The organism is Luteipulveratus flavus (assembly GCF_029439465.1).
Lineage (GTDB): Bacteria > Actinomycetota > Actinomycetes > Actinomycetales > Dermatophilaceae > Luteipulveratus > Luteipulveratus flavus.
Genome location: NZ_JAROAV010000028.1, coordinates 108508 through 339193, shown reverse-complemented (window position 1 = coordinate 339193; position 230686 = coordinate 108508). Strand labels below are relative to the sequence as shown.

199 protein-coding genes, 4 tRNA genes, 1 pseudogene and 1 riboswitch (1 of these 205 cut by a window edge) are annotated in these 230686 nt (G+C 71.6%); of the genes and pseudogenes, 124 read left to right on the top strand and 80 right to left on the bottom strand.

Features of this window, described 5'->3' with window-relative positions; all coding sequences use genetic code 11:
- Positions 1–54: 54 nt before the first annotated feature.
- The 3 genes from P4R38_RS10310 (at position 55) to P4R38_RS10300 (ending at position 3786) form a co-directional block, all read left to right on the top strand.
- Positions 55–1287 carry an MFS transporter gene (locus P4R38_RS10310; RefSeq protein WP_409201253.1) on the top strand — a complete coding sequence of 411 codons (1233 nt, stop codon included), beginning with the start codon at positions 55–57 and terminating at the stop codon, positions 1285–1287.
- Positions 1288–1296: 9 nt separating this feature from the next.
- Positions 1297–2676 (top strand): GH1 family beta-glucosidase, encoded by a 1380-nt coding sequence (locus tag P4R38_RS10305; protein WP_277192064.1) that lies wholly within the window; start codon positions 1297–1299, stop codon positions 2674–2676.
- Positions 2677–3633: 957 nt separating this feature from the next.
- On the top strand, positions 3634–3786 hold the full coding sequence (locus P4R38_RS10300; RefSeq protein WP_277192063.1) for a family 1 glycosylhydrolase: 153 nt from the start codon (positions 3634–3636) through the stop codon (positions 3784–3786).
- A 112-nt stretch (positions 3787–3898) separates the two neighbouring features.
- On the opposite strand, the gene P4R38_RS10295 is transcribed toward P4R38_RS10300, so the two are convergent.
- From P4R38_RS10295 to menE, 3 genes are all read right to left on the bottom strand, one after another.
- On the bottom strand, positions 3899–4783 hold the full coding sequence (locus tag P4R38_RS10295; protein WP_277192062.1) for a 1,4-dihydroxy-2-naphthoate polyprenyltransferase: 885 nt from the start codon (positions 4781–4783) through the stop codon (positions 3899–3901).
- Between the two features lie 120 nt (positions 4784–4903).
- Complete coding sequence (locus tag P4R38_RS10290) at positions 4904–5155, bottom strand: PLD nuclease N-terminal domain-containing protein (protein WP_277192061.1); 252 nt, start codon at positions 5153–5155, stop codon at positions 4904–4906.
- A 3-nt stretch (positions 5156–5158) separates the two neighbouring features.
- Positions 5159–6340 (bottom strand): o-succinylbenzoate--CoA ligase, encoded by a 1182-nt coding sequence (gene menE, locus P4R38_RS10285; protein WP_277192060.1) that lies wholly within the window; start codon positions 6338–6340, stop codon positions 5159–5161.
- Between the two features lie 59 nt (positions 6341–6399).
- On the opposite strand from menE, the gene P4R38_RS10280 reads away from it, so the two are divergent.
- Together P4R38_RS10280 and P4R38_RS10275 are read left to right on the top strand one after the other, a co-directional pair.
- Positions 6400–7140 (top strand): SDR family NAD(P)-dependent oxidoreductase, encoded by a 741-nt coding sequence (locus tag P4R38_RS10280; RefSeq protein ID WP_277192059.1) that lies wholly within the window; start codon positions 6400–6402, stop codon positions 7138–7140.
- Between the two features lie 67 nt (positions 7141–7207).
- A complete protein-coding gene (locus tag P4R38_RS10275) occupies positions 7208–7978 on the top strand; it encodes an inositol monophosphatase family protein (protein ID WP_277192058.1) in 771 nt (256 codons plus the stop codon).
- Here P4R38_RS10275 and P4R38_RS10270 read toward each other — a convergent pair.
- From P4R38_RS10270 to P4R38_RS10255, 4 genes are all read right to left on the bottom strand, one after another.
- Positions 7975–9285, bottom strand: a complete 1311-nt coding sequence (locus P4R38_RS10270) for an RNA polymerase sigma factor (protein ID WP_277192057.1) — start codon at positions 9283–9285, stop codon at positions 7975–7977. The two genes, P4R38_RS10275 and P4R38_RS10270, sit on opposite strands and share 4 nt — an antisense overlap.
- Entirely contained in the window at positions 9282–9698 is a 417-nt protein-coding gene (locus P4R38_RS10265; RefSeq protein WP_275237519.1) for a YciI family protein, read from the bottom strand. The genes P4R38_RS10270 and P4R38_RS10265 overlap by 4 nt, the downstream gene beginning before the upstream one ends.
- 107 nt (positions 9699–9805) lie before the next feature.
- Positions 9806–10792, bottom strand: coding sequence for an o-succinylbenzoate synthase (locus P4R38_RS10260; protein WP_277192056.1), 987 nt, complete (start codon positions 10790–10792; stop codon positions 9806–9808).
- Positions 10789–11283 (bottom strand): NUDIX hydrolase, encoded by a 495-nt coding sequence (locus P4R38_RS10255; RefSeq protein WP_277192055.1) that lies wholly within the window; start codon positions 11281–11283, stop codon positions 10789–10791. The genes P4R38_RS10260 and P4R38_RS10255 overlap by 4 nt, the downstream gene beginning before the upstream one ends.
- 102 nt (positions 11284–11385) lie before the next feature.
- On the opposite strand from P4R38_RS10255, the gene P4R38_RS10250 reads away from it, so the two are divergent.
- From P4R38_RS10250 to P4R38_RS10240, 3 genes are all read left to right on the top strand, one after another.
- Complete coding sequence (locus tag P4R38_RS10250; RefSeq protein WP_277192054.1) at positions 11386–11736, top strand: hypothetical protein; 351 nt, start codon at positions 11386–11388, stop codon at positions 11734–11736.
- The gene (locus P4R38_RS10245; protein ID WP_277192053.1) at positions 11733–12101 is read left to right on the top strand and encodes a hypothetical protein; all 369 of its coding nucleotides are present in this window, start codon (positions 11733–11735) and stop codon (positions 12099–12101) included. The genes P4R38_RS10250 and P4R38_RS10245 overlap by 4 nt, the downstream gene beginning before the upstream one ends.
- Before the next feature lie 64 nt (positions 12102–12165).
- A complete protein-coding gene (locus P4R38_RS10240; RefSeq protein ID WP_277192052.1) occupies positions 12166–13107 on the top strand; it encodes a 1,4-dihydroxy-2-naphthoyl-CoA synthase in 942 nt (313 codons plus the stop codon).
- Positions 13108–13210: 103 nt separating this feature from the next.
- On the opposite strand, the gene P4R38_RS10235 is transcribed toward P4R38_RS10240, so the two are convergent.
- Positions 13211–13657, bottom strand: a complete 447-nt coding sequence (locus P4R38_RS10235; RefSeq protein ID WP_277192051.1) for a MarR family winged helix-turn-helix transcriptional regulator — start codon at positions 13655–13657, stop codon at positions 13211–13213.
- A gap of 76 nt (positions 13658–13733) precedes the next feature.
- Between P4R38_RS10235 and P4R38_RS10230 the strand changes: the two genes are divergently transcribed.
- Entirely contained in the window at positions 13734–15611 is a 1878-nt protein-coding gene (locus P4R38_RS10230; RefSeq protein ID WP_277192050.1) for an ABC transporter ATP-binding protein, read from the top strand.
- On the opposite strand, the gene P4R38_RS10225 is transcribed toward P4R38_RS10230, so the two are convergent.
- A complete protein-coding gene (locus tag P4R38_RS10225; protein ID WP_277192049.1) occupies positions 15604–16038 on the bottom strand; it encodes a VOC family protein in 435 nt (144 codons plus the stop codon). The two genes, P4R38_RS10230 and P4R38_RS10225, sit on opposite strands and share 8 nt — an antisense overlap.
- An 80-nt stretch (positions 16039–16118) precedes the next feature.
- Positions 16119–17582 (bottom strand): MFS transporter, encoded by a 1464-nt coding sequence (locus P4R38_RS10220; protein WP_277192048.1) that lies wholly within the window; start codon positions 17580–17582, stop codon positions 16119–16121.
- A gap of 102 nt (positions 17583–17684) precedes the next feature.
- Here P4R38_RS10220 and P4R38_RS10215 point away from each other — a divergent pair, with 102 nt between their 5' ends.
- From P4R38_RS10215 to P4R38_RS10200, 4 genes are read left to right on the top strand one after another with little or no spacing between them, the layout of a single operon-like run.
- Complete coding sequence (locus P4R38_RS10215; RefSeq protein ID WP_277192047.1) at positions 17685–18599, top strand: helix-turn-helix transcriptional regulator; 915 nt, start codon at positions 17685–17687, stop codon at positions 18597–18599.
- Between the two features lie 29 nt (positions 18600–18628).
- Complete coding sequence (locus P4R38_RS10210; protein WP_275237527.1) at positions 18629–19243, top strand: histidine phosphatase family protein; 615 nt, start codon at positions 18629–18631, stop codon at positions 19241–19243.
- Positions 19244–19254: 11 nt separating this feature from the next.
- A complete protein-coding gene (locus P4R38_RS10205) occupies positions 19255–20013 on the top strand; it encodes a hypothetical protein (protein ID WP_277192046.1) in 759 nt (252 codons plus the stop codon).
- Positions 20010–20612 (top strand): HAD family hydrolase, encoded by a 603-nt coding sequence (locus P4R38_RS10200; RefSeq protein WP_275237529.1) that lies wholly within the window; start codon positions 20010–20012, stop codon positions 20610–20612. The genes P4R38_RS10205 and P4R38_RS10200 overlap by 4 nt, the downstream gene beginning before the upstream one ends.
- On the opposite strand, the gene P4R38_RS10195 is transcribed toward P4R38_RS10200, so the two are convergent.
- Entirely contained in the window at positions 20568–21422 is an 855-nt protein-coding gene (locus tag P4R38_RS10195) for a metallophosphoesterase (RefSeq protein ID WP_277192045.1), read from the bottom strand. The two genes, P4R38_RS10200 and P4R38_RS10195, sit on opposite strands and share 45 nt — an antisense overlap.
- Positions 21423–21591: 169 nt before the next feature.
- Between P4R38_RS10195 and P4R38_RS10190 the strand changes: the two genes are divergently transcribed.
- The 3 genes from P4R38_RS10190 to P4R38_RS10180 are packed head-to-tail and all read left to right on the top strand — an operon-like array spanning position 21592 to position 22981.
- Positions 21592–21975: a cold-shock protein gene (locus P4R38_RS10190; RefSeq protein WP_275237531.1), complete on the top strand. Its 384-nt coding sequence runs from the start codon at positions 21592–21594 to the stop codon at positions 21973–21975.
- A 2-nt stretch (positions 21976–21977) separates the two neighbouring features.
- Positions 21978–22730, top strand: coding sequence for a DUF3027 domain-containing protein (locus P4R38_RS10185; protein ID WP_275237532.1), 753 nt, complete (start codon positions 21978–21980; stop codon positions 22728–22730).
- Entirely contained in the window at positions 22730–22981 is a 252-nt protein-coding gene (locus P4R38_RS10180) for a hypothetical protein (RefSeq protein WP_275237533.1), read from the top strand. Before P4R38_RS10185 ends, P4R38_RS10180 begins: the two co-directional genes overlap by 1 nt.
- A gap of 5 nt (positions 22982–22986) precedes the next feature.
- On the opposite strand, the gene P4R38_RS10175 is transcribed toward P4R38_RS10180, so the two are convergent.
- Positions 22987–23235 (bottom strand): DUF2530 domain-containing protein, encoded by a 249-nt coding sequence (locus P4R38_RS10175; protein WP_275237534.1) that lies wholly within the window; start codon positions 23233–23235, stop codon positions 22987–22989.
- 51 nt (positions 23236–23286) lie between these two features.
- Between P4R38_RS10175 and P4R38_RS10170 the strand changes: the two genes are divergently transcribed.
- Positions 23287–24804, top strand: coding sequence for an NCS2 family permease (locus P4R38_RS10170; protein WP_409201252.1), 1518 nt, complete (start codon positions 23287–23289; stop codon positions 24802–24804).
- A 145-nt stretch (positions 24805–24949) separates the two neighbouring features.
- Positions 24950–25960, top strand: coding sequence for a hypothetical protein (locus P4R38_RS10165; protein WP_277192044.1), 1011 nt, complete (start codon positions 24950–24952; stop codon positions 25958–25960).
- A 460-nt stretch (positions 25961–26420) separates the two neighbouring features.
- Here the strand turns inward: P4R38_RS10165 and P4R38_RS10160 are convergent, their stop codons facing one another.
- The 4 genes from P4R38_RS10160 to P4R38_RS10145 form a co-directional block, all read right to left on the bottom strand.
- Positions 26421–26771 carry a type II toxin-antitoxin system PemK/MazF family toxin gene (locus P4R38_RS10160; protein WP_277192043.1) on the bottom strand — a complete coding sequence of 117 codons (351 nt, stop codon included), beginning with the start codon at positions 26769–26771 and terminating at the stop codon, positions 26421–26423.
- Positions 26768–26983 (bottom strand): ribbon-helix-helix domain-containing protein, encoded by a 216-nt coding sequence (locus P4R38_RS10155; RefSeq protein ID WP_277192042.1) that lies wholly within the window; start codon positions 26981–26983, stop codon positions 26768–26770. The genes P4R38_RS10160 and P4R38_RS10155 overlap by 4 nt, the downstream gene beginning before the upstream one ends.
- Before the next feature lie 136 nt (positions 26984–27119).
- The gene (locus tag P4R38_RS10150) at positions 27120–28763 is read right to left on the bottom strand and encodes a DNA repair helicase XPB (protein ID WP_277192041.1); all 1644 of its coding nucleotides are present in this window, start codon (positions 28761–28763) and stop codon (positions 27120–27122) included.
- 247 nt (positions 28764–29010) lie between these two features.
- Complete coding sequence (locus P4R38_RS10145; protein ID WP_275237544.1) at positions 29011–29784, bottom strand: DUF3800 domain-containing protein; 774 nt, start codon at positions 29782–29784, stop codon at positions 29011–29013.
- Positions 29785–29964: 180 nt separating this feature from the next.
- On the opposite strand from P4R38_RS10145, the gene P4R38_RS10140 reads away from it, so the two are divergent.
- Entirely contained in the window at positions 29965–30897 is a 933-nt protein-coding gene (locus P4R38_RS10140) for a hydroxymethylglutaryl-CoA lyase (protein WP_277192040.1), read from the top strand.
- 143 nt (positions 30898–31040) lie between these two features.
- Positions 31041–32063 (top strand): ParA family protein, encoded by a 1023-nt coding sequence (locus P4R38_RS10135; RefSeq protein ID WP_277192039.1) that lies wholly within the window; start codon positions 31041–31043, stop codon positions 32061–32063.
- Between the two features lie 155 nt (positions 32064–32218).
- Here P4R38_RS10135 and P4R38_RS10130 read toward each other — a convergent pair whose 3' ends face one another.
- Positions 32219–33673, bottom strand: a complete 1455-nt coding sequence (locus P4R38_RS10130; protein ID WP_277192038.1) for a hypothetical protein — start codon at positions 33671–33673, stop codon at positions 32219–32221.
- Positions 33674–33718: 45 nt separating this feature from the next.
- Between P4R38_RS10130 and P4R38_RS10125 the strand changes: the two genes are divergently transcribed.
- The gene (locus P4R38_RS10125) at positions 33719–35671 is read left to right on the top strand and encodes a M13 family metallopeptidase (RefSeq protein WP_277192037.1); all 1953 of its coding nucleotides are present in this window, start codon (positions 33719–33721) and stop codon (positions 35669–35671) included.
- Between the two features lie 174 nt (positions 35672–35845).
- On the opposite strand, the gene P4R38_RS10120 is transcribed toward P4R38_RS10125, so the two are convergent.
- Complete coding sequence (locus P4R38_RS10120; protein ID WP_277192036.1) at positions 35846–38059, bottom strand: helicase-associated domain-containing protein; 2214 nt, start codon at positions 38057–38059, stop codon at positions 35846–35848.
- Positions 38060–38218: 159 nt separating this feature from the next.
- On the opposite strand from P4R38_RS10120, the gene P4R38_RS10115 reads away from it, so the two are divergent.
- The 4 genes from P4R38_RS10115 to P4R38_RS10100 all read left to right on the top strand — a co-directional run bounded on the left by P4R38_RS10115 (position 38219) and on the right by P4R38_RS10100 (position 42126).
- Positions 38219–38602: an effector-associated constant component EACC1 gene (locus P4R38_RS10115; RefSeq protein ID WP_277192035.1), complete on the top strand. Its 384-nt coding sequence runs from the start codon at positions 38219–38221 to the stop codon at positions 38600–38602.
- Positions 38599–40155 carry a caspase, EACC1-associated type gene (locus P4R38_RS10110; protein WP_277192034.1) on the top strand — a complete coding sequence of 519 codons (1557 nt, stop codon included), beginning with the start codon at positions 38599–38601 and terminating at the stop codon, positions 40153–40155. The genes P4R38_RS10115 and P4R38_RS10110 overlap by 4 nt, the downstream gene beginning before the upstream one ends.
- Positions 40156–40279: 124 nt before the next feature.
- Positions 40280–40858, top strand: a complete 579-nt coding sequence (locus P4R38_RS10105; protein ID WP_277192033.1) for an ArsR/SmtB family transcription factor — start codon at positions 40280–40282, stop codon at positions 40856–40858.
- Entirely contained in the window at positions 40855–42126 is a 1272-nt protein-coding gene (locus tag P4R38_RS10100) for an MFS transporter (protein ID WP_275237552.1), read from the top strand. Before P4R38_RS10105 ends, P4R38_RS10100 begins: the two co-directional genes overlap by 4 nt.
- A 3-nt stretch (positions 42127–42129) precedes the next feature.
- Here the strand turns inward: P4R38_RS10100 and P4R38_RS10095 are convergent, their stop codons facing one another.
- Positions 42130–43554, bottom strand: coding sequence for a sugar porter family MFS transporter (locus P4R38_RS10095; protein ID WP_277192032.1), 1425 nt, complete (start codon positions 43552–43554; stop codon positions 42130–42132).
- A 524-nt stretch (positions 43555–44078) separates the two neighbouring features.
- Between P4R38_RS10095 and P4R38_RS10090 the strand changes: the two genes are divergently transcribed.
- Both P4R38_RS10090 and P4R38_RS10085 read left to right on the top strand, forming a co-directional pair.
- Positions 44079–45752, top strand: a complete 1674-nt coding sequence (locus P4R38_RS10090) for an AMP-binding protein (protein ID WP_277192031.1) — start codon at positions 44079–44081, stop codon at positions 45750–45752.
- A 4-nt stretch (positions 45753–45756) separates the two neighbouring features.
- The gene (locus tag P4R38_RS10085) at positions 45757–46668 is read left to right on the top strand and encodes an aldose 1-epimerase family protein (protein ID WP_277192030.1); all 912 of its coding nucleotides are present in this window, start codon (positions 45757–45759) and stop codon (positions 46666–46668) included.
- Between the two features lie 4 nt (positions 46669–46672).
- On the opposite strand, the gene P4R38_RS10080 is transcribed toward P4R38_RS10085, so the two are convergent.
- Positions 46673–47320, bottom strand: coding sequence for a ParB N-terminal domain-containing protein (locus P4R38_RS10080; RefSeq protein ID WP_277192029.1), 648 nt, complete (start codon positions 47318–47320; stop codon positions 46673–46675).
- A 216-nt stretch (positions 47321–47536) separates the two neighbouring features.
- Between P4R38_RS10080 and P4R38_RS10075 the strand changes: the two genes are divergently transcribed.
- The 15 genes from P4R38_RS10075 to P4R38_RS10005 all read left to right on the top strand — a co-directional run bounded on the left by P4R38_RS10075 (position 47537) and on the right by P4R38_RS10005 (position 74848).
- On the top strand, positions 47537–48466 hold the full coding sequence (locus tag P4R38_RS10075) for a 3-oxoacyl-[acyl-carrier-protein] synthase III C-terminal domain-containing protein (protein ID WP_275237557.1): 930 nt from the start codon (positions 47537–47539) through the stop codon (positions 48464–48466).
- Between the two features lie 52 nt (positions 48467–48518).
- Positions 48519–49919, top strand: a complete 1401-nt coding sequence (locus P4R38_RS10070) for a preATP grasp domain-containing protein (RefSeq protein ID WP_277192028.1) — start codon at positions 48519–48521, stop codon at positions 49917–49919.
- Positions 49916–51205, top strand: coding sequence for a diaminopimelate decarboxylase (lysA, locus tag P4R38_RS10065; RefSeq protein WP_275237559.1), 1290 nt, complete (start codon positions 49916–49918; stop codon positions 51203–51205). The genes P4R38_RS10070 and lysA overlap by 4 nt, the downstream gene beginning before the upstream one ends.
- Before the next feature lie 29 nt (positions 51206–51234).
- Positions 51235–51498 (top strand): acyl carrier protein, encoded by a 264-nt coding sequence (locus P4R38_RS10060; protein ID WP_275237560.1) that lies wholly within the window; start codon positions 51235–51237, stop codon positions 51496–51498.
- Between the two features lies 1 nt (position 51499).
- Positions 51500–52393: a hypothetical protein gene (locus P4R38_RS10055; RefSeq protein WP_277192027.1), complete on the top strand. Its 894-nt coding sequence runs from the start codon at positions 51500–51502 to the stop codon at positions 52391–52393.
- A 26-nt stretch (positions 52394–52419) separates the two neighbouring features.
- The gene (locus P4R38_RS10050; RefSeq protein WP_277192026.1) at positions 52420–54051 is read left to right on the top strand and encodes an acyl-CoA dehydrogenase family protein; all 1632 of its coding nucleotides are present in this window, start codon (positions 52420–52422) and stop codon (positions 54049–54051) included.
- 101 nt (positions 54052–54152) lie between these two features.
- Positions 54153–55187: a 2,3-diaminopropionate biosynthesis protein SbnB gene (gene sbnB, locus P4R38_RS10045; RefSeq protein ID WP_277192025.1), complete on the top strand. Its 1035-nt coding sequence runs from the start codon at positions 54153–54155 to the stop codon at positions 55185–55187.
- 34 nt (positions 55188–55221) lie between these two features.
- Positions 55222–56271 (top strand): 2,3-diaminopropionate biosynthesis protein SbnA, encoded by a 1050-nt coding sequence (gene sbnA / locus P4R38_RS10040; RefSeq protein WP_275237564.1) that lies wholly within the window; start codon positions 55222–55224, stop codon positions 56269–56271.
- A gap of 24 nt (positions 56272–56295) precedes the next feature.
- The gene (locus P4R38_RS10035; RefSeq protein WP_277192024.1) at positions 56296–62532 is read left to right on the top strand and encodes a non-ribosomal peptide synthetase; all 6237 of its coding nucleotides are present in this window, start codon (positions 56296–56298) and stop codon (positions 62530–62532) included.
- A gap of 12 nt (positions 62533–62544) precedes the next feature.
- Positions 62545–69615 carry an amino acid adenylation domain-containing protein gene (locus P4R38_RS10030; protein WP_277192023.1) on the top strand — a complete coding sequence of 2357 codons (7071 nt, stop codon included), beginning with the start codon at positions 62545–62547 and terminating at the stop codon, positions 69613–69615.
- Positions 69612–70454: an ABC transporter permease gene (locus P4R38_RS10025; protein ID WP_277192022.1), complete on the top strand. Its 843-nt coding sequence runs from the start codon at positions 69612–69614 to the stop codon at positions 70452–70454. Before P4R38_RS10030 ends, P4R38_RS10025 begins: the two co-directional genes overlap by 4 nt.
- A gap of 126 nt (positions 70455–70580) precedes the next feature.
- Positions 70581–72809, top strand: a complete 2229-nt coding sequence (locus P4R38_RS10020; protein WP_277192021.1) for an MMPL family transporter — start codon at positions 70581–70583, stop codon at positions 72807–72809.
- Positions 72810–72933: 124 nt separating this feature from the next.
- Positions 72934–73164, top strand: coding sequence for an MbtH family protein (locus P4R38_RS10015; protein WP_277192020.1), 231 nt, complete (start codon positions 72934–72936; stop codon positions 73162–73164).
- On the top strand, positions 73161–74135 hold the full coding sequence (locus P4R38_RS10010) for an ATP-binding cassette domain-containing protein (RefSeq protein ID WP_277192019.1): 975 nt from the start codon (positions 73161–73163) through the stop codon (positions 74133–74135). Before P4R38_RS10015 ends, P4R38_RS10010 begins: the two co-directional genes overlap by 4 nt.
- Positions 74132–74848: a 4'-phosphopantetheinyl transferase family protein gene (locus P4R38_RS10005; RefSeq protein ID WP_277192018.1), complete on the top strand. Its 717-nt coding sequence runs from the start codon at positions 74132–74134 to the stop codon at positions 74846–74848. Before P4R38_RS10010 ends, P4R38_RS10005 begins: the two co-directional genes overlap by 4 nt.
- 10 nt (positions 74849–74858) lie before the next feature.
- Here P4R38_RS10005 and P4R38_RS10000 read toward each other — a convergent pair whose 3' ends face one another.
- Entirely contained in the window at positions 74859–75503 is a 645-nt protein-coding gene (locus P4R38_RS10000) for a response regulator transcription factor (RefSeq protein WP_275237572.1), read from the bottom strand.
- 166 nt (positions 75504–75669) lie between these two features.
- Here P4R38_RS10000 and P4R38_RS09995 point away from each other — a divergent pair, with 166 nt between their 5' ends.
- A complete protein-coding gene (locus tag P4R38_RS09995) occupies positions 75670–76989 on the top strand; it encodes a sensor histidine kinase (protein WP_277192017.1) in 1320 nt (439 codons plus the stop codon).
- A 327-nt stretch (positions 76990–77316) separates the two neighbouring features.
- Complete coding sequence (locus P4R38_RS09990) at positions 77317–78090, top strand: AfsR/SARP family transcriptional regulator (RefSeq protein WP_277192016.1); 774 nt, start codon at positions 77317–77319, stop codon at positions 78088–78090.
- Between the two features lie 23 nt (positions 78091–78113).
- Here the strand turns inward: P4R38_RS09990 and nagA are convergent, their stop codons facing one another.
- Positions 78114–79232, bottom strand: coding sequence for an N-acetylglucosamine-6-phosphate deacetylase (nagA, locus tag P4R38_RS09985; RefSeq protein WP_277192015.1), 1119 nt, complete (start codon positions 79230–79232; stop codon positions 78114–78116).
- Positions 79233–79270: 38 nt separating this feature from the next.
- On the opposite strand from nagA, the gene menD reads away from it, so the two are divergent.
- Positions 79271–81001, top strand: a complete 1731-nt coding sequence (gene menD, locus P4R38_RS09980; RefSeq protein WP_277192014.1) for a 2-succinyl-5-enolpyruvyl-6-hydroxy-3-cyclohexene-1-carboxylic-acid synthase — start codon at positions 79271–79273, stop codon at positions 80999–81001.
- Here menD and P4R38_RS09975 read toward each other — a convergent pair.
- Together P4R38_RS09975 and P4R38_RS09970 are read right to left on the bottom strand one after the other, a co-directional pair.
- Positions 80998–82260 (bottom strand): GNAT family N-acetyltransferase, encoded by a 1263-nt coding sequence (locus P4R38_RS09975; protein WP_277192013.1) that lies wholly within the window; start codon positions 82258–82260, stop codon positions 80998–81000. The genes menD and P4R38_RS09975 overlap by 4 nt on opposite strands.
- A 48-nt stretch (positions 82261–82308) precedes the next feature.
- Entirely contained in the window at positions 82309–83595 is a 1287-nt protein-coding gene (locus P4R38_RS09970; protein ID WP_275237578.1) for an isochorismate synthase, read from the bottom strand.
- Between the two features lie 102 nt (positions 83596–83697).
- Here P4R38_RS09970 and P4R38_RS09965 point away from each other — a divergent pair, with 102 nt between their 5' ends.
- From P4R38_RS09965 to P4R38_RS09885, 17 genes are all read left to right on the top strand, one after another.
- Complete coding sequence (locus tag P4R38_RS09965; RefSeq protein ID WP_277192012.1) at positions 83698–84393, top strand: demethylmenaquinone methyltransferase; 696 nt, start codon at positions 83698–83700, stop codon at positions 84391–84393.
- A 115-nt stretch (positions 84394–84508) separates the two neighbouring features.
- Complete coding sequence (locus tag P4R38_RS09960; protein ID WP_275237580.1) at positions 84509–85822, top strand: geranylgeranyl reductase family protein; 1314 nt, start codon at positions 84509–84511, stop codon at positions 85820–85822.
- Between the two features lie 65 nt (positions 85823–85887).
- Positions 85888–86262, top strand: coding sequence for an NADH-quinone oxidoreductase subunit A (locus P4R38_RS09955; protein WP_457609444.1), 375 nt, complete (start codon positions 85888–85890; stop codon positions 86260–86262).
- A gap of 39 nt (positions 86263–86301) precedes the next feature.
- On the top strand, positions 86302–86856 hold the full coding sequence (locus tag P4R38_RS09950; protein ID WP_277192011.1) for a NuoB/complex I 20 kDa subunit family protein: 555 nt from the start codon (positions 86302–86304) through the stop codon (positions 86854–86856).
- A gap of 149 nt (positions 86857–87005) precedes the next feature.
- Positions 87006–87788, top strand: a complete 783-nt coding sequence (locus P4R38_RS09945; protein ID WP_275237799.1) for an NADH-quinone oxidoreductase subunit C — start codon at positions 87006–87008, stop codon at positions 87786–87788.
- Positions 87788–89137 (top strand): NADH-quinone oxidoreductase subunit D, encoded by a 1350-nt coding sequence (locus tag P4R38_RS09940; protein ID WP_277192009.1) that lies wholly within the window; start codon positions 87788–87790, stop codon positions 89135–89137. The genes P4R38_RS09945 and P4R38_RS09940 overlap by 1 nt, the downstream gene beginning before the upstream one ends.
- Positions 89137–89886, top strand: a complete 750-nt coding sequence (gene nuoE, locus P4R38_RS09935; RefSeq protein WP_277192008.1) for an NADH-quinone oxidoreductase subunit NuoE — start codon at positions 89137–89139, stop codon at positions 89884–89886. The genes P4R38_RS09940 and nuoE overlap by 1 nt, the downstream gene beginning before the upstream one ends.
- Positions 89883–91202 carry an NADH-quinone oxidoreductase subunit NuoF gene (nuoF, locus tag P4R38_RS09930; protein WP_277192007.1) on the top strand — a complete coding sequence of 440 codons (1320 nt, stop codon included), beginning with the start codon at positions 89883–89885 and terminating at the stop codon, positions 91200–91202. The genes nuoE and nuoF overlap by 4 nt, the downstream gene beginning before the upstream one ends.
- On the top strand, positions 91199–93706 hold the full coding sequence (locus tag P4R38_RS09925; protein WP_277192006.1) for an NADH-quinone oxidoreductase subunit G: 2508 nt from the start codon (positions 91199–91201) through the stop codon (positions 93704–93706). Before nuoF ends, P4R38_RS09925 begins: the two co-directional genes overlap by 4 nt.
- Positions 93703–95079: an NADH-quinone oxidoreductase subunit NuoH gene (gene nuoH / locus P4R38_RS09920; RefSeq protein ID WP_277192005.1), complete on the top strand. Its 1377-nt coding sequence runs from the start codon at positions 93703–93705 to the stop codon at positions 95077–95079. The genes P4R38_RS09925 and nuoH (P4R38_RS09920) overlap by 4 nt, the downstream gene beginning before the upstream one ends.
- On the top strand, positions 95072–95701 hold the full coding sequence (nuoI, locus tag P4R38_RS09915) for an NADH-quinone oxidoreductase subunit NuoI (protein ID WP_275237587.1): 630 nt from the start codon (positions 95072–95074) through the stop codon (positions 95699–95701). Before nuoH (P4R38_RS09920) ends, nuoI begins: the two co-directional genes overlap by 8 nt.
- Positions 95698–96498, top strand: coding sequence for an NADH-quinone oxidoreductase subunit J (locus P4R38_RS09910; RefSeq protein ID WP_277192004.1), 801 nt, complete (start codon positions 95698–95700; stop codon positions 96496–96498). The genes nuoI and P4R38_RS09910 overlap by 4 nt, the downstream gene beginning before the upstream one ends.
- Entirely contained in the window at positions 96495–96794 is a 300-nt protein-coding gene (nuoK, locus tag P4R38_RS09905) for an NADH-quinone oxidoreductase subunit NuoK (protein WP_275237589.1), read from the top strand. Before P4R38_RS09910 ends, nuoK (P4R38_RS09905) begins: the two co-directional genes overlap by 4 nt.
- Positions 96795–96812: 18 nt before the next feature.
- Positions 96813–98750, top strand: coding sequence for an NADH-quinone oxidoreductase subunit L (nuoL, locus tag P4R38_RS09900; RefSeq protein ID WP_277192278.1), 1938 nt, complete (start codon positions 96813–96815; stop codon positions 98748–98750).
- Positions 98750–100372: an NADH-quinone oxidoreductase subunit M gene (locus P4R38_RS09895; protein WP_277192003.1), complete on the top strand. Its 1623-nt coding sequence runs from the start codon at positions 98750–98752 to the stop codon at positions 100370–100372. Before nuoL ends, P4R38_RS09895 begins: the two co-directional genes overlap by 1 nt.
- A complete protein-coding gene (gene nuoN / locus P4R38_RS09890; RefSeq protein WP_275237591.1) occupies positions 100369–101931 on the top strand; it encodes an NADH-quinone oxidoreductase subunit NuoN in 1563 nt (520 codons plus the stop codon). Before P4R38_RS09895 ends, nuoN begins: the two co-directional genes overlap by 4 nt.
- On the top strand, positions 101928–102929 hold the full coding sequence (locus P4R38_RS09885; protein WP_277192002.1) for a polyprenyl synthetase family protein: 1002 nt from the start codon (positions 101928–101930) through the stop codon (positions 102927–102929). Before nuoN ends, P4R38_RS09885 begins: the two co-directional genes overlap by 4 nt.
- 12 nt (positions 102930–102941) lie before the next feature.
- Here the strand turns inward: P4R38_RS09885 and P4R38_RS09880 are convergent, their stop codons facing one another.
- Both P4R38_RS09880 and P4R38_RS09875 read right to left on the bottom strand, forming a co-directional pair.
- Positions 102942–104204: a bifunctional glycosyltransferase family 2/GtrA family protein gene (locus tag P4R38_RS09880; protein WP_277192001.1), complete on the bottom strand. Its 1263-nt coding sequence runs from the start codon at positions 104202–104204 to the stop codon at positions 102942–102944.
- Between the two features lie 29 nt (positions 104205–104233).
- A complete protein-coding gene (locus P4R38_RS09875) occupies positions 104234–106237 on the bottom strand; it encodes an ArnT family glycosyltransferase (RefSeq protein ID WP_277192000.1) in 2004 nt (667 codons plus the stop codon).
- A 183-nt stretch (positions 106238–106420) separates the two neighbouring features.
- Here P4R38_RS09875 and P4R38_RS09870 point away from each other — a divergent pair, with 183 nt between their 5' ends.
- Positions 106421–106699 carry a hypothetical protein gene (locus tag P4R38_RS09870; protein WP_277191999.1) on the top strand — a complete coding sequence of 93 codons (279 nt, stop codon included), beginning with the start codon at positions 106421–106423 and terminating at the stop codon, positions 106697–106699.
- 71 nt (positions 106700–106770) lie between these two features.
- Here P4R38_RS09870 and P4R38_RS09865 read toward each other — a convergent pair whose 3' ends face one another.
- Positions 106771–108792 (bottom strand): PhoX family protein, encoded by a 2022-nt coding sequence (locus P4R38_RS09865; protein ID WP_346770750.1) that lies wholly within the window; start codon positions 108790–108792, stop codon positions 106771–106773.
- A 217-nt stretch (positions 108793–109009) separates the two neighbouring features.
- Here P4R38_RS09865 and P4R38_RS09860 point away from each other — a divergent pair, with 217 nt between their 5' ends.
- Together P4R38_RS09860 and P4R38_RS09855 are read left to right on the top strand one after the other, a co-directional pair.
- The gene (locus P4R38_RS09860; protein WP_277191998.1) at positions 109010–110185 is read left to right on the top strand and encodes an alanine racemase; all 1176 of its coding nucleotides are present in this window, start codon (positions 109010–109012) and stop codon (positions 110183–110185) included.
- On the top strand, positions 110163–111503 hold the full coding sequence (locus tag P4R38_RS09855) for a D-arabinono-1,4-lactone oxidase (RefSeq protein ID WP_277191997.1): 1341 nt from the start codon (positions 110163–110165) through the stop codon (positions 111501–111503). Before P4R38_RS09860 ends, P4R38_RS09855 begins: the two co-directional genes overlap by 23 nt.
- A 5-nt stretch (positions 111504–111508) precedes the next feature.
- Here P4R38_RS09855 and rarD read toward each other — a convergent pair whose 3' ends face one another.
- The 9 genes from rarD to P4R38_RS09810 form a co-directional block, all read right to left on the bottom strand.
- Positions 111509–112450, bottom strand: a complete 942-nt coding sequence (gene rarD / locus P4R38_RS09850) for an EamA family transporter RarD (protein WP_277192276.1) — start codon at positions 112448–112450, stop codon at positions 111509–111511.
- An 81-nt stretch (positions 112451–112531) separates the two neighbouring features.
- A complete protein-coding gene (locus P4R38_RS09845; protein WP_277191996.1) occupies positions 112532–114043 on the bottom strand; it encodes a M1 family metallopeptidase in 1512 nt (503 codons plus the stop codon).
- 126 nt (positions 114044–114169) lie between these two features.
- The gene (locus tag P4R38_RS09840) at positions 114170–115258 is read right to left on the bottom strand and encodes a 2-oxoacid:ferredoxin oxidoreductase subunit beta (RefSeq protein ID WP_277191995.1); all 1089 of its coding nucleotides are present in this window, start codon (positions 115256–115258) and stop codon (positions 114170–114172) included.
- Positions 115255–117123 carry a 2-oxoacid:acceptor oxidoreductase subunit alpha gene (locus tag P4R38_RS09835; RefSeq protein ID WP_277192275.1) on the bottom strand — a complete coding sequence of 623 codons (1869 nt, stop codon included), beginning with the start codon at positions 117121–117123 and terminating at the stop codon, positions 115255–115257. The genes P4R38_RS09840 and P4R38_RS09835 overlap by 4 nt, the downstream gene beginning before the upstream one ends.
- Positions 117124–117215: 92 nt before the next feature.
- On the bottom strand, positions 117216–117722 hold the full coding sequence (locus P4R38_RS09830; protein WP_277191994.1) for a mycothiol transferase: 507 nt from the start codon (positions 117720–117722) through the stop codon (positions 117216–117218).
- 9 nt (positions 117723–117731) lie between these two features.
- A complete protein-coding gene (locus tag P4R38_RS09825; RefSeq protein WP_277191993.1) occupies positions 117732–119222 on the bottom strand; it encodes a CoA-acylating methylmalonate-semialdehyde dehydrogenase in 1491 nt (496 codons plus the stop codon).
- A 137-nt stretch (positions 119223–119359) separates the two neighbouring features.
- Positions 119360–120019: a methionine ABC transporter permease gene (locus P4R38_RS09820; protein WP_277191992.1), complete on the bottom strand. Its 660-nt coding sequence runs from the start codon at positions 120017–120019 to the stop codon at positions 119360–119362.
- Positions 120016–121029 (bottom strand): methionine ABC transporter ATP-binding protein, encoded by a 1014-nt coding sequence (locus P4R38_RS09815; protein WP_277191991.1) that lies wholly within the window; start codon positions 121027–121029, stop codon positions 120016–120018. Before P4R38_RS09815 ends, P4R38_RS09820 begins: the two co-directional genes overlap by 4 nt.
- Complete coding sequence (locus tag P4R38_RS09810; RefSeq protein WP_277191990.1) at positions 121026–121988, bottom strand: MetQ/NlpA family ABC transporter substrate-binding protein; 963 nt, start codon at positions 121986–121988, stop codon at positions 121026–121028. Before P4R38_RS09810 ends, P4R38_RS09815 begins: the two co-directional genes overlap by 4 nt.
- 31 nt (positions 121989–122019) lie before the next feature.
- Positions 122020–122131, bottom strand: a riboswitch (SAM riboswitch).
- Positions 122132–122274: 143 nt separating this feature from the next.
- Here P4R38_RS09810 and P4R38_RS09805 point away from each other — a divergent pair.
- The 5 genes from P4R38_RS09805 to P4R38_RS09785 all read left to right on the top strand — a co-directional run bounded on the left by P4R38_RS09805 (position 122275) and on the right by P4R38_RS09785 (position 125409).
- Positions 122275–122649, top strand: coding sequence for an NADH-quinone oxidoreductase subunit A (locus P4R38_RS09805; protein ID WP_277191989.1), 375 nt, complete (start codon positions 122275–122277; stop codon positions 122647–122649).
- Positions 122646–123257, top strand: coding sequence for an NADH-quinone oxidoreductase subunit B (locus P4R38_RS09800; RefSeq protein ID WP_457609443.1), 612 nt, complete (start codon positions 122646–122648; stop codon positions 123255–123257). Before P4R38_RS09805 ends, P4R38_RS09800 begins: the two co-directional genes overlap by 4 nt.
- On the top strand, positions 123254–123787 hold the full coding sequence (locus tag P4R38_RS09795; RefSeq protein WP_277191988.1) for an NADH-quinone oxidoreductase subunit C: 534 nt from the start codon (positions 123254–123256) through the stop codon (positions 123785–123787). The genes P4R38_RS09800 and P4R38_RS09795 overlap by 4 nt, the downstream gene beginning before the upstream one ends.
- Positions 123787–124752 carry an NADH-quinone oxidoreductase subunit NuoH gene (gene nuoH, locus P4R38_RS09790; RefSeq protein ID WP_277191987.1) on the top strand — a complete coding sequence of 322 codons (966 nt, stop codon included), beginning with the start codon at positions 123787–123789 and terminating at the stop codon, positions 124750–124752. Before P4R38_RS09795 ends, nuoH (P4R38_RS09790) begins: the two co-directional genes overlap by 1 nt.
- 279 nt (positions 124753–125031) lie before the next feature.
- Positions 125032–125409, top strand: coding sequence for a hypothetical protein (locus P4R38_RS09785; RefSeq protein ID WP_277191986.1), 378 nt, complete (start codon positions 125032–125034; stop codon positions 125407–125409).
- Positions 125410–125418: 9 nt separating this feature from the next.
- Here P4R38_RS09785 and P4R38_RS09780 read toward each other — a convergent pair whose 3' ends face one another.
- From P4R38_RS09780 to P4R38_RS20095, 4 genes and pseudogenes are all read right to left on the bottom strand, one after another.
- On the bottom strand, positions 125419–127101 hold the full coding sequence (locus P4R38_RS09780) for an HNH endonuclease signature motif containing protein (RefSeq protein ID WP_277191985.1): 1683 nt from the start codon (positions 127099–127101) through the stop codon (positions 125419–125421).
- 115 nt (positions 127102–127216) lie between these two features.
- A complete protein-coding gene (locus P4R38_RS09775; RefSeq protein ID WP_277191984.1) occupies positions 127217–127582 on the bottom strand; it encodes a hypothetical protein in 366 nt (121 codons plus the stop codon).
- 22 nt (positions 127583–127604) lie between these two features.
- Positions 127605–127973 (bottom strand): dienelactone hydrolase family protein, encoded by a 369-nt coding sequence (locus tag P4R38_RS09770; protein WP_277191983.1) that lies wholly within the window; start codon positions 127971–127973, stop codon positions 127605–127607.
- A gap of 28 nt (positions 127974–128001) precedes the next feature.
- Positions 128002–128289 (bottom strand): annotated as a pseudogene (locus tag P4R38_RS20095) (dienelactone hydrolase family protein); the annotation flags it as partial.
- Positions 128290–128516: 227 nt separating this feature from the next.
- On the opposite strand from P4R38_RS20095, the gene P4R38_RS09765 reads away from it, so the two are divergent.
- From P4R38_RS09765 to P4R38_RS09710, 12 genes are read left to right on the top strand one after another with little or no spacing between them, the layout of a single operon-like run.
- The gene (locus tag P4R38_RS09765; RefSeq protein WP_277191982.1) at positions 128517–129164 is read left to right on the top strand and encodes a NuoI/complex I 23 kDa subunit family protein; all 648 of its coding nucleotides are present in this window, start codon (positions 128517–128519) and stop codon (positions 129162–129164) included.
- On the top strand, positions 129161–129733 hold the full coding sequence (locus P4R38_RS09760; protein ID WP_277191981.1) for an NADH-quinone oxidoreductase subunit J family protein: 573 nt from the start codon (positions 129161–129163) through the stop codon (positions 129731–129733). The genes P4R38_RS09765 and P4R38_RS09760 overlap by 4 nt, the downstream gene beginning before the upstream one ends.
- The gene (gene nuoK / locus P4R38_RS09755; protein ID WP_275237614.1) at positions 129730–130038 is read left to right on the top strand and encodes an NADH-quinone oxidoreductase subunit NuoK; all 309 of its coding nucleotides are present in this window, start codon (positions 129730–129732) and stop codon (positions 130036–130038) included. Before P4R38_RS09760 ends, nuoK (P4R38_RS09755) begins: the two co-directional genes overlap by 4 nt.
- On the top strand, positions 130035–132041 hold the full coding sequence (locus P4R38_RS09750; RefSeq protein WP_277191980.1) for an NADH-quinone oxidoreductase subunit 5 family protein: 2007 nt from the start codon (positions 130035–130037) through the stop codon (positions 132039–132041). Before nuoK (P4R38_RS09755) ends, P4R38_RS09750 begins: the two co-directional genes overlap by 4 nt.
- Entirely contained in the window at positions 132035–133567 is a 1533-nt protein-coding gene (locus P4R38_RS09745) for a complex I subunit 4 family protein (RefSeq protein ID WP_277191979.1), read from the top strand. Before P4R38_RS09750 ends, P4R38_RS09745 begins: the two co-directional genes overlap by 7 nt.
- Positions 133564–135006: an NADH-quinone oxidoreductase subunit N gene (locus tag P4R38_RS09740; protein WP_277191978.1), complete on the top strand. Its 1443-nt coding sequence runs from the start codon at positions 133564–133566 to the stop codon at positions 135004–135006. Before P4R38_RS09745 ends, P4R38_RS09740 begins: the two co-directional genes overlap by 4 nt.
- A gap of 49 nt (positions 135007–135055) precedes the next feature.
- Positions 135056–135925 (top strand): zinc metalloprotease HtpX, encoded by an 870-nt coding sequence (gene htpX / locus P4R38_RS09735; RefSeq protein WP_275237618.1) that lies wholly within the window; start codon positions 135056–135058, stop codon positions 135923–135925.
- Between the two features lie 49 nt (positions 135926–135974).
- Positions 135975–138491, top strand: a complete 2517-nt coding sequence (gene pepN, locus P4R38_RS09730) for an aminopeptidase N (protein WP_275237619.1) — start codon at positions 135975–135977, stop codon at positions 138489–138491.
- On the top strand, positions 138488–140986 hold the full coding sequence (pepN, locus tag P4R38_RS09725; protein ID WP_275237620.1) for an aminopeptidase N: 2499 nt from the start codon (positions 138488–138490) through the stop codon (positions 140984–140986). Before pepN (P4R38_RS09730) ends, pepN (P4R38_RS09725) begins: the two co-directional genes overlap by 4 nt.
- Positions 140983–141798, top strand: coding sequence for a serine hydrolase (locus tag P4R38_RS09720; protein WP_277191977.1), 816 nt, complete (start codon positions 140983–140985; stop codon positions 141796–141798). Before pepN (P4R38_RS09725) ends, P4R38_RS09720 begins: the two co-directional genes overlap by 4 nt.
- On the top strand, positions 141752–142249 hold the full coding sequence (locus P4R38_RS09715) for an HIT family protein (protein ID WP_277191976.1): 498 nt from the start codon (positions 141752–141754) through the stop codon (positions 142247–142249). The genes P4R38_RS09720 and P4R38_RS09715 overlap by 47 nt, the downstream gene beginning before the upstream one ends.
- Before the next feature lie 36 nt (positions 142250–142285).
- Positions 142286–143287 carry a hypothetical protein gene (locus P4R38_RS09710; protein WP_277191975.1) on the top strand — a complete coding sequence of 334 codons (1002 nt, stop codon included), beginning with the start codon at positions 142286–142288 and terminating at the stop codon, positions 143285–143287.
- Positions 143288–143304: 17 nt separating this feature from the next.
- Here the strand turns inward: P4R38_RS09710 and P4R38_RS09705 are convergent, their stop codons facing one another.
- From P4R38_RS09705 to P4R38_RS09685, 5 genes are read right to left on the bottom strand one after another with little or no spacing between them, the layout of a single operon-like run.
- Positions 143305–143757, bottom strand: coding sequence for a MaoC family dehydratase (locus P4R38_RS09705; RefSeq protein WP_277191974.1), 453 nt, complete (start codon positions 143755–143757; stop codon positions 143305–143307).
- 3 nt (positions 143758–143760) lie between these two features.
- Positions 143761–144516 carry a 3-oxoacyl-ACP reductase FabG gene (gene fabG / locus P4R38_RS09700; protein ID WP_277191973.1) on the bottom strand — a complete coding sequence of 252 codons (756 nt, stop codon included), beginning with the start codon at positions 144514–144516 and terminating at the stop codon, positions 143761–143763.
- 5 nt (positions 144517–144521) lie between these two features.
- Positions 144522–145337 carry an SDR family oxidoreductase gene (locus tag P4R38_RS09695; RefSeq protein WP_277191972.1) on the bottom strand — a complete coding sequence of 272 codons (816 nt, stop codon included), beginning with the start codon at positions 145335–145337 and terminating at the stop codon, positions 144522–144524.
- Position 145338: 1 nt separating this feature from the next.
- Positions 145339–146100 (bottom strand): SDR family oxidoreductase, encoded by a 762-nt coding sequence (locus P4R38_RS09690; RefSeq protein WP_277191971.1) that lies wholly within the window; start codon positions 146098–146100, stop codon positions 145339–145341.
- Positions 146084–147229 (bottom strand): acyl-CoA dehydrogenase family protein, encoded by a 1146-nt coding sequence (locus tag P4R38_RS09685; protein WP_277191970.1) that lies wholly within the window; start codon positions 147227–147229, stop codon positions 146084–146086. Before P4R38_RS09685 ends, P4R38_RS09690 begins: the two co-directional genes overlap by 17 nt.
- A 155-nt stretch (positions 147230–147384) precedes the next feature.
- On the opposite strand from P4R38_RS09685, the gene P4R38_RS09680 reads away from it, so the two are divergent.
- A complete protein-coding gene (locus tag P4R38_RS09680; protein ID WP_277191969.1) occupies positions 147385–148002 on the top strand; it encodes a TetR/AcrR family transcriptional regulator in 618 nt (205 codons plus the stop codon).
- Positions 148003–148048: 46 nt separating this feature from the next.
- On the opposite strand, the gene P4R38_RS09675 is transcribed toward P4R38_RS09680, so the two are convergent.
- Positions 148049–148969 (bottom strand): type IV toxin-antitoxin system AbiEi family antitoxin domain-containing protein, encoded by a 921-nt coding sequence (locus tag P4R38_RS09675; RefSeq protein ID WP_277191968.1) that lies wholly within the window; start codon positions 148967–148969, stop codon positions 148049–148051.
- 136 nt (positions 148970–149105) lie between these two features.
- On the opposite strand from P4R38_RS09675, the gene P4R38_RS09670 reads away from it, so the two are divergent.
- A complete protein-coding gene (locus P4R38_RS09670; RefSeq protein ID WP_277191967.1) occupies positions 149106–149846 on the top strand; it encodes a DsbA family oxidoreductase in 741 nt (246 codons plus the stop codon).
- 6 nt (positions 149847–149852) lie between these two features.
- Here the strand turns inward: P4R38_RS09670 and P4R38_RS09665 are convergent, their stop codons facing one another.
- Entirely contained in the window at positions 149853–150296 is a 444-nt protein-coding gene (locus P4R38_RS09665) for a Cif family virulence factor (protein ID WP_277191966.1), read from the bottom strand.
- Complete coding sequence (locus P4R38_RS09660; RefSeq protein ID WP_277191965.1) at positions 150293–150790, bottom strand: YajQ family cyclic di-GMP-binding protein; 498 nt, start codon at positions 150788–150790, stop codon at positions 150293–150295. The genes P4R38_RS09665 and P4R38_RS09660 overlap by 4 nt, the downstream gene beginning before the upstream one ends.
- A 121-nt stretch (positions 150791–150911) precedes the next feature.
- Here P4R38_RS09660 and P4R38_RS09655 point away from each other — a divergent pair, with 121 nt between their 5' ends.
- From P4R38_RS09655 to P4R38_RS09645, 3 genes are all read left to right on the top strand, one after another.
- Positions 150912–151535, top strand: coding sequence for a ClpP family protease (locus tag P4R38_RS09655; protein ID WP_277191964.1), 624 nt, complete (start codon positions 150912–150914; stop codon positions 151533–151535).
- Positions 151532–152134 carry a ClpP family protease gene (locus tag P4R38_RS09650; protein ID WP_275237635.1) on the top strand — a complete coding sequence of 201 codons (603 nt, stop codon included), beginning with the start codon at positions 151532–151534 and terminating at the stop codon, positions 152132–152134. The genes P4R38_RS09655 and P4R38_RS09650 overlap by 4 nt, the downstream gene beginning before the upstream one ends.
- A gap of 49 nt (positions 152135–152183) precedes the next feature.
- Positions 152184–152267 (top strand) — tRNA-Tyr (locus P4R38_RS09645).
- A gap of 69 nt (positions 152268–152336) precedes the next feature.
- Here the strand turns inward: P4R38_RS09645 and P4R38_RS09640 are convergent.
- Positions 152337–153155, bottom strand: a complete 819-nt coding sequence (locus P4R38_RS09640; protein ID WP_277191963.1) for a MerR family transcriptional regulator — start codon at positions 153153–153155, stop codon at positions 152337–152339.
- 98 nt (positions 153156–153253) lie between these two features.
- On the opposite strand from P4R38_RS09640, the gene P4R38_RS09635 reads away from it, so the two are divergent.
- The 3 genes from P4R38_RS09635 to P4R38_RS09625 all read left to right on the top strand — a co-directional run bounded on the left by P4R38_RS09635 (position 153254) and on the right by P4R38_RS09625 (position 156192).
- Entirely contained in the window at positions 153254–154693 is a 1440-nt protein-coding gene (locus tag P4R38_RS09635) for an MFS transporter (RefSeq protein ID WP_275237637.1), read from the top strand.
- 60 nt (positions 154694–154753) lie between these two features.
- Positions 154754–155281 carry a toxin-antitoxin system HicB family antitoxin gene (locus P4R38_RS09630; RefSeq protein ID WP_275237638.1) on the top strand — a complete coding sequence of 176 codons (528 nt, stop codon included), beginning with the start codon at positions 154754–154756 and terminating at the stop codon, positions 155279–155281.
- Between the two features lie 80 nt (positions 155282–155361).
- The gene (locus P4R38_RS09625; protein ID WP_277191962.1) at positions 155362–156192 is read left to right on the top strand and encodes a DUF4097 family beta strand repeat-containing protein; all 831 of its coding nucleotides are present in this window, start codon (positions 155362–155364) and stop codon (positions 156190–156192) included.
- Positions 156193–156387: 195 nt separating this feature from the next.
- Here the strand turns inward: P4R38_RS09625 and P4R38_RS09620 are convergent, their stop codons facing one another.
- Together P4R38_RS09620 and P4R38_RS09615 are read right to left on the bottom strand one after the other, a co-directional pair.
- Positions 156388–158406: an acyl-CoA dehydrogenase family protein gene (locus P4R38_RS09620; RefSeq protein WP_277191961.1), complete on the bottom strand. Its 2019-nt coding sequence runs from the start codon at positions 158404–158406 to the stop codon at positions 156388–156390.
- 1 nt (position 158407) lies between these two features.
- A complete protein-coding gene (locus P4R38_RS09615; protein WP_277191960.1) occupies positions 158408–159127 on the bottom strand; it encodes a TetR/AcrR family transcriptional regulator in 720 nt (239 codons plus the stop codon).
- Between the two features lie 112 nt (positions 159128–159239).
- Here P4R38_RS09615 and P4R38_RS09610 point away from each other — a divergent pair, with 112 nt between their 5' ends.
- From P4R38_RS09610 to P4R38_RS09600, 3 genes are read left to right on the top strand one after another with little or no spacing between them, the layout of a single operon-like run.
- Positions 159240–160523 (top strand): acetyl-CoA C-acetyltransferase, encoded by a 1284-nt coding sequence (locus P4R38_RS09610; protein WP_277191959.1) that lies wholly within the window; start codon positions 159240–159242, stop codon positions 160521–160523.
- Complete coding sequence (locus P4R38_RS09605) at positions 160520–161884, top strand: 3-oxoacyl-ACP reductase (RefSeq protein WP_277191958.1); 1365 nt, start codon at positions 160520–160522, stop codon at positions 161882–161884. Before P4R38_RS09610 ends, P4R38_RS09605 begins: the two co-directional genes overlap by 4 nt.
- Before the next feature lie 2 nt (positions 161885–161886).
- On the top strand, positions 161887–162756 hold the full coding sequence (locus P4R38_RS09600; RefSeq protein ID WP_277191957.1) for a MaoC family dehydratase: 870 nt from the start codon (positions 161887–161889) through the stop codon (positions 162754–162756).
- Positions 162757–162807: 51 nt separating this feature from the next.
- Here the strand turns inward: P4R38_RS09600 and P4R38_RS09595 are convergent, their stop codons facing one another.
- On the bottom strand, positions 162808–163836 hold the full coding sequence (locus tag P4R38_RS09595) for an aldo/keto reductase (protein ID WP_277191956.1): 1029 nt from the start codon (positions 163834–163836) through the stop codon (positions 162808–162810).
- Between the two features lie 100 nt (positions 163837–163936).
- Between P4R38_RS09595 and P4R38_RS09590 the strand changes: the two genes are divergently transcribed.
- The 8 genes from P4R38_RS09590 (at position 163937) to P4R38_RS09555 (ending at position 167704) form a co-directional block, all read left to right on the top strand.
- Complete coding sequence (locus tag P4R38_RS09590; protein ID WP_277191955.1) at positions 163937–164494, top strand: TetR/AcrR family transcriptional regulator; 558 nt, start codon at positions 163937–163939, stop codon at positions 164492–164494.
- 45 nt (positions 164495–164539) lie between these two features.
- Positions 164540–165154, top strand: a complete 615-nt coding sequence (locus P4R38_RS09585; protein WP_277191954.1) for a DinB family protein — start codon at positions 164540–164542, stop codon at positions 165152–165154.
- Between the two features lie 84 nt (positions 165155–165238).
- Positions 165239–165311: transfer RNA gene (locus tag P4R38_RS09580), tRNA-Thr, on the top strand.
- A gap of 49 nt (positions 165312–165360) precedes the next feature.
- Positions 165361–165437: transfer RNA gene (locus tag P4R38_RS09575), tRNA-Met, on the top strand.
- 72 nt (positions 165438–165509) lie between these two features.
- Positions 165510–165680, top strand: coding sequence for a 50S ribosomal protein L33 (rpmG, locus tag P4R38_RS09570; protein ID WP_275237648.1), 171 nt, complete (start codon positions 165510–165512; stop codon positions 165678–165680).
- Between the two features lie 91 nt (positions 165681–165771).
- On the top strand, positions 165772–166218 hold the full coding sequence (locus tag P4R38_RS09565; protein ID WP_275237649.1) for an FAS1-like dehydratase domain-containing protein: 447 nt from the start codon (positions 165772–165774) through the stop codon (positions 166216–166218).
- The gene (locus tag P4R38_RS09560) at positions 166218–166634 is read left to right on the top strand and encodes a MaoC family dehydratase (protein ID WP_277191953.1); all 417 of its coding nucleotides are present in this window, start codon (positions 166218–166220) and stop codon (positions 166632–166634) included. Before P4R38_RS09565 ends, P4R38_RS09560 begins: the two co-directional genes overlap by 1 nt.
- On the top strand, positions 166634–167704 hold the full coding sequence (locus tag P4R38_RS09555) for a UDP-N-acetylmuramate dehydrogenase (RefSeq protein ID WP_277191952.1): 1071 nt from the start codon (positions 166634–166636) through the stop codon (positions 167702–167704). Before P4R38_RS09560 ends, P4R38_RS09555 begins: the two co-directional genes overlap by 1 nt.
- A 22-nt stretch (positions 167705–167726) precedes the next feature.
- Here the strand turns inward: P4R38_RS09555 and P4R38_RS09550 are convergent, their stop codons facing one another.
- Positions 167727–168761 carry an adenosine deaminase gene (locus P4R38_RS09550; RefSeq protein ID WP_277191951.1) on the bottom strand — a complete coding sequence of 345 codons (1035 nt, stop codon included), beginning with the start codon at positions 168759–168761 and terminating at the stop codon, positions 167727–167729.
- On the bottom strand, positions 168758–169252 hold the full coding sequence (locus tag P4R38_RS09545; RefSeq protein ID WP_277191950.1) for a DUF5709 domain-containing protein: 495 nt from the start codon (positions 169250–169252) through the stop codon (positions 168758–168760). The genes P4R38_RS09550 and P4R38_RS09545 overlap by 4 nt, the downstream gene beginning before the upstream one ends.
- Positions 169253–169479: 227 nt before the next feature.
- On the opposite strand from P4R38_RS09545, the gene P4R38_RS09540 reads away from it, so the two are divergent.
- The 5 genes from P4R38_RS09540 to rplA all read left to right on the top strand — a co-directional run bounded on the left by P4R38_RS09540 (position 169480) and on the right by rplA (position 172350).
- Positions 169480–169552 (top strand) — tRNA-Trp (locus tag P4R38_RS09540).
- A 65-nt stretch (positions 169553–169617) separates the two neighbouring features.
- Entirely contained in the window at positions 169618–169893 is a 276-nt protein-coding gene (secE, locus tag P4R38_RS09535; protein ID WP_275237654.1) for a preprotein translocase subunit SecE, read from the top strand.
- A gap of 160 nt (positions 169894–170053) precedes the next feature.
- Positions 170054–170995: a transcription termination/antitermination protein NusG gene (gene nusG, locus P4R38_RS09530; RefSeq protein ID WP_277191949.1), complete on the top strand. Its 942-nt coding sequence runs from the start codon at positions 170054–170056 to the stop codon at positions 170993–170995.
- Between the two features lie 88 nt (positions 170996–171083).
- Positions 171084–171515, top strand: a complete 432-nt coding sequence (gene rplK / locus P4R38_RS09525) for a 50S ribosomal protein L11 (protein WP_275237656.1) — start codon at positions 171084–171086, stop codon at positions 171513–171515.
- A gap of 112 nt (positions 171516–171627) precedes the next feature.
- The gene (gene rplA / locus P4R38_RS09520; protein WP_275237657.1) at positions 171628–172350 is read left to right on the top strand and encodes a 50S ribosomal protein L1; all 723 of its coding nucleotides are present in this window, start codon (positions 171628–171630) and stop codon (positions 172348–172350) included.
- Between the two features lie 70 nt (positions 172351–172420).
- Here rplA and P4R38_RS09515 read toward each other — a convergent pair whose 3' ends face one another.
- The 15 genes from P4R38_RS09515 to P4R38_RS09445 form a co-directional block, all read right to left on the bottom strand.
- Positions 172421–172990, bottom strand: coding sequence for a SigE family RNA polymerase sigma factor (locus tag P4R38_RS09515; protein ID WP_275237658.1), 570 nt, complete (start codon positions 172988–172990; stop codon positions 172421–172423).
- 1 nt (position 172991) lies between these two features.
- A complete protein-coding gene (locus tag P4R38_RS09510) occupies positions 172992–174533 on the bottom strand; it encodes a hypothetical protein (protein WP_277191948.1) in 1542 nt (513 codons plus the stop codon).
- An 87-nt stretch (positions 174534–174620) separates the two neighbouring features.
- On the bottom strand, positions 174621–175358 hold the full coding sequence (locus P4R38_RS09505) for an FHA domain-containing protein (RefSeq protein ID WP_277191947.1): 738 nt from the start codon (positions 175356–175358) through the stop codon (positions 174621–174623).
- Positions 175355–176632, bottom strand: coding sequence for a vWA domain-containing protein (locus P4R38_RS09500; protein WP_277191946.1), 1278 nt, complete (start codon positions 176630–176632; stop codon positions 175355–175357). The genes P4R38_RS09505 and P4R38_RS09500 overlap by 4 nt, the downstream gene beginning before the upstream one ends.
- Before the next feature lie 3 nt (positions 176633–176635).
- Positions 176636–177697 (bottom strand): PP2C family protein-serine/threonine phosphatase, encoded by a 1062-nt coding sequence (locus P4R38_RS09495; protein ID WP_277191945.1) that lies wholly within the window; start codon positions 177695–177697, stop codon positions 176636–176638.
- Positions 177694–179928 (bottom strand): serine/threonine-protein kinase, encoded by a 2235-nt coding sequence (locus P4R38_RS09490; protein ID WP_277191944.1) that lies wholly within the window; start codon positions 179926–179928, stop codon positions 177694–177696. Before P4R38_RS09490 ends, P4R38_RS09495 begins: the two co-directional genes overlap by 4 nt.
- Positions 179925–181019, bottom strand: a complete 1095-nt coding sequence (locus P4R38_RS09485) for a hypothetical protein (protein WP_277191943.1) — start codon at positions 181017–181019, stop codon at positions 179925–179927. The genes P4R38_RS09490 and P4R38_RS09485 overlap by 4 nt, the downstream gene beginning before the upstream one ends.
- Before the next feature lie 50 nt (positions 181020–181069).
- Positions 181070–182038 (bottom strand): glutamate ABC transporter substrate-binding protein, encoded by a 969-nt coding sequence (locus P4R38_RS09480; RefSeq protein ID WP_277191942.1) that lies wholly within the window; start codon positions 182036–182038, stop codon positions 181070–181072.
- Entirely contained in the window at positions 182035–183273 is a 1239-nt protein-coding gene (locus P4R38_RS09475) for a hypothetical protein (protein WP_277191941.1), read from the bottom strand. Before P4R38_RS09475 ends, P4R38_RS09480 begins: the two co-directional genes overlap by 4 nt.
- Positions 183274–183389: 116 nt before the next feature.
- Positions 183390–184721, bottom strand: a complete 1332-nt coding sequence (locus P4R38_RS09470) for an AAA family ATPase (RefSeq protein ID WP_277191940.1) — start codon at positions 184719–184721, stop codon at positions 183390–183392.
- Positions 184718–185302 carry a hypothetical protein gene (locus P4R38_RS09465; protein ID WP_277191939.1) on the bottom strand — a complete coding sequence of 195 codons (585 nt, stop codon included), beginning with the start codon at positions 185300–185302 and terminating at the stop codon, positions 184718–184720. Before P4R38_RS09465 ends, P4R38_RS09470 begins: the two co-directional genes overlap by 4 nt.
- A gap of 25 nt (positions 185303–185327) precedes the next feature.
- Positions 185328–186563, bottom strand: coding sequence for a toxic anion resistance protein (locus P4R38_RS09460; protein WP_277191938.1), 1236 nt, complete (start codon positions 186561–186563; stop codon positions 185328–185330).
- Between the two features lie 147 nt (positions 186564–186710).
- Entirely contained in the window at positions 186711–187505 is a 795-nt protein-coding gene (locus P4R38_RS09455) for an isocitrate lyase/PEP mutase family protein (RefSeq protein WP_277191937.1), read from the bottom strand.
- A gap of 69 nt (positions 187506–187574) precedes the next feature.
- Positions 187575–188090 (bottom strand): SigE family RNA polymerase sigma factor, encoded by a 516-nt coding sequence (locus tag P4R38_RS09450; protein WP_277191936.1) that lies wholly within the window; start codon positions 188088–188090, stop codon positions 187575–187577.
- A gap of 4 nt (positions 188091–188094) precedes the next feature.
- The gene (locus P4R38_RS09445; RefSeq protein WP_277191935.1) at positions 188095–189672 is read right to left on the bottom strand and encodes a hypothetical protein; all 1578 of its coding nucleotides are present in this window, start codon (positions 189670–189672) and stop codon (positions 188095–188097) included.
- Between the two features lie 219 nt (positions 189673–189891).
- On the opposite strand from P4R38_RS09445, the gene P4R38_RS09440 reads away from it, so the two are divergent.
- The 7 genes from P4R38_RS09440 (at position 189892) to P4R38_RS09410 (ending at position 204642) form a co-directional block, all read left to right on the top strand.
- On the top strand, positions 189892–190803 hold the full coding sequence (locus P4R38_RS09440) for a LolA-like protein (protein WP_277191934.1): 912 nt from the start codon (positions 189892–189894) through the stop codon (positions 190801–190803).
- Positions 190804–190967: 164 nt separating this feature from the next.
- Positions 190968–191897, top strand: coding sequence for a LolA-like protein (locus tag P4R38_RS09435; RefSeq protein ID WP_277191933.1), 930 nt, complete (start codon positions 190968–190970; stop codon positions 191895–191897).
- Between the two features lie 247 nt (positions 191898–192144).
- Positions 192145–192732, top strand: coding sequence for a 50S ribosomal protein L10 (gene rplJ, locus P4R38_RS09430; protein WP_275237674.1), 588 nt, complete (start codon positions 192145–192147; stop codon positions 192730–192732).
- A 70-nt stretch (positions 192733–192802) separates the two neighbouring features.
- Positions 192803–193189 (top strand): 50S ribosomal protein L7/L12, encoded by a 387-nt coding sequence (gene rplL, locus P4R38_RS09425; protein WP_275237675.1) that lies wholly within the window; start codon positions 192803–192805, stop codon positions 193187–193189.
- 122 nt (positions 193190–193311) lie between these two features.
- Positions 193312–196818: an ABC transporter ATP-binding protein gene (locus tag P4R38_RS09420; RefSeq protein WP_277191932.1), complete on the top strand. Its 3507-nt coding sequence runs from the start codon at positions 193312–193314 to the stop codon at positions 196816–196818.
- A gap of 343 nt (positions 196819–197161) precedes the next feature.
- Complete coding sequence (gene rpoB, locus P4R38_RS09415) at positions 197162–200647, top strand: DNA-directed RNA polymerase subunit beta (RefSeq protein ID WP_275237677.1); 3486 nt, start codon at positions 197162–197164, stop codon at positions 200645–200647.
- A 107-nt stretch (positions 200648–200754) separates the two neighbouring features.
- Positions 200755–204642 carry a DNA-directed RNA polymerase subunit beta' gene (locus P4R38_RS09410; RefSeq protein ID WP_277191931.1) on the top strand — a complete coding sequence of 1296 codons (3888 nt, stop codon included), beginning with the start codon at positions 200755–200757 and terminating at the stop codon, positions 204640–204642.
- 55 nt (positions 204643–204697) lie between these two features.
- Here P4R38_RS09410 and P4R38_RS09405 read toward each other — a convergent pair whose 3' ends face one another.
- Positions 204698–205909, bottom strand: coding sequence for a tetratricopeptide repeat protein (locus P4R38_RS09405; protein WP_277191930.1), 1212 nt, complete (start codon positions 205907–205909; stop codon positions 204698–204700).
- A gap of 101 nt (positions 205910–206010) precedes the next feature.
- Between P4R38_RS09405 and P4R38_RS09400 the strand changes: the two genes are divergently transcribed.
- Positions 206011–207282, top strand: coding sequence for an AAA family ATPase (locus P4R38_RS09400; RefSeq protein ID WP_277192274.1), 1272 nt, complete (start codon positions 206011–206013; stop codon positions 207280–207282).
- Here the strand turns inward: P4R38_RS09400 and P4R38_RS09395 are convergent.
- Genes P4R38_RS09395 through rfbB form a run of 3 tightly spaced genes read right to left on the bottom strand, consistent with a single transcriptional unit; the run spans position 207260 to position 210358 of the window.
- Complete coding sequence (locus tag P4R38_RS09395) at positions 207260–208453, bottom strand: MFS transporter (RefSeq protein ID WP_277191929.1); 1194 nt, start codon at positions 208451–208453, stop codon at positions 207260–207262. The genes P4R38_RS09400 and P4R38_RS09395 overlap by 23 nt on opposite strands.
- Positions 208454–208496: 43 nt before the next feature.
- A complete protein-coding gene (gene rfbD, locus P4R38_RS09390; protein WP_277192273.1) occupies positions 208497–209360 on the bottom strand; it encodes a dTDP-4-dehydrorhamnose reductase in 864 nt (287 codons plus the stop codon).
- Positions 209361–209362: 2 nt separating this feature from the next.
- Positions 209363–210358 carry a dTDP-glucose 4,6-dehydratase gene (gene rfbB / locus P4R38_RS09385; RefSeq protein WP_277191928.1) on the bottom strand — a complete coding sequence of 332 codons (996 nt, stop codon included), beginning with the start codon at positions 210356–210358 and terminating at the stop codon, positions 209363–209365.
- A 42-nt stretch (positions 210359–210400) separates the two neighbouring features.
- Between rfbB and rfbA the strand changes: the two genes are divergently transcribed.
- Positions 210401–211276 (top strand): glucose-1-phosphate thymidylyltransferase RfbA, encoded by an 876-nt coding sequence (gene rfbA / locus P4R38_RS09380; RefSeq protein ID WP_277191927.1) that lies wholly within the window; start codon positions 210401–210403, stop codon positions 211274–211276.
- Positions 211276–211890 (top strand): dTDP-4-dehydrorhamnose 3,5-epimerase family protein, encoded by a 615-nt coding sequence (locus P4R38_RS09375; protein ID WP_277191926.1) that lies wholly within the window; start codon positions 211276–211278, stop codon positions 211888–211890. The genes rfbA and P4R38_RS09375 overlap by 1 nt, the downstream gene beginning before the upstream one ends.
- Before the next feature lie 30 nt (positions 211891–211920).
- Here P4R38_RS09375 and P4R38_RS09370 read toward each other — a convergent pair whose 3' ends face one another.
- Positions 211921–214194 (bottom strand): hypothetical protein, encoded by a 2274-nt coding sequence (locus P4R38_RS09370; protein WP_277191925.1) that lies wholly within the window; start codon positions 214192–214194, stop codon positions 211921–211923.
- Positions 214195–214352: 158 nt separating this feature from the next.
- Here P4R38_RS09370 and P4R38_RS09365 point away from each other — a divergent pair, with 158 nt between their 5' ends.
- On the top strand, positions 214353–215024 hold the full coding sequence (locus P4R38_RS09365) for a class I SAM-dependent methyltransferase (RefSeq protein ID WP_277191924.1): 672 nt from the start codon (positions 214353–214355) through the stop codon (positions 215022–215024).
- A 6-nt stretch (positions 215025–215030) separates the two neighbouring features.
- Positions 215031–215801, top strand: coding sequence for a glycosyltransferase family 2 protein (locus tag P4R38_RS09360; protein ID WP_275237686.1), 771 nt, complete (start codon positions 215031–215033; stop codon positions 215799–215801).
- Between the two features lie 36 nt (positions 215802–215837).
- On the opposite strand, the gene P4R38_RS09355 is transcribed toward P4R38_RS09360, so the two are convergent.
- Entirely contained in the window at positions 215838–216377 is a 540-nt protein-coding gene (locus P4R38_RS09355; protein ID WP_275237687.1) for a GtrA family protein, read from the bottom strand.
- Between the two features lie 206 nt (positions 216378–216583).
- Between P4R38_RS09355 and P4R38_RS09350 the strand changes: the two genes are divergently transcribed.
- The 5 genes from P4R38_RS09350 (at position 216584) to tuf (ending at position 222705) form a co-directional block, all read left to right on the top strand.
- Positions 216584–217963: a hypothetical protein gene (locus P4R38_RS09350; protein WP_277191923.1), complete on the top strand. Its 1380-nt coding sequence runs from the start codon at positions 216584–216586 to the stop codon at positions 217961–217963.
- A gap of 372 nt (positions 217964–218335) precedes the next feature.
- Complete coding sequence (gene rpsL / locus P4R38_RS09345) at positions 218336–218710, top strand: 30S ribosomal protein S12 (RefSeq protein ID WP_275237689.1); 375 nt, start codon at positions 218336–218338, stop codon at positions 218708–218710.
- Positions 218710–219180 (top strand): 30S ribosomal protein S7, encoded by a 471-nt coding sequence (rpsG, locus tag P4R38_RS09340; RefSeq protein WP_275237690.1) that lies wholly within the window; start codon positions 218710–218712, stop codon positions 219178–219180. Before rpsL ends, rpsG begins: the two co-directional genes overlap by 1 nt.
- Before the next feature lie 124 nt (positions 219181–219304).
- Entirely contained in the window at positions 219305–221419 is a 2115-nt protein-coding gene (gene fusA, locus P4R38_RS09335) for an elongation factor G (protein ID WP_275237691.1), read from the top strand.
- 92 nt (positions 221420–221511) lie between these two features.
- Complete coding sequence (tuf, locus tag P4R38_RS09330) at positions 221512–222705, top strand: elongation factor Tu (RefSeq protein WP_275237692.1); 1194 nt, start codon at positions 221512–221514, stop codon at positions 222703–222705.
- Between the two features lie 93 nt (positions 222706–222798).
- Here the strand turns inward: tuf and P4R38_RS09325 are convergent, their stop codons facing one another.
- From P4R38_RS09325 to P4R38_RS09315, 3 genes are read right to left on the bottom strand one after another with little or no spacing between them, the layout of a single operon-like run.
- On the bottom strand, positions 222799–223665 hold the full coding sequence (locus P4R38_RS09325; protein ID WP_275237693.1) for a carbohydrate ABC transporter permease: 867 nt from the start codon (positions 223663–223665) through the stop codon (positions 222799–222801).
- The gene (locus P4R38_RS09320; protein ID WP_275237694.1) at positions 223662–224630 is read right to left on the bottom strand and encodes a carbohydrate ABC transporter permease; all 969 of its coding nucleotides are present in this window, start codon (positions 224628–224630) and stop codon (positions 223662–223664) included. Before P4R38_RS09320 ends, P4R38_RS09325 begins: the two co-directional genes overlap by 4 nt.
- Positions 224631–224641: 11 nt before the next feature.
- The gene (locus P4R38_RS09315; RefSeq protein ID WP_275237695.1) at positions 224642–226000 is read right to left on the bottom strand and encodes an ABC transporter substrate-binding protein; all 1359 of its coding nucleotides are present in this window, start codon (positions 225998–226000) and stop codon (positions 224642–224644) included.
- A gap of 199 nt (positions 226001–226199) precedes the next feature.
- Between P4R38_RS09315 and P4R38_RS09310 the strand changes: the two genes are divergently transcribed.
- Entirely contained in the window at positions 226200–228746 is a 2547-nt protein-coding gene (locus P4R38_RS09310; RefSeq protein ID WP_275237696.1) for a putative Ig domain-containing protein, read from the top strand.
- Positions 228747–228749: 3 nt separating this feature from the next.
- On the opposite strand, the gene cobF is transcribed toward P4R38_RS09310, so the two are convergent.
- Positions 228750–229517 carry a precorrin-6A synthase (deacetylating) gene (gene cobF, locus P4R38_RS09305; protein ID WP_275237697.1) on the bottom strand — a complete coding sequence of 256 codons (768 nt, stop codon included), beginning with the start codon at positions 229515–229517 and terminating at the stop codon, positions 228750–228752.
- Positions 229514–230686 carry the 3' end of a cobaltochelatase subunit CobN gene (gene cobN, locus P4R38_RS09300; RefSeq protein WP_275237698.1) on the bottom strand. 2574 nt of this gene lie beyond the right edge of the window, so only the last 1173 of its 3747 coding nucleotides appear in the window; the start codon falls outside the window, past its right edge; it ends in the stop codon at positions 229514–229516. Before cobN ends, cobF begins: the two co-directional genes overlap by 4 nt.

Genomic DNA, 230686 nt, shown 5'->3' with positions numbered 1-230686 from the left:
AGGGCGTCCGGGTACGGTCCTCGCAGGTCGTCACACGCGAGCGCCGAGGAGCCCATGGTGACAACGGTCGCGGAGCCCTCGACGCGCGTCGGTCGCGGGTGGGCGCTGCGGTTCAACCTCGCCTGGGTCGGGGTGATGGTCGGCTTCTTCGGGCCGCTGCAGATCCTCCTGCCCAACCAGGCGGAGGCGATCTCGCCCGACCACAAGGAGCTCGTGCTCGGGCTGGTCACCGCGCTCGGCGCGACGTGCTCGCTGGTGCTGAACCCGCTCTGGGGCGCCCTGTCGGACCGGACGACGTCCTCCTGGGGTCGGCGGCTGCCGTGGGTGGTCGCCGGCGGACTGGCCGGGGCGCTCAGCCTGCTCGTCGTCGCGTCCGCCCGCACCGTGCTGATGATGGTCCTCGGCTGGTGCCTGGTGCAGTGCACCCTCAACGCCGCGTGGGCCGCCCTCACCGCTGTGGTGCCCGACCAGGTCCCGCGCGAGCAACGGGGTGCGGCCGCCGGGTACCTCGGGCTGTCCCAGATGCTGGGGGTCCTGCTCGCGATCGCGGTGGCGACGCTCGTGCCGGGCACCGGCGGGTACCTCGCCTGCGCGGCCCTGCTGCTGCTCTCGCTCGTGCCGTTCGTGCTGGCCCGGGCCGACACGCCCCGCGCCGCCGGAGCCGTGCCCGTTCCGCGGTGGAGCCGGCGTGAGCTTGTACGGACGTTCTGGGTCTCCCCGCGCCGGCACCCCGACTTCGCCTGGGGGTGGCTGACCCGGTTCCTGATCAACCTCGGCAACGCGATCGCGCTGGTCTACCTGCTCTACTTCCTGCGCGACGAGCTGCACCGCTCGAACGCCGAGGCGGGCGTGCTCGTTCTCGGCGCGGTCAACGTCCTCGGGGTCGTCCTGGCGGTCGTCGTCTCCGGCATCTGGTCCGACCGGCTGGCACGACGGAAGTCGTTCGTGTCGGCCGCCGGGATGGTGATGGCGCTCGCCGGCCTCCTGCTCGCGATCTCACCGACCTGGGAGACCGCGCTGGTGGCGGCGTTCGTCCTGGGCGTCGGGTTCGGCGTGTACACCTCGGTCGACTTCGCGCTGATCACCGAGGTCCTGCCCGAGGCGGCCGACCGCGGCAAGGACATGGGGGTGCTCAACATCGCCGCCGCGCTGCCGCAGGTCGCTGCCCCGGCCATCGCCGCGGTCGTCGTCACCTACCTCGGCGGCTACCCCGCGCTGTTCGCCGTCTCGGCGGCGATCGGGGCGCTCGGCGCCCTGCTCGTCCACCGCATCACGTCCGTCCACTAGGAGCTGTCGATGAGTGAGTTCCCCACGCTGCCCAACGGATTCGTCCTCGGGACGGCGACGGCGTCGTACCAGGTGGAAGGGGCCGTCGACGAGGACGGGCGCGGGCGGTCCGTCTGGGACACCTTCTGCGCCGAGCCCGACCGCATCAAGAACGGCGAGACCGGCGACGTCGCCTGCGACCACTACCACCGGTACCCCGAGGACGTCGCCCTCATGTCCGAGCTGGGCATGGACGCCTACCGCTTCTCGATCGCCTGGCCGCGCGTGGTGCCGGACGGTTCGGGCCCGGTGAACCCAGCAGGTCTCGACTTCTACGACCGGCTCGTGGACTCCCTCCTCGCGGCCGAGATCACGCCGGCGGCGACGCTGTTCCACTGGGACCTCCCGCAGGCGTTGCAGGACGCCGGCGGCTGGCAGTCCCGCGACACCGCGGCGCGGCTGGCGGAGTACGCCACCGTCGTGGGTGAGCGGCTCGGGGACCGCGTCGGCATGTGGATGCCGATCAACGAACCGGTCGTCGTGACGATGTTCGGGCACGCGCTCGGGGTCCACGCGCCCGGCCTGGCGCTCGGGTTCGACGCGTTGCCCGTCGCGCACCACCTGCTGCTCGGTCACGGGCTCGCGGTCCAGGCGCTGCGCGCGGCAGGCTGCTCGTCCATCGGTATCGCGTCCAACCACGCCCCCACCTGGCCCGCGTCCTCGTCGCCGGAGGACCAGGAGGCGGCCGCGCTCTACGACACGCTCGTGAACCGGCTGTTCGCCGACCCCGTGCTGACCGGCGCCTACCCGGAGGGCCTCGCCGAGGCGATGCCCGGCCCGGTCGAGGACGACCTCAAGGTGATCTCCTCGCCGCTGGACTGGTTCGGCATCAACTACTACCAGCCCTCCCTCGTCGGGGCGCCGGGCGGCGGCGGCGCGGAGTCGCCGGTGCTGGAGGGCGCGCCGGTGCCGGAGGGGCTGCCGTTCGAGCCGCGGCAGCTGACCGGGTACGACCGGACGGACTTCGGCTGGGCGGTCGTCCCGGACGGCCTGCGCGAGATCCTCGTGACGTTCCGGGAGCGGTACGGCGACGCGCTGCCCCCGGTCTACGTCACCGAGAGCGGCTGCTCCTTCCACGACGTGGTGGACGAGCACGGGCAGGTCCACGACGAGCGGCGGGTCGCGTACCACCGCGAGCACCTGGACGCGGTCGCCGCCGCGGTCGATGCGGGCGTGGACGTCCGCGGCTACTTCGTATGGTCGCTGCTGGACAACTTCGAGTGGGCCGAGGGCTTCACCGAGCGGTTCGGTCTGGTGCACGTCGACTTCGAGACCCAGCACCGGACGCCGAAGGACTCCTACCGCTGGTTCCAGCAGCACCTCGCCACCCGCCCCTCCGGCAAAAGTTGACGCCCGGCACACGCATGCGTGTGCCGGTGACCACGTTGTGCCGGTGGTCGGCAAAAGGTGGGGCTGGGCACAGCCATGCGTGTGCCGGCGACCAGCTTTTGCCGGGGGAGGGTCAGCCGCGGTGGGGGCGACGCGCCCGCCCGGGCAACCATGAGTGCTCGGAAGATCGTGTCGACGCGCCCTCACGCACCCCGAGCGCACCAGCAGGATCGGCGACAAGGGCGGCGTGGAGTTCAAAGGAGATCTCAACAGCGCCGTCGACCGCCTCGCGCACCGAGTCACGAGCGCGAACGTGTTGAGCCCAAGTGGCAGCACTTTGACGATTGCATCCAACGGGATACCCGTGGTGATCCACCACTATGGTTCTGGCTTGAAGAACAGGTCGTCAGACGGAACCATCGGGAGGGTTCATGTCGCAGGGGAAGCGTCTTTTTCGGGGGTCAGCTGTACTCCTGTTCATTTCCACTGCAGTTGTGGGTTGCGGCGACGCCAGCCAGCCCAACGGGCATCCCACCTCGAATGCCTCAGGATCGTCGAGGGTGAATACTGATGCGCAACTTCGGATCAATGTGAAGGAGGACGTGGTCTATCGCCCCGATTCGAACAATCGCATGACTGTTGCAGTCACAACCAGCCTGTACAGTCGAATTTCCGAAATGAAAGTCGACTCCGTATCCGGCAACAAAATCGAGCTGTCGCTCGCGGTACAGGGGTACAAAGTTCCATCTGGGCCGGTCCCGGCAGTCGGAGTACTTCTATGGGCGCCGGCAAAACTCTCGCACGATGTCGATTGGGCGCACGCGCAAGTGTTTGTCAACCACGTGCGTATTCAGCAAGCGCATGGAATTCAGACACACTTTCCATCACCGTCGAAGACGGCAGTGGAGGGAGTCTAAGGGGCGCCAGTATCTCGACGGGCTCGATACGAGACGCCGATTCTCCGCGAATGGTGGAAGCGTGGGCCACAACCAACATGGGGAGTGGGCCGAGGGCTTCACCGAGCGGTTCGGTCTGGTGCACGTCGACTTCGAGACCCAGCACCGGACGCCGAAGGACTCCTACCGCTGGTTCCAGCAGCACCTCGCCACCCGCCCCTCCGGCAAAAGTTGACGCCCGGCACACGCATGCGTGTGCCGGTGACCACGTTGTGCCGGTGGTCGGCAAAAGGTGGGGCTGGGCACAGCCATGCGTGTGCCGGCGACCAGCTTTTGCCGGGGGAGGGTCAGCCGAGGTGGGGGGCGAGGTAGAGGCCGAGGCCGAGCAGGACGCCGTACGCGAGCAGGAACATCCCGGTCCCGGCCAGGGCGGGGATCAGGTCGCGTCCCTGGCGACCGGCGGTCACGACGCGCACCGGAGGCACGGCCAGGGCCAGCGCGAGCAGACCGATCAGCGCCGCCGGTGCGGTGATCCCGGCGACCACGACGCACAGGCCCGCGACGAGCACGAGCAGGACGTAGAGCGCTCGGGTCGCGCGGTCGCCGATCCGCACCGCGAGCGTGCGCTTCCCCGAGGCGGTGTCGCCGGGGATGTCGCGCAGGTTGTTGACGACCAGGACCGCGCACGCGACCGCGCCAACTCCGCACGCGCCGGCCCACGCGGCCGTGCTGAGCGTCCCGGCCTGCGTGTACGTCGTGCCGAGCACTGCCACCAGCCCGAAGAAGACGAAGACGAACAGCTCGCCGAGGCCGAGGTACCCGTACGGGTTCTTGCCGCCGGTGTACTTCCATGCGGCCACGACGGCCAGCGCGCCGACGAGCAGGAGCCAGGGAGTGTTGGCGAGGGTGATGAGCGTCAGCCCCGCGAGGGCCGCCACGCCGAAGGCGACGAACGCGGCCAGCTTCACGTCTCCGGGTCGCGCCAGCCGTTGCCCGACCAGCCGGATCGGCCCGACGCGGACGTCGTCGGTGCCGCGGATGCCGTCGGAGTAGTCGTTGGCGTAGTTGACGCCGACCTGCAGGGCGAGGGAGACGACCAGGGCGAGCAGGGCGTACCCGGGATTCGCCTTCTCCAGCGCGTACGCCGCGCCGGTGCCGACGAGCACCGGCGCGATGGCGGCGGGAAGGGTGCGCGGACGGGCTCCTTGGACCCATTCCTGCAGGGTGGCCATGCGGTGTCTCCTCGGGGTCGAGCGGATGAGGGCGAAGCGGGCGGCGGTCGGTCCTCGGGCGTACCGGACGATCGACCTGGCATCACGTCGACGAGCGTGCGGGTGATCCGGGGTCGATCGTCAGAGACCGCGCAGGAAGTCGGGGTCGTCGTCCGGGCCGCGCGGACCCGAGGGGCGCTGCTGCGGGCTGGGCCGGCGGCGTCGGCCGACCATGATCCAGGCGATCGCCCCGAACGGCGGTGCGAGCACGATCAGCGCGATCCAGACGAGCTTGGGCAGGTGCTGCTGCTCGGACTCGTCGGTCTGGATGCAGTCGACCAGGGCGTACACGACGACCGCGAGGATCAGCAGGGGAATGATCACCCGGGCCATCACTCATCCTTCGTCACGCGTACCGATCCCTCGATTCTGCCACCCGTCACTGATCGCGAGCGCGGCGCGGTCGGGCTTGCCGGGTCCGCGGAGCGGGAGCGCGTCCAGGACCAGCAGCCGTCGGGGGAGCGCGTACGCGGGGAGCCGGTCTCCCAGCGCGTCGCGGACTGCGGTCAGGCCGGGGACGGTGCCGCGCGCGGGGACGACCGCGAGACTCACGACCTGCCCCCACTCCTCGTCGGCCGTGCCCACCGCCACGGCCTCACTGATCTCGGGGAGCTCGAGCGCGGCCTCCTCGACCAGGCGGGGCGCGACCTTGAGACCGCCGGTGGTGATGAGGTCGTCGAGGCGGCCGAGGACGTGCAGCAGGCCGTCCGCGGACAGCTCTCCGACGTCGTCGGTCCAGAACCGCGGACGCCCGTCCTCGTCTCTGTCGAACGCGCCGGCCGTGCGATCGGGGTCGGCCAGGTATCCGCTCGCGACCGTCGGCCCGGCCAGCCCGATGCGCCCGTCGGCGCCGATGCTCACCGTGGTGCCGTCCAGGGGGCGACCGGCGTACACGCAGCCGCCAGCCGTCTCGCTCATGCCGTACGTCGGGACGACGGTGACACCGGCGGCGGCAGCGCGAGCGAGGAGACGCGGTGGAGACGCCGCGCCGCCGAGCAGGACGGCGTCGAACGTCGTCAGCGCCTTCACGGCCGCCGGGTCCTCCAACAGCCGGACGAGCTGGGTCGGGACGAGCGAGGTGTACCGCCGGGCCGGCAGCATCCACGCCACGGCATCGGCGAAGTCCGTTGTGCTGAAACCGTTTTCGAGATTGAGGAGCACGGCGTTGGTGCTCGCGACGATCGAGCGGACGAGCACCTGGGTTCCTGCGATGTGGTGCGCCGGCATCGGCAGCAGCCACTGGCCGGCGCCGCCGAGCCGGGCGTGTGTGGCGTGCGCGCTCGCCTCGAGGTTTGCGCGGGTGAGCAGCGCTCGCTTGGGCACGCCGGTCGAGCCGGAGGTGCTCATCACCAGGGCCAGCTCGTCCGGCAGGTCGGCGTCGTCCTGGACCTGCGGCTCGGAGCTGCCCGCCGCGTACGGCAGGAGGGCCGGGCCGCTGCCGTCCAGCGCCTGGGCGAGCGCCTCCAGGTAGGCGGGGAGGGCGGCGGGGTCGACGGCGAAGGGAACGAGCGCGGGCACGCCTCTCACAGTACGAGCCGGCGGTCGCGGCCGATGCGGGCAGGTATTCAATGACGGCTATGACGCGACCTCTCGCCGTGGTGACCGGAGCAAGCAGCGGCATCGGCCGGGCCAGCGCCCGCCGTCTCGCCGACGACGGGTACGAGGTGATCTGCGCCGCCCGGCGTACCGAGCGGATCGAGGCGCTGGCCGCCGAGATCGACGGCCGGGCCGTGACCTGCGACGTGACGTCCGCGTCCGACATCGCGGCCCTCGCCGAGCAGGTCGGCGACCGGCTGGACCTGCTCGTCGCCAACGCCGGAGGAGCGCTCGGCACCGAGCCCGTGGTCGACGCGGACCTGGAGGAGTGGCGCACGATGTACGAGACCAACGTCATCGGGGTCGCACGCTCCGTGCAGGCGCTCATGCCGGCGCTGGTCCGGGCCGAGGGTGAGGTGGTCGTCATCGGGTCGGTCGCCGCGCACGTGTCGTACGAGGGCGGCGGCGGGTACGTCGCGGCCAAGCACGCGGTCCGCGCGATGGTCGGCTCGCTGCGGCTGGAGATGTACGACCAGCCGGTGCGGATCTGCGAGATCGACCCGGGGATGGTGGAGTCGGACGAGTTCTCGCTGGTGCGTTTCCACGGTGACGCGGAGAAGGCGGCCGCGGTCTACGCCGGCGTGGTGGACCCGCTGCAGCAGGAGGACATCGCCGACTGCGTCGCGTTCGTCGCGTCCCGCCCCAAGCACGTCAACATTGACTCGATGGTGGTGCGCCCGCGCTCGCAGCCGGCTCAGCACAAGGTGCACCGCCGCTCCTGACCGATCCCGCATGGGGTTCACCCGGCCCGGCGTGAGCGGCGCGGAGCGCTCGGGCAGACTGACGCCCGTGGACTCCGATGCCGTCCTGGCCGTGCTGCAAGAGGTTGCCGCCGAGGTCATCACGCCTCGCTTCCGGGCGCTCGCCGAGAACGAGGTGATGGAGAAGAACCCCGGTGACCTGGTCACCGTCGCCGACCACGAGTCGGAGGAGATCATCACCCGCCGGCTGCAGGACGCCTACCCGGACGCGCTGATCCTCGGCGAGGAGGCGGCGTCGGCGCACCCGCAGCTGTTCGACCAGCTCACCTCGACCGACCACTGGTTCACGGTCGACCCGGTCGACGGCACCAAGAACTTCGTCCACGGCTCACCCGACCACGCGGTCATGGTCAGCGAGGTCAAGGGCCGCGAGATCGTCCGCGGCTGGATCTGGCAGCCCGCCCACCAGCGCGCCTACGTCGCCGAGCGCGGCGCGGGCGCGTACGCCGACGGGGAGCGGATGCCCCAGCTCACGCCGCCGGAGCCGAGCGCCCTGCGCGGCGTCACGTCCATCCGGTCCCGCGTCGGGACGTCGCTCGGCGCGCTGTCGCCGCTGGACCTGTCGTGGGTCTGCTGCGGCGTGGACTACCCGAAGCTCGCGACCGGAGCCACCGACTACATCGTGTACGGCCGCACCAAGCCGTGGGACCACCTGCCCGGCACGCTGATGGTCCGCGAGATCGGCGGGTACGTCGCGCACTCGGACGGCTCGCCGTACCACCCGGCCGACCTGCACGGCGCCCTCCTGGTCGCCGCGAGCCAGGAGGCGTACGAGACCGTGCAGCCGCTGGTCGGCTAGAGCGCGTCGCGCCTGGTCTCCAGCAGCCGACGTTCGCGGGCGCTCGGACTCCGCTCGATCGCGACGGTGAGCTCACGTCGCGCCTCCTCGGACCGGCCGAGCCGGCGCAGCATCTCGCCGCGTACGAGCGGCAGCAGGTGTGAGTGGGGCAGCGCGCCGGCCGCGATCAGCTGGTCCACCAGCGGGAGCGCCTCCAGCGGCCCGCGCAGCATCGACACCGCCACCGCCCGGTTGACGGCGACGACCGGCGACGGAGCGATCTGCTGCAGCGCGTCGTAGAGCAGGACGATCCGGTCCCAGTCGGTGGCCTCGGCGGACGGAGCAACGTCGTGGCACTCGGCGATGGCCGCCTGCAGGCCGTACGGCCCGAGCCCGCGCCCGGCGCGACTCACGGTGGCGAGCGCGGCCCGGCCCCGGCGTACGGCGGCCGCGTCCCAGCGCCGACGGTCCTGGTCCTCCAGCAGCACCGGCTCACCGTCGGCGTCCACGCGCGCGGGGAACCGGGCGGCGGTCAGCTCCAGCAGCGCCACCAGCCCGTGCGTCTCCGGCTCGTCGGGCATCAGCCGCGCGACCACCCGCGCCAGCCGTACGCCCTCGCGTGCCAGGTCGTACCTGATGAGGTCGTCGCCGGCGGTCGCGGACGAGCCCTCGGTGAAGATCAGGTAGATCACGCTCATCAACCGGTCCAGCCGCTCGCGGCACTCGTGCGGCTCGGGCACCTCGAACGCGACCTGAGCGGCGGTGATCGCCTTCTTCGCCCGCGTGATCCGCGCCTGCACCGTGGCGGCCGGCACGAGGAACGCGCGGGCGATCTCGTCGCTGGTCAGACCGCCGACCACCCGCAGCGTCAGCGCGATGCTCGCCTCGCGCGAGACCACCGGGTGGCACGAGATGAGCATGAGGGCGAGGACGTCGTCGTCGACGCGGTCGGGGTCGCCGAGCGCCTGGACGTCGTGACTCCCGGCGGCGGGCGCACCAGCGGCCGGCTGCCCCTCACCGAGGTCGTGGGCGAGTGCGGCGTACCGGTCCCGCTGGGTGGCGTTGCGCCGGAAGGTGTCGATCGCGCGCCGCTTCCCGCAGGTGAGCAGCCAGGCAGCGGGCTGCGCGGGTACGCCGTCGCGCGGCCAGGTCACCAGCGCCTCGGCCAGGGCCTCCTGGGCGAGGTCCTCGGCGAGGGCGAAGTCGCCGGTGTACCTCGCGAGCGTCGCGACGATCCGGGCGGACTCGATGCGCCACACCGCCTCGACCGCGGCCCGGCCGGCGGACGTCGTCCTGCCGGCCGGGCGTACGCGCCGTGGCTCGGTCACAGCTGGCCGGTCGCCTCGCGCCAGGCCCGCTCCTTCTTGATCCACGGGTTGTCCTGCGGGAACTCATCGATCGTCGCGACCCGGCGGATCTCGGTCTTCATGCCCGGGCCGGCCATCGGCATCCGCTTGGCCCACTCGACGGCCTCCTCCTGCGACGCGACATCGAGCAGGTAGAAGCCGCCGAAGAGCTCCTTCGTCTCGCCGTACGGCCCGTCGGTGACGACCGGCGCCTCGCCCGAGTGGTCCACGACGACGCCGGGCGCCGGGTCGAGGCCTTCGGCGGCGAGCAGGACGCCCGCCGAGATCAGCTCCTCGTTGAAGCCGCCCACCACCTCGAGCATCTGCTCCATGTCGACGTCCTGGAACTGCTCCGCCGTCGTGTCGTCGGCTCGCATGATCAGCATGTACTTCATGGTCGTGTCTCCTTGATGGGTGCTACGGATCCGGTGGACCGTGCGGCCCGACCGTCACCCCTTGGTCGAACGGGGGACGCACGGATCGACATCGCCCGGAGGAATTGTCAGACGAGCTCGGCGTGACAGGCGGCGATCCGGCGCATCCAGTGCTCCCACCGTTCGCGCGGTGCCGCCCAGCGGTCGAGCAGCAGGTCGTCGACGACGACCGGCCGTACGCCGATCTCGCCCGAGCGCGGGACCAGGCTGTCGTCGGTCACGTCCGCCGCGAGCAGCTCCACGGTGCCGAGCCCGCACGCGAACGGCAGGTCCGGCAGGGCGGCCGCCAGCGCGACGCCCGCGGCCATGCCGACCGAGCTGTCGAGTGCGCTGGACACGACGACCGGGACGGGCAGCTGCGTCGCGATGTCCAGGGCGGCGCGCACGCCGCCGAGCGGGGCGACCTTGACGACCGCCACGTCGGCCGCGTCCAGCCGCACGACCCGCATGGGGTCCTCCGCCTTGCGGATCGACTCGTCGGCGGCGACGAGGACGTCGACACCGTTGCGGGCCAACGCCTTTCGTAGGGCGGCAAGATCCTCGACGGTCGCGCACGGTTGCTCGGCGTACTCGAGGCCGTACGGCGCGAGACGGGCTATCGCGTCCACCGCCTGGTCGACGTCCCAGCCGCCGTTCGCGTCCACCCGGACGCGCGCGTCCGCGCCCATCACGTCACGGACGGCGGCGACCCGGTCGAGGTCGTCCTGGAGTGCCTGCCCCCGCTCGGCGACCTTCACCTTGGCCGTGCGGCAGCCGTCGTACCGCGAGAGCACCTCGGGCACCTCGGCCGCCTTCACCGCGGGGACGGTCGCGTTGACCGGCACGTGATCGCGCACCGGCGACGGCCACCCCTCGTAGGCGGCCTCGATCGCGGCCGACAGCCAGCGCGCAGCCTCTGAGGGCTCGTACTCCAGGAACGGCGCGAACTCACCCCAGCCGAACGGCCCTCGTACGTAGGCGATCTCGCGTTCCTGCACTCCGCGGAACCGGGTCCGCAGCGGCAGCCGGACCACCCGCAGCTCCTCGAGCAGCTCGTCCAGCGGCCGGACGGTCACGCCGAGCGCTCCTGGCGGCCGAACGCCACGCCCGCGGGGGGCTCCAGAACGAGCCGCAGGTGCCGCCGGAACCGGTCGTTCAGCTCGGGCAGCTCGTCCACGGCGAACCATCCCACCTCGGTCGACTCGTCGTCACCGACGGTCGCCTCGCCGGAGACCCAGCGGCACCGGAACGCGTGGTCGAGGTACTGGGTGCGGTCGCCGTTCGGGTAGGTGTTCACCGCGAGCGCCTGGACGCTGACGAGCCGCTCGACCTCGACGTGCACGCTCGCCTCCTCCAGCGCCTCGCGCACGGCGGTGATGTCCGGTTCCTCGCCCGGGTCGGTCATCCCGCAGATCGGCGTCCAGTGCCCGTTGTCGGACCGGCGGACGAGCAGCAGCTCGGTGACGCCCCCGTTCTCGCGCAGCACGTACGCGGTCGCCCCCGGCAACCAGAGGAGTCGGGTTCCGATGTGCTCGCGCAGGTCGGCGATGTACGGCGGTCGGGGCATGACTCGACCCTACGGCGGTGGCTCCTTGCGCGGGCAGGTCCGCACGCGGGACGCGTAGGTCTACTCATGCGGGGCGGGCGGATCCACCACGAGACTGGTGTCATGACCGTGCCCAGCAGGACCACCCACCGGAGCACCGCGGATGCCGTCGGCACCGCGTTGCTCGCTCTCGTCCAGGCCGTCGTCACGTTCGGCGCCCTGATGCTCTCGATGTTCTTCGCGATGGCCTCCGACTCCTGCTTCGAGGACTGCCGACAGGTCGAGCGCACCGCGGCAGGCGCCACCCTGCTCGTCTGGGTGGCGGTCGCGACGGGACTGGTCGTCGCCATCGCCGGGGCCGTGCGCGCCGACCGACGCGGTGAGACCCGCTGCGTCTGGCCGCTGCTGGGCAGCCTCATCGCTGCCGGAGGGTTCCTGGTCGGACTCGCGATCGTCAGCTCGACCGCGCCGTGACCGCCGCTCCCACCGACCGGTCCGACCTCGGGCGCACGACCGGACGAACGATCGACATCGTCGCCACGGTCCTGCTCGTCCTGCTCCAGCTGGCGGGGTCCTTCTTCCTCGGCTTCTGGGCCCTGTTCTTCTCCCTCGCCTCCGACGGCTGCATGGGCGGCGGCGAGTGCTCGGAGAACGGCATCGAGATCGGCATCCTGCTCGCGCTCGCGACCAACCTCGCCGGCCTGCTCCTGTCCGGTATCGGCATCACCCGTGGGGTCCGCTGGTACCGACTGATGTGGCCGTGGCCGGTGCTCGGCATGCTGCTGCTGGTGAGCGGCTTCTGGGTGGGTGCGCAGGTCGTCGAGGCCGCGGTGCCCTGACGCAGCGACTGGTCGTCCGCCGGCCGCCCGACCCGCCGTACGAGGTCGGCATACAGTCGGGCCCGTGACTGACGCAGCGAGCACCGCGAACCCGTTCGACCCGTCCGCCTGGGAGGTGGTGCCGGGGTTCGAGGACCTCACCGACATCACGTACCACCGCGCGACGGACGTCGGCTGCGTCCGGGTGGCGCTCGACCGCCCCGAGGTGCTCAACGCGTTCCGTCCGCACACGGTCGACGAGCTCTACCGCGTCCTGGACCACGCGCGTCGTACGCCCGACGTCGGCTGCGTGCTGCTCACCGGCAACGGACCCGGCCCCGACGGCACCGGGTCGGCAGGCAAGTGGGCGTTCTGCTCTGGCGGCGACCAGCGCATCCGCGGGAGGTCGGGCTACCAGTACGCGGCCGGCGACACCGCCGAGACCGTGGACGAGCGCCGGGTCAAGGCCGAGGGCGGCCGGCTGCACATCCTGGAGGTCCAGCGGCTGATCCGCACGATGCCGAAGGTGGTCATCGCGGTCGTCAACGGCTGGGCGGCCGGCGGCGGGCACAGCCTGCACGTCGTGTGCGACCTCACGATCGCCTCGCGTGAGCACGCCCGGTTCAAGCAGACCGACGCGGACGTGGGGTCGTTCGACGCGGGCTACGGGTCGGCGTACCTGGCCAAGATGGTCGGTCAGAAGTTCGCCCGCGAGATCTTCTTCCTCGGTCGCACGTACACCGCCGAGGACATGCACCGGATGGGCGCGGTCAACATCGTCGCCGACCACGCCGACCTGGAGGCCGAGTCGCTGCAGGTGGCGCGCGAGATCATGGGCAAGTCGCCGCAGGCGCAGCGGATGCTGAAGTTCGCGTTCAACCTGACCGACGACGGCCTGATGGGCCAGCAGGTGTTCGCCGGAGAGGCGACCCGGCTGGCGTACATGACCGACGAGGCCGTCGAGGGCCGCGACCAGTTCCTGCAGAAGCGCGAGCCCGACTGGTCCCCGTTCCCCTGGTACTTCTGAGCCCCGCGTCACGAGCCGGCCGTCACGCGTCGGCTCGCCGGAGGCCGTAACGGACGGTGCGCGATCGGCCACCGTGCGTCACGGCTCCCTCGGGGTGCGGCGCTCAGCCCGCGTCGGCGGCGTCCAGCGCCTTCCGCAGCAGCCGGCCGAGGGTGTCGCGCTCGGTGTCGCTGAGCGCGGCGAACAGGTCCTCGGTGCTCTCGACGCGACGCCGGTCCAGCGTGCGGCGCAGCTGCTCGCCCTTGTCGGTGAGGGTGAGCACGGTGGCGCGCCGGTCGCTGGGGCTGGGGGAGCGACGGACCAGGCCGAGTGTCTCGAGCCGGTCGACCACCTCGGTCGTGGAGCGTGGGGCGATGCGCAGCCGCTCGGCGAGGCCGGACAGCCGCAGCTCCTCGTCGGCGTCCCGGTGGTGGGAGATGACGCGGAAGGCACGTCCCTGCGCGGGGGAGAGCCCGTACGGCTCGAGGGCCGCGTGCGAGCGCCGGCGGATCAGCCGGGTGAGCTCGACCAGCATCGAGCCGAGGTCGCGCTCGGGCGCCTTCGTCGTCATGGGAATGATCCTAGCGATGCTGAGGTTGGTAGATAATGAGGAAACCTCAGCAATCGATCTCAGAGGAGGGATGCGGATGACAGCCCCCGTACCCGAGATGCGCGGCGGCCGCGGCGGTGGCCCCGGCGCCCGCAAGGACCCCGGTGACCTGCGTCAGCTGCAGGAGCACCCCGTCAGCCTGCGCCGCATCGGCGCTCTGTTCCGCCCCTACCGGGGCCGGCTGGCCGTCGTCACCGGCCTCATCGTCGCGACCTCGCTCGTCGGGCTCGCGAACCCGTTCATCACCAAGCGCCTGATCGACGACGCGATCCCGCACCAGGACGTCGGCCTGCTGGTCACCCTGGTCGGCGTGATGCTCGGCATCACCGTGGTCACCGCCGCGCTCGGCGTCGTGCAGACCTGGCTCGCGACCGTCGTCGGCCAGCGGATCATGCACCGCCTGCGGACCGACGTCTTCACTCACCTGCAGCGGATGCCGCTCGCGTTCTTCACCCGTACCCGCGGGGGCGAGCTGCAGTCACGCCTCACCAACGACATCAACGGGATGCAGTCGGTCGTCACCACCTCGGCGACGTCCATCGCCTCCAACCTCACGACGGCGGTCGGTACGGCGGTCGCGATGGTCGCCCTGTCGTGGCGGCTGTCCCTGCTGAGCCTGCTCGTGCTGCCGCCCGCGATCCTGCTCACCCGCCGGGTCGCCCGGATGCGCCGTACGGTCACCGCGAAGGCGCAGCGAGCGCTCGCCGACCTGCAGACCCAGATCGAGGAGTCGCTGTCGATCAGCGGCGTCCAGCTGAGCAAGACGCTCGCGTCCGGCCCACAGCTGTCGGGCCGCTTCTCCGACACCTCCGTCCGGCTGACCGAGCTGGAGGTGCAGTCCCAGCTCGCGGGCCGCTGGCGGATGGCCTCGATGTCGGTGATCTTCGCGGCGATCCCGGCCCTGATCTACCTCGCCGCCGGGCTGCCCGCCACGAGCGGCGGCATGACGATCGGCACCCTGGTCGCGTTCACCGGCCTGCAGGCGGCGCTGTTCCGCCCGCTGATGGGCGTGCTCAACGTCGGCGTCCAGATCACCAGCTCGATGGCGCTGTTCAGCCGGATCTTCGAGTACCTCGACATGCGGATCGAGATCGACGACCCGGCCGAGCCGGTCGAGCTGTCGCGCGCCGACGCCCGTGGTCACGTCACGCTGGAGGACGTGTCGTTCCGGTACGCCGACGCCGACCGGGACGCCGTCTCCCACCTGTCTCTCGACCTGCCAGCCGGCAGCACGGTGGCCCTCGTCGGTGCGACCGGCTCCGGCAAGTCCACGGTCGCCGGCCTGGTGTCACGGCTCACCGACCCGACGTCCGGCGCCGTACGGCTGGACGGCGTCGACCTGCGGGACCTGCGCCTGTCGACGGTGGCCGAGCTGGTGGGAGTCGTCAGCCAGGAGACGTACCTGCTGCACACCACCATCCGCGAGAACCTGCGGTACGCGCGGCCCGACGCGACCGACGAGGACATCGTCCGCGCTGCCCGGGCGGCCCAGGTGCACGAGCTGATCGAGGACCTGCCCGACGGGTACGACACCGTGGTCGGGGCGCGCGGCTACCGCTTCTCCGGTGGTGAGAAGCAGCGGATCGCGCTCGCCCGCACGATCCTGCGCGACCCGAAGGTGCTGGTCCTGGACGAGGCGACCAGTGCCCTGGACAACCGCACCGAGCGGGCCGTCCAGGAGGCGCTGGACGAGCTGAGCCGGGGCCGGACCACGCTGACGATCGCGCACCGTCTCTCGACCGTCCGCGACGCCGACGCCATCGTGGTGCTGGATCAGGGTCACGCCGTCGAGGTCGGCACCCACGAGCGGCTGCTCGCCGACGACGGCCGGTACGCCGCCCTCGTCCGCGCCCAGGCGAGCCCTGCCCAGGACGCGGCGACGAACGCGCCGGAGCCGGTGCCCGCGCTCAGCTGATGCAGAACTCGTTGCCCTCCGGGTCGGTCATGACGTGCCACGACATCGGCCCCTGGCTGTGGGTCGCGACGTACGCCGCGCCGCGCGCCTCCAGCCGGGAGCGCACCTGGTCGATGTCCTCACCCGTGCGCACGTCCCAGTGGACTCGGTTCTTGCCGGACTTCTTCTCCGGGACGTCCTGGAACAGCATCCGCGGGCGGTCCCGCTCCTCGATGCGGTCGGCCGGGGTGATCGCGGCGGCACCGCGCCAGACGAGCTTTCCCTCGTGGGTGACGGTGTCGCCGTCGGTCGCGTAGCCCTGCTCGATCATCGACCGGACGAACGCCTCGTCCGTGGGCTCGACGACCCACCCGAGCGTCTCCGCCCACCAGTCCGCCTGGGTGAGGGCGTCCGCGCTGTCGACCGTGGTCTGGATGAAGGAAGCCATGGGCTCATGCTGCCCCGACCGGCGGACAGGATGTGTCCGCTTCGCCCGGCGCGGGCCAGATCAGCCCGGTGCAGGCCGGATCAGACCGGGTCGGGGACGGCGGCCGGTGCGGGCGCCGGCCGGGTGGCGAGCCAGGCGAGGCACGCGGCCACCACGATCGCACCCGCCTGCGCCAGATCGGTCACCTCGATCGCCTCTGCGGACGCGTGCCGGACGCCGTCGTCGGCGCGCGTCAGGTAGAGGGTGCCGAACGTCGCGACGCCGACCACGTTGCCGAGCTGGACGAGCGTCGTCACGAACCCGCTGGCGTCCGCGGCCTCGACCAGCGGCACCCGGCCCAGGGCGACCGCCATCAGCGGGCTGAACGCCGCGCCGAAGCCGAGCCCCATCACCCCGAACACCACCAGCGCGGCGACGCCGAAGCCACGGCCGTCGCGCAGCAGCACCCCCATCGCCACCAGCGACGCGGCCGCCAGCACCAGCCCGGCCGGAATCATCCGCGCGTGGTGCCGCATCGGGACCCGTCGCCAGGTCATGCTCGCGACCGCGAAGCACCCGGCCATCGGGATGAACAGCAGCCCCGCGTGCAACGCGGTGTAACCCAGCGCGGACTGCAGGTGGATCGCCATGGTGAACAGCGACGCCGAGAACGTCGACATGACCAGGAACTGGCCGGCCGCCGCAGGTACGAGCCCGCGCGCTCGCAGCACCCGTCCGGGGAACAGCGCCGCGCCGCCGGACGCCTCGACCCGTCGCTCGACCGCGACGAACGCCGCCAGCAGCACGGCGCTCGCGGCGAGCATGACCCAGCCCCAGAGCGGCCAGTCCTCCTCGTGGCCGAGCACGAGCGGGACGACGAGCAGCAGCACCGTCGGGGTGAGCAGGGCGAGACCCCGCAGGTCGAGCCGGTGCCCGGGCCGGGCGCTGCCGCCCGGGAGCACGCGCGGGGCCAGAGCCAGGAGGAGCAGGCCGATGGGCACGTTGACGAGGAACACCCCGCGCCACTGCGTGCCTCCGACGTCGCTGCTCACGATGAGGCCGCCGAACACCTGACCGACGACCGCGCCGCCGGAGATGACCGCCGCGTAGAGGGAGAGGGCCCGACCGCGGGCCTCGCCGGCGAACGTCACCTGGATCAGCGTCATCACCTGCGGCACCATCATCGCCGCGCCGGCCCCCTGGACGAACCGGAACGCGATCAGCACCTCGGTCGACCAGGCGAGCCCACACGCGAGGGACGCCGCGGAGAACGCGGTCAGGCCGGTGACGAACATCGTCCGCTGTCCGAGGCGGTCGCCGAGGCGCGCCCCGGTGACCAGCAGGACGGCGTACGCGATGACGTACCCGGCGAGGATCAGCTGCAGGCCGGCCCCGTCCGCGCCCAGGTCGGCGTGCATCGAGGGGATGGCGACGTTGACGATCGAGGCGTCGAGGACGGCCATGAACTGCGCGCCGAGGACGACGGCGAGCAGCAGGCCGGTGCGGGTGGCCGGGCGGACGGGTGCCGGCTGCGAGGGCGACGCGGTGGTCGTGGAGGAGGTCATGGACCCGACCCTGCGCGGCGTTCGGCACCGGTGACAGGAGCCTGCTGATCCTGGTACCACCACCACCTGGATCACGTCGGCGCCGGCCGCCAGGATGGTCCCATGAGCGACGAGCGAGCGATCAGAGCCGAGCGCCGCGCCGAGCTGGCCGCGTTCCTTAAGTCACGCCGCGCGCGCATCAGTCCGGAGTCGATGGGCCTGCCGGCCGGGACGCGACGGCGGACGCCGGGGCTGCGGCGCGAGGAGGTCGCCCAGCTCTCCGGCATCGGGATCACCTGGTACACCTGGCTGGAGCAGGGGCGGGCCATCAACGTCAGCGTCCAGGTGCTCGACGCCGTGGCGCGCACCCTGGCCCTCGACGTCGCCGAGCGCGCCCACCTCTACCGGCTCGCGGGCGTCCCGACCGTGCCGAGCCCGGAGGTGGACGGCACGCTGCCCGCCGCTCTCCAGACGATCCTGGACCAGCTGGACCCGCTGCCGGCGGCCGTGCTCAGCGGCAAGTACGACCTGCTCGCCCGGAACGCCGCGTACGACCGGCTGTTCCCCCGGTGCGAGGAGAGCTCCGACGGCTCGCCGGTCAACGTGCTGTGGAAGATCTTCACGCTGCCGGACTGCTGCAACCCCTTCGTGACCCGGGCGGAGGAGGTCGGCCGGATGGTCGCGTACCTGCGGTCGGCGTACGGCGCGCACGTCGGCGACCCGCAGTGGAGCGACTTCATCGAGCGGCTGGGCGCCGCAAGCCCGGAGTTCGCGCTGATGTGGGAGCGCAACGACGTCGCCACCCCGCCCGTCCGCGTCCGGACGGTGCGGCACCCGGCGGTCGGCGACATCGACCTGACGATGACCAGCATGAGCGTGCCCGCGCCGGCCGGGGCGTGGGTCCAGGTGTTCACCCCGAGCGGCGCCGAGGCGCAGGACCTGCTGGAGCGTCTGATGACCATGCCGGAGGAGCAGCGGCTCACCCGCGTCCGGGCGCACATCGCCACGCACCGCCGGCAGCGGGCGGCGAGCGCCTGATCGCGTCTCGGCTCTCGTAGGGTGTGGTCGTGACCACGCCGACCCGGCTGCTCGTGGCGCGCCACGGCGACGCCGAGTACCCCGTGCACGGCGTCCTGACCGACGACGGCGGGTGGCTCACCGAGACCGGTCGGGCGCAGGCCACCGGACTGGCCGCGGCGCTGGGGGAGCGGGGCATCACCGCGGTGTGCACCAGCCGGATGGAGCGGGCCGTGCAGACGGGCGCGGTCGCGGCATCGGTCCTCGCGGTGCCCGCGCGGGCGGTCGACGGCCTGCAGGAGTACGCCGTCGGCGACCTCGAGGGCGTGCCGTACGGGGACCCGCGCGCGCAGCAGGTGTTCGACGCCTGGGTGGCCGGCGACCTGGACGCGACGATGCCCGGCGGGGAGAGCGGCGTGCAGGTCCTCGAGCGGATGCGCGAGGCGCTGGACCGCATCGCGGATGACCACCCAGGGGAGACGGTGCTGGTCTTCAGCCACGGCGGGGTGATGTCCATGGTCATCCCGCGGCTGTCGGAGAACGTCCGGGACGACCTGGCCGCTGCCCGGTTCCTGCCGAACTGCGTACCGGCCGAGGTCGAGGTCTCCCGCGAGCGCTGGCGAGTGGTCTCGTGGCCCGGCAGCATGGACAAGTCGACGGTATGAGAGGGGCGACGATGAGACGCCGACAAGGTCTGAAGCGCACGGTGATCGGTGCGGTGATGGCGTTCCTGCTCGCCCCACTGGTGTTCGTCCTCGCACTGTGGCTGGGCGTGCGGTGGACGGTGGACGCGGTCGACAACGCCCAGCGCCTCGACCCGGGTCAGGCGGTCTCGCTCAAGGCGGGGGAGAAGGTCACCCTTTTCGTGTTCCAGGGCACCACCTCGGCCGGCGACGGCGCCGACTCCAACGGGACGGACACCCCTGCGGTCACGTGCTCGGCCACCGGCCCGGACGGTCAGCCGGCGAACCTGCAGGCCTCCACCGGCACCTCCGTGACCAACGGCGGCGAGCGGTGGCAGCAGAGCTACGAGCTCACGGCGGGGGCCGCCGGCTCCTACGCGGTCTCGTGCGGCGACCAGCGGGTGCTGGTGCTCGACAGCGGTTTCGCGGGCGACCTCGCCAAGAAGCTCGGGGGCGCCGTGCTCGCGGCGTTCGTGATCCCTTTCGTGATCGGGGTGACCGGCCTGGGCCTGTTCATCTGGGGCATCGTCAAGCTCAGCTCCAGCAAGCGGCAGGCGTACGCCCCGGGGTACGCGGGCGTCCCGTACGGGCAGCAGCCCTACGGCCAGGCGGGCTACGGGCAGCAGCAGGGCGACGGCCAGCAGCCGCCGTACGGCCAGCAGCAGGGCTACCGCCAGCAGCCGCCCTCCGAGCCGCAGCCGCCGGCCTCCGACGAGCCCCCACCGCAGGACCCGTATCGTCCTCGGTCGTGACCGAGCCGCATCCTCCCGTCGTCGGGTTCGACCTCGACATGACCCTCGTGGACTCCCGGGCCGGGATCGTCGCGTGCATGCATCACGCGCTGGAGCTGCACGGTGGCTCGGCCTCCGATGAGCAGCTGGCACCCCTGATCGGTGCGCCGCTGCGCGACAACCTGGCGCTCTTCCTCCCCGACGACCGGGTCGAGGCGGCGATGGCCGACTACCGGTCGTCCTACCTGGTCGACGCCGTGCCGGTGACGACGGCGATGCCGGGTGCGGCCGAGCTGCTCGACGCCATCCGCGAGCGCGGCGGACGCGTCGTCGTGGTGAGCGCGAAGGTCGAGCCCGCCATCCACGCGGTCCTCGAGCACGTGGGCCTGCGCCCGGACGCGGTCGCGGGCGACCTCTTCGCCGAGGGGAAGGCGAGCGCGCTGCGCGAGCACGGCGCCACCACGTACGTCGGCGACCACACCGGCGACATGCGGGCGGCACGCGCGGCCGGCGTCCCCGGCATCGGCGTCACGACCGGCCCGCACGACGAGCAGGCGTTGCGGGAGGCCGGCGCGTCAGTGGTCGTCGCGGGGCTCGGCGAGGTGCTGGCCCAGCTCTGAGGCTGACGCCTCGTACGGCAGGGGGACGACCAGGCACGGGCCACCGGCGAACAGGCCGGCGTCGATCCCGAGGACGCGGTCCCCGGCGTAGAGGACCGGGCCGGTCACCTGCTGCGCGGGGACGCCCAGCCACTCGGCGATGATCGTGTGGCCGTGGACGATCCGCTCGCCGCCCAGGGTGTCCAGCAGGGCGGCCGCCTGCTGCGGGCCGTCGTCGTGCCGAAAGCTGCCGCGCGAGGTGAGGTTGCGCCACAGGTCGAACCACTCCTCCAGGTCCGGCTCGGCCGCGGTCAGCCGGCCGGTCACGGTCGCATTGATCTCCTCGACCGAGCCGCCCCACTCCAGGTAGTGCGTGGTGTCGGAGTGCATCAGCAGGTGATCGGCGGCGTGCACCATCGCCGGGCGGGTGGTCAACCACTCCAGGTGGGCGTCGGTGAGACGCTCCTGGTCGCTGCGCCGGCCGCCGTTGCGCAGCCAGCTGAGCCCGAAGCTGTGCAGACCCGCGGCGTCGGCGGCGTCGCCGAACCGGTGGAACCCGAGCAGCAGCACCTCGTGGTTGCCCAGCACCGAGTCGACCGAGCCCGCACTCTGCGACGCCTGGGCGCCGAGCCGCATCACGTCGTCGATGACGCCGACGCCGTCCGGGCCTCGGTCCACGAAGTCGCCGAGGAACCACAGGGCGACGTCTCGGCCCGCCCAGTCGCCCGCGTCGTCCACCAGACCGGCCTCCTGCAGGGCGGCGCGCAGCTGGTCCCGGTGTCCGTGGATGTCGCCGACGACGTACGTGGTGGGGGGCTCGGGGAGGGGCATCGGTCGATGCTAGAGCGCAGGACGGTGGCGTTCACCTGGTGTTTTGGATTTCGGCGGCGCGGGGCGACCGGCTAGCCTTGGATGGTTGTCGAGCGCCCCGCCGCCCCCGCGGCAGGCACGAGGGCCCGGCAGCCCGAGAGCTCAAGTGCGACGATCGAGTAGGTGGACAGTGCCATCCGGCAAGGTGAAGTTCTTCGATGCCGACAAGGGGTTCGGCTTCGTCTCCGGTGACGACGGCCAGGACGTGTTCCTGCCCGCCGGCTCCCTCCCCTCCGGCGTGACGACCCTCAAGGGCGGCACCCGCGTCGAGTACAGCGTCGCCGAGGGCCGGCGTGGCGCGCAGGCGCTCAGCGTCCGGGTGCTCGACCCGGCGCCGTCGCTGGCCGCTCGCCACCGCAAGCCCGCCGACGACATGAGCGTCATCGTCGAGGACGTCATCAAGCTGCTGGACGGCGTGTCGACGTCCCTACGCAGGGGCCGTTACCCCGACAAGGGCCAGGCGGCCAAGGTCGCGGCCGTGCTGCGCGCGGTCGCCGACGACCTCGAGGTCTGACGATGGCCAGGGCCAAGGACAGCATCAGGGCGGACAAGGTCCTGGTCGAGGCGACCGGTCTCGCCCGTGAGGCGGCCGAGTCGATCGCCGCTCGCGGCGCGGTCGGCGACCACGTACGCGTCACGATGGACGGCGAGCGCCTCGCGACCCACTACTTCGCGTGCACCAGCAGCGCCTACCCGGGCTGGGTCTGGGCGATCACCGTCGCGCGCGCCGCCCGGCAGAAGTACGCCACGGTCAGCGAGACCAACCTGCTGCCCGGTGAGGACGCGCTGCTCTCGCCGGACTGGCTGCCGTACGCCGAGCGGCTCGCCCCCGGCGACATCGGCGCGGGCGACGTCACGCCGTACGTCTCCGACGACCCGTTCCTGGAGGCGGGGTTCGAGGCGACCGGTGACGAGGACGTCGACGAGACCGCCTTCTTCGAGCTGGGCCTCGGCCGCCCGCGGGTGCTCACGGCGGAGGGTCGCGACGCCGCGGCTCAGCGCTGGTACGACGGCGAGCACGGCCCCACCGCCGAGGTGGCGGAGAAGGCGCCGGCCGCCTGCTCGTCCTGCGGTTTCTTCGTCCCGATGGCCGGTGCGCTGCGGCAGGTCTTCGGCGTCTGCGCGAACGCCTGGTCGCCCTCGGACGGCACGGTCGTCTCGCTCGACCACGGGTGCGGCGCGCACTCCGAGGTCGACATCGACCCGCCCAAGCCGGAGCACGTCGACCCGCCGGTGCTGGACGACTTCGCCGTCGACGTGGTGCCGTGATGGGCGCCGGCATCGGTCTGATCGTCTTCGGCGCGATCCTCGCCTTCGCCGTCAAGGCGGACGCGAAGATCTTCGACATCCAGACCGCCGGCGTGATCTTGATGGTGGCCGGCATCGCGATCGTCGCCATCAACTACTACGGCCGGCGGCTGCGGCGGACGACGATGACCGAGATCCTCGACGTCGACGAGGACGGTCGCGAGGTGCGTCGCACCATCCGCGAGGACGAGGGCGAGGACACCACCACCTGAGCGGCTCAGGCGTCGGCGGCGTTGCCGCGTCCGCGGCGCAGGTACGCCCAGCCGAGCGAGCCGAGAGCCAGCGCGGCGACAGGCACCCAGGGCCACCAGTCGCGGCTGCCCTGGTGCAGCGTCGGCACCGCCAGGAGCACCACCAGGACGACCGCCCAGACCGCCAGACCGATCTCGACGACGCGCAGCGTGTCGAACGGCAGCGGCGTCGGGTGGTCGGGGTCGTAGTGGGCGGGGACAGCCTGATGCGTCACACGACCAGCGTAAGGGCGTGCCGGAGGGGCCTCGTCCCCTAGTCTGCGCGCATGAGCACGCCGAGCACGCCCAGTACGCCGCCGACCGAGTCCGGACCGGAGGCGACCACCGACCACGAGCCGAGTGGCTTGGACCGCTACTTCCGGATCACCGAGCGCGGCTCGACGATGACGCGTGAGGTCCGCGGCGGGGTCGTCACGTTCTTCACGATGGCGTACATCGTGGTGCTCAACCCGCTGATCATCGGGACGGTCAAGGACGGCACCGGTGAGTTCCTCGGCGGCGGGTCGGCCCCGAACCTCCCGGTCGTGGCGGCCTGCACGGCGCTGGTCGCCGGTCTGGTGACGATCCTGATGGGCGCGTTCGCGAACTACCCGCTGGCGCTCGCGACCGGCCTCGGCCTGAACGCGTTCGTCGCGTTCAGCATCGCCGCGCAGCCGAAGGTGACCTGGGCGGACGCGATGGGTCTGGTCGTGCTGGAGGGCCTGATCATCCTGGTCCTGGTGCTGACCGGCTTCCGCAAGGCGGTGTTCCACGCGATCCCGGCGCAGCTGAAGACGGCGATCACGATCGGCATCGGCCTGTTCCTGACGCTCATCGCGCTGGTGGACGCGGGCTTCGTCCGCAAGGCGCCGGCCACCCCGCTGGAGCTCGGCGTCGGCGGCAACCTGGCCGGCTGGCCGATCCTGGTCTTCTGCCTCGGCCTCATCGCGATGGTCGTCCTGCTCGTCCGCAAGGTGAAGGGCGCCATCCTGTACGGGATCCTCGGCGCGACGGTGCTGGCGATCATCATCGAGGCGATCGCCGACATCGGCGGCCAGGCCGACGCCACCGGGAAGGTGGTCAACCCGAACGGCTGGGGCCTGAACGTCCCCAAGCTGCCCGACGAGGTCGTCGCCACCCCGCACTTCGACCTGCTCGGTGACTTCTCGCTGCTGGGGTCGTTCTCCTCGCTCGGCACGGTCGCGGCGCTGCTGACGATCTTCACGCTGCTGCTCGCCGACTTCTTCGACACGATGGGCACGATGGTCGCGGTCGGCGCCGAGGGCGACCTGCTCGACGAGGACGGCAACCCCCCGAACAGCCAGCGCATCCTGATCGTCGACTCGGTCGCCGCCGCGGCCGGTGGCGCCGCCTCGGTCAGCAGCAACACCTCCTACATCGAGTCCGCCTCGGGTGTCGGTGACGGCGCGCGTACGGGCCTGGCGTCGATCGTGACCGGCGTGCTGTTCCTGCTCGCGACGTTCCTCGCGCCGCTGGTCGACGTGGTGCCCTACGAGGCCGCCACGCCCGCGCTGGTGATCGTCGGGTTCCTGATGATGCAGCAGGCCAAGGACATCGACTGGGACGACATCGAGATCGCGCTGCCGGCATTCCTGACGATCGTGCTGATGCCGTTCAGCTACTCGATCACCGCCGGCATCGGCGCCGGGTTCATCGCGTTCGTGATCGTCAAGATCGTGCGCGGGAAGGTCGGCCAGATCCACCCGCTGATGTGGCTGATCGCCGCGATGTTCGTCGTCTACTTCGCGATCGATCCGATCAAGCAGATCTTCGGCGTCTCGTAGACGGGACTGGCGTCAGCGGGGTAGAACGGGCCGTATGGCAACGTCTTCAGGCGACGCGCACCCACTGGGCGACGGCCTTACAGAGGCAGACGTTCTCGCCGCGGTAGAGAAGTCGGGGTACCCCCTCCAGTGGGAGACTGTCGAAGTGCTCCGCCAGAGCGCACAGAATATACGCGAACATGGCCTCCAAATTCAGGAGGAATGGTCGTACGTTGATCGAGATTCTGGTCAGGTCAGACAACTGGACGCACTTGTTTCATGTGACCTGACTAATCGCGACGCGAACCGAGCAATGGCAGGAGCGCCAAGCAGGGCTTCTGGGTACCTTAGGGCAAGTCTCGATCTGTTGATTGAATGCAAACAATCCACATTCCCGTATATCTTCTTTACTCGAGATTCTGTATATTGCGAAGCGCCGAGGGTCGCGGGTTTTCCGCACGATGCGGTATCAATCTTTCTTGGAGGCGAGGATGCCACGCCGGTGGCGATGTCCTACAGGGACTACCTGGGAATCTATGAAGTAGCCTTGGCGAGGGCGCCGGTTTATGCGCTCACTATGGCACGCTTAGAGCGTAAAGGGAGCAGGTTAGAGATATCTGGCGAGGATGTCTTTCGTGGAATTTCATTGCCGCTCAGGAAGGCCGTGGCACACTTCGAGAAAGAGACCGCGCCGGCGCCCCACCATTTGTTTTATGATATTCGAACTGTGTTGCCAGTCGCGGTTGTCCGAGCGCCGCTGGTCGCAGTCAGGCAGAATGAATCTGGCTCACCCAAGCTGGAATATCCAGCTTGGGTCCGTGTAGTTCAATCTGAAATTTCTAGCCCCGGACTTGGACGTGGACCATTTGTGCAGGCAGGCTTCTTCGATGTGGTCCATATCAACCATTTCGGAGCGTATCTCGACGAGGCATTTGAATGTGCGCGCGAAGTTGGCGCTCGCGCCGCCGAGGCCGCAATACCGATAATTACCGGGAAGGCCATAATGCGAGAACCCGATAGCGATGGGCCAGTCGACGGTGCGGATCTGGCCGCGTATCGCACGATGCCGGGCCTCATGGACGAGAGCGCATTTAGGAAATGGATGGGCACGCGGTGGGTGGAGGTGCACTCACAGTTGGCGAACAATGGCGGACCGGCCTCAACGACGCCGGAGTAGACCCGGGCCGAGAGTTTCTGAACCAGCAGGCCTCGGGATACCATCGGTGACCTTCGGAGCGGGCAACCGCCGCTGTAGCCGCCTCACGTCCTCACACCTGCGGCTACAGCGGGCCGAGCAGGTCAGCAGCTCATTCGAACGGTCCTGGCGGTCGGCCCAACGGGTCGCAGGATCGTGCTGATGCCGTTCAGCTACTCGATCAATCGCGGCCGGGTTCATCGCGTACCTTATGTAAAGGTGGTGCGCGGCAAGGTTGCGCGGATCTAGGCGCTGATGTGGCTGATCTCGCCGCCGTTCGTTATCTATTCGCCACCGACCCGATCAAGCAGGTCTTCGGCGTTTCGTAGCCGAACCGCTCACCGTTTGCCTGCTGGCTTCTCCCCGACAGGCTCACATCGCGCCAAAAGGCCCACTCGTACTCGCCTCATAGGTGTACCTCTCGGCGCGGCCTGAGGGGGAGTCAGAGTGCGAGGTGCAGTCGCAGCGCCTCGTCGAGCTGCCACGCGGCGGAGGGCGACAGCCGGCCGAGCCGGCGGGTGAGCCGTACGACGTCGATCGAACGGACCTGCTCCGCCTGCGCCTTCGACTCCAGGTCGAGCCCCGAGTCGGGCGGCGCCAGCAAAACTTGGAACGGCAGGACGCGGCCGGGCCTCGAGGTCACCGGCACGACCGTGACCACGCCGTGGTCGAGCCTCGCTGCGGCGGCATTCGCGCCGTCGTTGCTGACGATCACCACGGGACGATGCTTGTCGGCCTCCGCGCCGCGCCTGGGGTCGAGATCGGCAAGCCAGATGTCACCGCGCAGGATCACCGAAGGCCGTCCTGCGCGGTGACATGCCACGACGCGCCCTCGCCGGAGTCGTGCCACTCGCTGAAGGCCTCGGCGTAGGAGTCCTCGAGCTCACGAGCGCGCAGGAGCCGCACCGCGCGCAGCAGAACGGCCGAGCGGGACTCGGAGTGCGCGCGCGCCACCGCGTCGAGGAACTCGACCTCGTCATCGGGCAGGCTCACGCTCAGCTTCATACCATGATGCTACCCGAGTAGTACCACCAGCCATACCTTCAGAGTGGCCCCGATCCAGCACGAGCGGCCCATCAGCTGATGGGCCGCTCGTCGCGGATGTGGGCCACTCTCGTGCGGGCCTGCGTCAGGACCGGTGTCAGGCGAGAGTGGGAAGGTCGTCGGCGTCGACGATGCGGTACGCGTATCCCTGCTCGGCGAGGAAACGCTGCCGGTGGGCGGCGAAGTCGGCGTCCACCGTGTCGCGGGCGACCACCGTGTAGAAGTGCGCCGTCCGTCCGTCGCCCTTGGGCCGCAGCACCCGGCCGAGGCGCTGGGCCTCCTCCTGGCGGGAGCCGAACGTGCCCGACACCTGGATCGCGACCGATGCCTCGGGCAGGTCGATGGAGAAGTTCGCGACCTTGGAGACCACCAGCGTGCTGATCTCGCCGTCGCGGAACTGCTGGAACAGCTTCTGCCGGACGGCGACGGTCGTCTCGCCGGTGATGAGGTCGGCGTCGAGGCGGTTCGCGAGGGTCTCGAGCTGGTCGAGGTACTGGCCGATGACCAGGGTCGGCTCACCGCGGTGCCGCTCGACCAGCTGCTCCACGACCGGGTCCTTCACGGTCGCGGAGGAGGCGAACCGGTACCGCTCCTCGGGCTCGGTCGTCGCGTACGCCATCCGGTCCGACTCCGAGAGCGTCACGCGGACCTCGACGCAGTCGGCCGGCGCGATGTAGCCCTGCGCCTCGATGTCCTTCCACGGTGCGTCGTACCGCTTGGGCCCGATCAGGCTGAAGACGTCGGACTCGCGGCCGTCCTCGCGTACGAGCGTCGCGGTGAGGCCGAGCCGGCGGCGGGCCTGCAGGTCGGCGGTCATCCGGAAAATGGGCGCGGGCAGCAGGTGCACCTCGTCGTACACGATGAGGCCCCAGTCGCGCGCGTCCAGCAGCTCCAGGTGGGGGTGGACGCCCTTCCGCTTGTGCGTGAGGACCTGGTACGTCGCGATGGTGACCGGGCGGATCTCCTTGCGCGCGCCGGAGTACTCGCCGATCTCCTCCTCGGTCAGCGTCGTCCGGCGCAGCAGCTCGTCACGCCACTGCCGGGCGCTGACGGTGTTGGTGACCAGGATCAGCGTGGTCGCACTCGCCTGCGCCATGGCGCCCGCGCCGACCAGCGTCTTGCCGGCGCCGCAGGGCAGGACGACGACGCCGGAGCCGCCGTGCCAGAACCCGTCGACCGCCTGCTGCTGGTAGGGCCGCAGGGACCAGCCGTCCTGTTCCAGCCCGATCGCGTGGGCCTCGCCGTCGACGTACCCGGCCAGGTCCTCGGCCGGCCAGCCGACCTTGATGAGCTGCTGCTTGATCGCGCCGCGGTCGGAGTTGTGCACGATCACGGTGTGCTCGTCCAGGCGGTCGCCGACGAGCGGCTGGATCTTCTTGTGCCGCAGGATCTCCTCCAGCACCGGCTTGTCGGTGGTGACCAGGGTCAGCCGGTCGCCGTCCTTCTCCAGGCGCAGGCGGCCGTACCGGGCCATCGTCTCGGCGACGTCGACCAGCAGCGCGTTCGGGACGGGGTAGCGGGAGAAGCGGATGAGCGCGTCGACGACCTGCTCGGCGTCGTGCCCGGCCGCGCGGGCGTTCCACAGGCCGAGCGGCGTGACGCGGTAGGTGTGCACATGCTCCGGCGCCCGCTCCAGCTCGGCGAACGACGCGATCGCCCGGCGGGCCTCCTCGGCCTGCGGGTGATCGACCTCCAGCAGCACGGTCTTGTCGCTCTGCACGATCAGGGGTCCGTCCGGCATGCACACTCCTCGTTCGACGCCAATTCAGCACAACGGCGCCGCCCCGGCATCTGTTCCGACCGAGCGTCCGCGGCCTGCTGCCGCAACCACTAGCCACGGGCGCGGTAGGGCGGAAGCATTCGTCAGCGCGGTGACGTGGCGCTACTCTGGTGTCTCGCGGGTCGCCTCGCGCTTGCCGGGGATTGCCAGCGGTGCTGCCACCGCCCTCCTTCAGTGGATCGGCCCCCGGAAGCACGAGGCGACCCGCCTACTTCTTGTCGCAGTGTCCGCAGGGGAACCATGTGTTCTGCGCGACGATGCTGTTGCGCGGCATCGACATGAGCCCGAGTGGGATCGCGCACGACTCCGAGTTCTTGATTCTCGCCCATACCGTGAGCAGGTATGACGGCTCGACGTACCCGAACTCTCCTTCGGGCCACAGCGCCGCCTTGAGGAATCCACCGAACAGGTCGGCTGCCTGACTCTCGAGATACACGTCCGCCGACACCCAGCGCAGGCCCTGTTCCATATCGAACGGGACCTTCGGATCCAGGCTCGCCTGGTGTCGGATGTACGCCTCCGTGGTGCGGTGGTCATGTCCTCGGACGTGACCGAAACGCGTCCACACACGCGCCTCGGGTCCCTTCATGTTGCGGGCAGCCCAGAGGCTGTTCTTGTAGGTCTTGAACGCCAGGTAGTTGTAGAAGCGCTGCGGATCGTCGCGGTACGACCCGCTCCTGAGCTGAGACTTGAGCGCGTAGACGTAGCAGACGCGCAAGCCGTCGACATGCGCCAGGACACTGGCCGCCCGCCGTCTCCGGTCGTGAGTCTTGACGTGACGTTTCCACGACATCACCGATGAGTCAGGGACCTTGAAGTCCGAGCGGAGCAGCCGGACGGCCTCGCGAGCGGCAACGGCCGCGGCCTCGTCCACGACAATGGCGGCCATCCCAAAAATGGGGCTCGACTCCCGGGACCCGCCGCGGTCACCGGTTTCATCGACGTAGACGTGGACCTTCGGACGATCGATCACGGTGCCCACGTCCGTCGGCCGCACCTCGATGGCGGCGCAGCTGCGTGACGTGGTCCACTCATGCGCACCGGAGCCCCCCTTGGCAGTACGTCAATGCGGTAGCCCGCACTGTATGCACTGCCGAGGGCTGCGAGGGGATTCCAGTGCCTCCCGGATCCGGACTCAGTCCGCGGTGCGACCATGGACGGCATGAGCTTGCCGACAACGGTGTCGATGGACGGACTGCCCGACCGCATCACGATCTACGAGGTGGGCCCGCGCGACGGCCTGCAGAACGAGAAGGCCGTCGTGCCGACCCCGGTGAAGGACGAGTTCGTCCGCCGCCTGGTCGCTGCCGGCCTGGAGACCGTCGAGACGACGTCGTTCGTCCCGCCGTCGTGGATCCCGCAGCTGGCGGACGCCCAGGACCTGCTCGCCGGCCTCGGCGAGGTCGGCACCGGCCCGCGCCGGCCGGTCCTCGTCCCGAACGAGCGCGGCCTGGACAACGCGCTCGCCGCCGGCGTCGGCGCGATCGCGATCTTCGGGTCGGCCACCGAGACGTTCGCCCAGCGCAACCTCAACCGCACGGTCGAGGAGTCGGTCGCGATGTTCACCCCCGTGGTGAAGCGCGCCAAGGACGCCGGCCTGTGGGTGCGGGCGTACGTGTCGATGTGCTTCGGCGACCCGTGGGAGGGCGAGGTCCCCGTCGAGCAGGTGGTCGACGTGAGCCGCAGGTTGATGGACCTCGGCTGCGACCAGCTGAGCATCGGCGACACGATCGGCGTCGGCACGCCGGGCCACGTCGTCCGGCTGCTGGATGCGTTGCAGGACAAGGGAATCGGCACCGACCGGATCGGCGTCCACTTTCATGACACGTACGGCCAGGCGCTCTCCAACACGATCACCGCGCTGCGGGAGGGCATCACCGTGGTCGACGCCTCGACCGGCGGTCTGGGGGGCTGCCCGTACGCCAAGAGCGCGACCGGCAACCTGGCCACCGAGGACCTCGTGTGGGCCTGCCGCGGGCTCGGCATCGAGACCGGCGTCGACCTGGACGCCCTGGTCGAGACCAGCGTCTGGATGGCCGAGCAGCTGGGCCGCCCGTCGCCCTCCCGCGTCATGAGGGCTATCGCCGGGAGGTGAGCAGCAGCGCTCTGACGGCTCGGCTCGCGGTCGATTCGGCGGTCACCGGCGCGCTGGCCGAGCGGCAGTTGGCGATCCGGTACTGGCCGGGCGTCCACTTGGTACGCTATCTTGGTATCAAGTAGCCCACCGAGGAGGACCTCTTGCCAAAGACCTACGCGTTCTGGAACAACAAGGGTGGTACGGGTAAGACGAGTCTGTGCTTTCAGGCTCTTACGTTCTACGCGAACCAGCGCCCCGACGAGCGGGTCCTCGCCATCGATGTCTGTCCCCAGGCCAACCTCTCTGAGCTTCTGTTCGGTGGGCTGACGGGGCAGGGCAGCGACGTGCTGTTGGCCCGCCAGAATGAACCTACCCGGCGCACCATTGGTGGGTATTTCGAGTTGCGAATGCCGAACCCGTACACGGCTCCCCAAATCGATCCGCATGCGTACATCGCCACTCCGGCGGAATACAACACCGCAATTCCGGAAAACATCGATATCATCGCGGGCGATCCAATCCTGGAGCTCCAGAGCAACGCGGTGTCTACGCTGGCGAATAACCAGATTCCCGGCACGTCGCCATGGATCAAGGTGGTCGACTGGCTTCGAGATCTCATCGAGTCCCTGGGCGAGGAGTACGACACGATCTTCATCGATGCCAATCCATCATTTTCGATGTACACGCAGATCGCCCTCGCGAGCGCGGATCGGCTGGTCTTGCCTGTCATGGCGGACGACTCCTCGCGCCGCGCAATTCAGAACGCTTTCTCTCTCATCTACGGGCTCAAGTTGCCATCCGCCATCTACACGCAGTACGCGTTCGCGACCAAGCTTCAGGCCGAGGGGCGGGCGCTCCCGAAGGTGCATGTAATCGCGAAGAATCGCTTGACGCAATACGTAGTCTCGGCATCCGCGTATACAGCCGTGCTGCGCTCTATCGATGCGGATGTCAAGACGCTCATCGCAGCTTATCCCGAGATGTTCTCGGCTAAAGAAACCGCCGATGTGATGGTCGAGATTCGTGATTTCCAGACGGCTGGCGTTGTTTCCTTCGCGCGTGGCTGCCCGTTCTACGCACAGAAGCCTGGCCGGATGGACGTGATGGGCAAGCGAGTGCGTGTGAAGGGAGAGTACCTGCAGAACTGCGTAGACTCGATCCAGCAACTCGTCGACGAACTCTGAACGAGGGGCGGGCCAGGCCGCTCAGACAAAGGCCAGGGCAGCCGCTGCTGCGGTTCGCAGGGTCGCTCGTTCATCTTATGCAACGCGAGCACCCTCGGTCCCCTCCTAATCGCCTAGGTGCCATGCCCAGCCGGGTTGAACAACCGGCCTGGGCGTCACATCTTGGAGCGAGCGCGACGGAGAACACGTACGACCAGTGACTCGCGCAGCTCAGCCTCCTCCGCGGCGTCGACCCGCCGGAGCCGCCCGATCGGCAGCCAGGTCCGCTCGTCGACGTCCAGCACGACGCGGCCGCCGCGACGCAGCGTCCCGCGGACTCGGCAGGTGCCGGCCACCGGTGGGTGCGCGTCCGGGCCGAGGTCGACCGACCAGACCGGCTTGCCGTCCGTCATGAGCAAGGCGACCCAGGAGTCGCGCAGGGTGCGCAGCACGAGGTACGACCAGGGTCGGGCGTCCACCGATGCCAGCCCGGCCCGGACGCCGAGGAGCGAGCGCACCGCCGCGACGGCGCCGGCGCCCCACACCAGCAGCCCCGCGACCAGCACCGGCCACGCGGACGGCAGCCCCACCAGCCCGATGACGACGAGCGGCAGGCCGAGCAGCCACCACGGCGTGACCAGGGCGACCCGGGCCGTACGACGTCGCAGGTCGGGCGGATCCGTCTCGGCGTCGTCGTACCAGCCCTCGGTCTCGGCGCACCGCAGCCACAGGTCGGTGAGGGACGCGGCGGACGGGTCGTCCAGCGGTGGTACCGGCTCGGGCGGTGGTCCGCCGTCGACGAGGGCGACCGGCCGGCGGCGCAGCCGGAACCAGCCGACGGTCCGGCCCACGACGGACAGCAACGCCGCCGGGACGAGGGTCACCACGCTCACGCCGGCGATGGTCTGGTCGGACATCGTGCGGCCGCGCCACGGCCAGGCGAGCGCGCGTACCTCCAGGGCGTCACCCGGACGGACCAGACCCACCTCGCAGTCGTCGATGCTGGAGTGGCCGCCGTGCTCGTCGGTCCAACGCACCAGGCAGCGCAGCTGGGTGCGGTCGTCGATGACCCGGACGACGGTGGCCTGCTCGTCGTGCCCGGTCCACCACACCACGTGGAAGGGCACGGCGATCGCGACGAGCATGCCCACGACCAGGCCGGTCCAGCGCGGGCCGGCGAGGCGCCAGCGCGTCCACGGCCACATCCCGCGGGCGCGCCGCACGGTCATCGCGGCCCGCCAGCCGACCGGGACCGCCACCAGCCAGGGGCGCCGGTCCCGGTCCAGCAACCGGACCTGGGTCAGCCGGCCGACCTGCGGCTCGGCGACGACGGTGCGGCGGACCTCGGCGCGATCCCACAGGCTCACCGGCAGGAGCAGGTGCAGGCGGGACCCCACCACCCGGGCGCGGTCACCGTCCAGCAGCAGACGGGCCTGCTGGGCTCGGACCGTGCCGCCGTGGCCGGAGCGGCGCCGCGACCCCGCACCGTCCGGCGGCCGCACCCTGACCGGCAGGGCGACCGGCCGCCGCAGCCGCGCCCGCCACCGCGTCATCGCCGGCAGCGCGACGGCGCCCAGCAGCGTCACCCCGAGGATCAGCAGCTCGGAGACCACTCCGGTCAGGCTCGTCACGGGGGATGACTGTAGGCGGATGTGGCCGGCGTCATACGGTGAGGCATGACCTCCTCCGGACTCACTCTCGACAACTTCGACCGCTCGGTCCGTCCGCAGGACGACCTGTTCGGCTTCGTCAACGGCAGCTGGCGCCAGCAGACCGACATCCCCTCCGACCGCGCGCGGTACGGCTCGTTCGACCGGCTGCGCGAGGCGTCCGAGGCCGCGATGCGCGAGCTGATCCAGGAGGCGGCCGCGTCCGACGCCGAGGCCGGCACCCCGCGTCGCAAGGTCGGCGACCTCTACACCTCGTTCATGGACGAGGCGCGCGCCGAGCAGCTCGGCACCGACCCGCTCGCCGACGACCTGTCCCGGATCGAGGCCGTCGGTACGCCGGCCGACGTGCTGCGCGTGGTGGGCGAGCTCCAGCGCACGGGCGTGTCCGGCTTCGTCGGGTTTTACTCGATCGCTGACGCCAAGGACCCCCAGCGCAACGTGCTGTACGTCCTGCAGGACGGCATCGGTCTGCCCGACGAGTCGTACTACCGCGAGGACCAGCACGCCGAGGTCCGGGAGCAGTACGTCGCGCACATGGGCCGGCTGCTCGGTCTCGCCGGTCTCGACGCCGGGCTCGCTCAGACCGTGATGGCGCTGGAGACCCGCCTGGCCAAGTCGCACTGGGACCGGGTGAAGTCGCGCGACGCGGTCAAGACGTACAACAAGATGTCGCGGGCCGAGCTCGAGGAGCTCACGCCCGGCGTCGAGTGGGACGCCTGGTTGGAAGGGGTCGGCGCCGACGCCAAGGTGCTCGACCCCGCGAACGTCGAGCAGCCCTCGTACCTCACGGGATTCGCGGAGGCGCTGCGCGACGAGCCGATCGAGGCGTGGCGTGCCTGGCTGACCTGGCGGCTCGTGTCGGACCGTGCGTCGTACCTCACCGGCGCGATGGTCGAGGAGGACTTCGACTTCAACGGCCGCACCCTGTCGGGCATCCCGCAGCTGAAGGAGCGGTGGAAGCGCGGCGTCGACCTCGTCGAGTCGCTGATCGGGGAGGCGGCCGGCCAGCTGTACGTCGAGAAGCACTTCCCGCCGCACGCGAAGGAGCGGATGGTCGAGCTGGTCGCGAACCTGCTCGAGGCGTTCCGCCGCGACTTCGAGGGCGACCTGCCCTGGATGGGCTCGGAGACGCGGGGTCGCGCCCTGGACAAGCTGTCGAAGTTCACCCCGAAGATCGGCTACCCGGAGGAGTGGAAGGACTACTCCGCCATCGAGATCCGTGCCGACGACCTCGTGGGCAACGTCTCCCGCGCGTCCGCGTGGGAGGTCGACCGGATGCTGCGCCGGGTCGGTGAGCCGGTCGACGAGAAGGAGTGGTTCATGACGCCGCAGACGGTCAACGCGTACTACATGCCGGTCATGAACGAGATCGTCTTCCCCGCTGCGATCCTGCAGCCGCCGTTCTTCGACGTGGACGCCGACGACGCCGTCAACTATGGCGGCATCGGCGCGGTCATCGGCCACGAGGTCGGCCACGGCTTCGACGACCAGGGCTCGCGGTACGACGGCGACGGCAGCCTCACCGACTGGTGGACCGAGGACGACCGCACGGCGTTCGACGCGCTCGCGAAGAAGCTGATCGACCAGTTCGACCAGCTGGAGCCGCTGGACGCACCGGGCAACAAGGTCAACGGCAGCCTGACCGTCGGGGAGAACATCGGCGACCTCGGCGGACTCACCATCGGGTACAAGGCGTACCGCATCGCGCAGGAGACCACGCCGGCCCCGGAGCTGGACGGGTTCACCGGCGACCAGCGGTTCTTCCTGGGCTGGGCGCAGGTGTGGTGCGGCAAGGCCCGGGAGGCCGAGGCCAAGCGGCTCCTCACCGTCGACCCGCACAGCCCGACCGACGTGCGCGCCAACGTCGCCCGGAACCTGCCCGAGTTCCACGAGGCGTTCGGCGTGACCGAGGGCGACGGGATGCACCTTCCGGAGGCCGAGCAGGTCCGCATCTTCTGACCTCCCTTGCCGCGCAGAACGGCGCGGAGATCGTCTGTCCGGCCCTCCATGCGGGGCCGGACAGACGACCTTCGCAGGACGCCCCGCGGCAAAAGGTGGTGCTCGGCACAGCCATGCATGTGCCGGCGGCCAGGTTTTGCCGGAGGGGTGGCGAGCGCCGGAGGATGGCGGGCGTCAGCGGGCGGGGGCGACGCCGGTGATGCGGTGGATGGCGAAGGTGCGGCGGGCCGGTGAGCCGTCGGTCGTGCCCACCGCGCGTCCGCCGTCGACCCGCTCGGGCCGGAAGAGCGCCCGCCGGGTCGCGCCGGTCTCGTCGACGTAGCCGATCCAGACGGCCACCTGCTCGGCAGCCGCGTCCTGCAGCACACTCACGGTCTCGCCCGGGTCGGTCTCCGGGATGCGCGGGCCCGACTGCGTGAGCAGCCGCTCCGCCTCGCTCGCCTCCCGTCGGCGCAACGCCGTGACCAGTGCCGAGGCGGCGGCCTCGTCGACCTGCTCGACCGCCACAGGTGGCGTGCCGGAACGTCGCGACGGGGAGCGATGGGCGTCGCGCGGCGCGAGGACCAGACCGCCGTCGGACGTCTCCGCGACCGGCGTGTGGTCGTGGTCGCGCAGCAGGTCCAGGGTCGTCCCGGCGGAGACCGGCGACACCAGCACGGTCGGGGCTATCCGCCGCAGCTGCAAGGGGGCGAGCCGGGGGTCGGCCAGCATCGTGGACAGGGCGGTCTCGTCGTCGCTGCGGACGTACGAGCCGACCGATCCGACCCGCGCCTGCCCGTGCCGGCGCGCGACGTCGCCGATGAGGTACTCCAACGGCTGGGGGACCGGCGTCCGGCTCGCGGCTCGTACGCGGGCCAGGACGTCCGCGGCCGACAGTCCCGCGTCCAGCGCCCGCCGAACACTCGCCGCCGTGAACCGGAAAACCGTTGCGCCACCTCGTGACTCGACGTCCGCTGCCAGCCGCATGAACCGGTCGAGGTCGTCCTCCAGCGGCCCAGGTGCGATCGCGGTGAGATCGGCCTGCAGCAGGACGTGGTCGATCGGCGTCGGCAGGTGCTTGGCCATGGCGGCGGCGACGTCGTCCCCGTCCACGAGGGCGCGCCCGGCGGACGACAGCGCGCCGCGACCGGTGACCCCGAGCCAGGCCGCCTCGCGCAGCACGACCTCCGCCCGGGTGGGCGACCCCTCCGGCAGCCGCAACGGGCGCCGCCACCGCAGGTGCGCGTCGACGTCGTGGATCTCCGGAGCGGACCCTTCGGGCAGGTCGGCGAGGACGCGGACGACGTCGTGCCGACGACCGCGCATGAGCGGCCAGGTGACCAGGTCGCTGAGGACGTTGACGCTCGTACCCGCGCTGCCGGTGGACACGATCGACGGTGCGCGCGCGGTCTGCCACCAGGTCTGCGCGAGCAGCGCCCACCGGTCGGCCGGCGGCCGCGTCGACCAGTCGTCGTACGCCGACGTGGGCGCCCAGACCGGGTCCAGGGCGCCGTCATGCGCGATCAGCCCGGACGCGGCGGCCATCTCGACCAGGAACGCGGACTGCTCGGCGTCGGTCTCCATCGTCTGCGTGGCGAGGCGGTGGTCGCGGACCGACAGGCCGCCGGACCGCAGGACGCGTGGGGGAGCAGACTCCCAGGACCGCGCGAGCTCCTCGACACGCCAGAGCAGCTCGAGCACCTCGGCACCGGCCGCGGCGTCGATCTCGTCCTGCGGCCGGGTGGGCGGCGCGGTGGCGGGCGACTCCAGACCGTGCTCGTACAGGCGTCCTCCGCGCAGAACGAGCTGGACCTCGCGGGGAAGGAGGCCGTCGGTGTCGTCTACGCGGACCATGAGGCCGGCGCGGATCAGCTCGTCGCGCGCCGCGGTCAGCGCCGGACCGTTGAACGTCGCCCGAGGGGCGGTCCAGCGCAGCCGGTCCACGACCCTGGCGGCGGCCTCGCCGAGGTCGCCCACCGCAGCCGCGACGTCCGCCGGCGGCCGGACGCCGAGCTCGGCGGCGGGCGGGCCCAGGTGGGCCGGGTGGCTCAGGACCTCACCGATCGCGCGGGCCGGCCGCAGCCCTTCCGGCGACAGCCACAACAATCCGCGGTGCCACAGGTCCTGCAGCGCCGGCTGCAGGTCGGGCTCGTCGGTGGCCAGCAGGGCCGCCGCCTCCGGCCCGGAACGCCCGGCCACGAGAACGGCCTCGAGCACCCTCAGCAGGCGGGCGTCCAGCTGCTCCAGCGCCCGCTGCGTGCTCGGTCGGGTCGCGGCGCGGGCGGCGAGGGCCGAGACGTCCACCGGAGCCGGCCGGGCGAGGTCGGGGCGGATGCGGACGAGGCCCTGCAGCTCGATGTCGGTGCGCGCGCGGATGTCGTCGGCGTAGCTGCGGGCGGGCTCGGACACCCGTTCAGCCTATGCCGTTGCTGCAGGTGAGCACGGGTGCCGGCCGGACGGGCGGGCCTCGCCGGGTGACGCATCGGCGTACCGTCGACGTATCACGGGCCTAGGTCCCCGCCTCTTCTCAGAGCACCGATCCTGGCTCGACAGGACAGGGGGTCCGTCATGGAGCCGACACCGATCCAGCTGACGATCGTGCCGGGCAGCAACCGCTACGACGAGGACGACGAGCGCTGGTACGGGCAGGTCGCCGGCCTGCGCACCGAGCTCGCCTCGCAGGTGGGGCTGGCCCCGCCGAGCCCGGGGCCACCAGGGACCAAGGGGTTGCTGGACGAGACGATCGTCGCGCTCGGGACCTCCGGCGCCATCACCGCGACCGTGGAGATCGTGCGGATGTTCCTCGCCCGGGACCGGACGCGAACGGTCGACCTGGTCTGGACCGACGCGCAGGGGCAGGAGCGCCGCTTCCACGCCACCGCCGACAACGCGTCCGACGACACGCTGACGCCGGTCGTCGAGAGCATCGCGAAGCAGGTGGCCTCGTCATGACCTACCGCGCACTGCTGGTCGGCAACAGCCAGTTCGACCTCGATCCCGACCTGGACACCTTGTTCGGACCGCAGAAGGACGTCGCACGCCTGCACGGGGCGCTGACCGACACCGAGACCGGCATGTTCGACGACGCGGACGTACGGCTGGAGTACAACCTGTCGAAGGACTCCTTCCGCAGGGTGCTCGATGAGTTCTGCTCGGAGATGGCCAAGGAAGACCTGCTGCTCTTCTACTACAGCGGGCACGGGATCCTGGACGTCGAGGACGAGTTCTACCTGGCCACGACGGACACCCACTCCCAGAAGCTCTTCCACAGTGCACTGAGCCGGCACGAGCTCAACGGCTACCTGCGCAGCGCTGCGTCGAGGCGGACCGTCATCGTCCTGGACTGCTGCAAGAGCGGCATGTTCAAGTCCGGTCCGTTGCGGCCGGCGCTCGGTGGTGCCGGCCGTTTCGTCATCACCAGCTCGACCGGCCAGGCGCTGGCGGACGCGGCACGCACACCCGCGGGCACGAGCCCGTTCACGGAGCACCTGGTCGAGGGCCTGCGCGGTGCGGCGCCGGACGTCGACGACGACGGCAAGATCGACCTGCGCGAGATCTTCGCCTACGTCAAGGAGCAGATGGGGCCGCAGCGGGTGCCGCACTCGATCTTCGACGGTGACGGGGACGACGTCTCGCTGGCCCGGACGAGGGTGAAGCCGCCCGCGATCGCGTACGCGCGCGACACCGGGACCGAGCGGGTCCGGACCTCGCAGCAGGGCCACTACTCCAGGGACGCGACGTTCGCGCTGACCGAGCAGCTGATCGCGCTGCGCGAGGTGCGCGACAACGAGGTGCTGGAGCCCGAGGTGGTCCGGATCCAGCCGCTCACCGACGCAGACCTGGACCTGGAGCTGGACTACGACTCCGGCTGGCTCTCGGCCGACCTCGCCGGGGACCGGCTCACGGTCACCATGAGACCGCGGCTCGGCGCCAACCGCGGGAAGATCCTGGTGCGCGACCGCGCCTCGCGGACCACCCAGGTCCTGCGCGTCGAGGTGTACGTCCGCGCCGCCACCGGCACCGTCCGCATCGACGACCGGCCCCGCGATCCGGTCGAGCGGCGAGACGAGGGAGCGTCCGCGCCGCAGGTGCGCGCGAAGTCCGCCCGGCTGCCGTCGGCGCACCACGCGCCAGAACCGAGCAGCAACCCACCGTCCGGGCCGGTTCAGCACAACGTCGGCCCGCCGCCCGGCGCTCAGGGCTTCGTGGGGGCGCCGGCATCGACGTGGGGTACGGGTGGCGTACCGCAGCAGCCGACACCGGCCGCTGTACCGCGGACGAGCAAGAAGGCCGTCTGGGCGCTGATCATCAGCATCACGACCTTCTACTGGACTCTCGGAGTGGGGAGCGTGACCGCCCTGATCCTTGCCGCCGGAGCCCGGAAGGACATCCGCGCGGGACGACCGGGAGCCGGCCTGGCGAAGGCGGCGACCATCATCGGCTGGTTCGGCGTAGCGGTCGCCGTCGTGACGATCATCGCGCTCGCGACCACCGACACCACCTGAGCCGCCCGGCCCGTCATGGTCACCACCGAGGAGTCGTGAGAGAGTCGTCTCGAAACATCTCTCTCACGTCTGCCGCGCGGCGGGCGATCGATGGTGATGATCCACCTGACGGGACGGAGCGGGCGTGGGCAATCCGTACGGCGACATCGAGCTGGACGCGCAGGGCATGCGGGCGCTCGCGCATCCGGTGCGCCTGGCGATCCTGACCCGGCTCCAGCAGCGCGGACCGAGCACCGCCACGGGCCTGTCCGAGCACGTCGGCGCCTCGCCGTCGGTCGCGAGCTGGCACCTGCGCCACCTGGCCAAGCACGGTCTCGTCCGGGACGCCGAGCAGCAGGGCAGTGGGCGGGAGCGGTGGTGGGAGGCCGCGGCCAGGGGCATCCGGTTCGTCGCGGACGACGAGGCGAGCCGGTCGGCCTACCGCGCACTGCGCACCGTCATCGAGAGCGCCGAGGGCGACCTGGTGGGGGAGTGGGAGCGCAACGTCGAGCCGCACCTGGAGCAGGAGTGGGCCCACGTCGCCGGACGTGCCAACACCACCGTGCTGGTGACTCCCGCCGAGGCGGCCGAGATCGAGTCGGCGATCGAGCAGGCGCTCGCGCCGTACGTGCTGCGGAAGGACTCGCCCGACGACACCCCGGAGGGCACTCGGACGGTCCGCATCCTGCGCTACACGATGCCCGAGGCGGCCGAGACGCCATGAGTGACAGGGAAGGTCGGCTCTGGCGCGACCGGCGATTCGTCACCTACTGGGCCGGTCAGGCCGTGTCCGAGCTCGGCGACCGGGTCTCGGAGCTGGCGGTCCCCCTGATCGCCGTGACCATGCTGCACGCCGGCGCGATCGAGGTCGGGGTGCTGACCGCGGCGGTCTGGGCGCCCAACCTCCTGTCGCTGCTCACCGGCGCCTGGGTCGACCAGCGGGCGCGCAAGCAGCGGCTCCTGGTGGCGAGCGACCTGGTCCAGGCCCTGGCGGTGATCACGGTGCCCCTCGCGTACTGGACGGGCGTCCTCACCCTCGGTCAGCTCGTGGTCGTGGCCCTGGTGGCCGGTGCCGGGCGGACGATCTACCAGACCGCCTACCCGTCGTTCTTCGTCGCCCTGGTACGCCGCGACCAGTACCTCCAGGCGAACTCTCTGCTCAGCACGACCCGGTCGGGCTCGTTCATCGTCGGGCCTGCCGTCGGCGGCGTGCTGATCCAGGTGCTCACCGCTCCGGTGGCGATGGTGGTCGACGCGGTGTCGTTCCTGGCCTCGGCGACCCTGATACGCCAGGTCCGCGTCGACGAGCTCAGCGCGACCAGCGACGCGGGCGAGGGCGGCCTCTGGCGGCGCGCCCGCGACGGGATGCGCTACCTGTGGTCGCACCCGTACATGTCCGCCTCGCTGCGCTGCTGCACCACCCTGAACTTCTTCAGCTTCGTCGTCAGCGCCCTGACGATCCTGTACGCCAGCCGCGTCCTCGGCCTGTCGGCCGGGGTCATCGGGCTCGCGTTCGGTGTCGGTTCGTTCGGCGGGCTGGCCGGAGCGGTGCTCGCGCCACGGGTCGGACGGCTCCTCGGCGTCGGCCGTACGGTCGCGCTCGGCTGCGTCCTGTTCAGCGCGCCGTTCGCTGCGGTGCCCCTGGCCGCCGGCCCGACCTGGAGCCGCGCCGCGGTGCTCGCGGCCGTGGAGGCGGTGAGCGGCGTCGGGGTGATGCTGTTCGACGTCAACCTCAACGCCGTGCAGACCGCCGTCACCGCGGACGAGATGCGCAGCCGCGTCTCCGGGGCGTTCTCGACCGTCAACTACGGCATCCGCCCGCTCGGCGCGCTCGTCGGCGGGGTGGCCGGCGACCTCGTGGGAGTGGGCCCGACCATGGTCGCCGCGGCGGTCGGAGGATCGTTGTCCCTGCTCTGGCTGGTCCGCTCACCGATCTTCGGCACGGCGTCGATCGAGGACCTGTCGCCGACGGCGGTGCCGTCGGCGCGCTGACCCTCAGGCTGACGGCTGCTCGGCCGACCGCCCGAACCGCGCCTGGATGTCCTTGTCGATCTCGGGGAACTCGCGGTCCTTGGTCTCCGGCAGGTACTTGGCGACGAAGAAGACGCCGAGCACACAGATGACGCCGAAGATCCAGAACGTCTGGCCCTGGCCGATCGCGTTGACCACGGTGAGGAAGACCAGGCTGACCACGAAGTTGGAGGACCAGTTCACGGCGGTGGCGGCGCTGGCTCCGACGGCGCTGGCGTGCGGAGGGAAGATCTCGCCGATCATCACCCAGAACAGCGGGCCCATGCCGACGGCGAACGCGGCGATGTACAGCACCATGAAGACCAGCGACAGCGTCGAGCTGAGCTCGGCGACGAACGTCAGCCCCAGCAGCGCGAGGGTCACCACCATCAGCCCGAGCGAGATCATCAGCAGCGGACGGCGGCCGAGCCGACCGACGAGCCACAGCGCGACGACCGTCATCACCAGGTTGATGATGCCGATGGCGACCGAGTAGAAGATCGAGTTGGACGCGGTGAGCCCGGTCTCCCGCATGATGCTCGGGGCGTAGTAGATGATCGTGTTGATCCCGCCGAACTGCTGGATCGCCGCGAGGGTGAGCCCGACGATCAGGGCCGGGCGGACGGAGGCGCTGAGCAGCTCGCGCCACCCGGCGCTCTGGCCCTCCTCTTCCTCCTCCAGGCTCTCCCGACGCTTCTCCAGCAGCTCGTCGGCGTGCTGGTCACCGACCAGCTTGGCCATGATGCCGCGCGCCTTGTCGTCCTGGTCGTTCGCGAGGAGCCACTGGGGTGACTCCGGGATCAGGCGGGCGACGCAGGCGAGGACGATGACGAGCGCCGGCACCGCTCCGGCGCCGATCATGGCTCGCCAGTGCCCGCCCGAGGAGAGGACCAGGTTGATCAGGTAGGAGACCAGGATGCCGACGGTGATGAGCAGCTGGTTGAGGGTGAGCAACCGGCCACGGACGCTGGCGGGGGCGATCTCGCCGAGGTAGACCGGCACGGTCGCGGACGCGCCGCCTACCGCGAGGCCGAGGATGATGCGGGCGAGGAGGAGCACCCAGTACCCGGGGGCGAGGACCGCGACGACCGTACCGATCAGGAAGAGCACGCCCTCGAGCATCAGGATCCTGCGGCGGCCGATCCGGTCGGCCAGGCGCCCCGACCCCAGCGCCCCGGCCATCGCTCCGAGCAGCAGCACGCTGACGACGCTGCCCTGCTCGAAGTCGTTCAGGTCGAAGTCGTCCTTGATGTAGAGCAGGGCCCCGGAGATGACGCCGGTGTCGAAGCCGAAGAGGAAACCTCCGACCGCGATCAGCGTGCCCCAGGTCCACAGGCGCCGGTTGCCCTCGGGTGGCAGCTCGTCGAGGGGCCCGGCTCCGCGAGCGCCGGTCGAGAATGCGTACGCCATGGCGACATCTCCCGTCAGCGGTGACCTCACCGCGCAGTGTCGTGCGAACGGCTGTTGACGTGTCCGGTCGTGCTGTGGCGGCCCTGCTGCTTCGGACTGTACTCACGGTGAACGGCGTCGGCCTAGGAGCGACGACCGCGGGACGGACATCTCGGAACGGTCTCGGTCTGGTGTTACCGCGGGTATCGCCTCGTTCGCGCCACCAGAATTCGGGGTGGGCAGAGCTCGCCGTGTCGGTGCAGCGGGACCGCTCGTCGATCCGGTGGGGGCCGGGTCGCGGCACGGTCCCCTACCGGGCGATGCGCTGCTCGAAACCGGTTGTCATGGGGACGGACCGGTGCTCAGTGACGTCGCGGGCGTCGTGCTGGCGCGTGGTGTCTCGGGGTGACCACGCGCGAGCCGGTGCGGTCCGTGCCCGGGGCGGGTGCGGCCTCACCGAGGCGCTCGCGTCGTTGCTGGGCGAGCGGCCGGTGGCGCGAACTACGGTGAGGCGGAACGCCCGGTGCGCCCGCAGGAGGACTCGCATGACCGCCCAGCCACACCACCCCTCGTACGCCTCGGGCGTCTCCGACACGCCGCTGCTCGGCGACACGATCGGGACGAACCTGCTGCGCACGGTGAGTGCCCACGCCGACCGCGACGCGCTGGTGGACCGCCCGAGCGAGCGCCGGTGGACCTACGCCGAGCTGCTGCGTGACGTCGACGCGCTCGCCAAAGGCCTTCTGGCACAGGGCATCTCCAAGGGCGACCGAGTCGGCATCTGGGCGCCGAACTGCCCGGAGTGGGTGCTGCTGCAGTACGCCACCGCCCGCATCGGCGCGGTCCTGGTGTGCGTGAACCCCGCGTACCGCTCGCACGAGCTCGCCTACGTCGTGAAGCAGTCGGGCATGCGGATGCTGGTCAGCGCCGTGCAGCACAAGACCTCGGACTACCGGGCGATGGTGCAGGAGGTCCGCGGCGACTGCCCGCAGCTGGATGCGGTGTACTTCGTGTCGGTGTCCCTGAGCGACGGGTACACGGGATCGGACGGTTGGAACGCACTCGCCGCCGCGGGCGAGGGGACGACCGACGAGGCGCTGCAGGAGCGGGCGGCGACACTGGCGCCCGACGACCCGATCAACATCCAGTACACCTCGGGGACGACCGGCTTCCCCAAGGGCGCGACATTGAGCCACCACAACATCCTCAACAACGGCTACTTCGTCGGCGAGACGGTCCGCTACACCGAGCGGGACCGCATCTGCATCCCGGTGCCGTTCTACCACTGCTTCGGGATGGTGATGGGCAACCTCGCGGCCACCTCGCACGGCGCGTGCATGGTGATTCCCGCGCCCTCGTTCGATCCCGCGGCGACGCTGGAAACCGTTGTGGCAGAGCGTTGTACGTCGCTCTACGGCGTGCCGACGATGTTCATCGCCGAGCTCGGGCTGGACGACTTCGCCTCGTACGACCTGTCCACGCTGCGCACCGGGATCATGGCCGGCTCCCCGTGCCCGGTCGAGGTGATGAAGCGCGTGGTCGCCGAGATGAACATGAGCGAGGTGGCCATCTGCTACGGCATGACCGAGACGTCGCCGGTGTCGACGATGACCCGGGTGGACGACGACCTCGCGCGCCGCACCGAGACCGTGGGTCGGGTGATGCCGCACCTGGAGGTCAAGGTCGTCGACCCGGCGACCGGCCTGCCGGTCGGGCGCGGGGAGACCGGAGAGCTGTGCACCCGCGGCTACGCGGTGATGCTCGGCTACTGGGATCAGGACGACAAGACGAGCGAGGCCATCGACCGGGCTCGCTGGATGCACACCGGGGACCTCGCCACGATGGACGAGGAGGGCTACCTCGCCGTCGTCGGCCGGATCAAGGACCTGGTCATCCGCGGCGGCGAGAACGTCTACCCGCGCGAGGTCGAGGAGTTCCTCTACACCCATCCGGCGATCGCCGACGTCCAGGTGATCGGCGTCCCGGACGAGAGGTACGGCGAGGAGCTGATGGCCTGGATCGTGATGCGCCCGGGGGAGGAGCCGCTCAGCGTCGAGGCGGTGCGGGAGTTCGCCACCGGTCGCCTGGCCCACCACAAGATCCCGCGGTACGTGCACATCACCGACGCGTTCCCGATGACCGTCACCGGCAAGGTCCGCAAGGTCGAGATGCGCGAGCGCGCCGCGGATCTCATCGCCCGGCCCGACACCGTACGGTGAGGACGTGACCCTCCCGAGCGGTGAGCAGTGGACGATCCGGCACAGTGACCACGAGGTGGTGGTCGTCCAGGTCGGTGGTGGCATCCGCAGCTACACCTCCGGCGGGCGTCCCGTCCTGCACGGCTACGCCGAGGACGCCAAGGCGGACGCCGGCCGCGGACAGCTGCTGATGCCGTGGCCGAACCGCGTCCGGGACGGGACGTTCACCTTCGAGGGCCGCCAGGAGCAGCTCGCGCTCTCCGAGCCGGCCCGGTCCAACGCCTCCCACGGCCTGGTCCGGTGGGCGCTGTGGGAGCTGGTCGACCGCTCCGCCGACGAGCTCACCGTGGCGTGCCGGCTGCTGCCGCAGCAGGGGTGGGACTGGCCGCTGGACCTGCGGGTCACCTACGCGCTGGAGGACGACGGTCTCACCGTCACGCCGTCCGCGACGAACATCGGGACGAGCGTCGCGCCGTTCGGGTTCGGCGCCCACCCCTACCTGACCGCCGGTGAGCAGCAGGTCGACGAGCTCACGCTGCAGGTGCCCGCCGGCACCGTGCTCGACGTCGACGACCGGCTCATCCCCACCGGCACCTCGCCGGTGTCCGGCGTCGTCGACTTCCGCGAGCCGCGACCGATCGAGGCCACGACGCTGGACCACGCCTATACCGACCTGCGTGTCGACGAGGACGGGCGGTGGCGCGTCACGATCAGCCGCGGCGACACCGGCACGACGCTGTGGGCGGACGCGAGCGCCTACCCGTACGCCCAGGTGTTCACCGGCGACTCGCTGCCGCCGGCGAAGGCGCGCCGTACGGGCGTCGCGGTCGAGCCGATGAGCTGCCCCGCGAACGCGCTCGCGACCGGCGAGGGCCTCCTCCGGCTGGACCCGGGCGAGACCTGGTCGGCCTCCTGGGGCGTGTTGCCGAAGGGGTGACCCGCTAGGCGGTCACCCGGTCGACGTCCGCGGGCGGCCGACCGACGTGGCCGTCCAGGGTGGTCGTGAGGTCGAACCGCGTGACGCCGGCGGGGAGGCGACCGTGCTCCCGTACGACGGCGACGAGCCGGGGGAACTCGGGCATCACCCACGCGATCCGGACGCCCTCGTCGGACGGGTCGAGGGTGGCGAGCCGCTCGTAGCTCGACCACGAGTAGCAGTGCGCCAGCGCCCGGCAGGCGCGGACCCAGTCCAGCGAGTCGTCGGACGCGGCACGCACCGGGGTCTCGCGGCCACCGGTGACGACGGAGGCCACCACCGGGCCGCTGCCGTCGTGCTCCCGGAGCAGCCGGGTCAGCGCCGCCTCGGCCAGCGGCGAGCGCAGCAGGTGCACCCAGCCGGGCACGGGGCCGGACGCCGGCGGCGGGAGGACGCGGACCGGGACCTGCGCGAACCCGAGCATCAGGGCGGCCGTCGTACGGTGCGCGCCGTCCAGCACGAACCAGCCGTCGTCGACGGGAGTCACCGCGACGGGCGTCGTGATGCCGCTGCGGCGCACCTGCCCGACCAGGGCGTCCAACCGCTGCGCCTCGGTCTCCTCGTGCAGGACGAGGAGTCGTGGGTCCAGCGTCACGGGCATCGCCGTCGTCATCGTCGCTCCTGACTGTGTGCCGCACGAATCGTGCTGGCCTGTCGTCGAATCCGCCGGTCCCCACCCGGCGCCGGACCCACCCTAGGGACCCCCGACGTCACGGCCAATGCGCTTCGCGGCGGGAGCAGCGTAACGTCAGTGATCGGTCAGCGCCGTGTCATGCGGTCTTCCTACGGTCTGCGGCGGAGACATCCTCCGTCCGTTCCGGGAGAGACCATGACCGCCATCCTCGAGCTCGCCTCCTACGCACCGGTGGCCACGCCGATCGCCCAGCACCAGGAGCGCCTGGGCGTGTCCGACGCCGACCTGCGCCGGATGACCCGTGCCTTCGGGTACGACCGCGTCGCCGCCGACCGGGAGGTCACGGAGGCCGAGCTCGTGTACGGCGCCGCGAGCAAGCTGACCACCCTGAAGGGCCGCGAGGAGGACGTCCGGTACGTCCTGCGGCCCCGGACCACCCGGTCGGCGTCGGCGTACCCGGCCTCACCGCTGCAGGACGTCGTCACCGAGCTCGGTCTGCACCGCGCCCGGACGTTCGCCCTCAACGAGCAGGCGTGTGCCTCCGGGCTGCTCGCGCTGGACCTCGCCGGTGCGCTGCTCGCGCGCGAGGAGGATCCGGAGGCGACCGCGCTGATCATCGTGGGGGAGAAGACCTACGGCGCGGTGGCGTCGGTGATCCCCGGCATGGCCGTGCTCGGCGAGGGCACCGCCGCGGTGCTGGTCGGTGCGCACGGTGAGCGTGACCGCCTGGTCGGCTACAGCGCCACGACGCAGCCCGTCGGAGGCGGCCGGCTCGCCATGGACGAGGCCGGGACGAAGGAGTTCGGTGCGGTCTACTCCGAGCGCCTCACGGCCGTCATCGCGGCCGCGCTGGAGGTAGCGGGCCTGACGGCGCAGGACCTCGCGATGTACCTGCCGCACAACGTCGGCCGCATCCTCTGCCAGCGCACGGGCTCGGCGCTCGGGCTGAAGCGGGACCAGATCTTCACCGACAACATCGGCCGGTACGGGCACTGCTGGGGCGCGGATCCGTTCCTCAACCTCGCCTCGGTCACCGAGCTGGGGCTGCTGAACCCCGGCGACCACTACCTCACCACGTCGGTCGGGCTCGGCGCGACGTTCGCGGCGGCCGTCCTGCAGCACTGACGCCCGCTCGCCCACACACCACGCAGCTCGATCCGACCAGACAGGGACATCCATGCCTCACGACCGCGCGGACGCCTCCGCACCACCGTTCGCCGCACGTCTGCGGCAGGCGGTGACCGGCGACCCGAGCACACCGCTGGTGATCGTCGGCAACTTCGAGGTGGAGGAGCGCTGGGCCCGCGACGAGGTGGGGCTGCCGCGGCTCACCTCCGACCTCGGCGCCGCCGTCGTCAACCGGATGGACGAGCTCGCGCTGCTGCTCGGGCGTCCCGGTGACGTCGTGGTGCTGAAGTCGGCGCCCGACCCCGACCACCTCACCGAGCTGCGGCGCATCGGCCTGCAGCTCCCGACCGTGCTCGCGCCCGCGCACCACGACCCGACCAGGTCCGTGTCGCAGGACGCGCTCGCCGACGACCTGCTGCTGGCCCAGCTCGCCGCGCTGCGCGAGAGCGGCCACCGGTTGTACGCCCACGGCATCTCCGACCTCGAGGAGGAGATCGCCCGGCGGACCGGCCTCGCCGTCGCCGGCCCGAGCGAGCGCGTCGCCGTCCACGTCAACAGCAAGGTGTACAGCCGGGACCTGGCGCAGGAGTACGGGATCCGCCAGCCCCACGGCTGGGCCTGCCGCACCGTCGAGGAGCTGCACGCGGCCGCGGAGGAGGCGCTGCCGTACCTGGACGAGCGCCCGCTGGTGGTCAAGGAGGCGCTCGGGGTGAGCGGCAAGGGGATCGCCGTCGTCGACACCCCGGCACGCCTGCGACGGATCGTCCGGATGATCGCCCGTCGCGCCGGCTCGCAGCCCGGCCCGCTCGGCTTCTGCATCGAGCAGTGGCTCGACAAGGACCGCGACTTCAACTACCAGCTCACCGTGGACGCGGCCGGCCGGGTGCACTTCGACTTCGTCAAGGAGGCCCTGACCGCGGGCGGCGTCCACCAGGGCCACCGCTTCCCGGCCGTCCTCCCCGAGGCCGACGAGGCCCTGATCCGGGAGACGGCCGACGTGGTCGGGGCGGCGCTGGCCCGCGACGGATTCGCGGGCGTCGTCGGCATCGACGCACTCACCGAGCGCGACGGCACCCTGCACCCGCTCATCGAGATCAACGCGCGCAACAACATGTCGACCTACCAGCTGAACCTGCAGGAGCAGCTGGTGGACGACGGCCAGGCGGCGCTCGCCCGCCACTACGAGATCCGGTCCACCCGGCCGGTGCCGTTCGCGGCCGTACGAGAAGCGCTCGCCGACGCGGCGTACGACCCCGCCCGGGGCACGGGAGCCGTCGTGCAGGGGTTCGCGACGGTGAACGCCGCGCACGCGCTGACCCTCCCGGACGGCGCGCCTGTCGCCTCCGGACGCCTCTACGCGCTCGTGATCGGTGACGACGACCAGGACCTCGCCGCGATCGACGGACTCGTCCGCGCGCGGCTCGACCAGATGCAGGAGCAGGCAGCATGACCGAGCAGCAGACCACCGTCCAGGGCGTGGCCCTGAAGGACATCGCCGAGGAGTTCGGCACGCCGTGCTTCGTGTACGACGGGGACGTCCTGGAGGGGACGTTCACGCGGCTGCGGCAGGCGCTGCACGAGCGGCTGGAGATCTTCTACTCGCTCAAGGCCAACCCGAACGTGTCGGTGTACTCGGTGCTGCGGCGGGCCGGGGCGCGCGCGGAGGTGTCCTCGCTCGTCGAGCTGCGGACGGCGCTGCTGGCCGGCACGCCGCCCGAGGACGTGATCTTCCTCGGGCCCGGGAAGAGCGTCGAGGAGCTCTCGGCCTGCCTGGACGCCGGCGCGGTCACGCTCGTCGCGGAGTCCTTCGAGGAGCTCGACCTGATCGAGCGGCTGGCGGGCGAGCGAGGCGGCCGGGCGCGGGTGGCGCTGCGGATCAACCCCAGCTTCTCCGTCAAGGGTTCCGGCCTCACCATGGGCGGCAAGCCGCGCCAGTTCGGCATCGACGACGAGCAGGTCCTCGCGGCGGAGAACCTCGCGGCCGGCTACCCGCACGTGCACCTCGTCGGGGTGCACGTCTACATGGGCACGCGCATCCTCAACGCCGACGTCGTGGTGGAGAACACCGCGCGCATCCTGGCGCTGGCCGACCAGGTGGCCGCGCGTCACGGCATCGAGCTGGAGCTGGTGGACGTCGGCGGCGGCCTCGGCGTGGCGTACTTCGAGGGCGAGCAGGACCCCGACGTCGACCGGCTCGCCGCCGGCATCAACCCGCTGATCGAGGACTTCGTCGCGCGGCACGAGAACGTGCGACTCGCGATGGAGCTCGGGAGGTACCTGGCCGCCGACGCCGGCCTCTACCTGACCCGAGTGCGCTACACCAAGACCTCGCGCGGTGAGCGGTTCGCGGTCGCCGACGGCGGGACCAACCACCACATGCCCGCCGTGGGCGTCGGGTCGTTCGTGCGGCGCAACTTCCCGATCGACCTCGTCGGCGCGGCCGACCAGCCGCGGGAGCCGTGGAACGTGAGCGGCCCGCTGTGCACGCCGAACGACCTGCTGGCCAAGAACGCGATGCTGCCGCCGCTGCGCCAGGGCGACCTGGTCGCGGTGCACCGTTCCGGGGCGTACGGGCCGACCGCCTCGCCGGGGCTCTTCCTCAGCCACGGCTACCCCGCCGAGGTCCTGGTCCTCGACGGCCGGGCGCACCTGGTCCGCAGCAGCGACCGTCCGCAGGACCTGCTGGACCGCCAGCACCTGGTCGTCCCGAGCCCACCCGTCGTCGCGGTCGACTGACCGCCGCGCACCACCGAAGGAGAACCACCATGACCACGACCACCACCGACACCACGATCGTCGACGCCGTCATCGAGGGGCTCGCCGAGACGCTCGACCGCCCGATGGAGGGCGTCACCGCGCAGACGTCGCTCTTCCACGAGATCGGCCTGGACTCCACCGGCGTCCTGGACCTGCTGATGGTCCTGGAGGAGCGCCTGGGCATCGAGCTCGACGTCGAGTCGCTCGAGATGAAGGACTTCACCACGGTCGGCACGCTCGCCGCGTACCTGGCCCACGAGCGGGACGCCTGAGGTGTACGCCATCGCTCCCGGGAGCGTCGCCGGGACGGCGGTGCCGGCGGGCTCCCTGCTCGGGTTCGGCATCACCGGTGTCCACCACCTGCGCGGCGGCGTCCGCAGCGAGCTGCCCGAGGCCGCCTCGCGAGACTTCCAGGCCGCGATGCTGGAGGAGACCGGGGTGCCGTTCCGCCGGGAGGAGCTGCTGACCCGCCCCGGCAACAGCTACGGCCGGCTGGCCGTGTCGGCGCTGGAACCCCTCGCTCGCGACCACGACCTCGACCTGGTCGTCGTCGCGTACGCGGTGCCCGACTACTTCGCCGCCCGGCTGCCCACGACCGAGATCATCCAGGCCCACCCGCGGGTCCGTGCGGCGTTCGGCGTCGCCGACATGGGTGTCGTCGCGCCGTTCCAGGCCCTCGAGCTGGCGGAGCTGTTCGCCACGCGGCACGGGTACGAGCGCGTCGCCGTGGTCGCCCTGGACCAGGTGACGCTGCCCTACGCGGTCCGCGCCGAGCCGTACCAGGTCCCGCGGACCGACGCCGCGGTCGCGGTGGTGCTGGAGCGTACGGCCGACCCGCGGACGGGCCTGGCCCAGCGGCACGGCGTGGCGCGCGGGTTCGGCGCCGCCCAGCGGAGTGCGGTGAGCGAGGTGCTGGACCGGCTGTGCTCCACGGCCGGGGTCCAGCCGGTCCGCGTCGTCGTCGGCGCCGGAATCGACCCGGCGTGGATGCCGGACGTCGCCGCGCAGGTGGTGCGCGCCCAGCACGGCGCCCCGTGCACCGGCGTCTGGGCGTACCTGGCCGCGACGGTCGAGGAGCCGGTCGTCGTGCTGGAGGCGGATCCCGCGCTCGGCGCGGTCCACGGTCTCATCGCCCTCCCGGGTGCGTGCGGCGAGCCCGCACCATGAGCCCCGACGCGCGCGGGGGTGCCGCCGTGGACGCACCGTCCTTCGGCGACATCCGGCGCCTGGCGCGCGGATCGGGCATCGACGCCGCTCTGGACGTGACCGGGCCGGTGGGCGGGCCCGCGGTGCTGTGGGCGAGGCTCGGGTTCGGCGAACGGCTGCGTGACAGCGTGGTGGACCACCTGCGCGGCCGGCGGTCCGGCGATGCCGCCCTGATCACCGTCCCGACCGTGCGTGCCCAGCTGACCGACACCCTCGCCGACCACGCGGAGATCGAGATCGAGCTGCGGGCGCTGCGCCCGGAGCCGCCGGTGTCCACCCTCGCCCGGCTGCACCGCCGGCTCACCGACGTCGAGCGAGATCTGCTGCGGCTGCACGGTGCCCACGGGTTCCTCGCCGGCGGGATCGGCGTCGAGGCGACGAGAAGTGAAGGCTGCGCGGTCGCCGTACCCGTGGCGGCGTCCGCGGCGTCGGCACCACACACCCGGCGTGCCGAGCACGACCTGCTGCCGGGGGTGCGGGAGATGGCCACCGAGTGGGCGGACGACTTCGCCGCGCACGCCGACCTGGTCGACCGCGAGCACGGGCTCCGGCCGGATGCGCCGGCGGGCGGCGGGCTCCGGTGGATGGCGACGGCAGGGACGCCGGCGGACTATCGCGACGCCGACGTGTGCGACGGTCACCGCGTCGACGGCACCACCGCCGTCGAGCGGGCGGTCGTGCTCGAGGAGCTGAGCCGCGGAGACCTGGGCGTCCTCATGGCGGCCCCCGGACCGTCGATGTCCGGCGTCCTGATCGCCCACCTGGGCGACCAGCAGCAGCGCGACCGGTTCTTCCCGCAGTTCACCGCCGGGCCCACGTGGTCGTGCTTCGCGCTCACCGAGCCCGGCCACGGCTCCGACGCCGCCTCGATGGAGACACGTCTGGTCGGCGACCTCGGTACGAGCCAGGCGTACCTCGTCGGCGAGAAGAGGTACGTCGGTGGCGCCGCCCGTGCGCGCCACGCCGTGGTCTTCGCGCGTCATTCCGGAGGGCCGCTCGGCGTCGGTGCGTACCTCGTGGACGCGACGCTGCCTCAGTTCCGCGCAGAACCGTTGCCGATGCTGGGGATTCGCGGTGCGCAGTTCTGCGCGGTGCATCTCGACCGGGTGCCCGTGGGCGTCGAGGACGAGCTGGGCCGGTCCCTGCCTCGCGGGCGACGCGGCCTGCGGGGTGCGGTCGAGGTGTTCAACCGGCTGCGCCCCGGCGTGGCGGCGATGGCCCTTGGCGTGGCCGGCTCGGCGCTGGACGTCCTCGCGCGGGCGTGGGGCACTCCACCACCGAGCGCGCAGGACCGCGTGGCCGACCTCGAGCGGCGCGTCGTCGTCACGCGCGAGCTCGTCCTGCGGGCGGCCCTGGTGGTGGACGAGACCGGCGACGGTGCGCTCGCGTCGATCGCCAAGGCGCGGGCGTGCCGGCTGGCCGAGCACGTCACGCGCGAGGTCGCCGAGATGCTCGGCGGCCCGGCCGCTCTCACCGCATGGCCGGCCCTGGACCGGGCCGTGCGGGCCGCCCGTGGCATCGAGTTCATGGAAGGCACCCGAAACATTCAGCTGCTCAACGGTTTTCGCGCTGTTGAGTCGAGCCGGCCCGTCCTCGGAGCAGAGGCCACCGGGCTGTGACCGCGGCGTCAGCCAGGCGTCAGGGCCGGGTCAGGGCGCTCGACCACGCTGGTTCCGAAGCACCGCACCCGCGGGCACGACCTCTTGAGACAAGGAACGAGATGACTGCGCAGCCCCAGCCCGCGTTCACGGTGATCAGCGGAGAGCAGGTGAGCGCCACCCTCGCCGGACGCGAGAAGGTCGTCCTCGACGTCGTCCGCGAGACCTACCTCACGCACGAGCGCGGCCTGACGGTCAACCCGCCGTCGTACTTCCTGCGGTTCGAGGACCGCCCGGCCAACCGGATTATCGCCCTTCCGGCCTCGGTCGCGGGGGAGCAGGCCGTCGACGGCATCAAGTGGATCTCGAGCGTCCCGGCGAACATCGAGCGCGGCATCCCCAGGGCGTCCGCCGTCGTCATCCTCAACGACCCGACGACCGGCTACCCGTACGCCTGCCTGGAGGCGTCGATCATCAGCGCAGCTCGTACGGCGGCCTCGGCAGCGCTCGGCGCTCAGGTCCTCGGGGCGTCCCGGCCGCGTGCCCGGCGCCTCGGCATCGTCGGCGGAGGCCTCATCGCCCGGTACGTGCACCACTACCTGCAGGCCGCCGGCGGTGCGTACGACGAGATCGGCATCCACGACCTGTCCGCGGAGCACGCCGGAGCGTTCGCCGACTACCTGCGCGGGGCGTCCGACGGCGCCACCGTGACGGTCCACGACACGGCCGAGGACCTCGTACGGGCGAGCGACCTCGTCGTGCTCGCGACGGTCGCGCCGGAGCCGTACCTGCTCGACCCGCAGGCCTTCTCGCACCACCCGGTCGTGCTGAACGTGTCGCTGCGCGACCTCGGCACCGAGGTGATCCGCTCGGCCGTGAACGTGGTCGACGACGTCGAGCACTGCCTCAAGGCCAACACGTCGGTGCACCTGATGGAGCAGGAGCTCGGCCACCGCGACTTCCTCGCCGGCACCCTCGCCCAGGTCATCGAGGGCGAGGTGCAGATCCCGGCCGACCGGACCGTCGTGCTCTCCCCGTTCGGCCTCGGCGTGCTCGACCTGGCGCTCGCGCGCTACATCCACGACGAGCTCGGCTCGTCCGGGGCGCTCGAACCGGTCCCGGGCTTCTTCCACGAGATGAGCCGGACGGCCCGCTGAGCGGCGCCCGCCCGAGCGACCGGAGGGATCATCGATGACCGTCATCACCTCGGCCGAGCAGTTCAACGTGCCCGACCTGTTCATCGACCTGACCCCTACGCTCGGGCGGCGGCTGCTGCTGAAGTGCGAAGGGCTCAACCTCGCCGGGTCGGTGAAGCTCAAGGCCGCGATGAGCATGCTGGACGTGGCCGAGCGCGCCGGGACGCTGATCCCCGGCGGTCACCTCGTGGAGAGCTCGTCGGGCAACCTCGGCGTCGCCCTCGCGATGGCCTCGGCCAGTCGCGGCTACGAGTTCCACTGCGTGACCGACACCCGGTGCACGCCCGCGTCGCTGGCGATGATGCGCGCGTTCGGCGCGGAGGTCGTCGTGGTCAGTGAGCCGCACCCGCAGACCGGGCTGCTCGGTGCGCGGCTGGCGGCCGTGAGCGCGATGCTCCAGGAGAACCCGTCGTGGTTCTGGCCGAACCAGTACGCCAACGAGGCGAACTGGCGTGGTCACTACGCGACGACCGGGCCGGAGATCCTCGCCGGCGCGGGCGTCCCCGACGTCGTGTTCGTCGGCGCCGGCACCTGCGGGACCCTGATCGGCGTCATGCGCTACCTGCGCGACCACAGCCCGTCCACGCGGGTCGTCGCGGTCGACAGCGTCGGCTCCGTGACGTTCGGCACGCCGGCCGCCACCCGGCACATCCCGGGCCTCGGCGCCGGGGTCCGCCCGCCCCTGCTGGACCCGGTGGAGCCCGACGAGGTCCTGCTCGTGGAGGAGGCCGAGACCGTACGGGCCGCGAAGGCGCTGGCCCGGTCCGGCTTCCTGCTCGGTGGCTCGACCGGCACCGTCGTCGCGGCGGCGGCGACCTGGCTCGCACGCCACGGTCGCGACGACATCCTCGCGGTCGCGATCGCTCCCGACCTGGGGGAGCGCTACCTCACGACCGTGCACGACGACTCCTGGGTCCGTAACCGCTACGGCGACGAGGCCACCCGGCCCGCCCGTCTCGGCGCCCAGGACGGCATCACCCGGCTCGACCTGCGCGTGCCGACCCCGTTCGAACCGGCCGTCGACGCGGCCCCCGCCACTCGCTGACCGCATCGCAGGAGAACTCCACCCATGGCCACTGAACCCCTCGACCTCACCGCTGCCCAGCGCGCCATCTGGTTCGACGAGACGCTGTCGGACCGGCCCGCGCTGCACACGATGGGGGAGCACCTCGACATCCGCGGACCGCTGGACGTGGGGCTGCTGGAGCGGGCCCTGGACCGGCTGCTGCACGAGGCCGACGGGATGCGGATGCGGTTCCGGGAGGTCGACGGTGTGCCCGTCCAGGAGCCTCGGGACATCGCCCTGCCCCTGCCCGTCCACGACCTGACCGCGCGCGGCGACGTCGGTCACGACGAGGCGGTCGCGCAGATGTGGGCGGACCTCGACCGCCCGTTCCGGCTGGACGGCGAGCCGCTGGTTCGCTGCGCCCTCTACGTCCTCGGACCGACCCGGCACCTGCTGTACATCGCCATGCACCACCTCGTCTCGGACGGCTACAGCCGGGTTCCCGCGTACGACCGGCTGGCCGCGATCTACCGCGAGCTGGACGAGGGCGGCACCCTCGAGGACGCGGCCGGCCGGTCGCTGCCCCCGTTCCGCGTGCTGCTGGACACCGAGCGGGCGTACGAGGAGTCGCCGGCCCACGACCGGGACGACGCCTACTGGCGCGCTCGCGCGACGGCGTTCGCCGAGCCCTCCACGCTCTCGTTGCGGACGGCCGCGCCCGCCCCGACCCAGCTGCGGCACACCCGCGTCGTCGGGAAGGACCGCGCTGAAGGCTGGCGGGCCGCGGCCGCGGGCGCGGGGGTCTCGTGGGCGGCGTACGTCATCGCCGCGGCGGGCGCCTACGTCGCCAAGGCCACCGGGGCGACCTCGGCCCAGCTGACGGTGCCCGTCACCGGTCGCGTGGGCCGCCGGACCCGGCAGGTGCCCGGCATGGTGGCGAACTACCTGCCGCTGCGGATCGACGCGGCGCCCGGCAGGACCGTCGGCGAGCTGGTCGCCGGCACCGCGGCCGAGCTGTTCCGCACCGTCCAGCACCAGCGCTTCCGCGGTGAGCAGGTCCGCCGACTCGCCGGTGTGCCGGTGGAGGACCGGCGACCGTACGGCCCCTACGTGAACGTGCTGCCCCAGCACCCGGTCCTGGACCTGGGACGCGCCGAGGCCCGGGTGGTGAACATGTCGACCGGTGCCGTCGAGGACTTCATGGTGACCGTGCTCGACGGCCTGGACGGCTCGGTCGAGCTGCACGTCAACGGCAACCCCGCCATGTACGACGGTGGCGAGGTCGTCGCGCACGCCTCCCGCCTCGAGGCGTTCATCGACCGCCTCGTCGGGTCCGCTCCGGAGCAGAGGCTGGCCACGCTGGACGTCCTGGACGGGCACGACGTGGACACCCTCCGGGTCGGGAACGGACCGGTCGTGGACGACCCGTACGACGGCGTGGTCGAGCAGGTGCGCCGGTGCGCGCTGGAGTATCCGGCAGCGGTCGCCGCGATCGACGACGACGGTGTGTGGACGTACGACGTGCTCGTGCGCACGTGCGAGCTGGTGGCGCGCGCGGTCGGCAACGGCCGGACGACAGCGCTGCTCGCCTCGCCCGGACGACCGTTCGTCGCATCGGTGCTCGGCGTGCTCGCCGCGGGAGGGACGTTCGTACCGCTGGACGTCCGGTCGCCGGTGGCGCGCGTGGCGAGCCTGCTGGGCGACTGCCGCGCGGACGTCGTGGTGGTGGACCGGGACGCGACGGCTCTCGCCGAGGAGGCGGTCGGACGGCTCCCGCTCGACACCCGCCCGCAGGTGGTCGTACTGGAGGAGATCCTCGCCCGGCCGCTGCCCGAGGAGCTCACCCCGGTCCTCGGCCGACCGGAGCACCCGGCGTACGTGCTGTTCACCTCCGGCACCACGGGCCGTCCCAAGGGCGCGATGGTGCACCGCGGGGGTATGCTCAACCACCTGCGCTGCAAGCAGGACCTCCTCGCGCTGCAGCCCGACGACGTCCTGGTGCAGAACGCGCCCGTCACCTTCGATGTGTCCATCTGGCAGATGCTGCTGCCGGTGATGGTCGGCGCGGCCGTGCGGGTGGTGTCGCCGGGCACGGCGGCCGATCCCGACGCGCTCGCCGCCGTGGTGGCCGCCGACCGCGTGACGGTCCTGGAGGTCGTGCCGTCGCTCCTGCGCGCGTCCCTCGACCTGTGGGGCGGCGCCGCTCCGCTGCGCGGGCTGCGGGCGCTGATGGTCACCGGCGAGGCCCTGCCGGTCGATCTCGCCCGCCGCTGGAGCGCCGCCTGCCCGGACGTGCCCCTGCTCAACGCGTACGGCCCCACGGAGTGCTCCGACGACGTCGCTCACGCGACGCTCGGCCCGCACACCCCCCTGGAGCGGCGCGCACCCATCGGCGTACCCATCCGCAACACCCGGCTGCTCGTGCTCGGCCCCGACCTGCGCCCGCTCCCGCCGGGAGCCGTGGGCGAGCTGTACGTCTCCGGCGACTGCGTCGGGCTGGGCTACCTGGACGACCCCGGCCGCACCGCCGTCACCTTCGTCGCCGACCCGTACGGGTCCGCCGGCGCGCGCATGTACCGCACCGGCGACCGGGTCCGCTGGTCCGAGCACGGGCAGCTGGAGTTCATCGAGCGCCTCGACCACCAGGTGAAGATCCGCGGCCAGCGGATCGAGCTCGGTGAGATCGAGGCGGCCCTGTGCGAGCTCGACGACGTCGACACCGCGGTCGTCGTCGCCCGCCGCGGGAACGGGTCCACCCACCTGGACGCGTACGTCACCGGCCAGGCCGGCGCGGACCTGGCCGGTCTGCGGAGCCGGCTGGAGGGCCTGCTGCCGCAGCACATGGTGCCCGCCCGCTGGTGCGCCGTGGGGACGATGCCGCTCACCGCGCACGGCAAGATCGACCGGCGCTCGCTGCCGGAGCTCACGGCCGAGCAGCACGTCCCGGGCGGGTCGGCCACGACGTCGGCGCCCGACCCGTCGCGTGCCGACGCCTCCCTCCGGGCGGTGACCACGGCGCTCGGCGAGGTGCTGCGCCGGCCGGACCTCGGCGCCGACGACAACTTCTTCGCCGCCGGCGGTGACTCGGTGACGGCGATCCAGGCGGTCCGGGTGCTGCGGGAGCTCGGCCTCCAGGTCAGCCCGCGGGACGTGTTCGAGCAGGGGACCGCTCGCGCCCTCCTCGCGACCGGCGCGCGCCAGGACGCGGCGTCGCCCGCCGCGCCGGCCCCGGTCCGGCCTGAGACCGTCGAGCCGACCCCGATCGCCGCCGAGCTCGCTCGCGAGTGCGGTTCGGTCGACGGCCCGGCCGCGGCGTACTGCCAGTACGTCGTGCTGCGCGTGCCGGACGCGCTGACCGAGCCGGACGTACGGGACCTGATGGCCGCGGTCGCCGGCGCCCACCCGATGTTGCGCGCGGTGACCACCGACGTCGCCGACCGGGTGTGGCGCACGGTCGTCCCGCTGGCCGAGGACGCAGCGGGCATCACCGCGCAGGTCATGACCGCACCCGAGGGCAGCGACCTCGCCGACGTCGTGCGGCTCGCCGGTGAACGGCTCGACCCGGCCGCCGGACGCTGCTGGCAGGCCGTCCTGCTCGACGGGCCGGTGCGACGGCTGCTGCTCGCCGTCCACCACCTGAGCGTCGACGCGGTCTCCTGGCGGATCCTGCGCGAGGACCTGGAGCAGGCGTGGGCGGCGCGGACCGCCGGCCGGTCGGTGCAGGTCGGTCCCGAGGGCGCCACCTTCGGCGAGTTCGTACGGCAGCAGGGGCACGTCGCCCGCGACGGCGACCTCGCCCGCAGCGAGGTCGCGCACTGGCGGGAGGCCGGAGCCGTCACCGGCGCCGCGCTCGACCCCGCCCGGCACACCTGGGGCTCCGCCCAGCGGCTGCGCCGGCGGGTGGACCGCTCGCTCACCGAGCAGGTCCTCACCGCGACCCCCGCCGCGTACCGGTCACAGGTCAACGACGTCCTGCTCGCCGCCCTTAGCGTCGCGATCGGCGAGACGGGGCTCGGGCTGGAACCGGTCGTCGAGCTGGAGGGCCACGGCCGGGAGGAGCTGCCCGGCGCGCCGACGCCGGACGTCGCCCGCACCGTCGGCTGGTTCACCTCCGCCTTCCCTGTCCGGCTCACGGCCCCGTCCAGCCACGAGGACCGCGCCGGCACGCTCACCCGTGAGGTCAAGGCCGTCCACGACCGGCTCGCCTCCGTGAGCGGCCACGGCATCGGGTACGGCATGGTCCGCCACCAGCACCCGCAGGGTCACCGGCTGCTCGGCGACCAGCCGGTGCCCGCGGTCGGCTTCAACTACCTCGGCCGGTTCGCCACCACAGCCGCCGTCGCGGCCTGGACGTTCGAACCGCTCGAGACGCTCGACAGCGGCCTCGGGCTCGGCGTGATCGGCACGGGTACCCACCCGCAGCTGCCGCTGCGCCACGCGCTCGGGATCACGGCCCTCGCGGAGGAGACGGCCGACGGGATCGAGCTGGTCGTGGAGTGGCAGTGGGCCGACGGCGTGCTGCGCGCGGACGACGTGCAGCGGCTCGCCCTGGCCTGGGAGAACGCCCTCGCCGACCTGGTCGCATGCGAGGACCGCGTCGGCAACCGTGATCTGACGCCGGCCGACGTCACGCTGGTCGAGGTCACCGCGACGGACCTCGACCGGTTCGCGGCGGCTCACCGACCGGCGGTGCTCGACCAGGTGCTGCCGGTGACGGCGACCCAGCGCGGCCTGCTCTTCCAGCACGAGGCACGGGAGGACGCCGACCCGTACGTCCTGCAGGTCCGCGGCGACCTGGTCGGCGACCTCGACCCGGACCGCCTCGCCGAGGCGCTCCAGCGCGTGGTCGACGCGCGTTCGGCGCTGCGGACCACCTTCGCGTTCACCGGTGCCGGCCTACCTGTCGCGGTCGTCCCGGACGCGGCCGCGGTGCGGCTGCGCGTCCTCGACGGCGAGGACGTCGAGACCGTCGCCCGGAACGAGAGGGCGCACCCGTTCGACCTCGTCCAGGGGCCCGCGCTGCGCTGCGCCGTGGTGCCCGCCGGGCCCGGTCGGGCGCACCTGGTGCTGACGCTGCACCACATCCTCGTCGACGGCTGGTCGATGCCGCTGCTGGTCGAGGACGTCCTGGCGGCGTACCGCGGCGAGCAGCTGGTCCCTCGGGCCGATCCCGTCACCTACCACCGGGCGATGGCCGCCTCCGACGACGCAGCAGGACTGCGGGCCTGGGGCGAGGCGCTCGCGGGCATCGACGCACCCACGCTGGTCGCGGACCCGTCGGTGACAGCCGGGGACGAGGTCGCCGCGCTGCCCGTGCTCCTGGACGACGAGCGCGCCTTCGAGCTGGAGCGCCGCCTGCGCGCCGAGCAGGTCACCCTCGGGACCGTCGTGCACGTCGCCTGGGCGGCGGCGCTCGCCGAGGCGACCGGGCGCGCCGACGTGCTGATGGGGTCGGTCGCCTCCGTCCGCCCGCCTGAGCTCGACGGGGCGCTGGACATGATCGCGATGCTGCTGTCCACCACGGCAGTTCGGATCGTGCGACGACCGGGAGAGGACCTCGCGGCGCTGGTCGGACGGATCCAGCGGGAGCAGGCGCGGATGCGGGCGTACGCCCACCTGCCCCTCACCCGGACGCTCGCCGCCAACCCGCAGCTGGCCCGGGTGGGCGAGCCGTTCGACAGCGTCGTCGTCCTGGAGAACTTCCCGGCGGGGCGCATCGAGGGACCCGTCGCCCCGGGACTGCGCCTGGAGAACGCGCGCGCCCACGACGCGCGGCACTTCCCGCTGAGCCTCGTGGTCGAACCCGGCGACCGGCTCGTCCTGCGCGTGGAGCACGACCCGCGACGGCTCGATCACGACCGTGCCGCGGCGCTGGCCGCCTCCCTGCGACGGGCGCTCGAGGACATCGCCGCGGGCCGGGTGCCCGCCGCTCTGACCGAGACGAAGGACGAGTCCGGTTCGTACGCAACGGTTCTCGCCGAGCCGGTGCGCGTGCGTCCAGCCGGCGTCCACGACGCCGCGGTCTGTGAGGCGTTCGCGTCCGCGCTGGGTCGGGACCGGGTCGGACCGGACGACAACTTCTTCCTGCTCGGCGGCGACTCGATCACCGCGATCCACCTGGTCGCAGCGCTGCGGGAGCGCGGTCTGGTCGCCGCGCCCCGCGACGTCTTCGCCCACCCGGCGCCGGGTCTGCTCGCAGCCGTGGTCACAGCGGCCGCACCCGAGCCGGTCGAGGCCGGTCTGCCCGTCCTGGAGGACGCCGAGCTGGACGAGCTCGACGCCGAGCTCGGGTTCGTCTGAGGAAGGTTCGAGATGACCATCACCACCGCGCGGAACGACTACCTTCCGCTGACACCGCTGCAGGACGGTCTGCTCTTCGAGTGCGAGGGACGCGACGACGACCCGTACGTGCTGCAGGTGGTGGTCGAGCTCGACGAGCGCCTCGTCCCCGAGCGCCTGCACGCAGCCGTCGACGCCCTGCTCGTGCGCTACCCGAACCTGCGTGCCTGCTTCCGGCGCCGCCGCAACGGGCAGGCCGTTCAGGTCGTACCGCCGCACGCGACCGTGCCGTGGGAGGTCGTCGACCTCACGGGCCTGTCGTCGGACGCGGCCGCCGGCGAGGTCGAGCGGCGCACCACCGCGGACCGTACGGCGCGGTTCGACCTCACCGACCCCCCGCTGCTGCGAGCGACGCTGCTCGGCCGCCCGGACGGGTCGTACCGGCTGCTGCTGGCCGTCCACCACCTCGTCCTCGACGGCTGGTCGCTCCCGCTGCTGCTCCAGGCGGTCGCGCAGGAGTACGCCGGGTCGGGTCCCCTGAGCCGTCCGGACCCGGCGTTCCGCGACTTCCTCGGCTGGCTGGGCGGACGCAGCCTCGACGCGTCGCTGACCGCCTGGTCCGACGCGCTCTCCGGTCTGGCGTCCCCGACGCTGCTCGCCGCCGACGACGGCGACCCGGGACGTCCGCTGGATCGCCGAACGGCGCTGGTCGACGCACGGACGACCACGCTGCTGACGGAGTGGGCGAGGCGCGAGCAGGTCACGCTCACCACGGTGCTGCAGGTCTGCTGGGCGCTGGTCGCCGGGTACGCGACGGGCAGCGAGGACGTCGTGCTCGGACAGGTCGACTCCGGGCGGGCCGCCCCCGTGGCCGGCGTGGGGACGGCGGTCGGCACCCTGTGCGCCACCTATCCCGTCCGGGTGCGTGCGCGCGCCGGTACCTCGATCGGCGACCTCGCCCGTGAGGTGCAGGCCGCTGCGCTCGCGACGGAGGAGCACCGCTACGCCGGGATGGGCGCGATCCAGCGCGCGGCCGGCGTGGACGCCCTCTTCGACTCGCTGCTGACGGTGCAGAACTACCCGATGCCCGACCTCGACGCATCCGCGGCCGACACGATCCCCGTCCAGAGCGTCGAGACGTTCGCCGGGACCGGGTACGCGGTGACGATGACCGTCCTGCCGGTCGACCACGAGCTGGAGCTGGTGCTGCAGGTCCGCGCCCGGTTGCGCGCCGGCCACAGCGCGTCCTCGCTGCTGGAGCGGTTCCGGTCGCTGCTGGCCGTCGTGGCCGAGTGCGACCCGGCCTCGCCCGTGGCGGCGCTCCCGGTGGCCACGCCGGACGAGCGGAGCGGCCTGATCGCGCTCGGCCGGGGGCCGGAGGCGTACGAGGGCCTGCCGGGCGACGACCTCGTCGCCGCCATCGCCGCGAGGTCGGACTCCGTCCTGGTCGGTGAGCACCGGTCCTGGTCCGGAGTCGAGCTGGCCGCGCAGTCGCAGCGGCTGGCGCGGGCGCTCGTCCGTCGAGGCATCGGGCCGGAGTCGCTGGTCGGCCTGGCGGTGCCGCGGACGGGTGAGGCGGTCGTCGCGATGCTCGGCGTCCTCTCCAGCGGCGCGGCGTACGTGTTCTTCGACCCCTTCCTGCCTCCCGCGCGCCTGGCCGTCATCCTCGACGACGCTGCGCCCTCGCTGCTGGTGGGGACGTCCGAGCGCCTGGCGGCCCTCACCGACCACGCCGTCGGGGTCGACCGCCTCGCGCTCGATGAGCTCTGCGACGAGATGCTCGACGCCGATGCGCCGACGAGCGACCCGGTGAGCGACCGGGACCGCACCGAGCCTTTGCGGGGCGGCCACCCGGCGTACGTCATCTTCACCTCGGGGACGACGGGGCGGCCCAAGGGCGTCGTCGTGGGGCACGCGAACCTCGCCAACACCCTGCGCGCGTACCCGGCGGCCGTCGGCGGTCTCACCGCTGCCGACCGCATGCTCGCGGTGACGACGTTCGGCTTCGACATCGCCCACACCGAGGTGCTCGCACCGCTGCTCGCGGGCGCGAGCATCGTCCTGGCGGACGAGGAGACCGTCCGCGACGTCGACCGGCTGGTCGCGCTGCTGCGGTCGTCCGGTACGACGGTCATGCAGGCCACCCCGGTGCACTGGCGCGAGCTGTGCCGGCAGCACCCGGACGCGCTGCGCGGGCTGACGGCCGTGAGCGGCGGCGAGGCGCTGCCCGCGGATCTCGCCGACGAGATGGTGCGCCGCGGTGCGCTGCTGCACAACCTGTACGGGCCGACCGAGACGACGATCTGGTCGACGGGCGGACGTGTCGGCGAGCCCTGCGGCGAGGGCCCGGACATCGGCAGGCCGATCGCCGGCAACGACTGCCGGGTGCTGGACGCCGCGCTGCGCCCGGTTCCGGTCGGCGTCGCGGGAGAGCTCTACATCGGGGGCCCGTCGGTCGCCCGTGGGTACCGGAACCGACCGGCCCTCACGGCGTCCCGGTTCGTCGCCGACCCGTGGGGCGCACCCGGGTCGCGGATGTACCGCACCGGCGACCTGGCGGTGTGGACGGCCGACGGGCGGCTGCGCTGCCTCGGCCGCACCGACCACCAGGTCAAGCTGCGGGGCCACCGCATCGAGCCGGCGGAGATCGAGGCGGTCCTGTGCCGGAGCGACGCGGTGGACGACGCGGTCGTCGTGCTGCACCACCCGGCCGGCACCGAGCCGCTGCTCGTCGCCTACGTCGTCGCGCCCGCGGCGGCCTCCGCCGACATCCACGAGCACGCGCGCGCATCCCTCCCGTCCGCGCTCGTGCCGTCCCAGGTGGTCACGCTGGACCGGATGCCACTGACGACCAGCGGCAAGATCGACCGGAACGCCCTCCCCTCTCCGACGGTCGTCGCGGCCGCCTCCGGGGTGGCGCCGCGTACGCCGACCGAGTCCGTCCTCGCCGAGGTCTTCGCCGAGATCCTGGAGGTGGAGCAGGTCGGCGTGCACGACGACTTCTTCGCCCGGGGCGGCCACTCGCTGCTCGCGGCGAGGGTCGTGAGCCGGCTGCGGACGATCACCGGCGTCGACGTGCCGCCGCGAACGCTGTTCGAGGCCCCGTCCGTCGCCGCCCTCGCCCAGCGGCTGCAGGACGCAGGCCCGGTCGGCGACCGCCCCGAGCGCCGCGAACCCGCTGCGCAGGACGGCGAGCTGACCGCGGCCCAGCAGCGCATGTGGCTGATGAGCCGGGTGCGGGCGGGCCGGTCGGCGTACAACGTCGCCGTCGCCGTCCGGCTGCAGGGCGACCTCGACCTGCCGGCGCTGGAGCAGGCGCTGACCGACGTGGTCGACCGGCACGAACCGCTGCGCACGACGTTCCCGCTGCAGGGCGGGCGCCCGGTGCAGCACGTGCGTCCGACGACCGCGTTCGGCGTGAGCGTGCTCGACTGCCCGCCCGAGGACGTGCAGCGCCGGCTCGCCGAGGCAGCGGCGGCGCCGTTCGACCTGATGACCCAGCTCCCCGTCCGGGCGACGGTCCTGCGCGTGGGAGCCGCCGAGCACGTGCTGTCGCTCGTCGTGCACCACATCGCCGTCGACGGCTGGTCCCTCGGACCGCTGTGTGCCGACCTGTCCAGCGCGTACGCCGACCGCCGCGCCGGACGGTCCCCGCAGCGTCCGCCGGTGCCGGTCCGCTACCTCGACTACGTCGACTGGTACGCCCGGCGGCTGGGCGACGCGAGCGACCCGGAGAGCCGCGCGTACCAGCAGCTCGAGTACTGGCGCGGCCAGCTCGCCGGGGCGCCCGACACGCTGACCCTCCCGGCGGACCGGCCGCGGCCCGCACGTCCCACCGGTCAGGGGCGGCGCATCCCGTTCCGGCTGGACGCCGAGGTCCACCGCGACCTGCTGGACCTGGCCCGGCGCCACGGGGTCACGCCGTTCATGGTGCTGCACGCCGCGCTCGCCGCCACCCTGACCGATCTCGGAGCCGGGACGGACGTCCCGATCGGTACGGCGGTCGCCGGGCGTGACGACGACCGGCTGCACGACCTCGTCGGGCTGTTCGTCAACACCGTCGTGCTCCGGCTGGACTGCTCGGGGTCGCCGAGCCTGGTCGAGCTGGCGCAGCGCTCGAGGCACACGGTCCTTGCCGCGCAGGAGCACCAGGACGTGCCGTTCGACGCCGTGGTCGACGCCCTCGCCGTCCCGCGCGACACCTCTCGCAACCCGCTGTTCCAGGTCATGCTCATCCTGCAGAACACCCCGGCGGCCGCGCTCGACCTCGACGGTCTGACCGTCGGCGAGGCGGGGACGCCGGAGGTCGCGGCCAAGGTCGATCTCGCCCTCGAGCTCACCGAGCAGTGGGACGGCACCGTACCGGCCGGCGTGGACGGCGGCCTCGACCTCGCGACCGACCTGTTCGACACGACGACGGCCAACCGGGTCCTGGAGCGGTTCCGGACCGTCCTGCTCGCCGGTCTGCACCGCCCGGACGCGCCGCTGGTGCCGCTCGCCCCGGCGGAGGGGACGCTCAGCGAGCGGTTCGAGACCGTCGTGCGGCGGCACGGCGACCGTCCGGCGCTCCAGTGGGACGGCCCGGACGGGCCCGCCACCTGGACGTACGAGGACCTCGCGGGCCGGGCGCGCCGGGTCGCGCGCGAGCTCGCAGCCCGCGACGTCGGACCCGGCGACGTCGTCGGCGTCCTGATGGCGCGCTCGGCCGAGGCGCTCGCCGCGATCCTCGGCGTGATGACCGCCGGTGCGGCCTACCTGCCGATGGACCCGGCCTACCCGCACGAGCGGATCGCAATGATGGCGCAGGACGCCGCGCCCCGGGTGACGCTCACGACCGCAGCCGGCCGCGACCTGGCGGAGTCCGCCGGACTGGCCGATGTCGTCGTTCTCGACGACCTCGGAACGGCTGCGCGGATCGCGGCCCACCCGACGTCGCCGCTCGCGCCGGAGGAGCCGGCCCGACCCGCCCGGCCCGCCGACCCCGCGTACGTCATCTTCACCTCCGGATCGACCGGCCGGCCCAAGGGCGTGGTCATCAGCCAGCGCAGCGCCCACCAGTTCGTCAGGGCGCAGGCCACTCTCGTCCGGCCGCGCGACGGGTGGCGGGTGCTGCAGACGGCGTCGCTCAGCTTCGACGCGTCGTTCTGGGAGATCGGTCTGTCCCTCTTCCAGGGCGGTACGGCGGTGATCGCCGGCGACCGTGAGCGGGCCGGAGCACCGCTGGCCGACCTGCTCCGCCGGTACGACGTCCGCTCGGCCGTCCTCCCACCGGTCGTGATCGGTTCGATCCCGCCGGACGCCGAGCTGCCGGACGGCCTGGACATCCTGTCCGCCGGCGAGGCCCTTCCCGTCGAGACCGTCAACACGTACAGCCGAAAGCTGTTGCTGCGCAACGGGTACGGGCCGACCGAGTCCACGGTGTGCGCGTCCATCAGCGCACCGATGACACCGGGCAGCGTCCCGATCGGACATGCCTTCCCGGGCCGGGACCTGCACGTGCTCGACAGCCGGCTGCAGCCCGTGCCCGACGGCTCCGAGGGCGAGCTCTACCTCGCCGGGCAGGGACTCGCCGACGGCTACCTCGGCCGCGCCGCGCTGACCGCGGAACGGTTCGTCGCCTGCCCGTACGGTCGGCCGGGGGAGCGGATGTACCGCACCGGCGACCTGGTCCGCGTCGGCGCCGACGGCCAGCTGGAGTACCTCGGCCGGGCGGACCGGCAGGTCAAGGTCAACGGCCACCGCGTCGAACCCGCGGAGACGGAGTCCGCGCTGCTCGCCGAGGACGCGGTCCGGCAGGCGGTCGTCCACGTCTGGAGCGCACCGGGAGGTTCGCGTGAGCTCGTCGCGCACGTCGTCGCCGACCGGGCCGTGGACCTGCGAGCGCTGCGGACGCGGCTCGCGGAGACGCTGCCACCGCACCAGGTCCCGACCAGCATCACGGCGGTCGACCGCATCCCGCTGACGGTCAACGGCAAGATCGACCACGCCGCCCTGCCGGCGCCGACCGGCGAGAGCGGCGCGGACGATCGCCCGTCCCAGGACCCGGTGGTCGAGGTGGTGCGCGCCGCGTTCGAGCACGTGCTCGGTCGGCCGGTGACCGCGGCGAGCGACTTCTTCGAGGTGGGCGGCAACAGCATCCGGTCGGTCGAGCTGGTGGCACGACTGGAGGACCTGGGCGTCGAGGTCGAGATCGACGACGTCATCGAGGCGCGGACGCCCGAGCGCATCGCCGCGCTCGCGTCGACCGGGGACGCCGTCTCCACGGCCGGGGGCGAGGTCCCCGGTCGCGACGCCTTCGAGCCGGTGCTGGTGCTGCGCGACTCCGACGAGCGCCCGCCACTCTTCTGCGTGCACGGCGGGATCGGGATGTCGCTGGCGTACCTCGCGCTCCTGCCTCATCTCGACCGGGCCCAGCCGGTGGTCGCGCTGCAGTCACCGTCGCTGGACCCGGACGCTCCGCTGCCGCTGTCCGTCGCGGACGCGGCGAGCCACTACGTCGACGAGGTGGTGCGGCGTGCGCCGACCGGACCCGTGCACCTGCTCGGGTGGTCGTACGGCGGTCTGCTCGTGCACGAGATGGCCGTTCAGCTGACCGAGCGGGGCCGCGAGGTCGGGCAGCTGGCGATCCTGGACAGCTTCCCGGTGACCCGCCTCGACGCACCGGACGAGCAGCACCTGCTCCAGGAGGTGCTGGCGTACGTCGGCGAGCGCGACGCACAGCAGGGCCCGCTCACGGTCGCCGGTGTGGTGGACGTGCTGCGCCGTACCGGTGGTCCGCTCGCCGGTGTCGGGACGGTCCAGGTACGACGGGTGCTCGCCCTCGCCCGTCAGCACACCCTGCTCGCCGGCCGGCACCGACCGCGCGCGCACCGCGGAGACGCCGTCCTGTACGGCGCGATGCGCGGCACCGGCGACGACCCGCACGCCGTCCTGACCGCACGCCTGGACTCGTGGCGACCGTACGTCGCCGGCGAGCTCACTGCCGTACCCGTCGATGCCGATCACGACGGAATGATGAATCCCATTGCTGCACAACAGATCACGGCCCACCTCCGAGACCGCTTGACCGGCTCGGCCGAGGTGCAGCCGAAGGAGACACGATGACGACCGAGGTCGTGACCAAGCAGGCCCTCACCACCGACCGGCTCCCCGGGAGCCCGTTGCGCGCCGTGGAGGAGACGGCCGACCTGGTGATCCGGCGGATGCGGCACATGCGCGCCGCGCCGGGTCGGCTGATCGGAGTGATCCTGAACCCGCTGGTCCTGCTGCTGGCCGTCGGCTACCTGTTCAAGGACGCCATCCGACTCCCTGTGGGCACCACGGACTATGTCGACTACCTGATGCCGGGCGTCGCTCTGCAGGTCGGTCTCGCGAGCGTGGGGCCGACCGCGATCAGTGTCTCCGGCGACGTCCAGCGCGGGCTGATGGAACGCTTCCGGTCGATGCCGATCAGCCGGCGGTCCGTCCTGATCGCGCACAGCCTGGCCGACCTGGTCCTGGCCGCGGTGGCGCTCCTCGTGCTGGGCGGCATCGGGCTGGTTCTGGGCTGGCGTCCGTCCGGCGGTGCCGCCGGCGTGCTGAGCGGTGTCGGCCTCGCCCTGGTCTTCGCCTACGCGATGATCTGGGTCGGCATCGCGCTCGGGATGGCGGTCAAGCACGCCGAGTCGATCGACTCGATCGGCGCACTGCTCCTGGTCGTGCTCACCTTCTTGTCCACGGCCGTGCTCCCGCCGACCGCGATGCCCGGATGGGTGCGCGCCGTCGCCGAGTGGAACCCCGTCAGCACCGGCTCCAGGCTCATCCGGGACGCCTGGGGCACGGACGCTCCGACGGGCGGCTCGTACCCCGCGGCCCACCCCGGCGTGGTCGCCGCGGTGGTGCTCGGCGCCGTCCTGATCGGCAGCGCTGCGTACGCCCTGCGCACCTTCACCAACCGGGCGTAGCACCCGCCTCAGGAGGGGTGCACGCACCACTGACTTCGGCGCCGCCGATCGCGAGTCTGGTCACGACCATGAACGGCCGGAGGTCTCGTTCGGTCACTCGGCCCCATCGACAAGGGAAGCATCATCATGAGCTTGCGCAAGCGACGATCCAGCACCAATGGCATTGACGCACAACCGGATCCGGCTACGGGCCTGACCCACCGCATCGCCCTCTGGAGCGCGACGCACCGCGGCAAGGCGGTCGGCCTGTGGCTGCTGCTGATCGTCCTGGCGACCGGGCTGGCGGCGATCCAGGGTCCGCGCCAGGCCACGGAGCAGGAGCTCAGCGTCGGTGAGTCCGCCCACGCGATGAAGCTCGCCGACGACGCCGGCTATGTCGACCCCGTGGTCGAGAACGTCCTCATCACCGCTCCCGGTAAGGCAGGGGAGGCGCAGACCGCGGCCGCGCAGGTACGCAGCAGCCTGCGCACCCTCGCCGCCGTCGCCGACGTCAGCCCGCCGCTGCGGGGCAAGGGCGGTGACGCGCTGCTCGTGCGGGTGACCATGAAGGGCGATCCCGACACCGCCCAGGACCGCGTCGGCCCGCTGGAGCGGGTGGTGGACGGCGTCCAGGCCGCGCACCCCGGCATCCGGGTGGAGGAGGTCGGCCCGGCGTCGATCGGCAGCGACTTCCAGCAGTGGCTGGACAAGGACCTCGGCAAGGCGACGACGCTGAGCCTGCCCATCACGCTCGCCATCCTGCTCATCGTCTTCGGCGCCATCGTGATGGCCGGCATCCCGCTGGTGCTCGCCATCTCCTCGGTCGCCGCGGGCCTGGGCCTGTGGACCCTCGCCTCGCAGGTCGTGCCGGACCCCGGCACCACCATGCACCTGCTCGTCCTGGTCGGCATGGCCGTCGGCGTCGACTACTCCCTGTTCTACCTGCGCCGTTACCGCGAGGAGCGGCACGCCGGGCGCGACAACGTCTCGGCCGTGCACGTCGCCGCCGCCACGGCCGGTCACTCGGTGGTCGTCTCCGGCCTGGCCGTCGCCCTGTCGATGGCGGGCCTGTTCATCGCCGGCGACGCGTTCTCCAGCGCGATGGCCACCGGCGCAATCATCGTGGTCCTCGTCGCCCTGGTCTCCTCGGTCACCGTGCTGCCGGCGATGCTGTCGGCCTTCGGGCGGTTCGTCGACCGGCCCCGCCTGCCCGTCCTGTGGCGCCTCAGCAACGGCACGAACGGTGACCGCCCGCGTCTGATGGCGGCGATCGTGCGACCGGTGCTGCGCCACCCCAAGGCCGCCCTCCTGCTGTGCATCGCCGTGCTCGGCGCGCTGGCCCTGCCGATGACGCAGATGTCCCTGAAGTCCACCCAGATCGAGGACTACCCGCGGACGCTGACCACGATGCAGTCGTACGACCGGCTGCTCGCCGCGTTCCCGGACCGGTCCGGCGTCGACACGGTCGTCGTACGGGTGCCCGCCGGCTCGGAGCCTGCGGTACAGCAGCAGGTCGCCGCGCTGCGGACGCAGGCGGCGCAGCGGCCCGACCTGTTCGGCGCGGTCGACCAGCCGTGGAGGTCGAGGGACGCGCGCACGTACGTCCTGGACGTCAACGTCCCGCACCCCGTGACGAGCAGCGAGTCCCGGACCGCGGTCACGACCCTGCGCGAGCAGCTGGTCCCGCGGACGCTCGGTTCCGTCCCGGGCGCGGACGTCGCGGTCGGCGGCGACGCGGCGGCCAACATGGACTACACCCAGCGCCTCGACACCCGCCTCCCGTTCGTCCTCGCCGCGGTGCTGGCCGTCGTCCTCGTCGTCATGCTGGCGGCCTACCGCTCGGTGGCCGTGGCGGTCATGACGGTCGCGCTCAACGGGCTGTCGGTGCTGGCGGCGTTCGGGGTCCTGACGCTGGTCTTCCAAGGCACCTGGGCCGAGGGGCTGCTCGGCTTCACCAGCACAGGGCACGTCGTCTCCTGGGTGCCGATGCTGCTGTTCGTCGTGCTGTCGGGACTCTCCCTCGACTACCACGTGTTCGTGGTCAGCCGGATCCGCGAGAACACCGTGCTCGGCATGGACACGCGCGCCGCGATCGAGGACGGCATCGTCCGTACGGCCGGGGTCGTCACCAGTGCGGCCGTCGTCATGATCGCGGTCTTCTCCATCTTCGGAGCCCTCAGCTTCGTGGAGCTGAAGCAGATCGGGGTCGGGCTGGCCGTCGGCATCCTCATCGACGCCACCCTGATCCGGGTGATCGCCCTGCCCGCACTGATGCTGCTGTGCCGCCGCTTCCTGTGGTGGCCCGCGCGTCCGGCGCGCACCGTGCAGAGCGCGCGTTCTCGACGAGCCGCCGACGAGCTGGTCGAGACGGTCTGACATCCACCGCACGAGGCCCGGAGCACCGAGCTCCGGGCCTCGTGCGCGTCAGTGAGCCGTCAGGTGTGAGTCAGTCACCGGCGGCAAGGTGTGTCCGGAAGCCATACGAGAGAGGCAGATTCGCATGACGAACAATCCGTTCGACGACCCGGACGGCACGTTCCATGTGCTCGTCAACGACGAGGGGCAGTACAGCCTCTGGCCCGAGTTCGCGGCAGTCCCGTCGGGCTGGCGGGTCGACCGGGAGAGCCTGAGCAGGGACGACGCCGGCACGTACGTCGAGTCGGTCTGGACGACGCTGCAACCGGCCGGCCTGCGCGCCGGTGCGTCGCTCGCCGCGGAGGACGCGTCGTGAGCGGCCGCGCGGTCGAGGTCTCGGACCTGCACAAGACGCTCGGCACGCACCACGCGCTACGCGGCCTCGACCTGCACGTCGACGCCGGGCGGGTGCTGGGTCTGCTCGGCCCCAACGGCGCCGGGAAGACGACCACCGTGCGCATCCTCTCGACCCTCCTGGCCGCCGACCGTGGCTCGGTGCGGGTCGCCGGCTTCGACGTCCGCACCGAGGCCGACGAGGTCCGTCGTCGGATCGGCCTCACCGGGCAGTACGCCGCCGTCGACGAGCTGCTGACCGGACGGCAGAACCTTGAGCTGATCGGCAACCTGCAGCACCTGCGGCGTGCGGACTCCCGTGCGCGGGCGCGCGAGCTGATCGACCAGTTCGGTCTGCAGGACGCCGCCGACCGTCCCGCCTCCGGGTACTCCGGCGGGATGCGCCGCCGGCTCGACCTCGCGGCGAGCCTGGTCGCCCGCCCGTCCGTGCTGTTCATCGACGAGCCCACCACGGGCCTGGACCCCGCCAGCCGGATCCAGCTGTGGGCCACGGTGCGCACGCTCGTCGACGACGGTGTGACCGTCCTGCTGACGACGCAGTACCTCGAGGAGGCCGACGAGCTCGCCGACACCATCGTGGTCATGCGCGACGGCCGGGCCGTCGCGGACGGCACGCCCGCCCAGCTCAAGGCCTCCCTGGGCGGCAACCAGCTGGTGGTGACGCTGGTCCGGCCGGAGGACTGTGTGCGGGTGGCCCAGCTGCTGCAGCCGTTCGGGACCCTCGTGCCGGACATCGACGAGCGCCGGTCCGTCGTCACGATCGAGGTGACGGACGCCCTCACGACGCTGGAGGCGGCGTCGCGGGCGCTGCGGGACCAGGCCGTCGAGGTGCGCACCCTGCTGGTGCGCCCGCCCTCGCTGGACGAGGTGTTCCTGCACCTCACCGGGGACCAGACCGTCGAGCCGGCCGCGGTGACGACCGCGGCCCCGTGACGACCGTCCATCTCGCCCGGGCGCGCCTGGGTGACCTGGCCGACCTCGACCCGACGCAGCGGCGGCGCGTCCTGCGGTACGAGCAGGAGGCGGACCGGGCGCGCTGCGCCACCGGCGTCCGGCTGGTGCTGCACGCGCTCCGGCGAGCGACAGGTGACGAGGCGGCAACGGTGGAGCGGCGCTGCATCGGGTGTGGCGCCGCCGACCACGGCCCGGTCGAGCCCGCGGGCCGGTACGCCGGTCGGTGGTCCCTGTCGGTCACGCACAGCGGGGACGTCGTCGGTGTCGCCGTCCGCGCGGGCGCCGAGCCGGTCGGCCTCGACCTCGAGGCCGGTGCGGCGCGCTCGCTGGACGCCGTCGCGCGGCTGGTGTGCACGCCGTACGAGCAAGCCGCGGATGCCGCCGCACCCGACACCGACGATGCCCTGCGGATCAGGTGGGTGCGCAAGGAGGCGGTGCTCAAGGCGGCGCGGGTGGGACTCACCGTCCCCATGACCCACCTGGAGCTCAGCGCCGCGCACGAGCCTCCCCGGGTGCTCGGCTGGGACTCGGCCTCGCGCCCGGACGGCCTCGCCGCTGCGGACATCGCGCTGTGCGACCTCGCGCTGCAGGAGCCGGCCGGCGTACGGGGTGCCGTGGCCGTCCTCGGTACGGCCGACCTGGACGCCCGATGCGTCCGGGTCGAGGACGCCGAGCTGGTGGCAGGTCCGTGAACCCGTGACCTCAGGCGCGCAGGTACGTCAGCACGGCGGCCACCCGACGCGACGTCGTGGTCGAGGGCGGCAGGTCCAGCTTGGCCAGGATGCTGTTGATGTGCTTGGCGACCGCCTTCTCGGTGACGACGAGCCGTTCGGCGATGACGGCGTTGGAGTGACCCTCGGCCATCAGCGCGAGCACCTCGAGCTCCCGGGCGGTGAGCCGACCGAGCACCCCGGCCTCCCGGTTGCGGTTCATCAGCGCCTTGACGACCTCCGGGTCCAGGACGGTCCCGCCCTGCTGCACGGCGTGCAGCGCCGTCACGAACTGCACGTCGTCGAAGACGCGGTCCTTCAGCAGGTACCCGACGCCGCCGCGCTCGCCGGCCAGGAGCTCCTCGACGTACAGCTGCTCGACGTACTGCGAGAGCAGCACGACCGGCAGGTCCGGGACGGCCTCGCGGGCGGCCAGGGCGGCGCGCAGGCCCTCGTCCGTCTGCCGGGGCGGCAGCCGGACGTCCAGCAGCGCCAGGTCGGGACGGTGCTCGACGATCGCCGGAACGATCGCGTCGCCGTGGTCGACCGCGGCGACGACCTCGATCCCGTGACTGCTCAGCAGGCGGATCAACCCGTCCCGCAGGAGGAACTGGTCTTCGGCGAGCACCACGCGCATGACGGCCTTCCTGACAGGACGGGGGAGCGCGCGGAAGTGTACGGGCCGCCGGTGCACGTCCGGCGTCCTGCCGACGAAGCAGCCGTGCACCGGGGCGGGCGGACCCCCGACAAGAGTGGTCCGTGCACCACTGCCCACAGCGACGACAACCAGCAGGATGGATCTCATGACTCAGATCGACGCGAAGCCGGGCACTGATGTGGCCACGGCACGGCATTCCGGCGTGGTGTCGTCGGGGCTGCGGGCCATCGGCCGCGGCATCGTGCTCACGGGGCTGGCCCTGTGGGAGGCGTTGCTGCTGCTGTGGGTGTGCCTGTGTGCGTGCCTGGTGTTCCTCGGGATCGGCGTGATCCTCCTGCCGCCCGCGCTGGACGCCGTACGGTCCCAGGCACGGCGGCAGCGCTCCCTCGCGTGGTCCTGGTCCGGGGTGCGCGTGACCGAGAACTACCTGCCCGACCCGACCGCCGAGGGCGGCCTGTCGGCGAATCTCAAGCGGTTGCAGACGCGTTCGGGCGATCCGTCGTTCTGGAAGGACCTGCTCTGGGACCTGGTCAACCCCTTCGTCGGCGTGGTCATCGCCTTCGTCCCGGCCGCCCTGGTCGTCAACGGGTTGTTCGGTGTCGCGATGCCCGTGCTGTGGGAGCCGTGGGTCTCCGGGTGGGAGAACAGCTGGTACGGCTTCGTGCCCGTCGACAGCTTCGGCATGACGTTCCTCGCGGCGGCGCTCGGCCTCGTCTCGCTGGTCCTCGGCGTGGTCCTCGCGCCGTTCTTCATCCGGTGGCACGGACGGTGGGTCGCGACGGTCCTGTCGACCCAGACCCGCGAGCAGATGCAGGCGCGGATGGAGCACCTCTCGCGCTCCCGGTCGGACGCCGTCGCGCACGAGGCCCAGGAGATCCGGCGCATCGAGCGCGACCTGCACGACGGTGCCCAGGCCCGGCTGGTCGCCATGGGCATGACGTTGAGCGCGGCCGAGCGGCTGATCGACGAGAACCCCGCCGCCGCCCGCACCATGGTCCAGGAGGCGAAGGAGACCTCGAGCGCGGCGCTGCAGGAGCTGCGCGAGCTGGTACGCGGCATCCACCCGCCGGTGCTCGCCGACCGCGGTCTGGTCGACGCGATCCGGGCCCGGGCGCTCGAGACCCCGCTGAACGTCCAGGTGCGGTCGGACCTGGAGGGCCGTCCGCTGCCCCCGCTGGAGTCCGCGGTCTACTTCGCCGTCTCCGAGCTGCTGACCAACGCCGCCAAGCACTCCGGCGCCGACCAGATCGTCGTGACGATCGCCAAGGACGGAGGCACCCTGCGGGTGACCGTCGAGGACAACGGCCGCGGTGGCGTACGCATCGGGGAGGGTACCGGACTGCGCGGGGTCGAGCGTCGGCTGGCGGCCTTCGACGGCGACCTGCTGGTGCACAGCCCGCGGGGGGGTCCCACCACCATGACGGTGGTCGTGCCCTGCACCCTCGCGCCGCGCGACGCGTCCTGATGTCACCCGACGTTCTCTCACGGACGAGGAGGGGGACGGGCGGTGGCCGGCGGCTTTCGGAAAGATGTCGCCGGGAATGCGCGGGGAACGACAGCTTGGCCGAGAATTGAACTACTCGCGCGTACTCGTACGGCATTAAATTACTGAGCGGTCGCGTCGTCAGGAAACCTCTATTTCGGCAGGCTCCTCGATTTGCACTTGCTTCGGCCGCGTCGATATTCTCGGCCGGTAAATCCGGGGGCGGGGGCATCGCTCGGTGGCGGGTGTGACCTGTCCAGACAGATGACCCCTTGCTTGAGGGAGCAGCTCTGTCTGAAATGGGGCATCGTGTATATCAGTCTCCTCGGTCCGCTCACTATTCAGCACGGTGACCAAGAGAAGGGCATCAGCTCCAAGCAGGCTCGAACTCTCCTGGCCGTTCTCGCCCTTTCCTCGGGAAATGTCGTCTCGTCGCAGCGGCTGGTCTCGGAGTTCTGGGAGGACGAGGACGTCCGGAACTCCCGCAACGCGTTGCAGGCGGTCGTGAGCCGGCTGCGTCGGGTGCTGCGGGACCTCAGCTCGGACAGCACGACGCTGGAGACGGTCGGGGAGGGGTACCGCCTCAACATCAAGCGTTTCCAGGTCGACGCCTTCGAGTTCGCCGCGCGGATGCAGCGAGCGCAGGGTGTCCGTCAGGAGTCGCCGGCCGAGTCGCTCGAGCTCACCGAGGCCGCGCTGGCTCTGTGGCGGGGCCACGCTCTCGAGGGCCTAGGCGACCTCCCGTGCCTGCGGGCGGAGCAGGCGCGCCTCACCGAGTCCCGGCTGGCCGCGCTCGAGCTGGTCGCCGAGCTGCGCCTGGAGACGGGCGACGTCCGGATGGCCCTCGGCGACCTGCGCCACCTGGCCGAGGTGCACGGCAACCGCGAACGGCTCTGTGAGCTGCTGATGCTCGCGCTCTATCGCGACGGCCGCCAGATGGAGGCACTGGACGTGTTCCGCCGCACCAGCTCGCGGCTGCGCAGCGAGATCGGCGTGGACCCCAGTCGCGGCCTGCGCCGCGTCCACCACCTCATCCTCACCCAGGACCCCGCGCTGGAGGCCGGTCCCCTCGTGCGGGTCTGACGCGGGCCGGAGCGCCCGGCGCGTCAGCCGAGACCGACGCGCCGGACGCGCAGGTCCTCGCCCAGGTGCAGCAGGTCCGCGGCGTACCCGGGCGCGATCACACCGCGGTCCCTCAGGCCGGTCGCCGCGGCAGGGTGGGCGGAAGCGGCCGCCACCGCGAGCGGGACCGGAACCCGCGCCTCGACGGCCCGGCGGACGGCGTCGTCCATCGTGAGGGTGCTGCCGGCGAGCGAGCCGCTGTCGGTGAGCCGGGCGGCACCGCCGGCGACGCTGACGGCGAGTCCCCCCAGCACGTGATCGCCGTCCGGAAGCCCGGCGGCGGCGATCGCGTCGGTGACGAGCACCGCGCGGTCGGGGCGGGCCGCGAGGACCGTCCGCAAGGTCGCCGGGTGCAGGTGGACGCCGTCGTTGATCAGCTCGACCCAGGCGCCGGCGTCCAGGCTCGCCCCGACGGGGCCGGGCTCGCGGTGGTGCAACGGGCGCATCCCGTTGAACAGGTGGGTGGCGACGCTCGCGCCGGCGTCGAACGCCGCGGTGCACTGCTCGTACGTGCCGTCGGTGTGACCCACCGCGACCACGACCCCGGCCGCGAGCGCGGCGTCCAGCAGGGCCGCGGACCCGGTCAGCTCCGGGGCGAGCGTGATCATCCGCAGGGTGCCCCGAGCCGCCTCGACCAGGCGCGCGAACGCGTCGACGTCGGGCTCGGCGAGGTGAGCGGGGTTCTGCGCTCCGCACCGCGCCGCCGACAGGAACGGGCCTTCGAGGTGCGACCCGCGCACGATCGTGTCGCCCGCCTCGACGACGTCCGCGACGGCGTCCAGCTGGTCGCACAGCGCGTCGACGGGCGCGGTGACCAGCGACGCCAGCAGCGAGCCCGTCCCGTGCTCCGCGTGGAAGGTCGCGGCTGTACGGATCGATGCAGCGTCCGCGCTGGTGAAGTCACCTCCGCCACCGCCGTGGCAGTGGATGTCGACGTACGCCGGGACCAGCCAGCCGTCCTCGATGCTGACGTCCGGGTGGCCCGGGGGAGCGCCGTGGCCGACGTCCGTGATCCGGCCGTCCTCGACGCGGATCCACCCCTCGTCCGGCGTACCGAGGTCGGAACCGGTGATCAGCCGCCGCGCGTGCAGGAGTCGGGACACGCGCCGATCCTCTCGCACCCGTGGGGCAGGATGCTCGGGTGAACCCTTCGCTCGCGCTGGCCACCGTGATCGTCGACGAGCTGATCCGGCACGGTGTCACCGACGTCGTGCTCTGCCCGGGGTCACGCTCGGCGCCGTTCGCGTACGCGGTGCACGACGCCGACCGGGCGGGCCGCATCCGGCTGCACGTCCGGGTCGACGAGCGCTCAGCAGCGTTCACCGCGCTCGGGCTGGCGAAGGTCACCCGCGTGCCGGTGCCGGTCATCACCACGAGCGGGACGGCGGTCGTCAACCTCTTCCCGGCCGTCCTGGAGGCCAGCCAGGCCAGCGTCCCCATGGTCGTGATCACCGCCGACCGCCCCGCCGAGCTACGCGGGACCGGGGCGAACCAGACCACCGACCAGGTCAAGATCTTCGGACGCGCGACCCGCTGGTTCCACGAGACGGCCAGCCCCGAGCGGCGCGAGGGCCAGAACGGCACCTGGCGCAGCGTGGTCGGCCGGGCCATCGCCGAGAGCCGCGGCCTGCCGAGCGGCGACCCCGGGCCGGTGCACCTCAACATCCCGTTGCGCGAGCCGCTCGTCCCGACCGGCGAGGCGCAGGAGTGGCCCGAGTCGCTGGCCGGTCGCGAGCAGGAGCAGCCGTGGCTCGCGCTGCGGGCGCCGCACAGCCACCCGCCGGCCGTCACCGGCCCCGGGATCGCGCCAGTCCCGCGCACGCTCGTCCTGCTCGGCGACCTCCCCGACCCCGCCCAGGGCGGGGAGCTGGCCGACCTCGCGGCCGCGGCGGGCTGGCCGATCGTGGCCGAGCCGTTCGGCCGGTACCACCGCGGCCGGGTCAGCCCGCACGGCCCGCTGCTGCTCAGCGCGACGGACTGGCTCGAGCGCAACCTGCCCGAGCGCGTCCTCGTCGGCGGCCGGGTCACCCTCTCCCGCGACGTGGCACGCCTGCTGCGCCACCCCGAGGTGACGGTCGAGGCGGTCACGCCCCTCACCACCTGGGCGGACGCCTCCCACGTCGTCCGGCGCGTCCACGACTGGGCCGACATCGAGCGCAGCCACTCCGCGGTCGCCGCCTGCGTCGACCGGGCCTGGGGTGCGGCGTGGCGCAAGGCGGGCAGCCTGATCGGCACCCGGGCCGACGAGGTGGTGGACGCCTCGTGGCCGTCCGGGCTCGCGGTGGCGGCGACCGTCGCCCACCACGTGCCGGCCGGCGGGGCGCTCTACGTCGGATCGTCCAACTCCGCGCGCGACCTGGACCTGGGCCGCGACCCGCAGCGCGTCGCGCGCGACGTCGTCTCGGTGTCCAACCGAGGGCTGGCCGGCATCGACGGCGTCGTCAGCTCGGCCGTGGGCATGGCCCTGTCGCGGCCGGGCCACGCGAACGTCGCCCTGATGGGTGACCTGACGTTCCTGCACGACTCGAACGGGCTGCTCATCGGTCCGCACGAGCCCGTGCCCGATCTGACCGTCGTGGTCGTCAACGACGACGGCGGCGGCATCTTCGGAACCCTCGAGCCGGGTCACCCCGACCTGGCGGATGCGTTCGAGCGGGTGTTCGCGACCCCGACCGGGACCCGGATCGCCGAGCTGTGCGCCGCTCACGGCGTCGAGCACGAGCTGGTCACCGACCGTGACCGCCTCGTCGAACGGATCGCGAGGCCTGGCAACGGAATTCAGGTGGTCGAGGTCCCGGTCAGCCGGGACGGGCAGCGTGACCTGCGGGCGCGGCTGCGAACCGTCGCCGCCGAGGCGCTCGCGGAGAGCTAGAAGCCGACGGCCGCGACCGGCGCCTGCGCAGCTCGCATCGCCGTGTCCAGCGCTGCGACCGAGCCGTCCGTCACCTCGGTGAGCAGCCCCGCCTGCTGCTGAGCCACCAGGCTGCGTGCCCCGAGGTACGCCGACGCGAGGGTCTGGGTCGTGAGCCGGACGTCGGGGGTCGCGTCCGTACGGTTCGCTGTGCCCCGGCCCTGCTCGTCGACGACGAGCCGCCACCGGCCATGGTTCGCCGGGCAGGCGGCGTCCTCGACCTCCAGCACCACGTCGCACTGCGCCGCGTACCCCCGGGCACCCAACGCCGTCGGCAGGTCGACCAGACGCACCCACAGGCTGTCGCTCGTGGCGTCCTGGATGCCCCTCGGACCGCCGGCCCACGCCGCGATCGGGTCGTCGACCGAGCGCCACCGGATCGTCACCGAGGTGGTGAGGTCGAGGTCGACGAGCCGCCGCAGGAGGGCGAGCTCGGCGGCTGGGGTCCCCACCAGCTCGATGACTCCGACCTCGCCCGCCGCGGAGCCGTTCTCCCAGTCGAGCTTGCGCCGGAACCACGCGAACCCGACGTCGGTCCCGTCCTGCTGGGCGAGCAGCACCCGCTGGACCTCCCGCTCGCGCACACTCGCCGGTGAGTCGACGGTGAAGCGCGTGTAGAGGCGTTCCTCGCGGACGACGGCGCCGAGACGGTCGGCGCCGACGCGCAGCGACACCTCCCGCATCCGGGCCGGTACCCCCGGGTCGGCGGCGTCGGTGAGCCGCGTGCGGAGAGCACTCGCGGCGTCCTCGAGGCCGGGTGCCGTGAGCCTCGCGCCGCGGCTCAGGCGCAGGGTGCACTCCCAGGAGGCGACGCCGTACCCGTGCCGGCCGTAGATGGCGGGCTCGCTCGCCTTCAGCACCGACAGGCCGGACCAGTCGCCGTCGCCGACGCGGGAGAAGTGGTCGCGCAGCATCGCGGTGAGGACGCCGCGGCGTCGCTCGTCGGGGTGGACGCCCACCCAGGTGAGCCCGGCGACGGGGACCTGCCGCAGCGTGCCGAGCGGCCCCGGAACGGTCAGCTCCAGCGGGTAGACGCCGTACACGCCGGCGTACGTGCGCTCGTCGGCCCCGTCGACCTCGGCGCCGAACATGCTGTTCTCGCCGAAGCCGGCCAGCAGCTGCTCGGTGGTCGCGACGGGCGGCTCGTCGAACCACACCAGCAGGTCGGTGTTCAGGTAACGCTCGGGGTCGCTCGCGGGTCCCACCCGCACATCAGCCATACGGCCGAGTCAATCGCCGTACGCCGCCGGCGGCAATCGAGTTCGCGGTCAGTCGTCGGCGAGGGCGTGCCGCATCGGGAGCAGCTTGGCCTCCGACTCGGCCAGCTCGGCGTCCGGGTCGGAGCCGGCCACGATGCCGCACCCGGCGAAAAGCCTGATACGAGAGGGGTTCTCGGCGTCGACCTGGCCGCAGCGCAGGGCGATGCCCCACTCGCCGTCGCCGTTGCCGTCCATCCAGCCGACCGGCCCGGCGTACCGGCCGCGGTCCATCCGCTCCAGGTCGTCGATGACCTCGGCGGCCGTGACCGTGGGCGTGCCGCACACGGCGGCGGACGGGTGCAGCGACTCGGCGAGGGTCAGCGACGAGACCTCGTCGGCGAGGACGCCCGCGACGTCGGTCGCCAGGTGCATGACGTTCGGCAGGTGGAGCACGAACGGCGCCTCGGGGACGTTCATCGACCGGCAGTGCGGACGCAGCGCGTCGGCCACTGAGCGAACGGCGTACTCGTGCTCCTCCAGGTCCTTGGACGACCGGGCGAGCTTGGCCGCGAGGGCGAGGTCGTGCTCGTCGTCGCCGGTGCGCCGGATCGTGCCGGCCAGGATGCGTGAGTGCACGAGGCCCTTCTCGCGGCGGACCAGCAGCTCGGGAGTGGCGCCGGTCAGACCGTCGACGGCGAAGGTCCAGGTGTTGGCGTAGCTGGACGCCAGGCGCGACAGCAGCCAGCGGGCGTCGAGCGGTGCGCTCGCCACGACGTCGACGTCCCGGGCGAGGACCACCTTGTCGACGTCACCGCCCTGGATGCGCCGGACGGCGGCGTCGACGGCCTCCGACCACTGCGCGCCGGTGAGCGCGCCGTCGGCGTACGTCACGTCCGTGGGGGCGACCGGTGCGGGCTGCGCCGAGAGGCGCGCGGGGGCCGGGATCTCACCGGCCGAGCTGATGGTGGTGACCCAGGAGACCCCGTCCCGCCGGCCGACCACGACCTGGGGGACGACGAGGCTCGCGCCGGCGGCGGAGGTGCTGCGGAAGGCGAACGAGCCGAACGCGACCGGACCCGTGCCGGGGCGGCGGACGTCGTCGCGCACGACCGCCCGGCCGGCGACGTCCCGCCACCAGCGGGAGGCTCGCTCGAACCGGTCCCGGCCGGTGGTGTGCACCGCGGCCGCCCGTCCCCAGCCGACCATGCCGTCGCCGTCGCGGATCCAGGACATCAGGTCCTGCGGCGCCGCGTCACGGGGGAGCAGGTCGATCAGATCCCCCGGATCGGCGACCTGGCGGGTGCGCGCGACCAGGAGGGGGAGTGGCGATGGGGGAGCCGCCGGTTCTGAGGTCACGAGGGCACACATTAGGCGACGACTCCGGGTGCCGCCCTCCCTCTCAGGTGTGGCATCGGCCTCCCCGAGGTGGCGCACAGGTGGTGGTGGAGGATGACGTGCATGAACCGCGCCAGCCTCGACAAGCGTCCTGCGGACGTCGCCCGGATGTTCGACGACGTGGCGGCTCGCTACGACCTCACCAACGACGTCCTGTCGATGGGCCAGGACCGACGCTGGCGTCGGCTCGTGCACGAGGCGGTCGCCCCGGCGGCCGGGGAGCGGGTGCTGGACATCGCCGCCGGTACGGGCACGAGCAGCCAGCCGTTCCACCTCGACGGGGTGCACGTCGTCCCCGCGGACTTCTCGATCGGCATGCTGCGCCAGGGCAAGAAGCAGCTGCCGCACCTGCCGTTCACCGCCGCCGACGCGATGCGGCTGCCGTTCGCGGACGACGCGTTCGACGCGGTCACGATGTCCTTCGGCCTGCGCAACGTGGTCGACCCCGTCGGTGCCCTGCGCGAGTTCGGCCGGGTCACCCGGCCCGGTGGCCGGGTCGTGATCTGCGAGTTCTCCACGCCGACCCACCCGGCCTTCCGCAAGGTCTACAGCGAGTACCTGATGCGCTCGCTGCCGCGCATCGCGAGCCGCACCGGCTCCAACACCGAGTCCTACGTCTACCTGGCCGAGTCGATCCGCGACTGGCCGGACCAGCAGGGGATGGCGGACCGGCTCCGGGACGCCGGCTGGTCGCGTCCGGAGTGGCGCAACCTCTCCGGCGGGGTGGTGGCGCTGCACCGCGCCGTCCAGGCGGCGTGAGGGATCTCACCGCGCTGCGCTCACGAGGTTAGGTCGTCCTCAGTACGGGGGTGTTGACGATCGGGCCTAAGGTGGGGGAGTTCGTGAAGAGAATCACAAGCGCAAGGACGCGAACGTGAGCCAGCACACCCCCGCTTCACCCTCCGAGGAGACCGCGGACGTCATCGTCGTCGGTGCCGGTCCGGGCGGTTCCGCCACTGCCGCGTACCTGGCCATGTCCGGCCTGGACGTCCTGCTGCTGGAGAAGACGGCCTTCCCCCGCGAGAAGGTCTGCGGCGACGGCCTCACCCCGCGCGCGGTGCGCGAGCTCATCACGCTCGGCATCCCCACCCCCGAGTCCGAGGGCTGGATCCGCAACAAGGGTCTGCGCATCGTCGGCGGCGGCATGCGCCTGCAGCTGGACTGGCCGGACCTGTCGACCTTCCCGCCGTACGGCCTGGTCCGCACCCGGCAGGACTTCGACGACATCCTCGCCCAGCACGCGGTCAAGCACGGCGCCCGGCTGCGGGAGCGCACCAACGTCACCGGCGCGATCCGGGACGACGCGACCGGTCGGATCACCGGTGTCACCGCCAAGGAGATGGACGAGCGCGGGCGGGCCACCGGTCGGGTGCTGCGCTACGACGCACCGCTGGTCATCGCCGCCGACGGCAACTCCTCGCGGCTCTCGCTCGCGATGGGCCGCGAGAAGCGCGAGGACCGCCCGATGGGTGTGGCCGTGCGGACGTACTACACCAGCCCGCGGCACGACGACGACTACCTGGAGTCCTGGCTGGAGCTGTGGTCCAAGGACGCGCAGGGCAAGGACGTGCTGCTTCCCGGGTACGGGTGGATCTTCGGGGTCGGCGACGGCACCAGCAACGTCGGCCTCGGCATCCTCAACACCTCCAGCGCCTTCGGAAAGACCGACTACAAGGACGTCATGCGTCGCTGGGTCGCGACGATGCCGCAGGAGTGGACGTACAGCGACGAGACCATGGTCGGCGACATCCGCGGCGCCGCGCTGCCGATGGGCTTCAACCGCCAGCCGCACTACGCCGACGGGCTGCTGCTGGTCGGTGACGCCGGCGGCATGGTCAACCCGTTCAACGGCGAGGGCATCGCCTACGCGATGGAGTCCGGCCGCCTGGCCGCCGAGGTCGTCGCGCAGGCGTTCGCGCGCGCCGACGACGCCGGCCGCGAGCGGGTCCTGCAGGGCTACCCGGCCGTGATGAAGAACGCGCTCGGCGGGTACTACACGCTCGGGCGGCACTTCGCGAAGGTCATCGGCTACCCCGAGGTCATGCGACTTGCGGTGAAGTACGGACTTCCGCGAGAGACGATGATGAAGTACGTGCTGAAGGTGATGGCCAACCTGTCCGAGCCGCACGGCGGTTCGGCAGGCGACCGGTTGCTCAACGCCCTGTCCCGGATCGCCCCCGCGGCCTGAGACATGGGTACCGCCACGACGAGTACGACGCGCCGCACCGTCGGCGTACGGAAGGAGCCTGCGAAGTGAACGGGCTGACGTCCTACTCCTACGCCCCGTTGCTGTTCTTCGCGGCGATCGGCGCCGGGTTCGCGGTGTTCTCCGTCGCCGCCGGTGCCCTCGCGGGGCCCAAGCGCTACAACCGCGCCAAGCTCGAGGCGTACGAGTGCGGCATCCAGCCGAGCCCGCACGCCGAGGGCGGCGGCCGGGTGCCGATCAAGTACTACCTGACGGCGATGCTGTTCATCATCTTCGACATCGAGTCGGTGTTCCTCTACCCGTTCGCGGTCGCGTTCGAGCAGATGGGGCTCTTCGCCCTCGTCGAGATGGTGCTGTTCATCCTCACCGTCTTCGTGGCGTACGCGTACGTGTGGCGTCGCGGCGGCCTGGAGTGGGACTGACGATGAACGGCCACAAGGACTTCGGAAGGAGCTGCTGAGATGGGTATCGAGGAGAAGCTCCCCGCGGGCTTCCTGCTGACCACGGTCGAGCAGATCGCGGGTTACATGCGCAAGAGCTCGGTGTGGCCGGCGACGTTCGGTCTCGCCTGCTGCGCGATCGAGATGATGGCCGTCGGCACGCCCGACTACGACATCGCCCGGTTCGGCATGGAGCGCTTCAGCGCGACTCCGCGCCAGGCCGACCTGATGATCGTCGCCGGCCGGGTCAGCCAGAAGATGGCGCCGGTCGTGCGTCAGGTGTACGACCAGATGCCCGAGCCCAAGTGGGTCATCTCGATGGGCGTGTGCGCCAGCTCCGGCGGCATGTTCAACAACTACGCGATCGTCCAGGGCGTGGACCACATCATCCCGGTCGACGTGTACCTGCCGGGTTGCCCGCCGCGTCCGCAGATGCTGCTGAACGCGATCCTGGAGCTGCACGACCAGATCCAGAACAGCAAGCTCGGCGTCAACCGGGTGCACGCGGCCCGCGCGGCCGAGAAGGCCGCGCTCGAGGCGACGCCGACCCACGCGATGAAGGGACTGCTCGCGTGAGCGACGACGGCAAGGACTCGCGCGACGAGCCCGAGAGCAAGGTCACCGAGGAGAAGGCGGCCCAGCCGGAGACGAAGGCCGACGAGGCCAAGTCCGCCGACGTCCCGGCCACCGACGCCAAGGGCTCGCAGAGCCCCACGGACAAGCCCGTGGCGGGCGACCCCGCGACCGGTCCGGTCAAGGACCCCGCGCTCGCGCCGGAGAAGTCGCTCACCGAGGCCGCCCAGGAGGGCGCCGTCCTCCCGCAGGAGCAGCTGGACACCGAGCCGGTCGTCATCGCGCAGCGGCAGGGCATGTTCGGCCCCTCGCTCGGCAACGACACCACGGGCTACGGCGGGCTCAAGCGGCCGGTGCTGTTCCCCGGCAGCTCGCCCAAGCCGTACGGCGGCTGGTTCGACCGGCTGACCGACGACCTGACCGGTGCACTGGAGCGGACCGGAGGGGCCTCGTACGACGACGCGGTCGAGCGCGTGGTCGTCGACCGCGGCGAGCTGACGCTGTTCGTGCGCCGCGAGCACCTGCTCGGGATCGCACGGATGCTGCGCGACGAGCCGAGCCTGCGCTTCGAGATGTGCATGAGTGTCTCCGGCGTGCACTACCCGCAGGAGACCGGTGCCGAGCTGCACGCGGTCTACCACTTCCTGTCGGTCACGCACGGCAGCCGCCGTGTCCGGGTCGAGGTCACCTGCCCCGACACCGACCGGCACATCCCCTCCGTCGTGAGCGTCTACCCCGGGGCCGACTGGCACGAGCGCGAGACCTGGGACATGTTCGGGATCGAGTTCGACGGCCACCCGGCCCTCACCCGGATCCTCATGCCCGACGACTGGCCGGGCCACCCGCAACGCAAGGACTACCCGCTCGGCGGCATCCCGGTGGAGTACAAGGGCGCCACCGTGCCCCCCGCGGACGAGCGGAGGTCGTACAGCTGATGTCGACACAGGCAACGAACGACGTGTACGGGGCGGCGACCCCGGGCGACGCCGAGGGCGCACCGGTCATCAACGCCTTCGGTGGTGACTGGGACGACGTGTCGCAGGAGGCGGCCGCACTCCACGAGGAGCGCATCGTCGTCAACATGGGTCCGCAGCACCCGTCGACGCACGGCGTGCTCCGGCTCATCCTCGAGCTGGACGGTGAGACGGTCACCGAGGCCCGCGCGGGCATCGGCTACCTCCACACCGGCATCGAGAAGAACATGGAGTACCGCACCTGGACCCAGGGCGTGACGTTCTGCACCCGCATGGACTACGTCATGCCGCTGTTCAACGAGGCCGTCTTCTGCCTCGCGGTCGAGAAGGCGCTCGGCATCACCGAGCAGGTCCCTGAGCGCGCCCAGGTCATCCGCGTGCTGATGATGGAGCTCAACCGCATCACCTCCCACCTGGTCGCCCTCGCGACCGGTGGCATGGAGATGGGCGCCACCACCGTCATGACGATCGGCTTCCGCGAGCGCGAGCGCATCCTGTCGATCTTCGAGATGGTCACCGGCCTGCGGATGAACAACGCCTACATCCGTCCCGGCGGCGTCGCGCAGGATCTCCCGGCCGGCTGCATCGACCAGCTCCGCGAGACGATCCCGCTGGTGCGCAAGGGGATCGGCGAGCTCGAGAAGCTCCTCATGGAGAACCCCATCCTCAAGGGCCGCACGGTCGACGTCGGCTACCTCGACCTCACCGGCTGCATCGCGCTCGGCCTCACCGGCCCGGTGCTGCGCTCCACCGGCCTGCCGCACGACCTGCGCAAGTCGGACCCGTACTGCGGGTACGAGACGTACGACTTCGACGTGCCGGTCACCGACACGTGCGACGCGTACGGCCGGCTGAAGCTGCGCGTCGAGGAGATGCACGAGTCGCTGAAGATCGCCGAGCAGGCCATCGAGCGGCTGGACGCCGGCAGCGGCCCGGTCATGGTCGAGGACAAGAAGATCGCCTGGCCGGCGCAGCTCGCGGTCGGTGCGGACGGGCAGGGCAACAGCCTGGACCACATCCGCACGATCATGGGCGAGTCGATGGAGTCGCTCATCCACCACTTCAAGCTGGTGACCGAGGGCTTCCGGGTGCCGCCGGGCCAGGCGTACGCCGCGGTCGAGTCGCCTAAGGGCGAGCTGGGCTGCCACGTCGTCTCCGACGGCGGAACGCGTCCGTACCGCGCGCACTTCCGTGACCCCAGCTTCAACAACCTGCAGGCCACGGCCGCGATGGCCGAGGGCGGCGCCGTCGCCGACGTCATCGTCGCGGTGGCGAGCATCGACCCGGTGATGGGAGGGGTGGACCGCTGATGAGCGAGAACCACGGACCGCTGCACGTCCAGACGCCGCTGCGCGCCAGCGACGAGCCGTACGACCCGCAGACGCTGGCCGACCTCGTCCGCGACGCGGAGCTGATCGTCGCGCGCTACCCGCAGAAGCGCTCGGCGCTGCTGCCGCTGCTGCACCTGATCCAGAGCGTCGACGGGTACGTCACCGGGCGCGGCGTGACGTTCTGCGCCGAGCAGCTCGACCTCACCGAGGCCGAGGTCTCGGGCGTCGCGACGTTCTACACCCAGTACAAGCGCCACCCCAACGGCGAGTACACCGTCGGTGTCTGCACCAACACGCTGTGCGCGGTCATGGGCGGCGACCTGATCTGGGACACCGTCTCGGAGCACCTGGGCATCGGCCACGACGAGACGACCGAGGACGGCAAGGTCACCCTCGAGCGCGTCGAGTGCAACGCGGCATGCGACTACGCGCCCGTCGTGATGGCCAACTGGGAGTTCTTCGACAACCAGACCCCCGAGTCGACCGTCCGGCTGGTCGAGGACCTGCGCGCGGGCAAGGACGTCACGCCGACCCGCGGCGCCACCTCGGTGTGCTCGTTCAAGCAGATGTCGCGCGTGCTCGCGGGGTTCTCCGACGGCCGCGCGGACGAGGGCGTCGGCGCAGGGCCGGCCTCCCTGGAGGGCCTGCGCATCGCCTCGGGCGAGCAGACGTACACCCGTACCGCACCGGCTCCCGCCCCCGAGGCATCGAAGGAGCAGCAGTCATGACCGACCTGACGCCGATCCTCACCGAGTTCTGGGACCACCCGAACAGCTGGACCCTGGAGACGTACGAGGACAAGCAGGGCTACCAGGCGCTGCGCAAGGCGCTGGCCATGCCGGCCGCCGACCTGGTCCAGATGACCAAGGATTCCGGTCTGCGCGGTCGTGGCGGCGCCGGCTTCCCGACCGGAATGAAGTGGGGCTTCCTGCCCCCGCCGGACGGCGGCCCCCGCTACCTGGTGGTCAACGCCGACGAGTCCGAGCCGGGCACCTGCAAGGACATCCCGCTGATGATGGCGGCGCCGCAGTTCCTCATCGAGGGTGTGGCGATCACCTCCTACGCCATCGGCTGCAACCACGCCTTCATCTACCTGCGCGGCGAGGTCGTGCACGTCTACCGCCGGCTGCTGCGCGCGGTCGAGGAGGCGTACGCCGCGGGCTACCTCGGCAAGGACATCCTCGGCACCGGCTTCGACCTGGACGTCACCGTGCACGCCGGCGCCGGCGCGTACATCTGCGGTGAGGAGACCGCGCTGCTGGACAGCCTCGAGGGCCGTCGCGGGCAGCCGCGCCTCAAGCCGCCGTTCCCGGCCGTCGCCGGTCTGTACGCGCGTCCGACCGTCGTCAACAACGTCGAGTCGATCGCCTCGATCCCGCCGATCCTGTCGCGCGGAGCAGACTGGTTCGCCGACATGGGCACCGAGAAGTCCCAGGGCTTCGGCATCTTCAGCCTGTCCGGTCACGTCACCCGTCCGGGTCAGTACGAGGCGCCGCTCGGCATCACGCTGCGCGAGCTCGTCGACATGGCGGGCGGCATCCGCGAGGGTCACCGGCTGAAGTTCTGGACGCCGGGTGGCTCCTCGACGCCGATCTTCACCGACGCGCACTGGGACGTCCCGCTGGACTTCGAGTCCGTCGCGGCGGCCGGCTCGATGCTCGGGACCCGCGCGCTGCAGATCTTCGACGAGACCGTGTCGGTCGTGCGGGCCGTCTCGCGCTGGACCGACTTCTACGCCCACGAGTCGTGCGGCAAGTGCACGCCGTGCCGCGAGGGCACCTTCTGGCTGAAGCAGATCATGACCCGGCTCGAGCACGGCCAGGGCACCCAGGAGGACATCGACAAGCTCGTCGACATCTGCGACAACATCCTGGGCCGCAGCTTCTGCGCGCTCGGTGACGGCGCCACCTCGCCGATCACCTCGGCCGTGCAGTACTTCCGCGAGGAGTTCGGGGCCGGCACCAGCCAGCCCTGGTGGGAGCTCTTCCCGCCGGAGAAGTCCGTGCTTTTCCCCGTCCGCGCCAAGGAGACCGTGAGCGCATGAGCACCGTCACCTCACCCGCCGCCGGCGGGAACGCCGTCTCGTCCGGCGGCGACGCCGCGGTGCCGGCCAAGCCGGCCGAGATCGGCCTGACCGTCGACGGCGTCGAGGTCAGCGTGCCCAAGGGGACGCTGATCATCCGGGCCGCCGAGCAGGTCGGCATCCAGATCCCGCGCTTCTGCGACCACCCGCTGCTGGAGCCGGTCGGCGCCTGCCGCCAGTGCCTGGTCGAGGTCTCGACCAAGGCGCCGGACGGCTCGATGCGACCGATGCCGAAGCCGCAGGCCTCCTGCACGATGGAGGTCGCCGAGGGCATGGAGGTCAAGACCCAGCAGACCTCCCCGGTCGCCGACAAGGCCCAGCACGGCGTGATGGAGCTGCTGCTCATCAACCACCCGCTGGACTGCCCGGTCTGCGACAAGGGCGGGGAGTGCCCGCTGCAGAACCAGGCGATGTCCAACGGCCGGCCGATGTCCCGCTTCGAGGACGTCAAGCGCACGTTCCCCAAGCCGATCAACATCTCCTCCCAGGTGCTGCTGGACCGCGAGCGCTGCGTGCTCTGCGCGCGCTGCACCCGCTTCTCCGACCAGGTCGCCGGCGACCCGTTCATCGCGCTCATCGAGCGTGGTGCGCTGCAGCAGGTCGGCATCTACGAGGAGCAGCCGTTCGAGTCCTACTTCTCGGGCAACACGGTTCAGATCTGCCCGGTGGGCGCGCTCACCGGCGCGGCGTACCGGTTCCGGTCTCGCCCGTTCGACCTGGTCTCCACGCCGAGCGTGTGCGAGCACTGCGCCGACGGCTGCGCCATCCGCGTCGACCACCGCCGCGGCGTCGTGCTGCGCCGCATGGCGCTGGAGGACCCGGCGGTCAACGAGGAGTGGAACTGCGACAAGGGCCGGTGGGCGTTCACCTACGCCACGGCCAAGGACCGCCTCGACGCCCCGCTGGTGCGGGACGCCGAGGGCCGGCTCCAGGTGTCCGGCTGGCCCGAGGCGCTCGCCGCCGCGGCCGACGGCCTGGCCAAGGCCCGCGCGGCCGGTGGCGTCGGTGTCCTCACCGGTGGCCGCCTGAGCGCCGAGGACGCGTACGCGTACAGCAAGTTCGCGCGTCTCGTGCTCGGCACCAACGACGTCGACTTCCGCGCCCGCCCGCACTCGGTCGAGGAGGCCGAGTTCCTCGCGCACGCGGTCGTTGCGACCGGCCCGGACGCCGGTGCGGTCACCTACGCCGACGTCGAGCGGTCGGCCTCGACCTTGCTGGTCGGGCTGGAGCCGGAGGACGAGTCGCCGATCCTGTTCCTGCGGCTGCGCAAGGCGTGGCGCAAGAACAAGAGCGAGATCTTCTCGCTCGCGCCGTACGCCACCCGTGGCCTGGAGAAGATGGGCGGCACCCTGGTGCCGACGGCTCCCGGCACCGAGGCCGAGGTGCTCGGCGCGCTCGGCACCGGCGACGGTCCGCTGGCCCGCGCCGGTGAGGCGCTCGGCCGCGACAGCCTGATCCTGGTCGGCAGCCGGACGGCGTCCGTGCCCGGTGCGCTGTCCGCGGTCCTGGCCCTCGCCGACGCCAAGGGCGCCCGGATCGCCTGGGTCCCGACCCGGGCCGGTGAGCGTGGCGCGCTGGAGGTCGGCGCCCTGCCGAACCTGCTGCCCGGCGGCCGCCCCGTCGGCAGCGCCGAGGCGCGTTCGCAGGTCGGTGCGGTCTGGGGGGCCGGCGAGCTCCCCGACGCCGTCGGCCGCGACACCGCCGCGATCCTGACGGCAGCCGCGGACGGCACGCTCGCCGGCCTGGTCGTCGCCGGTGTCGACCCGGCCGACCTGCCGGACCAGAAGGCCGCGACCGCCGCGCTGGAGCGGGCGTTCGTGGTGGCGCTGGAGATCCGCAAGGGCGAGCTGCCGGCGTACGCCGACGTCGTCCTGCCGATCGCCCCGCAGCAGGAGAAGGCCGGCTCGTTCGTCAGCTGGGAGGGACGCGTGCGTCCGTTCGAGCAGGCGCTGGAGTCGGTCGCCATGCCCGACCACCGGGTCCTGGACCTGCTCGCCGCCGAGATGGGGGAGTTCCTCGGAACCCGATCGGTGGCCGAGATCCGCGCCGAGATGGCCGAGCTCGGTCCGTGGACCGGCGCCCGTCCGGTCCGTCCGCGGGTGAGCAACGGCAGCGTGCCCCGGCCGCTGGTCGGCGAGGCCGTGCTGGCCACCTGGGCGCAGATGCTGGACCAGGGCCGGATGCAGGCGGGGGAGCCATTCCTCGCCGGGACGGCCCGCACGCCGGTCGCCCGCGTCTCCGCCGCGACGGCCCGCGAGGTCGGCGTGACCGACGGTCAGGGCCTGGCGGTCTCGACCCGGCACGGCGCGATCACCCTGCCGGTCCTGATCACCGACATGCCCGACCACGTCGTCTGGCTGCCGACCAACTCGCCGGGCTCCGCCGTCCGCGCAACCCTGTCCGCGGACAGCGGCACCATCGTGCAGCTGGCCGTGGCTGCGACCTCGAAGGAGATCAGCGCATGAGCACGCTCGCGGCGCTCGCGGCGACCACGGACAACCCGGTGGCCGACTTCGGCGACACCCCGTGGTGGCTCTCGCTGGTCAAGGCCCTGTTGGTCTTCGTCTTCCTGCTGATCAACACGCTGCTGGTCATCTGGTTCGAGCGCCGCGTGATCGGCCGGATGCAGCAGCGTCCCGGCCCGAACCGCGCCGGCCCGTTCGGTCTGCTGCAGACCCTCGCCGACGGTGTGAAGCTCGCGCTCAAGGAGGACATCGTCCCCAAGGCCGCGGACAAGATCATGTTCTGGGCGGCCCCGGCGATCGCCGGCGCGATGGCCTTCGTGTCGTTCGCGATCATCCCGATGGGCGGCACCGTCTGGATGTTCGGCCACAAGACGCCCCTGCAGCTGACCGACACCCCGATCGCCACGCTGCTCGTGCTGGCCGTCGCGGGTGTGGGCGTGTACGGCATCGTCCTCGCGGGCTGGTCTTCCGGTTCGACGTACCCGCTGCTCGGTGGTCTGCGCAGCTCGGCCCAGGTGATCTCGTACGAGATCGCGATGGGCCTGGCGCTGGTCGCGGTCTTCCTCTACGCGGGCTCGATGTCGACCAGCCAGATCGTGTTCGCCCAGAACGACCTGTGGTACATCGTGCCGGCGTTCTTCTCCTTCGTGGTGTACGTCATCACGATGGTCGGCGAGACCAACCGGCTCCCGTTCGACCTCGCCGAGGGTGAGGGCGAGCTGACCGGTGGCTTCCACACCGAGTACTCCTCGCTGAAGTTCGCGATGTTCTTCCTCGGCGAGTACGTCAACATGTTCACCGTCTCGGCGCTGGCGACCACGCTGTTCCTCGGCGGACCGGCGGCGCCTCCCGGCATCGCGGCCATCGGCGACGGCATGCTCAACGGCGGCTGGTGGGGCCTGCTGTGGTTCGTCGTGAAGCTGTGGCTGTTCATGTTCTTCTTCGTCTGGCTGCGCGGCTCGCTGCCGCGCGTCCGGTACGACCAGTTCATGCGGCTGGGCTGGAAGGTCCTCATCCCGACGACGCTGGTGTGGGTCGTCATGGTGGCCTTCATCCGCGCCGCCGAGCTGGGCTTCCTCGGCGACAGCAAGGTGAGCCTGCTGGGTCGTGACTTCCCACGCGCGACCCTGTTCATCATCGCGTGCATCGCGCTGGCCGTCCTCGTGGCGGCGTGGTTCTACGACAACCACCAGGTGAAGCGGCGGGCCGAGCTGGAGGAGGCTCGCGCCATGGACGAGGAGATCGACCCGTTCGCCGGCGGCCACCCCGTCCCGCCGCTGCCCGGACAGCGACTGGTCGAGCCGCCGCTCGCGCTGAGCGCCGCCCGTCCCGCACCCGTGACCGACTCAGGTTCGGAGGAGAACCGTGGCTGACCGCAAGCCGCCCCAGGACAAGGAGCCGGGCCTCGGCGCGAAGATCGCCGGCTTCGGCGTGACCTTCGGGACGATGTTCCGCAAGATCGAGACCGAGCAGTACCCGGAGGAGAAGCGCCCCACGCAGCTGCGCTTCCACGGCCGGCACCAGCTCAACCGTCACCCCGACGGGCTGGAGAAGTGCGTCGGCTGCGAGCTGTGCGCCTGGGCCTGCCCGGCGGACGCGATCTTCGTCGAGGGCGCCGACAACGACGACGCCGCCGGCGAGCGGTTCTCGCCCGGCGAGCGCTACGGCCGCGTCTACCAGATCAACTACCTGCGCTGCATCTTCTGCGGGCTGTGCATCGAGGCGTGCCCGACGCGCGCGCTCACGATGACCAACGAGTACGAGTTGGCCGACGACAACCGCGCCGACCTGATCTTCACCAAGGAGCAGCTGCTCGCGCCGCTGCAGAACGGCATGCTCGCTGCCCCGCACCCGATGGTCGAGGGCATGGAGGAGCGCGACTACTACCAGGGCAAGGTCAGCCAGGCGACGCCGGAGCAGGCGGCCTGGATGGACCAGCGCGAGCGCGAGCTCGCCGCGGCGGACGCCGCGCACGACGGGAAGGACCCGGCATGACCGTCGGAGGTGCGGAGTCCGCACTGTTCTGGATCGCCGGGCCGCTCGCGGTGGCCGGCGCCCTGGCGCTGCTCTTCGCGCGCAAGGCCGTGCACGCGGCGGTCGGGATGGCGACCGCGATGATCGTGCTGGGCATCTTCTACATCGCCCAGCAGGCCGAGTTCCTCGGCGTCATCCAGATCTTCGTCTACTCCGGCGCGGTCATGATGCTGTTCCTGTTCGTCATCATGCTCATCGGCGTCGACTCCTCCGACTCGCTGGTGGAGACGATCCGCGGTCAGCGCTGGGCGGGCCTGCTGCTCGCCGCGGGCCTGGCCGCGATCACCATCGCCGGCATCGGCAAGGCGGCGTTCGGCACCCCGCGCGGTCTGGCCGAGGCCAACAAGGACGGCAACGTCAGCGGTGCCGCGCGACTCATCTTCGGTGACTACGTGTGGGCCTTCGAGGCCACCAGCGCCCTGCTGATCACCGCCGCGCTCGGCGCGATGCTGCTTGCCCACCGCGAGCGACTCACCCCGAAGGCCACCCAGGCGGACTGGTCCCGGGAGCGGATCCGCAGCGGCGAGAACGTCGCCGGTCTGCCCGCCCCCGGTGTGTACGCCCGCCACAACGCCGTCGACACCCCGGCCCTGCTGCCGGACGGCAGCCCGGCCGAGCTGTCGATCTCGCGGGTGCTGCGGGCACGCGGCCAGGTCGGCACGACCGGAGCCCTCACCCAGGTCACCCAGGAGATCGAGCACGAGGTCGGCGACGAGAGCGACGAGCAGGCCACGACGCGGAAGGACGACGACGCATGAGCCTCACGAACTACGTCTACCTGTCCGCGATCCTGTTCTCGATCGGCGCCGCGACGGTGCTGCTGCGCCGCAACGCGATCATCGTCTTCATGGGCGTGGAGCTGATGCTCAACGCCGCCAACCTGGCCTTCGTCACCTTCGCCCGGATGCACGGGCAGCTGGACGGCCAGGTCATCGCCCTGTTCGTGATGGTCGTGGCGGCCGCGGAGGTCGTCGTCGGCCTCGCGATCATCATGGCCATCTTCCGTGCGCGTCGGTCGGCCTCGGTCGACGACGCCAACCTGCTGAAGCTGTAAGGAGCCGGCGTGCCTCACCTGAGTACCGCGGCCGTGCTGGTGGCCGAGTCCACCGGCACGGTCCATGACGCCACCGGGACGGCGTCGTACGCCTGGCTGCTGGTGGCCCTGCCCCTCGCGGGAGCAGCGATCCTGCTGCTCGGCGGCAAGACGCTGAACAAGATCGGCCCCGCCCTGGCGACCGGGTTGTCCTGGGCCAGCTTCGGCGTCGGCGTCGCGATCATCACCGAGATGCTCGGCCGTGGCGCCGAGGAGCGTGCGCAGCACCTGCACCTCTACTCCTGGATGCCCGCCGGCGGCTTCAACCTGGACGCCGGCCTCCAGCTGGACCAGCTGTCCCTGACGTTCGTCATGCTGATCACGTTCGTCGGCTCGCTGATCCACGTGTACTCCCTGGGGTACATGGCGCACGACCCGGACAAGCGCCGGTTCTTCGCCTACCTCAACCTCTTCATCGCGGCCATGCTGCTGCTGGTGCTCGCCGACTCCTACCTGCTGCTGTTCGTCGGCTGGGAGGGCGTGGGCCTGGCGTCGTACCTGCTCATCGGGTTCTGGAACTGGAACCCGGCGTACGCCACGGCGGCCAACAAGGCGTTCATCGTCAACCGTGTCGGCGACGCCGGCATGCTGCTGGCGATCTTCACGATGTTCGCGACGTTCGGCCGGGTGGACTTCGCCGGGGTGAACGCCGCCGTCGGCAACGCCTCGCAGGGCGCCCTGACCGCGATCGGCCTGCTGCTGCTGGTGGGAGCGTGCGGTAAGTCCGCGCAGTTCCCACTGCAGAGCTGGCTGGGCGACGCGATGGCCGGCCCGACGCCGGTGTCCGCGCTCATCCACGCGGCGACCATGGTGACCGCCGGCGTCTACCTGATCGTGCGCAGCAGCGCGATCTTCGACGCCGCCCCGGACGCGCGCCTCGCCGTCACGATCGTCGGCGCGATCACGCTGCTGTTCGGTGCGATCGTCGGTTGCGCCAAGGACGACATGAAGAAGGCGCTGGCCGCCTCGACCATGTCGCAGATCGGCTACATGGTGCTCGCCGCCGGGCTCGGCCCGGTGGGGTACGCCTTCGCGATCTTCCACCTGCTCACGCACGGCTTCTTCAAGGCCGGCATGTTCCTCGGCGCCGGCTCGGTCATGCACGGCATGAACGACCAGGTCGACATGCGCCGCTTCGGTGGCCTGGCCACCTTCATGAAGATCACCTGGATCACCTTCGGTCTCGGCTGGCTGGCCATCATCGGCTTCCCCGGGCTGTCCGGCTTCTGGTCCAAGGACAAGATCATCGAGTCGGCCTTCGTCGGCGACGGCTGGCGCCCGTGGGTGTTCGGCCTCGCCGCGCTGATCGGCGCCGGCATCACCGCGTTCTACATGTCGCGGCTGTTCTTCATGACCTTCCACGGCAAGCGCCGCTGGACCGAGGACGTGCACCCGCACGAGTCGCCGGCCACCATGACGGTGCCGATGATGATCCTCGGGTTCGGCTCGGCGTTCCTGGGCCTGGCGCTCGGCCCGACCGGCGTCATCACCGACTGGCTGGAGCCGGTCGTGGGCGGCGGCGAGGAGCACCACCCGGTGCTGGCCGTGCCGGTGATCACCGGTCTGACGCTGGTGCTCGTCGCGGGCGGCGTCGCGCTGGCGTGGCTGCGGTACCTGCGTGACGCCGTACCCGTCACCCCGCCCGTCGGGTCGGTCGCGACACGCGCGGCACGCCGCGACCTGTTCCAGGACGACGTCAACGAGGCGCTCCTCGCGCGTCCGGGTCTGCACCTGACCCGCGCGCTGGTCTACGCCGACAACAAGGGCGTCGACGGCGCGGTCGGCGGTACGGCCGCCATGATCGGCGGCACGTCGGCCCGCATCAAGCGTGTCCAGAACGGCTACGTCCGGTCCTATGCCCTGACGATGCTGCTCGGCGTCGTCGCAGTTCTCGGTGTCGTGTGGGTGGTTCAGTGATGTCCGACTTTCCCTGGTTGACCGCTCTGGGGGTCATCCCTCTCGTCGGTGCGCTCGTCGTCGGGTTCCTGCCCGGCGGTGCTGCCCGGCTGGCCCGTCCGCTGGCGCTGGGCTTCTCGCTGCTGACCCTCGTGGTCGGGATCCTCGCCGCGTTCCAGTTCAGCTGGGACGGCGCCGGTCGTGAGCAGTTCCAGCTCACCGAGACCCACTCCTGGATCAAGCAGTTCGGCGTCTCGTACGCGCTGGGCGTCGATGGCATCGCGCTCAGCCTGATCCTGATGAGCCTGGTGCTGGTGCCGATCTGCCTGGTCGCCGCGTGGGACGACGTCCCCCACCCGGGCCGCCGGCAGCAGACGTACTACGCGCTCATGCTGGTGCTGCTGACGTTCATGATCGGCGTCTTCTCCGCGACCGACGTCTTCCTGTTCTACGTGTTCTTCGAGGCGATGCTGATCCCGGTCTACTTCCTGATCGGGTCCTTCGGCGGCGCCAACCGGCAGTACGCCGCGGTGAAGTTCCTGCTCTTCTCGCTGCTCGGCGGGCTGATCATGCTCGTCGCCGTCATCGCGCTGTACGTCCAGGGCCCAGGTGGCGCGGACGGCTTCCTGATCTCCCGTCTCACCGGCCTGGACATCTCCACCGGGACCGAGCGCTGGCTGTTCGTCGGCTTCTTCTTCGCCTTCGCGGTGAAGGCGCCGATGTGGCCGGTGCACACCTGGCTGCCCGACGCCGCCACCGAGGCGCGCCCGGCGACTGCCGTGCTGCTCGTCGGCGTGCTGGACAAGGTCGGCACCTTCGGGATGATCCGCTTCTGCCTGCAGCTCTTCCCGGACGCCGCCAAGTGGGCCACGCCGGTCGTGATCACCCTCGCGGTGATCTCGATCCTGTACGCGGCGCTGGTCGCCATCGGTCAGACCGACATGATGCGGCTGATCGCGTACACCTCGGTGAGCCACTTCGGCTTCATCGTGCTGGGCATCTTCGCGATGACCAGCACCGCGCACCTCGGCTCGACGCTGTACATGGTCAACCACGGGTTCACCACGGCCGCGCTGTTCCTGTTCGCCGGCATGCTGGTCGCGCGCCGTGGCAGCAAGAACATCGGCGACTACGGCGGCTGGCAGCGGGTCACCCCCGCGCTCGGCGGCGTGTTCCTGGTGGCCGGTCTGTCCGCGCTGTCGCTGCCGGGCCTGAACTCCTTCGTCTCCGAGTTCCTCGTGATGGCAGGGGCGTTCGCCAAGTACAAGGTCGCGACGTCGATCGCCGTCGCGGGCGTGGTCCTCGCGGCGCTCTACATCCTGCTGATGTACCGCGACGTGATGACCGGTCCGAAGCCCGAGCTCGAGAGCGTCGGTGCCGCCGACTCTGCCGGCACGTCCGCAGGCACGCCCGCCGGTGCGACGAGCATGGTGCGCGACCTGACGGCGCGCGAGAAGCTGGTCGCCGCTCCGCTGATCGCCCTGCTCGTGCTCCTCGGCTTCTTCCCGAAGCCGGCGCTGGACCTGCTGCGTCCCGCGGTCAGCACGACGCTGCACTACGTCGGCGTCAGCGACCCCAAGCCCGATGTCCTGCCCGCCGCCGACAGCACGTCCGGTGGTTCTGCTGAGGGGAGCTCCAAGTGACCGCCGCGCTGAGCAGCGTGCCCGCTGCCGACTTCGTCGCGACGAAGGTCGAGTACGCCGCAGTCCTGCCGATGTTCATCGTGTTCGGCATGGCTCTGGTCGGGGTCCTCGTCGAGGCGTTCGCGCCGCGGCGGGTGCGGTACCCGATTCAGTTGGTGCTGACCCTCGGGGGTCTGGTCGCCGCGTTCCTGGTGCTGGTCCTGTACTCCCGCGACCACCAGGCCAAGACGGCCGGTGGCGCGATCGTGATCGACGGCCCGGCGCTGTTCCTCCAGGGCACGGTGCTGGTCCTCGGGGCCGTCGGCCTGCTGGCGATGGCCGAGCGGCTGGACAGCGCGGCTCCCGACACGTTCACCCAGTCCGGGTCGGCCGTGCCGGGCTCTCCCCAGGAGGCCGCCGCGGTCCGGATGGGCGCGACGACCACCGAGGTCTTCCCGCTCGTCCTGTTCGCGATCAGCGGCATGATGATGTTCCCCGCGGCCGGTGACCTGCTGACGATGTTCGTCGCGCTCGAGGTGCTCTCGCTGCCGCTGTACATCCTCACCGGCCTGGCCCGACGCCGTCGCCTGCTGTCGCAGGAGGCCTCGCTGAAGTACTTCCTGCTCGGCGCGTTCTCCTCCGCGTTCTTCCTGTTCGGGTCTGCGCTGATCTACGGCTTCGCCGGTTCGGTGCGCTTCGGCGAGATCGCCAAGGCCGTGCCCCAGGTCGGCGGGATGGACAGCATCGCCGTGCCGGGCGTCCTGCTGATCGCGGTCGGCCTGCTCTTCAAGATCGGCGCGGTGCCGTTCCACTCCTGGACGCCGGACGTCTACCAGGGGGCCCCGACGCCGGTGACCGGCTTCATGGCCGCCTGCACCAAGATCGCCGCCTTCGGTGCGCTGCTGCGAGTGCTGTACGTCGCGTTCGAGGGGCTGCGCTGGAACTGGCAGCCGGTGGTCGCGGTCGTCGCCGCCCTGACGATGATCGTCGGCGCCGTGCTGTCGGTGACGCAGACCGACGTCAAGCGGCTGCTCGCGTACTCCTCCATCACCCACGCCGGGTTCGTCCTGGTCGGGGTCCTGGCGATGGACCGGACCGGGGTCTCCTCCACGATGTTCTACCTGGTCGCGTACGGCTTCTCGACGATCGCCGCGTTCGCGCTGATCGCCCTCGTCCGCTCGTCCGGCTCGGAGGCGACCCACCTGTCCCAGTGGGCCGGTCTGGGCAAGAGCAGCCCGGTCCTGGCGGGAGCGTTCTCGTTCCTGATGCTGGCGTTCGCGGGCATCCCGCTGACCTCCGGCTTCACCGCGAAGTTCGCGGTGTTCGGAGCGGCCATCGCCCACGACGGCACCTGGCTGGCCGTGATCGGTGTCCTCGCCTCGGCGGTGACGGCGTTCGTCTACGTCCGGGTGATCGTGCTGATGTACTTCTCCGAGCCCTCCGGTGACACCGCGGTGCTCACGCCGTCGGTGCTGACCTCGACCGCTGTGACGATCGGCGTCGCCGCGACCCTGCTGCTGGGCATCGTCCCGTCGCCGCTGCTGGACCTGGCGCACGACTCGTCGCTGTTCCTGCCATGACCACGTCCGCGCCGCTCGCCGTCCTGCCCGGGCTGTCCGAGGAGCTCAGCGCCCGTCTGTTCGAGGGGCTGGGTGAGGTCGACCGCCGGCTGCGCGAGGTCGTCGACCACGACGACCCGTTCATCGCCGGTGCGTCGCACCACCTGGTGGACGCGGGCGGCAAGCGGTTCCGTCCGCTGCTGACCCTGCTGACCGCCGAGCTGGGCTCGGGCCGCAACGCCCAGGTGGTCGACGCCGCCGCCGGGGTGGAGCTGACGCACCTGGCTTCGCTCTACCACGACGACGTCATGGACGAGGCGAGCGTGCGCCGCGGCGTCCGCAGCGCCAACGCCGCGTACGACAACTCGACCGCGATCCTGGTCGGTGACCTGCTGTTCGGGAAGGCCTCCGAGCTCGTGGCCGGCCTCGGCTCGGACGCCGTGCTGATCCAGGCGCAGACGTTCGTCCGGCTGTGCGCCGGGCAGATCCAGGACGAGCGGCAGGCGCCCCGGGGTGCCGACCCGATGCAGCACTACCTGCAGGTGCTGGCCGACAAGACGGGCGTCCTCATCGCGACCGCGGCCCGCTACGGCGCGATGTTCGGCGGCTGTCCGGACTCGACGGTCGAGGTGCTGCGCGAGTACGGCGAGCTGGTCGGCATGGTCTTCCAGCTGTCCGACGACATCCTCGACATCACCTCCGAGCAGGACGAGTCCGGCAAGATGCCCGGCACGGACCTGCGCGAGGGCGTGGTCACGCTGCCGGTGCTGTACGCCCGCGCGTCCGACGACCCGGCCGACGCGCGGCTGCAGGAGCTGCTGAGCGCCGACCTCACCGACGACACGCTGCACGCGGAGGCGCTGGACCTGCTGCGGTCGCACGCCGCGGTCCGGCAGGCCCGCGAGCACACCATCGGCCTGGCGCAGCGCGCGGCCGACCTCATCGCCACGCTGGGCGACGGGCCGGCGCAGGACGCGCTGCGCCAGCTGCCCCTGGCCGTGGCACGCCGCACGGCCTGAGACAGCCGGCGTTCAGAGCGCCGGTCGCTCGCGGAAGATCCACCGCCGCATCGCCGCGAACCGGACCGCCGTCGCGACCAGGTTCGCGACAGCGACGACGGTCGTCGCGACGCCGGTGCCCGCACCGTCGGTGACGGCGTTCAGCACGGCCAGGGCGAGCGCCGTCGTGGACCAGGTGATCGCGAAGATCAGCAACGCCTGGCCGTGCTGCACCAGCGCGCGGGACCGGCCCCGTACCCCGAAGGTCCACGACCGGTTGGCCGCGGTGTTGAGGACGGTAGCCACCAGCAGCGCGAGCAGGTTCGCCGCCTGCCGCTCGATCCCGCCGGTGGCGAGCAGGGCGAACAGGCCCAGGTGCAGCACGGTGCTCAGCACCCCGACCACGGCGAACCGCGCGAGCTGACCGCCGAGCGGCGAGCCGGAGCGAGCGACCTGGACGACCGGGCCGTCGGGTCCGTCGAGGACCACCGAGCCGCGTCCGAGCCGGCCGGCGATGTCGTCCACGGGCAGGGCGCCGGACCGCAGCGCTCGCCGTACCCGCAGCACGCCACGCAGGTCGTCCTTGGCGGTCCGGAGGACATCGACGCGGCTGTCCGGGTCGTCGTACCAGTCGACCGGGACCTCGTGGATGCGCAGCCCGCAGCGCTGGGCGAGGACGAGCAGCTCGGTGTCGAAGAACCAGGTGTCGTCCTCCACCAGGGGCAGCAGCTCCTGGGCCACGTCCCGTCGGATCGCCTTGAACCCGCACTGGGCGTCGGAGAACCGCGCACCCAGCCCGAGCCGGAGCACCCGGTTGTAGCACCGCGAGATCACCTCTCGCTGCGTACCCCGAACGACGTTGGCGCCGTGGGCGATCCGTGATCCGATCGCCAGGTCGGAGTGGCCGGACAGCAGGGGAGCGATGAGTGGTCCGAGCGCCGCCAGGTCGGTCGACAGGTCGACGTCCATGTACGCGAGGACCGGCGCGTCGCTGGCGAGCCACACCTGCCGCAGTGCCCGGCCGCGACCCTTCTCGGGGAGGACGACCACCGCCACCTCGGGCAGCGCGTCCTGCAACCGGTGCGCCACCGCCAGAGTGCCGTCGGTGCTGGCGTTGTCGGCCACCGTGATCCGGAACGGGTAGACGAGGTGCTCGACCAGGTAGGTGTGCAGTCGCGTGATGGAGGCAGCGAGCACGTGCTCCTCGTTGTACACCGGGACGACCACGTCCAGCACGGCGGTGGGCCGGACGGCGCCGGCCGGGACCGGCGCCGTCGGGCTCTGCAGGGTTGTCATGTCCGGATCTCCCTGGTTCTCAGCGCTGCTCAACTGCCCGAGGACGGCTGGGTGAGGTCGTAGAACGTCTGCCCGCCGATCGTCACCGACGTGAAGTTCTGCTGGACCCAGCTGCTGATCTGGCTTCCGGTGCCGCTTCCACCCATGCCACCGCCCATGCCGCCGCCGGCGAGGAAGTAGTGGATCTTGCCCTCGGCGACGTACTGCTTGAACTGTGCGAGCGTCGGGCTCGGGTCGGAGCCGTTGAACCCGCCGATCGCCATCACCGGCAGCTGGGAGCCCAGCTGGAGGCCGGCCGCGTTCTGCGAACCGATGGCCGCGGCGACCCAGGTGTAGGTCGAGGCGTCGCTGCGCAGGGCCTGCACGACCGTGCTGCTGGCGGTCGAGGCGTTCAGCAGACCGCCCATGCCACCAGCAGGACCCGCCTGCGTCGTCCCACCAGGTGCGCCACCCGTACCGCCGGGCGGACGACCGCCGCCGCCACCACCCGGACCACCCATGCCGCCGGTGCTCGGACCCGCGGTGACGATCGAGCCGGTGTGCGCCTGCTGCACGGTGTCGATGCTGTACGCGGCCGGGCCGGCGAGTCCGGCGGCCAGCGCACCCGCGAGCACCAGCGGAACGGCCCGACGGTGCATCCAGCGCAGCGCGAGCAGGAGCAGCGCGGCCGCCATGCCGACGGCGAGGACGCCGATCCGCAGCGGGCCGAACGCGGTCGTGCGGGACAGCAGGATGAAGCTCCAGGTCGCGGCCGCTGCCGTGGCCGCAGCGAGGGTGACCGAGCCGACCGAGCGGTCCCGGCGCTGCCACGCCTCCCAGCCGCCGAGGCCGACGAGCGCGGCGATCGCCGGGGCCAGGGCCACGGTGTAGTACTCGTGGAAGATGCCGGCCATGAACGAGAACGTCAGCATCGTGACGACCAGCCAACCGCCCCACACCAGGTACGCGGCGCGGCGCAGGTCTGAGCGAGGCGCGCGGCCACGCAGGACCAGGCCGACGACCAGCAGGATCAGCGCGGACGGGATCAGCCAGCTGATCTGACCGCCCACCGAGGAGGAGAACATCCGGAACAGGCCGGTCTGACCCCAGCCGCCGCCTCCACCACCGCCGCCGACGGAGCCGGACTCGTTGCCGTTGATCCGGCCGAGGCCGTTGTACCCGAACGTCAGCTCCAGGAAGGAGTTGGTCTGGCTGCCGCCGATGTAGGGCCGCGCGCTCGCCGGGACGAGCTCGACGACCGCGACCCACCAGCCGGCGGACAGCACCATGGCCGCGACGCCCGCGAGGGCGCCGATCACTCTGCGCGGCAACGAGGTCCGCGCGGCGACGAGGTAGGCGATGCCGAAGAACGGTACGACCAGCAGGACCTGCAGCGTCTTGGTCAGGAAGCCGAGCCCGATGAAGGCACCGACCAGCACCATCCACCGGACCGAGCCCTTCTCGATCGACCGCATCGTCGCCCAGGCGCCGAGGGCCATCAGGAAGGTGAGCAGCGCGTCCGGGTTGTTGAACCGGAACATCAGCACGGCCACCGGGGTGAGCGCCATGACGGCGCCGGCGACGAGACCGGCCGCCGCGGACGCGTACCGCTTGACCGACGCGTACACGACGGCGACGGTGCCGACCCCCATCAGCACCTGGGGCAGCAGGATGGCGAACGAGCTGAGCCCGAGCACCCGGACGGACAACGCCATCAGCCACAGGGAGGCGGGTGGTTTGTCGACGGTGATCGAGCTCGCGGCGTCGGAGCTGCCGTAGAAGAACGCCTTCCAGCTGTCGCCGCCCGCCTGCACGGCGGCGGAGTAGAAGGAATTCGCGTACCCGCTGGCCGTCAGGTTGGTGACGTAGAACGCCGCCGTCGCCAGCAGCAGGGCCAGGAGCGCCGGGCGCGCCCAGCGCGGGTCGTCGTCGGGGCCGCGCCACCAGCGTCGGCCGCGTGACCGGACGGGGGCGGCGACTGCGCCCTCGGACCCGGTCGGCGTGCCTCGCCGGCGGCTCGCGGAGGAGCCTGGGGTGAAGGTCATGGTGTCCATGGCGAGGAGATTCGCGACGGGCGCTGTGCGGATCCTGTGGCGCGCCTTTGGCGCCGGGGTGAGCCGGGTCGGGCCCACCGCGTACCGCGGTCATGGGCCGGGCACAGCAGCGCCACAGGTGAGGTGAGCACAGTCCCGACCAGCGGCGTTCGCCCGAACGTGCAACAACCTCGAGGAGATCCGATGGACGACCAGCAACCCACCGCACCGGCGATCCGTGAGCCCCGCTGGTCGGGGAAGAAGACCGCGGTGACGGCGGCGCTCGCGCTCAGCCTCGCCTCCGGCGGGTCGATCGCCGCGGCGGCCGCGCTGCCGCAGGGGTCCGGCGGTGGCGGGACGGGTGGCCCACCCGGCACGATGCGGGGCGGTGGTCAGCAGCCGCCGTGGCTACAGCAGCAGGGCCAGAACCAGCAGGGTCAGGCTCCCGGCGCCGCGGCCCCGGGAGGAGCCGCCGCCCCCTGACCCGCTGCCGCTGACGCGCGAGCCGCACCCCGACGGGTCCCGGGGTGCGGCTCGCGGTCGTACGTCAGGCGTCAGTCGCGGCCGTGACCCCGGCCGGGCTTGTCCACGAACACCTGGATGACCGACGGGCGCGGCTGGCCGGTGCCGTCGTACGGGAACCGGCTGACCGGCTTGTCCGGTGAGGCGCCGGTCACCTCGCCCGGGTGCTGCACCGAGCAGAGCACCGTGGTGTCGTCGACGATGAGCGGGCCGGCGGACTCCGCGCCGTACGGCACCGTGTGGAACTGCTGGAGGTGACCGCGCTCCGGGCCCTCCAGCGGCATCATGAAGAACGCGTCGGCGTTGCCGAGAGCGTTGCCGTCGGTGGAGATCCACAGGTTGCCGCGAGAGTCGAACGCGAGGTTGTCCGGGCAGGAGATCGGGCTCACCTGCGTACGGTCGAAGCCGTCGAAGTAGGTCGACGGGTCCTTCGGGTCGCCGCAGATCAGCACGAGCTTCCAGGTGAAGGTCGTCGTCGTGTGGTCGCCGCCGGTCGCGGTGATCTCGATGACCTGGCCGTGCTTGTTGCTCGCGCGCGGGTTGGCCTCGTCGATCTGGCTCGGCTGGCGGTTGGAGTTGTTCGTCAGGGCCGCGTACACCCGCCCGTTGACCGGGTTGAGCTCGACGTCCTCGGGGCGGTCCATCTTGGTCGGGCCGACCTTGTCGGCGGCCAGCCGAGTGTGCACCAGCACCTGCTCCACGCTCATGCCCGCGACCTTGGAGACGCCGCCGACGATGAGCGGCAGCCACTCACCGGTGCCGTCACTCACGCCGTCCTGGAAGCCGTCGCCGGTGAACCTGGCGACGTACAGGTCGCCCTCCTCCAGAAGGGTCAGGTTGTGCCGACGGTCGCCCTCGCGGTACTTCGCCTTCGAGACGAACTTGTACATGTAGTCGAAGCGCTCGTCGTCACCCATGACGGCGACGACGCGGCGGTCGGGGGCGATGGAGACGGTGGCGCCCTCGTGCTTGAGGCGGCCGAGCGCGGTGAGCTTGCGCGGCGTGGAGGTCGGGTCGGTGGGGTCGAGCTCGACGATGTAGCCGAACCGGTTCGGTTCGTTCGCCTCGACCGCGCCGTCGAAGCGCGGGTCGACCTTCTCCCACGCGCGGCCCTTGGAGCCGGTGAGGCCGTACCGCTTGAAGGCGTCCTCCTGGCCGGCGGGCGCGGCGTCGACCTTGAAGTAGCCGTTGAAGTTCTCCTCGCCGGAGAGCACGGTGCCCCACGGCGTGGTGCCGCCGGCGCAGTTGCCGAACGTGCCGAGGACACGGCGACCGGTCGGGTCGGCCTTGGTGCGCAGCAGCGGCGAGCCGGCAGCCGGGCCGACGAGCTCGAACGGTGTGGTGGCGGTGACGCGGCGGTTCGCCGAGGAGCCCATCCGGGCCTTCCACTCGCGGCCGTTCTTGTGCACCTCGACCACGGACATGCCGTGCGCGGCCATGACGATCTTGATCTGCTCGGTCGTGAGCGAGGCGGCTCCGGTGTAACCCCGGAACATCAGCTCCTCGTTGGTGTACTCGTTGTTCACCACCAGCAGGCCCTTGTCATGCGAGCCCTTGCGGACGAGTCCGACGTAGTCACAGTTGTAGCCGAACTGCTTCTCCTGCGCCGCTGCGCTCTGGTGGTCGAAGTCGAACGCCGGCGCACCGGCCACGATCGGGTCGCCCCAGCGAACCACCGGCGACCAGGTGAAGCCCTCGGGCGTGACGACCGCGTCGGTCGCGAAGGGCTGCGGAGCGGTCGCCTCGAAGTCGTGGACGTACGGCGAGCGGGCGCCGGGCTTGCCGGTGGGTCCCGAGGCGGCGGCGGGTGAGGTCCCCGCGACGGCGTACAGGCCGGCGAACGCGGCCGTGACACCGGAGGCCTTCAGCGCGGTACGGCGAGAGATGCCGGCCCGGACGATGTCGCCGAAGTAGGTGTTCTCGGAGGTGTTCGGGACGGGCTTGGCGCAGGCGTCGTCGCAGCGGTAGTGGCAGGTCATCGCGCTGCGGCCGCCGGGATGGGCCGTGCGCAGCAGCGGGAGGATGCGTCGCGCGGGCGTGTCGGGGGTAGTCACTGGGGGTGTCCTTCATGACGGGAGAGGTGGACCTCCGGCACGCTAGGAGACCGTCTAGCCCTCCACCCGGGTGTTCCGGCGAAGGATGGAGGAAGGCTCGGTGAAGGGACGGTGACGTAGCGTCGCCTCACGCGTGGCGCCGGCGCGATCATGTCGGGTGGGCATCGATCGCGTGGTGGGGCTGCGTCAGCAGCGGACGTCTGCGTACACTCGCCGGGTGAACTTGGACGAGCGACCAACTTCGCCCGCGGAGGTGCAGCACGCCGGGCTGTCCGGTGTCGCGTCACCCACTGCGGTGATCGATCTCGGTGCCTTCCTGGCCAACGCCCGCGAGATGCGGCAGCGGGCCGGCGATCTGCCGATCCGTCTCGCCTCCAAGTCGATCCGCGTCCGTGGGCTGATCGAGCGCCTCCTATACCAAGACGGGTTCGCCGGCGTGCTGGCCTACTCCGCGGCCGAGGCGCTGTGGCTGGTCGAGCACGGGGTGCGCGACGTCGTGGTCGCCTACCCGACGGTCGACCGCGCCACCCTCGCGGCGGTCAGCGCGAACGAGACGGCCGCCGCCGAGATCGCGTTCATGGTCGACCTGCCCGAGCACGTCCGGCTGGTCGCCGCGGCGGTGGGGGAGTTCCCGCTGCGCGTCGCGATCGACGTCGACTGCTCGCTGCGGGTGGGCCCGGTGTCCATCGGTGCGCACCGCTCGAGCGTCCGCTCCGTCGAGGACGCGGAGCGGCTGGCCGCCCTGGTCGCCTCGACCGAGGGGCTGCAGCTCTCCGGTCTGATGTTCTACGACGCGCAGGTCGCCGGCGTCCAGGACACCAGCAGCGCGGTGCGGCTGATGAAGCGTGCCTCCCTCGCCGATCTCGCCCGTCGTCGTCGCCGGGTCGTCGCCGCGGTGAGCCGGCACGGCGCCCTCGACTTCGTCAACGCCGGCGGCACCGGCAGCCTGCACCTGCTGCGCGACGACCCGGTCGTCACCGACCTCGCCGCGGGCTCGGGCCTGTTCACCCCGACCCTGTTCGACGGGTACGACGGTGCCCGGCTGCACCCGGCCGCGTTCTTCGTCTCACCGGTCGTGCGCAAGCCCGCGGACGACGTGGTGGTCGCCTTCGCCGGCGGGTACGCCGCGAGCGGTCCCGCCGGCCGGTCCCGCGTCCCGTCCGTGGCGTTCCCCCAGGGCCTGCGGCCGTTCGGGCAGGAAGGCGTCGGCGAGGTGCAGACCCCGCTGCGCGGCGAGGCCGCGCGCAGCATGGAGCTGGGCGACCTCATCTGGTTCCGGCACGCCAAGGCCGGTGAGATGTGCGAGCGTTTCGACGAGGTCGTACTGCTGGAGCAAGGGCAGGTCGTGGGGCGGCTGCCGACGTACCGAGGTGAGGGCAAGAACTTTGGCTAGGACGCACGGGACCGGCAGGACGTGGACGAACTGGGCCGGCACTGTACGCGCCGACGACGTCGACGTGTACGCCCCGAAGGACGTCGAGGATCTCGCGAAGGCGGTCTCGCTCGCCGCGCGGACCGGCCGCAAGGTCAAGCCGATCGGCGCCGGTCACTCCTTCACCGCCATCGGCGAGCCGGTCGACCTGCAGCTGCAGCTGCACCGCATCACCGGCATCGTCGCCCACGACCCGGAGACCGGCCGGGTCCGCGTCCGGGCCGGCACGCCGCTGCACGTGCTCAACCCGGCCCTGGAGCGGCTCGGCCTGGCGATGCCGAATCTCGGTGACATCGACCAGCAGACCCTCTCCGGTGCGCTGTCGACGGGGACGCACGGGACGGGTCTGGACTTCACCGGCCTGTCGGGGTTCGTCGTCGGGGTCGAGATGGTGCTCGCGGACGGGTCGGTCGTGCGGTACGACGACGCGCACCGGCCCGAGCTGGTCCCCGCCGCCGCACTCGGTCTGGGCGCGCTCGGCGTCGTCACCGAGTACGAGCTGCAGTGCGTCCCGTCCTACCTGCTGCGCGCTCACGAGGCGCCCTCGACCCTGGACGCCGTCCTGGACGGGCTGGAGTCCACGGTGAAGGAGTCGGACCACTTCGAGTTCTACTGGTTCCCCCACACCGACCGAGTCCTCACCAAGACCAACACGCGGCTGTCGGACCTCACGCTGTACGCGCCGCTGCCGCGCTGGCGGTCCGTCCTGGACGACCGGATCCTGTCGAACACCGTGTTCGAGGGGCTCAACCGCGTGACCACCGCTGTGCCGCAGGCGATCCCGACCCTGAACCAGGTGTCCGGGCGCGCCCTGTCCGAGCGGACGTACACCGACGCGTCGTACCGCGTGTTCGCGACTCAGCGCACGGTGCGGTTCCGGGAGTCCGAGCTCGCGGTCCCGCGCGAGGCGGTGCCGGCGCTGCTGACCGAGCTGAAGGCGTACTGCGACCGTCGCGACGAGGTCGTGGCGTTCCCGGTCGAGGTGCGTTTCACGGCCGCCGACGACCGGTGGATGTCGACCGCGCACGGCCGGGAGACCGGGTACATCGCGATCCACCAGTACCACCGGCGTGACCACGCCGCCTACTTCCAGGCGTTCTGGTCGATGGCCCGCGGCGTCCTCGGCGCCCGCCCGCACTGGGGCAAGATGCACGACTTCACCGCGGACGAGCTGCGGGTCGCCTACCCGCGGTACGACGACTTCGTGTCCCTGCGGGACGAGCTGGACCCGGAGCGGGTCTTCGGCAACCCCTACCTGGCGAGCGTCCTCGGCGACTGAGTCGCTCAAGGACAGGCGGCCTCGACGGACGCCGCCTGCAGCCGGGCCCGGCGGCTGCGCCGGGCGTGGCGGACCGAGTCGGTGGCCAGCAGCACGAGCGCGATCCACACGATCCCGAACCCGACCCAGCGGCTCAGCGGCATGTGCTCGTCCAGCAGGAGGACCGCGCACAGCAGCTGCAGGATCGGGGTGATGAACTGCAGCAGGCCGATGGTGACCAGCGGGACCCGACGCGCGGCCGCGGCGAACAGCAGCAGCGGGCCGGCGGTCACGACGCCGGCGAGCACGAGCAGGGCGGTGTGGCCGCCGCCCTCGGTGGTGAACGTCGTGCTGCCGCGCAGGGTCAGCACGACTAGGAGCACCGCTGCGATCGGCGCGAGCACCATCGTCTCGGCGGTCAGGCTCTCGACGGCGGTCATCGACCCGCCCAGACGGTTCTTCAGCAGGCCGTACGTGGCGAACGAAAGGGCGAGCCCGATGGAGATCCACGGCGGGCTGCCGTGGTCGATCGCGAGGTAGACGCAGGCGATCGCCCCGACGGCGACGGCCGTCCACTGCGTCGGACGCAGCCGCTCCCGGAGCACGACGACGCCGAGAGCCACCGTGACGAGGGGGTTGAGGAAGTAGCCGAGGGCGGCCTCCGTGGCCCGGCCGGAGACGACGGCGGCGACGTAGATCGTCCAGTTCGTCGCGATGAGCAGGCCGGCGGCTGCCACGGCGGCGAGCCGCCGGGGTCGCCGGACCAGGTCGCCGACGAAACCGAGGCGCCGCCACAGGGCGAGCCCGACCCCGAGCAGGACGAGGGTCCACAGCACCCGGTGGGCCAGGATCTCCCATGCGCCGGCGGGCACCAGCGCGTCGAAGTAGAGGGGCATCGCACCCCAGAGGAAGTAGGCGAGGAAGCCGTACGCCGTACCCCGGCTCGTCTCGCTCCGGCCCTGCAGCATCACCCCGCCACGATACGAGCGCCCTGCGACAGCGGCGCCGGGCGGCCTCATCGTGGGACGGACCGCCCGGCACCGGGTGCCTCAGTGGCGAGCGGAGACCTCGACCTTCTGGACGGCCCGGATCTTGTCCAGCGACTTCGGCGCCGCGACCCGTGCGGCGGTCGGGCTCACGCCGTCGAGGCCGTTCTCAGCGGTCGCCGCCGGTTTGGTGCCGGTGTAGAGCCAGTGGTGGAAGAAGCGGCCCAGGTCCTGACCGGAGACCCTCTCGGCGAGCGCGATGAAGTCGGCGATCTGCGCGTTGCCGTACCGGTGCTTCGCCGCCCAGGTCCGCATCACCTGGAAGAACGCCGGATCGCCGATCCGGTTGCGCAGCGCCTGCAGCGTCGCCGCGCCGCGGTCGTAGACGGCTCCGTTGAACTCGTTGCCCGCTCCGGGGTCGCCGATCACGGTGGACCAGAAGGCGTCCGTCGCCGGGGTCGCATACACCTCTTGCAGGATCTGCTGACCGGTGCCCTCCCCGTGCGTCTCCGACCAGTACCAGGTCGTGAAGGTCGCGAAGCCCTCGTTCAGCCAGATGTCCTTCCAGTTGTGGACGCTCACGCCGTCGCCGTACCACTGGTGGCCCTGCTCGTGCACGACCACGTAGATGTTCGGGCCGTTGCGCCAGAAGCCGCGGGTGTAGACCGGTCGGGTCTGGTTCTCCAGCGCGAAGCCGAAGTCCGCCGCCGGCGCCACACCACCGGTGGCCTCGAACGGGTACTTCCCCCAGGCGCGGGTGTGCCAGTCGATGACCTCGGGGGTACGCGCGAGGTCGGCCTTGGCGTACGTGCCCTCCTGGCCGCCGTTGGAGGCGACCGCGTTGATCCACGGCAGACCGCTGGCGCTCGTCCCCTGCGTCACGTCGAACTGGCCGACGGCGAGGAACGTCAGGTACGTCGCCTGCGGCTTGGCCGACTTCCAGACCCAGGTGTCGGTCGTCTTGCCGTAGGTGATGCGCTTGACCAGACCGTTGCTGAGGGCTTCCACGCCCTTGGGGACGGTCGCCCGCACATCGAAGGTGGCCTTGTCCCGCGGGTGGTCGTTGCTCGGGTACCACCAGGCCGCGATCTCCGGCTCGCCGACCGCGACGGCGCCGTCGGCGGTCTTGACCCAGGGCCGGATGCCGTTGTCGGAGACCTTCGACGGCACGCCCGCATACGTGACGACGATGGTCATGGCCCCGCCGCTGATGACCGGTGTGGCCGGGGTGACGGTCAGCTCGTGGGAGGAGGCCGCGAACCGGGCCGGCGCGCCGTTGACGGTGACCGCGCTCGCCTTGAGCACGAAGTCCAGGTTGAAACGGCGCAGGTCCTGCGTGGCCGTGGCGGTGATCGTCGTCGTGCCGGTCAGGAGGTCGGAGGAAGGGTCGTAGGCGACGTTGATGCCGTAGTGGCCGACGTCGTACCCGCCGTTGCCGTAGTTCTTGTAGTACGGATCACCGATGCCGGGGGCGCCGACGTCGGCGGGTGCGGCCAGCGCGGTCGAGGTGCCGACGCCGAGAGCGACTGCCGAGGCGACGGTGAGCCGAAGGAGCCTGGACGTGCGAGCGGGCATGGTGCCTCCTGGGATTCAGGTCGGCCCGGGATGGCGGGCCGTTCTCCTTCCCTAGCCCCCGTCGGACCGCCCCGGCCAGACCTACTCGCGAGTCGGGGCCAAGCCTTTACCTGCGAGCAGCGGCGCTCAGGCGACCGTCCAGGTGTCCTTGCCGTGCAGCAGCGCCGTCAGGTCGGCGTGCGCCGCGCGGCCGCCGGCGTCGTCGACCGCCGCCGAGACCTGGGCGCGGACGCCGTCGTCGTACGTCGGTCGCGGCGCGTTGCGGAAGATGCCCATCGGGACCTGCGCGAAGGCCGGGTCGTCCAGCCGGCTGAGCGCGAACGCCTGGCTCGGGTCGGGGTCGGCCACCCGGTGGCGGACGAGCCGGCCGGGGTCCGCGTCGGCCTCGGGGACGACCTGCAGACGTCCCTCGTCGTCGCGGACGACCACGCGGGTGGCGTCCCCGGAGCCGGCGCGCACCGGCTCGCCGTCGACCAGGTGCAGGATCCGGGCGGTGGCTTCGTCGCGGTCCTTCAGCAGCTGGAACGCGCCGTCGTTGAAGATCGGGCAGTTCTGGTAGATCTCGACCAGCGACGTGCCGCGGTGCTCGGCCGCGGCCCGCAGCGTCTCGGTGAGGTGCTTGCGGTCGGAGTCCATGGTCCGCGCCACGAACGACGCCTCGGCGCCGAGCGCCAGCGACACCGGGTTGAACGGGTGGTCGACCGAGCCGAGCGGCGTGGACTTGGTGATCGCGCCCACGTCCGAGGTGGGGGAGTACTGCCCCTTGGTGAGGCCGTAGATCTTGTTGTTGAACAGCAGGATGGTCATGTTGACGTTGCGCCGCATCGCGTGGATCAGGTGGTTGCCGCCGATCGACAGCGCGTCGCCGTCGCCGGTCACGACCCACACCGACAGGTCGCCCCGCGAGGTCGCCAGGCCCGTCGCGATCGCCGGCGCGCGCCCGTGGATGGAGTGCATGCCATAGGTGTCCAGGTAGTACGGGAAGCGGCTGGAGCAGCCGATGCCGGAGACGAACACGATGTTCTCGCGGCGCAGGCCGAGGTCGGGCAGGAAGCCCTGCACCGCCGCGAGGATCGCGTAGTCACCGCAGCCGGGGCACCAGCGCACCTCCTGGTCGGAGGTGAACTCCTTGCGGTTCTGCGTCTCACCCTCCGGCAGCGTCGGGACGCCGTCGGTACCGCTGCGCAGGGTCGGGATGCCGAGGTCGGTGCTCATGCGAGCTCCTTCAGGTGCTGGTCGATCACATCGGCGAGCTCGGTCGTGGCGAACGGCAGCCCGCGCACGGCCGTGTGGCTGCGCACGTCGACGAGGTACTTCGCCCGCAGCAGCAGGGCGAGCTGGCCGAGGTTCATCTCGGGCACGACGACGCGGTCGTACGAGCGCAGGACGTCGCCGAGGTTGGCCGGGAACGGGTTCAGGTGACGCAGGTGCGCCTGGGCGACCTTGGCGCCCGTGCCGCGCACCAGCCGGGTCGCCGCCTTGATCGGGCCGTACGTCGACCCCCAGCCGAGGACGAGGACCCTCGCCTCACCGGACGGGTCGTCGACCTCGAGGTCGGGCAGGCTCTGCGCGATCGTGTCGATCTTGCGCTGGCGCAGCCGGACCATGTGGTCGTGGTTGCCCGGGTCATAGCTGATGTTGCCGGTGATGTCGGCCTTCTCGATGCCGCCGACGCGATGCTCCAGCCCGGGGGTGCCCGGCACCGCCCAGGGGCGGGCCAACGTGGTCTCGTCGTGCAGGTACGGGTGGAAGACCGGGTTGCCCTCGTCGTCCACGTCGTTGGGCTCGGTCGCCAGCTCCACGGTCAGGTCGGGCAGGGCGTCGACGTCCGGGACCTGCCACGGCTCGGAGCCGTTGGCGAGGTACCCGTCGGACAGCAGGATGACCGGTGTGCGGTAGGTCGTCGCGATGCGGACGGCCTCGAGCGCGGCGTCGAAGCAGTCGGTCGGGCTGGACGGGGCGATCACCGCGACGGGCGACTCGCCGTTGCGCCCGAACATCGCCTGCAGCAGGTCGGCCTGCTCGGTCTTGGTCGGCAGTCCGGTGGAGGGGCCGCCTCGCTGGACGTCGACGATCACCAGCGGCAGCTCCAGCGACACCGCGAGGCCGATCGTCTCCGACTTCAGCGCCAGCCCGGGCCCGGAGGTGGTCGTCAGCCCCAGGGCCCCGCCGTACGCGGCACCGAGCGCGGCACCCACCCCGGCGATCTCGTCCTCGGCCTGGATCGTGGTCACGCCGAACCGCTTCAACGTCGAGAGCGTGTGCAGCACGTCCGACGCGGGGGTGATCGGGTAGCTGCCGAGCACGAGCGGCAGCCCGCTGCGGTAGGAGGCGGCGACGAAGCCGTACGCCAGCGCCAGGTTGCCGGTGATGTTGCGGTAGGTGCCCGCGGCCATCGGCGCGGGGGAGATGTCGTAGGAGACCGCGAAGGACTCGGTCGTCTCGCCGTAGGCGTGGCCGGCGTGCAGGGCGGCGACGTTGGCGGCGAGGATCTCCGGCTTGGTGGCGAACTTGGTCTTCAGGAACGCCTCGGTGCCGGCGGTCGGACGGTTGTACATCCAGGACAGCAGGCCGAGCGCGAACATGTTCTTCGCGCGTTCCTTGTCCTTGCGGGTGAGGTCGAAGGTGTCCAGGGCCTCGACCGTGATCGAGGTCAGGGGCACGGCGTGCACCTGCCACGAGTCGAGGCTGTCGTCGTCCAGCGGGTTGGCGGTGTAGCCGACCTTGCCGAGGTTGCGCTTGGTGAACTCGTCGGTGTTGACGATGACCGTGGCGCCGCGCGGCAGGTCGCCGAGGTTGGCGCGCAGGGCGGCGGGGTTCATCGCCACCAGCACGTCCGGCGCGTCGCCCGGGGTCAGGACGTCGTGGTCGGCGAACTGCACCTGGAAGCTGCTGACGCCCGGCAGCGTGCCCTGCGGCGCGCGGATCTCGGCGGGGAAGTTGGGCAGCGTGGACAGGTCGTTGCCCAGGCTCGCGGTCTCGGCGGTGAACCGGTCACCGGTGAGCTGCATGCCGTCGCCGGAGTCGCCGGCGAAACGGATGACAACACGGCCGAGCCGCTCGACGGACTTGGAACTCATGGTCTGGCTCACCAGGCTTAGCGTGTACGGGTAAGGCTCTCTTCACACCCTAAGTCCGCGACCCGACAGCCGCACGCCCGGGCCACGGGGTGTCACGTCACCAGGCCGCGGACGTACGCCGCCTGACCGACGTGCTGGGCGGCGTCGTCGACCACCGACACCAGGCGTACGGCCTTGGTGACGGGCGGGTCCCAGCTGCGGTCGATCACCTCGCCGAGGTCCTGGTCGCGCAGGCCCTTGAGCGCGGTGAGCGTCAGCTCGTGCGCGGCCTCGTGGTACTCGCGCAGCAGGCCCGGCTCCTGCAACCGGAACGCGCCGACCTCCTCCGGCGACTGGCCGTACCCCGTCGCCGAAGCGTCGTACGGCAGGGCGAACCGATCGGCGAACCCCTCGCTGTGCCAGACCTGCTCGGTGTCCAGGAGGCCGGCGATGTGGGAGTCCTGGACTCGACTCAGGTGCCAGACCAGCCAGGCGACCGAGTTGGCCCGCGGCGTCGGTCGGGCGAGGAGCTGCTCGGTGGTCAGTCCGTCCAGGACCGCGCCGACGTTGTCGTGCACGCGGTCGAAGCCGTCGGTCAGGATGTCGATGGCGGCGCTCATGAGTCTCCTTCAGTGCGTGGGGAATCCGAGGTTGATCTGGCTGTCCGAGGGGTCCGGCCAGCGGGTCGTCACGACCTTGCGGCGCGTGTAGAAGTCGAACGACTCCGGGCCGTAGACGTGCGTGTCGCCGAACAACGACCGCTTCCAGCCACCGAACGAGTACGCGCCGACCGGGACGGGGATCGGCACGTTGACGCCGACCATGCCGACCTCGATGTCCAGCTCGAACTCGCGCGCCGTCTTGCCGTCGCGGGTGAAGACCGCGACGCCGTTGGCGTGGTCGTTGGCGTTGACCAGCGCGACCGCCTCGTCGTACGAGGGCACCCGGACGACCGAGAGCACCGGGCCGAAGATCTCGTCGTCGTACACCTTCATGCCGGGCTTGACCTGGTCGACCAGGGAGACGCCGATGAAGAAGCCGTCGCCATCGATCTCCTGCTCGCGCCCGTCCACCACCACGGTGGCGCCCTCGTCGGTCGCGCCGGCCACGTAGGAGGCGACGCGCTCGCGGGCGTGGGCGGTGATGAGCGGGCCCATCTCCGAGGCGGGGTCGGTGCCGTCGCCGATGCGCAGCCGTCCGACCCGGTCGGCGATGCGCTCGACGAGCGGGTCGGCGACCTCGCCGACCGCGACGAGCACCGACACCGCCATGCAGCGCTCGCCGGCCGACCCGTACGCCGCGGAGACGGCCGCGTCGGCGGCGGAGTCCAGGTCGGCGTCGGGCATGACGACCATGTGGTTCTTCGCGCCGCCGAGAGCCTGGACCCGCTTGCCCGTGGCGGCCGCCCGCTCGTAGATCGACGCCGCGACCGGGGTTGAGCCCACGAACGAGACCGCCTGCACCGTCGGGTCGTCCAGCAGGGCGTCGACGGCCTCCTTGTCGCCGTTGACGACGTTGAGGACGCCCGGCGGCAGGCCCGCCTCGGTGAACAGCTCGGCCAGCCGGAGCGCCGCCGACGGGTCCCGCTCGGACGGCTTGAGCACCACCGTGTTGCCGGCGGCGATCGCCGAGCCGACCATCCACAGCGGCACCATCGCGGGGAAGTTGAACGGCGTGATGCACGCGACGACGCCGAGCGGCTGGCGCACCTGGTGGACGTCCACCCCCGAGGCCACCTGCTGGGAGTGGTCGCCCTTGAGGTGGCTCATCAGCCCGGTCGCGAACTCGACGTTCTCCAGCCCGCGCGCCACCTCACCGGCCGCGTCGCTGACGACCTTGCCGTGCTCGGAGGTGATGATGCGGGCGATCTCGTCCTGGTGCTCGGTCAGCAGGTGCCGCATCCGGAACATCACGTCGGCCCGCTTGGTCAGCGGGGTCCGGCGCCACCCGGGGAATGCGTCCGCCGCGACCTGCACGGCGCGGCGGACGTCGTCCGCGCTGGCCAGCGCGACGTCCGTGGTGTGCTCACCGGTGGCGGGGTTGAACACCGGGCCGACGCGTTCGCCGCCGGGCTCCTGCTCGCCGCCGATGTAGTGCCCGACCCGGGTCCGTTGCGCCATGTCCCGACGCTAGGTCGGCCTGGCTCCGGTGGCAACGCCCCGTTCACCCGCCGGGTGCGGGCACCCCACTGCTCGCCGCTTCTTGACGAGCAGTGGGCTGCCACGAGGGGTTCGGAGCCGGCCGGCGACCGGACGGGTCAGCGGCGCATGACGCGGCGGGCCAGCCACAGACCGCCGAACTGGGCGATCTGCACGATGACCACGATCGCCGCGACGGCCGCCCAGGTGACGTCCCAGCTGAACCGCTGGTACCCGTAGGAGATGGCGAACTGGCCGAGCCCGCCGCCGTTGATCGCGACTGCTGCGGCGGACATGTCGACCACGGCCACGAAGGCGAACGTGAACCCCAGGATCAGCGGTCCGAGCGCCTCGGGCACCAGGACGGTCCGGATGATCCGCCACGGTGAGGCGCCCATCGACTGCGCCGCCTCGATGACGCCGGGGTCGACCGACACGAGGTTCTGCTCCACGATGCGCGAGACGCCGAACGTCGCGGCGACGATCAGGGCGAACGTCGCCGCCTTGATGCCGATGGTCGTGCCGACGGCCTTCATCGTCAGGGGTCCGATCGCGGTGATCAGGATGATGAACGGGATCGGCCGGACGAGGTTCACCAGCACGTTGAGGACGGTGTAGAGCGGCACGTTCTGCAGGAGCCCCCCGCGCCGTGTCGTGTGCAGCAGGACGCCGAGCCCGAGCCCGAGCAGCCCGCCGATCAGCAGCGTCAGCGACACCATGACCAGCGTCTGCTGGACGGAGTCCAGGAAGACGGGGCGCAGCTCGTTCCAGTCGGTCATGCCGGGACCCCCGCGTGCAGGTCGGCGGCGGCCGCGCGGACGGCGTCGGGCTCGCCCTGCAGCAGCACGGTGAACGTGCCGAGCGCGTCGTCCTTGATGGCCGTGTAGCCGCCGTGGACGATCTCGAACGTCACGTCGTGCCGGCGGACGACGTCGGTGAGCAGCCCGCCGATGGTGTGCCGGTCGTCCACGGTCACGGTGACCAGCTCGCCGCCGGTCCCGGTGGCCAGCTCGTCGGCCAGGCTGCTGTCCGGGCGCGTGCGCAGCGTCGCGTCCAGGAACCGTCGGGTGGTCGCGGCGGCCGGGCGGCCGAGCACCTCGCGTACGGGGCCGGTCTCGACCAGCCGTCCGTCGTCCAGGACCGCGACGTGGTCGGCAAGGGTGCGCACGACGTCCATCTCGTGGGTGATCACCACGATCGTGACGCCGAGCTCCTCGTTGACGCGGCGCAGCAGCCGCAGCACGTCCTGGGTGGTGTCCGGGTCGAGGGCGCTGGTGGCTTCGTCGGCGAGCAGGATCGGCGGGTTCGTCGCGAGCGCCCGGGCGATGCCGATGCGCTGCTTCTGCCCGCCGGACAGCTCCTCGGGGTAGGCCCACGCCTTGTCGGTCAGGCCGACGAACGACAGCAGCTCGGCGACCCGGTCCTTCTGCTGCTGCTTGGACCAGCCGGCCAGCTGCAGCGGGTAGGCGAGGTTGCCGTACACCGTGCGTGAGGAGAACAGGTTGAACTGCTGGAAGACCATGCCGATCCGGGCGCGCACTGCGCGAATCTGCTTGGCGCGCAACGTCGTCAGGTCCTGGCCCTCGACGACGACCTGACCCGTCGTGGGCGTCTCCAGGCCGTTGACGAGGCGGACCAGGGTGGACTTGCCGGCGCCGGAGTACCCGATGACCGCGAACACCGAGCCCTGCGGGACATCGAGATCGATGTCCCGCAGGGCGGTGACGGTGCTGCCGCCCCGGGCGAAGGTCTTGCCGACGCCTCGCAGGGAGATCAGCGGAGCGCTCACTTCTTCGCGTCCGCCTTCAGCCGGTCCAGGATCTTCTGCAGGTCGGCCTGCGGCTTGTCGACGATGACCGCGGTGCCCTTGGAGTACGCCTCGACCTGCTTGACGACCGACGGGTCGTGGTAGAGCCGGGCGATCTTCAGGTACGTCGGGTTGTCCTTGTCCGCGGCGCGGGCCACGAACGCGTTGATGTACGGCTCGGCCTCGGGTCGCTTCGGGTCGTCGTTGAACAGCGCCTTGCTCGGGTCCAGCTTCGCGTCGAGGGCGAAGTTGTTGTTCACGACCGAGGCGTCCACCGACGGCAGCGAGGCGACGGTCTGCGCGGCGTCGACCGGGGCGACCGTCACCTTGGACGCGCTCGCGTCGACGTCCTTCGGCGTGGACAGCGTGTTGCCGCCGCCCTTGAGCTTCAGCAGGCCCGCCTGCTGCAGGACCAGCAGCGCCCGCGCCTGGTTCGTCGGGTCGTTCGGGATGGCGACCTTGCCGCCCTGCGGGATCTGCGCGAGGGCGGTGTGCTTCTTGGAGTACAGGCCGAGCGGGACGACGACGGTCGAGCCGATCGGGGTGAGGTCCTGCTTGGCCTCGACGTCGTACGTCGCGAGGAACTGCAGGTGCTGGAACAGGTTGAGGTCGGTCTGCTTCTGCGCCAGCGCCGGGTTGGCCTGGGTGTAGTCGCCGAAGTTGACCACCGTGATGGAGATGCCCTCCTTGGCGGCGAGGTCCTTCAGCGGCTTCCAGTACGGCGCGCTGGCCTCTGTCGTCCCGATGGTGACGGTCTTGGTCCCGGCGGCGCCGCTGCCGTCGTCATCGGAGGCCACCGCCTTGATCGCGAAGCCGGCCGCGACCAGCACGACGACGCCGGCGGCGACGCCACCGAGCAGAGCGCCCCTTCCGCGTCCGGGCTTGTCGGGCAGGGCCGGTGCGGTCTGCTCGGTGGGAGGGGTGTCAGGGGTTTCAGACATGGGTCGTCCTCGGGATCAGCCACTGGGGAGTGGACGGTGCTTGCGCGAGGGGTGGTCGCGCCGGGTCGTCACCTGGAGCACCCCGCCACATCCGTGAGGGTTGCCGTCCAGCAAGCCAGGGCTTGTCGCTGGATCTCTTGACCGGGGCTCAGGCTAGGAATTCATCCATTGAGAAGTCAATTTATAAGCAAACGAGACGTTATGAGTTGGATCACACCGTCGTGCGCTCACCTCGTGGTGCGGGTGGGTCCCCCGCCTTCGTGGGCCGGATCGTTAGGCTGCCGGGGTGAGCGCGGACGTAGCGGGATATCTCGTCGTGGCGGCGGTCGGCGTCGCCGGCCTGCTGCTCTTCGGCGTCGCGATGGTCATGCGCCGGCTGCTGGCGCCGGTGTCGGCCAACCCGGTGCGCCTCACGACCTACGAGTCCGGTGTCGACCCGGTCGGCAGCCACTGGGCGCAGACCCAGGTGCGCTACCTCGGATTCGCCTTCCTCTACGTGATCTTCGCCGTCGACGCGGTCTACCTGTTCCCGTGGGCGACCGTGCTGCGGGACGCCGACCTCGGTGCGGCCAGCCTGGCCGAGATGGGCATCTTCATCGCCGTCCTGCTGGTCGGACTCGTCCACGCCGCGCGCCGCGGCCTGCTGAGGTGGCTGCCATGACCGTTGACCTCCCCACCCCGCGGGTCGGTCCGCTGCAGGACGCGGCGCCCAAGCCCATGCGGCTGGTCCTCAACTGGGGTCGCCGCTACTCGCTGTGGGTCTTCAACTTCGGGCTCGCCTGCTGCGCGATCGAGTTCATCGCGGCGTCGATGGCCCGGCACGACTTCATCCGGCTCGGCGTCATCCCGTTCGCGCCCGGGCCGCGGCAGGCGGACCTGATGGTCGTCTCGGGCACCGTCACCGACAAGATGGCGCCCGCAGTCCGCCGGCTGTACGACCAGATGCCCGAGCCGAAGTACGTCATCTCCTTCGGGGCCTGCTCCAACTCCGGCGGCCCGTACTGGGACTCATACGCCGTCACCAAGGGTGTCGACCAGCTGATCCCGGTCGATGTGTACGTACCCGGCTGCCCGCCGCGGCCCGAGGCGCTGCTGCACGGCATCCTGCGCCTGCAGGACAAGATCGCCGCCGAGCAGCTGTCGACCCGTTCCTACGCCGACCGTCGCCGGCTGGCGGGCGCGGTGACCCGGCCGGCCGTGCAGGAGCCGGGCGCCGGTGCGACCCGGGTGCCGGTCGCGCCGGTCGCTCCCCGGGAGGCGCGCTCGTGACGTCCGCGACCGAGCAGACGCCCTTGCGCGACTGCGAGCTCGACGGCTGGGTCGAGACCGTCCAGGAGCTGCGCGGCGAGGGCTTCGACTACTTCGACTGGCTCACCGCGGTCGACGAGACCGACCGCGAGGAGTCGCCAGGGTTCGACGTCGTGCTCCACCTGTACGACATGACGCCGGGGGCCGTGCGCGGCACCCTGCTCCGCTGCCGGGTACCGGAGGGCACGCCCGTGCCGAGCCTCACGTCGCTGTGGTGCGGAGCGGCATGGCACGAGCGGGAGACCCACGAGATGTTCGGCATCGAGTTCAGCGGGTTCGACGACGGCACCGGCCTCGGGATGCGTCCGCTGCTGCTGCCGGACGGCTTCGTCGGGACGCCGCTGCGCAAGTCGTTCGTGCTGGCCGCCCGGGCGTCCAAGCCGTGGCCCGGCGCGAAGGACCCCGGTGAGTCCGGTGACACCCCTCGCCGCGCGGGTCGCCGCAAGAACCTGCCGCCCGGAGTGCCCGACCCCTCGTGGGGACCGCGGTGATGGTCGATCTCTCCTGGTTCGACGTCGTCCTGCGCGCGGTGATCGTGCTCGTTGGGTTCCTGACCATGCCGCTGCTCGTCGGGCAGACCGAGCACAAGGTCATGGCGCACATGCAGGGCCGGCTCGGCCCGATGTACGCCGGCGGTTTCCACGGCTGGGCGCAGCTGATCGCGGACGGGGTGAAGTTCACCCAGAAGGAGGACATCGTCCCGGCGGCCGCCGACCGCGGCGCCTTCCGCTGGGCGCCCGCGGTGGCGCTGGTGTCGTACCTGCTGGCGCTCGCGGCCGTCCCGTTCTCGCCGTCGATGGTCGGTGCGGACGTGCCCGGGTCGCTGCTGCTCGTGCTCGCGGTGTCCGGCATCGGCACCGTGGGGACCCTGATGGCCGGGTGGTCCTCGGGCAACAAGTACTCGCTCATCGGCGCCATGCGCTCGGCCGCCCAGCTGGTCTCGTACGAGCTGCCGCTGATCCTCGCGTCCGCCTCGTTCGCCATGGCCGCCGGCACCCTGTCGCTCACCGGCATCGCGCACGCCTGGACGCCGGTCTGGCTGATCTGGCAGCTGCCCGGAGCGCTGGTGTTCCTGGTCGCCGCGACGGCCGAGCTGCAGCGTCCGCCGTTCGACATGCCGGTCGCCGACTCCGAGCTCGTCATGGGTCCGTACACGGAGTACACCGGGCTGCGCTTCGCCTTCTTCCTGCTCAGTGAGTACGCCGGCATCGTGGTCATGTCGCTGTTGTTCGCGGTGCTCTACCTCGGCGGCTGGACGGGGCCGTTCGACGACGCGCTCGGCTGGCTGTGGACGCTGCTCAAGGGGTTCCTGGTGGCCGTCGTCATCATCTGGATGCGGGTGTCGTGGCCGCGCCTGCGAGAGGACCAGCTGCAGCGGTTCGCCTGGCTCGGTCTGGTCCCGGTCGCCCTGCTGCAGCTCGCGATCACCGCCGTCGGTGTCGTCCTCACTGCCTGACCCGCGCAGAACGTCGGAGACCTACCGGCTGACGTGCCTGACCGGGAGCACCTTTCTGCTCAAGGGGGCGACGCTGTGGGCGTGCCCGCTGGTCGTCATCGTCCTGCTCGGCGGGATGTCGGCTTTCCGGATCGAGAGCAGGGGGTCCGGCGGGAGGGCAGTCGTCGCAGGGGCGAGGAGACCTCGGTGATGCTCGGCCTGCCTGGATGCTCACCGAACGTGACGGTCGAGATGACCGGGCCGGCCCGACCTGTCTCGGCTCGGGGCGCCCTTGCCTCGATGACATACGCGACCTTGGCCTCCAGGCGGACGACGCTGCCACTGCCGTGCCGGTGGGAGTACACCGACGCGCTTGTCCTGAACGTGGACCGGCCGGAGCATCTGCTCGAGGCCTGCCGACGCCGCGGAGCCGGAGTCCCGCTCGCGTCGACCCGGCGGGCGGCGGACAGGCTCGTCAGCAGGGTCGGCGACTGGCGGCTCCTCCGCCAGGTGGGTGCCGCGCTGCTGGCGGCCCTGGCCATTCCCGTCGGTGGACGGTTCGGATGGCTCGCTGCGCTCGGCATCCTCGCTGCCGTCGTGCTGCTCGCTGTGGTCTGCTCCCGCCGGGTCGCCGCAGTGCACGCAGAGATCGACCGAGCGGGCGTACCGGCGTTCTGAGGCGGTGGCTCAGAACGGTGGCGGCTCTCCGTCCTCCGACGCCGGCGACGGCGGCCACGACGGGTCGGGCGGCTCAGGCGGTGCGAGCACCAGGAAGACGCGTTCGCGTGACGGGACGACGACCGTCTCGAGAGCGGCGGCGGCCGGGCTGAGCGGTAACGGGTCGGTGGCGTCCTCGATCAGGACGGCCAGCGCACGTTCGATCAGCGAGGCAGGCCCACCCGGCAGACCTGGCAGGTCGGTCAGGTCGTGGTGGTTCATCGGGCGGGTGGTGATGCGGCGGCCGGTGAGGGTGGTCCAGTGCACGATGCCGCCGGAGGACTGCGTCGATCGCCACCAGCCGCGCGTCTTGGCCACGTGATGGGCACGGTGCAGGGCATGCAGGTTGTCGGGATGCGTTGCGCCGTGGGCTGGTTCGCAGGCGAGGGCGTTCCAGGTGACGACGTGGTCGAGGTCGCACTCGGCGGCCGGGTGCTCACACCCGGGCGCCCAGCAGCGCTGGTCGCGTGCCTGCACGGCGCGCCGCATCGCTGCTGGCGGGCGATAGGTGGACGCGGCGTCGATCACGGAGCCGGTTGTCGGATCGGTGACCAGCCGACACCAGACGCTACCCTCGGCGACCGCGACCCGCCGCACCTGCTCGGCGGTCAGGAAACCGGCGCCGGGGACCTCTGCGACTCCGTCCTTGTCCAGCAGCGTCGCCAGGCTGACGACGACCTGGAGCCGCGCCGGCGGCGCATCGGCGAGCAGCGCGTCGCCGGGCACCTGACCGCGGATCAGCAGATCCGTCGCGATGTCCGAGCGCAGCTGCGCGAGCGTCCGGCCGTCTCCTGCTGCCCGGGCTCGACGTGCGAGCTGGGTCACGCGCTGCTGGGCGGCGAAGGCGCGCTCGCGGGAGGCCGTGACGGTCGTACAAGCCATGCCGTGCGACTCGGGTGCTGTCTGTGCGTCGCGCAGGTCGCGAGCCTCGTGCGCCCGGCGGTGGGCGTACTGGCTGGACGACTCCGCAAGAGTCAGCGCTCGGGCGAGACGGCGGCGAAAGGTGGCCTGGGACAACGGCTCTCGGGCGAGGACCGCCGCGAGCTCGGCTTCTGCGGCTCGGGCCGGAGCGACTGTCTCCTCGGGCGCGACGAGCCCGATGGGGCGCAGCGCCTGGCGAGTGATCTCGTCGGCCGCCAGCGGATCGAGGTGCCGCGTCTCCTTGAGCAGCGTGACCGCACGCCACGCGCTGAGCGTGCCGGCGGCCATCCGGAGGCGCAGGTAGTCACCCCGAGCCGGACACGCGGAGGCCAGCGCGACCCGGTCACGGCACTGGGTCAGCGGTAGACCGGTCAGCAGCTGCAGCTCGACGGCCGCGGCGGTGCGCGCGAGCCCGGCTCGGGTCTGCCGCGTCGAGCGCGACTCGTGCTGGCCGACGTCGATGCCGGGGTCGTCCTCGATCGACCGGACCAGCCGCCTGATCGCCTCGACCTCGACACCCTCGGCCCACGCCTGAACGCCGCGCGCGGCCGCGACCAGCAGGCCGGCAGACGCGCGCGCCGCGTCCTGCTCGCCCACCGAGCCACCACCTGCGTCGGGCGAGCCCTCGGCGGCGCCCGTTCCAGCCGCGACGACGGCGGAGAGCCAGTCGACGAGGTGCGCGGGGAGACCCGCGAGGGAGAGCACGGGCTCGTGGATGGATGTGTCAGTCACGGCGACCTCCCTCAGTGATTCGAATGTGTGTTCGATAATAGCGCGCAGGACGGAGCGCGGCAAGGAGCCGCACGATGGTGTGTGGGCGGGGTTTCGAGCGCTCCGAAGCGGCTGGTCAGGGCGCGCCCGGGCCGTTGGGGTACGTCAAGTCGTACGCGCGAGAGAGCTTCTGGGGCACCACCATCCGCCAGGCGTCGACCACCAGCTCGCGTGCCTCGGTGGGGTCAAGAGCGGCCAGGTCGGACTCGATCCAGTGGAACCGTAGGTCGGACGCGGACGGCGTGCGGAAGGCGTCCGGCCTCGCGCCGACCATCGCCTCGCGTTCCTCCTTCGGGAACGCGAAGCCCATCACCGTCTCGTCCAGGGAGAACGCGACGTAGACGATCTGCTTGACGCGGAACTTCAGCCGACCCCGCACGTACACCGGGTACGAGCGCTCGAGCTCGGTCCCCAGCGGCAGGACGTCATCGACCGATGCCATGGGCTCCGCTCCTCCCGGCGCGTCAGGCGCGCAGGAACGCCTCGATCCGGCGCCACGACTCGGCCACCGCATCCGTGTCGTACGCCGGCGTCCCCGGCCAGAAGAACGCGTGCTCGACACCGGGCAGCACCACGAGCTCGTGCGGTACGCCCGCCTCGGCGAGCCGCGCAGCGAGTGCCTCGCGTGTCGCCGCGTCGACCAGCGGATCGGCTGCGCCGACGATCATCAGCACCTCGCCGGTGAGGCCCGAGGTCAGGTCGTACGTCGGCTCCGGCCGGCTGAGCGGGACGTCGGTGCCGGTCAGCCACCCGGCGTACAGGACGACCGTGCGTGGGACGGGCAGCGCGGTCGCGGCGAGGTACGCCGCATGGCCGCCCATGCTGAAGCCCATGAGGGCCCGCGGGGCCGCTCACCTCCGGACGTGCTGAAAGGTGGTCGAGCCCGGCGCGGACGTCGGCGACCACCGCGTCCCGGGTCAGCGCGTTCAGCTGCTCGAACCCCGCAGCCCGGCCCGCGTCGTCCCGGGGCAGCGAGCGACCGGGTTCGAACCCGCGGTGGTACAGCTCCGGCGCGGCGGCGACGAACCCGCGGCCGGCCAGCTCGCCCAGCACGGCGAGGATGTCGTCGTTGACCCCGAACAGCTCGTGCAGCACCAGCACGGCCGGGTGGGGGCCGGCGCCATCGGGCCGCGCGAGATGCACGCGCATGGCGGAGGAGTCGGGTACGGGCAGGTCGATGGTCTCGCGAGAGAGATCGCTCACCGGTCCATCGTCGCGACGTCCACCAGCGGTGTCCACAGGGCGACGAGGCCGGTACGGGGTGAGCGGCAGACGTCCACATCCGGGTCGGTGCTAGGACCGCAGGGCCGGTCCCGGTAGCGTTCCGGGAGCGAAGCAGGCCTCAGCGGCACGGAGAAGGAGCGCGAGAGAACGACATGGCGGGCTCCAAGAAGCGCGGTCGCAGCCTGGTCCCGGGCCTGATGAAGGGCATGGCCACCACCGCCCGGACCATGACGCGGCCGGCGCACACCCAGCAGTACCCCGACGTGAAGCCGGACCTCCCGCCGCGCTCGCGAGGTGTGATCGCCCTCCTCGCCGAGAACTGCACGTCCTGCATGCTGTGCGCGCGCGAGTGCCCGGACTGGTGCATCTACATCGACTCCCACAAGGAGACGATCCCCGCCGGGCCGGAGGGCGGCCGCGACCGTCAGCAGAACGTCCTGGACCGCTTCGCCATCGACTTCAGCCTGTGCATGTACTGCGGCATCTGCATCGAGGTGTGCCCGTTCGACGCCCTCTTCTGGAGCCCGGAGTTCGAGTACGCCGAGCTGGACATCCGCGACCTGCTGCACGAGAAGGACCGGCTGGGGGAGTGGATGCCGACCGTTCCGCCGCCGCCCGCCCTCACGGCCGGCGCGCCCGAGGCGACCGAGGTCGCCGCTGCGAACAAGCCCGCCCGCACCCCGCGGACCCGTACAGGTCCTGCCGCCGCCGGTGGACCGGACGCGGCTGCGACCGCGGCCAGCCCACCCGCGCGTCCCCCTGAGCGTCCCCCTGCTGCCGATGACGGGACGGCCCCGTGACGACCCACGACGTGCTGTTCCTGCTCGTCGGGCTGATCACGGGTGCGAGCGCCGTGCTGTCGGTGACGACCAAGCACCTGGTGCACGCCGCTCTCTGGCTCGTCGTGAGCCTGGGCGCCCTGAGCGGCTGCTACCTCGTCCTGGGTGCCGAGCTCGTCGCGCTGGTCCAGCTGCTGGTCTACGTGGGCGCGGTCGTGGTGCTGGTGCTGTTCGCGCTGATGCTGACCCACGCGCCGATAGGGCGCTCGACCGCCCATGACGGCAGCGTCACCCAGCGGGTGGCCGCGCTGATCGCCGGTGCCGCGACGGCGGCCCTGCTCGCCGCGACGCTGATCAGCGCCTTCGGCGGCGAGGTGGACGTGCAGGGCGGTTCGACCGGACTCCTGGCCCAGCGGTTGTTCGGCACCTGGGTGTGGCCGTTCGAGCTGCTGTCGCTCCTGCTGCTCATCGCTCTCGTGGCCGCGCTGGCGCTGGCCCGCCTGGCCACCTCTCCCGGCGACGCGGTGGACGCCGTCGCGACGGCGCCCCCGGAGCGTGAGCCCATCGCGAGCCGGACGGAGGCGTCGTGATCCACCTGGAGCTCCCGCTGCTGCTCGTCGCCGTCCTCGCCGGCACGGGCGTCTACGGCATCCTCGCGCGGCGCAACGCCGTGCTCGTGCTCATCGGAGTCGAGCTGGTCCTGGCCTCGGCCGGCCTGCTGATGGTGACGATGGGTTCGACGCTCGCCGACCCGCTGCGCGCCGGCCACGTCCTCACGATCTTCGTCATCACCATCGCGGCCGCCGAGATCGCCGTCGCGCTCGCGCTGGTGGTCGCGGTCTTCCGCGCCCGCGGCGACATCGACGTCACCCGGGCGGGTGAGGTCGACTCGTGAACCTCGGTATCGACGCCCCGGTGCAGCCGAGTCACCTGGCGATCCTGCTGCCGGCACTCGGCGCGGTCGTCACGCTGGTGCTCGTCCGGCGCAGCTCCCGGCTCGCGGCGACGATCGCGATGGGCGCGAGCTTCCTCGGCCTGTTCGGCGCGTGCGCGCTGCTGGCGCAGCAGGTCGAGGGGGACGTCGCCCGCTCGCCGCGCACGATCGGCGACCTCGCGCTCGGCGGAGGCGTCACGGCCCCGCTGCGACTGCTGGTCGACGACTGGTCGGTGCTGGTCTGCGTGGCCGTGGCGCTCGTCGCGTTCGTCGTGCAGACCTTCGCCCGCTGGTACCTGTGGACCGACCCCCGCTACCGCCAGTTCGCCGCCACCGTCGGGCTGTTCACCGCCGCGATGCAGCTGGTCGTCCTCTCCGGCGACCTGGTCCTGACCCTCGTGGGCTGGGAGCTCATGGGCTGGTGCTCCTACCTGCTGATCGGCCACGAGTCCGAGCGCGAGAAGGCGCGGCGGGCGGCGTACAAGGCGTTCCTGGTCACCCGGTTCGCGGACGCGCCCCTCCTGGTCGGCATCGCAGCGCTGGCGGTCGGCGCGCGCAGCACCGACATCCCGACCGTCCTGCGCTTCTGGCTGACCGAGCCGCACGCCAGTGCCACGACGCTGACCGTCGCGGTCCTCGGCATCGTCTGCGGCGTGCTCGGCAAGTCGGCGCAGATCCCGTTCCAGGACTGGCTGCCGGACGCGATGGAGGGCCCGACGCCCGCGTCCGCCCTCATCCATGCCGCGACGATGGTCGCCGCCGGCACCGTGGTCCTGGCCCGGCTGCTCCCGCTCGTCCAGCACGCCGACCACGTCCGGCTGCTGCTCGTCCTCCTGGCGGGCGGCACGACGGTGGTCGCCGCCCTGCTCGCGTTCTTCCAGCAGGACCTCAAGAAGCTGCTCGCCTGGTCGACGGTCAGCCAGGTCGGCATCATGCTGACCGCGCTCGGCGTCCTGCCCGTCGGCTCCGGGCCGGACACCGCGATCACCCACCTGATCGGGCACGCGGCGTTCAAGGCGCTGCTGTTCCTGATGTTCGGGTGGGCCACCGTGCTCGTCGGCGGCACCGTCGTGCCGCGCATCTCCGGCGTCGTCCGCCGCTACCCCGAGCTGCGCCGGATGCTGGCGGTCGGGTTCCTCGCGCTCGCCGGTGTCCCGCCGCTGGTCGGGTTCGTCAGCAAGGACCTCATCCTCGACTCCGCCGCCCACCACGCCGCGGACGGCGACGGCCCCGCTCTGCTCGGGCTGGTCCTGCTCGGCATCACGACGGTGCTGACCGCGGCGTACGCCATGCGCGCGTGGCTGATCGTGCACCACAGCACCGTGCTGGAGCGGCGCGACGACCGCGAGAGCTTCGAGGACAGCTACTCGGTGGAGAACGTCGGCATCGTCGAGCTCTTCCGCGACTCCCCGCAAGTCGACGAGTGGGGGCGGGAGATCCCGGTGGCGGACTGGGTGGCGTCCGCGGACCACGACCTGGAGCCGCAGCCGGGCCTGCTGCCGTCCACCGGCCTGCTCATCCTGTCCTTCCTCAGCGTCGTGGGCGGTGCCGTGGTCGCCAGCCCGCTGCTCGACCTGGACTGGCAGAGCCCGGACTGGCTGCTGATCGCCGCCGCGCTCCTGCTGATGGTCGCCGCGGCGCTCCTGGTCCGGGTGGCCTCGCTCGGCACGACGTACGGCGACGCGTCCGAGCGGCTCCCGCAGTCGTGGCGGCTGCTCGCCTCGCGAGGCCTGGGCGTCGACGACGCGTACGTCGGCCTGGTCGTGCGCCCGGTCCTCGCCCTCGCCCGGACGGTGGCGAGCCTGGACGCCCGCCTCGACCGCGGCGTGGAGGCCACACCCGGCCTGATCCGTTCGCTCGGCGACCGCACCTCCGGCGTCCACACGCGTCGTCCCACCAGCGGGCTGCTCGCGGTGGTCGGCGGCGTCCTCGTCGTCGGTGTCCTGGGGGTGGCGCTGTGGTAGCCGTGCTGCTGTGCGCGATCGTCGTCCCGGTCGTGACCGGTGCCCTGCTGATCACCGGTGACCGGTTCAGTCCGGCCGTCGGCGCCCTCACGTCGTGGGTGGTCGCGGTGCTGGGCTCGGTCGTCACCGCCGCCTGCGTCGTCCTCGCGGTGTGGCGCCGCCCCGAGCTGGACCACGAATGGGTCCCGGCGATCGGGATGCGCCTGCACCTGGCCGTCGACGGCATCAGCGCGCCGCTGCTGCTGCTCACCGCCGCGCTCGGCGTCCTCGTGGTGCTGCACGCCCGCGTCGAGCCGCCCACCCGGACCGGGCACGGCACGTACCTCGGCTGCCTGCTGCTCGTCACCGGTGGGGCGATCGCGACCTTCCTCGCCCGCGACGCCATCCTGTTCTTCCTCGCGTTCGAGATCGTGCTCGTGCCGATGTGGTTGCTGATCAAGGGGTTCGGCGACCCGAAGCACCGGGCGAGCGCGTCCGCGAAGTTCGTCCTCTACACCGTGCTCGGCTCCACCCTGATGCTCGTCGGCATCCTCGGCACGGTCTACCTCGCGGGCACCGCGGACATCGACGGCCTGGTCGGCGGGGCGGGGCTGTCCACCACCCAGCAGACGGTGCTCGCGGCGATACTCCTGATCGGCCTCGGCATCAAGGTGCCGCTGTGGCCGCTGCACTCCTGGCTCCCCGCCGCGCACACCGCCGCGCCGACCGGCGGCTCGGTGCTGCTCGCGGGCGTCCTGCTGAAGATGGGCACGTACGGCATCGCGCGGCTGGTCGTCCCGGTCCTGCCTGCGGGCGTCGAGCGGCTCGCGCCCGTGGTCGGCGTCCTCGCGGCCGTCGGCATCCTGTGGGGCGGCCTCGTCTGCCTCGTCGAGCGCTCCCTGAAACGGCTCATCGCCTGGTCCTCCGTCGCCCACATGGGTTTCGTCGTCCTCGGCCTGATGAGCGGCACCCGCCTCGGCCTGCAGGCCGCGCTGTTCGGCAACATCGCGCACGGCATCGTCTCGGCGTTGCTGTTCTTCGTCGTCGGCGGGCTGAAGCAGCGCTGGGGCGGGGACGACCTCGCCGTCGCCCGCGCCTCGCTGCGGGACACCGCCCCGCGGCTCGGGTTCGCCCTGGTGGTGGGCATGGCCGCACTGCTCGGCCTCCCCGGACTGGCCGGGTTCTGGGGTGAGCTGCTGGCCGTGGCGTCGGTCTGGAACCCCGACGGCTCCCGTCCGGTCCTGCTCTTCCGGGTGCTCGCCCTCGCCGCAGCGCTCGGCACCGTGCTGGCCGCGGGGTACGCCCTGCGGGTGCTGCGCGTCGTCTGGGCCGAGGGCTCGCCCGCCGAGCAGGCCGCCGCTCCGGGGACGCCCGAGGCAGCACAGGCACCGCGGCCGGCGCCACGACCGGTCGACGCCGACGGGTACGAGTGGGCCGTCGTCGGCGTGCTCGTCCTGGGTGCCGTCGCGCTCGGGGTGCTGCCCACCGTCCTGCTCGACTCCACGGAGCCTGCCGTGCTGCACCTGCTGGAGGTGGCGGCGCGATGAACGTCACCCTCGACTACGGCGTTCTCGCGCCGGTCCTGATCCCGGCGCTGGGCGCCGTCCTCGTGCTGCTCGTCGACGCGGTGCTGCCGCGGCTGGGCCGCTGGCACTGGGCGATCGCGGCCGTCCTGCTGATCGCGGGCGCCGCGGCCTGCGTCCCGGCGTTCCTGTCCGGGAGCGACGCGCGCCGCACCCTGTGCCTCGACGCCACCCAGTGCCTGTACGTCGCCGACCGTCCGGGCTCCGCGCTGCAGACCGCGACCCTCGTCTCCGCGGCCGTCGTCGCGCTGCTGGTCCTCCCCGTGCGCTCGCCCGCGGACCGTACGCCGATCGCCTCGGCCCTGGTCCTCACCGCCGCTTCCGGCGGGGCCGGCGTCGCGGCCGCCCGCGACCTCGGGTCCTGGCTGGTGCTGATCGAGCTCGCGACCATCCCGACGGTCGCCCTGGTGGCGTTCCGCGCGCGTCGTTCGGCGGTCGACGGAGCCCTGTCCCTGCTGACCACCTCGCTGGTGTCCTTCGCGGTGCTCGCGCTCGGGGCAGCCCTGTGGTTCGCCGCGACCGGCTCCGCCCTGCTGGACGGCGACGCCGTGCTCGCCGCGGCTGCGGACCCGCAGGCCAAGCGCGTGCTGGTGCTCGCGGTGGTCCTCATCGTCGCGGGCCTGGGCTTCAAGCTCTCGCTAGTCCCGTTCCACGCCTGGACCCCCGAGGCGTACGCGGGTGCGTCCGTCCCGATCGGTGCGTTCCTGGCGGTGACGTCCAAGTTCGCCGCGCTCGCGGCGCTGCTGGTGGTCCTGCGCGGGGTCACCGTGCTCGGCGCTCCGGCGCTGCAGGCGATCGCGGTGGTGGCGGCGGTGTCGATGACTCTCGGCAACGTCATGGCGCTGCGGGAGTCCTCCGCGCTGCGTCTGCTGGCGTGGTCGACGGTCGCGCAGGCCGGCTGGGTGATCCTGCCGCTCGCGACGGTCGCGCGCGGTGCCGTCCGGGCCGCCACGGGCTACCTGCTGGTGTACGGCCTCGCGACGATCGTCGCCTTCGCCGTCGTCACCCTGGTCGCGCACGCCGAGGGTCGTGGGCGGGTGGTGGGCCTGTCCTCGTACGCCGGTCTGTTCCGCCGTCGTCCGCTCGCCGCCGTCACCCTGGCGGTGGCGCTGCTGACACTGGCGGGTCTGCCGCCGAGCGTCGTCGGCCTGGTGGCCAAGGTGCTCGCGCTGCGGCCGGTCGCCGCGGACGGCCTGTGGTGGCTCGCGATCGTGGCCGCGGTCAACGCGATGCTCGGTCTGGCCGTCTACCTGCGCTGGATGCTCGCGATGGCCGGCACTCCGGCGCCGGACACCGTCGACGACCGGCCGCACCGGCTGCACCTGGCCCTCGTCGTTCTCGGGCTCCTCGCGCTCGGGGTGACCAGCGTCGCCCCGCAGCTCCTCCTCGGCCTCGCCGGCTGAGGACGCAGCCCGCGCGGAACAGAGCAGCGGTCCTGATCGTTTCCTGGACATGCACCGCCATTACAACGGCCTGAAGACCGCTGCCCTCTTCGGCGGCATCTGGGCCCTCCTGCTCGGCATCGGGGCCCTCATCCAGGGCGGCCGGTTCATCTGGCTGTTCGCCCTGATCGGCGTCGGCACCACGTTCTACGGCTACTGGAACAGCGACAAGCTGGCCATCCGCGCCATGCGCGCGCAGCCGGTCAGCGAGGCCGAGGCGCCCGCGATGTACCGCATCGTGCGTGAGCTCTCCACCCGCGCCGGCAAGCCCATGCCCCGGCTGTACATCTCCCCGACCCAGGCGCCGAACGCGTTCGCCACGGGCCGCAACCCGCAGAATGCCGCCGTCTGCGCCACCGCCGGCATCCTGGACCTGCTGGACGAGCGAGAGCTGCGCGGCGTGCTCGGCCACGAGCTGATGCACGTCTACAACCGCGACATCCTGACCTCCTCCGTGGCGGCCGCGATCGCCGGCGTCATCACCTCGGTCGCCCAGATGCTGATGTTCATGAACATCTTCGGCGGCGGCAGCGACGAAGACCGTCCGAACCCCCTCGCCCTGCTGGCCATGTCGCTGCTGGCGCCGATGGCCGCGACGGTCATCCAGCTGGCGATCAGCCGCACCCGCGAGTACGACGCGGACGAGGACGGCGCCAAGCTCACTGGCGACCCGCTCGCCCTCGCCTCGGCGCTGCACAAGCTCGAGACCGGGGTCGCCCGCGCGCCGCTGGCTCCGGAGCCGGCCGTCGTGAACGCCTCGCACATGATGATCGCGAACCCGTTCCGAGCCCAGGACGTCTCGAAGCTGTTCTCGACGCACCCGCCCACCGCCGAGCGGATCGCGCGGCTGGAGGGCATGGCGCGCAGCCAGATCGGCTGATCGACAACTCAGCGGCCGTGGGGCGCGTGCAAATGAAAGAGTGGGGCTCATGCCCTCGCTCACACTGCAGGAAGCGCAACGGCGCGCGAGCCTGATCACCGTCAGCGCGTACGACGTCCGTCTCGACCTCGACCAGGGGACGGAGACCTTCGGGTCGACGACGACCGTGACCTTCACCTGCCGTGAGCCGGGTGCCGAGACGTTCATCGACGTCAGTCCGGTCCAGATCGAGTCGGTCCTGCTCAACGGCGAGCCGGTCGAGGCGGCGCTGGAGAACAACCGCGTCGTGCTCGCCGACCTGGCCGCGGAGAACGAGGTCGTCGTCCGCGCCACGATGCGCTACAGCCGGGACGGGTCCGGGCTGCACCGTGCGGTCGACCCGGCCGACGACAAGGTCTACCTCCAGGCGCTCAGCGCGCCGGCCGACGCGCCCCGCTGGTTCGCCTGTTTCGACCAGCCGGACCTCAAGGCGCCGTTCGACATCGAGGTGGCGGTGCCGCAGGCCTGGGTGGCGTACGGCAACGGCGCGGCCGAGCGCGTCGACGAGACGCACTGGCGGCTGGCGACGACGCCCCCGCTGGCCCCGTACTACGTCACCCTGGTGGCCGGCGAGTACGTCAGCGTCACCGACGAGCACGACGGCATCCCGCTGGCGCTGCACACCCGCGCCTCCCTCGAGCGGCAGCTGCGGGAGCAGGCGCCCGAGATGCTGGAGATCACCAAGGAGTGCCTGGACTACTACCGGGACGCCTACGAGATCGAGTACCCGTACGGCCAGTACCACCAGGCGTTCGTGCCCGAGCTGCCGCCGGGTGTCGGCGCGATGGAGAATCCCGGCTGCGTCACCTTCCGGGACCAGTACGTCTTCGTCGGCTCCATCAGCGAGGCGCAGCGGCTGGAGCGCGCGAACGTCATCGCCCACGAGATGGCGCACATGTGGTTCGGCGACATGGTCACGATGCGCTGGTGGGACGACCTGTGGCTGAACGAGTCGTTCGCCGAGTACATGGCCTACCGGGCCCTGTCCGAGGCCACCCGGTTCACCGACGCGTGGGTCAACTTCGGAGCGGCGCGCAAGAGCACCGGCTACACCAACGACCGGTCGCCGGCGACGCACCCGATCGCCGGTATGCCGGCGCCTGACGTCAGCTCGGCGCTGCAGAACTGCGACATGATCTCCTACGCCAAGGGCGCGAGCGCACTGCGCCAGCTCGCCGCGTACCTGGGTGACGACGCCTTCCTCGCGGGCGTACGGACCTACCTGCGCGACCACGTCTGGGGCAACGCCACGCTGAGCGACTTCCTGCGGGCGATGGCCTCGGCGAGCGGCCGCGACCTCAGCACCTGGTCCCGCGCGTGGCTGCAGACCGCCGGCACCGACACGCTGCGTCTGGACGTCGCGGCGCAGGACGGTGCCCTCACCGAGGTGACGCTGCGGCGGACCCCGCCGTCGGACTTCCCGGCCGAGCGGCCGCACGTCCTGGACCTCACCGGCTTCACCGACGGCGAGGTCGTCCTCTCCGAGCAGGTCGAGCTCAAGCAGCCCGAGCAGCGGATCTCCTCCTTCGCCGGGGCGACCGCTCCCGCGGTGCTGATCCCGAACGCCGCCGACCTCACCTTCGCGGCGGTCGTCTATGACGAGGCCACCACGGCGGCGCTGCCCGAGCAGCTGCCGCTCATCCCCGACGCGCTGGCCCGCTCGGCCGTCTGGGCGGCTCTGGACAACGGCGTGGCCCGCGCCCAGGTGGACCCCAGGACGGCGCTGGAGATCGCCGTCTCCTCGCTGCCGAGCGAGCAGAACGCCTCGATCCTGGAGCTCGTGGCACGTCGGGCCGGTGAGCTGTACTGCGACCTGTACCTGCCGGAGGCGGAGCGCGCGCACTGGAGCGACCGGCTGGCCGACGTCGGCCACGGCCTGCTGGCCACCGCCGACCCTGCCGGCACCACCGCCCTCACCGCCGCTCGGCTGGTCGCCCGGTCCTCCTCCGACACGGCGTTGCTGCGCCGGTGGCTCGCCGACGAGGACCGCCCGGAGCAGCTGCGCGGCGACACCGAGTTCGGCTGGGCCGTCGCGGTCCGGCTGGCGCGGCTGGACGAGCTGGACGCGGCAGAGATCGACCGCCTCGCCGAGCAGGACAACACCGTCTCCGGCCACCTCAGCGCCCTGTCGGCCAAGGCGGTGCGGCCCACGGCGGAGGCGAAGGAGTGGGCCTGGGACCAGGTGTTCGGCGAGTCCGACCTGTCCGCCGAGGAGCGGGACGCGGTGGCCGGCACGTTCTGGGTGACGCCCGAGCCCGCCCTGGTGCAGCCGTACGTCGAGCGCTACTTCGGTGCGATGAAGGACCTGTCGCGCACGATCACCGGCTTCTCACTGATGTCGCTGGCGTACGTCGCCTACCCGCTGGCGGTGGTGGAGCCGCTGACCCTCAAGCGCACCCGCGCGGCCGTGGCCAACACCGATCTGCCGGCCGTCCTGGGCAAGGTCTACACCGACATGAGCGGCCGGCTCACCGAGGTGCTCGCGTCGCGCGAGGCGTTCCCAGCGTTGAGTGGGGTTCCCGCGTGACGTCGCTGCTGCGTACGGAGGCCCACGCGCGCGCCGCGCTGCTCGACGTCACCGGGTACACCGTCCACCTCGACCTGGACACCGGTGAGGAGACGTTCGAGTCGACGAGCACGATCGACTTCACCTGCCGCGAGCCGGGCGGGTCCACGTTCCTGGACCTCGACGCGGTGCGCGTCCACTCGATCACCCTGAACGACGACCCGATCGACCCCTCCCGGATCGACGGCCGACGCCTCACGCTGACCGACCTGCCGGAGCGGTGCACGCTGCAGGTGCGCGCCACGATGGCGTACAGCCGGGACGGGCAGGGCCTGCACCGCGCGGTCGACCACGCCGACGGACGTCACTACGTCTACGGGCACCTCTTCCTGGACGCGGCGCCGAAGGTGTTCGCCTGCTTCGACCAGCCCGACCTCAAGGCGCCGTACGACGTCACTGTGCGCGCCCCGCAGGACTGGATCGTGCTCGGCAACGGTGACCCGACGCGGACGTCACCGGGGGAGTGGCGGCTCTCCACGACCAAGCCGCTGGCGACGTACTTCGTCACGGTCTGCGCCGGTCCGTACGTCTCGGTGCACGACGAGCACCGCGGAGTCCCGCTCGGCGTGCACGTCCGGGCGTCGCTGGAAGATGAGCTGCGCGAGCAGGCACCGCAGATCCTCGAGGTGACCAAGCAGTCGTTCGACTACTACGACCAGCTGTTCGGGGTGCCGTACGAGTACGGCGAGTACCACCAGGTGTTCGTGCCGGAGTTCAACGCCGGCGCCATGGAGAACCCCGGCTGCGTGACGTTCCGCGACCAGTACGTCTTCCGGGGCGCGTACACCCGCAACGACGTGATGACCCGCAGCAGCACCATCGCCCACGAGATGGCGCACATGTGGTTCGGCGACATGGTGACCCTGCGCTGGTGGGACGACCTGTGGCTGAACGAGTCGTTCGCCGAGTACATGTCGCACCGGACCCTCGACGCCGCAACGGAGTTCGCGGAGAGCTGGGTCGACTTCGGCATCGTCCGCAAGCTGTGGGGGTACGGCGTCGAGCACACGCCGTCGACCCACCCGGTGGCCGGCGGCGAGGCACCCGACGCGGCGTCGGCGCTGATGAACTTCGACGGCATCTCCTACGCCAAGGGCGCATCTGTGCTGCGCCAGCTGATCGCGTTCATCGGCGACGAGGCGTTCGTGGCCGGCATCCGTGCGTACCTCGCCGAGCACCGCCACGGCAACGCCGCGTTCGCCGACTTCCTGTCCGCCATGGAGCGGTCGAGCGGGACGGACCTGCAGGATTGGGCTCAGGCCTGGCTGCGTACCGAGGGCCGCGACACGATCGCCGTCCGGCTCGACGAGCGTGACAGCGATGGCGAGGTGAGCTCGGCGACCGTCACCGTACGCTCGCCGCAGGACCACCCGGCGCACCGCCCGCACCGGGTGGACGTCGCCGGATACGCCGGCGAGGCAACGGTTCTCACCGGCGAGACGACCGCCTGGGCCGGTCAGCCGGCGACCGTGGAGGTCACGGCGAGCGGACGACCCGATGTCCTGGTGCCCAACGCCTCCGACCTGACCTGGGCCATGGTCGAGCTCGACCCGGCGACGCAGGCGGCGCTGCCGGACCACCTCGCGTCGGTGCCGGACGACCCGGCGCGGGTGGTCGTCTGGGGTGCCCTCCTGGACGGCGTCCGTACGGCGAGCGTCGATCCTCGCCACGTGCACCGGGTGTTCATGCAGGCCTGGCCGCTGGAGCGCTCCCTGACGATCCTGGCGACGGTGCCGCGTCACCTCGGTCCGCCGGTGCTCAGCGCCGTCCGGCAGGAGGAGCAGGACGGCATCCGGGCCGACCGTGCACACGCCGCGCAGCAGGTGCTCGACCGGCACCAGCCGGGGTCGCCCGAGTCCCTCGTGGCGGCGCGGCTGCTCGCGGCCACGACCAGCGACACCGACCTGCTGCGCGCCTGGTCGCACGGAGAGCAGCTGCCGGTGGGCCTCGAGAGCGACGACGACATCCGCTGGGCGGCGGTGACGAGGCTGGTCGTGCTCGGCGAGGCCGGGGACCGCGAGATCGACGCGGTCCACGAGCAGGACCGGACGATGAGCGGTGACCGTAACGCGTTGCGCGCCAAGGCTTCTGCGCCGACGGATGCCGCCAAGTCGTGGGCTTGGCAGCAGATCACCGAGCAGACCGGGCGCTCCAACTACGAGCTCAACTTCCTCGCCACCGGCTTCTGGCGCACCTCGCAGCGAGACCTGCTGGAGCCGTACGTCGACCGCTACTTCGCGGACGTGCCCGCGATGGTGCAGTGGGTCGGTGAGGACGCCCTGCAGCGGGTAGCGGAGCTGACGTTCCCGTGGCCGGTGGTCACCCCGGCGACCCGGGACGCGGCCGACGCGGCGCTGGCTCGCACGGACCTCTCACCGGCGGTCCGCCGGGCGATGGTCGACGCCCGGTCGCACCTCGACGACGCGCTGCGCTCTCTGGAGCGATTCGCCGGATGAGTGGCTCCGTCAGCTGGGGCATCCACGTCGAGCCGCTGGACGGCCCGGGCGGTGAGCCGTGGTGGTCGGAGACCCCTGACGAGGTGCTGCGTACGGCGTCGGTGGGCAAGCTGATCCTGCTCGCCGTCATCGCCGAGCGGATCGCCTCCGGCGAGCAGGATCCGACCGAGCGACTTCGCTGGGACAGTGGTGAATTCGTCCGCGACTCCGGCTTGTGGCACGCACTCGACCAGCGTGACCTCTCGGTGGTGGACGCGTGCCGGCTCGTCGGCGCGGTGAGCGACAACCTGGCGACCAACGTGCTGCTGCGCCACGTCGGGCTGGACGCAGTGGCGAGGTTCGCGAGCGAGCACGACCTGGCGCCGATGGCGTTGCTGGACCGGGTCCGTGAGGCCCGCGACCCGTCGCAGCCCGGCGTCGCGCCGACGCTGTCCCGCGCGTCCGCACGCTCGGTCGTCCGGTACCTCCGCCTGCTGCACGACGGCACCGTCCAGCCGACGGTGCGCGACTGGCTGGCGCTCGGAAGCGACCTGTCGATGGTCGCCGCGGCGTTCGGTCTCGACCCGCTCGCGCACGCCGACCCGGATCGAGATGTGCTGCTGCTGAACAAGACCGGCACCGACAGCTCCGTACGGGCCGACGTCGGTCTCGTCACGCTCGGTGGACGCACCGTCGCCTACGCTGTCCTGGCCAGCTGGGAGGGCGACGCCGATCATCGTGATGAGGTGCTCGCTCGGATGCGCCTGATCGGGCGGGAGATTCGTCGTGCAGGACTGGAGACGGGACCGGATCACCGCGGCCTATCGGGGTGAGAACCCGACGGTCCTCGCCCGACTGCCCGAGTCGTTCGCGGTCATCGGCGACGTGCAGTGGCTGCCCGGCTACTGCGTCCTGCTGACCGACGACCCGGCGGTCGGCCGGCTCACGGATCTGCCACGCGAGCAGCGCCTGGCCTACCTGGAGAGTGTCGAGCGCCTGTCCACTGCGGTCGAGCAAGCCTGTGCGTCAGCGGATCCCGCGTTCCGCCGCGTCAACATCGAGATCCTCGGCAACACCGACCCGTACCTGCACACGCACATCTTCCCGCGCTACGAGTGGGAGCCCGCCGACATCATCGGCGGCCCGGTCTGGTGGTACCCACGGGAACGGTGGAGCGACCCGACCACTGCGCTCGGCCCCCAGCACGACCCGTTGCGCGCCGCGATCGCCAGTCGCCTGACCCGGACCACGGACGTGCAGGAGGACCCCGCCCCGCGCAGATGATGGGCACGCGGCTCCACCAGGAGTACGTTCAGGCCCATGACCACCGCGGTCCGTGCCCAGGTCGTCGACGACCTGCTGGAGCACGACGAACCCTCGATCCGCTGGTTGACGCGAACGACGGTCCTGCACGAGGACGACGGCTCGCCGGCCTGTGTCCGGTTGCGAGGCGAGATCCGCGAGTCCGTCCGGGTCCGCGCACTGCTCGACGGTCACGCCGAGCTCCGGCCGGACACCTACGGCAAGTGGCGTGGGGCGCACTGGGTGCTGGCCCATCTGACCGAGCTGGGGTACCCGTCGGGGCAGGCGGAGGTCCAGCCGCTGCTGGACGAGGTGCTGACCGCGTGGACGGCCCCGTACTTCCGCCGCTCGCAGGTGCTGATCGGCCGGTCCTCCGGATCGGTCGTGCCCGTCGTCGCCGGACGGCACCGCGTCCACGCGTCGCTGCAGGGCAGTGCACTGCTGTCGGCCGTCCGGCTCGGGCCGCAGGACGAGCGGGTCGTGACACTCGCCGGCATGCTGCGGCGCTGGCAGTGGGACGACGGCGGCTGGAACTGCGACCGGCACACCCACGCGATCAGCAGCTCGGCCCACGAGACCTGGTTGCCGATGCGCGGCCTGCACGCCTATGCCGTGGACGCCGACGACGAGACCGCGGCGGGGGCGGCCCGCCGCGCGGCGGAGGTGCTGCTGGCGCGGCGGGTCGTCCTGCGGCGCTCGTCGGACCAGCCCGGCCATCGCGACTGGTTGCGCCTGCGGTACCCCGCGTACTGGCACTACGGGCTGCTGGTCGGACTCGTCGCGCTGGACGAGCTCGGTCTGCTCCGCGACGAGCGGTGCGCCCAGGCGCTGGACCTGCTGGAACAGCAACGACTTCCGAGCGGGTGGTGGTCGGCCCAGGGGCGCTACTACCGCGGCGTCGGGACGGAGCCCGGAGCGTCCATCGACTACGTCGACTGGGGAGCGGCCGATCGGCGGACGCCGAACCCCTGGGTGACGGTCAAGGCGCTCGCGGTCCTCGCCGCCGCGGGCCGGCTCTGAGGCGACCCGCGACGACGTCACGGGACGATGAGGAACAGGTTCTCCGCGACGCACGCGGGCTTGTCGGCGCCCTCGAGCTCGACGGTGACCTTGATCGTGGCCTGGTAGCCGAGCGACGCCTGGTCGATGGCCAGCATCTCCACGCCCGCCCGTACCTTCGAGCCGACCGGCACCGGGGTGGGGAAGCGGACCTTGTTCGCGCCGTAGTTCACGCCCATCGAGACTCCCTCGACGGTGTAGACCTGTCCGACGAGCATCGGGACCAGGGACAGCGTGAGGTAGCCGTGCGCGATGGTGCCGCCGAACGGACCCGTCTTCGCCTTCTCGACGTCGACGTGGATCCACTGGTGGTCCCCGGTCGCCTCGGCGAACTGGTCGACGGCCTCCTGCGTGACCTGGTGCCACTCGCTGAAGCCGAGGTGCTCGCCGACGGCGCTCTTGGCGTCGTCGATACCGTTGAAACGACGCATGACTCAGTCCTGCGGTCCGCCGGCGACGTACAGCACCTGACCGGAGACGAACCCGGCCTCCTCGCTGACGAAGAAAGACGCCGCGGCCGCGATGTCCTCGGGCGTGCCGACGCGCTGCACCGGGATCTGCTGCGCCGCAGCAGCCTTGAACGCCTCGAACTCCATGCCGACGCGCTCGGCGGTCGCGGCGGTCATGTCGGTGGCGATGAACCCCGGCGCGATCGCGTTGGCCGTCACGTTGAACTTGCCGAGCTCGATGGCCAGCGTCTTGGTGAAGCCCTGCAGGCCGGCCTTCGCGGCGGAGTAGTTCACCTGACCGCGGTTGCCCTGTGCGGACGTCGAGGACAGGTTGACGATGCGACCGAACTTCGCGTCGGTCATGTGCTTCTGGACGGCGCGCGTCATCAGGAACGAGCCGCGCAGGTGCACGTTCATGACGGTGTCCCAGTCGTCGGCGCTCATCTTGAAGATGAGGTTGTCGCGCAGCACGCCCGCGTTGTTGACCAGCACGGTCGGCGCGCCCAGCTCGGACGCGACCCGCTCGACGGCCGCGGTGACGGCGGCCTCGTCGCTGACGTCGCAGCCGATGCCGACGGCCTTGCCGCCGTCGGCGGTGATCTCGTCGGCGACCTTCTGCGAGGCGGCCTCGTCCAGGTCGATCACGGCCACCTGCAGGCCGTCCTTGGCCAGGCGCTTGGCGACGGCCGCGCCGATGCCGCGCGCGGAGCCGGTGACGATGGCGGTACGGGTCTCAGGCATTCAGGTCACTCCTTGGTGTCGGGTTGATCGATCGTGGCAGATGCGTCGTCGACGCGAGCCTGCAGCGCCTGCATGCCCGCGAGCCACCGGTCGGTCCGGGTGGCACGGAAGGCGAGGTAGTCCTGCACCTCCGGGTGCGGCAGGACGAGGAAGCGCTCGGCGGCGACGGCGTCCACGAGGGCGTCGGCCACCGCCTCGGGTGCGAGCGCGCCGTCGTGGCCGACGATGTCGGTGAGGACGGCGCTGCCCGGCTGGTCGTACATCTCGGTGCGCACGCCCTGCGGGCAGATGGCGTGGACGCTCACGCCGCGGTGGCCGTACGTCGCCGCGAGCCACTCCGCGAACGACTCGGTCGCGTGCTTGGTCACGCTGTACGCCGGTGCGCCCAGCATGGTGAGCAGCCCGGCGGCGGAGGCGGTCACCACGAACCGGCCCTCGCCGCGCTCCAGCCAGTCCGGCAGCAGCAGCCGGGCGGCGCGGACGTGCGCCATGACGTTGACGTCCCAGGACGTCGCCCAGTCGTCCTCGCTGGTCCGGTCCAGCTCCAGCCCGCGCAGCACGCCGGCGTTGCCGACCCACACATCGATCGACCCGAGCGCTTCCCGGGCCTGGTCGACCAGCCGTGCGGCGCCGGCCTCGGACGCGCAGTCACCGGGTACGGCGACGGCGTCCAGCTCGCCGGCGAGCGCGGCCAGCGGCTCGTCGAGGACGTCGGCCACGACGAGCCGCGCGCCCTCGGCGTGCAGCCGAGTGGCGATCGCGCGGCCGATCCCGCGGGCGGCGCCGGTGACGACGACGCCCTTTCCCAGCCAGGCGCTCACGTCACACGCCTCCGCGCAGCGTCACGCCGCCGTCCAGGACGATCGTCTGGCCGGTCACCCAGGACGCGTCGTCCGAGGCCAGGAAGGCGACGGCCGAGCCGATGTCCTCGGGGACGCCGAGCCGCTTGAGCGGGTACTGCGCCGAGACCTGCTCCTCGCGGCCCTCGTACAGCGCGGTCGCGAACTGCGTCTTCACCACGGCGGGAGCGACCGCGTTGACCCGGACCTTCGGCCCGAGCTCCATCGCGAGCTCCTCGGTGAGGTGGATCAGCGCGGCCTTGGTGACGCCGTACATGCCGATGCCCGGCGCCGGGCGGATGCCGGCGATCGAGGCGACGTTGACGACCGAGCCGCCGTGCTCCTTCATCCCGGCGGCGTGCACGGCCTTGGTCCACGCCAGCGCGGAGAGCACGTTGACGTCGAACATCTTGCGCGCGGCGCCGGGGTCCAGGTCGAGCAGCGGCCCGTACGCCGGGTTGATGCCGGTGTTGTTGACCAGCACGTCGACGCGGCCGAACGCCTCGGCCGTGCGCGCGATCGCGTCCGCCTGGTGCTCGGCGTCGTCCGCGCGCCCGGCGACCGCGATCGCGACCTCCGGGCCGCCCAGCCGGGCCGCGGCCTCGTCCAGCGCCTCCTGCTTGCGCGCGGTGATGCACACCTTCGCGCCCTCGGCGACCAGACGCTCCGCGGTCGCGTACCCGATGCCGCGGCTCGCGCCCGTGACGATCGCGACCTTGCCGGACAACCTAGAGCCCGAGGTCACGACCGATCAGCTCCTTCATGATCTCGTTCGAGCCGGCCCAGATCTTGGTCACGCGGGCGTCGCGCCAGGCACGGGCCACCCGGTACTCGTTCATGAAGCCGTAACCGCCGTACAGCTGCACGCACTCGTCGAGCACGTCGTTCTGGACCTGGGCGGAGAACCACTTGGCCTTCGCGGCGTCCACCGGGGTCAGCCGGCCCTCGGCGTGCGCGGCCACGCAGTCGTCGACGTACGCCTGGGTCACCTCGATGCGCGTGACCAGCTCGGCGAGCTTGAACTTGTTGTGCTGGAAGGAGCCGATCGCCTGACCGAACGCCTTGCGCTCCTTGGTGTACTCGATCGTCTCCTCGAGGATCTTCGCCGCGTGGGCGACGTTGGAGACGGCGGCGCCGATGCGCTCCTGCGGCAGGCGCTGCATCATCGCGATGAAGCCCTGGCCCTCGGGTCCGAGACGGTTGGCGTCCGGCACGCGCACGTTGTCGAAGAACAGCTCGGAGGTGTCGGACTCGACCTGGCCGACCTTGTCCAGCTTGTTGCCCTTGGTGAAGCCCTCGGTGCCCGCCTCGAGCACGAAAAGCGTGATGCCCTTGGCGCCCTTGCTGGGGTCGGTGCGCACGGCGACGATCGCGAGGTCGCACTGGTGGCCGTTGGTGATGAAGGTCTTGGAGCCGTTGATGACCCAGTCCTCGCCGTCGCGGACGGCGGTGGTCTTCAGCGCGGCGAGGTCGGAGCCGCCGGACGGCTCGGTCATGCCGATGGAGCAGATCAGCTCGCCGGAGGCGATGCCGGGCAGCCAGCGCTGCTTCTGCTCCTCGGTGCCGAGGTCGACGATGTACGGCGGGCACACGTCGGCGTGGATGCCGAAGCAGCTGGAGACGGCCGCGGTGAAGCCGCTGACCTCCTCGGCGAACACTGCGTTGAAGCGGTAGTCGCCCGCGCCCGCGCCGCCGAGCTCCTCCGGGATGTCCAGGCCGAGGAAGCCCTGCTTGCCCGCCTCCTGCCAGATGTCGCGCGGGATGACGTGCTCGCGGATCATCTCCTCGGCGCGCGGCTCCAGGGTCCGCTCGACGAACTCGCGCACCGACGCACGGAACGCCTCGTGGTCCTCGGAGTAGATGTTGCGGGGCATGCGGAGGTCTCCTTCGTCTGCGGGTGAGCAAGCGCTTACACGGTAAGCGCTTGCTTAGCGTCCCTCACGGCGGGATCCTCGTCAACGCGCAGGGCAGAATTGCCGACGGCCCCGAGGGCGGCGGCCGTGCACGTCGAGGTGTCGGAGGTCGGGAGATGGCGCAGGTGGCGCGACCGGGTGCGGGTGGCCGCACGCCGCGCGACGGCGATGCGGTTGCGGGTGCGGGCATCATCGAGGCGGCGCGGAATGCGTTCGCGCAGAAGGGCTTTCACGGGACGACGACCCGCGACATCGCCGCTGCGGCCGGCATGAGCCCGGCCGCGGTGTACGTCCACCACCCGAGCAAGGAGTCGCTGCTCTTCCAGATCTCCCGGCACGGCCACCAGGCGATCCTGGACGCCGTCCGCGCGGCCGTCGTCGAGCACGACACACCGACCGCTCAGCTGCGCGCCCTCGTCTGGACGTTCGCCTACCGGCACGCCGCCCACCACACCTCCGCGCGGGTCGTCTACTACGAGGCCGCCGCGCTGACCGCCGAGCACCGCGAGGTCGTCGACGGGCTGCGCGACGAGATCGGCGAGGTGATGCACGACGTGCTCGCCGCCGGCCAGGGGTCCGGGGAGTTCCGCCTGGACGACATCGAGCTGATCGCCCGGTCGATCGCCGGGATGGGCGTCGACGTGGCCCGCTGGTACGAGGACGGTGGCCCCTGGACGCCCGAGCAGATCGCCGAGCACCAGGCCGAGGCCGCGCTGCGGATGGTCGTCGCCTGATGAACGGGTGTACGAACGCGGCGTATGTCACGCGCTCGTACACCCGTTAGCCGGCGAGTCGGCGTTCGGCAGCGGCCAGGGCCCGCTCGACCTGATCCATGAACGGCTCTGGGCTCACCCGCAGGCCGAGCACCGGGACGCGCAGAACCACGTCGCCGTCCAGCACCACGGTGTTCTGCCGGAGCGCGTCGTCGACCGGAGCGAGACCCCATCCGTGCTGCGCGCCGTCCACCTCGACCACCACCCCGAGGCGGGACCAGCGCACGTCCAGGTAGATGCGGCCGCGAGGCCCCCGGCGTACGACCTGTCGATCGGGCTCGGGCAGGCCACGGCGGCGGCACAGCCGGGCGAAGTCGAGCTCGCCCAGCGAGTGGGCACCGTCGCACACGTCGCGCACGACCTGGTCGATGAGGGCGCGGCGGGCGATGCGGCGCTGCCAGCCCCGCCACACCGTGATCAGCCGGTCCGGCTGGACCACGCCCTGCTGGACGGCCATGGCGACGATCGTGGCGGCCGCCCGGTCCGAGCGAGCCCAGGACGCGGCACGGATGACGGCGTACGTCGGATGGCTCGTCGCGAGCCCGATGCCGACCGCAGGCGGTTCCAGCCCTCGCACCCGGTGGACCCGCACGCCCGCGCTCGACCGGACGTGGGTGTCATGAGGCACGGACACGTGGACGGCGTCCTCGCGCCAGCCGGTGAGTCCGCAGTAGATCAGTGCCGAGGTGCCGTCCAGCCGCGCCAGCCCGCGGACGCCGAGCAGTGCGGCGGCGTACCGCCCCTCGCCGGTCACCTCGGCAACGGCCACCACTTGCGGGCCAAGGACCTGCCACCGTCCGGCCGTGACCTCGGATCGCACGTCGTGCCGGTCGATGCCGAGCGCGGCGAGCTGTCGGCGGCTGATAACGCCGCCCTGGCGGTGGGCGAGCGGCGCCACGAGGCGCCGGCGGGTGTGACGATCGGGCACCGGCCGAGTGTGACGCGAGAGCCGAACCGTCGCGGGAGTCCCTGTGGACAGCCACGGTGGGTGTACGAACGCGGCGTATGTCACGCGCTTGTACACCCGTTAGGCCGGCGCCGCGCGGCGACTTATCGTTGAACCCGTGATCATCGACGCCTGGAGCGACATCGTCTGCCCGTTCTGCCACATCGGTCGACGCCACCTGGAGCTCGCGCTGGAGCAGTTCGAGCACGCCGACGAGGTGGAGGTCGTCTGGCACAGCTTCGAGCTGGACCCACAGGCGCCCGCGACCACCGAGGGGCCGCACCTGGAGGCGATCGCCCGTAAGTACGGCGCTCCGGTCGCCGAGGTCGAGGCGCAGCACCGGCTGATGGCGCAGCAGGCGGCCGCGGTCGGGCTGGACTTCCAGTGGGAGCAGATCCGCGGCGGCAGCTCCCACGACGCCCACCGCGTCATCCACTACGCGCGCAGCCTCGACCTGGAGCAGCCGGTCACCGAGCGGATCATGCGCGGCTGGTACTCCGAGGGCCGCGCCATCGGCGACCGCCCGACGCTGGTGGACCTCGCCGTCGAGGGCGGTCTCGACCGAGCCGGCGTCACAGAGATGCTGGAGTCCGACGCGTTCGGTATCGACGTCCGCACCGACGAGGCGACCGCCCGGCAGATCGGCATCCAGGCCGTGCCGGCGTTCGTGCTCGACCGCAAGTACCTCGTGTCCGGCGCCCAGCCGGTGGAGACGTTCCTCGCGGGGCTGCAGCAGGCGTACGACGACCGCGGCACCGAGCCGACGCCGCGCGCGTCCGGCTGTGGCGGGGGCTGCGGGTGCGGCGCCGGCGGCTGCGGCAGCGCCGGTGAGGGCGACGTCTGCGAGCGCCCCGCCTGAACCCGGTCAGGGCTGGTCGATCGTCAGGCCCTCGCGCTCGTCGTCCCAGGCGATCGCGCTGATCCGCCAGCCCTCGGGGAAGCGGACCAGCTGCATCGACTTCATCCCGCGGCCGGTGAAGGCCTCCCCGTCCTGCGTCCCGGACTTCGAATAGCTGCCGAACCAGTGCGCGATGTCGCCGAACATCTCGACGCGGCCGCTCTCGGGCCACTCGGTGAACTCCGTGAGCGACCCGCCGGCGAGCAGCTCCTGGCGCGGCGTGATGAACCCGTCCACGTCGTACACCGCCGGCTCGGGCCGACCACAGGTCGCGACGACGATCGCGCCGGGGACGAACAGCGCCCGCAGCGCGTCGAGGCGGTCGACCGAGTCGGGCCCGTCGACGAACGCGCCGAGGAACGTCTCGACGACGGCCCGGACCGCGGCGACGTCCTCCGGCCGCGAGGTCATCGGTAGTTGGTGAACTGCAGGGCGACGTCCAGGTCGGCGGACTTCAGCAGCCGCTGGACCTCCTGCAGGTCGTCGCGCGACTTGGAGGTGACCCGCAGCTCGTCCCCCTCGATGCGGGACTTGACCGTCTTCGGGCCCTCGTCGCGGATGATCTTGGAGATCTTCTTGGCGTTCTCCTGGGAGATGCCGTCCTTGAGGGTGGCGTCCAGGCGGTACTCCTTGCCGGACGGCTTCGGGTCGCCGTCGCCGGAGTACTCCAGCGACTTCAGCGACACGCCCCGCTTGACCAGCTTGGTCTGGAAGACGTCGAGCACGGCGCGCACCCGCTCCTCGGAGTTCGCCTTCATGACGATCGTCTCGCCGGACCACTCCAGCGACGCGCCGACGTTCCGGAAATCGTACCGGGTGGAGATCTCCTTGGCCGCCTGGTTCAGCGCGTTGTTGACCTCCTGCTTGTCGGTCTTGCTCACGATGTCGAACGAGCTGTCGGCCATGGCTCCTCCTGGGGTACGGCGGGTGCGGCGGTACGGCGTGCTGCCGCGCCCGAGTATGCCGTGCTCTGCCGTCAGCGAAGATCCCTGGTGCGAGCGCGTCGGCGGGCCGATCGTTGCGGTCATGAGCGACGAACGCGCACCGAACCCGATGGACCAGCTGTCCGCGACCCAGCTGCTGGAGCGGCGCATCCTGCTCCTGGACGGCGAGCTGGACGACGCCGGCGGCACCCGGCTGTGCTCGCAGCTGTTCCTGCTCTCGGCGGCCGACCCCGAGGCCGACATCAGCCTGTGGATCAACTCGCCCGGCGGATCCGTCCCGGCGATGCTCGCGATCATGGACACGATGCGGCTCATCCCGAACACCGTGTCGACGCTCGCGCTCGGGATCGCCTGCAGCGCAGGGCAGTTCCTGCTCACCTCGGGTACGCCGGGGTACCGGTACGCCCTGCCGCACGCCAAGATCCTGATGCACCAGGGGTCGGCCGGCATCGGCGGCAGCGCGGTCGACATCGAGCTGCAGGCGGACGACCTGCGCCTGACCCGCGACACCGTCCTCGCGCTGATGGCGCAGATGACCGGGCAGACCGTGGAGCGGATCTTCGAGGACTCGCTGCGCGACCGGTGGTACACCGCCGAGGCCGCGAAGGCGTACGGGTTCATCGACGACGTGCTGCACGACCTGGACGAGGTACGCCCCAGGCCGCGGACCCGGATCGGGCTGGGCGCGATGGCAGGTGCGCGATGAGCACCTACACGATCCCCAACGTCATCGCGAGCCACCCGCGCGGCGACCGGGTGATGGACGTCTACAGCCACCTGCTGTCCGAGCGGATCGTCTACCTCGGCACCGAGATCGACGACGGCGTCTCCAACGCGCTGATCGCCCAGATCCTGCACCTGGAGTCCCAGGACCCGACCCGCGAGATCAACCTCTACATCAACTCGCCCGGCGGCTCCCTGACCGCGGCCTTCGCGGTGTACGACGCCATGCGGTACGTCCGCCCGCGCATCGCCACCACCGTCGTCGGCCAGGCCTGCTCGACGGCCGCGCTGCTGCTGGCCGCCGGCACGAAGGGCGCTCGCGGGGTGCTGCCGCACGCGCGGGTGCTGCTCAGCCAGCCGTCCGGGCAGGGGAGGGGCGCCATCCCCGACCTGATCCTGCAGGCCGACGAGGTCATCCGGCTGCGGGCCGCTGCCGAGCTGGTACTCAGCCAGCACACCGGGCAGGAGGTCGAGACGCTGCGAAGGGACACCGACCGGGACCGCATCTTCGACCCCGAGTCCGCGGTGGCGTACGGCCTGGCCGACCATGTGGTGGCCTACCGCAAGGACGCCGCCGAGTAGTCGATTGGAGAACTGCCCGGTCCCGTTGCTATCCTCCTCGTGCACTCACGCCAGGTTGCCCGAGCGGCCAATGGGAACGGACTGTAAATCCGTCGCGAAAGCTTCCAAGGTTCGAATCCTTGACCTGGCACCACAGTGCAGAAGGCCCCGGGACCACGTCCCGGGGCCTTCGCCGTGCCGTCGTGCTGTCCTCGCCTGCCGATCAGCCGCTGATCGGCAGGTAGATCTCGGTGACCAGCTGCTCCGGCGGGGTGGTGCTCGGGTCGTTGAGGTAGACGTAGCGCATCCCGGCCACGCCCGGGGTGCCCCGGTCGGCGGCCCAGCGGACGAGCTGGTCGCACGCCTCAGCGAGCTGCTCGTACGGCCCGGTGACCACGGCGCGCGCGGCGGGCTGCTCCGGCAGCTCGCGCACGGCCAGCGGCTCGGCGGCCTCGGTGCCGGGTGCGACGGGCACGAAGACCTCCTTGTCGACGTCCTGCTCCTGGTACTCCTCGTCGAGGTCGATCGCCCCGCACGGCCCGGTCAGGGCGATGCCCTGCCGGCCGAGCTCGGGGAGGATCCGGTCCCACAGCTGCTGCTCGTCGCCGTAGGTCGGGATCGTGCCGCGCAGCGCGGCGACGGTGCGTGCCTCGAACGGCGTGCTGTCGATGGTGATGTCCATGGTCGGCTCCTGGTGGTGCGCCTCGCGCATCCGGTCGATGAGAGTGAGGCGGTGCGACGCCACCCGTAGGTCGTCCACGAGGACCGCGCGCTGCTGGTCGAGCGCGTGGCCGAAGGTGGAGCCGTTCCGGGCGGCGAGCAGGGCACCGATGGCGGGCACGCCGAACCCCACGTCGCGCAGCTGTCGGACGAGCAGGGCGTCGTCGGTCTGGGTCGTCGCGTACCACCGGTAGCCGGTGGCGTCGTCGACGTACGCCGGTCGCAGGACGTCGTGCTCGTCGTAGTGCCGCAGCATCCGGACGCTGATCCGCGTGAGGGCGGAGAAGCGGCCGATGGGCAGGAGATCGGAGGTGCCGGTCATGCGGTCAGCCTGGGCTCTCACACCGTGGAAGAGTCAACCGGGACGCGCCGAGGGCCTCGCAGCGGAATGTGTCGCGGGTCACATCGGTTGGCCCCAGTGTGAGCGAGGTCGGTGAGTCCGCCGGGCTGCGGATGAACGAGAAGCGGGGGCGGCTGCTGCTGCTCACCACGATCCTGGGCTCGGGGATGGCCTTCCTCGACGGCACGATCGTCAACGTCGCGCTGCCCCGCATCGGCAAGGAGCTGCAGGCCGACCTCGCCGGCCTCCAGTGGGTCGTCAACGGCTACACGCTCACCCTCGCCTCGCTGATCCTGGTCGGCGGGTCACTGGGGGACCGGCTCGGCCGCAAGCGCGTGTACGGGTGGGGCGTCGCCGGGTTCGCCGTCATGTCGGTGCTGTGCGCCCTCGCGCCAACCATCGAGATCCTGGTCGCGTCCCGCCTGCTGCAGGGTGTCGCCGCCGCCCTGCTCACCCCGGGGAGCCTCGCGATGCTCCAGGCGAGCTTCCATCCCGACGACCGGATGCGGGCCATCGGCGCCTGGACCGGGATGCTCGGCATCGCCACGGCCGGCGGCCCGGTCGTCGGCGGCTGGCTGGTCGGGATCGAGTGGCGGCTGGCGTTCTGGCTGAACGTCCCGCTCGCTGCGATCGTGCTCCTCCTGCTGCGCTCGGCGCCGGAGTCCCGGGACGAGGAGGCGTCGCACCATACCGACCTGGCCGGGGTCCTGCTCGCCCCGATCGGGCTGGCCGGGATCACCTGGGCACTCACCGCCTGGCCGGACACCGGCGCGTCGGTCAGCACGCTGCTCAGCCTGGCCGTCGGCGTCCTCGCCTGCGTCGCGTTCGTCGTCGCCGAGCGGCGCGAGCGCGATCCGATGGTGCCGCTGTCCCTCTTCGCCAACCGCACCTTCAGCGTCATCAACCTGGTGACCCTGGTCGTCTACGGCGCGCTGTCGGGGAGCATGTTCTTCATCGCGGTGTTCCTGCAGGTCAGCGCCGGCTGGAGTCCGCTGGCGGCCGGCGCGGCCACCGTGCCGATGAGCGTGATCATGCTCTTCCTCGCCTCCCGCTTCGGCGGCATCGCCAGCACGTACGGCGCTCGTACGCCGATGCTCGCCGGCTCGGTCCTGATCGCCGCCGCTCTCGCTCTCCTGGCCCTCGCGCCCGACGACCCGTCGTTCTGGCGGCACATCCTCCCCGGCGTGACGTTGATGGGGTTCGGCCTGTCGATGCTGGTGGCGCCGCTGACCGGCACCGTGCTCGCCGCCGCGCCACCGAGCCGCTCCGGCCTGGCGAGCGGCATCAACAACGCGATCTCCCGTACGGCCGGGCTGCTGGCCATCGCGGTGCTGCCGCTGCTGGTCGGCCTGTCCGGGCGCGAGTACGCCCAGGGCCACCTGGTGGCGGACGCCTACCGGCAGGCCATGTGGTGGTGCGCCGCGCTCGTCCTGGCTGGCACCGTCGTCACCGCCTTCGGTCTGGAGCGCCACTGCAACCGGCAGATGGCGGAGCCCGCGACGGAGGGCTCGCCGGCCTGACGTCGACCTGACGCACAGTGATGCTTGACGTGACGTCACGGTGACGTCATAGTGGTGCACATGGACATCACGCCCTACGTCGAGCTCCTTCGCCAGGATCTGCAGCGCGCAGCCGAGATCGGTGGCGACGAGGGTCGCGCCGCTGCGCAGCGGCTGCTGCTCGCGCTGGACCCCTCGGCCCGCCTTGCGCTCATGGAGGCGGTCAGCCAGGCGGCGGCCGAGATCACCGCGGAGATGCCGTCCGGGTCCGTCGACGTCCGGCTCAACGGGCGGCGGCTGGACTTCGTCGTCGACGCCGGCGCGTCGATCGCCCCCGAGCCGCCCACCCCGCCCGCACCGCCGGTCCCGCCGGCGCCCTCGGGCGAGGAGGAGGCCGACGGCGGACTGGCGCGGGTGACGCTGCGCCTGCCGGAGTCGGTCAAGAAGCGTGCCGAGGAGCGCGCTGCCGCGGCCGGCCAGTCGCTGAACACCTGGCTGGTCGCCGTGGTCCGGGCGGCCGCCCAGGGTGACACCGCCGACCCGCGGTCCGCCTCCTTCGACCCGTTCGCGAGGCACCGCGACAGCCGCCGGATGAGCGGCTGGCTCTAACCCCCACCACCCACCCGTCCTGACGGGACGTCACGCCGACGTCCTGCGATACCCCACACCCATCGAGAGGGAGATCCGCCATGCCCGAGTACATCTTCGAGACCCCCGAGCCCGTCGAGCTGTTCGTCGAGATCGGCGGCGGGAAGGTCGACGTCGTCGCCGAGGACACCGGGACCACCCGGGTCGAGGTCGAGGGCGATGACGCTGATGACGTCACCGTGACGCAGGACGGACGTCACGTCCGTGTCGTCGGGCCGAAGGGCCGCCGCGTCCGCCTCGGCTTCGTCAAGGACCTGCGGGTCAGCGTCGTCGTGCCGTCCGGCAGCGACGCGATCACGCGGACCGGCTCCGCGGACGTCCAGCTCACCGGCGAGTACGGCTCCGGCCGGTTCTCCGCCGGGTCCGGCCGGGTGACCGTGCCGACCTTCACCGGATCGGTGGAGATCGACACGGGCTCGGGCCGGGCGACCGTCGCCGAGGTCGGGGGAGCGCTGCGCTCCAAGACCGGGTCCGGCGAGCTCGAGGTGGGCTCGTGCGGTGGCGACGCCTCCGTGTCCGCCGGCTCCGGCGGCGTCCGGGTGGGTGTCCTGCACGGCGCGCTGGTGCTGAAGGCCGGCTCGGGTCACGTCGAGCTGGGCCAGGTCGGCGCGGAGACCACCGTCACCACCGGCAGCGGCGACATCACCGTGGGCCGGATCGCGCGCGGCTCGCTGAGCGCTCGGGGCGGCTCGGGCGACATCCAGGTCGGTGTCCCGGCCGGGACACCCGTCTGGACCGACATCAGCACCGGCAGCGGCCGGCTGCGCAACCAGCTCGCGTCCGTCGGCGAGCCGGAGCCCGGTCAGGAGCACGTCGAGCTGCGGCTCGGCACCGGCAGCGGCGACGTCGAGCTGCGCCAGGCGCAGGACTGAGCAGACCTGACCGATCAGAGCAGCACCCGTGGAAGGAGCACGTCATGGCAGAGAACCACGCACTGTACGAAGGGGCCGCCCGTCAGGCCGCGACCCGACGCGACGCAGCGGAGCGGGCGCGGTCCCGGCGCCGACCCTCGGTGGAGCCGGCCCGCGAGCACGCCCACCCGTGGCCGGACCACCCGTGGTCCACCCTCATGCACCGCCTGGCGCATCCGGCAGCGCCGCGATCGGTGCGGTGATGAGGCTCTCGGGGACTCCCATCGCGTCCACGAGGGTGAGCGCGTGCGGCCGCAGGTCCCGGCACAGCTGGTTGACCTGCGCCGTCACCGCTCGCGACCGTGCGGTCCCGATGCGGCCGTGCTCGATGAACCAGCCCTTGTCCTCCTCGATCGAGGACAGCGCGTACAGGCTGCACACCCGGTCGAGCAGCTCGCGCGCCGGGCCCTGCGGCATCGCCTCGACCGCCTCGGCGAACGCCTCCAGCACGATCCGGTCGATGTGCGCCCGCGCGGCGAGCAGGACGTGGTCCTGCGCGGCGTTGAACAGCTCGAAGGCGTTCTCCTTGGTCGCGCGCCGCAGCCGCTTCCCGACCGTCTCCAGCAGGTGGTCGGCGCGCTGCTCGAACATCGACAGCTGCCAACCGCGGTCGTCCAGGGCCGACTCGTCGTCGCGGCCCTTGGCCAGGTCCAGCAGCTTCTGGACGCCGGCGCGACCGGTCGTCCGCTCCACCACGCCCTCGGCCACCTGCTTGCTGACCATGCCGACCAGCGCGGCGCCGTCCAGGTCGCCCCACAGCTCCTTGTACTCGGTCAGCAGACCCTTGGCGACCAGCTGCAGCAGCACGGTGTTGTCGCCCTCGAACGTCGTGAAGACGTCGACGTCGGCCCGCATCTGACCGAGCTGGTTCTCGGCGATGTACCCCGCACCGCCACACGCCTCGCGGGAGGCCTGGATCGTGTCCAGGGCGTGCCAGGTCGTGACCGCCTTCAGCCCGGCGACGCGCGTCTCGAGCTCGCGCTGGGCCTCCTGGTCCTTGGTCGTCCCCGAGGCGCCCTCGCCGTGCAGCTCCTGCAGCCGCTCGGTGACCTGGTTCTGGGCCAGGCCGAGCGCGTACGACTTCGCCAGGCGCGGCAGCAGCTTGCGCTGGTGGGCGAGGTAGTCCAGGACGACGACCTCCTGCTCCTCGCCGGGCGCCTCGAACTGGCGGCGCTGGCTGCCGTACCGGATGGCGATCGCCAGAGCCTTCTTCGCGGCGGAGCCGGCGCCACCGCCCACGCACACCCGTCCGCGCACGAGCGTGCCGAGCATGGTGAAGAAGCGGGCGTTCTCGCTCTCGATGGCGGAGTGGTAGTGGCCGTCCTCGTCGATGTCGCCGAACGCGTTGAGCAGATTCTCCCGCGGCACGCGGACCTGGTCGAACGCGAACGTGCCGTTGTCGACCCCGGGCAGGCCCGCCTTGTAGCCGTTGTCGCCGGTGACGACGCCCGGCAGCGGGCCGCCCTGCTCGTCGCGGACGGGCACCAGGACCGCGTGCACGCCGTGGGGGCCCGCGTCGGTGATCAGCTGGGCGAACACGACGGCCATGCGCGCGTCGCGGGCGGCGTTGCCGATGTAGGTCTTCACCGAGGACGGCGTCGGGCTGTGCACGACCAGCTCACCGGTGCGGGCGTCGTACGTCGCCGTCGTCTCGATCCGCTGCACGTTGCTGCCGTGCCCGACCTCGGTCATGGCGAAGGAGCCCAGCAGCCGCCCGGTCATGATGTCCTCGAGGTACGCCGTGTGGTGGCGGTCGGTGCCGAGCCGGCTGACGGCGCCGCCGAAGAGGCCGAACTGCACCCCGAGCTTGACCAGCAGCGACAGATCGCCGAAGGCCTGCATCTCGAACGCCACGCACGAGGCGCCGTAGTCCAGCTCGCCGCCGTAGGAGGTGGGGAAGCCGATGCGGCCGTAGCCGTGGTCGGCCAGGACCTGCAGCTGCCGCAGGACGCGGTCGCGCTGCTCCTCGACGGTCCCGCCGGGCTCGCCGAGGACCCAGGACGGCTGGAGGTCGCTGCGGATCCGCCGGCGCAGGTCGCCCCAGGCGCCGTCGAGCACGGTGCAGATCTGCTCGGCGACGGCCTGGTCGGACCCGGTGGGAGCGGTGGGCCGGGTCGGGGCCGCGGGGTCCGGCGCGCCCTCGGCGGCGGTGGTGGTCACGGAGTCGGTGGCCATGTCAGTCTCCTGAGGTCTGGGTGGATTCGGTGGAGCCGGACGGACGGGGGCCGGCGAGCACGCCGGACAGCCCGAACGCCGCGAAGTCGGCGAGCTGCTGGGCGACAGCCTCCCGGGGCTGCCGGTTCGGGTCGACGAGCCACCGGTCGGCGGACTCCCGGACGAACCCGACCAGGCCGTGCGACCAGGTGAGCGCGGCGGCCGGGTCACGGCCGGAGGCGGCCAGCGGCCCCTCGAACAGACCGGCCAGCGTGGAGGCGATGGCGTCGGCGAGCCCGGTGACCGGGTCGCGGTCCGGCGGGACGTCCAGGAGTGGGCGGCGCGTCACGAATCGGTACAGCTCGGGGTCGTGCTCGACGAGGCGCAGGTAGCTGTCGATGACGGCGACGAGCGCGGGCCGCGGGTCTCGGCCCATCTCCAGCACGGCGTCACGGTCCACGGACGCGTCCAGCGCCTGGCCGACGTCCTTGACGATGAGCTCGTCCACGGCCTCGCACACGGCGAGGTAGAGCCCGAGCCGGTCGCCCAGGTGGCGGTAGATCACGGTCTTGCTGGTGTGCGCCTCGGCGGCGATCTCGTCCATGCCGATCGTCGCCCCGTGCTTGCGGATCGCCTTGATCGCCGCGTCGACGAGCTCGCGCCGGCGCGTGGTGCGGTGCTGCGCCCAGCGGCTGTCCCGGCCGTCGGGCCGGGCCGCGGAGGTACCAGGTGGTGCGCTCATGGAATCCGACAGTACCCGCTACGCGTTGTACCTGCTACTGTCCGTATCGGTAAGTCATCGGGAGGCCCTCCGCCCCGGGCCGGCCTCACGCCTCGCAATCGCAGGAGTTCGCATGACCACTCGCGACGTCGTCATCGTCGGCGGCAACCGCATCCCGTTCGCTCGCTCAGGCGGGAAGTACCTCAAGGCCTCCAACCAGGACATGCTCACCGCGACGATCGACGGCCTGGTGGCCCGCTTCGGTCTGCAGGGTGAGCGGCTGGGCGAGGTCGCCGCGGGCGCGGTGATCAAGCACGCCCGCGACTTCAACCTGACCCGGGAGGCCGTGCTCGGCTCGCACCTGGCGCCGCAGACCCCGGCGTACGACGTGCAGCAGGCGTGCGGCACCGGTCTGGAGACGGCGATCCTGGTCGCCAACAAGATCGCCCTCGGGCAGATCGAGGCCGGCATCGCCGCAGGCACCGACACCACCAGCGACGCTCCGCTCGCCGTGAACGACGACCTGCGCCGCACGCTGATGGAGCTCAACTACGCCAAGACGCCGCAGCAGCGGCTCAAGGCCCTCACCAAGGTCCGCCCGAACCAGCTGGCGCCCGAGCAGCCGCAGAACTCCGAGCCGCGCACCGGGCTGTCGATGGGCGAGCACATGGCCCTCACCGCCAAGGAGTGGGGCATCACCCGCGAGGCGCAGGACGAGCTGACCCTGCGCAGCCACCAGAACCTCGCCGCGGCGTACGACCGCGGGTTCTTCGACGACCTGGTGACGCCGTACCTCGGTCTCACCCGCGACCAGAACCTGCGCGCCGACACCTCGCTGGAGAAGCTCGCGAAGCTCAAGCCCGCGTACGACAAGGGCAACCCGGACGCGACCATGACGGCCGGCAACTCCACGCCGCTGACCGACGGCGCCTCGGCCGTCCTGCTCAGCACCCGGGAGTGGGCCGCCGAGCGCAACCTGCCCGTCCTGGCCCGGTTCGTCGACGCCGAGACCGCGGCGGTCGACTACGTGAACGGCGAGGAGGGCCTGCTGATGGCCCCGGCGTACGCCGTGCCGCGCCTGCTCGCCCGCAACGGCCTCTCCCTGCAGGACTTCGACTACTACGAGATCCACGAGGCGTTCGCCTCGACCGTGCTCTCGACCCTCGCCGCCTGGGAGAGCGAGGAGTTCTGCAAGGGCCGGCTCGGTCTCGACGCGCCGCTGGGCTCGATCGACCGCAGCCGGCTCAACGTCAACGGCTCGTCCCTCGCGGCGGGCCACCCGTTCGCGGCCACCGGTGGCCGCATCGTCGCCTCGCTGGCCAAGCAGCTGCACGAGAAGGGCTCGGGCCGCGGCCTGATCTCCATCTGTGCGGCCGGCGGCCAGGGTGTCGTCGCGATCCTGGAGGCAACGAAGTGACCGACACGCTCACCAAGCTCACCAACCAGGGCCTCGGCAAGACCGTCGCCGTCAGGCTCGGCCTGCCGCGTCCCGCGCTCCTGCGCCGGTACGCCGAGGGCCAGGACCTCCTCGACGGTCCGGCCGCCGTCGGCTCGATCGGCGACGGCCCGGTCGCCGCGTCCGCCACGGCGATCATCGCGGCCTCCGGTGCGAATGTCGTTGCGGCGACTGCGGACTCGACATACGCGGACAAGCTCGCGGCGGTCGTGTACGACGCGTCCGGCGCGCGCACGCTCGACCAGCTGGAGGCGCTCCGGGCCACGCTCGGCCCGGCGGTCAAGGCGCTCGGCAAGAACGGCCGCGTGATCGTGATCGGCACCCCGCCCGCCGAGCTCGACGACCCCGAGGCCGCGGCGACCCAGCAGGCGCTGGAGGGCATCACCCGCTCGATCGGCAAGGAGCTGCGGGCCGGCGGCACCGCGAACCTGCTGTGGGTGGCGGGGGAGGCGCAGGGCGACTCGGCCGTGCTCGCCGCGCCGCTGCGGTTCTTCCTCTCCAGCCGCTCGGCGTACGTCTCGGGTCAGCCGGTTCTCGTGCGCGAGGGCGAGATCCCCGACGTCGACGACTGGCACCACCCGCTCGCCGGCGAGGTCGCCGTCATCACCGGTGCCGCGCGCGGCATCGGAGCCGAGATCGCGAAGGTGTTCGCCCGGGCCGGCGCGAAGGTCATCGTGGTGGACATCCCGGCGGCGGGGGAGTCGCTCGCCAAGGTCGCCAACGGCATCGGCGCCACCGCACTCCAGCTGGACGTGACCGCCGCCGACGCCGGTGAGCGGATCGCGGCCGCTGTCGCCCAGGTCGGCGACAGGCTGGACGTCATCGTCCACAACGCCGGCATCACCCGCGACAAGATGTTCGTCAACACCGACGAGTCCCGTTGGGGCAGCGTCCTGGACGTGAACCTGCAGTCCCAGCTGCGGATGAACAAGGTCCTCCTCGACCCGAGCGTCGCCGGCGGCCTGCGGGACGGCGGACGCATCGTCAGCGTCGCCTCGATCAGCGGCATCGGCGGCAACCGCGGTCAGTCCAACTACGCCGCGTCCAAGGCCGGCGTCATCGGGCTGGTGCGCTCGCTGTCGCAGGAGCTCGCCGACCGGCGCATCACCGTCAACGCCGTCGCTCCCGGGTTCATCGAGACCGAGATGACCGCGAAGATCCCACTGGCCACCCGCGAGGTCGGCCGCCGGCTGAACTCCCTCCTGCAGGGCGGGCAGCCGGTGGACGTCGGCGAGGCGATCGCGTTCTTCGCCGAGCCGGGCAGTGCGGGCGTCACCGGCCAGGTGCTGCGGGTCTGCGGTCAGAGCCAGCTCGGGGCCTGACGATGCCTTCGAACCGCACGATCGAGGTCTCCTCGGAGCCGCGCCTGGCGCCGGTGTTCCTCAAGGCGGTCGCGATGTCGCGGCTGCGGTCGGGCACCGCCCTGCCGCGGCTGGACGTCGTCCGCCGGGACATCCGGGTCGACGCCGACCGGCTGGCCGCGTACGCCCACCTCACCGGGTTCCCGCTGCGCAACGAGCTGCCGTCCACGTACCTGCACAACCTGTCGTTCCCGCTGCAGGTGACGTTGTTCGCGGACCGGTCCTACCCGTATCCGCTGACCGGCAACGTGCACCTGAGCAACCGGATCACCCAGCACCGCCCGGTCCTGCTGGACGAGCCGGTCACGCTGACGGTGCGGACGGCGAACGCGCGCCCGCACCGTCGCGGCGCGCTCGCGGACGTCATCGGTGAGGGCCGGGTCGGTGACGACCTGGTCTGGGAGGGCGTGAGCACCTACCTCTACCGCGGGCAGCAGGCGGACGGCACCACGGAGCCGCAGGCCGACGAGGGCGATGCCGTCGACGGCTCCGGCGCCCTGTGGCGGCTGCCCGGCGACCTCGGCCGCCGGTTCGCGGACGTGAGCGGGGACGTCAACCCGATCCACCTGAACTCGCTCGCGGCGAAGGCGCTGGGCTTCCCGACGACGATCGCGCACGGGGCGTGGAGCATGGCCAGGATGCTCGGCGCGCTGGAGAACCGGCTGCCGGACGCGTACTCCTACGACGTGTCGTTCCGCAAGCCGGTGCTGATCCCGTCGACCGTACGGTTCGTCGCGAGGCGGGACGCCGGAACCGGTCAGGTCGCGCTCGCGCTGCGCAACCACCAGAAGGGCACCGAGCACGCCCGGGGCACGATCACGCCGCTGGACTGACCGACGCGGAGCATCCCGCCACAGGACGACCTGTGGCGGGATGCGGCGCGCTCAGGCGGCGCTGCGCTCGTCGCGGGGCCGACGTCGCAGGGCGGGCGTGGTGACGGCCGGCGGCTGGTAGGCCATGTCCAGTGGTGACACCTCGGTCCCGGGCGGCACGATCTCGTCGATCGCGTCGAGCACGTCCTCCTTGAGCGCGACATCGAGCCCGGTCAGCACGTCCTCCAGCTGCTCCATCGTGCGCGGCCCCATGATCGCGCTCGTGACATCGGGGTGGGTGATCGCGAACGCCATGGACAGGTGGGTGAGCGACAGGCCGGCCTTGTCGGCCAGCACGATCAGCTGCTCCACGGCGTCCAACCGCCGTTCGTCCCGCATGTAGCCGAACCCGAACCCCGCCCGGTGGGTGTCGTTGGCCCCGCCCTTGCGGTAGCGGCCGGTGAGCATGCCGCCGGCGAGCGGGCTGTAGACGAGGGTTCCGACGCCGAAGTCGTGGCAGACCGGCAGCACCTCCCGCTCGATGGTGCGGCTGAGGATCGAGTACGTCGGCTGCTCGGTGCGGAACCGCTCGAGCCCGCGCCGCTCCGACACCCACTGGGCGCGCACGAGGTCGGACGCGGGGAAGGTGGAGGTGCCGATCGCGCGGACCTTCCCGGCGCGGACGAGGTCGGTGAGCGCCGAGAGCGTCTCCTCGATGTCGACGCCCGGGTCCGGGCGGTGCACCTGGTAGAGGTCGATGTGGTCGGTCTGCAGGCGGCGCAGGGAGCCCTCGACGGCGCGCATGATCCAGCGCCGCGAGTTGCCCCGCATGTTCGGGTCCTCACCCATGGGCAGGTGGAACTTCGTGGCGAGGACGACGTCGTCACGGCGGCCCTGCAGTGCCCTGCCGACGATCTCCTCCGACTCGCCGGTCGCGTACGCGTCGGCGGTGTCGACGAGGTTGACGCCCGCGTCGAGTGCTCGGTGGACGATCCGCACGGAGTCGGCGTGATCGCCGTTGCCCATCCGGTTGAGCATCATGGCTCCGAGGGCGTACGGGCTGACCTGGATGCCGGTGGCTCCGAGGCTGCGGTAATGCATGGTTCGCTCCTTCGCGCTATGTTGAGAGGTCGAAACGGAACAATGATCCGCTTCGACTATATGGAACAGTGTTCCGCTTTTGCAAGAGAGAGGCTCCGCCGTGCCCGAACGCCGCGTACGCGCCGACGCGCAGCGCAGCCTCGACGCGACTCTGGAGGCGGCCAAGAGGGTGTTCGCCAGGGACGGCGTCGACGCCCCCGTGCGAGTGGTCGCTCGCGAGGCCGGCGTCGGTGTCGCGACGCTCTACCGGCACTTCCCGCAGCGCGCGGACCTCGTGGCGGCCGTCTTCCGGCGGGAGGTCGACGCGACGGCCGCCGCTGCCGAGGAGCTGGCCGCCACCCTGCCGCCGTTCGAGGCGCTCGTGGCGTGGCTGCGTCGCTACACCGCGTTCATCGCCACGAAGCAGGGCCTGTCCGCGGCCCTGCACTCCGGTGATCCGGCCTTCGCGCCGCTCCCGGCGTACTTCTCCGGGCACCTCGGCCCTCCTCTCGCAACCCTCCTCGACGCCGCGGTCCACGCGGGCGAGGCCAGGCCGGGAGTGGACGCGGACGAGCTCCTCGCCGCCGTCGCCAACCTCGCGCACGCGTCGGGCTCGCTCTCGTCGGTGTCCATGGTCGATCTGCTCATCGACGGGCTTCGGGTCGACGGCTCGGCGTGATCAAAGCGGTGGCCGGCGCGCGTCGGCCCCTGGGAGAGTCCTCGGATGAACGAGACTGCGGCCAAGGACGTCCTGCATCGGTACCTGCGCGAGGCCAGCGGTGCCGTCCTGTGGAAGGCGGACGGGATCTCCGAGTACGACGCCCGCCGCCCGCTGACTCCCACCGGCACCAACCTGCTCGGGCTGGTCAAGCACCTGTCGATCGTGGAGGCGTACTACCTCGGCACGAGCTTCGAGCGGCCCTTCGCCGAGCACCTGCCGTGGTGGGACGACGACCAGGACCCGCAGTCGGACGCGTGGGCGACCGAGGACGAGACGCGCGGGCAGATCGTCGACCTCTACCGCCGGGTGAACGCCCACGCCGACGCGACGATCGAGGCGCTGGACCTGGACGCGCCCGGACTGGTGCCCTGGTGGGGGGACTCTCGGCACGTGACGCTGCACCAGATGCTCGTGCACGTGATCGCCGAGTCGAACCGGCACGCCGGGCACGTCGACATCCTGCGCGAGCAGGTCGACGGGACCACCGGGATGAGCGCCGACAGCTCCAACCTGCCCGACTACGACGCCACGCGCTGGGCCGCCTACCGGGAGCGGCTGGAGCAGGTCGCGCAGGCGGCCGACCCGGTGGGCGCCGGTCCGCAGTCGCCGATTTCGTGATCGGCGCGCAGTACGTGTAATCTCGTCGCTGCGCTGCTGGGAGGCGTGGCCGGTCGGTCACGTGCTCTGCGAGCAGGTCAGCAGGCCCCTATAGCTCAGTCGGTAGAGCGTCTCCATGGTAAGGAGAAGGTCAACGGTTCGATTCCGTTTGGGGGCTCTGGTTGAGAGCCGGCCCGCCCGACGAGGTGGTTGGCCATCAGCCCTACGGCGGGGTAGCTCAGCTGGTTAGAGCGCACGACTCATAATCGTGAGGTCGCGGGATCGAGCCCCGCTCCCGCTACCAAGTCAGACACCGCAGGACCGGTCCGGGTAGCCGAGCTGGACCGAGACGAACTTCCGAGAGCAGGTTGCCCCGATGGCTAGCAAGAGCGCAGACGTCCGCCCCAAGATCACCATGGCGTGCACGGAGTGCAAGGAGCGCAACTACATCACCAAGAAGAACCGGCGTAACGACCCCGACCGGCTCGAGCTGGCGAAGTTCTGCCCGCGCTGCAGCAAGCACACCGCGCACCGCGAGACCCGCTGAGTCCACGCACTCGCGTCTCTCCTCGCGTGAAGCCGCTCGGTCCGACGGACCGGGCGGCCTTTCGCATGTCGGGGCCCTCTAGGCTGCTCGGGTGCCTGTGAACGCTGAGGTGGAGGGACGCACCTACCCACCGACCCCGCCGTACGTCGTCTCCCGCGCGAAGATCCGCGAGCTCGCCGAGGCCGTCGGCGCGACGGATCCGGTCCACACCGACCTCGAGGCCGCCCGGTCCAAGGGCTACGCCGACGTCGTCGCCCCACCGACGTTCCTGGTGAGCGTCGCGCAGCAGGGCGAGGCCCAGGCGATCCTGGACCCCGAGGCCGGCATCGACTTCTCCCGCCTCGTCCACGGCGAGCAGCGGTTCGTCCACCACCGCCCGGCGGTGGCTGGTGACGAGATCACCGCGACCACCCGCATCGACCGGGTCCGGCAGGCGGGCGGCCACTCGATGGTCACCATGGTCACCGAGATCGCCGACGGGCAGGCAGCGCCGCTGTGCACGGCCACGTCGGTGGTCGTCATCCGAGGGGGCGAGTGATGACCCAGGCCAGCGTCGAGGTCGGCCAGCAGCTGCCGCCCCGTACGGTCCACGTCGAGCGCTCCTCGCTCGTCCGGTACGCCGGTGCGAGCGGCGACTTCAACCCCATCCACTGGGACGAGCGGTTCGCGACCGCGGTCGGTCTGCCCGACGTCATCGCCCACGGGATGTTCACCATGGGTGCCGCCGTCCAGGTGGTCGTCGACTGGCTCGGCGACGCCGGCAAGGTGCTGGAGTACGCCGTCCGGTTCAGCGCGCCGGTACCCGTCCCGCACGACGGCGGCGCCGACATCGAGGTGAGCGCGGTCGTGAAGTCGGTCGACGCGCCGGCCCGGCGCGCGGTCGTCGAGATCACCGCGACCCACGCGGGCGCCAAGGTGCTGACCCGCGCGCTCGCGACCGTGGCGACCGACTGATGCGCGAGGCTGCCGGGGCGCCGCTGGCGCCGTTCACCACCATGCGCGTCGGCGGTCCCGCCGCCCGCATCGTCGAGGTCTCCACCACCGATGAGCTGGTCGACGCCGTCCGCGAGGTCGACGACGCCGACGAGTCGCTGCTGGTCGTGTCCGGCGGGTCGAACCTGGTCATCAGCGACGACGGCTTCGACGGCACGGTGGTCCTGGTCCGGACCAGCGGCGTCACGGTCGAGTCGTCCGACGACTGCGGCGGCGCGATGGTCCGGGTCGCCGCGGGGGAGGACTGGGACGGTTTCGTCGCGCGCACGGTGGCCGAGGGGTGGTCCGGGGTCGAGTGCCTGTCCGGCATCCCGGGCCTCGCCGGTGCGACCCCGGTCCAGAACGTCGGTGCGTACGGCCAGGAGGTCGCCCAGACCATCGCCTCGGTGCGCGTCTACGACCGGCGCGAGCAGCAGGTCCGCACGTTCTCCAACGAGGAGTGCCGCTTCACCTACCGCCACTCGCGGTTCAAGGGCACCGACCAGTACGTCGTGCTGGACGTGCTCTTCCAGCTGCACCTCACCGACCGGTCGCAGCCGCTGGCGTACGCCGACCTCGCGCGCCAGCTCGGCGTCGAGCAGGGCGAGCGCGTGCCGATCGGCGACGCCCGGGACGGCGTCGTGGCCCAGCGCCGCAAGCGGGGCATGGTCCTGGACGAGGCCGACCACGACACCTGGTCGTGCGGGTCCTTCTTCACCAACCCGATGCTGAGCGCCGCCGACTTCGAGGTGCTGCGCCGCCGGGCCGCCGACCACCTCGGCGACGGCGTGACGCCGCCGGAGTTCCCGGGTGACGGCGGCCGGCTCAAGACCAGCGCCGCGTGGCTGATCGACAAGGCCGGCTTCACCAAGGGGTACGGCCTGCCCGGCCCGGCCGCCCTGTCGACCAAGCACACGCTCGCCGTGACCAACCGCGGCGACGCGACGGCCGCCGACGTGGCCCGCCTGGCACGGGAGGTCCGCGACGGCGTGGAGGACGCGTTCGGCGTCCGGCTGGTCAACGAGCCGGTGTTCGTCGGCCACAAGCTCTGAGTCTCGGCCCGCCCCGGGTGGGTCAGGACTCCCAGGCGTCGATCTCCTTCAGCGTCCGCGCCCGTACGTCGGCGGGCGCCCGGGACGCGCGGACGGACGAGCGCGCGAGCTCGGCCAGGGCGCTGTCGGGCAGGTCGTGGTCCAGCCGTGCCGAGTCGTACTGCGCGACCAGCCGGCTGCCGAACAGGAGCGGGTCGTCGGCGCCCAGCGCGATCCGGGCGCCGGCATCGATCAGCGTGCGCAGCGGGACCTGCTCGGGCTCGCGGTAGACGCCCAGGGCGACGTTGCTGCGCGGGCACACCTCGAGGGCGACACCGGCGTCCACGACCCGCTTCAGCACGACGTCGGACTCGACGCTGCGTACCCCGTGGCCGAGCCGGTCCGGCGCCAGCGCGTCCAGGGTGTGGCTGACCGCGGCAGGACCGAGCAGCTCGCCCGCGTGCGGCACGGAGGCGAGCCCGCCCTCGCGCGCGATCGAGAAGGCGTGCGCGAACTCCTCGGTGACCCCGCGACGCTCGTCGTTGCTCAGCCCGAACCCGACGACGCTGCCAGAGCCCTCGCCCGCGTGCTTGACGGCCAGCCGCGCCAGGGTCCGCGCATCGAGGGGGTGTCTCAGCCGGGAGGCGGCGACGACGACACCGACACCGGTTCCGGTCGCCTCGCCGGCCCGCCTGGCCTCGTCGAGCACGATCTCCAGCGTCGGGGTGATCCCGCCCAGGTGGGTGGCGTAGGAGGTGGGGTCCACCTGGATCTCCAGCCAGCGGCTTCCCTCGCGCGCGTCGTCCTCGGCCGCCTCGCGGACGACCCGGCGCATGTCCTCCTCGTCGCGCACGCAGGCGCGGGCGGCGTCGTACAGCCGCTGGAACCGGAACCAGCCGCGCTCGTCCGTGCCGGACAGGTGGGGCGGCCATGCGGACAGCAGCGAGTCGGGCAGTCGGAAGCCGTGCTTGGCCGCCAGGTCGCGCAGCGTCGTGATGCGCATCGAACCGGTGAAGTGCAGGTGCAGGTGCGCCTTCGGCAGCGTGGTGGTCGAGCGGGGCTCGGGCGACGCGCTCACTCCTCCTCGTCGACGACGTGCACGGCGGCCTCCTCGGCCGACGCGCCGGCACCGTCGATGCCTGCGTCCTGAGCGACCATGTCCTTCTCGGTGTCCTCGTGAGCACCCTCGTCCTCGGCCACGAGCCGGCCGGCGCGGTCGTCACCCACCTCGCCGTCACCGAGGAAGTCCTGGTCGGCGTCGATCGCGTCCGGGTCGTCCCCGCCGACGCGCTCGACGTCCAGACCGCTCTCGTTCTCCGGGGCGCCGTAGGCGGTGTCGGGGTCCGGCACCTCCTGCCGGATGCGCTGCTCGATGGTCTCGCCCTGCTCCTGCTCGGTCGCCGTGTTGCCGTAGCCCGGCCTCGGGCGGTCGGGCGGGGAGTACCCCTCTTCGAGGGCGTCGTCGGTGCCGCGGTCGACCAGGGTGTCCTCGGGCTGCAGCTGGTCCTCGTCGTCCAGGCTGTACGTCGTCTCGTCCGACTCGAAGGACGTGCTCTCGTGGTCCGTCATGGGACGACGTTACTGCCCGCGTCCGGGCACGCACGGGCGGGACCGGGGTCCAGCGGCACCGCTCGCGGACGGGTCCGTGCGCCTCCCGCGGCGGCGAGTTGGCCTCCGCCCGCGGTGGTCGCGTACACTCGCACGTCGGGTGACTGACGACACCACGGTGGTTCCTGTCCGCAGGAGCAGTCGTGGTGTGATGGTCACCGACGGTCCCGGTCCCACGCCGGGAGCGAAGGGCACTAGCTCAATTGGCAGAGCACCGGTCTCCAAAACCGGGGGTTGGGGGTTCAAGTCCCTCGTGCCCTGCACGTGCAGGACATCGAAGACCTGCGCCGGCGTCGCCGGTGCACGCCGAGACGAAAGAAGTGGTCGTGACCGAGACGAGCACCACGCGCAGCCGCGGCACCGGTCGTCGTGGCTCCCGCGGCGCCCGCCAGGGCAACCCTCTGGCGCGTCTCTTCGGGCGGATCGCGCTGTTCGTCCGGCAGGTCCTCGACGAGATGCGAAAGGTCGTCTGGCCCACCCGCCAGGAGCTGATCAACTACACCGCCGTGGTGCTGGTGTTCATCGTGCTGATCATGCTCTACGTCGTGGGCCTGGACCAGGTGTTCCAGCGCGCGGTGTCCTGGGTCTTCGGGTCCAGCTGAGGTCGAGCGGCCGGGTCGTGCCGTCGCCGGGAGGCGGTGGCAGAGCCCGGACGAATGGGGCGCCGGCGGCGAGGAGACTCGTCCGACCGGCGCTCGCGGTGTACGGCGCCGATGACAGTGCCGAGGTAGTCCAGGTGACAAGCAGTAAGGAAGCAGGTCAATGACCGAGCAGTGGAGTCCACAGGCGGATGCGCCGGAGACCGACGAGGTCCAGGAGGGCACGTCGGCGTCCGAGGCGACCCCGGCCGAGCCCGCTGCCGACCTGACCGACACGGCCGAGGTCGGCGCCGAGGACGACGTGCCGATGACCGAGCCGGTCGGCGACACCGCCGACGTCGTGCTGGAGGAGTCCCAGACGCAGCAGGACGCGGACGCCGACATCGAGCAGGAGCTCACCGAGGACGCGCACGCGGTGGCCGAGGGTGAGGGCGACGAGCTCGACCTGGCGGCCGAGGACACGGTCGAGGCGCAGCCGCAGGGCGACCCCCGTGAGGCGTTCATCGCCGACCTGAAGGCGCAGTTCGGCGAGTGGTACGTCATCCACTCCTACGCCGGCTACGAGAAGCGTGTGAAGACCAACCTCGAGACGCGCATGATCAGCCTCAACATGGAGGACTACATCTTCCAGGTCGAGGTGCCGATGGAGGAGTTCACCGAGATCAAGAACGGCCAGCGCAAGACGGGCACTCGTGTCCGCATGCCCGGCTACGTCCTGGTCCGGATGGACCTCACCGACGAGAGCTGGGGCGCCGTCCGGCACACCCCGGGCGTCACCGGCTTCGTGGGCAACGCCCACCAGCCCTCGCCGCTGTCGATCGACGAGGTCGTCACGATGCTCAACCCGGTCTTCGAGACCACCCCGGACCAGGCCGCCACGCCGGAGTCCGGCGCCGCCGCCACCGGTACGCGCCCGTCCGCCGCGTCCGCCGAGGTCGACTTCGAGGTCGGCGAGTCGGTGACCGTCATGGAGGGTCCGTTCGAGACGCTCCCGGCGACCATCTCGGAGATCAGCCCCGACACCCAGAAGCTCAAGGTTCTGGTCTCGATCTTCGGCCGGGAGACCCCGGTCGAGCTGGCGTTCAACCAGGTCGCCAAGATCTGATCGACGCCTGCCACGCCCCCGGCGTGGTGTCACTGCAACCGGGTCATCGCCCATGGCGTGGGCCCACCACAGGAAGAGGAAGAACAGCATGCCCCCCAAGAGCAAGAAGGTCGCCGGCTTCATCAAGCTGCAGATCCAGGCGGCCCAGGCCACCCCGGCCCCGCCGGTCGGTCCGGCGCTGGGTCAGCACGGCGTCAACATCATGGAGTTCGTCAAGGCGTACAACGCCGCGACGGAGAGCCAGCGCGGCAACGTCATCCCGGTGGAGATCACGGTCTACGAGGACCGCTCCTTCACCTTCGTCACCAAGACGCCGCCGGCCGCCGAGCTGATCAAGAAGGCCGCTGGTGTGGCCAAGGGCTCGGGTGAGCCGCACACCACCAAGGTCGGCAAGCTGACCAAGGACCAGGTCCGCGAGATCGCCGAGATGAAGATGGCCGACCTCAACGCCAACGACATCGAGCAGGCCAGCAAGATCATCGCCGGCACCGCTCGTTCGATGGGCATCACCACCGACTGATGACCCGTCCGTACGGCGGTCGCCCCGGTGGCCGCCGTACACACCGTGGTTGGGCCGGCGCTGGCCCGTATAACCACAACTCCGCAACACGCGCTATGCACAAGGAGCAGACATGAAGCGCAGCAAGTCCTACCGCGCAGCGGTGGAGAAGATCGACGACGCCAAGCTGTACGCCCCCCTCGAGGCGGTGCGTCTGGCCAAGGAGACGTCGAAGACCAAGTACGACGCGACCGTCGAGGTGGCCTTCCGCCTCGGTGTCGACCCCCGCAAGTCCGACCAGATGGTCCGCGGCACGGTCAACCTGCCGCACGGCACCGGCAAGACCGCTCGCGTCCTGGTGTTCGCCAACGGTGACAAGGCCGCTGCGGCCGAGGCCGCCGGCGCCGACTTCGTCGGCTCGGACGAGCTGCTCGACAAGGTGGCCGGTGGCTGGACCGACTTCGACGCGGTCGTCGCCACCCCGGACCTCATGGGCAAGGTCGGCCGTCTCGGTAAGGTGCTCGGTCCGCGTGGCCTGATGCCGAACCCGAAGACCGGCACCGTGACGATGGACGTGGCCAAGGCCGTGACCGACATCAAGGGCGGAAAGATCGAGTTCCGCGTCGACAAGCACGCCAACCTGCACTTCATCATCGGCAAGGTGAGCTTCGACGACACCAAGCTGGTCGAGAACTACGCGACCGCGCTGGAGGAGATCCTGCGTCTGAAGCCGGCCGCTTCCAAGGGCCGGTACATCAGCAAGGCCACCGTCAGCACGACGATGGGCCCGGGCATCCCGCTGGACGCCAGCAAGACCCGCAACCTCACCTCCGAGGAGGGTGCCGAGGAGGCCTGAGCCTTCGACGCACGCGGACGGCCGCCCACCCCGCGCGGGGGGGGCGGCCGTTGCCGTCTCGCAGTGCCGGTCAGGAGTGGATCGCCGGCACGTGCGAGGCAACGGCGCGCCGCTGCGCGCGCTCGGTCGACTCCGGTGTGTGCTCGTCCTCCATCAGGACCCGCAGCTTGGCCAGTCCACGCGACACGTTGGAGCGCACCGTGGCCTCACGGGTACCGAGCGCCTCGGCGATCTGGGCGTCCGCGAGGTCCTCGTAGAACCGCAGGACGAGCACGGTGCGCTGGACCCGCGGCAGCCGCCACAGCAGCGTCATCATCGCGTCGCGTGCCTCGAGGTCGCCGCCACCGGTCGGGGCCGGCCGGTCGCGGGTGACCGCGTCGTGCGACACCAGCTCCTTCGCCGAGCGCAGCCGCTTGCCGGACAGGAACCGGTTCACCATCATGCGCCGTACGTAGGCGTCCGGACTGGCGGCAGCGTGCACCTTCGGCCACCTGATCAGGACGTTCGCCATGGTGTCCTGCACCAGGTCCTCGGCGTCGTGCCGGTTGCCGGTGAGGGCGCCGGCGAGGTTCATCAGGCGGGGAAAGGCCGCCGTGACGTACGCCGTCGCCTCCTGGTCGTGCTGACCGCGGCCGAGCACCTCACTTCACCTTCCCGGCGGCGCGCAGGTTGTTCACCATGTCGTCGACGGCCTTCGTGGCGGTGTCCCTCGCGACGCCTTGATCGTCGGACCACGTCACGTGCGCGCTGACGACGAAGTCACCGACCACCCGAGCGGCCACGGCCGACCGTGGGGCGATGTTCCCGCCGGTCCGCAGCGTCAGGTCGGCCAGGAAGTGGTCCCCGGTGGACGTCTGGCCAGGCCACGCCAGCGTCCGGACCGTGGTCTCCCGGAAGCCCCGGCGGCCCTTCCCTGCGATGTTCTGCTCCAGCAGCCGGCTCGCCTGGCCGTGCGGCGCCTGGACGATCCGGAACTCACCGCTGTGCACGTCGTCGCTGAGGCCGCGATCGTCTGCGGTGTCTCCGACTCCGACGCGACCGCGGACGTCGTCTGAAGGGGGGTTCTTCCAGCGGGCTCCGTCGCCGGTGCCTGCGACAAAACCGTCCCGCTGCGGGACCGACCGGCTCGTCGTCAACCTCGTCCAGCCGCCCGCGGGCGGCGCGTAGGTCAGGCCACGGGGCAGCTGGCCGTCGCGGGGCAGCAGGCCAGGGCTGAGCACCGAGGGGTCGACGTCGTTCGGCCCGGACACGGTCATCGGCTGCGTGGGCACATGGTCGTTGTCGCTGCCTGCCACCGGCCGGCCGTGCGCGGGTGGATAGCTCGATGCTCGCAGCCGACGCTCCGTGGCCAGCACCATGGCGGTGGCGGCTGTGGTGGCGGATGTCCGGTCCTTGTCATAGGCCACCCCGTAGACGACGAGGTCCCCCACCCGGGCGGCGGCGACCACGGCGCTGTGACCGATTGCGAGCGACTCGCCCGCTCGTCCGGGGCCTCGACCCACGTTGGGGATCTCACCCAGGAAGTGGTCGGTGTCCCCCTGCCCCGTCCACTCCAGCGGCTTGGGCCAGCCCGGCGTGCCCCACCAGCGGCAGGCCAGCCCGTTCGCGCGCAGCGCCGGGACCACCCCGTCGCCCGTCCCCGTGCGGTAGCCGGCGATGGTGCCGACGAGGAGTCGCTCGGTGCTGCCGGCCGACTGTGTGATCGAGGCGATCGCGTCCGGTCCGTCGAACCCCTGGCAGGCCATCCCTTGAATCAGAGGATCGGGTCCCATCTGGTTGCCGTCGGCGACCCATGGGTGACCCGCGTAGGTGCCCGGCTCGAAGGTCGCCAGCATCTTGTAGGCGTACGTGCGCGGGAGCGCACCGGTCCGATCGTTCGGCGTGCTCGCCTCGGGAGAGCCCACGCCCGACGGACCGAGGCGTCCGTCCACGGCGGCACTGGGCCGGGATGCGCTGACGGTCACGTCGGAGCGCAGGCCGAACGACGCGGTGCCGATGCCGAGCACGAGTGCTGCAGCCACAGAGCCGGCGCCGACGGTCGTCGCGAGCGCTCGGGTGCGACGGTGGCGTCGAGCGGTGCTCTGCGCCGCGCGGACCGCGGCGCCCGCGTCTCCCGGGGCAATGTCCCAGTCCGCCAGGCTCGTGCGAAGAGCGTCGGCGATGTCCCTGTCCTCGACCGTCATCGGTCCTCCTTGGTCCGGTGCACCCCTCCCGGGCGCTCACCGAGAAGACGTGCCGGACCCGCCCGGCTGCTGCATCGCCCGCTGGTGCTAGCCGCGCTCCTCCGGGGTTGCGCGACGGATGACCAGCCGGGTCCAGGTGCCGACGTACAGGCGGTCGTCGTCGTCGAGCTCGCGGCGCTGCCCGGGTGGCACCGGGTCCTGCGGGACCGGGCCGGACGCGGGACCGACGAACGTGCCGTTGGAGGACTGCAGGTCCTCGACCCACCAGCGCTGCCCGTCGGTGCTCAGCTGGGCGTGCCGCCGGCTCACGCCGGAGTCGTCGCCGCAGTCGACCTGCGGGGTGATGCTGCGGCTGCGGGACGGCCGGCCGATGAGCACGCTGGACTCGGTGAGCGGGACGACGACCGGCGGCCCGGGGGAGGGGCACGGGTCGTCGCTGTCCTGAACGGCGTACCACTCCGGGTCGACCCACCGCTCGACCACCCAGTCCGCGCTGCCCTGCTGGGGCGCGGGCGGGGTCGGCGGCACCGAGGCAGCCGCGTCCGGCGCGGGCGGGGTGGCGCGCGGCATCGTGCCAGTCGTGAAGTCGTACCCGCACGACTCGCAGAACAGCGCGTCGGCGACGTTCTGCTCGCCACAGCTCGGGCACGACACCTGAGCCGCAGGGGTCGCCTGGGGCGGCGCCGCGGTGGCAGCGCCGGGGGCAGCGCCGGTGGTCGGCGGAGCGGCGGCGGCCGGGGCGGGCGTGCCGATCGGCAGGCCGCACACGTCGCAGTAGTCGGTCGCCGACGACGCGTGACCGGCCGGGCAGGTCGTGGTGCTCACTTCTTGATCCTGGTCGTCTTGGTGGAGGCGGTGTCGAGGGCCATCTCGTCCAGCTTGTCCACCGAACGCCTCAGCCGCACCGTGCCGGTCTCGGCGTCGTCGATGTCGACGACCTTGCGCAGGCGGGTGGTGGCCTCGTCGTTGCCGGTCTCGGCCGCGAGCTGGACGGCCCGGCCGAGCTTGGTGGTCGCGGTCACCGTGTCGCCGGCCGCCTTGGCCGCCAGCCCGTCCTGGATCATGCTCGCCAGCTCGGTCTGGCCGGTGTAGTGGGCGACCTCGGGGCTGATCCGGGTCGTGAGCGTGTCGTCGTTGGACCACTGCGCCTTCACCAGGCCCTGCGCGACGACCTCCTCGCCGAGGGCCAGCTGGACGCGGGCCGCCAGCTGCTCCTGCCCGATCGCCTTGGCCGCCAGCCGGATCGCCACGTGGTAGTCCCGCGACTCATCGCCCCACGAGCCGGTCGGGTACGCGCCGGTGAGTGGGTTGACCTCCTGGCGGCGTCCGGTGAGGTCCTCGACGGTCGGCGCGACCTGCCGGACGAACAGGATCTCGGCGCCCTGCGGCACCCACATCCGCAGCCGGGCGTCGGCGATGCCGCGACTCATGGCCTGCTGCATCAGCTCGGCGAACTGACCGGCCATCTGGTCGGGGGAGGGGATGATGTCGACCGAGCCGAGCAGGGCCGTCGCGATCCGGCGTACCTCGTCGACCTGCCAGGCGGCCCCGACCCCGCGGCAGTCGCACTGGAACTGCCCGGTGACCGCGCCGATCGTCGCGGTGAGCTGCTCGGGCGTCTCGTGCTGGTTGGCGCCGTCGGTGAGCAGGATGGCGTGCCGCTGGCCCAGCGACGGCACAGTGCCGAACACCCGCGCGGCGAGCTGCAGCCAGGTACCCATGGCCGTACCGCCGTCGGCGCGCAGGGAGGCGACGGCCGCCCTGGCAGCGGCGCGGGCGTGGGCGTCCATCCGGACCATGCCGAGCCCGCGTCCGCCGGGGAACACCAGGCTCGCCACGTGGCTGCCACCGATGACCGCGAACCACACGCCGTCGTGGATCTGGTCGATGGCGGCCACCGCGGCCTGCTGCGCCGCGACGATGTTGGAGCCGGTCATCGAGCCGGACGTGTCGATGATGACGATCTCACCGACGTCGCCGGAGCCCGACTGACCGGCCGCGCCGGCGCCCGAGGCGGTGACGGTGACGATGGCGTGCACGTCGGTGCCGCCGTCGGGCAGGAACTCGTTCTGGTGGACGGAGGCGGTGAACTGCGCCATGGGTCAGGTCCTTCCGGAGGTGAGGCGCGCGAGCGCGACGGTGATGTTGTCCCGGCCGCCCTGGGCGTTGGCCCAGTCGACCAGTGCGGCGGTGGTGGCCAGGGGGCGGCCGTCGTGCTCGGCGGCTGTCCGGCGGACGAGCCCGGCGAGGTCGCGGGCCTCGGAGCAGTAGTTCCACAAGCCGTCCGAGCAGACCAGCAGCCAGCCGTCGCTGTCGATGTCCTGGGTGCGGGTCCGAGGTGTGTGCTCGGGCGCGTCGACGCCGAGCCACCGGGTGATGGCGTGCGCCTGAGGGCCGGACTCGGCCTCCTCCCGCGGGACGCCTCGGGCGATCAGCTCGGCCGCCATCGAGTCGTCGACGGTCAGCGCGACACCCTCGCCGCGGTCGGGCAGCCAGTACGCCCGGCTGTCGCCGACGCTGCCCGCCACGATCCGGCCGTCCTCGACGACCGCGGCGACGAAGGTGCACGACGCCGGGTCGGGGCTGTCCGCCGCGGTGGACGCGACGACGGCCTCGCGCGCCGCATCCGCCGCGGCCTCGAGACGGGCCACGATGGCGGCCGTCTGCGAGTCCGGCGTACCGATGCCACGGGCCCGCCCGGCGCTCAGCACCTGTTGCGCGGCCGTCGCGGCCGCGAGGCTGGCCACGTCGGAGTCGGTCGAGGAGCTCACGCCGTCGCAGACGACCAGGACGGCACGGCTGCTCGGCTCGGGGTCGGCGCTGACCGCCCCGGCGTCCTCGTTGCGTCGGTGCCGCACGCCGCGGTCGCAGGTCATCGCCACCCAGGGCGCGGGCTCGGCGTCGAAGTGGTCGCGGGCGAGAGCGGCCTTGGTCCCGCACGTCTGGCAGTAGCCGTCCTCGCCGACCACGCCGCCGCAGGAGCGGCACACCCCGGCTGCGCGCTCCTGCTCCGACGCAACGGCCCGCTCGGCGGCGGGGTCGGTCGCGTCCGCATCGGTGGCCAGGGCCGTGACGAGCTGCTCACCGCACGCCTCGCAGAACCGGTCGCCGGCCGAGGTCTCGTCGCCGCAGCCGGGGCAGCGCAGCACGGTCGCGGCGCTCATCGCATCGTCCAGCGACGGACGTCGTTGGCCTGGTCGATCAACCGGATCCGACCCGCCCGGGTCGGTTCGTGCCCGGCGAGCTCGCGGTAGGCCTGCTCGAGGCCGTCGCGCAGCTCCGGCTCCACGGCGGGGCGACCGGCGATGCGGACGTCGCCGCGCGGGCCGGACGCGCGGACCTCCTCGAGCGCGGTGCGGTACACCCGCGCCGAGAGGTGGGCTCGGTCGACCGGGTCGATCGTCAGCGAGTCGACGCTGGTCATCGCCTCGGCCAGCGCGGGCAGCCCGCGCCCGGAGTCGGCGAGCAGATGAGCACGCTGCTGGCGGGCACGGACGTACGCCCCGCTCGTCGGCGGCACCAGGTCGAGTGCGCCGACCGCCCCGTCGAGGTCGTTGCGTGCGGATCGGATCGCGGCGAGCCCCAACGCTGCCGGGGCGATGTAGGTGGCGTCCGTGCGGGCACAGGTGAGGTAGAGGCCCTCGGCGACATCGTTCTCGCCACTGAGCTGGCAGGCCATCGCCAGGGCCAGCTTGGGCGCCAGCTCGCCGGGCACCTGTCCGTAGACCGCGTTGAACGCCGACTGCGCCCCGGCCGCGTCGTCCTGCGCCAGGGCCGACAGGCCCGACATCCAGACCGCGCGCCACTCCCACGGATCGTCGGTGAGCAGCTGCGACACGGCTGCGTCGACCTCGAGGTACTCGTGCGCCTCCAGCGCGGCCCGCGCCGACTGCAGCAGGACCTCCGGCGACGCCTCGGGGGCCGCCTGCAGTGCCGTGAGGCGATCACGCGGGTCGGCGACGCTCACCGTCGACAGCCAGCCGGCCTGCGGGTCGTTGTGGTCCTCGCGCAGTGCGGGCAGCCGCCGCCACGCGGGTACCGACTCGTCCTCACCGCTCGGGCTGTCGAACAGCAGGGACGACGTCGAGTGGGCCGCGGCGCCCGTCTGCCGGGCGGCCACGACCTCGCGCAGCACGCCGAGCAGCTGGACCCGCAGCTCGTCCGCCGAGGCGAACCGGTCGGCAGGATCGGTGGCACAGGCCTTCAGCAGCAGCCGGTAGAAGGAGTCGTGCTGCTGGAACACCGGCGTGTCCGCGACCGACGGGAGGGAGTCGACGTACGTCGTCTGGTACCCGCGGAACTCCATCGCCAGGACCGCCAGGGTCCGCCCGAGCGTGTAGATGTCGGACGCGACGGACGTGCCGAGCTCGGCCACCTCCGGCGCCTGGTAGCCGACCGTGCCGTAGATCGCCGAGTCCTCGTCGTCGATGCGGCGCACACCGCCGAGGTCGATCAGCTTGATCGCGTCGCCGACCTGGATCATGTTGTCGGGCTTGAAGTCGCAGTAGGCCAGCCCGAGGTCGTGCAGGTAGGAGAACGCGGGCAGCACCTCGAGCACGTACGCGATCGCCTGGTCGAGCGGCAGCGGGTCGTACTGGCCGTGGTTGGCCTCCATGCGCTGCTTGAGCAGCGTCTTCAACGAGGTGCCACCGACGTACTCCATGACGATGTAGCCGGCGCCGTCGTGGGTGACGAAGTTGTAGATCTCGACGATGAGCGGGTGCTCGACGCGGGCCAGGAACTGCTGCTCGGCGATGGCCGCGGCGACCGCGTCGGGGTCGTCGGAGTTGAGCAGGCCCTTGAGCACGACCCACCGGTCGGAGACGTTCTGGTCGCGCGCGAGGTAGAGCCAGCCGAAGCCGCCGTGCGCGAAGGCGCCGGCGACGGCGTACTGACCACCGACCACGTCACCAGCGGTGAGCTTGGGGGCGAACGAGAACCGGTTGCGGCAGTGCGGGCAGAAACCCTCGGTACGACCCGGCTGGTCACCGCGCGAGCGCCCGACCGGGTTGCCACAGCTGGGGCAGCTGCGGCGGTTCTCGGGAACCATCGGGTTGCTCAGGATCGCCTGGCTCGCGTCCAGCGGCGGGACGGTCGGGATCGTCGTCAGGCCGGCGCCGAGGCGCGCGCCGCGCAGCCTCGAGGAGGAGGTGCCGGTGCGCCGCGTCAGCCGTGAGCCGGTCGCGCTTGCGCGGGCCGAGCCGAGGGGAGCGGAGGCCAGCCGGTTGGAGGCGCGCGACACCGTCGAGGGGGAGGACGACGCCCCGGCGGGACCGGACGCAGCGGACGCCGCGGGAGCGGCAGCGACGGCATCGGGCGGCGAGCCGCACACGTCGCAGTAGCCGTCCAGGATCGAGCCCGTGCACCCTGGCTGGGAGCAGGCGATGTCGGTCATGACACTCCTTCGGTGGCGCGACGAGGGCCGGTACGCGCGGCGAGGCTCGCTTCGAGGTAGGCCTGGTAGGCGATGGTGAGGGCTCCGAGCCGGACCAGGTCGACCGGATGCCGGCCGAGCACCTCGCGTCCGCGCCGGTACAGCTCGTCGAGGTCCGGTGACGGCGCGCCGCCGGCCTTCACGTGGTAGGCGTCCAGGCGTCCGGCCAGCTCGTCCCGCCGCTGCAGCGCGGTGCCGTACGCCGAATGCGCCTGCCCCAGCGCGCGCCGGACGGTGTCGAGCCGTGCCAGGTACGCCTCCAGCGCGTCGGGGGTGTTCGGGACCGGCCCGAGGGCGGTCACGTCGGGGACGGCCAGGTGCGGCGCCGGCGTCACCTGTGCGACGCACTGGTCGGCGAGGGCCCGCACGGCGACGCCCTCGGCCTCCAGCTCGGTTCGCAGTGCTCGGGCGCGAGCCAGGTCGGCTGCGCGCTCGCGGCGTGCGGATGCCCCGACGATGAGGTCGCGCTCGCACCGGGCGGCCTGGATCTCCAGCGGCCCGAGGAGACCACCCACGTCGGCCCCCCTGCGGTCGCGCTCGGCGGTCTGCTCGACGCGGTGGTCCAGGTCGTCCAGCGCCTGCGCGGCGGCGGCACGGGCGGTCGCCGGCTCGCGGTCGACGAGGTCGCGGATGCGCTCGACCTGGGCGCGCAGGTCGCGCAGCCGTGCCGCGATGTCGGCGTGGTCGGGGTCGACAGCCAGGCGCACCCGCAAGGACCCGGCCAGGGCGTCCGAGAGCGCACAGGCCTCGGGCAGCGAGACCGCGAGCGTCCCGGCGGCGCCCGAACCGGTGTCGAGACCACCCCAGATGAGCGTGCTCAACCGCTCGGACTCCCGCGCACCGATCCGCCCGGAGTCCCAGGTCACCAGCAGCAGGTCGTAGCGGTCGGACACCGACTTCCAGATCGCCATCGACAGCACGAGGTCCGGGCTGAGCTCGTCCTCCTCGGAGGAGTCCAGCGCTGCTCGGTCCAGCTCGTCGAGCTCCGCGCGCCGGGCGTCGCGCCACTGGCCGAGCGCGTCGAGGTAGGCGAGCATCTGCGCCGGTGGCACGGCCGTGCCCATCCGCCCGGGAGGCGCAGGAAGAGCCGCTGTCGGTGGCCTCACGGGGTCCTGCCGTAGACGGCCTTCGGCGGGGCCGGCGCCGGGCCGAGGTCCTTCAGCCACCGGTCGTACGACGCCTTCCAGCGTCCGTCGGTCCGCATCTTGTCCAGCACGCCGTTGACGAACTGCACGAAGTCACGTTCGCCCTGGGGGATGCCCAGGCCGTACGGCTCGGTGGTGAACGCCTTCATCCGTACGACCGAGGCATACGGGTCCTGAGCCGCCAGGCCCGCCAGCACGGTGTCGTCCCCGGTGATGGCGTCGGCCTTGCCCTGCTGGAAGAGCACCAGGCAGCCGGTGTGGGTGCCGGCCGGGACCGGGACGACCGACGGGTAGCGGCGCAGGGCGTCCAGGCTGGTGGACCCGGTCGGGGCGCAGACCCGCTTGCCGCCCAGGCTCTCCAGGCCGGTGGCCTTGCTGCCCAGCGGTACGAGGACCTTCTGGCCGGCGCGGTAGTACTCGCTCGAGAACGCGATCTGCTGCCAGCGCTCGCAGTTGATGGTCATCGCGCGCGCGACGATGTCGACCTGGCCCTTCTCCAGCACGGGGAGGCGATCGGCCGTGGAGATGACCCGGAACTCGATCTTGTCCGGGTCGCCGAAGATCGCCTGCGACACCGCGTGCAGCATGTCGATGTCGAAGCCCTCGATGGCGCCGGTGACCGGGTTGCGGGCGCCCAGCTGCAGGGAGTCGGCCGAGACCCCGGCGATGAGCCGGCCCCGCTGGCGGATCCTGTCCATCGTCGACCCCGGCGGCAGTGCCGACGGCGAGGGGAGAGCCCCGTCCGGCGCGTACGACGCCACCGGGTTGCCGCAGGAGGTCGCCGGCTTCGGCGCAGCCGCCGGTGCCGAGCTCGTCCGGGCAGCGGCGGGGACCTGGGTGTCGGCGTAGTCGCCGCTGCTGCACCCGGCCACGACGAGGCCGACGCAGGCCACGAGCGCGGCGGACAGGGTGGTGGCTCGTCTCATCGGTACTCCTCCAGTCGCTGGGACAGGCCCCACCAGGCGAGCAGTGCGACCAGCAGGCCGATCGGCAGACCGAGCCAGCCCAGCAGGGACAGGCCGCTGCCGGCGTTGCCCAGGCCGCTCTGGGCGGCCGCGCTGGTCCGGTCGAGGCTGCGTTGCGACGTCTGGTCGAACGCGTCGAACGAGGTGGCCGCCGGACCGAGCGCCTGTCCGACCGCGTCCTCCCACCGGCCGCCCGTGTCGAGCTCGCGGATGCGTTGGTGCGCGGTCTCGTACGTGCCCCACTGGTTCGGCCCGCCGTCCTTCGTGACGCCGTGCTGGGTGGAGGTCGCGAGACGCTCTCGCGTCGTCCTGGCCGATGTCGTCCAGGCCCGGTCGAACTCGGCACCCGAGCCGCGGGCGATCAGGGTGAGGTTCTCGTTCGACTGGGCGTCGTAGCCGTTGATCCGCGCACCGGCGAGGGCGACCGTGGCGGCGTACGAGGAGTCACGGACCTCGTCCGCCCGACTCTTCGCGACCGTGAGCAGGCCGGCGCCGACCGCGGTCGTCACCAGGACGAGAAGGGCGGCGCTGAGCAGCGGAACGTTGAGGTAGCGGTGGCTGTGGCGGGCGAGCCAGACCATGACCCCGATCAGGGCGAGCAGCGCGACCACGCCCGCGACGAGAACCCAGACCCGGCCGGTGCCGGTGTGGGAGAACTCCTCGTCCAGGCGGCGCTCGTTGGCCGTCACGAGGGCGTTCAGCACCGGGAGCGCGTCGGTCTTGATGAGGGTGTTGGCGTCCTTGAGGTACTGCGCGCCGACCGGGAGGCCCTGCCGGTTGTTGGACCGGGCCTGCTCGATCAGCCCGCGGTAGGACACCAGTGTGGTGTTGAGCGCCCCGAGTGCGTCGGCGTCGGCGGGCTGCGCCTTGGACGCCTCGGTGATCAGGCGAGCGGCCGTGTCCAATGACCGGACGAACTGCTGTCGCTGGGCGGGGGGTTCGAGGCCGCCGCGCAGGAACGCCTTGGTCGCGTCGGCGTTGGCGCTCACCAGGCTGGTGTGGATCGTCTGCACGCGCACCAGCTGGGCGGTGTTGTCCTGCGCCCGGCCGAGGGAGCCGTCGGCGTCGCGCAGCGTCTGGGCGACGGCGCCGCCGAACAGGACCGAGAGCACCAGGGCGATCAGCAGGAGCACCCGCATCCGTCCGGGCGTGCCCTCGAACCACTCGGCCGCCACGCGCCGGGCGCGTGCGGGCATCGAGCCCGGCGACCGTACGGGCGTGGGTTGTGGCGACGGTCCGGCGCCGGGTGCCCCCTGCGGCGGCCGGGCGACCGCCGCGGTGGGTGGGTTCGTGGTTGCGGTCTGGGTCAGGCTCACGCCGTCGCCCCCTCGCTGCTGGTCGGTGTGTCGCTCAGGTCGTCCGCGCTCAGCGTGCGCAGCTGGTCGAGGGTCGGCTCGTCCACCTCGCGCAGCCGCCAGGCGTGCCGTCCGATCGCGGCTTCCAGGGTGTTGCGGGCGTACCGGCCGTTGCCGAACGAGCGGTCCCGCGTGGTGCCGGACAGCGTCGTCCGGAAGGCGTCCAGCGCCTCCGGCGCCAGCTCGTAGTCGGCGTCGGCGGCCAGCCCGCTCAGGATGTCGGCGAGCTCGTCGTCGGAGTAGTCCGCGAACTCCACCGTGGTGCGGAACCGGCTGGCCAGCCCCGGGTTGGTCGCGATGAACGTCTCCATCGGCTCGGGGTAGCCCGCCACGATGACCACCAGGTCGTCGCGGTGGTCCTCCATCTCCTTGACCAGCGTGTCGACCGCCTCGCGCCCGTACTGGTCGGTGTGCTCCCCGGCGGTGAGGCTGTACGCCTCGTCGATGAACAGCACGCCGCCCACCGCGGAGGCCACGACCTCGGCGGTCTTGGTCGCGGTCTGCCCGAGGTAGCCGGCCACCAGCTCGGAGCGGTCCACCTCGACCAGCTGGCCCTTGGACAGCAGGCCGAGCGAGGCGTAGATGCCGCTCACCAGCCGCGCGACGGTGGTCTTGCCCGTGCCGGGATTGCCGACGAAGACCAGGTGGCGGGTGATCGTGGCGGCCCGCAGCCCGGCCTCGGACCGCAGCTTCTCCATCCGCAGGATCGCGACCTGTCGGTGCACCTCGCGCTTGACGGTCGCCAGGCCGGTGAGGTCGTCCAGCTGGGCGAGCAGCTCCTCCAGCGGCCGTACGGCGACCGCGGCATCCGCCTCGGTCGTCCTCTCCTGCTCGGCGGACCTCGGCACCGCCGGCACCGCGGCGGCACCGGCGTCGGTCCGGACGGTGGCGTCGGGACGAGCTCCGGCAGCGTGCAGCTGGGCGGCAGCGGCGACCGAGGCGTTGCCGATCACCCGCATCGTGGGTTCGCCCAGCTCGCATGCGGCGGAGGCGACCCCGGCCAGAGCACCGGCGTACGCGACGGCCTCGCCGGACCCGCGGGCGACCAGCTCGGTCAAGATGCTCGTCGGTGCCCCCCGCCAGCGACGGCCCCGGACGGCCGCGTCGAAGAAGGCCTGGGTCGAGGCGCCGGGCGACGCGCTCGCCCAGTCGGTGGCCGCGCCGGGGGCCGACTCGGCCAGCGCGGCGGCCAGGGCCAGGCCCTCGGCACGCGCCGAGCCGGCTCCGACGCCGGCTCGCTCGGCCACCTCGGCCAGGGCGTCGAGCGCGTCGCTCAGGGCGGTGGTCATGCCTGCCTCCCGGTCGGTGGCTGCAGCCGTCCGGGCGACGGGCTCTGCGCGTCGGAGGAGCCGGCGGGCGCCTGCCCGAGCCCGAGCGTCCCACCGGTCGAGCCGGAGCCGAACTTCTCGGCCAGGAACCGGCCGTGCGCCACCAGCGCCGCGGCGTCGGCGCGGTTCACCGCGTCGAAGACCTGGTCCATCGTCGAGCCGAGCAGGTCGAGCTGGTCGACCAGCACCATCAGCGAGGTGCGGCCGCGGTCGACCGGGCGGCTGTCGGCCCATTCCCGTGGCAGGCGCAGGTAGCCGCTGACCGCCTCGGGGAGGTAGTCGGTCGCCGTCGCCATGACGGAGTACGCCTGGGGGCTGCCGGCGCCCAGCCGACCGAGCCGGGGGATCGTCTCGCGGACCACCCGGACGACGCGCGCGACCCGCGAGCCGACGACGGGAGGGACCGCTCCACCGGCGACCAGCTGCTCGACGCGGTCGAGCGCGGCCAGGAGGTCCTCGGTGGTCGGCGGGCCGGGAATCCGGGCAGCGTCAGGCTCGCGGTCACGCCCGGTGATCCGCCCGAACAACCCCCCGAGGGTCATGGTGCGCTGCTCGTCCTCGCCCAGGTCACCGGCCGAGGTCGAGGTCGAGCGACCCGTGCGCGACCTGCTGGTTCTGCTGGGACACCCGGTCCAGGTAGCCGCGGGACTTGGTCACCTCGGTCTCCAGCGTGCCGATGGTGGCGGCCATGCTGTCCAGCGCCTCGACCTTGAAGGTGTCGATGGCGTCCATCGTCGCGTAGATGTTCGCGAACGCCGCCTGCAGCTGCGGCAGCCCGATCGTGGCCGACCCCGCCTGCTGCTGGATGGCGACGGAGTTGTCCTTGAGCAGCTGCGAGGTGCGCTCGATCATGCCGCTCGTCGTGGTGTTGAGCGCGGTGATCTGGTCGAGCACGAGCTTCTGGTTGCCGAGCGCCTGGGCGACGATGACCGCCGTCCGCAGCGCCGACACCGTCGTGGTCGAGGCCCGGTCGACGCCCTTGATCAGCTCGATGTTGTTCTTGATGACGACGTCGATGGCCAGGTAGTTCTGGATCGACACCGCCAGCTGGGTCAGCAGGTCCTGGTGCTTCTGGCGGACGTAGAACAGCACGTCGTCCCGCAGCGCCTTGGCGCGGTCGGGGTCGCTGCCCTCCAGGTCGGCGATGGCCGCCGACAGCCGGGCGTCGAGGCGCTCGGCCACGTACACGTACTGGTTCAGCCGGCCCATGGCGTCCCAGAGCTGCTGCTTCTCCAGGTTGAGCGCCGCGTTGTCCTTGCCGAGCTCGTCCTGGCCGTTGCGCAGCGCGTGCAGGATGCCGTCGAGGTGGGACTGGGCGCTCTGGTACTTGCGGAAGTAGTCCTCCAGCCGATTCCCGAACGGGAGCATGCCGAGGAGCTTCTTGGGACCGGAGGCGTCCTTGGGGTCGAGGTCCTCGACCGTGCGGCGCAGCTCGAGCAGCGTCTTGCCGACGGTCGACTTCTCCGACAGCCCGCCGGACTGCAGCGCCTTGACCGGCGAGGCGAGCAGCCGGTTGGAGCTCTCGGCGGCCTGGCGGATGTCGACGTCCCCCATGCTGCGGACGTCACCGGCCTTGGCCTCGAACTCCGGCGACCGCGGCTGCGCGGCCACCAGGGCGCCGAGGAAGCCCTCGACCTTGGCGTCCAGCCCGGGGAGAGCGGCCGGGTCGACCGCCGGTGCCATCGCAGGCGCCGAGGTCGTGGCCACCGGCTGGGTCGGCGCGGGCGCGGTCAGCGTGAGCGCCTGGACCGGCTCGGGCGGCTGGAGCGGACTCGGCGCCTGCGCTCCCTGGTTGTCGGACATGTGATCTCCCCTCTGCGGGGCGGCCGTCGACGAGCGCGCCCGTCCGGGCGCACCCGCCCTCCCGTAGCCACGACATCGTGGCGAGGACCACAATCTATGCGGTGCATCACCGTGCTCGCAGCGGCCCCGGAGATCTCAGCGCGGTTCTCAGGTGAACAGTGCGTTGACCTCGCCCCAGCCGAGCGCGCCGCCCATCTCGGAGTACGTGCCCTGGTCCAGCATCTCCCGGGCGGCACGGTCGACGTGACCCAGCACCGAACCGGCCAGTGACGACCCGGCCGATACCCGCCGTACGCCCACGGCTCGCAGCTCCTCGACGGGCGGCGAGCCCGGCCCGACCAGCACGTTGAGCGGGGCGTCGATCTCCTTGACCAGCCGGGCGATGACGTCGAGGTCGCCGGTGCCGGGCACGAAGATGCCGCTGGCGCCGGCCTCGAGGTAGGCGTTCGCCCGCGCCACCGTGTCGTCGTAGTCGGCGTTGCCCGCGAGGTAGGAGTCGGTGCGGGCGTTGATGAACAGGTCCACACCGGCCGCCGTCGCGGCCTCCCGGACGATCGACACGCGATGAGCCGCGTCCTGCACCGAGCGGAACCCGTCGGCGTGGGTGTCCTCCAGGTTGACCCCGACCGCGCCCGCCTCGATGACCAGCCGGGTGGTCTCGGCCAACGCCTCGTCTCCCTCGCCGAAGCCGCCCTCGATGTCGGAGGAGACCGGCACGTCCACCACGTCGGTGATGCGCCGCAGGTTCTGCAGCATGAGGTCCCGGTCGAGCTGGTTGCCGTCCGGCGCACCGAGCGACCAGGCGACGGCCGCGCTGGTGGTGGCGAGCGCCGGCGCCCCGGCCGCCTCGACGACGCGGGCGGTCACCGCGTCCCAGCAGTTCGGCAGGACCAGGAGGTCGTCGTGGAGAGCGTGGAATCGGGCAGCCAGATCGGTGGTCATGGCGAGAACGCTAGGGGAGCGGGCCGACACCGGTCTGGCAGGTTCTCGCCATCGACGTCGGGGCCTGCGTCAGCACGCCGCGACCGAGCCCGGGGCCCGCTCGCGCAGCGAGGACAAGGCCTTGTGACAGGCGCTCCGCACGGCGACCTCCGAGATGCCCATGATCTGTGCGACCTCCCTGACCGATCGGTCCTCGTAGTAGCGCAGCGCCACGATGGCCCGCTGCTGGCGGGGGAGCGTGGTGACCAGGCGACGGAGCAGATCACGGTCGGCATGTGCGTTCTGCCGGTCCGGAGCCGAGTCCAGGCCGCCGGACACCACCTCGTCGGACACGACCTCGCGGCTGGAGAACCGGCGCCGCTGGGAGATGTAGGTGTTCGTCAACATCCGGCGCACGTACGCAGCCGGGCTGGCGCTCGACTCCACGTGACCCCACTTGTCGATGACCTTGGCGAGCGTCTCCTGCACGAGGTCCTCCGCGTCGTGCCGGTTGCCGGTCATCGACATGGCCAGCCCGAGGAGACGGTGCAGATCGCGGTCCAGCAGCGCCTGGAGGTCGGCGTCGCTCGGGCGAGACCGAACCACCACCTCAGCTCACCAGCCCTTCGCCGCGCAGGTTGGTGACCATCGCGTCGGTCGCGGCGACCGCCAGGGCGAGCAGTCGCGGCTCGTCCGACCGGGCGTCGCTACGTGTCTTGGCGCTGACCAGGTAGTCGCCGACCCGCTGCACCACGATCGTGCGTACGCCGCCCTCTCCGGTCGGCTGCGTGAAGGCGAACGTCGTCGCTCCGTCGTGCCCGGAGACGGCGCGGGTGGTTCGTGGAGCCGGCTGCGCGCGGGTGTCGAAGTCGCCCCACCGGCACGGGCCGGTGTTGCTCCGGGCCTCGGCCAGGGCCGTACCGACGTCCTTCGACCGGTACCGGACGATCGCAGAGACCACCGACGGGTCGTCGGTGCGGCCCGATCGACGCGCCGCCACTGCCGTGAGCGAGCTGATCGGGCTCGGGTGGTCGCCGAGCTCGTTCGAGAGACACTGCTGGCCGGGCAGGTTCGGTCTCCGGACCATCGGGGCCGAGGCGCGGTCCGACGGCGGTGTCTCCGGACCGGGTGGTTGGGCGACGTAGCGCAGTCCGCCGAGCTGCGCGGACGAGGGGAGCAGCTGCGAGGCCACGAGCGCGACGTCGGCGGGTACGGTCTCGTCGGTCGGCGGCACGGCCGACACTGCTCGGGGCGCCGGCGACGAGGACCCGCGCGGCAGAGCGCCGTCGAAGGAGACCGCGCCGCTCAGGCTGTCGGCAGACCGTCCGGTCGCGAGGATCTGAGCCCGGGTCGCGTCCGCGAGCGCCGTCGCGTTGCTCAGGGCCACCTTCGGGTCGGCGTGCTGGGCCGAGACCGTCAGGAGGAACCCATCGACCGCGAGGACGGCACCGACGACGGTGTCCGAGCCCGCCCTGTCCGGATGAGCGGGCTCCGCGGTCCACCGGTAAAGCTCACGTTGCTCTCCCGGATCCGGGGTACGGGTGGGCGGGTTTCCGCCGAGGAGCCAGTTGTTCCAGGCGAACTGCTGAACCGGCTGCGCGCTGGTGAAGTAGCAGTAGCCGGTCGCGAAGTGGATGTCCAAGATCGCTGCGCCCGTACCGACGTTGCTGATCGCCACCCGCATCCGGTTGCCGCCCCCGACGCGCGTCTGCGAGACGCCGGCGGCCGGCGCAGTCGCGTGCGGGCGCCCGGACTGCGTCCCACAGGTCTGGTTCTCGAAACCGGGAGCCAGCGCGTTCTGGGCACCCTTGTGCTCGAACGTGATTCCGCCCACCGGAGTGGTGGGGAACAGGCTGGTGGGGATGGCGAACGCGTGCTGACCTGTCGGCTCGGGTACCAGCCGCGACTCGACAGGCGCGGACGTCCGGGTCGGCGAACCCGTGGTGTGGGCGGGCTGCGCGGACCCGCCTCCGTGCAGCTGGGCACCGACCAGGCCGGCGCCGGTGATCGCGACGACGCCCAGGGCGGCGCCGGCCGTTCGGGCGATCGTGCGTCGGCGCCGTATCGCCCCGGCGCGTGTCCGCGCGCTGGCGATCACGGCCGTCCGGTCGATGGCGTCCGGTGACCACGCGGCGTACTCGGCGCGTAGCCGGTTCTCGAGCTCGTCGAGCTCAGGGTCGTTCAGCATGACGGTCCTCCCCGTGCGGATGGTGGCAGACCCTCAGACGCGGCGAGGCAGGGGCGGCGTGACCTGCGCAGGGTCGGTGACGTGGGTTTCGTTGATCGACGGTCGGACCGGGCCGCGCGCCGTTACCCTGAGGCGCCTTTCGCTCGACCCGGCCCGCACGTCGGCGAGCGAGCATCGTCGTGCGCCGTGGCTGTGCCCGGCGTCAGGGAGGAACCCGTCATGAGAGCACCCGTCCGCAGATCGCTGGCCCTCGTCACCGCCCTCGCCCTCTCAGCAGGGCTGACGTCGTGCGGCAGCGAGAAGGAGCAGAGCGGCTCCGGCCCGACGTCGAGCAGCTCGGCGCCTACCTCCTCGACGGCGGCCGCCTCCTCGTCCGCTGCGCCCACCTCGGCGACGAGCTCGGCGCCCGCTGGGCCGGCCCCGGCGAATACCGGGGCGGAGCTCGCGAGCCGGGTACGGGCGGCGACCGACAAGGAGAAGTCGGTTCACGTGGAGATGCGCTCGGCAGCCGACCCCGACGTCATCCGCATGGACATGACCAACAAGGGGAAGGGCGAGGGAGACACCAGTCTCACGGCCGGGTCGACCCAGCTGCGCTCGGTGGGTGACACCGTTTACGTGCAGGAGCCGGACCTCGCCGGCCGCACGTGGTTGCGCATCGACGACGACAGCGACTCCGCGGCCGGCGTCCTGCTCCTTCCCCTCGTCATGGTCGGCGTGGTGACGGACGTGGACAGCCAGGCCGAGATCTGGTCGAAGGGGACCGTGGCGAGCAAGGGGACCGAGTCGGTCGCCGGTGTTCAGACGACCCACTACACCGTCACGGTCGCGGGCGAGCACGTCCGCGCGGCCTTCAAGGGCGCCACGGGCGGGCAGGCGGGCGCGTCCGCCGCGAAGCCCGGCGACAAGCCGGTGACGTACGACGTGTGGCTCGACCAGCGCGACCGACCGGCGCGGGTCAAGGTGGACCTCAACGCGATCGACGCGGCCACCGGCAAGAAGCCGTCGTCGTCCGCCGGCCCGGCGGTGGCCACGATCGACTACACCCGCTGGAGCGCACCGGTGACGATCGCGGCGCCGCCGGCCAACCAGGTCAAGGACGCGGACGCGGTGCTCGGCGCCGGCAAGTGACCTTCGGCGGCTGATCGCCGAAGGTCACGATTCGTCTCGCCGTACGGCGCGTGCGGAGGGCCGCACGTACTCTGAGCCGTCTTCTCACCCGGCGCGGCCCGCACGCCGTGCCCGGTGAGCTTCATCCGCCGGAGGTCCCTCGGCGGTCCTGGGAGGAATCTGCAATGAATACACCCCTGCGCCGATCTGGCGCGCTGGTGCTGGCCAGCGCCCTGACCTTCGCGGTCACGGCGTGCGGCTCGGAGCAGGCGACGGCGACCAAGCCGTCCGCCGTGAGCACCACGTCGATCACGACCCGTCCGTCCGCGACGCCGACGACACCGTTGTCGTCGGCCACCAGCGCCACCGTCTCGGCGCCGGCGAGTGGTGACGCGCCCTCGGGTCGGGCGTTCGCCGTCCGGGTGCGAGCCGCAGTGGACGCCGAGAAGTCGGTCCACGTCTTCATGAGCTCACCGGGGGAGAAGGACACCGTCACTGTCGACATGACGAACCTGGGGGAGGACGAGGGTGATGCCGAGATCCACATGGGAGCGACCCAGATGCGCTCCGTCGGCGACACCGTCTACCTCAAGGATCCCGAGCTGGCGGGTCGTACGTGGTTGCGGGTCGACGACGACAGCGAGTCCATGGCCGGGCTGATGCTGGTGCCAATGGCCATCATCACGATGATGGCGGACGTGGACACCCAGATCGACCTGTGGGAGAGGGGCACCGCGACCACCCGTGGCACCGAGACCGTGAACGGCGCGCGCACGACGCACTACACGGTCCGCGTGCCCGGTGCGGCGGTCGTCGAGGTCGCCGACGAGACCGGCGACCTCAGCCCCAACGACCGTGCCGAGATGCGCAAGGCCATGAGAGGAAAGACCGTCGCGTACGAGGTCTGGCTCGACCCGAGTGATCGGCCCGCTCGGGTTCGGAGCGACCTGTCGGTGATGGCCGCGATGATGGGCGACCCCCCGGGTGAGTCCGACGGCGGGACGGTGGCAGTCATCGACTACTCCCGCTGGGGTGAGACGGTGCGGATCACGGCGCCTCCGGCAGGTCAGGTGAAGGACGCCGACGAGGCCCTGGGCGAGGACCCGACCTCATAGGCCGGTGGGCCGCCGCCGATTTGGTACGGCGGCGGTCTCACCCGTACTCTGTGCGGTACCAATGACCGCCGGTTGTCGACGTCCGTGAGGGCAGCGACCGAAGGCCTCGCCAGGAGCGAGCGACCAGCGCAGGTGAGCAAGAGGCCGCACGCGTCAGCGTGCCATCCGAGCCCCGTGCGCATCTGCGCCGGGGCTCCTTCCTTGCCCGGGCCCGACCAGACCGGCACTCACCCGGAAGGAGGCCCGCATGGCGAAGCTGGACAAGAACGCGGCGATCGCCGAGCTCACGAGCAAGTTCCGTGACTCGAGTGCGGCCGTGCTGACGGAGTACCGCGGTCTGTCCGTGGCGCAGCTGACCAAGCTGCGTAGCTCCCTCCGCGAGCACGCGACCTACGCCGTGGTGAAGAACACGCTCACCGAGCGCGCTGCCAAGGAAGCCGGAGTCACCGCTTTCGACGGCCAGCTCGAGGGACCGTCCGCGATCGCCTTCATCACCGGTGACCCGGTCGAGGCGGCCAAGGGCCTGCGTGACTTCGCCAAGGACAACCCCCTCCTCGTCATCAAGGGCGGCGTGCTCGACGGCAAGCCGCTCGACGCTGACGAGATCAAGAAGCTCGCCGACCTGGAGTCGCGCGAGGTTCTGCTCGCCAAGCTGGCAGGCGCGATGAACGCCTCGCTCAGCCAGGCGGTCTACCTCTTCGCGGCGCCGCTGTCGCAGACGGCCCGTGTGGTCGACGCGCTGCGCGCCAAGGTCGAGACGGAGGGCCCCGTGTCCGACGCCCCGGCCGCCGAGGAGGCCACCACCGACGTCGCCGAGGGTGGCGACGAGGGCTGAGACCGGCGTACGCCGATCCCAGCCGACCCACACACCGCCACTCACGGCACTGAAAGAAAGGACGCCTCTCATGGCGAAGCTCAGCACCGACGAGCTCCTTGACGCCTTCAAGGAGATGACCCTGATCGAGCTCTCCGAGTTCGTGAAGCAGTTCGAGGACACCTTCAACGTCACCGCCGCGGCCCCGGTTGCCGTCGCGGGTGCGGCCCCGGCCGCTGCCGCCGGTGGCGAGGCCGCCGCCGAGCAGGACGAGTTCGACGTGGTCCTGACCGCGGCCGGCGACAAGAAGATCCAGGTCATCAAGGAGGTCCGCGCGCTGACCTCCCTCGGCCTGAAGGAGGCCAAGGACCTCGTGGACGGCGCCCCCAAGCCCGTCCTGGAGAAGGTCGACAAGGCTGCCGCCGAGAAGGCCAAGGAGCAGCTCGAGGGCGCCGGCGCGACCGTCGAGCTCAAGTGAGCCTGATCTTCTAGATCAACCTCGTCATCAGCCCCTCCGGCCTCGGCCGGAGGGGCTGATGCACGTCCTGGACCGAAATTGGCAGGCGCCCCGTCGGCCATCAGACCTAGCGTGGACAGATCATGACGACGACGGATCGCCGCACGGCGACGACCCCGACCCCGGCGCGGCTCGCCCCGGACGACCCGGCCCGTGAGGTCACCTGGCGCCGGCTGCGGACGCCCGCGGCTGGTCTGGCGCTGCTCGCCCTCGCGGTCGGTGTGCTCGGACAGGCCCTCGGGACGCTCGTCGCCGGCCGTCTCGCCACCGACGCCTCCGCAGCGCTGGTCGGGCTCCTGGCCCTGCTCGTCGTCGGCGGCGCCACCCTCGTGACGACCGGCCAGGTCATCTGGGCCGCCGTCTCCGACCGGGCCGAGGGCGCCCTGCGCGGCGACCTGCTCAGCGCCGCGCTGCACCAGCCGCTGTCCGCCCTGTCCGAGCAGGCGGTCGGCGAGATCCTCGACCGGGTCGACGACGACACCCACGAGGTCGGGACGCTCACCCGGCAGCAGCTCTGGGGCGTGCTGCGCGCCGGCTTCGGCGTCGTGCCGATGTGGGTCGTCGCCAGCCTGACCTGGTGGCCGGCGTGGTTCGTCTTCCCGCTCGCCGCCGCCCTCATCTGGCCCGCCGTCCGACGCCTGCTCCCGACCATCGCCGAGCGCAAGGTCGTCGAGGAGATGGCCTGGACCGATCACTCGGCGGCGCTGGAGGAGAGCATCGCGGGGCGCGACGACCTGCGGACCAGCCTGGGCCAGCCGTTCGCCGTACGCCGGGTGGCTCGCCTGTCCGCGATGGTGCACGAGCGATTCTGGTCGGTCCTGCGCCTCGAGCGCGCCCTCATCCTGCGCGCCGGCCTCGTCCTGCACGCCGCGCTCGCCGGCATCGCCGTGGCGGGCGTCGCGATGGTCGCCGGTGGCGGCCTGTCCGTCGCCCGGCTCGTGACCCTCTTCCTGGTCACGAGCATGTTCGTCGGGCAGATCAACAACGTCGCCCAGCATCTTCCCGACCTGCAGGCCGGCCTCGGTGCGCTGATCCGGCTGCGGCAGATGCTCTCCTCCCCGCCCGAGCCCGTGGGCGGGGCGCCCGTGCCCGACGGTGACCTGGACCTGCGGTTCGCCGACCTCGAGTTCGCCTACGAGGAGGGCGGGTTCGCACTGCGGGACGTCGACCTGCGCGTACCGGCGGGGCAGACGATGGCGCTGGTGGGTCGCACCGGTTCGGGCAAGTCGACCCTCGCCTCACTGGTCTCCCGGGCCGTGGACCCTGCACCAGGCACCGTGCTGCTCGGGGGTGTCGACGTCCTCGACATCGACCTGCACGACCTGCGCGCCGCCGTCGGGGTCGTGACGCAGCTCACCGACATCCTGGCGGGCACGCTGGAGCAGAACATCACGCTGTTCGCCCCGATCGACCGTGCTCACGTGCAGGCCGCGGTGGACGAGCTGGGACTCACCGACTGGGTCGCCCACCTGCCCGCCGGGCTCGACACCGTCCTCGGCCCGTCCGGCACGTCGCTGTCGGCGGGGGAGGAGCAGCTGGTCGCCTTCGCCCGGCTGCTGGTCCGCGACGTGCGGGTGGTCATCCTCGACGAGGCGACCGCGCGGATGGACCCCGTGACGGAGGCGCGCGTGGTCGCCGCCTCGGACCGGCTGCTGGCCCACCGGACCGGCGTGCTGGTGGCGCACCGCCTCTCCACCACCCGCCGCGCGGAGCAGGTCGCCGTGCTCGAGCGCGGCCGGGTGGTCCAGTCCGGTCCGATGACGACCCTGCGCGCTGCGCCGGGCGCGTTCCGCGCGCTCTGGGAGGCGAGCGCGACGCAGGACGAGGCCGCCGAGACCACCGGTGCGGCACCCGTCGGTGGCGTACGCCGTACCGGGGCGGCGCCCCCGCCGCCGCAGGTCGGCTCCGGACCGAGCCTGGCGCGCGGGGTCTGGCATGCGCTGCGGGTCCAGCCGCAGTGGGGCCTGCTGGCGGTGGGCCTCTTCACCGTGTCCGCGCTGCTGGGGTCCGTCGGCGCGCTCACCGGCTTCGTCTGGGGCCACGTGGTCGTCGGGCTGCGCGACGGCGCCACGCAGCCGTGGCTCGTGGCCCTCCTGGTGGCGGTCCTCCTGCTCGGCCCGGTCCTGCTCGCCGTCGCCATCGGCCTGTACCCGCGCTGGTGGGTCGAGGTGCTCCTGCGGACCCGGATGTCGGTGCTGCGCGGGCAGACCGCCCAGCACCGCCTGCCCGCCGCGCCCGCCGGAGAGGTCGTCGCACGGGCCATGGACGCCGACCGGTACGCGCGCTACGCCGACCGCTGGGTGGACTTCGTCAACGGCCTGGTGATCGCGGTGGTGACCGCCTTCGCCGCGGGCACGTACGTCGCGGGACTGGTGCTCCTGGTCGTGATGGCCGCCGCCGCGAGCGCATCGGTCCTCGGACGTCCGATCGCCGGTCGTACGGCGGCGCGCTCGTCGGCCGCCCGCGCTCGGTTCGGCCGCACGCTGGTGTCGTCACTGGAGTCCGCGCGGACCGTCAAGCTCGCGGGCCGCACGCCCCAGGTCCATGCCCACCTGCAGCAGGTCGACGGTGGCCGGATCGACGCCGCGGTCAAGGAGCACCGCGTCCAGGCCGTGCTCGACGGCGTCCCGATCGTCATGGTCCAGGTGGGCGTCGTCGCGGCCTGGGCCGCCCTGGTCGAGGGCGTCTGGGGACTCGCGACCGCGCTGATGGTCGTCAACGCCGTCAACGGCTTCGACTGGTTCGGCCGGGTCGCCGGCGCCGTGGTCACCGAGGCGCCCGGCACGCGGGCCTGGCAGGAGGCCACCTGCGCGTACGCCGGTGGGGGCGACCTGATGGACCTTCCCGACGACGTCGACCTCGTCTCCGGGGCGGCGCCGATGCCGGCCGTGCGACCCGTCGAGCCGCTGGACGTGCTCGCGCTGCACGACCTGAGCGTCGTCCACGACGACGGCACCGTCGGGGTGAGCGGGGTCGACCTGACGGTCCGGCGCGGGGAGCTGGTGCTGCTGCTCGGCCGGGTCGGCTCGGGCAAGTCCAGCCTGCTGCGGGCTCTCGCCGGCCTGGTGCACCACACCGGTTCGCTCACCTGGAACGGCGAGCGGGTCGAGGACCCGCAGACCTTCCTGCGGCCCACGCGGGTCGCGTACGTCGCCCAGGTGCCGCGGGTGTTCTCCGGGACGTTCGTCGACAACGTCCGGCTCGGGTACGCCGACCGCCCGTTCGACCGGCCGGTCGCCGACGCCCGGCTCGCGCCGGACGTGGAGGCCGCCGGCGGCCCCGACGCTGTCGTCGGGCACCGCGGGCTGCGGCTGTCCGGCGGGCAGGTGCAGCGCGTGGCGCTCGCCCGGGCGCTGGCCGCCGAGACCGAGGTCGTGCTCGCCGACGACGTGTCCAGCGCCCTCGACGCCGCCACCGAGCTGGAGCTGTGGAGGTCGCTGCGGGAGCGTTCCGCGACGGTGGTCGGGGCGACCTCCAAGCGGGCCGCGCTCGCCCAGGCGGACCGGGTCGTCGTCCTCTCGCGCGGGCGCGTCGAGGCCGTCGGACCGTGGACGGAGCTCGAGGCGAGGTTCGGCGCGCTGGCCGGCTGACGCGCCGGAACGGCCGAAAGTCTTGACCAGATGCCCTGTACCGGTCCATCCTCGACGCGTGACGTGCTGGGGAGCACGGGGTACTGAGCGGGGGGAGGCGTAGGCCGATGGGCCGCGCCTGGACACGCTGCCATCTTTTGGTTATGCTGTTGCTTTGCGCTGCCCTGTCTCCGCTCACACCCATCCGCCCATCAGTGCCGACCGCTTCGTGCCCGGGGTCCTGCCCCGTCGTCACCAGCCGAGTGCTCTGATCGTCGTGCTGCCCGCGACGCGGGTCGGGGGTCGAGTCGGACCGGGACCGCAATGACCGCCGCTCAGTAAGGCCTTGTGGAAGGACCCCTCGTTGGCTGCCTCGCGTACCGCGACTCAGACTCTGTCCTCTGCGAAGACGGCTTCCGGCCGCCTTTCGTTCGCCAAGATCCGCGAACCCCTCGAGATCCCCGACCTCCTCGCGCTCCAGACGGAGAGCTTCGACTGGCTGCTCGGTAACGAGCGCTGGCAGGCTCGCGTCGCCGCCGCGAAGGAGGCCGGTCGCGTCGATGTCCCGGAGCGCTCCGGCCTGGAGGACATCTTCGAGGAGATCTCTCCGATCGAAGACTTCTCCGGCTCCATGTCCCTGTCGTTCCGCGACCACCGCTTCGAGGACATCAAGTACTCGATCGACGAGTGCAAGGAGCGGGACATGACCTACGCCGCTCCGCTGTTCGTCACCGCGGAGTTCATGAACACCACCACCGGTGAGATCAAGAGCCAGACGGTGTTCATGGGCGACTTCCCGCTCATGACCGACCGGGGCACGTTCGTCATCAACGGCACCGAGCGTGTCGTCGTCTCCCAGCTGGTCCGCAGCCCGGGCGTCTACTTCGAGCGTTCGATCGACAAGACGTCCGACAAGGACATCTACACCTCCAAGGTCATCCCGAGCCGTGGTGCCTGGCTGGAGTTCGAGGTCGACAAGCGCGACACCGTCGGCGTCCGCGTCGACCGCAAGCGCAAGCAGTCCGTGACCGTGCTGCTGAAGGCGCTGGGCTGGACCGAGGCGCAGATCCTCGAGGAGTTCGGCGAGTACGAGTCGATGCGCCAGACCCTCGAGAAGGACCACACCGCGGGTCAGGACGAGGCGCTGCTGGACATCTACCGCAAGCTGCGTCCGGGCGAGCCGCCGACCAAGGAGGCCGCTCAGACCCTGCTGGACAACCTGTACTTCAACGGCAAGCGCTACGACCTGGCCAAGGTCGGTCGCTACAAGCTGAACAAGAAGCTGGGTGTCCAGGCGCCGCTGAACGAGTCCGTCCTCGGCATCGACGACATCGTCGCGACGATCAAGTACCTCGTCGCGCTGCACGCCGGTGAGACCACCATCAAGGGTGTCCGCGACGGCGAGCCGGCCGACTTCCGCGTCGAGGTCGACGACATCGACCACTTCGGCAACCGTCGTCTGCGCAACGTCGGCGAGCTCATCCAGAACCAGGTCCGTACGGGTCTGTCGCGGATGGAGCGCGTCGTGCGCGAGCGCATGACCACCCAGGACGTCGAGGCCATCACGCCGCAGACGCTGATCAACATCCGGCCGGTCGTCGCCTCCATCAAGGAGTTCTTCGGCACCAGCCAGCTGTCGCAGTTCATGGACCAGAACAACCCGCTGTCGGGCCTGACGCACAAGCGTCGTCTCTCGGCCCTCGGCCCGGGTGGTCTCTCCCGTGACCGCGCCGGCATGGAGGTCCGCGACGTCCACCCGTCGCACTACGGCCGCATGTGCCCGATCGAGACCCCTGAGGGTCCGAACATCGGTCTGATCGGCTCGCTCGCCTCGTACGGCCGCATCAACGCCTTCGGGTTCGTCGAGACGCCGTACCGCAAGGTCGTCAAGGGCAAGGTCAGCGACGAGGTCGTCTACCTGTCCGCCGACGAGGAGGACGAGTTCGTCATCGCGCAGGCCAACGCGCCGCTGACGCAGGACAACCACTTCGCCGAGGACCTGGTGCTGGTGCGCACCAAGGGCGGCGAGGCGACCGACGTCCCGGCCGACGAGGTCGACTACATGGACGTCTCCGCGCGCCAGATGGTGTCGGCCGCGACCGCGCTGATCCCGTTCCTGGAGCACGACGACGCCAACCGTGCGCTCATGGGCGCCAACATGCAGCGCCAGGCGGTGCCGCTGGTGAAGTCGGAGGCCCCGCTGGTCGGTACCGGTATCGAGTACCGCGCCGCGCTGGACTCCGGTGACGTCGTGCGCGCCGAGAAGGCGGGTGTGGTCGAGGAGGTCTCCGCTGACCTCGTCACGATCGCCAACGACGACGGCACGCGCCAGACGTACCGCATCTCCAAGTTCACCCGGTCCAACCAGGGCAACTGCTACAACCAGCGCGTTGTCGTGGACACCGGCGACCGCGTCGAGGCCGGCGCGTTCATCGCCGACGGCCCGGCGACCGACGGTGGCGAGATGGCGCTCGGCAAGAACCTCCTCGTGGCGTTCATGCCGTGGGAGGGCCACAACTACGAGGACGCGATCATCCTCAGCCAGCGCCTGGTGCAGGACGACGTCCTCTCCTCGATCCACATCGAGGAGCACGAGATCGACGCCCGCGACACCAAGCTGGGTCCGGAGGAGATCACCCGGGACATCCCGAACGTCTCCGAGGAGGTCCTGGCCGACCTGGACGAGCGCGGCATCATCCGCATCGGCGCCGAGGTCCGCGACGGCGACCTGCTCGTCGGCAAGGTCACGCCCAAGGGTGAGACCGAGCTGACGCCGGAGGAGCGCCTGCTGCGCGCCATCTTCGGTGAGAAGGCGCGCGAGGTCCGCGACACCTCGATGAAGGTGCCGCACGGCGAGACCGGCACGGTCATCGGCGTGAAGGTGTTCGACCGCGAGGAGGGCGACGAGCTTCCCCCGGGCGTCAACCAGTTGGTCCGCGTCTACGTCGCGAACAAGCGCAAGATCACCGACGGTGACAAGCTCGCCGGCCGCCACGGCAACAAGGGCGTCATCGCCAAGATCCTGCCCGTGGAGGACATGCCGTTCCTCGAGGACGGCACGCCGGTCGACATCATCCTGAACCCGCTGGGTGTGCCCTCGCGCATGAACCCCGGCCAGGTCTTGGAGCTGCACACCGGTTGGGCGGCCTCGCGCGGCTGGAACATCGAGGGCGACCCGGAGTGGGCGGCCAAGATCCCGCAGGACGCGCGTCAGGCCCCGCCCAACACCCGCATCGCCAGCCCGGTGTTCGACGGTGCGCGTGAGGAGGAGATCCGCGGACTGCTGGACTCCTCGAACGTCACGCGCGACGGCGTCCGCCTGGTCGACGGCACGGGCAAGACCCCGCTGTTCGACGGCCGCTCGGGTGAGCCGTTCCCGGAGCCGGTCGCGGTCGGTTACATGTACATCCTGAAGCTGCACCACCTGGTCGACGACAAGATCCACGCGCGCTCGACCGGCCCGTACTCGATGATCACGCAGCAGCCGCTGGGTGGTAAGGCGCAGTTCGGTGGTCAGCGCTTCGGTGAGATGGAGGTGTGGGCCCTGGAGGCGTACGGCGCTGCCTACGCGCTGCAGGAGCTGCTCACCATCAAGTCCGACGACGTCAACGGCCGCGTGAAGGTGTACGAGGCCATCGTCAAGGGCGAGAACATCCCCGAGCCCGGCATCCCGGAGTCCTTCAAGGTGCTCATCAAGGAGATGCAGTCGCTGTGCCTGAACGTCGAGGTCCTCTCCTCCGACGGCCAGACCATCGACCTGCGTGACTCCGACCAGGAGGTCTTCCGCGCGGCGGAGGAGCTCGGCATCGACCTGTCGCGGCGCGAGCCGAGCAGCGTCGAAGAGGTCTGATCCTGCTGGCCGTACGCCGGGGCGAGACCTCGGCGTACGGCCGGAACAGACTGTTACTCAACACAACTCAGACCTCTTAGAACTTAGAACGAAGGAAGGCAGCAACTGTGCTGGACGTCAACTTCTTCGACGAGCTGCGCATCGGCCTTGCCACCGCTGAGGACATCCGTCAGTGGAGCCACGGCGAGGTCAAGAAGCCCGAGACCATCAACTACCGCACCCTGAAGCCGGAGAAGGACGGGCTCTTCTGCGAGAAGATCTTCGGTCCGACCCGCGACTGGGAGTGCTACTGCGGCAAGTACAAGCGCGTCCGCTTCAAGGGCATCATCTGTGAGCGCTGTGGCGTCGAGGTCACCCGCTCCAGCGTGCGCCGTGAGCGGATGGGTCACATCGAGCTGGCCGCTCCCGTCACCCACATCTGGTACTTCAAGGGCGTCCCGTCGCGCCTGGGGTACCTGCTCGACCTCGCCCCGAAGGACCTGGAGAAGGTCATCTACTTCGCGGCGTACATGATCACCTCCGTCGACGAGGACCAGCGGCACGCCGACCTGCCCTCGCTGGAGGCTCAGATCGAGGTCGAGAAGAAGGAGTTCGAGAACCGCCGCGACAACGACGTCAACACCCGCGCCGCCAAGCTCGAGGCCGACCTGGCCGAGCTGGAGAAGGAGGGTGCGAAGGCTGACGCCCGTCGCAAGGTCCGCGAGTCCGCCGAGCGCGAGATGAACCAGATCCGCAAGCGCGCGGACCAGCAGATCGAGCGCCTGGAGCAGGTCTGGGACCGCTTCAAGAACCTCAAGGTCCAGGACCTCGAGGGCGACGAGGTGCTCTACCGCGAGATGCGCGACCGGTTCGGTCTCTACTTCGAGGGCGGCATGGGTGCGGCGGCGCTGCAGAAGCGCCTGGACACCTTCGACCTGGACGCCGAGTCGGAGTCGCTGCGAGAGATCATCGCGACCGGTAAGGGCCAGAAGAAGACCCGTGCGCTCAAGCGCCTCCGGGTCGTCACCGCGTTCCTGCAGACCAAGAACCACCCGACCGGCATGGTCCTGGACTGCGTCCCGGTCATCCCCCCGGACCTGCGTCCGATGGTGCAGCTGGACGGTGGCCGCTTCGCGACGTCCGACCTGAACGACCTGTACCGCCGCGTGATCAACCGCAACAACCGCCTCAAGCGACTGCTGGACCTCGGCGCGCCCGAGATCATCGTCAACAACGAGAAGCGGATGCTGCAGGAGGCCGTCGACAGCCTCTTCGACAACGGCCGTCGTGGTCGCCCGGTCACGGGCCCCGGCAACCGTCCGCTGAAGTCGCTGTCCGACATGCTCAAGGGCAAGCAGGGTCGTTTCCGTCAGAACCTGCTCGGCAAGCGCGTCGACTACTCCGGCCGTTCGGTCATCGTCGTCGGCCCGCAGCTGAAGCTGCACCAGTGCGGTCTGCCCAAGCAGATGGCGCTGGAGCTGTTCAAGCCGTTCGTGATGAAGCGTCTGGTCGACCTCGACCACGCGCAGAACATCAAGTCGGCCAAGCGCATGGTGGAGCGGGCCCGCCCGGTCGTGTGGGACGTGCTCGAGGAGGTCATCACCGAGCACCCCGTCCTGCTGAACCGCGCACCCACGCTGCACCGCCTCGGCATCCAGGCCTTCGAGCCGCAGCTGGTCGAGGGCAAGGCCGTCCAGATCCACCCGCTCGTCTGCTCGGCGTTCAACGCCGACTTCGACGGTGACCAGATGGCCGTCCACGTGCCGCTGTCCGCGGAGGCGCAGGCCGAGGCCCGCATCCTGATGCTGTCCTCGAACAACATCCTCAAGCCGGCCGACGGCCGTCCGGTGACCATGCCCACCCAGGACATGATCATCGGCCTGTTCCACCTCACCTCCCCGGTCGAGGACGGCAAGGGTGCCGGCCGCGTGTTCGCGACCGTCGCCGAGGCGCGGATGGCGTTCGACGCCGGCGAGATCGAGCTCGGCACCGCGGTCAAGATCCGGCTGCGCGACTTCGTGCCGTCGGAGAACGCGCCGCTGCCCGAGGACGTCGAGCTGGGCGAGGACGGCATGGCCGCGACCGCTCTGGTCGAGACCACCCTGGGTCGCGCGATCTTCAACGACACGCTGCCGACGGACTACGCGTTCGTGAACCAGCCGGTCGACAAGAAGCGGCTCTCCGCGATCGTCAACGACCTCGCCGAGCGGTACAGCAAGGTACAGGTCGCGGCGTCCCTGGACGCGCTCAAGGAGACCGGCTTCTACTGGGCGACCCGCTCCGGCACGACCGTCGCCATCGGTGACGTCGTCATGCCGCCTCGCAAGACCGAGATTCTCGAGGGCTACGAGACCAAGGCAAACAAGGTCCAGCAGCAGTACGACCGCGGTCTGATCACCGACGACGAGCGCCGCCAGGAGCTCATCGAGATCTGGACCCAGGCGGCGAACGACGTCTCCAAGGAGATGGAGAACAACTTCCCGAAGGACAACCCGATCTACCGCATGGTCAGCTCGGGTGCGCGTGGTAACTGGTTCCAGCTGCGCCAGCTGGCCGGTATGCGTGGCCTGATGGCCAACCCGAAGGGCGAGATCATCCCGCGTCCGATCATGGCCAACTTCCGAGAGGGCCTGTCGGTGCTGGAGTTCTTCATCTCCACGCACGGTGCCCGTAAGGGTCTGGCCGACACCGCGCTGCGGACCGCCGACTCGGGTTACCTGACCCGTCGTCTGGTCGACGTGTCGCAGGACGTCATCATCCGCGAGGAGGACTGCGGCACCGACCGTGGCCTGGTGCTGCCGATCGCGCAGCGCAACGCCGCCGGTGAGCTCGTCGAGCACGACGACGTCGAGACCTCGGTGTACGCCCGTACCCTCGCGGTCGACGTCGAGGCGGGTGGCGAGGTGCTGGCCCCGGCCGGCGCCGACCTGGGTGACGTCAACCTCGACAAGCTGGTCGCGGCCGGCGTCGAGGAGGTCAAGATCCGCTCGGTGCTCACCTGTGAGTCGCGGGTCGGTACGTGCGCCAAGTGCTACGGCCGCTCGCTGGCCACGGGTCTGCTCGTGGACATCGGTGAGGCCGTCGGCATCATCGCGGCCCAGTCGATCGGTGAGCCGGGTACCCAGCTGACGATGCGTACCTTCCACACCGGTGGTGCGGCGGGTGACGACATCACGCAGGGTCTGCCGCGCGTCGTCGAGCTGTTCGAGGCCCGTACCCCGAAGGGTGTCGCTCCGATCGCGGAGGCCACCGGCCGGGTGCAGATCGAGGACACCGACAAGACCCGTCGCCTCCTGCTCACGCCGGACGACGGCTCGGAGGAGCACGCCTACCCCGTCAGCAAGCGTGCGCGCCTGCTGGTCGAGGACGGCCAGCACGTCGAGGTCGGCACGCTGCTCGTGCAGGGTGCGATCGACCCCAAGCAGGTGCTGCGCATCCTGGGCGCCCGCGAGGTGCAGAAGCACCTGGTGGACGAGGTCCAGAGCGTGTACCGCCAGCAGGGTGTGTCGATCCACGACAAGCACATCGAGGTCATCGTGCGGCAGATGCTGCGCCGCGTGACGATCATCGAGGCGGGCGACACCGACCTGCTGCCGGGCGAGCTGGCCGAGCGTGGCCGGTTCGAGGACTCCTCGCGTCGTGCGGTGGCCGAGGGTGGCCGTCCGGCGTCGGGTCGTCCCGAGCTGATGGGTATCACCAAGGCGTCGCTGGCCACGGACTCGTGGCTGTCGGCGGCATCGTTCCAGGAGACGACCCGAGTGCTGACCGAGGCGGCCATGCACGCCCGCAGCGACTCGCTGCTCGGCCTCAAGGAGAACGTGATCCTCGGAAAGCTGATCCCGGCGGGTACCGGCCTGACGCGCTACCGCAACGTCACGGTCGAGCCCACCGAGGAGGCCAAGGCGGCGCTGTACGCCCTGCCGGACTACCAGGCCTACGACTACCCGGTCTTCGGCCCGGGCAGCGGCGAGGCCGTCCGGCTGGACGACGCGAGCCTGGGGTTCACCGACAGCTGACGAGCACGTAGCGAAGGGCGGCTCTCCCACACGGGAGAGCCGCCCTTCGGCGTCCCTAGGCGAGCCGGACGAACCAGAGCATCGCGCCACCGGTGAGGAACAGCACGACGAGCACCGGACTCGCAAGGGTCGCGACGGCCACGACGGCCAGCAACGCACCGGCGCCGACCAGTGCGATGGCGACACGCTGACGCCGGGGCGCGACCAGGTGGGCGCTGCCCGCCGCGAACGCCCAGAGCGCGCAGCCGACGGTGGCGAAGGCGTACGAGCCTTGGCCTTCGACGGCCTGCGCGACCGCGCAGCCGACCCCGAGGGCGAGGAAGACCAGGAAGGCGACAGTCGTGAGGCGCGTGGTGCGGGGGAGCAGCGCGCGGGAGCGGCGGCCGCACAGCAGGACCGTGTTCATCAGCGGTTCGAGGGTCCAGGTGAGCGCGACCAGCACGATCACCAGTCCGATGACCACGCGCGCCCAGGTCTGGTGGTCGAACGGCTCGAGCAGCCGGGTGAGGAACAAGGGCGCGAGCAGAATGCCCCAGCGGGCCGCAGCAGGCAGGCCGTCGAGCCAGCCGGAGTAGCGCAGCAGCTGTCCGTACAGCGGGTTCCTGCTCTTGAGGGCGAGGGCGAGTCCCTCGCGGTTGGTCTCGTCCACGGGGTCGAGGCGCACGGCGGTGCGGTAGGCGTCGACGGCGTCGCGTCCGCCGCCCCGACGCAGGGTCAGCTGCCCGAGGACGGCGTGCGCGGTCTCGTTCTCGGGGTCGAGACTCAGCGCAGCGCGGACGGTGGCCACGGCCTCGTCGTGCCGGTTCAGCTCGGCCAGCGCGGCCGCGGCGCACACCAGGACGTCGGGGTCCTCGGGGGCCAGCCGCCGGGCCCGCTCCAGACTGCTGAGCGCCTCCTGCGGCCGGTCGTCCTCCAGCAGGATCGCTCCTTCCTGGAGGTGCAGGGCCGCGACCTCGGGGGCCGCCCTCAGGGCGCTGCGCACGGTCGTGAGGGCCTCGTGCAGCGCGCCGGTCGCGCGTTGCGCCTGGCTGAGAACGAGCAGCGCACTGAGGTTGTGCGGGTCGGCGGTGAGCGCGCTCTGCGCGACCGACCGCGCGTCGTCCCAGCGTGACTGGGTCACCAGGGCGCGGCCCAGGTCGGCGAGGACGGCGCTGTTGCCGGGGTCGGTGGCCAGCGCCGCCCGCAGCTGTGCCTCCGCCTCGACGGCGCGCCCGAGGTCCAGGAGCGTGCGCCCCCGCGACCAGGCCGCTTCGGTCGTGTCGGTCATCGTTCCCCTGTCTTCACGGTGGCGTGGCAGCACCTGCGGTGCTGCCACGAGTGGCTTCGCGAGCCGACGCCGCCAGGTCGAGTAGGGTCCGCGGCGTGGCGATGGATGCGGTGATCAAGGCCCTGCGGCAGGCGCTGTCCGCTGACCCGGACGATGTCGAGCTGCGCGCGCACCTGGCTCAGGTCCTGCTCGAGGAGCAGCGTACGGGCGAAGCGCTCGCGGAGTCGGTGATCGTGCTCGGATCACGACCGGACCACCTGCCGGCGCTGCGGGTCGCGCAGGCGGCGGCCCAGGCCGAGGGGGACCAGGCACGCGCGGACGCGTACGGACGCCTGCTGCGGGCGCTCGGGGGCGCTCCCGACGAGGTCGCACCCGCAACCGCCTCGCCGCCGGCTCCGCCCGCGCCTGGCGAGCCGGTGTTCGCGGTGCCGGACACGATCGACGAGGTGGTCCAGGGGTGGAGCGGCACGGACGCCGCCGCCGAGCCGGAGACGGGCCACCTCAGGGCGGCCGGCGTCACGCTCGCGGACGTCGGCGGCCTGGAGACCGTGAAGCAGCGGCTGGAGCGCTCCTTCCTCCAGCCGGTCCGCAACCCAGGGCTGACGGCCCAGTTCGGCAAGTCGTTACGCGGCGGACTGATGCTGTGGGGACCGCCCGGCTGCGGTAAGACATTCATCGCCCGGGCGCTGGCCGGTGAGCTCGGAGCCGCGTTCTACGAGGTCGGGCTGACCGACGTGCTCGACATGTATATCGGCAGCAGTGAGCGCAACCTGCGCAGCGTGTTCGACGCGGCCCGCCGCAACCGGCCCTGCCTGCTCTTCTTCGACGAGATCGACGCCCTCGGCCAGAAGCGGTCCCAGCTGCGCCACTCCGGTGCCATGCGGGGCGTGGTGAACCAGCTCCTCGCCGAGCTGGACGGCGCCGCGTCCGACAACGAGGGACTGTTCGTCCTGGCGGCGAGCAACCACCCGTGGGACATCGACTCCGCGCTGCTGCGCCCGGGCCGGTTCGACCGCAGCGTGCTGGTGCTGCCGCCCGACCAGCCGGCGCGCGAGGCGATCCTGGCCTACCACCTGCGTGGACGTCCGGTCGAGGCGCTCGACCTGGCCAAGGTCGCCAAGGCGACGGAGGGGTACTCGGGGGCGGACCTCGCGCTGGTGTGCGAGCAGGCGACCGAGTCGGCGATGACGGCGTCCGTGGCCGCGGGCACCGTACGGCCGATCACTCAGCGCGGACTCCAGGACGCGGCCAGGTCGGTGCGTCCCAGCGTTGGTGAGTGGTTGGAGACCGCACGCAACTACGCGTTGTTCGGCAACACCGACGGGGAGTACGACGAGCTCGCTGCCTACCTCAAGCAGCGCCGGCGACGGTAGCGACGCTGCGTTCATGGCGCGAAGCGATCGCTGTGAGCATCGTGCAGCCGGCGGCGAGCCCGGCGAACCCGAGCAGCACCGTGCGCAGGGACCAGCGGTCGCCCAGGACGGAGACGATCGTCGGCACGAAGAAGCCCAGGTAGGTGAGGCTGTAGAACACGGCGTTCGTCATGGCCAGGGCGGAGGGCGTGGCCTGCTGCTCGACGCGCGTCAGACCGCCGACGAGCACGAGGCCGTAGCCCGCGCCCAGCACGACGCAGCCGACCATGGCGAGGGGGATCGAGGGCCGGGCGGCGAGCGCCGCGGTGACGGCGATGCCGACGACGGCCGCCGCACCGCCGAGGAGGCTCACCCGGTCGGCCGCGTGCGCGGCCAGCCGCCGGGCCGGCTGCTGCACGAGGACCCCAGTGCCGAGCGTGAGGCCTGCGGCGAGCCCGGTGAAGGCGACCAGCAAACCGCGCGTCTGCTCGTGGACCAGGCTCGGCACCACGACGATCCCGACGCTGGCGCAGGTGAAGACGCCCGGGGCGGTCGGGGCGATCCGGGTCCAGAACGCCAGGGTGCGCACCGGACCGGGCGCGTGGTGGGCCGCACCGTGCGCGGGTTCGCCCGGCTGGGGCGCGTTCCAGACGAGCACGGCGACCACGACGGCGAGCGCGATGTGCACGGCGTACGGCAGGAGGTGTGGCAGGGGCGCCCACTGCGCGAGCGCGCCGCTGACCAGAGGCCCGCCACCGAACCCCGCGGACATCGCGATCGCGGCGCGCCGGGCGCCGGTGCCGGTGGGAGCGTCGGCGGACAGCTCCTTCACCCAGGTGGTCCCCGGTGCCATCGCCGCTCCCATGCAGGCGCCGTACAGGACCCGCCCGACCAGCAGCCACGTGGGACGGCCGTCCGCGAGGGCCAGCACCGCCGAGCCGCAGACCGCACCGACGAGGACCCAGCGGAGGACCAGGCGGTGCCCCACGCGTCGTCCGACGACGGCGGCGAGCAGCAGGGCCGGGATCAGGCCGAGCACGTACGCGGCGAACAGCGACGTGACGACGGTCTGCGACAGGCCGTCGTCGGCGCGGTAGACCGGGAGAAGGGCAGCGAAGTGGTTCGCGCCCCAGCCGGTCGCGAAGAGGGCCAGGGCCGCGCGCAGCCAGGCGGGGAGGGAGGGAGGACGCACCCGGCCACGATGGCACGCGGGTGCTTCGGCCCGGGTCGAGGTGTCAGCCGGCGGTCGGGCGGCCGGCGACGACCTCGGGCACCGCCCGGGTGAGCGACTCCCGCCAGTCCGGCAGCCGGGCCAGGCCGGCGCCCGTCCAGGCGTCGTGGCCGAGCACGCTGTACGCCGGTCGTGGCGCGGGCCGGGGGAACGCGTCCGTCGTGGTGGGCAGCACCCGCGCCGGATCGAGGCCGAGCTCCTCCAGCACCCCCCGGGCGAACCCGAACCAGGTCGTCTCCCCGGCGCCGGTGGCGTGGTAGGTCCCGTACGCCGGTCGGGCGGCGATCAGGGCGGTCAGCCCGTCGGCGAGGTCGCGCGTCCACGTCGGCTGGCCGCGCTGGTCGTCGACCACGCTCAGCTCGTCGCGCTCGGAGGCCAGGCGCGCGATCGTGCGCACGAAGCTCGGCCCGGCCGCGCCGTACAGCCAGGACGTCCGCACGACCCAGCTGCTGGGGCACAGCGACCGGACGGCCCACTCGCCGGCGAGCTTGGTGCGCCCGTACGCCGACCGCGGCGCGGTGGGCGCGTCCTCGGCGTAGGGGACCTGGGCGTCGCCGGGGAAGACGTAGTCGGTGGACACGTGCAGCAGGGCCGCCCCGGCCTGCGCAGCGGCCCGCGCGAGGTTGCCGGCCCCGGTGGCGTTGACGGCGAAGGCCTGCGGCTCCTGGGTCTCGGCGTCGTCGACGGCGGTCCACGCTGCAGCGTTGACGACGACGTCGTGACCGGCCACAGCACGGGCGCACGCCTGCGGGTCGGTGATGTCCAGGTCGGCCCGGGTCGCGCCGGTCGCGGCGAACCCGGCCTCCTCCAGAGCGGGCCGCAGGTCGCGGGCGAGCATGCCGCCGGCACCGGTGAGCAGGACGCGCACGCTCACCGCCCCAGCCGTGCGTAGGTGCGCTCCGCGTCCAGCTTGGCCGCGCGCCACCAGCTCTCGTTCGCGCGGTACCAGTCGATGGTGTCCGCGAGGCCCGCGCGCAGGTCGCGGTAGCGCGGCTCCCACCCGGTCTCAGCGCGCAGCTTGCTCGAGTCGATGGCGTACCGCAGGTCGTGGCCCGGACGGTCGTCGACGTGGTCGTACCAGTCGGCGGGCTTGCCCGTGAGCTCCAGCAGGATCGCGATGACGTCGCGGTTGCTGGTCTCGCCGTCGGCGCCGATCAGGTACGTCCCGCCGAGCCGGCCCCGCTCGATGACCGCGATCACCGCGTCGTTGTGGTCGTCCACGTGGATCCAGTCGCGCACGTTGGCGCCCGAGCCGTACAGCTTGGGTCGCACGCCCTCGAGGATGCCGGTGATCTGGCGCGGGATGAACTTCTCCACGTGCTGGCGCGGACCGTAGTTGTTGGAGCAGTTGCTCAGCGTCGCTCGGATCGCGAACGAGCGGATCCAGGCGCGGACCAGCAGGTCGGCACTCGCCTTGGTCGCGGAGTAGGGGCTGGAGGGGTTGACCGGCGTCGCCTCGGTGAACCGCGCGGGGTCCTCCAGCGCGAGGTCGCCGTACACCTCGTCGGTGGAGATGTGGTGCAGCCGCGTGCCGTGCCGGCGGACCGCCTCCAGGATGCGGAACGTCCCGATGACGTTGGTGTCCACGAACGGCCACGGGTCGTCGAGGCTGTTGTCGTTGTGGGACTCGGCGGCGAAGTGCACCACCACGTCGTGCTCGGCGACCAGGCCGTCCACCAGGTCGGCGTCGGTGATCGAGCCCTCGATGACGCGGACCCGGTCGGCCACCGGCTGCAGCGTCTCGGGGTTGGCCGCGTACGTCATCGCGTCGAGCACCGTCACCGCCCAGTCGGGGCGCTGGTCGAGGACGCGGAGGACGAAGTTGGAACCGATGAAGCCGGCCCCACCGGTGACGAGCAGTCTCATGGGCCGAAGGCTATCGGCCCGGTGTGGATAGGCTGCGGGCCCATGAGAGGCATCGTTCTGGCTGGGGGATCCGGCACGCGCCTGCACCCGATCACGCGCGGGATCAGCAAGCAGCTCGTCCCCGTGTACGACAAGCCGCTGGTCTACTACCCGATCGCGACCCTGATGATGGCGGGCATCCGCGACATCCTGATCATCACGACCCCGCACGACCAGGAGCAGTTCCAGCGGCTGCTCGGCGACGGGCAGCAGTGGGGGGTCCGGCTGGAGTACGCCGTGCAACCCCGCCCCGAGGGGCTGGCGCAGGCGTTCCTGCTGGGGGCCGACTTCATCGGCGACGAGAAGGTCGCCCTCGTCCTCGGGGACAACCTGTTCTTCGGCCCCGGGCTCGGCACCCAGCTGGCCGCCAACCTCGACGTCGAGGGCGGCCACATCTTCGCCTACCACGTCGCCGACCCCACCGCGTACGGCGTCGTGGAGTTCTCCGAGTCCGGCCAGGTGCTCTCCATCGAGGAGAAGCCGCTGCGGCCGCGGTCCGCGTTCGCCGTGCCCGGCCTGTACTTCTACGACAACGACGTGGTCGAGATCGCCCGCAACCTCACGCCGAGCGACCGCGGCGAGCTGGAGATCACGGCCGTCAACACCGAGTACCTGCGCCGCGAGCAGCTGACCGTCACCACCCTCCCGCGCGGGACGGCCTGGTTTGACACCGGCACGTTCGACGGCCTGATCGAGGCCAGCCAGTTCGTGCACGTCGTCGAGGCCCGGCAGGGTCAGAAGATCGGGTGCCCCGAGGAGATCGCCTGGCGCAACGACTGGATCGACGACGCGCGCCTGGCCGAGCTCGCCGACGCCCAGCTCAAGAGCGGCTACGGCGTCTACCTGCACCTGCTGCTGAAGAACGGGAAGGACTTCTGATGGACATCCGCCCCCTGCGGATCGAGGGCGCGTACGTCGTGACGCCCCGGCAGTTCCCGGACGACCGAGGCGTGTTCCTCGAGGCGTTCCGCGGCGACCGGCTCGCCGAGCTCACCGGCCACCGGATGGAGGTCGTCCAGACGAACGTGTCGGTGTCCTCGCGGGGCACGGTCAGGGGCATCCACTTCGCCGACGTCCCGCCGTCCCAGGCCAAGTACGTCACGGCGCTCTCGGGCGCCTTCCTCGACTTCGTCGTGGACATCCGGGTCGGCTCGCCGACGTTCGGCCAGTGGGAGAGCGTCCTGCTGGACACCGCCGACCGGCGTGCGGTCTACCTGTCCGAGGGGCTGGGTCACGCGCTGTGCGCGCTCGAGGACGGCTCGACCGCCCACTACCTGTGCAGCGCCGCCTACAACCCCGAGCGCGAGCACGGCATCCACCCGCTCGACCCCGCCGTCGGGCTCGAGCTGCCCGACGGCGTCGTCGCCTCCCTCTCGGCGAAGGACGCGGCGGCGCCGACGCTGCAGGAGGCCGCCGACCAGGGCCTGCTGCCTTCGTACGAGGAGTGCCGGGCCTTCACCGAGTCGCTGTCCGAGCGGGCCCCGGCGCGCTGAGGCGCCCGGGCCGCTCGTCGGCGCCGGGGCTCAGCCCCGGCTCGGCGGCTGCAGCTGCCAGGCGCTGGCGGTGCCGTCCTCGGCGCGGTAGCGCACGGTGGCGTACGGGCCGGGGTTCTGGGCGTGCGGCATGCGCGACTCGGCGTAGACCCAGCGGACGCCCAGGGCCCACAGGCGGTCCCGGGCCGCCTCCGTCGGTGCCGCGATGAACCCGTCGTTGAGGCGCAGGATCTCCGGCTTCCAGTAGTCGACGGTCACCGAGTCCCGGCCGTGCGGGGCGATCTTGGTGGCACGGGGCGTGGCGGTCCAGCCCTCCACGAGCAGCTGCCGCTCGGAGAAGGCGGTGACCAGCCAGCGCCGGCTGTCACAGCCGTCGAACGGCGGTCGCAGCGTCGTGCAGTGGCGGTTGGTCATCACCAGGTCGTCGACGCCCGAGTGGTCACGGATGAAGCGTGCGGTGTCGATCTCGCCCTGGGACGTCGCCAGCTGTGAGGTCGGCAGGACCCGTGTGGTCACGGTGGGCGCGATCCCCGAGACCGCGCCCTGGAAGGCGAGGACGCCGGTGAACAGGCCGGCCACGGCGACCGAGGCCGCTGCCGACGCCGTCCGCGACGTACCGTCCGCGGCGACGAGGTATCCGGCCACGGCAGCGAGGACGACGACGACGACGGCGATCACGACCTGCAGCGTCAGGACCCGTCCGTCGTCGGGGACCAGCCGGCCGGTCACCATCGTCGGCAGCCCGAACACCGCCGCACCGCCGAGGACGCCGACGACCAGCACGCCGGCCAGGGCACGGGGACCGAGCACCTCGAGCAGCTTTTGGGCACCGAGTGCCGAGCCGGTCGCCGCGAGCGGGATCACGGTCAGCAGGAAGTAGCCCTGGCTGTGACCCGGGTGGGAGAAGATCGCCACTGCCCCCGCACCCGCCACCGACGCGCCGACCAGCAGCCAGGTGAGGGGATCGAGGCGCGCCGTCCGGCTGAACGGGAGGACGAAGGTGAGCGCGGCCCGGGTCAGGCCGCCCAGCACGGCGAGCACGCCGATGAGCCGCAGCACCACGTCGGAGTCCAGGCTGCCGAGCCAGTCGGCGTAGGCCGTCTGCTCGGCCGCCTCGTTCGGGTTGAGCGCGAGACCGGCGCTCGACCCGTGGAACACCAGCACCACGACCGCGCCGAGGCACGCCGTGACGACCACCAGGTCGATGAGCACCGGCCGGACCAGGCTCCGATTCCACAGCATCATCGCGACCAGCGCGAGCGCGAGTCCGGCGACGACCAGCGGGGCCGTCGACCCCTTGGTGCCGGACGCGACGACCGCGAACAGCGGCACCAGGACGAACGCGCCGGTGCGCGCCTCGCCACGCCAGCGCATGGTGAGGACGAGCACCAGCGCCAGCAGCGTGGGCACGCCCAGGCCGAGGGTCGGCGACTCCGGCGTGAGCGGCAGCGAGCTGGTGGACCGGGCGAGCATGTTGCCCTGGCTGCCGACGACGGTGATGACGACGGCGAGGACGGCCACCCACGGCGTACGGCTCAGCCGCAGGGCGAGGAAGGCGACCGTGAGGACGAGGGTCAGCGGCATCAGGGACGGCAGCACCCGCATCAGGACCTCGTCGAGACCGACGCCGGACGATGCCGTGACCTGGGCGATCCAGGCGTGGCCGAACCAGTGGTAGCCGAGGTCCTCACCCAGGACCGTCGGCCAGCTCCCCGGGCCGCGGTTCAGCAGCTGGGAGGCGAGCGCCTGGTGCAGGTAGGTGTCGATGTGGGGCTGCCCGAGGCTGTCGCCCCAGGTGAGCCGGTTCGCGGTGAAGTAGGACCGCAGCTGCGGGAAGAACAGGATGCTGACCAGCGACGTCACGGGGACGAACCACCAGGGCAGGCCCGTCCAGCGCGCCTGCGTGATGCGGCGCCGGGTGACGGGGACCAGCAGCAGGACGACCGCGACCAGCAGCGGTAGCACGATCGCGAGCCAGCGCTGGTGGCTCAACCCGGCGACGATCTGGACCGGTACGGCGAGGGCCACGCCGACGGCGAAGCCCATGACCACGTCCTCGACGAGCCAGCCGTCCAACGGCCGGATGGACCGCCACACCAGGGCGCCCGGCAGGACCTGCGTCAGCGCGATCATCGCGGCGGCGGCGAGCGCGTGCGTGACCGGGAGGCCGGCCCGGACCGCGTACAGCAGGTACGCCGCGAGGGCGAGCAGCAGCACCGCCGCGCTGAGGAGGTTGGCACGGCTCGCGGCCGGGCGCTCGGGTGCCGTGGTCACGGCAGGTCGGGTGGGCGCAAGCGTGCTCATGGGTTTCGTCGAGACCTCGGCAGTCGATGAGGAAAGGAGTGCGCAGCACCGTGGCCCGCAACGGCGGGCAGTCTACGGGCGCCGGATGTCCTTTCGGTGACGACGGGCCTGTTAGTGTCCGGGGCGACCTTCGCCCCCGGCACCGGAGTGGACCTTCTATGCCCGAATCCCCCTCGCCCGAGAATGCTGGCGTCTACGCACCGGGTTACTTCGAGACGAGGCTGGCCCAGAACGCCAGCCGTGAGCAGGTCTGGCGCCACCTGTGCGAGTATTTCGCGCGCTGGGTCGGTCCGGACGACGACGTGCTCGAGCTCGGCGCCGGCTGGTGCGACTTCTCCAACCACATCCGCGCCCGGCGGGTCGTCGCGATGGACATCGACGCGACCGTGGAGAAGGCCGCGAAGGACGGTGTCACCGCGGTGGTCGGTGACTGCACCGACCTGTCCCGCTTCGAGGACGGCAGCTTCGACGTCGTGTTCGCCAGCAACCTGCTGGAGCACCTGCAGCGCGACCAGTCGGGCCCGCTCCTGGCCGAGGCGCGCCGGGTCCTGCGCCCGGGCGGCCGGCTGATCCTGATGCAGCCGAACTTCCGGCTCAACCCGGGGCGCTACTTCGACGACTTCACTCACGTGGCCGTCTACACCGACCAGTCGCTGCAGGACTACCTCGTCTCCGAGGGCTGGACGATCGAGCAGGCGTACCCCAAGTTCATGCCGCTCACGCTGAAGTCCAAGGGCTCGGGCCTGACCTTCCTGGTGCCGTGGTACCTGCGCTCGCCCGTCAAACCGCTCGCCGGCCAGATGCTGGTCGTCGCCAACCCGAAGAAGTGATGACCCGTGTGGCGTGACAAGACCATCTCCGTCGTCCTGCCGACCTACAACGAGAAGGACAGCATCGCGGAGTGCATCCGCCGCTTCGAGGCGCTGCCCGAGGTCGACCAGGTCATCGTGATCAACAACAACGCCGCGGCGGGCACCTCCGAGGAGGTCGCCACGACCGGCGCCAAGGAGATCATCGAGACGACCCAGGGGTACGGCGCCGCCATCAAGCGGGGCCTGCGCGAGGCGGACACCGACCTCATCGCGGTCTGCGAGCCGGACGGCACGTTCGACCCGGCCGACCTGACCAAGCTGCTGGCGTTCATGTCCGAGTGCGACATCGTCATCGGCTCACGCACCGTGTCCAACTTCATCTGGGACGGCGCGAACATGGGCTGGTTCCTGCAGTGGGGCAACTGGGGCGTCGCGAAGCTGATCGAGGGCCTCTACAACACGACCTACCTCTCCGACGTGGGCTGCACCTTCCGGATCATGACCAAGGAGCAGGCCCAGAGCATCCTGGACCGCTCGGAGCTGGACGGGTCCGCGTACGGCCTGGAGATGCTGCTGCTCAGCGTCATCACGCGAGCGCGCATGGTGCAGGTGCCGGTGAACTACCACCCCCGCGTCGGGGTCTCCTCCGTCACCGGCGAGCTCGGCAAGACGATCTCGCTCGGGAGCGAGATGATCGCGCTCACGTTCAAGATGCGGGCCCGCGCCGGCCGGCTGCGGCAGGGACTGCAGACGCCGCGGGGGAGTCACCGCGGTCTGCGCGCCCGTTCGCGCTGAGCGACACCTCCTCCGGCCGGTCGGCGCGAGGCGGTCTCATCCGTCCGCGTCGGCCGGCTTCGTCGTCTCCTCGGAGTCGGCGTGGTGGTGGCCGTGCTCCGCGAGCTCGCTCAGCGAGCTGTGGTCACCGTGCTCGCTGAAGACGTGCGCCCGGTAGGCCCAGAACCGGAAGACGGTGGCCAGGACCAGGCCGATGCCGTTGGCGGAGATGTTGTCCGCGAGCGGTGAGCGCAGGTCGAGCAGGTAGTGGGAGATCCACAGGCAGCCCAGGGCGATGAGCGTGCCCATGACGGCGACGGCGGCGAACAGCAGGAACTCGCGGTGCTTGGCCGCGCGCCGGCTGTGCCGGAAGGTCCAGTACCGGTTCCCGAGCCAGGCGACGACGGTGGCCGCGACACCGGAGACGATCTTCGCGGTCAGCGGGTAGTCGTGCAGCGGGCCCTCGCCGCCGGCGAAGCGCAGCAGGTTGAACCCGCCGACGTCCGTCGCGAACCCCAGCACGCCCACCACGGCGAAGCCGACGAGCTGTCGTGACGTGCTGGTGGACTGGGGCGTGGTCTCGACTGCCGCGTTCACGGTTCTCCTCATCGGGCGGGGCACTCGCCACGGTAGCAACGGATCCAGCGGCCGTCGGACCACGATCGGCTGCGGCGGCGAGCCATCACGGTTGGGTCACGACGCCGCGCGCGACGTCGGCAGACCCTACAGTGAGCGCGCGCTGCGCATCGGAGCGCATCTTCGCCTCGTCGCCACCGCGACATCACATCCTCCGGGGGATCCCCATGAAGCGCATCTGCGCTGCCACCGTCGCCCTCACTGCCGCCGCGCTCCTGGCCTCCGGCGCCACGGCGCCCGCCCGCGCGGCCGGTGTGTCCAACGACGGTCTGTTCCACCAGCTCAGCTCGGCCCGCATCGCCGACTCGCGCACCGGCCTCGGCCTGCCGAAGGCCACGCTGCTCGCCGGCAAGACGGCGACGCTCAAGGTCGCGGGTCAGGGCGGCGTCCCGACCAGCGGGGTGTCCGCGGTCGTCGTCAGCCTCACCGCGATCAAGGCCTCGGCCAAGGGCTGGGTCACGGCCTACCCCTCGGGCACCACCCGGCCGACGACGTCGGTCCTGAACTTCCCGGCCGGCTGGACCGGGGCGACCACCGTCACCCTCCCGCTGGGCGCCGACGGCTCGATCAGCCTGTACGCCGGCAGCACCGACGTGAACCTCGCGGTCGACGTGCTCGGCTGGTACTCCGACGCGACGTCCACGGCCGCGCTGGGCTCGGTGTTCGTGCCGTCGGACCCGGAGCGCTGGGGCGACACCCGGTCGGACGGAACGGGCAAGCTGCAGCCCGACGACGAGCTGGTCTTCGACTTCGCCTACGAGAGCTCGGCGGACAACGAGGTGCCCACTGCCGTCCAGGTGAACCTCACCGCGCTCAACGCGGCCGGCGGCGGGTGGCTCACGGCGCGCGGGGCGGACGGCACCGTGTCCAGCACGTCGGTGGTCAACTTCGCCAAGGGCGAGGTCGCGCCGGTCCTCACCGTGCTGCCGGTGCGTCCCGGTCAGGAGGCCGGTACGTACGAGTTCTCGGTCGTCAACACCAGCCAGACCGCGGTGGACGTCCTGACCGACGTCCAGGGAACCTACTTCGCAGACCCGGCAGGTCTGGGCCTCAAGCACGTGGCCATGACCCCGACCCGCGTCATCGACACCCGCAGCGGCCTGGGTGGTCCGAAGGGCCAGCTCGGCACGGGCTCGACCCGGGCGTTCACGAAGATCGCCGCCGCGTACGACGCCGAGCGCACCGCCGCGATCGAGGGCACGATCACCGCCGCGAACGCGACCTCGGGCACCTACGTCACGCAATGGGACGGGATGGTCACGCGACCCACGACCAGCAACCTCAACGTCGCCAAGGGCATCAACCGGTCCAACGGCATGTCGACGATGCTGGGCTGGAACGACACCACCCAGAGCGGTGAGGTCAGCGCGTACAACGGGTACGGCTCGGTCGACCTCATCGAGGACGTCACCGGTCGCTGGGACGCCACCGACGCGGCGATGAACCCCGCGGCGAAGGGGACGAACGCGCGGACGCCGGCGTCCACGAGCCTCGAGCGGCGCCCGGCGCCCGAGAAGGTCACCGTGCAGGTCCGCCCGGCGCGATAAGCAGGCTTCACCACCTCCCCGCCCCGGCGTGGGAATGACCACACCCCGCAGGCCGTTGTCGCCTGCGGGGTGTGCCGTTGCCGGGGACGGCCCGCGATTTGGACGCCCTCTGGCGGGCCGCTACGCTGGACGCTTGTGCGTGGGTCTCTCCATGCCCAGCCACCGGTTCCCGGGCCTCTCGGCTCGAGGTGCCGATGGTCAGCACACTCCCTCGCCGGGCGCCTGCGGGTTCACCCCGTACGGAGTGCAGGGGAGGGCACCGGTCCGACACTCCCGACCTCGTGGGTCGGGGAGGGCCGAAAAGACAAGGAGTCCAGCGGGATGTCGCCATCCCGCTGACACGACAAGACAACGACAAGGTCGGAGAACAGGTTGCCTACCATCAACCAGCTCGTCCGCAAGGGTCGCCAGGACAAGACCACCAAGGTCTCCACCCCGGCCCTGAAGGGCAGCCCCCAGCGACGCGGCGTCTGCACGCGCGTCTACACCACCACGCCCAAGAAGCCGAACTCCGCGCTGCGCAAGGTCGCGCGCGTGAAGCTCACCTCGGGCATCGAGGTCACGGCCTACATCCCGGGCGTCGGGCACAACCTGCAGGAGCACTCGATCGTGCTCGTGCGCGGTGGTCGTGTGAAGGACCTGCCGGGTGTGCGCTACAAGATCATCCGCGGCTCGCTCGACACCCAGGGTGTCAAGGGCCGCCAGCAGTCCCGTAGCCGCTACGGCGCCAAGAAGGAGAAGAAGTAATGCCTCGTAAGGGCCCTGCTCCGAAGCGCCCCCTGGTCGTCGACCCGGTCTACGGCTCGCCGCTGGTGACCCAGCTGGTCAACAAGATCCTGATGGACGGCAAGAAGTCCACCGCCGAGCGCATCGTCTACGGCGCCCTCGAGGGCTGCAAGGACAAGACCGGCACGGACCCGGTCGTCACGCTCAAGCGCGCGCTGGACAACGTCAAGCCGGCCCTGGAGGTCAAGTCCCGCCGCGTCGGCGGTGCGACCTACCAGGTCCCGATCGAGGTCAAGCCCGGCCGCGCGACCACCCTGTCGCTGCGCTGGCTGGTCGGCTACTCCCGGCAGCGCCGTGAGAAGACCATGACCGAGCGCCTCATGAACGAGATCCTCGACGCCTCCAACGGCCTGGGTGCCGCGGTGAAGCGCCGTGAGGACACCCACAAGATGGCCGAGTCCAACAAGGCCTTCGCGCACTACCGCTGGTGACGCGTTCCGTCGCCCGGGCGGCTGTCATGTGACGGCGGTCCGGGCGGCGGGTCACCCGCCGGTCTCGGCCGGCACCGACCGATCACTCGGCATCAGAACAACGACGAAGAGATGAGAGACCACCGTGGCACAGGACGTGCTGACTGACCTGAAGAAGGTCCGCAACATCGGCATCATGGCGCACATCGATGCCGGTAAGACCACGACCACCGAGCGCATCCTCTTCTACACCGGCGTCAACCACAAGATCGGTGAGACGCACGACGGTGCGTCCACGACCGACTGGATGGAGCAGGAGAAGGAGCGCGGCATCACGATCACCTCTGCCGCGGTGACCAGCTTCTGGAACAACAACCAGATCAACATCATCGACACCCCCGGTCACGTGGACTTCACGGTCGAGGTCGAGCGCTCGCTGCGCGTCCTCGACGGTGCCGTCGCCGTCTTCGACGGCAAGGAGGGCGTCGAGCCCCAGTCCGAGACCGTGTGGCGTCAGGCGGACAAGTACGACGTCCCCCGCATCGCGTTCGTCAACAAGATGGACAAGATGGGTGCCGACTTCTACTTCACCGTGCAGACGGTCAAGGACCGCCTCGGCGCCGAGCCGCTGGTGCTGCAGCTCCCGATCGGTTCCGAGAACGACTTCGTCGGTGTCGTCGACCTGATCGAGATGCGCGCGCTGGTGTGGCCGGGTGACGCCAAGGGTGACGTCACCATGGGCGCCAAGTACGAGATCCAGGAGATCCCGGCGGACCTGCAGGACAAGGCGCAGGAGTACCACCAGGCCCTGGTCGAGCGCGTGGCCGAGGCCGACGATGACCTGATGGAGAAGTACCTCGGTGGCGAGGAGCTGAGCGTTGCCGAGATCAAGGCCGGCATCCGCAAGCTCACCGTCAACTCCGAGCTCTACCCGATCCTGTGCGGCTCGGCCTTCAAGAACCGCGGTGTGCAGCCGATGCTGGACGCGGTCATCGACTACCTGCCCTCGCCGATGGACGTGCCGCCGATGGTCGGTCACAAGCCGGGTGCCGAGGACGAGGAGATCACTCGCGCGCCGAGCAAGGACGAGCCGTTCTCGGCCCTGGCCTTCAAGGTCGCCTCGCACCCGTTCTTCGGAACGCTGACCTTCATCCGCGTGTACTCCGGCCGCATCGCCGCCGGCAGCGCCGTCGTGAACTCCACGAAGGGCAAGAAGGAGCGCGTCGGCAAGCTGTTCCAGATGCACGCCAACAAGGAGAACCCGGTCGACGAGGCCGTGGCCGGCCACATCTACGCGGCCATCGGTCTGAAGGACACCACGACCGGCGACACGCTGTGCGACCCGAACGACCAGATCGTCCTGGAGTCGATGAGCTTCCCGGAGCCGGTCATCCACGTGGCGATCGAGCCCAAGACCAAGGGTGACCAGGAGAAGCTCTCCACCGCGATCCAGAAGCTCGCGCAGGAGGACCCGACCTTCTCCGTCCACCTGGACGAGGAGACCGGCCAGACCGTCATCGGCGGTATGGGCGAGCTCCACCTCGACATCCTGGTCGACCGCATGAAGCGGGAGTTCAAGGTCGAGGCGAACGTCGGTGCCCCGCAGGTCGCCTACCGCGAGACGATCCGCCGCGCGGTGCAGAAGTACGACTACACGCACAAGAAGCAGACCGGTGGTTCCGGCCAGTTCGCGAAGGTGCAGGTCACCTTCGAGCCGCTGGACACCTCCGAGGGCGAGCTGTACGAGTTCGAGAACGCCGTCACCGGTGGCCGCATCCCGCGCGAGTACATCCCGTCGGTCGACGCCGGTATCCAGGACGCGATGCAGCTGGGTGTGCTCGCGGGCTACCCGCTGGTGGGCGTCAAGGCGATCCTGCTCGACGGTGCGTACCACGACGTCGACTCCTCGGAGATGGCGTTCAAGATCGCCGGTTCGATGGTCCTCAAGGAGGCTGTGCGCAAGGCCGACCCGGTCCTGCTCGAGCCGATGATGGCCGTCGAGGTCCGTACGCCCGAGGACTACATGGGCGACGTGATCGGCGACATCAACTCCCGCCGTGGCCAGATCCAGGCCATGGAGGACATCAGCGGTGCGAAGGTCGTCAAGGGCCTGGTTCCGCTGTCGGAGATGTTCGGGTATGTCGGTGACCTGCGGTCCAAGACCCAGGGTCGTGCCAACTACACGATGCAGTTCGACTCCTACGCCGAGGTTCCCCGGAACGTCGCGGAGGAGATCATCAAGAAGATCCGGGGCGAGTGACGCGTATCCTCGCGTCAGCCCACCGGTAAGGAAAGAGAAACCCCATCCGGCGCCGCCCCGGCGTCCGAAACAGTCCTTGAAGGAGGACCCCAGTGGCTAAGGCCAAGTTCGAGCGGACCAAGCCGCACGTCAACATCGGCACCATCGGTCACGTCGACCACGGTAAGACGACGCTGACGGCTGCCATTACCAAGGTGCTGGCGGACAAGTACCCGACGCTCAACAAGGCGTCGGCGTTCGACGAGATCGACAACGCGCCCGAGGAGAAGCAGCGCGGTATCACGATCAACGTCTCCCACCAGGAGTACGAGACCGAGGCGCGTCACTACGCCCACGTCGACGCTCCGGGTCACGCCGACTACGTGAAGAACATGATCACCGGTGCGGCTCAGATGGACGGCGCGATCCTCGTGGTCGCCGCCACCGACGGCCCGATGCCGCAGACCCGCGAGCACGTTCTGCTCGCCCGCCAGGTGGGCGTGCCCTACATCCTGGTGGCGCTGAACAAGGCCGACATGGTCGACGACGAGGAGATCCTCGAGCTCGTCGAGATGGAGGTCCGCGAGCTGCTGTCGAGCCAGGAGTTCGACGGTGACAACGCGCCGGTCGTCAAGGTCTCGGCTCTGAAGGCGCTCGAGGGCGACCCGGAGTGGACCAAGACGGTCGAGGAGCTCATGGACGCGGTCGACGAGTCCATCCCGGACCCGGTCCGCGACATCGAGAAGCCCTTCCTGATGCCGATCGAGGACGTCTTCACGATCACCGGTCGTGGCACCGTCGTCACCGGTCGTATCGAGCGTGGCGTCCTGAACGTCAACGAGGAGGTCGAGATCGTCGGCATCCGCGAGGCGTCGCAGAAGACCACCGTCACGGGCATCGAGATGTTCCGCAAGCTGCTCGACGAGGGTCGCGCGGGCGAGAACGTCGGTCTGCTGCTGCGCGGCACCAAGCGCGAGGACGTCGAGCGCGGCCAGGTCGTCGTGAAGCCGGGCTCGATCACCCCGCACACCGAGTTCGAGGCTCAGGTCTACATCCTGGGCAAGGACGAGGGTGGCCGTCACACGCCGTTCTACGACAACTACCGTCCGCAGTTCTACTTCCGGACCACGGACGTCACCGGTGTCGTGCACCTGCCCGAGGGTGTCGAGATGGTCATGCCGGGTGACAACACCGACATGCGCGTCGAGCTCATCCAGCCCATCGCCATGGAGGAGGGCCTGCGCTTCGCCATCCGCGAGGGCGGCCGTACCGTCGGCGCCGGCCGGGTCGTCAAGATCCTGAAGTGATCTCACGCTGCTGAGGCAGCGCGAGGAAGGGCCCGAGTCCGCATGGACTCGGGCCCTTTCGCGTACCCGCGGTACGTTGGCGCCGGAGGAGGGTCAGCCCTTGTCGGCGCCGCTGGTCAGGCCCTCGGTGAGCCAGCGCTCCGCCGCCAGGTACAGCACGATGATCGGCAGGGTCAGCACGACGGACCCGGCCATCAGGACGGTCTTGGGCACCTCGACGCCGTTGGCCAGCTGCGACAGCCCGAGCGAGACGGTCCAGTCCTCGCGCTTGGCGGCCAGGAACAGCAGCGCGAAGAGGAACTCGTTCCAGGCGATCATGAAGACGAACAGGGCGGTCGACATGATCGAGGGCATCGCGAGCGGGAGCGTGATCCGGGTGAGGACCTGGAACCGGCCGGCGCCGTCGATGGCCGCGGACTCCTCGACGCTCTGCGGGATCGTCCTGAAGTAGTTGCGCAGCATGTGGATCGAGATCGGGATCGTCTGCACGACGTAGACCAGCATCAGCCCGACCAGGGAGCCGGCCAGCCCGACCTTGGAGAACAGGATCACCAGCGGGATGGCCAGCACGATGACCGGGAAGAGGTAGACCGACAGGAACAGCGCGCTGATCGTCCGGCGCCCGAAGAAGCTCAGCCGGGCGACGGCGTACGCGCCGAGGATCGACACCACCAGGGTGATGATCGTGGCCAGGCCGGCGACGATCAGCGAGTTGCGGATGAAGGCTGTGAACCCCTGGCCGCCCTCGTCCTCGGGCTTCAGGACGGTGCGGTAGGTGTCGGTGGTGAAGTCCTTCAGCGGGTACCACAGCCGCGCGGGGTCCTCCAGCAGGCGCTCGATCGGGACGAACGACAGCAGCACCATGTAGAGGAACGGGAACAGCGTCACCACCAGCAGCAGCGCGATGACGACCCAGCGACCGATGCCGAAGACGCGCTCCTGCAGTGCGTGCCGACTCATGACTCCTCGCTCTCGGTCCGGGCCAGCCACTTGAGGTAGATCAGCAGGAAGACCGCCATCACCAGCGAGAGCACGACCGCCTGGGCGGCGGCGCTGCCGGCGTCGAACCGGCCGGTCAGGTAGTTGAAGACGCGGACGGCGACGACCTCCGTACCGGCCGTGCCGCCGGTCAGCAGGTAGACGTCGTCGAACTTGTTGAACGTCATGATCAGGCGCAGCACCGTCAGCAGCGCGATCACCGAGGCGAGCTCGGGCAGGATGATGTATCGGAAACGCTGCCACGGCGTGGCGCCGTCGACGACGGCGGCCTCGATGACGTCGCCGGGCACGGCCTGCAGCCGCGCGATCAGGAACATGAACGCGAACGGGAAGTAGCGCCAGATCTCGAACGCGATGACCGTCAGCAGGGCGTTCGGCTCGGTGCCGAGGAAGTCCTGCGGGTGGTCCCAACCGAGGTAGCGCTGGCCCCAGGCGTTGACGATGCCGAACTGCGGGTTGAGCAGGACTTGCCAGACGAAGGTCACCGCGACCACGGGTGCGACGTACGGCAGGAGCATGGCGGCCCGTACGAGGCCGCGGCCGCGGAAGGAGTCGCGCAGGGCGAGCGCCGCGACCAGGCCGAGGGCGATGGAGCCGAGGGTGGCGCCGATGCTGTACACGACGGTGGTCCGCAGCGACGCCCAGAACCCGCGAGCCCCGAGGACCTCGCGGAAGTTGTCCAGCGTGAACGGCCGGAACGGGCTGGCGTCGCGGATCTCCAGGAAGGACAGGTGCTGGAAGGCCAGCACGATGTTCCACAGCACCGGGATGACCACGACCGCCACGACGATGACGACGGTCGGGCCGACCATCAGCAGACCGTCGCGGTTCTCCTTGCGCCGCAGCCGGTTGCGGCGCGGAGGGCGCACGGGTGGGGATGCGGTGTCGTCCTGCCGGTCCGGCGCGTCGAGTGCCCGAGAGCTCATGGTCGGCCTCCTCAGCTCACCGAGGTCGCGATCTCATCGACCGCGTCCCGCGCGTCGCGGGCTGCGCCGTCGGCGGACTGCGACCCGTTGGACATCTCCGCGACCGCCTTGGCGATCGGCAGCTCGGCCGAGGTGGGACCAAGGACCGCGCCCTGGTTCTCGGGGATCGCCCAGCGGTCCAAGTGGTCCCAGACGCCGGTCACCTGCTGCATGGTCTGCGCGTCGTACACCGTGCTGAGCACCTTCTTGGTGTCGACACCGGACTTCAGCCGCGACCAGTCCTGGACGTACTGGCGCGAGCCCGGCTGCGGGCCGAGCCGGGCGGGGAACTTGCCCTCGGGGGCCATGCCGAGCCAGGTCGTGTACCCCGGGCCCAGGGCGTAGCCCATCAGCGCGGCGGCGCCCTTGGTGTTGCCGCCCTTGATCGCGGCCCACGAGGACACCTCCCCGAAACCGCCGCTGCCGCCGTCGGGCCCGGTGATCGCGGTGACCACCCCGCTGTGCTTGGCCAGCCAGGTCTTGTCCCTCTTGCACGGGCCGCAGGTCGGGACGGCGTCGTTGCGCAGCCCGGCCAGCTCGTCCAGGATGAAGGTCGACCACAGCACCATCGCCGACTGGCCGGCGAAGTAGCTGGCGCGGGTGGAGTCGACGTCCTGCAGGCCCTCGGGTGAGACCTTGCCGGCCAGCTGCCGGTAGGTGCGCCACGTGCGCAGGCAGCGCGGCGAGTCGATCTGCGCCGTGCCCTTGGCGTCGATGAGCTGGCACCCGTTGCCGAGCGCGAGCGACTCGAAGGTCTGCTGGGTGAAGACGTCGGCCGGGTCGGTGGCGATGCTGATGCCGTACTGCTTCCCGGTGGTGAGACGGGTCGCGGCCCGCATCATCGCGTCGTAGGTGGTCGGTGCGGGCAGCCCCGCCTGCTGGAACAGGTCCTTGCGGTAGACCAGCACCTGCGCCCACCCGTCCGACGGCACCGCCAGCGCCTGCCTGCCCTCGGTGACCATCTGCACGGTGCGAGGGGCGAACGTGCCGCGACCGAGCCGGTCCAGCACCTGCGTCGCGACGCTGCGGTCGAGGACGTCGAAGTGGTCGAGCTGGCGGACGAAGCCGAGGGGGAGCGAGCCCACGACGTCGGGCAGGTCACCGGTCTGCGCGGCGCTCGCGATCAGCTGCGGCAGCTGGCCCTCGTCGACGGCGACCAGCTCGGTCCTGATGCCGGTGGCCTTGGTGAAGGCGGCCAGCATCCGCTGCTGCACGGCCACCCGGTCCGGCTGGGCCTCCAGGCTCCAGACCAGCAGCCTGTCGGCCGGCCGCGCCGAGGATCCGGCGCACGCGGACAGACCCGTGGCAACCAGGGCGATGGCTGCGCTCATGGCAGCGACCCGTCGTCGTCGCATCGCACTCCTTCGTGCCGGGCTGACCACGCTACGCCGCTCCCGACGATCGCGGAGCGAACCTGGCCGTGCTCCTACCCGATCGGGCCCAGGGTGAACCTTGCGTTCTTCACGCCCCCGACCGGCTCTGACCGTGTTAATGTTCGCCGCCATTTCAATGTCAGCAGGGGGAGAACCCATGGTCGCCGGCGCGCGCCGTCGTCGCGAATCACGGTGGTACATAGCGATTCTCGGCACCATCCTGGCGCTGGTCGCCGGGTCACTCGTCACCACGTCGCTCGCCTCCGCCGCACCGGGAAGCGCCGTCGCGACCGCGTCGACGCCGATCGGGTACGGCTACGCGCCGCTCGTCTCGCCGCAGCGCACGGTCGACACCCGCGTCGGGCGCGGCGCGTCCAGGCTGGTGGCCGGCGTGAGCGTCGCGGTTCCCGTCGGACTCGACTCCTGGGTGCCGGCCGACGCGAAGGCGGTGGTTCTCAACGTCACCGTCCTCAGCGCCGCGCAGAGCGGCTGGCTGTCGCTGGTGCCCAGCGGGGCATCGAGTGCGTCGGGCTCGGCGGTGAACTTCCCGGCCGGCCAGGCCGTGCCGAACCAGGTCATCGTTCGCCCGGGAAGTGCGGGCGCCGTGGACGTGACCGCGTCGACGGCCGCGGACCTGCTGATCGACGTCGTCGGCTACGTCGAGAAGGACGCGCTCGTCGAGCCGCTCGACTCCGCGCGCGTGCTCGACACCCGTCCGAGCGCAGCAGTGAGCGCCGGTGAGACGCGGCAGGTCCCGGTCGCGGGCAAGGGCGGCGTTCCCGCCAGCGGCGTGGCCGCGGTCATCGTCAACCTCACCGCGGTGTCGACGAGCTCGGGCTGGCTGACGGCCTATCCGACCGGCCAGACGCGGCCCTCCTCCTCGACGCTCAACTACGCGGGCGCGACGCGAGCGGCCATGGCGGTGCTGAAGGTCGGGTCGGACGGCTCGTTCAGCGTCTACAGCTCGGCCTCGACCCACCTGCTGGTCGACGTCATCGGCTGGGTACCGCAGAGCAGCCCGGCGTACGTGGCGCTCAACCCCTCCCGGCTGATGGACACCCGCACCGGTCTGGGCGCTCCGCGCGCCCGGGTACCCGCCCGCGGAAGCGTGACCCTGCAGGTCGCCGGACGTGGCGGCGTGCCGACCACCGGCGTGGCCGCGGTCGAGCTGACCCTCGCCGCGGTGAACCCGGCGACCTCGGGTTACGTCTCGGCCGCCGCGACGAACGCCTCGGGAGCGCCGACGTCGGTGCTGAACTTCCCGGCGAGCAAGACCTTCGCGAACTCCCTGACCGCGACGCTCGACACCCAGGGCCGGCTGAGCATCTACAGCTCGGCGCAGACGGACCTGCTGGTCGACGTGGTGGGCTACCTGCCGGACGTCGTCCGTCCACTCGTGCTGCTGGACCGTCCCGTGACGTCCGGGTGGCTCAAGAGCCGGTACGCCGGCTGGTCGGTGCCCCGGACCGGCGGCACCGACCCCGAGCACTTCTCGGTCGACGCCGGGGTCCTGCCGCCGGGCATGTCCCTCACCGGCAGCGGCGTGCTCATCGGCACGCCGCTGCGCCAGGGCACCTGGACGTTCACGGTGCTGCTGACGGACGGGTCCGGCCAGCGGGCCACCCGCTCCTACGAGCTCACGGTCCAGGACTTCGGGGCGGCCGACTGGGACGTCGCCGCGGGTGACCAGCACAGCTGTGCGCGCGCCCGTGGAGGCTCGGTGTGGTGCTGGGGCGACAACACCCAGGGGCAGCTGGGCGACGGCTCCACCACCTCGGCCACCGCGCCGGTGCAGCCGCAGGGTCTCTCGAGCGGCGTGGTGCAGGTCGCCGCCGGCGGTCAGCAGAGCTGCGCGCTGCTGTCCACCGGCGAGGTGTCCTGCTGGGGCCAGGTCCCCGGCCCGGACACGACGACGCCGGCGACCGTCGACGGACTCGGTGCGAAGGCCGTCCACATCGCCGTGGGTCCCTCGCACGCCTGCGCCGCCCTGGAGGACGGTGCGGTGAGCTGCTGGGGGGCCGGCGACCAGGGGCAGACGGGCACCAACGGGACCGGGTCGTCCAAGCCGTCGCGCGTGACCGGCCTGCCGTCGAGCGCCAACCAGGTCGCGGTCGGTGCTGCCCACTCCTGCGCCGTGGTGATGGACGGGTCCGTGTGGTGCTGGGGCGCCAACGACAAGGGCCAGCTGGGCGACCGGACGACGACGGGCTCGAGCACGCCGCGGAAGATGGTCGGCAGCGTGGCGCGGGCGACCTACGTCCTGGCCGCGGGAGGCGACAGCACCTGCGTCGCCGACGCGTCCTTGGTGGACTGCACCGGGCAGAACGACAGCGGCCAGCTGGCGGACGGCACGACCGCCGACCACCTCGTCGGGACGCGCGCGAAGCTGGGTGGCACTCACCTCTACCCGACCCTCGCGGTCGGGACCGGGCACGCCTGTGCGGGCGGGAACAGCGACGCGTTGTCCTGCTCCGGCCGCAACGACCTCGGTCAGCTCGGCAACGGATCGACCGACGCCTCGTTGGTCGGCGTCCTGACCGCACTGCCGTCCACCGCCGTGAGTGTCGCGGTCGGCGCGACGCACACCTGCGCGGCCCGACCGGATGAGGTCTGGTGCTGGGGTGACAACGCGGCCGGTCAGCTCGGTACGGGGACGACCGCACCGTCCGCGCTGCCGGTACGGGTGGTGCTGCCCGCGGCGTGATCGTCAGGCGCGGCGGCGGAGCAGGTAGACGTCCATCACCCAGCCCGCCGCCGCGCGGACCCGGTTGCGCTCGCCGTCGATCTGCGGCGCTGTCGTGCGCAGGTCGCCGGACAGCAGCGACTCGTGCGCCGTGCCGAGGTTGGCTCCCCACCAGATGTGCCAGTCGTCGCCGAGCTCGACCGCGTCGAGGGACCGGTTGAGCATGACGACGATGTTGTCGGTGCCGCGGTCGGCCTCCTCGGCCAGCCGGCGCCCGGTCGTGACGGTGATCGGCGCCCCGATGTCGTTCAGCACCAACCGGTGCCGGGCTGCCAGCAGCTGGACGGCGCTGACGCCGGGAACGACCTCGATGTCCAGGGGCAGACCGGCGGCCGCCACCCGGCCGAGGATCCGCAGCGTCGAGTCGTAGAACGCCGGGTCGCCCCACACCAGGAACCCGACCTGCCGGCCGCGGTACGGCGCGAGGGCGTCCGCGTACGCGCTGGCACGTGCGTCGTGCCAGTCCTCGACCGCCCGCTCGTAGGAGCGCTGGTCGCCGACGTGCTCGGCGCGCCGCTCGCGGGGCGGGTCGTGGACGACGACGGTCTGAACGCCGGCGACGTGCTCGGCCAGCATCCGCTCACGGACGTGGACCAGCGGGTCGTCACCCCGCCGCTTGTCGGTCAGGACGACGACGTCGAGCGATCCGAGCGCGCGAACCGCCTGCAGCGTCAGATGATCCGGGCTGCCGCAGCCGATGCCGATCACGCTGACCCGGACGGGCGGGGTCACCGCTGCTCGCGGTCTTCGAGGTCGCCCTCCAGGTCGAGGTACACCTGCTGGAGAGCCTCCAGCGTGCCCGGCTCCGGCTGTTCCCACAGCTGCCGGTCGTGCGCCTCGTGCAGCCGCTCGATGATGCCGCGCAGCGCCCACGGGTTCGCCTGGCGCATGAACTGCTGGTTCTGCTCGTCCAGGGCGTACGTCTGCGCGAGCGTCTCGTACATGTGGTCGGTGACCACGCCGGTGGTCGCGTCGTACCCGAACAGGTAGTCGACGGTCGCGGCGAGCTCGAACGCGCCCTTGTACCCGTGCCGCTGCATCGCAGAGATCCAGCGCGGGTTGACCACGCGCGAGCGGAAGACCCGCGACGTCTCCTGGTCCAGCGAGCGGGTCCGGACGACGTCGGGAGAGGTCGAGTCGCCGATGTACGCCGCCGGGTCCTGCCCGGTCAGCGCGCGGACGGTCGCGACCATGCCGCCGTGGTACTGGAAGTAGTCGTCGGAGTCGGCGATGTCGTGCTCGCGGGTGTCGGTGTTCTTGGCCGCCACCGCGATCCGCCGGTACGCCGAGCGCATGTCGTCCTGCGCCGGGGCGCCGTCCAGGTCCCGGCCGTACGCGTACCCGCCCCAGGTCGTGTAGACCTCGGCCAGGTCGGCGTCGTCCCGCCACGAGCCGGACTCGATCAGCGGCAGGATGCCGGCGCCGTACGCCCCGGGCTTGGAGCCGAAGATCCTGGTGGTGGAACGGCGTTCGTCACCGTGCTCGGCGAGGTCGGCCTGCGCGTGCGCCCGGACGAAGTTCTGCTCGGCCGGCTCGTCGAGGGCGGCCACGAGGCGGACGGCGTCGTCCAGGATCCCGACGACGTGCGGGAAGGCGTCCCGGAAGAACCCGGAGATGCGGACGGTGACGTCGATGCGCGGCCGGTCGAGCTCGTCCAGCGGGACGACCTGCAGGTCGGTGACGCGGCGGGAGGCCTCGTCCCAGACCGGCCGGACGCCGAGCAGGGCGAGCACCTCGGCCACGTCGTCGCCGGAGGTACGCATCGCCGACGTGCCCCAGACGGACAGGCCGACGGAGCGCGGGTACTCGCCGGTGTCGGCGAGGTAGCGCTCCAGCAGGGAGGACGCGAGGTGCTGCCCGGTCTCGAAGGCGAGCCGGCTCGGGACGGCCTTCGGGTCGAC

What these genes read in the sequence shown, in the direction of transcription:
- P4R38_RS10100 (WP_275237552.1), top strand. Translation starts at nt 40,855, where the DNA reads ATGAGTGACAGGGAAGGTCGGCTCTGGCGCGACCGGCGATTCGTCACC.
- P4R38_RS09615 (WP_277191960.1), bottom strand. Translation starts at nt 159,127, where the DNA reads ATGAGCGCACCACCTGGTACCTCCGCGGCCCGGCCCGACGGCCGGGAC.
- P4R38_RS10265 (WP_275237519.1), bottom strand. Translation starts at nt 9,698, where the DNA reads ATGAAGTACATGCTGATCATGCGAGCCGACGACACGACGGCGGAGCAG.
- P4R38_RS09470 (WP_277191940.1), bottom strand. Translation starts at nt 184,721, where the DNA reads ATGACCACCGCCCTGAGCGACGCGCTCGACGCCCTGGCCGAGGTGGCC.
- P4R38_RS09640 (WP_277191963.1), bottom strand. Translation starts at nt 153,155, where the DNA reads ATGACCGGCACCTCCGATCTCCTGCCCATCGGCCGCTTCTCCGCCCTC.
- P4R38_RS09555 (WP_277191952.1), top strand. Translation starts at nt 166,634, where the DNA reads ATGCGCGAGGCTGCCGGGGCGCCGCTGGCGCCGTTCACCACCATGCGC.
- P4R38_RS09370 (WP_277191925.1), bottom strand. Translation starts at nt 214,194, where the DNA reads ATGAGCACGCTTGCGCCCACCCGACCTGCCGTGACCACGGCACCCGAG.
- P4R38_RS10295 (WP_277192062.1), bottom strand. Translation starts at nt 4,783, where the DNA reads ATGGCCACCCTGCAGGAATGGGTCCAAGGAGCCCGTCCGCGCACCCTT.
- rfbA (WP_277191927.1), top strand. Translation starts at nt 210,401, where the DNA reads ATGAGAGGCATCGTTCTGGCTGGGGGATCCGGCACGCGCCTGCACCCG.
- P4R38_RS09895 (WP_277192003.1), top strand. Translation starts at nt 98,750, where the DNA reads ATGTCCGACTTTCCCTGGTTGACCGCTCTGGGGGTCATCCCTCTCGTC.
- P4R38_RS10030 (WP_277192023.1), top strand. Translation starts at nt 62,545, where the DNA reads ATGACCATCACCACCGCGCGGAACGACTACCTTCCGCTGACACCGCTG.
- P4R38_RS09870 (WP_277191999.1), top strand. Translation starts at nt 106,421, where the DNA reads ATGGACGACCAGCAACCCACCGCACCGGCGATCCGTGAGCCCCGCTGG.
- rplL (WP_275237675.1), top strand. Translation starts at nt 192,803, where the DNA reads ATGGCGAAGCTCAGCACCGACGAGCTCCTTGACGCCTTCAAGGAGATG.
- P4R38_RS09475 (WP_277191941.1), bottom strand. Translation starts at nt 183,273, where the DNA reads ATGCCCGCACGCGCCCGGCGCGTGGCGGCCGAGTGGTTCGAGGGCACG.
- P4R38_RS09665 (WP_277191966.1), bottom strand. Translation starts at nt 150,296, where the DNA reads ATGACCTCGCGGCCGGAGGACGTCGCCGCGGTCCGGGCCGTCGTCGAG.
- P4R38_RS09705 (WP_277191974.1), bottom strand. Translation starts at nt 143,757, where the DNA reads ATGCGTCGTTTCAACGGTATCGACGACGCCAAGAGCGCCGTCGGCGAG.
- P4R38_RS10230 (WP_277192050.1), top strand. Translation starts at nt 13,734, where the DNA reads ATGACAGCCCCCGTACCCGAGATGCGCGGCGGCCGCGGCGGTGGCCCC.
- P4R38_RS09610 (WP_277191959.1), top strand. Translation starts at nt 159,240, where the DNA reads ATGACCACTCGCGACGTCGTCATCGTCGGCGGCAACCGCATCCCGTTC.
- P4R38_RS09650 (WP_275237635.1), top strand. Translation starts at nt 151,532, where the DNA reads ATGAGCACCTACACGATCCCCAACGTCATCGCGAGCCACCCGCGCGGC.
- P4R38_RS09845 (WP_277191996.1), bottom strand. Translation starts at nt 114,043, where the DNA reads ATGCCCGCTCGCACGTCCAGGCTCCTTCGGCTCACCGTCGCCTCGGCA.
- P4R38_RS10090 (WP_277192031.1), top strand. Translation starts at nt 44,079, where the DNA reads ATGACCGCCCAGCCACACCACCCCTCGTACGCCTCGGGCGTCTCCGAC.
- nuoH (WP_277191987.1), top strand. Translation starts at nt 123,787, where the DNA reads ATGGTCGATCTCTCCTGGTTCGACGTCGTCCTGCGCGCGGTGATCGTG.
- P4R38_RS10255 (WP_277192055.1), bottom strand. Translation starts at nt 11,283, where the DNA reads ATGCCCCGACCGCCGTACATCGCCGACCTGCGCGAGCACATCGGAACC.
- P4R38_RS10180 (WP_275237533.1), top strand. Translation starts at nt 22,730, where the DNA reads ATGGGCGCCGGCATCGGTCTGATCGTCTTCGGCGCGATCCTCGCCTTC.
- P4R38_RS10250 (WP_277192054.1), top strand. Translation starts at nt 11,386, where the DNA reads ATGACCGTGCCCAGCAGGACCACCCACCGGAGCACCGCGGATGCCGTC.
- P4R38_RS10280 (WP_277192059.1), top strand. Translation starts at nt 6,400, where the DNA reads ATGACGCGACCTCTCGCCGTGGTGACCGGAGCAAGCAGCGGCATCGGC.
- P4R38_RS09595 (WP_277191956.1), bottom strand. Translation starts at nt 163,836, where the DNA reads ATGCATTACCGCAGCCTCGGAGCCACCGGCATCCAGGTCAGCCCGTAC.
- P4R38_RS10170 (WP_409201252.1), top strand. Translation starts at nt 23,287, where the DNA reads ATGAGCACGCCGAGCACGCCCAGTACGCCGCCGACCGAGTCCGGACCG.
- P4R38_RS09315 (WP_275237695.1), bottom strand. Translation starts at nt 226,000, where the DNA reads ATGAGCGCAGCCATCGCCCTGGTTGCCACGGGTCTGTCCGCGTGCGCC.
- P4R38_RS09680 (WP_277191969.1), top strand. Translation starts at nt 147,385, where the DNA reads ATGGCGCAGGTGGCGCGACCGGGTGCGGGTGGCCGCACGCCGCGCGAC.
- P4R38_RS09435 (WP_277191933.1), top strand. Translation starts at nt 190,968, where the DNA reads ATGAATACACCCCTGCGCCGATCTGGCGCGCTGGTGCTGGCCAGCGCC.
- P4R38_RS09785 (WP_277191986.1), top strand. Translation starts at nt 125,032, where the DNA reads ATGACATACGCGACCTTGGCCTCCAGGCGGACGACGCTGCCACTGCCG.
- rplK (WP_275237656.1), top strand. Translation starts at nt 171,084, where the DNA reads ATGCCCCCCAAGAGCAAGAAGGTCGCCGGCTTCATCAAGCTGCAGATC.
- rfbB (WP_277191928.1), bottom strand. Translation starts at nt 210,358, where the DNA reads ATGAGACTGCTCGTCACCGGTGGGGCCGGCTTCATCGGTTCCAACTTC.
- P4R38_RS09685 (WP_277191970.1), bottom strand. Translation starts at nt 147,229, where the DNA reads ATGCCCCGCAACATCTACTCCGAGGACCACGAGGCGTTCCGTGCGTCG.
- P4R38_RS10070 (WP_277192028.1), top strand. Translation starts at nt 48,519, where the DNA reads ATGCCTCACGACCGCGCGGACGCCTCCGCACCACCGTTCGCCGCACGT.
- P4R38_RS09620 (WP_277191961.1), bottom strand. Translation starts at nt 158,406, where the DNA reads ATGGCCACCGACTCCGTGACCACCACCGCCGCCGAGGGCGCGCCGGAC.
- nuoE (WP_277192008.1), top strand. Translation starts at nt 89,137, where the DNA reads ATGAGCGAGAACCACGGACCGCTGCACGTCCAGACGCCGCTGCGCGCC.
- P4R38_RS09875 (WP_277192000.1), bottom strand. Translation starts at nt 106,237, where the DNA reads ATGGACACCATGACCTTCACCCCAGGCTCCTCCGCGAGCCGCCGGCGA.
- P4R38_RS09375 (WP_277191926.1), top strand. Translation starts at nt 211,276, where the DNA reads ATGGACATCCGCCCCCTGCGGATCGAGGGCGCGTACGTCGTGACGCCC.
- P4R38_RS10110 (WP_277192034.1), top strand. Translation starts at nt 38,599, where the DNA reads ATGACCTACCGCGCACTGCTGGTCGGCAACAGCCAGTTCGACCTCGAT.
- sbnB (WP_277192025.1), top strand. Translation starts at nt 54,153, where the DNA reads ATGACTGCGCAGCCCCAGCCCGCGTTCACGGTGATCAGCGGAGAGCAG.
- P4R38_RS10075 (WP_275237557.1), top strand. Translation starts at nt 47,537, where the DNA reads ATGACCGCCATCCTCGAGCTCGCCTCCTACGCACCGGTGGCCACGCCG.
- P4R38_RS09660 (WP_277191965.1), bottom strand. Translation starts at nt 150,790, where the DNA reads ATGGCCGACAGCTCGTTCGACATCGTGAGCAAGACCGACAAGCAGGAG.
- P4R38_RS09560 (WP_277191953.1), top strand. Translation starts at nt 166,218, where the DNA reads ATGACCCAGGCCAGCGTCGAGGTCGGCCAGCAGCTGCCGCCCCGTACG.
- P4R38_RS09710 (WP_277191975.1), top strand. Translation starts at nt 142,286, where the DNA reads ATGACCACCGCGGTCCGTGCCCAGGTCGTCGACGACCTGCTGGAGCAC.
- P4R38_RS09460 (WP_277191938.1), bottom strand. Translation starts at nt 186,563, where the DNA reads ATGTCCGACAACCAGGGAGCGCAGGCGCCGAGTCCGCTCCAGCCGCCC.
- nuoF (WP_277192007.1), top strand. Translation starts at nt 89,883, where the DNA reads ATGACCGACCTGACGCCGATCCTCACCGAGTTCTGGGACCACCCGAAC.
- P4R38_RS09325 (WP_275237693.1), bottom strand. Translation starts at nt 223,665, where the DNA reads ATGAGTCGGCACGCACTGCAGGAGCGCGTCTTCGGCATCGGTCGCTGG.
- rpsG (WP_275237690.1), top strand. Translation starts at nt 218,710, where the DNA reads ATGCCTCGTAAGGGCCCTGCTCCGAAGCGCCCCCTGGTCGTCGACCCG.
- P4R38_RS09800 (WP_457609443.1), top strand. Translation starts at nt 122,646, where the DNA reads ATGACCGTTGACCTCCCCACCCCGCGGGTCGGTCCGCTGCAGGACGCG.
- P4R38_RS09400 (WP_277192274.1), top strand. Translation starts at nt 206,011, where the DNA reads ATGGATGCGGTGATCAAGGCCCTGCGGCAGGCGCTGTCCGCTGACCCG.
- P4R38_RS09545 (WP_277191950.1), bottom strand. Translation starts at nt 169,252, where the DNA reads ATGACGGACCACGAGAGCACGTCCTTCGAGTCGGACGAGACGACGTAC.
- P4R38_RS10015 (WP_277192020.1), top strand. Translation starts at nt 72,934, where the DNA reads ATGACGAACAATCCGTTCGACGACCCGGACGGCACGTTCCATGTGCTC.
- rplA (WP_275237657.1), top strand. Translation starts at nt 171,628, where the DNA reads ATGAAGCGCAGCAAGTCCTACCGCGCAGCGGTGGAGAAGATCGACGAC.
- P4R38_RS10185 (WP_275237532.1), top strand. Translation starts at nt 21,978, where the DNA reads ATGGCCAGGGCCAAGGACAGCATCAGGGCGGACAAGGTCCTGGTCGAG.
- nuoH (WP_277192005.1), top strand. Translation starts at nt 93,703, where the DNA reads ATGAGCACGCTCGCGGCGCTCGCGGCGACCACGGACAACCCGGTGGCC.
- P4R38_RS09885 (WP_277192002.1), top strand. Translation starts at nt 101,928, where the DNA reads ATGACCACGTCCGCGCCGCTCGCCGTCCTGCCCGGGCTGTCCGAGGAG.
- P4R38_RS09720 (WP_277191977.1), top strand. Translation starts at nt 140,983, where the DNA reads ATGAGTGGCTCCGTCAGCTGGGGCATCCACGTCGAGCCGCTGGACGGC.
- P4R38_RS09825 (WP_277191993.1), bottom strand. Translation starts at nt 119,222, where the DNA reads ATGGCGCAACGGACCCGGGTCGGGCACTACATCGGCGGCGAGCAGGAG.
- P4R38_RS09810 (WP_277191990.1), bottom strand. Translation starts at nt 121,988, where the DNA reads ATGTCTGAAACCCCTGACACCCCTCCCACCGAGCAGACCGCACCGGCC.
- P4R38_RS09965 (WP_277192012.1), top strand. Translation starts at nt 83,698, where the DNA reads ATGAACCGCGCCAGCCTCGACAAGCGTCCTGCGGACGTCGCCCGGATG.
- P4R38_RS09995 (WP_277192017.1), top strand. Translation starts at nt 75,670, where the DNA reads ATGACTCAGATCGACGCGAAGCCGGGCACTGATGTGGCCACGGCACGG.
- fabG (WP_277191973.1), bottom strand. Translation starts at nt 144,516, where the DNA reads ATGCCTGAGACCCGTACCGCCATCGTCACCGGCTCCGCGCGCGGCATC.
- P4R38_RS09350 (WP_277191923.1), top strand. Translation starts at nt 216,584, where the DNA reads ATGAAGCGCATCTGCGCTGCCACCGTCGCCCTCACTGCCGCCGCGCTC.
- lysA (WP_275237559.1), top strand. Translation starts at nt 49,916, where the DNA reads ATGACCGAGCAGCAGACCACCGTCCAGGGCGTGGCCCTGAAGGACATC.
- P4R38_RS09320 (WP_275237694.1), bottom strand. Translation starts at nt 224,630, where the DNA reads ATGAGCTCTCGGGCACTCGACGCGCCGGACCGGCAGGACGACACCGCA.
- nusG (WP_277191949.1), top strand. Translation starts at nt 170,054, where the DNA reads ATGACCGAGCAGTGGAGTCCACAGGCGGATGCGCCGGAGACCGACGAG.
- P4R38_RS09775 (WP_277191984.1), bottom strand. Translation starts at nt 127,582, where the DNA reads ATGGCATCGGTCGATGACGTCCTGCCGCTGGGGACCGAGCTCGAGCGC.
- P4R38_RS09830 (WP_277191994.1), bottom strand. Translation starts at nt 117,722, where the DNA reads ATGAGCGCCGCCATCGACATCCTGACCGACGGCTTCGACCGCGTGCAC.
- P4R38_RS09440 (WP_277191934.1), top strand. Translation starts at nt 189,892, where the DNA reads ATGAGAGCACCCGTCCGCAGATCGCTGGCCCTCGTCACCGCCCTCGCC.
- pepN (WP_275237619.1), top strand. Translation starts at nt 135,975, where the DNA reads ATGCCCTCGCTCACACTGCAGGAAGCGCAACGGCGCGCGAGCCTGATC.
- P4R38_RS09770 (WP_277191983.1), bottom strand. Translation starts at nt 127,973, where the DNA reads ATGGGCTTCAGCATGGGCGGCCATGCGGCGTACCTCGCCGCGACCGCG.
- P4R38_RS10025 (WP_277192022.1), top strand. Translation starts at nt 69,612, where the DNA reads ATGACGACCGAGGTCGTGACCAAGCAGGCCCTCACCACCGACCGGCTC.
- P4R38_RS10235 (WP_277192051.1), bottom strand. Translation starts at nt 13,657, where the DNA reads ATGACGACGAAGGCGCCCGAGCGCGACCTCGGCTCGATGCTGGTCGAG.
- P4R38_RS10310 (WP_409201253.1), top strand. Translation starts at nt 55, where the DNA reads ATGGTGACAACGGTCGCGGAGCCCTCGACGCGCGTCGGTCGCGGGTGG.
- P4R38_RS10000 (WP_275237572.1), bottom strand. Translation starts at nt 75,503, where the DNA reads ATGCGCGTGGTGCTCGCCGAAGACCAGTTCCTCCTGCGGGACGGGTTG.
- P4R38_RS09625 (WP_277191962.1), top strand. Translation starts at nt 155,362, where the DNA reads ATGCCCGAGTACATCTTCGAGACCCCCGAGCCCGTCGAGCTGTTCGTC.
- nuoK (WP_275237589.1), top strand. Translation starts at nt 96,495, where the DNA reads ATGAGCCTCACGAACTACGTCTACCTGTCCGCGATCCTGTTCTCGATC.
- rarD (WP_277192276.1), bottom strand. Translation starts at nt 112,450, where the DNA reads ATGCTGCAGGGCCGGAGCGAGACGAGCCGGGGTACGGCGTACGGCTTC.
- P4R38_RS09910 (WP_277192004.1), top strand. Translation starts at nt 95,698, where the DNA reads ATGACCGTCGGAGGTGCGGAGTCCGCACTGTTCTGGATCGCCGGGCCG.
- P4R38_RS09880 (WP_277192001.1), bottom strand. Translation starts at nt 104,204, where the DNA reads ATGACAACCCTGCAGAGCCCGACGGCGCCGGTCCCGGCCGGCGCCGTC.
- htpX (WP_275237618.1), top strand. Translation starts at nt 135,056, where the DNA reads ATGCACCGCCATTACAACGGCCTGAAGACCGCTGCCCTCTTCGGCGGC.
- P4R38_RS09925 (WP_277192006.1), top strand. Translation starts at nt 91,199, where the DNA reads ATGAGCACCGTCACCTCACCCGCCGCCGGCGGGAACGCCGTCTCGTCC.
- P4R38_RS09740 (WP_277191978.1), top strand. Translation starts at nt 133,564, where the DNA reads ATGAACGTCACCCTCGACTACGGCGTTCTCGCGCCGGTCCTGATCCCG.
- P4R38_RS09585 (WP_277191954.1), top strand. Translation starts at nt 164,540, where the DNA reads ATGAACGAGACTGCGGCCAAGGACGTCCTGCATCGGTACCTGCGCGAG.
- P4R38_RS09490 (WP_277191944.1), bottom strand. Translation starts at nt 179,928, where the DNA reads ATGACCGACATCGCCTGCTCCCAGCCAGGGTGCACGGGCTCGATCCTG.
- P4R38_RS09495 (WP_277191945.1), bottom strand. Translation starts at nt 177,697, where the DNA reads ATGAGCGCCGCGACCGTGCTGCGCTGCCCCGGCTGCGGCGACGAGACC.
- P4R38_RS09655 (WP_277191964.1), top strand. Translation starts at nt 150,912, where the DNA reads ATGAGCGACGAACGCGCACCGAACCCGATGGACCAGCTGTCCGCGACC.
- P4R38_RS09940 (WP_277192009.1), top strand. Translation starts at nt 87,788, where the DNA reads ATGTCGACACAGGCAACGAACGACGTGTACGGGGCGGCGACCCCGGGC.
- P4R38_RS10225 (WP_277192049.1), bottom strand. Translation starts at nt 16,038, where the DNA reads ATGGCTTCCTTCATCCAGACCACGGTCGACAGCGCGGACGCCCTCACC.
- rpmG (WP_275237648.1), top strand. Translation starts at nt 165,510, where the DNA reads ATGGCTAGCAAGAGCGCAGACGTCCGCCCCAAGATCACCATGGCGTGC.
- P4R38_RS09950 (WP_277192011.1), top strand. Translation starts at nt 86,302, where the DNA reads ATGGGTATCGAGGAGAAGCTCCCCGCGGGCTTCCTGCTGACCACGGTC.
- P4R38_RS10215 (WP_277192047.1), top strand. Translation starts at nt 17,685, where the DNA reads ATGAGCGACGAGCGAGCGATCAGAGCCGAGCGCCGCGCCGAGCTGGCC.
- P4R38_RS10115 (WP_277192035.1), top strand. Translation starts at nt 38,219, where the DNA reads ATGGAGCCGACACCGATCCAGCTGACGATCGTGCCGGGCAGCAACCGC.
- P4R38_RS09365 (WP_277191924.1), top strand. Translation starts at nt 214,353, where the DNA reads ATGCCCGAATCCCCCTCGCCCGAGAATGCTGGCGTCTACGCACCGGGT.
- P4R38_RS10060 (WP_275237560.1), top strand. Translation starts at nt 51,235, where the DNA reads ATGACCACGACCACCACCGACACCACGATCGTCGACGCCGTCATCGAG.
- P4R38_RS10305 (WP_277192064.1), top strand. Translation starts at nt 1,297, where the DNA reads ATGAGTGAGTTCCCCACGCTGCCCAACGGATTCGTCCTCGGGACGGCG.
- P4R38_RS10020 (WP_277192021.1), top strand. Translation starts at nt 70,581, where the DNA reads ATGAGCTTGCGCAAGCGACGATCCAGCACCAATGGCATTGACGCACAA.
- P4R38_RS09510 (WP_277191948.1), bottom strand. Translation starts at nt 174,533, where the DNA reads ATGACGGTCGAGGACAGGGACATCGCCGACGCTCTTCGCACGAGCCTG.
- P4R38_RS09465 (WP_277191939.1), bottom strand. Translation starts at nt 185,302, where the DNA reads ATGACCCTCGGGGGGTTGTTCGGGCGGATCACCGGGCGTGACCGCGAG.
- P4R38_RS10205 (WP_277192046.1), top strand. Translation starts at nt 19,255, where the DNA reads ATGAGACGCCGACAAGGTCTGAAGCGCACGGTGATCGGTGCGGTGATG.
- P4R38_RS09630 (WP_275237638.1), top strand. Translation starts at nt 154,754, where the DNA reads ATGGACATCACGCCCTACGTCGAGCTCCTTCGCCAGGATCTGCAGCGC.
- P4R38_RS10035 (WP_277192024.1), top strand. Translation starts at nt 56,296, where the DNA reads ATGGCCACTGAACCCCTCGACCTCACCGCTGCCCAGCGCGCCATCTGG.
- P4R38_RS09765 (WP_277191982.1), top strand. Translation starts at nt 128,517, where the DNA reads ATGGCGGGCTCCAAGAAGCGCGGTCGCAGCCTGGTCCCGGGCCTGATG.
- sbnA (WP_275237564.1), top strand. Translation starts at nt 55,222, where the DNA reads ATGACCGTCATCACCTCGGCCGAGCAGTTCAACGTGCCCGACCTGTTC.
- P4R38_RS10140 (WP_277192040.1), top strand. Translation starts at nt 29,965, where the DNA reads ATGAGCTTGCCGACAACGGTGTCGATGGACGGACTGCCCGACCGCATC.
- P4R38_RS09820 (WP_277191992.1), bottom strand. Translation starts at nt 120,019, where the DNA reads ATGACCGACTGGAACGAGCTGCGCCCCGTCTTCCTGGACTCCGTCCAG.
- rplJ (WP_275237674.1), top strand. Translation starts at nt 192,145, where the DNA reads ATGGCGAAGCTGGACAAGAACGCGGCGATCGCCGAGCTCACGAGCAAG.
- P4R38_RS09420 (WP_277191932.1), top strand. Translation starts at nt 193,312, where the DNA reads ATGACGACGACGGATCGCCGCACGGCGACGACCCCGACCCCGGCGCGG.
- P4R38_RS09600 (WP_277191957.1), top strand. Translation starts at nt 161,887, where the DNA reads ATGCCTTCGAACCGCACGATCGAGGTCTCCTCGGAGCCGCGCCTGGCG.
- P4R38_RS10080 (WP_277192029.1), bottom strand. Translation starts at nt 47,320, where the DNA reads ATGACGACGGCGATGCCCGTGACGCTGGACCCACGACTCCTCGTCCTG.
- P4R38_RS09840 (WP_277191995.1), bottom strand. Translation starts at nt 115,258, where the DNA reads ATGAGCACCGACCTCGGCATCCCGACCCTGCGCAGCGGTACCGACGGC.
- P4R38_RS10125 (WP_277192037.1), top strand. Translation starts at nt 33,719, where the DNA reads ATGACCTCCTCCGGACTCACTCTCGACAACTTCGACCGCTCGGTCCGT.
- P4R38_RS09480 (WP_277191942.1), bottom strand. Translation starts at nt 182,038, where the DNA reads ATGAGACGAGCCACCACCCTGTCCGCCGCGCTCGTGGCCTGCGTCGGC.
- P4R38_RS09500 (WP_277191946.1), bottom strand. Translation starts at nt 176,632, where the DNA reads ATGGCGCAGTTCACCGCCTCCGTCCACCAGAACGAGTTCCTGCCCGAC.
- P4R38_RS09835 (WP_277192275.1), bottom strand. Translation starts at nt 117,123, where the DNA reads ATGAGTTCCAAGTCCGTCGAGCGGCTCGGCCGTGTTGTCATCCGTTTC.
- P4R38_RS10290 (WP_277192061.1), bottom strand. Translation starts at nt 5,155, where the DNA reads ATGGCCCGGGTGATCATTCCCCTGCTGATCCTCGCGGTCGTCGTGTAC.
- P4R38_RS09310 (WP_275237696.1), top strand. Translation starts at nt 226,200, where the DNA reads ATGGTCGCCGGCGCGCGCCGTCGTCGCGAATCACGGTGGTACATAGCG.
- P4R38_RS10220 (WP_277192048.1), bottom strand. Translation starts at nt 17,582, where the DNA reads ATGACCTCCTCCACGACCACCGCGTCGCCCTCGCAGCCGGCACCCGTC.
- P4R38_RS09405 (WP_277191930.1), bottom strand. Translation starts at nt 205,909, where the DNA reads ATGACCGACACGACCGAAGCGGCCTGGTCGCGGGGGCGCACGCTCCTG.
- P4R38_RS09445 (WP_277191935.1), bottom strand. Translation starts at nt 189,672, where the DNA reads ATGCTGAACGACCCTGAGCTCGACGAGCTCGAGAACCGGCTACGCGCC.
- P4R38_RS10195 (WP_277192045.1), bottom strand. Translation starts at nt 21,422, where the DNA reads ATGCCCCTCCCCGAGCCCCCCACCACGTACGTCGTCGGCGACATCCAC.
- P4R38_RS09455 (WP_277191937.1), bottom strand. Translation starts at nt 187,505, where the DNA reads ATGACCACCGATCTGGCTGCCCGATTCCACGCTCTCCACGACGACCTC.
- P4R38_RS10095 (WP_277192032.1), bottom strand. Translation starts at nt 43,554, where the DNA reads ATGGCGTACGCATTCTCGACCGGCGCTCGCGGAGCCGGGCCCCTCGAC.
- P4R38_RS10150 (WP_277192041.1), bottom strand. Translation starts at nt 28,763, where the DNA reads ATGCCGGACGGACCCCTGATCGTGCAGAGCGACAAGACCGTGCTGCTG.
- P4R38_RS09975 (WP_277192013.1), bottom strand. Translation starts at nt 82,260, where the DNA reads ATGGCTGATGTGCGGGTGGGACCCGCGAGCGACCCCGAGCGTTACCTG.
- P4R38_RS10155 (WP_277192042.1), bottom strand. Translation starts at nt 26,983, where the DNA reads ATGAAGCTGAGCGTGAGCCTGCCCGATGACGAGGTCGAGTTCCTCGAC.